The sequence below is a fragment of the Vibrio navarrensis genome, assembly GCF_015767675.1.
GTDB lineage: Bacteria > Pseudomonadota > Gammaproteobacteria > Enterobacterales > Vibrionaceae > Vibrio.
Window position 1 is genome coordinate 2,995,878 of sequence record NZ_CP065217.1, and the last position, 230,686, is coordinate 3,226,563.

Here is a 230,686-nt window from a genome sequence, read left to right on the forward strand (position 1 = left end):
CACCCCAGCGGTTGGTGAAGTCAACGGCGATCGCTCGAACTTTAACTTTAGCCAGTGGAATGGCGTTGATGGTGAGACCTATGGCCGCTGTGAAATGCAGGTCAATTTCAAAGCGCGTAAAGTGATGCCGCCGGATCGCGCTCGGGGCTCGATTGCTCGCACTTACCTCTACATGAGCCGAGAGTACGGTTTCCAACTGTCGAAACAGCAGACTCAGTTGATGCAAGCATGGAATAAAACTTATCCCGTATCGGAGTGGGAATGCATACGCGATGAGCGAATTGCCAAAGTTCAGGGCAACCACAACTCTTATGTGAAGGAAGCGTGTCAAACGCGATAGAAAAATCCCAGTGTCGCCACTGGGATTTCATCATACTTACTCTTTCGCGCCGATATCCTCAAGATAACCAAAGCGTTCTTTACGCTCTTGCTGTGGGGCATAACGCATTTCGCCGGACTCATCGTAAGAACGACCAACAATTTCACACCACCCTTTCCCTAGCGGCATTGTCTTTGGACGCATTGTGCTGCTAGGCATATTGGCGCGAATGTCATTTTCACTCACATTCAAAATGCGTTGTGCGACCAACACGGCACGATCACGCACATTAGCATCGGCGAGACGATTGCGCTGTCCCCACAACACTTTCCAATCGTTACAGCTATAATACGTCGTTTGTGGAACCGACAAGAACGCCACTTCTGAGTACACCTTGTACTTTTTGTACATCATGTAGCTTTCAAACAGCATAGCGACATCCTCTTGTGGCGTAGAGTAGCCGTAAAACGCCGCCGCGCCATCTCGTTCAAATTCGCCACCCGCCTGTTGCCCCGTAGACTGACGAACTCTATCGGTCATGGCTTCACCATGAAATGAGACTTGTGCCGCTTCCAATAACAATGCAGAAGTGAGAGGCTGACTGCCGGTCAACTGCTTAGCCACATGATCAGCGGATTCAATCTCGCTGTAAATGGTGCCGCTATCGGCCAATTGCAACAAGTCATTTGGCGGTAGCAGATCGTTCGCGTGCGCCAGTTCATGAGACAACAAACGGAATAGACCCGGTGCAATTTGTTCCGTTTTACGCTCCCCATTGCGCGTAGCATCGTAGTCATTTGAGTAAGTAACATAGTCAAACGTGCTGCTATCCAAATAGCGAGTAGCGCTGTCATAGCTGAACTGTTTTGAAAATGCCTGACGATAATCTTCTTGCTGGTAAATCGTGCTCCAATCGCTAGCATTACGCCACAGGTAGGCAGCATCAATATACATAGAAGCGGTCGATGGATGATAAAATGACGGACGAATATCATAACTGAGCACTATAGTGTTCAGTGGCTTAAACATATTCAGCAGGTCCTGATCATTGATTTCACGTAGCGCGTCGATAAAGCTTTCCGCCATCCAGGCATGAGAAACCAATAAACGGGAACGAATATCCTCAATAGTGACATTTTGCTGCTTGTCAGCACCGATTGGGCGAATTTTTTCTAACAAGCAAGAGCGTCGCTGCTTGTAGATCTTGGCACACTCCAGCGCGGCGTCTGAAAGTTCAGAGGCTTGATAGGCATAGATTTTACTCAATGATGGATCACCTTTGATATTGGGTGAACCAGGGCCATTTGGGCCATCAGATGAAGAAGAGCCGCCATTACAGCCAGCTAAAGTCATCAGCAGGGCACAAGCCACTGCCAGTTTGGTCTTTTTCATAACACTATCCATGATTATTGTACTTATTAATTTGTTTAAACTTTGCCAGCTTGAATACGTTCGCCCCCGCAAAGCGGCATACAAACTATTCAGGAAAACAATAAATAACAATCACTTTGGCGAAAAATTACGACCCTGCGCTTAAATTACCATACTGACTTGTTTTTTCTCCTCTGAGCATCCATGTTAATCTCTAATTCATTCTGTCTGTTGCAGGAACTCGAAACACAATGCGCATCCCTCGAATTTATCACCCCGAAACACTCCATCTGCACCACATCGTCGCCTTGCAGGAAGACGCTGCTGGCCATATCGGCCGCGTTTTGCGCATGAAAGAAGGGCAAGAAGTGCTGCTGTTTGATGGCAGTGGCGCACAATTTCCTGCCGAAATCACCGAAGTCAGCAAAAAGCAGGTGTTGGTCAAAGTGACACAGCGGGAAGAAAACAGCAGCGAGTCGCCTTTAGATCTCCATTTGGGGCAAGTGATCTCGCGCGGTGAAAAGATGGAGTTCACCATCCAGAAATCGGTAGAACTTGGGGTCAATACCATCACGCCACTGATTTCGGAGCGCTGCGGCGTTAAGTTGGATGAAAAACGCTTTGAGAAAAAACTCGCTCAGTGGCAGAAAATAGCCATTAGCGCTTGCGAGCAATGCGGACGTAACACCATCCCAGAGATTCGACCCATTATGTCGCTCGAAGCTTGGTGCGCGGAAGAGTACGACGGCCTAAAGCTCAATCTGCACCCTCGCGCCAAATATTCGATCAACACGCTACCAGCGCCGGTCAGCAAAGTGCGCCTGCTGATTGGTCCTGAAGGGGGCCTCTCTGCAGAAGAGATCGACATGACGCAAACCTATCACTTTGAAGAGACCCTACTCGGTCCACGCGTGTTGCGTACTGAAACAGCAGCACTGACTGCCATTACCGCGCTACAAGTTCGTTTCGGCGATTTGGGTTAATACGGAGAACACACATGATCAAACTCGGCATCGTAATGGACCCTATTTCGTCCATTAACATCAAGAAAGACTCCAGCTTCGCCATGTTGCTGGAAGCGCAACGTCGCGGTTGGGAAATCCATTACATGGAGATGAATGATCTACACTTAGAGCAAGGCGTGGCGATTGCCGACACCAAAGTGGTCGAGCTAAAAGAAGATCCTAACGGCTGGTACCAATTTAAGTCAGAGCAAACCATTGAACTGGCTGAACTGGATACGGTGTTGATGCGTAAAGATCCACCATTTGACACAGAATACATTTACGCCACCTACATTTTAGAGCGCGCAGAAGAGCAAGGCACCTTAATCGTCAACAAGCCACAAAGCCTGCGTGATTGTAACGAGAAACTCTTTACCGCTTGGTTCCCAGAGCTGACGCCAATCACCATGGTGACGCGCAAAGCAGAAAAGATAAAAGCGTTTCGTGAAGAGCATGGCGACATCATCCTTAAACCGCTTGATGGCATGGGTGGTGCATCAATTTTCCGAGTCAAAGAGAACGATCCGAACGTCTCAGTGATCATCGAAACCTTGACCAATCACGGACAAAACTACGCGATGGCGCAAACCTTCGTGCCAGACATCAGCAATGGCGACAAACGTATTCTGGTGGTGGACGGCGAACCCATGCCTTACTGTTTAGCGCGCATCCCAGCCAAAGGGGAAACGCGCGGTAACCTCGCTGCTGGCGGTCGTGGTGAAGCTCGCCCACTGAGCGAAACCGATAAGAAAATTGCACTAGCCGTCGCACCAACGCTGAAAGAAAAAGGGCTGATTTTTGTTGGTTTGGATGTGATTGGCGATAAGCTCACCGAGATCAACGTGACCAGCCCAACTTGTATTCGCGAGATTGAAGCGGCGTTTGATATCTCGATTACCGGTAAATTGATGGATGCGATTGAGCGCCGCCTGCAAGCCAAAGCTTGAGCACTCAAGAGCCAGTTGGGGCCGGATGGCCCCTTTGACGGGGAGTCATGTATGAATTTGACCAATCATTTTCTGGTGGCCATGCCGGGGATGAAAGATCCCTATTTCCAGCACCGCGTGATCTACATTTGTGAACACAATGAAGAGGGCGCGATGGGGCTGATGATCAACGCGCCAATCGACATCACCGTGGGCAAAATGCTGGAACAGGTCGATGTGCAGCCAGTTCATCCGCAGCTGCATACACAAAGCCTGACCAAACCGGTGTACAACGGCGGCCCAGTTTCCGAGGATCGCGGTTTCATTCTGCACCGCCCCAAAGATTACTACGAGTCGAGCATTCAGATGACCGATCACATCGCCGTCACTACGTCCAAAGATATTTTGACGGTACTCGGCACGGAAGCGGAACCGAGCAGTTATCTCGTCGCTTTAGGCTATTCAGGCTGGAGCGCTGGACAGTTGGAAAGCGAGCTAGCGGAAAACGCTTGGTTAACCGTCGAAGCCAGCCCGGAAATCATTTTCGATACCCCTATCGCCCAGCGTTGGCAAAAAGCGGTACAGATGCTGGGTATTAATGCCATCCAACTTTCCAATCAGGCAGGGCACGCTTAACTCGCTGCCCTTCACTCACTTATTGTTACTTAGGTTATTTATGTCACGTACCATCATGGCTTTCGATTTTGGCACCAAGAGCATTGGCAGCGCCATTGGCCAAGAAATTACCGGCACCGCATCGCCGTTAAAGGCCTTCAAAGCCAACGATGGAGTTCCCAATTGGGACGAGATTGAAAAGCAGATCAAAGAGTGGCAGCCCACGTTACTTGTGGTCGGGTTGCCGACCGATCTGCACGGAAAAGATCTGCAAACCATCACTCCTCGGGCGAAGAAATTTGCCCAGCGGCTGCATGGCCGTTTCGGTTTGCCCGTGGAGCTGCACGATGAGCGCCTTTCCACCACCGAAGCACGCGCCGAACTGTTTTCGATGGGCGGCTACAAAGCCTTAAGCAAGGGCAATGTCGATTGTCAATCTGCGGTGATCATTCTAGAAAGCTGGTTTGAAGCGCAGTGGGGCTAACCGGACGAGGAAAATCGCAAGAGAGGGACAACTTTCCCTCTCATTGCAGAAAAGTCCGGGCTTAATCCATATCGATCTTCACATTGGCCAAGGATCCGGTGTTATTGAGATCGCCGCGCTGGGTTTTGAGCATCAAACGCAGATCGTTGGCCGAATCGGCACTGTGCAACGCATCTTCTTCGTTGATCTTACCTTCCACCACCAACTTATACAGCGATTGATCAAAGGTCTGCATGCCGATTTCTTTGGAGCGCGCCATGGTCGCTTTCAACTCATGCAACTCGCCGCGGCGGATCAAATCCGACACCCTTGGGCTGTTGAGCAACACTTCAAACACGCCGTGACGGCCTTTGCCGTTTTTATCACGCAGTAACTGCTGACCAATCACCCCTTTGAGATTCATGGATAGATCAAACAGGAATTGCTCTTTTTGCTCTTTCGGCACTAAATGCAGGATCCGCTCCAACGCTTGGTTGGCGTTGTTAGCGTGCAGAGTGGCCATGCACAAGTGGCCCGTTTCGGCAAAGGTCATGGCGTATTCCATCGTCTCTCGGCTGCGGATCTCGCCGATGAGGATCATATCTGGCGCTTGACGCAGCGAGTTTTTCAGCGCCACTTCGTAACTTTCGGTATCGAGCCCCACTTCCCGTTGGGTGACGATACACCGCTTGTGCTCGTGAACAAATTCAATCGGATCTTCCACCGTCAGAATATGACCACTACGATGGCTATTGCGATAGCCCGTCATCGCCGCCATGGTGGTGGATTTCCCCGACCCCGTCGCTCCCACCACCAGCACAAGACCGCGTTTGGCAATCGACAAATCTTGCAGCACTTGGGGCAACTTGAGTTCTTCAAACGTCGGAATATGGGTTTCAATGCGGCGAATCACCGCGCCCGGTAGCTCTCGCTGATAAAACGCACTGACGCGAAAACGGCCAGAATCACGCACAATCGCGAAATTTGATTCACGGGTTTTACGAAAATCGGCGCGCCGCTCTTCATCCATGGCACCGTCGAGAAACTGCGCGACCTCAGCTTCTGAGAGCTTAGCGCCTTGCGGGCGTAATTCGCCATCGACGCGAAACAGCACCGGCGCGCCCACCGTAATATACAAATCCGACGCTTTAAGAGAGAGCATCCCTTCCAGCACTCGGTTTAACTCAATACTCATGCTGCTCTCCGCTAGAACTTGATCGCTTCGACTTCGATTTTGGCGTCCACTTCTTCTTTGCCAACTTTACCTTGAGCAATCAACTGCCGCGCATTTTGCTCCATGGTTTGCATGCCATGCGCCGCACCCGTCTGAATGATCGAATACATCTGTGCCACCTTGTCTTCACGGATCAAGTTGCGGATCGCAGGCGTCGCCATCATGATCTCATGACACGCGACACGCCCACCGCCAATCCGCTTGAGCAGCTTCTGGGCGATCACCGCGCGCAGTGATTCAGAGAGCATAGAGCGCACCATGTCTTTGTCACTGCCGGGGAACACATCAATGATCCGGTCAACGGTTTTCGCCGCACTGCTGGTATGCAGCGTGCCAAACACCAAGTGACCCGTTTCAGCGGCGGTCAGCGCAAGACTGATGGTTTCCTGATCGCGCAGCTCACCGACTAAAATCACGTCAGGATCTTCACGCAGCGCGCTACGCAGCGCATTTTTAAAACTGTGCGTATCACGGTGCACTTCACGCTGGTTGATCAAACACTTTTGGTTTTGATGAACAAACTCAATTGGATCTTCAATGGTGAGAATGTGCTTGTTGTAGTGGCGGTTGATGTAATCAACCATCGCCGCCAATGTGGTGGATTTACCGGAGCCTGTTGGCCCAGTCACCAGCACTAGCCCTTTTTCACTGCGCACAATTCTTTCAAAAATCTCTGGCGCATCCAACTCTTCTAAGGTCGGGATCTTGGTCGGAATGGTACGAAACACCGCCGAGCAGCCACGCGACTGGTGAAAAGCATTAACACGAAAACGCCCTACCTTGGGTAATTCAAACGAGAAATCGACTTCCAGTTTTTCCTCAAATTCACTACGCTGAGAATCATTCATGATTTCGAACACCAGACGATGAACATCAGCATGACTAAAAGCGGGCACGCCAAGCTTTCTTACATCGCCATCTATGCGTACCATAGGCGGAACGCCAGCAGAAAGATGTAGATCCGACGCGTTATGCTTTACACTAAAATCCAGTAACTCAGTGATATCCATTATTTTTCCTTACAAAAACTTGCTATGACTAGTATTCAACAAAACATTGAACATATCACCACACAGATCCGTCGCTCTGAACAAAAGTGTGGACGAGCTCCAGAGTCAGTGCAACTTCTGGCAGTGAGTAAAACTAAACCTGTCGAGGCAATTCTCGAAGCGTACCATGCCGGACAGTGCGCTTTTGGTGAAAACTATGTGCAAGAAGGGAGCGAGAAGGTCGACTTTTTTGCCAAGCGTCATCCAGACAAAAACATTGAATGGCACTTTATTGGCCCTATTCAGTCCAATAAAAGCCGTTTGGTGGCGGAGCGTTTTGCCTGGGTGCACACCGTGGATCGCGAGAAAATCGCCCAGCGTTTGAATGATCAGCGCCCAGTAGATCTGCCGCCTTTACAAGTGCTGATTCAGGTTAACACCAGCGGCGAAGCCTCAAAATCCGGTGCCAGCGAAACAGAAATATTTGCCCTCGCCGAGTTGATTTCGCGCTTACCCAACCTCACCTTAAGAGGGTTGATGTCCATCCCGGAAAATGTCGATGACTACGCCGCGCAACTGGCCGCTTTTGAGCAATTAGCCGCCTTGCAACAGCGCTTGCGCCAGCATTATCCTCTGGTGGACACCCTTTCGATGGGCATGAGCGGAGACATGGAAGCGGCAATCGCAGCAGGCTCGACCATGGTTCGTATCGGCACAGCCATTTTTGGTGCGCGCGATTACGCAAGCAAAGCGTAAAAGGCGCGCCAGCACACTGACACAAGTGGAATTGATAGAGATGGAACAAAAAAAAATTGCCTTTATTGGTGCAGGAAACATGGTGCGTGCGATTGTCTCTGGCCTCGTGGGCAACGGATACCCTGCAACACACATTACCGCCACAGCGCCAAGCGAAACTCGCCGGTTGCCACTGGAGAAAGAGTTTGGCATTGGCACCAAGGCGGATAATCTCGCTGCCGCTCGTGAAGCAGATGTGGTGGTCCTTTCCGTCAAACCGCAAATGATGGAAGAGGTGTGCCAACCGCTGCAAGCGCTCGACTTTAACGGCAAACTGGTGATTTCCATCGCCGCTGGCATCAGTTGTCAACGCCTCAAGCAGATGCTTGGCACCTCGCAAGATCTGGTGCGTGTAATGCCCAACACGCCATCGCAACTGGGGCTAGGAATGAGCGGACTGTATGCGCCCGACTCGCTAAGCGATGCAGACAAAACATTTGCGCAAAACCTGATGCAAGCGGTCGGCAAAACTTGCTGGGTGGCGCAAGAATCTGGCATCAATAACGTGATTGCCGCAGCAGGCAGCGCGCCAGCCTATTTCTATTTGTTTATGGAAGCGATGCAAGCGGAAGCGATGGCACAGGGATTTGATAAAGCCACCGCGCGTCTGCTGGTGGAGCAATCTGCGCTGGGCGCAGCAAGTATGGTGGTCAACAATCCGGATTGCGAGCTTTCGACCTTGCGCGAAAACGTCACCTCCAAAGGGGGGACTACCGCCGAAGCGATCCGCACGTTTAATGACCATCAGCTCAGTGATATCGTCGCCAGAGCGATGCGCTCCGCGGTAGAACGCGCACAAGAGATGGAAAAACTGTTTTAATTACCCTGCTGCCTCAGGCAGCATAACCTTTTAAGGGGCATCTATGAGTTCAATGAGTTTCCTGATTTCGACGCTGTTCGATCTCTACATCATGGTGGTGATCTTACGGATCTGGCTGCAAGCCGCACGCGCCGATTTCTATAACCCATTTTCACAATTTATCGTCAAAGCAACCCAGCCAGTGATCGGCCCGCTGCGCCGCGTGATCCCATCGATTGGTAGCCTTGATCTTGCCACTGTGCTGTTTGCCTACCTGCTGTGCATACTGAAATTTGTCGCGTTAGTGATGGTCGCGTCAGGCGGCTCAGTCAGTTTTAGCGCAGACTTCCTCTTCCTCGGGCTACTGTCATTAATTAAAGCCGCGGGCGGACTACTCTTTTGGGTGTTGTTGATCCGCGCGATCTTAAGCTGGGTAAGCCAAGGCCGCAGCCCAATTGAATACGTTTTCCATCAATTAACTGAACCTATGCTGGCGCCGATCCGCCGCATTCTGCCGGCCATGGGCGGTTTTGACTTAAGTGTGCTGGTGCTGTTTATTGTGCTGCAATTTGCCAATTTCCTGATGGGCGATCTCATCGGCCCTATCTGGTATCAACTATAATGAGCCAAGCTGCTTGGCAAGAGGGGCAGGATGTGGTGCTGCGGCTCTACATCCAACCCAAAGCCAGCCGTGATAAAATTCTGGGTTTGCATGGTGATGAGCTGAAAATCGCCATTACCGCGCCGCCCGTGGATGGCAAAGCGAATGCCCATCTAGCTAAATTACTGGCCAAGATGTTTAAAGTCGCCAAAAGTCTGGTTGAGATTGAAAAAGGCGAGCTTGGCCGTCACAAACAAGTGCGCATCCATGCCCCGACACAGATACCAGAGGAAGTGAAAGCCATCTTGTGATGGCTTTTTGTTTGTCACACACCACAAGGTGTAAGGAAGTTTACAATGAAAAAATGGATCGCCGCCCTGCTGACTTGCTTGGTCGCCCTGCCGACTTGGGCTGGGCAATTTAAAGAGATCAAAGATACCGAAGTACACTACGTGGCGCTGAGCTCTACCTTCTTAACGCCGCAAGTGGCGAAAAGTTATGGGCTAAAACGCAGTGAATATTCCGCCATCGTGAATATCAGCGTGCTGGATAAAAGCCGAGTCGGCAAACCTGCGCTAACGGCAACGGTCAAAGGGCAAGCGAAAAACCTGCTCGGCCAGATCCGCACCTTAACGTTTAAAGAAATACGTGAAGGCGAGGCGATTTACTACATCGCAGAGCTGCCAGTGAATCATGAAGAGTCACTGACGTTTGATTTAGACATCAATGCCGGCCTCAAAGGGGCAGGCAAACTCACCTTTACGCAAAAATTTTATATAGAAGAGTAACAACAAGCATGAAGAAGATCGTATTGGCCACTGGCAATCAAGGCAAGGTGCGCGAGATGGCGGATTTATTGGCCGATTTTGGTTTTGACGTGGTCGCGCAGAGCGAATTTAACGTCTCTGAAGTGGCTGAAACGGGCACGACTTTTATTGAAAATGCCATTATCAAAGCGCGTCATGCCGCCAAAGAAACGGGCTTGCCAGCCATTGCCGACGACTCTGGCCTTGAGGTCGATTTTCTTCAAGGCGCACCCGGCATCTATTCCGCACGTTACGCAGGCGAGAAAGCCTCAGATCAAGAGAACTTAGAAAAGCTATTAACCGCGATGGAAGGTGTGCCAGAAGCGCAACGTAGCGCTCGTTTCCATTGTGTATTGGTTTTGATGCGTCATGAAAACGACCCAACGCCGATCGTCTGTCATGGAACGTGGGAAGGGCGAATCCTAACCCAAGCACACGGTGAAAACGGCTTTGGTTACGACCCCATCTTCTTCGTACCGGAAGAGAACTGTGCCTCGGCTGAACTTGCACCTGCGCGGAAAAAGCAGCTTTCACATCGTCGCAAAGCGTTACAACAGTTGTTCGCCACCCTTAGCCAGCAGCCATTAGCGTAAGGCAGCATGATGTTAAAGCCTCCTGCTCTCAGTTTGTATGTGCACATTCCTTGGTGTGTACAAAAATGCCCGTACTGCGATTTCAACTCTCACGCTGTAAAAGAAGCGATCCCGGAGCAGCAGTACATTCTTGCCTTGTTGGAAGATTTGGATCGCGACATTGAGAAATATCGTCTCAATGCTGCACCACGCCCGCTGCACTCAATCTTCATCGGCGGTGGCACACCCAGTTTAATTTCCGCAGAAGGGATAGCGCAGCTCTTGCAAGGCATTGAGCAGCGGATTGCCTTCACGCCAGAGATCGAAATCACCATGGAAGCCAACCCCGGTACGATAGAAGCCAAGCGCTTTGCTGGCTATCGCGCTGCGGGAGTAACACGGATTTCGATTGGTGTGCAAAGCTTTGAAGCGGAAAAACTCGAACGTTTAGGACGGATCCATGGTCAGCAAGAAGCGGTCGCTGCCGCGCAGCTTGCTCACCAAATAGGTCTCAACAGTTTCAATTTGGATTTGATGCACGGTTTGCCGGATCAAAGTATTGATCAAGCCTTGGCGGATCTCGATAAAGCGATTGAGCTCAACCCGCCGCACCTCTCTTGGTATCAGCTCACGATCGAGCCGAACACCATGTTTTACTACAAACCACCCGTGTTACCTGATGATGATGATTTGTGGGACATTTTCGAACAAGGCCACCAGAAACTGACCGCAGCAGGGTATGTGCAGTATGAAATCTCCGGTTACAGCAAACCTGGTTATCAGTGCCGTCACAACCTCAACTACTGGCGCTTTGGCGACTATCTCGGCATCGGTTGTGGCTCCCACGGTAAACTGAGTTTTGCCGATGGGCGTATCATTCGCACCACCAAAATCAAACACCCTCGAGGCTACTTAGCGGCATATCAGAATATGGTCAAACCCTATCTTGATAGTGAGCAGTTGGTTGCGGCGCAAGAGAGACCATTCGAATTCTTTATGAACCGTTTTCGTCTAATGGAAGCCTGCCCTAAGCAAGATTTTATCGACACCACTGGGCTAGGATTAGAAGCGATTGCAACGACGATTCAATGGGCGTTGGAAATGGGCTACTTGCGTGAAGATGCCACGCAATGGCAGATCACGGAGAAAGGCAAACTGTTCCTCAATGACCTGCTCGAAGCGTTTATGCCTGACGAAGAGTAAGTTACTCCACCATCAAATTCGCGTCGAGCATTTGCCAAATGTGTAAGGCAAGATAAGTGCGGTAAGGCGTTGCGGCTTGAAGAATCTTCTCTGCGGCAACGCCTTCTTTTTCGGCCAAGAGGTTAAGACCACGAGCGAGGGCAACATCGCCAGCCGACCACACATCGGGCAAAGCAAAGAAAAACATCAGCGCCATTTCCGCCGTCCACTGACCCACTCCCCACAACTGCACCAACTGCTTGGTAATAAAGTCCGCGTCATCGCTGTGATAGATTTGCGCAGAAATTGTGCCGTCGTTGAGTGCGCGGTTAATCCCAAGCAAGGTTTTTACTTTAGCGTTAGATAGGCCACAAGTGCGCAGCGCCTCATACTGTTCATCCACCAGCACCGCGTGCAGCGAGCCATGTTGCTGACACAGCGTTTCTACACGCCCCCAGATTGTTTTCGCCGCGTTGACAGACAACTGCTGCCCAGCCACCGCGCGGCTCAGATAGGGTAAAAACTTATCCGCCTCTTGGCGCTCAAGGCTTTGCGGGCCATTGAGCGTAAGGACTCGACTCAGATGAGAGAACGCAGCACATTGGCTTAATAACTGCTGATGGATCTGTTCACAGCTGATTGTCATTAGCTTCCCTGCCTCCATCTCGTGAAAAATAGTTCCGTTAAAAATAGCCGTATTAAAAAATAGAGCGCCCGATACGCTGTGAAAATAGCTCAAGCGCTTTGGTCCCTGCCAGCGAGTTACCCGACGCATCAAGCTCTGGCGACCAAACCGCAATGGTCATATCGCCCGGCACCACGGCAATAATCCCGCCGCCAACCCCCGATTTACCCGGCATACCGACACGGTAAGCGAACTCTCCGGCACCATCGTACAGCCCACAGGTCGCCAGCAGCGCGTTAAGCTGCTTGGTCTGCACTGGGGTAATCACTTTCTTACCTGTGTGCACCGAAGTGCCTTTGTTGGCGAGATAACTGAAGGTTTTCGCCAGATCGACACAGCTCATCTTCAGCGCGCAGGCGTGAAAATAGTTGTTCAACACAGGAATCACGTCGTTGTCGAAATTACCGAACGAGCGCATCAGATACGCAATCGCCGCGTTACGATCACTGTGCATCATCTCGGAAGCCGCCACGATTTTATCGTAGCAGATTTGGTTATCCCCCGAGAGCTGGCGAACAAACTCCAGCAGACGCTGGCGTGGTGCGGACAAACGGCTGGCGAGCAAATCCGCCACCACAATCGCCCCAGCATTAATAAACGGATTGCGCGGAATTCCTTGCTCCATTTCAAGCTGGATCAGCGAATTAAACGCCTGCCCCGAAGGCTCTTTGCCCACTCGACGCCAAATCTCATCGGGCTGATACAAACACATTGCCAGAGTTAAGCTTAGCGCTTTGGAAATCGATTGAATGGAAAAGCTCTCTTCGGCATCACCAGCCGCGATGATCTCACCTTCATTGGTGTACACCGCCATACCCAGTTTCTCCGCCGGAACTTTCGCCAGTGCGGGAATATAATCGGCAACCTTGCCACGCCCAATCAAGGGGCGAACTTCGTCCATAATTTCAGCGAGCAACGCTTTTGTCGGCTTCATGACTTTTTACCTGACTGCTTGTTATTTTTCTTGTAGGGTCAAAAAAGCCAACATCGATAATGTTGGCTCTTTGTTATGCAGTGTGCGGATTTTACAAAAACCAGTCAAACACTAATTAGTACGTTTGTACTTGATGTCCCACACACCGTGACCTAAACGGTGTCCACGTGCTTCAAACTTAGTCAGAGGACGCTCTTCTGGACGCGGAATGTAGTCACCGTCCTGTGCGATATTGGCAAAACCGGGCGCTTGATTCATCACTTCAATCATGTGCTCTGCGTAGTTTTCCCAATCTGTCGCCATATGGAAAATCCCTTCATTCGGGATCAATTTCTGGCGTACCATTTCGGCGAACTCAAGCTGCACGATGCGGCGCTTATGGTGACGCTTTTTATGCCACGGATCAGGGAAAAACAGTTGCAGCGTTGCCAAGCTGTCATTGGGGATCATGTGTTCAAACACTTCCACCGCATCATGGCACATTACGCGTAAATTGGTGATGCCCGCTTCGCGTGCATCCGACAGACACGCGCCGACACCTGGGCTGTGCACTTCGATACCAAAGAAGTTTTTCTCCGGCGCGTTTTTCGCCATTTCGACCAGCGAAGCACCCATACCGAAGCCGATTTCCAGAACCACTGGATTGTCGTTACCAAAGACCTCTTTCCAATCAAGAAGTTGTGCTTGGTAGTCGATGCCCATTGTCGGCCAGCACTCTTTCATCGCATTCTCTTGGCCTTTAGTTAAACGGCCTTCGCGACGAACAAAACTGCGTATCTTACGGATCAACTTACCGTCTTCATTGAATTCGTTAGTGGTCACTTCACTCATGGATTCTGCCTGCACATTGATTAATCAAAGCGGGGATTATCCAAAGAATTTTCTTTGGCGCAAGTGTTATCCGTAAAAACGAGTATCCCCACACTTTGTCGGTTGTACTTTCACCCTATTCTGTGATGCAATTTTGCCTACAAATAATAGAACACAGAGCAAGTCGTGACCCCTTTTGCTAATGCCATTTTGAAATGGTACGACGCCTACGGAAGAAAAAATCTCCCTTGGCAACAGAACAAAACTGCCTACAGCGTCTGGCTGTCGGAGATCATGCTGCAACAGACACAAGTTGCGACGGTGATCCCTTATTATCAACGCTTTTTGCAACGTTTCCCGACCGTGACCGATCTGGCCAACGCCGAGCAAGATGAAGTCTTGCATCTGTGGACTGGGCTTGGTTACTACGCGCGGGCGCGTAACCTGCACAAAGCGGCCAAAATCGTTGCGCAGCAATATCAAGGCGAGTTTCCCACCGACATTGAACAGATGAACGCCCTGCCGGGCATTGGCCGTTCTACCGCAGCAGCGGTGCTCTCTTCTGTTTATAAACAGCCACATGCCATTCTTGATGGCAATGTGAAACGCACCTTATCTCGCGCCTTTGCCGTTGAAGGCTGGTCTGGGCAAAAAGCGGTTGAGAATCAGCTTTGGCAGCTCGCCGAAGCGCATACACCGCAGCAAGATGTCGATAAATACAATCAAGCGATGATGGATATGGGCGCGATGATCTGCACGCGCAGCAAGCCCAAATGCAGCTTGTGCCCGGTAGCGGATTTGTGTGTCGCCCAAAAGCAAGGCAACCCACTCAATTATCCCGGCAAAAAGCCGAAAAAAGAGAAACCGACCAAGCAGACTTGGTTTGTGATGCTGCATCACGACAATCAAGTGTGGCTAGAGCAGCGACCGCAAAGCGGAATCTGGGGCGGGCTGTTTTGTTTCCCGCAACAACCAGAGGATGACCTAAGCGATTTGTTGGCCAAACGTGGTATCCGTGACGAGCACATTCGTACCCAGCAAACCCTGATCGCGTTTCGCCATACCTTTAGCCACTATCACCTCGATATCACGCCGATTCTGTTGGATTTATCAAAGCAACCCGATGTGATAATGGAAGCGGGCAACGGTCTTTGGTATAACTTAGCTCACCCCGAAACCATAGGTCTGGCGGCTCCGGTCAAACAACTACTGGAAAGCCTGCCCCATGAACTTCGTTAGAGCTTTATTTAAGGAGTCATTATGAGCCGCACTGTTTTTTGTGCTCGTCTAAACAAAGAGGCTGAAGGCCTAGATTTTCAACTTTACCCGGGCGAGCTGGGTAAACGTATTTTCGATACCATTTCCAAAGAAGCTTGGGGACAGTGGCAGCATAAACAAACCATGCTGATCAACGAGAAAAAGCTCAATATGATGGACCCAGAACATCGCAAACTGCTCGAAACCGAAATGGTGAACTTCCTGTTTGAAGGTAAAGAAGTGCATATCGAAGGCTATACTCCACCAAGCCAATAAACTGGGTTTGCAACCTCTTCAATCAATGACATCATTGCCAACGCACTGATGTCATTTTTTGTTTAATGGAACCACCATGAAGAAACTTGGATACATGCTGATCGCACTATTGCTGACAGGTTGTAGTCGAGAATTCATCGAGAACATCTACGATGTGAACTATGAACCGACCAACCGCTTTGCCAATAATCTAGCGCAGTTGCCCGGTCAGTTTGAGAAAGATACCGCTGCGCTAGACGCGCTGATCGATAGTTTCTCAGGCAACATCGAAAAACGTTGGGGTAGCCGAGAGATCAAAATGGCGGGCAAGAGCAACTACGTCAAATACATCGACAACTACCTCAGCCGAGCCGACGTCAACTTCACCACGGGCAACATTTTAATTGAAACCGTCTCACCCACTGAGCCGGAAAAACATCTCAAAAATGCCATCATCACCACCTTGCTCACCCCAGATGATCCGGCGAATGTCGATCTCTTTTCCTCCAAAGAGATCCATTTAGAAGGACGCCCGTTTCTCTACAACCAGGTGGTTGATCAAGACAAAAAAGCCATTCAATGGTCTTGGCGTGCCAACCGCTTTGCCGATTACTTGATTGCTACCCAGCTTAAAACCCGCACCGTAGACTTCAAAAAAGCCTACTACGTAGAAATTCCCATGGTGGCTGACCACATCATGAAACGCAGCTACCAGTACGCTGATATCGTGAGGAAAGCATCGCAGAAATACGGCATTGATGAAGATCTGATTTACGCCATCATTAAGACCGAAAGTAGTTTCAACCCCTATGCGGTGAGTTGGGCCAATGCCTATGGCCTGATGCAGGTGGTGCCAAAAACCGCCGGTCGCGATGTGTTCAATTTAGTCAAAAATCGCTCTGGTGAACCTTCGCCGGAATATCTGTTTAACCCTGAAAACAACATCGACACTGGCACTGCCTACTTCTATCTGCTGAAAAATCGTTATCTCAAAGAGGTGGCCCACCCGACATCGCTCGAGTACTCGATGATTTCGGCCTACAACGGCGGTACGGGCGGCGTCCTCAACACCTTTAACCGTAGCGATCGCAAACGCGCCATGCGCGATCTCAATGCACTACAGCCTAACCAAGTGTATTGGGCCTTAACAAAAAAACACCCCAATGCAGAAGCCCGGCACTACTTAGAGAAAGTGACTCAGTTTAAGAAAGAATTTAATCAGGACTAATCTTTCTAGAGACAAAGAGTAAAGTTTCATCACTCAGATTTTTTTCAGCGATTTATTGAAAAAAGGGGTTGACGCTTGAAGAGAAAATCCGTTTAATAACGCTCCGTTGCCCGGATAGCTCAGTCGGTAGAGCAGAGGATTGAAAATCCTCGTGTCGGTGGTTCGATTCCGCCTCCGGGCACCACGAATTAAAGTCGTTGGTGCTTATTACGAACGACAGTAAAAAGAATATCGTGTGCCGACTTAGCTCAGTAGGTAGAGCAACTGACTTGTAATCAGTAGGTCACCAGTTCGATTCCGGTAGTCGGCACCATTTACATAATCTTGCCTAGCAAGAGATAGCGAATAGTTCCTCCTTAGCTCAGTCGGTAGAGCGACGGACTGTTAATCCGCAGGTCGCTGGTTCGAGCCCAGCAGGAGGAGCCACTTTTAAAGCCAAGTCACTGACTTGGCTTTTTTCTTTTCTGCGTATCGCTATGTTCTCATATCCCCCGTTCTGCATTATTCAAACGAGTGTTGTACCACATAAAAAAGCACTTATTTCACAGAAAAAATTTAATCCATATCATGCTTTCTATACAGGCTGCTGTTCGTTTCAAATTGACTACACTAAGATGAAAAATACGTGAAATAGATCTAGCAATCGCCCTGACTTGTCGACGCCATCATCATGTGAGCCATTATATGAAACTAAAAACACAAGCTTATTTGTTATCGGGAATTATCTTAATCGCCCTGCTTGCTTTAACCGCAACGGGTCTCTGGACGCTACGCGTGGCCAGTAACTTAGACAATAAAGCCCGAGTTACCGAATTATTTCGCAGCGCCTACAGCATATTAACCGAGATCGAAAAAATGTCGGTAGAAGGCAAAATCCCCGAGGCTGAAGCCAAAGCACTCGCAACTCGCCTATTGCGTAACAATATTTATAAAGATAATGAGTATGTTTATGTCGCCGACGACAAGATGATATTCATCGCCACACCACTTGATCCGCAGCTTCACGGCACCAGCTTCCATGACTTTAAAGATGGCAAAGGCAACAGTGTTGGTCAGTTGATCTTGGATGTGTTGGGGCGCCGAACTGGGCAACTGGTCGAGTACACTTGGACGCAGAAACAAGCCGATGGCTCAATTGAAGAGAAACTGTCAATAGCAGAAAGAACACCACATTGGAAATGGGTGGTTGGCACGGGCATCGGTTTCAACGAAGTGAACGCGCGTTTCTGGTCAACCGCGCAGTGGCAACTTCTCTTGTGCTTAGTGATTGCGGGCGCCATCTTGACCGGACTTATCATCTCCATCAGAAAGATGCTCAATTTGTTGGGTGGTGAACCCAATGACGTGCGCAAAGCGGTACAAGCCGTAGCCCAAGGCCATATTCAAACCAGTTTTGATACTCAAGCTCCGCAGGGAAGCATCTACCAAGCGGTACAAGAGATGAGCCGTTCATTAGCGCAGATGATCACTAACTTAGACGGTTCAATGCATGCCCTACGTGGCGAACTGGCATCGGTAGAATCCCGCTCGGATTCCATTGCTCATCTGTCTGCTTCTCAACAGCAGTCCACTGCCATGATTGCCACTGCTATGACGGAAATGGCTTCATCGGCTAACCATGTGGCTGATTCGGCCAGCGATACTGCGCGCAATACCGATGAAGCGGATAAACAAAGTCAGCACACACAAAAACTCATCAACAACACCGTAGCGAATATTCAAGGGCTGGCTAATCAATTGGGTACCGCGAGTCAAGCAGTTGCCGATCTCGATCAAGATGTCAATAACATTGTCAAAGTGCTGGATGTCATTGGCGACATTGCCGAACAGACCAATCTATTGGCGTTGAATGCGGCGATTGAAGCGGCTCGTGCAGGCGAGCAGGGTCGTGGCTTTGCTGTAGTTGCTGACGAGGTTCGTAATCTTGCGGGTCGAACCCAAGCAAGCACCAAAGAAATTCAACTGATGATTAATAACTTGCAACAAGGATCGCGCAACGCAATCCAAACCATGGAAGTGTGTGCCGAGACTAGCCAGAGTACCGTCGTTGAATCAAGAAATGCTTCCGATGCCCTGCAACAAATCGTCATTGCACTGGAATCCATCAGCTCAATGAGCCAGCAAATCGCCACTGCGGCGGCCGAACAGACCCAAGTGAGCGATGACATTGCAAAAAGAATCAATATGATTGAAGACAGCGGCAACCAACTAACGGCCGTGGTGACAGAGAGCCATAACAGCACCCGCAGTCTAGCGTCATTAGCGAATGATCTGGAAAGTTGGGTCAACAAGTTCTCCGTTAAAAACTAAGCGAACTCGTTTTCAACAAAAAGCACGCTTTATCGCGTGCTTTTTCGTATTCTAAGCCATAAAACACCCAATTAATCTCGTAAAAAACAGGCGCGATAATGTTTACAGACTGTACACTCTTGTCATCAAATGGATAAAAACGCCCCGTTACGCACACAAAAACAGCAAACGATATTTTTTTTGCATTTTTGTATTGACCTCCCTAACGAAAAACCGTTTAATACACCTCGTCGCCCGGATAGCTCAGTCGGTAGAGCAGAGGATTGAAAATCCTCGTGTCGGTGGTTCGATTCCGCCTCCGGGCACCACAAATTAAAGTTGTTGGTGCTTAGTACGAACGACAGTAAAAAGAATATCGTGTGCCGACTTAGCTCAGTAGGTAGAGCAACTGACTTGTAATCAGTAGGTCACCAGTTCGATTCCGGTAGTCGGCACCATTCTTTTGCCTCGATAGCTCAGTCGGTAGAGCAGAGGATTGAAAATCCTCGTGTCGGTGGTTCGATTCCGCCTCGAGGCACCACTTTTGATAGCTGTGTTTTGATGAAGTTAAAATAACTTTTTGAAAAACATCGGCCAGTGCCCTAGGCGGGCCCGTTATTACGCCTCGAGGCACCACTTATTAAAGTTGTGCTAAAACACAATAAAGAATAGTTCCTCCTTAGCTCAGTCGGTAGAGCGACGGACTGTTAATCCGCAGGTCGCTGGTTCGAGCCCAGCAGGAGGAGCCACTTTTCGTTAGCAAGACTTATCTTGTTAACAAAGCCGACTTAGCTCAGTAGGTAGAGCAACTGACTTGTAATCAGTAGGTCACCAGTTCGATTCCGGTAGTCGGCACCATCAAATTAAAATAGTTCCTCCTTAGCTCAGTCGGTAGAGCGACGGACTGTTAATCCGCAGGTCGCTGGTTCGAGCCCAGCAGGAGGAGCCAAATTCAGAAAGCCGCATCACTGATGCGGCTTTTTTTTGCGCTTTATTTCTGTGTCACTTGTTCCAAGCAGCCTATTTCCTGGCATAAAAAGCTGGCGTATTTCCAACGCCAGCCTGTTAAACATCTCGCTTGAGTAGAGCCGAACTCTACAAGCCCCCTAAGCAAATGTATTTAGTTTCCAGGAACTCATCCAAACCTTGTCTCGCACCTTCTCGACCAAGGCCAGATTCCTTGATACCGCCAAAGGGCGCCACTTCCGTCGAGATGATCCCTTCATTGATGCCGACCATACCGTATTCTAGCGCCTCGCTGACTCGTACAGCACGCTTGAGGCTTTCGGTATAGAAATAGCTAGCCAGCCCGTACTCCGTATCATTTGCCATTGCGATCACTTCATCATCATCCGCAAACTCAATAATCGGCAACACCGGGCCAAAAAGCTCTTGATGAATAATGTCCATTTGATGCGTTACACAATCAAGTAATATTGGAGGCATAAAATGACCGGGTAAAGATTGAGGAGTCATCAGCAGTTGTGCCCCTTCAGCCAAAGCCTCTTCAACAAGTGCTTCCAGCCTATGTTTCGCCGCAATCGAGATCAGCGGCCCCAATGAGTTACCCTCTTCCAATCCATTCCCGGCTTTAAGCTGTTCTACTCGTGGTATGAGCTCGGCAAGAAAAGCGTCCTTAATATTGCGATGCAGATACAAACGATTAGTGCACACACAAGTTTGTCCGGTATTGCGAAACTTCGACGCCATCAAGCCGTCAACGGCTTGGTCGAGATCCGCATCATCAAACACAATAAAAGGAGCATTGCCGCCCAGCTCCATCGACACCGCTTTTACAGTGGATGCGCTCTGCTGCATTAATATTTTTCCAACTCGAGTAGAACCGGTAAATGAGAGTTTTTTAATTCGCTTGTCCCCCGTGAGCATTTCACCGACTTCGCAGGACTGAGCACTCACTATGACTGAAAGTAAGTGTTCGGGGATACCCGCCAGATGCGCAAGATGCACAACAGCAAGGGCGGTCAGCGGTGTCAGCTCTGAAGGCTTGACCACCATGCCACATCCAGCCGCTAAAGCGGGAGCCGCTTTTCGCGTGATCATCGCTAATGGAAAATTCCATGGTGTTATTGCCGCACAAACCCCGACAGGTTGGCGAATGGTCGTAATGCGCTGATACACCTTGTTTGCCGGAATAACCTCGCCATACGCGCGTTTTGCCTCTTCAGCAAACCACTCCACAAACGAAGCTCCGTAGGCAACTTCAGCAAGACTTTCGCTAAGAGGCTTCCCTTGCTCAAGCGTCATTAAGGTGGCCAGTGCCATCTGATGTTGGATAAGTAACTCAAACCAACGCATCAACAGCAGGGCACGTTCTTTCACACTCCTAGCAGCCCACGCTTTTTGAGCCTCGCCGCATGCTTCAATCTGCCTATCCACGCTTTTCAATGAACTCGGCTCAAGTGAGATCAACGTTTCTTGCGTTGCCGGATTGATAACATGCAGGCCATCAGAGACGGAAAGTTCTGTCAGTAACGCATCGAGTATCGGATCATTTAGTTGCAGCATATTGTCTCTCCTAGCTATTCCATGCGCAGGGTAATGCGACTAGCACGCACTGTAAAGCAAACAAAGGTTGCATAGTGGATGACCTGCAAAACAAATATTGAGTTGGCTACGACAACGCTATTCAGCGAACCAAAGTTTTACGAATGATAATGATATTGTTGCAAACGCGAAGGTGTGTTGCGCATGGAATCGATTATACCAATCTAAGTAAAAATATGATCTAATTGATGTCATTCAACGATAAAACTTATTCGCTATGGACAGTCTCAATAATATCGACTTTAAAAAGCTCGCAAGCCAGCAGAAATCTATTCAGATGAAAATGAGATTGCTGGCCCTCGCTCATTTCAAAGAGGGACACTCTCGCACCCAAATCGCCAAGTTTCTTATGGTGAGCCGAACCAGTGTTAATAAGTGGGTTCACACTTTTCTTGAAGAAGGATTAGAAGGGCTGAAGGAAAAGCCAAGAACGGGACGACCCCCCTTCTTAACTTCTGAGCAAAGAGAGCAGTTGAGCCAATACATAAAAGATAAAGCCAATGATACACAAGGCGGACGACTGACTGGGGCCGACATCCACGCTTATATCGTGAAAGAATTTGGCCAGCACTACCACCCTGACTCTATCTATTACCTGCTCGACCACATGGGCTTGTCATGGATAACTTCCCGCTCAAAACACCCCAAGCAATCTCAAGAAGTCCAAGACGATTTTAAAAAAAATTCAAAATTGAAACGATCCTGAAGATCCCAGGACATATCGCTTTAGAGCATGTGGATGTCTGGTTTCAAGATGATACCAATATAAGTAAAAATGTGATCTAATTGAGGCCATTCAACGATAAAACTTATTCGCTATGGACAGTCTCAATAATATCGACTTTAAAAAGCTCGCAAGCCAGCAGAAATCTATTCAGATGAAAATGAGATTGCTGGCCCTCGCTCATTTCAAAGAGGGACACTCTCGCACCCAAATCGCCAAGTTTCTTATGGTGAGCCGAACCAGTGTTAATAAGTGGGTTCACACTTTTCTTGAAGAAGGATTAGAAGGGCTGAAGGAAAAGCCAAGAACGGGACGACCCCCCTTCTTAACTTTTGAGCAAAGAGAGCAGTTGAGCCAATACATAAAAGATAAAGCCAATGATACACAAGGCGGACGACTGACTGGGGCCGACATCCACGCTTATATCGTGAAAGAATTTGGCCAGCACTACCACCCTGACTCTATCTATTACCTGCTCGACCACATGGGCTTGTCATGGATAACTTCCCGCTCAAAACACCCCAAGCAATCTCAAGAAGTCCAAGACGATTTTAAAAAAAATTCAAAATTGAAACGATCCTGAAGATCCCAGGACATATCGCTCTAGAGCATGTTGATGTCTGGTTTCAAGATGAAGCCAGATTTGGGCAACAAAACACGACAACACGGTTATGGGCAGAGAAAGGAACACGCCCCCGAGCCGTGAAGCAACAACAATTTGAATATGCGTATCTGTTTGGTTCTGTCTGTCCCGCGAGAGGAATTGGCGAAGCGATGGTCGTTCCTTGGGTTAATAAAGAGATCATGATCGAGCATTTAAAGCAAATATCGGCAATCACTGAAAAAGGGCGTCATGCCGTCATCATTATGGATGGGGCGAGTTGGCATACCAATGACATTGCAGAACCGTTTAGCAATGTCAGTATCATCAAGCTCCCGCCCTATTCACCAGAGCTAAACCCGATAGAACAAGTGTGGAGCTGGCTCAGACAACACCATCTTGCCAATCAGAGTTTTACCGATTATGAGGATATCGTGGAGAAAGTGTGCAAGGCTTGGAATCGATTCTTGGACAGTACAGATAGAGTTAGCAAGATGTGTACAAGAGAGTGGATTAATCTGACCAGTTAATTTTCCAGATTGGTATGAGTATCCTCAATAAAACCTAAAAATGACAAAAGCCCCGCTGTTTCCAGCGAGGCTTCTTAATAAGTGGCGGAGCGGACGGGACTCGAACCCGCGACCCCCGGCGTGACAGGCCGGTATTCTAACCGACTGAACTACCGCTCCGCTGTCTGGTTAGACGTTTCGTCTACTTTTTTTGTCTTCAGATTTTTCTTAAAAATCTAAAGACAACAAGTTAAAGCCTGGCGATGTTCTACTCTCACATGGGGAAACCCCACACTACCATCGACGCTGTTTCGTTTCACTTCTGAGTTCGGGATGGAGTCAGGTGGATCCAAAACGCTATGGTCGCCAAGCAAATTCTTTCTCTCTATTTCTAGAGAATAATTCGGAAAGCTGTTTTCAGTTCTTAACACACTCAAGTTTCGTTCTTGCTTTGAGTCCACCAAAACCCTTTGGGTGTTGTATGGTTAAGCCTCACGGGCAATTAGTACAGGTTAGCTCAACGCCTCACAGCGCTTACACACCCTGCCTATCAACGTTCTAGTCTCGAACAACCCTTTAGGATACTTAAAGTATCAGGGAAGACTCATCTCAGGGCTCGCTTCCCGCTTAGATGCTTTCAGCGGTTATCGATTCCGAACTTAGCTACCGGGCAATGCGTCTGGCGACACAACCCGAACACCAGAGGTTCGTCCACTCCGGTCCTCTCGTACTAGGAGCAGCCCCCTTCAATCTTCCAACGCCCACGGCAGATAGGGACCGAACTGTCTCACGACGTTCTAAACCCAGCTCGCGTACCACTTTAAATGGCGAACAGCCATACCCTTGGGACCGACTTCAGCCCCAGGATGTGATGAGCCGACATCGAGGTGCCAAACACCGCCGTCGATATGAACTCTTGGGCGGTATCAGCCTGTTATCCCCGGAGTACCTTTTATCCGTTGAGCGATGGCCCTTCCATTCAGAACCACCGGATCACTATGACCTGCTTTCGCACCTGCTCGAACCGTCATTCTCGCAGTTAAGCGGGCTTATGCCATTGCACTAACCTCACGATGTCCAACCGTGATTAGCCCACCTTCGTGCTCCTCCGTTACTCTTTGGGAGGAGACCGCCCCAGTCAAACTACCCACCAGGCACTGTCCGCGACCCCGATGAGGGGCCAACGTTAGAACATCAAACATACAAGGGTGGTATTTCAAGGACGGCTCCAACGCAACTGGCGTCACGTTTTCAAAGCCTCCCACCTATCCTACACATGTAGGGTCAATGTTCAGTGCCAAGCTGTAGTAAAGGTTCACGGGGTCTTTCCGTCTAGCCGCGGGTACACTGCATCTTCACAGCGATTTCAATTTCACTGAGTCTCGGGTGGAGACAGCGTGGCCATCATTACGCCATTCGTGCAGGTCGGAACTTACCCGACAAGGAATTTCGCTACCTTAGGACCGTTATAGTTACGGCCGCCGTTTACCGGGGCTTCGATCAAGAGCTTCGACCGAAGTCTAACCCCATCAATTAACCTTCCGGCACCGGGCAGGCGTCACACCGTATACGTCATCTTGCGATTTTGCACAGTGCTGTGTTTTTAATAAACAGTTGCAGCCACCTGGTATCTGCGACTCTCGTCAGCTCCATCCGCGAGGGACTTCACCATCAAGAGCGTACCTTCTCCCGAAGTTACGGTACCATTTTGCCTAGTTCCTTCACCCGAGTTCTCTCAAGCGCCTTGGTATTCTCTACCCGACCACCTGTGTCGGTTTGGGGTACGATTGCTTATAATCTGAAGCTTAGAGGCTTTTCCTGGAAGCAGGGCATCAATGACTTCACTGCCGTAGCAGCTCGACGTCGTGTCTCAGCCTTAAGAGTATCCGGATTTACCTAAACACTCAGCCTACGCACTTGAACCAGGACAACCGTCGCCTGGCCCACCTAGCCTTCTCCGTCCCCCCATCGCAATTATAAGCAGTACGGGAATATTAACCCGTTTCCCATCGACTACGCCTTTCGGCCTCGCCTTAGGGGTCGACTTACCCTGCCCCGATTAACGTTGGACAGGAACCCTTGGTCTTCCGGCGGGGAGGTTTTTCACCCCCCTTGTCGTTACTCATGTCAGCATTCGCACTTCTGATACCTCCAGCATGCTTTACAACACACCTTCAACGGCTTACAGAACGCTCCCCTACCCAATGTGCTAAAGCACATTGCCGCAGCTTCGGTTTACAGCTTAGCCCCGTTACATCTTCCGCGCAGGCCGACTCGACTAGTGAGCTATTACGCTTTCTTTAAATGATGGCTGCTTCTAAGCCAACATCCTAGCTGTCTAAGCCTTCCCACATCGTTTCCCACTTAGCTGTAATTTGGGACCTTAGCTGGCGGTCTGGGTTGTTTCCCTCTCCACGACGGACGTTAGCACCCGCCGTGTGTCTCCCGGATAGTACTTACTGGTATTCGGAGTTTGCAAAGGGTTGGTAAGTCGGGATGACCCCCTAGCCTTAACAGTGCTCTACCCCCAGTAGTATTCGTCCGAGGCGCTACCTAAATAGCTTTCGGGGAGAACCAGCTATCTCCGAGTTTGATTGGCCTTTCACCCCTAGCCACAAGTCATCCGCTAATTTTTCAACATTAGTCGGTTCGGTCCTCCAGTTGATGTTACTCAACCTTCAACCTGCCCATGGCTAGATCACTCGGTTTCGGGTCTAATGCTAGCAACTATACGCCCAGTTAAGACTCGGTTTCCCTACGGCTCCCCTATGCGGTTAACCTTGCTACTAACATTAAGTCGCTGACCCATTATACAAAAGGTACGCAGTCACACCACGAAGGTGCTCCTACTGCTTGTACGTACACGGTTTCAGGTTCTATTTCACTCCCCTCACAGGGGTTCTTTTCGCCTTTCCCTCACGGTACTGGTTCACTATCGGTCAGTCAGGAGTATTTAGCCTTGGAGGATGGTCCCCCCATATTCAGACAGGATAACACGTGTCCCGCCCTACTCGATTTCACTGAACATGCGCCTATGACTACGGGACTATCACCCGGTATCGTTGGCCTTTCCAGACCATTCGTCTAACGCATGTAAAGCTTAAGGGCTAATCCAATTTCGCTCGCCGCTACTTTCGGAATCTCGGTTGATTTCTTTTCCTCGGGGTACTTAGATGTTTCAGTTCTCCCGGTTCGCTTCGCTGCACTATGTATTCATGCAGCGATACTGGCTTATGCCAGTGGGTTTCCCCATTCGGAAATCGGTGACTCAAGTGGCTGTTACTGCCTCATCACCGCTTATCGCAAGTTACTACGTCCTTCATCGCCTCTGACTGCCAAGGCATCCACCGTGTACGCTTAGTCACTTAACCATACAACCCGAAAGGGTCTTTGTTAAACAACCAAGGTTCGCTATCTCATTATTTGAATGAGCGAGATAGCATTGATTTGCCGGACTCAATTTTGAATCGTCACTATACAGTGACATTCCCAAGAACACTTGAATGTGTTTGTTGGTGTTTGTCTTAAAGACAAACATTGAGAACTTTACAAACAAACGCTTATCGATTAAAGACAAGGTTTGTTTTGTCAGCTTTCCAAATTGTTAAAGAGCAATAACAGCTCGAAGCTTGCGCTTCAAAACCATCAATCTGTGTGAACACTCATCGCGACTTATTTGTTTCCGCTTTAAAAAAAGCAGAAGCAAACTATCCGTATCGTATAAGGAGGTGATCCAGCGCCAGGTTCCCCTAGCGCTACCTTGTTACGACTTCACCCCAGTCATGAACCACAAAGTGGTGAGCGTCCTCCCGAAGGTTAAACTACCCACTTCTTTTGCAGCCCACTCCCATGGTGTGACGGGCGGTGTGTACAAGGCCCGGGAACGTATTCACCGTGGCATTCTGATCCACGATTACTAGCGATTCCGACTTCATGGAGTCGAGTTGCAGACTCCAATCCGGACTACGACGCACTTTTTGGGATTCGCTCACTTTCGCAAGTTGGCCGCCCTCTGTATGCGCCATTGTAGCACGTGTGTAGCCCTACTCGTAAGGGCCATGATGACTTGACGTCGTCCCCACCTTCCTCCGGTTTATCACCGGCAGTCTCCCTGGAGTTCCCACCATTACGTGCTGGCAAACAAGGATAAGGGTTGCGCTCGTTGCGGGACTTAACCCAACATTTCACAACACGAGCTGACGACAGCCATGCAGCACCTGTCTTACAGTTCCCGAAGGCACTCCCGCGTCTCCGCAGGATTCTGTAGATGTCAAGAGTAGGTAAGGTTCTTCGCGTTGCATCGAATTAAACCACATGCTCCACCGCTTGTGCGGGCCCCCGTCAATTCATTTGAGTTTTAATCTTGCGACCGTACTCCCCAGGCGGTCTACTTAACGCGTTAGCTCCGAAAGCCACGGCTCAAGGCCACAACCTCCAAGTAGACATCGTTTACGGCGTGGACTACCAGGGTATCTAATCCTGTTTGCTCCCCACGCTTTCGCATCTGAGTGTCAGTATCTGTCCAGGGGGCCGCCTTCGCCACCGGTATTCCTTCAGATCTCTACGCATTTCACCGCTACACCTGAAATTCTACCCCCCTCTACAGTACTCTAGTTTGCCAGTTTCAAATGCAATTCCCAGGTTGAGCCCGGGGCTTTCACATCTGACTTAACAAACCACCTGCATGCGCTTTACGCCCAGTAATTCCGATTAACGCTCGCACCCTCCGTATTACCGCGGCTGCTGGCACGGAGTTAGCCGGTGCTTCTTCTGTAGGTAACGTCAAATGACAGTGCTATTAACACTACCACCTTCCTCCCTACTGAAAGTGCTTTACAACCCGAAGGCCTTCTTCACACACGCGGCATGGCTGCATCAGGCTTGCGCCCATTGTGCAATATTCCCCACTGCTGCCTCCCGTAGGAGTCTGGACCGTGTCTCAGTTCCAGTGTGGCTGATCATCCTCTCAGACCAGCTAGGGATCGTCGCCTTGGTGAGCCCTTACCTCACCAACTAGCTAATCCCACCTGGGCATATCCTGACGCGAGAGGCCCGAAGGTCCCCCTCTTTGGCCCCTGTTCATTATAAACAAGGGCATCATGCGGTATTAGCCATCGTTTCCAATGGTTATCCCCCACATCAGGGCAATTTCCCAGGCATTACTCACCCGTCCGCCGCTCGCCACCCAAGGAACAAGTTCCTCTGTGCTGCCGCTCGACTTGCATGTGTTAGGCCTGCCGCCAGCGTTCAATCTGAGCCATGATCAAACTCTTCAATTAAAAGTTTTTTGAAGCTTACGCTTCGGCTCAATGAATACTGATAAGTTTCTAGTCCCTAGAAGCTAGTTCCTAGAAAACTTGAATTGACTGTGCTCGATACCGAAGTATCAAATTGGTCACTCAGTTCATTGATAAATCTTTTGGATTATCATCAACGAGTGCCCACACAGATTGATAGGTTTATATTGTTAAAGAGCTTGCTTTTTGAGAAGCTTTTCTCTCGAAGCGGAGGTGAATTCTAGCGAGTTAATTTGAAGAGTCAAACACTTTTTCAAATTTCTTTCTTTAGAAGATTTACCCTCTTACTGTACTGCTGAAGCCTTGTGGCGTCTGCCGTGTCAGTGGATGCGCATTATAGGGAACGCTTTTTTCTTGGCAAGTGAAAAATCGCGTTTTTTGATAAAAAAACGCTTAAGCGAACATTATTCACTCAAACGCCCATTTTCTCTTAATTTATATTCAGCTTGCACAGAGGATATTCACAAAACCTTGTGGATAACTAGTCATCACTATCAAAGAAGTAAGAGATCCGCGATCTAGGATTCAGGTACTCTTTCACTTTTTCAGGTAATTTGCTGGGGTGAATAGCACTGATAATCTTAATGTCTTTATCGGCAAGATCGATGATCGGAGCCTGCGTTCGAGGCACAGTAGGATCATAGACCAGTACATTTGGGTAAAGGAGATGAGATGCGTTCACCGAAATAACTAAACCAACCATGTTATTGGAAAGCTGAACAACCGTGCCCGGAGGGAATACCCCCATGAATTTGATCAAAATGCTAAGATTCTCAACATTATAAAGATGCTTACAGTTCTTATATAAGAAGGAAAGCGCTGTATAAGGTATCTTTTGCTCCGCCTGCACGTTATGGTGGCACAAGTTATCAAAAGCATTGGCAACGGCAATCACTTGAGTGAGTTCATCAATGTCTGCACCTTTTAGTCCTTCAGGATAACCCGAGCCATCGTTCATCTCATGATGCTGTGCTATCACTAACTTGGCACTTTCAGGGAAGTCGCCGATGGTACTCGCCAAATCAACACCGTATTTAGTATGCAACTTGAGATAGTTAAACTCGGGCTCGGTCAGAGGTGTCTGCTTACGGATGATCGCTGAGGGCACTTTAATTTTGCCAATATCGTGAAAAAGAGCGGCAAAAGAGAGCTCTTTCAAACGCTCAGCATCAAAGCCTTTCGCTCGGCCTATCATCATAGCGATCACAGATACGTTAAGTGAATGAAAATAGATGTCTTCAAATTCACTCTTCCCACTCATCAAATGCAAAGTGACATTGTCATCACTCATAAGTTTTTCAACAATATCGTCAATGAGCTGTTTTGCTTCATCAACCGCATCCATCGGCCGATTACGTATCTTCGTCATGACGGAGCGCATTCTTGCCAATGAACGCTCGAACTCTTTCTCACATTGAATCACACGGCGTCGATATGAACTGAGTTTTTCAATGCGCTTTTGCTTTTCACTCCATAATTTTTTGGTTTCGACATCCAGTTTATCTGACTGGCTTTCATCGTGACTTGCGGTTTGATTGGCAGGAAGAGGCTGTGTATCACTCTGACTCACATTCAGATAGACGTACTTCACGCCGAGGTGGCGAATCATGTCGACCTGTTCCTGATCTTTAATTTTGAAACTATTAAACAGGAAGGGGTGTTCGTTCCACTTCAATGGCAGACGTATATGTAATCCAGGCTGAATACGATCTACAGTAATTTTAATCGTTGACACTTCTCGTTCTGACCTAAAATTGCTACGTAAGTTGTGAATATTACTGGAGATTGCGAGTTAATTCATCAATAACACTTCACACTCATATTGGTAAAGCTAATAAAAAGGCGCCGACAACATCATGAGCACCACTTTCAATACTTAGAAAGTTGTCAACTCATCTCATATGTAGTAAACAGACAGGCGAGTACTACTTTCTTCTTAAGTACAAGATAGCTGACAACAGGCTAAGTTGCAGATAACTCAAGTGTGCTTTCTATGAATTTCTCTTGATTTGCAATAACTGATTTAACTCCTTCATCGACGGTATTGCTGCAAACTGTGTTCCTTGTCCGCCGATCTCGTCCCACATTGCTTTGTTGGAAACATACAACTGGGCTACGACTCTCTCATCACCAGCTTCATCAAGCAATCCAGCGGGTACCCAATACTGTTTTTGGTTGTCCATCAAATACGGAACGCTACTGCCGCATTTTTGGCAAAAATCCGAACGATAGCCAGACTCCATTCGATATGACTGGATCACATCAAGACCACTAAGCCATTTAAACTGATCTCTATCTAAAAAGTTCGCAGTATCAGATGAAGAGCCTGACAGCTTGCGACATTTAGAGCAGTGACACTGATACAAGTTGGGTAATGGCTCCTCTATTTTTAAAACTGACCGCACCACAGAGGCATTTTCCTTCTATCGCCAGGTATCCTATCAAAAAGCTTTGCGTCAGTCTTTCATGGTATAGAAAGGAGAGTAAATAGATGCTCGACTTGTTTGCGTGGTAACGGGAATGAGGAGAGACGCTTCATACGACTTTAGGTCACACGGACAAAAGTGAGTTGTAGCACTAGCTAAACTAGCAAATCGCGAATTATTAGAAAGAGGGCAAATACCTGCTCGTTGCACCAAATTAAAATATGACCGAGGACTAAACTGACTATTTTCAATTTAAGGCCTATACTTAACGTAGCTCCGCAAATTTGAGTTATTTCCCATTATAAAACAAGTTTCCTTTAACAGTAATTTTTGAACTTATCGTTTAACTTCTGCGACAGATCTCTTGAGTGACTATGAAATAACTCTAGTTATCAGAGCGTAACCTATGGAATAAGCCGAGGTATATATATCTGACAGAGAAACTGGAACAGTTAAATGATTAAATGGCTTAATGAGAATAGAGGCTTTGGATTTATCACCAAATATATTGATGGAATAGATACTTTTGCTCATTTCCTTTCAGTTTGCTCTAATGGGTTTAAGACTGTATTGGCAGGACAAAAAGTCAGCTTTGAAGTTGGGCCCGTTGAGGAAGGTCCAAAAGCACCAAATGTCCCTCTCATCTAGATACGCTTGGAGGCATACTAATCAAAAGCTTTACCTTCACTTTTTAGTCCAGCTATTATTTGATTGCAAAAGTCCAGTCTAACTTCGTCCTTCGTTTGGAACTCCAAATCTACTCCCTTTAGGTTATAGATTTGCAGTTGATTAAAACGATTTGGATGGAAAACAAAAGTATACCAGAAAATATCTATATGCCAGAACGCTCATTTTATAAGGATAAGACATCATTGAAAGGAAATAGATCATGATACCTACCAACGAAAATACATGGCGCCAAAAATATCGAAAATCACTGAATATAAAAGGCATTGAATATATATACTGGTCATTAAAAAAAGTTGCTCAAGATTATCAGGTAATCCTGTCCAAAATTCCGTTTACTAAACGTCTTCTTATTGAAAATGTCATGCGTCAAACCTCTGATTTAAATGAATCATCTCGGATTATAGGAGCATTGTTCTTTAAAAATACGACGCTCAATTCAGAGCACAACGGTAACTCATCAGAGTTTAGTTTCTATCCTAGCAGAGTACTGATGCAGGATTATACCGGGATACCTGCTTTGGTCGATCTGGCCGTTATCAGAGATGCGGTTGTACAAGCTGGCGGGGATCCGAGCCATGTCACGCCCCAGTGTCCGGTAGATCTTGTCATAGACCACTCGTTGATTGTTGATCAGTCAGGTTCAGAGTCCTCAATAAATACGAATCGTGAACATGAAATGACACGAAATAGAGAGCGCTATACCTTCCTAAAATGGGCACAAAAAAATTTCCGTAACTTGACCGTGATACCGCCTGGTAAGGGCATATGCCATCAAGTGAATCTGGAATATCTATCACACGTTGTTCGTGTAGACGAAAATGGAGTGTTAACACCAGATACTGTTATAGGAACCGACAGCCACACGACTATGGTAAATGGGTTAGGCGTGCTTGGTTGGGGAGTCGGCGGCATTGAAGCTGAAGCCGTAATGTTAGGTCAGCCGATCAATATCGCTGTTCCACGTGTTGTCGGCGTGCGTCTTGACGGACAATTGCGTCCAGGGGTTACTGCAACTGATCTGGTTTTAACGATTACAGAAAAGTTAAGGTCCCACGGAGTGGTTGGTAAATTCGTTGAGTACTATGGTTGTGGCTTAGCGCACTTATCTGTGGCAGACCGTGCTACGCTTGCCAATATGGCTCCAGAGTATGGCGCTACATGTGGTTTTTTCCCGATTGACAAAAACACAATTGCCTATTTAACGCTGACAAACCGCCCCTCATCACTGATCGAGCGAGTGCGTGCTTACGCTCAAGAGCAAGAGCTATGGTGGGATACAAACAGCTTCTCACCTGAGTATGATGAAGATGTTGTAGTGGATTTATCTGCAATTGTCACTTCAATAGCAGGCCCCAAACGACCTCAAGATAGACTCAACATCAGTGCAATTAAACAAGCGACTCTTGATCAATGTTCTATAGAAGGTGCCTCAAACTCAGACCCGTCAGGCTCATCTAGACACTTAAAGCATGGTGATGTTGTCATTGCAGCCATCACCTCATGCACTAACACATCGAACCCTGCTGTTATGCTGACGGCGGGGCTGGTTGCTATGGCAGCAGTAAAAAAAGGGTTGTCCGTTCCTAGCTACGTCAAGACTTCTCTCGCACCCGGCTCATTAGCTGTCGCTCGATATCTTAATGATACGGGCCTGCAACATTACCTCGACCTATTGGGATTTAACCGAGTTGGATACGGCTGCACAACATGCATTGGTAACTCTGGCCCACTGAAAAAGAATCTTGAAACCGAGATCTTGGAGAGAAGCCTGAACGTATCGGCAGTACTATCAGGTAATCGAAACTTTGAAGGCAGAATACACCCCTCTGTTAACCTAAACTGGCTTGCCTCGCCGCCATTAGTCGTCGCGTTCGCGTTAGCGGGCACGACCTGTATTGACTTAGAAAACGACCCGATTGCTATCAATGATAACAATGAACCTGTCTATTTAAGAGATCTTTGGCCAAGCCAAACCATGCTGAATGAAATGCTGAATCAAGTAGATAAGAGCCACTTTCGATTGAGCTACGACAACATTAGTAAAGGTGATGAAAACTGGGAACAATTGTCGATGAAAGACAGTCCCTGCTACCCATGGGACGAATACTCCACGTACATACAACGCCCTCCGTTTTTGGAAATACCACCGCCGACTTTTCCTGTTGAATCAGCGCGTATACTAGCCATTTTAGGGGATTCAATTACAACCGACCATATTTCACCCGCGGGGCGCATTTCAGAACATAGTCCGGCGGGTCATTATTTGCTTTCAAAAAACATTCGCCCAGAAGAGTTCAATAGTTACGGAGCACGCCGAGGAAATCATCACGTCATGGTTCGTGGGACTTTTTCCAATATACGTTTGGAAAACAAAATCGCCTTCCCGACCAGAGGCGGTGTCACGCGATATTACGGCGATACCAAACTGGATAACTGTAACATGTCGACGACTGAAAATGCTCCTCCAGTCATACCTATTTTCGACGCGAGCAGAAGGTCAATCGAGCTTCACGTCCCGTTGGTAATATTTGCTGGCAAAGACTATGGTTCAGGTTCTAGCCGGGATTGGGCTGCAAAAGGATGTTTGTTATTGAATGTAAAAGCGGTCATCGCGGAATCCTTTGAACGGATTCATCGCAGTAATCTGGTCGGTATGGGCGTATTGCCACTGCAACTAACGAGACAAGGTGAATTCGATGCACTCGTCCTAGAAGGTAATGAGACGGTTTTTATCGCGCCAAATGAATCTCTTAAGCCCTTACTAGAGCTAAACATTATCGTCGTAACCGACCGAGGTTCAGAGCATATCATTCCCGTTATTGCACGCATCGATAATCCAAAGGAGCTAGAATATTTCAACTCGGGAGGCATTCTCAAGTATGTCCTCAAACAGTTAGAAATGAATATGCCGATAGCCTAATAGTGCTCTGCGCCTTTAGCGTCGGATTATCTAAGTTTAAGAAAACGTACAAGAGGACTTTGTGATTCGAGATCTATTTAAAACAGGTTCATTTCGGTCTACTTAATGCAATTGCCGACCCGCAGCGCAGCCAACCGTTTCGCCATGTTTGCCTGAATACGATCCATGCTCCGCTACGGGCACTCACACGCCATTTCCTACCATGGCATGATGGAGAGCTTAGGTTCCCGTTAATCCAACATGAACTGTAACACTTTCAGACACCACTGGATGGAAGAAGTGGCCCCCGATTTTCGGACATGACTTTAAGTGGTCGATCTGTTTTGATAGTACCCAACAATACAGGGACAGATTATGACTAGAAAACGTAGAAACCACTCTCCTGAGTTTAAAGCTAAGGTGGCACTCGATGCCGCTAAAGGCGATAAAACCGTCGCTGAGTTAGCTCAGAAATACAACCTGCACGCTAACCAAATCTCGACATGGAAAAAGGAGCTGCTTGAAAACGCAGCCATGATTTTTGCCACCGAAAATCACACAGGAAAAGAGAATTCCGAAGAAGTGGACAAACTTCACGCCAAGATCGGTCAATTGACCATGGAAAATGATTTTTTGGCCAAAGTGCTCGGTCGTTAGACCGAGCCCAGCGAAAGAGTTCGCTGGTTAAATCCACCCCATTGCCGATAAAGCGCCAGTGTGAGCTGCTCAATATTGCTCGCTCTACCGCTTACTATCAACCCATAGGACTCTCTGCTGAGGAGATTGCGTTGCGCCGTATGATTGACGAAATTCATCTTCAGTATCCGTTTATGGGCAGTCGGCGCATTCGAACTGAGCTGGCTAAGAAGGGTCATAGCGTTAATCGTAAGCGTGTTGTTCGACTCATGCGCGATATGGGGATTGGGGCGATTTACCCCAAGCCCAAAACGACGCTGGCGAACAAAGCACACAAGGTGTATCCCTACCTGTTGCGTGATATCGAAGTCACTTACCCAAACCAAGCTTGGGCGATTGATATCACGTACATCCCAATGGCGAAGGGGTTCCTGTACCTCGTTGCTATTATCGACTGGTATAGCCGCAAAGTGCTGGCTTGGCGACTATCCAACACCATGGACACGAGTTTTTGTATCGAAGCGCTTGAGGAAGCGCTGAAGCATTATGGGCCACCTGATATCTTTAACTCAGATCAAGGCAGCCAGTTTACCAGCACAGAGTTCACACAGAAGTTAATTGAACATGACATACGTATAAGCATGGACGGGAAAGGCCGCTGGGTTGACAATGTTTTCATTGAGCGATTATGGCGAAGCCTGAAATATGAGGAGGTTTACTTAAAGGCTTATACCACGCCCCGTGAAGCCGAGCTTGAAATCGGCAACTACATGGTGTTTTATAATGAAGAGCGTAACCATCAAGGACTCAATAACCTCACTCCTGATGAGGCCTACTTCGGTAGGCAAAGATACGCAGCATGAGCTGGGTCAACCACTTAAGAAATGAGCTTATGCGTCCAACCATTGGGGTCCACTTCTCCATGTCGAAGTCCTGACTGAAGCCAGAGTCTTCTGTACCATCATCATAGTCACCTTGGTCTTCTGTCCAGTTGCCCATAACGAATACTCCTTCTTAGCTGTAATCCATTGCGCCACATGTATCACATGATCCGCCCTTACTGACCCAACCGGGACAACCTAAAGAGCGGCATGAATAACCTGATACCATAAGTGGCTTAATGAATGTCACTTGCATTGCTTGCTTCCTTTAATTGACGTTGTAGTAAATCTACGTTGTGTAGTATCCCACTGCGCTCGGACAGGATGTGTCCAAGACCGCAGAATGAGTGTGAAAATAGTCATCGTCATTGCCCTACCTTATCCAATGAAAGCTATGCCAAATCTCAGTGCGCGACGGTTTGAAACATTTAAAAATGTTTTGCCCTCAACCTGTCCGGCGGAAACCGTACGCTAGTAGCATGAGCGATAAGAGTGAAAAGCTAGCTTTAAGGCTAGGTGACATATTGACGAGATTGTTTATGGGAGAAGTGCTCCCCCCTGAGCAGTTGGTAGCGGACTATCAGGTAAGCGAGAAAACCCTGAGACGTGATTTTAATGAAAGGCTCGTCAACGCTCCGATTATCCGCACCAATGAGGGTTATCGGTTAGATCCGATCATTCGAAGTCAGGGCAATTTAAACATCAATAAAGTGCTGTACGATATTGGTTTGTCCGAGCTATTGCCTAAACACTACAAGCTCAATGGTCACGCACCTGTTCTGTTTAAGAACCCACGCTCTGAACGAACTGACAAATTCAATGCACTGTTTAAGCAACTGACCGAAGTCATCGCTGCTCAAGTGGTCATTGACCTTAACTACAATGAAAAACCGTTTGAATCTGTCCACTGTTATCGGCTGGTCAATGACAGGGGCATCTGGTATCTCGCCGCAACCTACTGTGACCAGCTACATTCGTACCGATTGAGGAATATTTCACAGATTCACCTACGGGAAGATAAATACAAACCCAGTCAAAAAGTCCACGAGGAGATACACAGACAAGGCATGGAGTGGTTAACTCCCGATAATGCTGAAGTACTTGTACAGGTTGATAGGGACGTTGCCCCGCGCTTTCTTGAAGGAACGATTCTCCCTCACCAGCAGCTATTGAAAGAACTGAGTGACGGTAGTTTGTTGGTTAGCAGTCGAGTATCAAGATTGAGCGATATCTTGCCTTTGTTGAAGTCTTGGATACCTCAAGTCGAGGTGCTTTCCCCTGTCAGCCTTAAGCTTGAACTGATACGCGATCTCCACGCTACTTTGGATCGTTACAAGTAGCTGCCACGTTCCGAACAACCAAATCCGATCAGCTTGCGGAGTAATTAGATCATGATGATCCAAATGCTTTATTTGCTGTACATGAGTATCGTTTCATCACGTTGCCACGTTAATAAATAAGGCCCTAGCGTTCTCTCTAGAAGCACAGCTCCAAGACAACAAAGAGCCCCGACATAATGTCGTTTCACTGCGCCGCTACAAATCGTCCTACCTATGAATTTGCCACTATGTACCGATTTTGAGCTTACCTATGTGCGATAAGGAAAAGAGTTGACTTGGCGAATCCTCAAACCGATACCGCGCAAGGGAAAACTCAAAATGATGCAGTTTTTGGTCGGGTTGAGACTAACTAATAAATAACTCCGCTAGGAGGTTGCTATTAAAGGGGTATTACCATGATGTCTGATGCACGAACTCTGCTCCAAATCACTCAGTCCAGTCCGTATTTTTACCTAGTTGATATCGCCAACTTGTTAAGCTTCACCGCCGTTGGCTATCTACTGGGTATGATGACTGGATAAACAGAGCCATGAATTGAACTTGTCACTATAGATCCCGGTGACAAGTTCCTTTTTTAAACCAACGGTTTTAGAGCCAATGTGTGGGAATCGTGGATTACCGCTTACAGCGCATGGCAACGTTGAAAATGACCAAGTTTTCGCGCCGACCTGTAAACATAAGATTAAGGTGCGCTCTTGGCGCTGTAATTAGAACAGATGACTATGGAAAATCTCATGGAAACTCGTTCTCAATACCCCTATACGTTACGCGCCATAGCAAAACCTAAACATTAGCTCCCATTGCTTCGACATAGCAATGGGAGCTTTTAATAACAAAACACCAGTGTAAACCAACCAAACTCGTTAAAATTAAGACTCCCTTCCTTGGTGTTTCCACCGTTCATTGTAATCCAGCAACTTCATCCCCTCTGAATCCCGAAGGCAACGGATTGGGTAAACGTTGCTAAAACTTGCCCCAATGAAAAAGGCTTCCCATCACGCCATAATTAACATGGAGCAATGGGAAGCCTTAGTGTCACTAGGAAGTGAGTCGACTATTTTATGGTACATACATGGTGCTTTCTACTTGGTTTGTTGCCGATGGACTAATCCACAGTGACTTTTATTTCATCGAACACGCCCATTTCGACGTAGCTGAGAAGGTTGGATTCCCACATCGAGTAGAACTCCATTACCTCACTACTTGTTATCGGCAGCTCCGGAACATAGGAAAAGCTGGCTGTTCCAGATGAGAAGTTAAAGTCCACCTCTTTCACCAGTTCGGGATAAGGACCACCGCAATACGCAAAGTCAGTGATGTAATCAAAAATCCACTGGTCGTAGAGGCGAACAAGCCTGATTTCAACAGGGTGCCAACCGCCGTTTTCCGAACTGTAAGATGAATCTCGGAAGTTGATCACTACCGATTGGATCATGGGTGTCCATTTACTTGATTCGCTGATCACTCGGTTTAAAGTATCTTGAAGATCGACACTGACAGGCAGCAGTAATCGCTCAACGTCAAAAGTTAAGTTCATAATAAATTCTCTTTTTAGTTTGTCAGGGAAGCACTCTTGCTAAGTGCTCAGTATGAAAGCCAGAGTTGGCTTGGATGGTAAGGGGTAATGTGGTTTTGGGGTTATTTCGCTTTGGTTTCAGCGTCCACGAGAGACAGCAACTCATCACGACGTTGCTCGTAGTCTGGTGCTAGAACGTGGAGAAACACCGATTTATCCGACTGGATGATAAGACCAAGCCCCCTGCAACAAGCTGCCATAAAACCAGCGTTGTTCGCTGACTGCCCGGAAAAGACACACTTCATCACAGAGCTCTTGAACGGCTTATCACCCTGCACATCTAACACAGCAGTGATATCTTTAAGCGGGATCCATTCCTTGCTGTGCAGACCTCCACCTTCATTACCCGACATGCGGATATAGAGCTCGTTTTCTTCACCGTGAATGGCGATTTCATAGAACACATGGTTCTCTGTTTTCGGTGATAGCTTTTTAGCTTTGCCCTCACGCACGATATAAGTGAAATGGTCAACTGGTAACTCTTCCACGACTGTTACTTGTTCATTGCCCTCTAAGATTTCAGGTTGAACAGTTTCTTGTTGTTGGTTTGATTTACGTGCCATAGGACACCTCCTTTAAGATGGAATTGTTCAGGTTTAGTTTGGTTTTAAGATTCAGCTTGATCAGCTAACTTGGCGACAGGGAACGTTGGACTGTTCATTGGAGCGCAGCAGTAAACACCACCACCTTGCATGGTCACTATGGCGACCGCTATAAGCCAAGGACAGTCCTCATCGTTTAATAACAGCACCCATTCTGGGTAATTAGTAACAAAGCGAAGGAAGTGTTGGTCTTCCTCAGATTCTTCACTCAAGGTTTCGTCGGTATCGGACTCCTCAATCAAGTACAAGGTCGTACCGACCTCATCCCAAAACGTTTTTGTGCTTTCTTCATCACCGAATGGCTCTATCAGGTGTTCGAGCAGTTTTGCTTTCACACCATCCGGCATTGGCAGTGATTGAATGTCTTCAAACTTGTTTACTGTTTTCATTTCTAATCTCCGTTTAATAATGAAAAAGCCCCTGTTTAGCGATGAGCTAAACAGGGGCTTTTCTAATGTCATTTCTAAATTAACTGGTTAAACCTAACTTCTTCATTCCCAACGTATCTCTGGCTTCGCAGTCACCATATCCGATAAACGAGAGCCAATCTCCCTCCGACGCCCTACAGTCAATTTTGAGTAGCGCCTTGTTGATGAAAGGTCAGCGTGATTTAACTGCTTGGCTATGTCGTGTAACGAGACTCCTTGTGACGCCAAAAGCGACCCAACAGTATGACGAGCACTGTGTAGGGTTAGATTCGCTTTATCTCCGGGTATGTCGGGCAGTCCCATCTTGGCTTTGATAGCCTTGAAAGCATGCCTAGGTTGCCCTACTGGTTTACCCTTTTTGCGTCCAGGAAAGAGATACGGGTTATTCGCCACATGAGGCACCGACCTCAAAATATCAAGCATGTAATCACTTAGGAATAAAACGTAACTACTACCGTTTTTCGTATGCGGAATAGTGAGTGTTTTTTCCTCCCAATTCACATCGGATTTTAAGCGTAAACGCAGTTCCTTATCCCTCGCGCCAGTCAAAAACAGCAGAACTAAGTACGCACCAATGCTCTTATCCTCATGGTTCAGAGCGTGACCTATGAACTCCTTTAACTGTGACTCGGACAAGTAACCAGTGCGCACGTTATCTTCTTTCAACAAGCTCACCTTGTCAGCAATAAGTGGCGCGTCCATCAACTTGTATGCCTGACGATTGATCGTTTTAAGCAGAGCTAGAACACGGTTTATCGAAGCAGGAGCATAAGGCTTGCCTTTAATCGTCACAGTATTTTGCATCTCCATTTGGACTTTGATGATATCGGCGGCGGTTAGGTCATAAATGGATATGTGATGTATCGACTTAGCTAAACGAAATCGCGCTACATCATCCTTCCAGCTACGTTTCTGTTTAGCGAGAGGCAAATAGACTTCATCAAAGAACCGTTCAAGAGTCATCGTCTTCTCCGTAGTCTGATTGTCACGCTCAAGCTTGGGATCAATACCTTCAATAATTTGCTGGCGATACTCTTTGGCTGTTTTGCGCAGTGTGGCGAGGTCAGTTTCAGGATGCTTACCAAGACCAATAGATGCCTTCTTACCTGTTACCGGACTGGTATAACGCAGCAGGAAGCGTTTCCCACCAGACTTACCCACTAAGCAACGAACGCCAGTAGGCAAACCGCTATCTTTCATAGCGGATAAATTGACTTCGTAATCGGTGGATTTAGCGCTAGCCGGATTGGGTTTAAGGTTGTTGAGGAAAGTGCTGGTGAGTCGTTGTGATTTGCTCATTCAAACCTCCATTAACTAGATATTCAATTAGTTAATATGTGTTTGAATGGTTGTTTGTTACGGTTAAATAAAAGCTGAACAACACAAGAATAGTATCATTCAGCTTATATATCACTCTACTAATCAGTCACTAGGTTTCTTTGACTGCTCTAGAGGTATTGTACTTGAAGTTTGTCCTTCATCCTTTGCTAAATTAGGCGTCACATCATTGATTTTTGATTCTATTTTCTCAGGTACATTCAGAGAACTTGTATTACCAATATCAGGTATCTTCTTACCCATACAGAAAATCAATATTGTTAAAATAAATAAAACGCCACCGATCCCTAGATAAAAAATCTTTGCTTTCGTTGTACTTCTGATATTTTCAAATCCAAGAATACTGACAGCGCTTTCTTCACCAATTTTCCCTGTTAGATTAATATTAGGTAATTGAGTTTTGATTTGTTCCTCCATCTCAATTCCTTTGAGAACAGCTCCTTTTAGAAGAGGGTGATACCAATAAACATCTACTAAAAAAACCAGCATCCAAACAATAAAAGAACCAAGAGCAAGAAAGGAGGCAACAGGAATATTATATCCGTCATTCCGCAGCTAATTCCAGAATTTAAATAGTGTGATCTGGCGATCAGTTTTTCATAAAAACCACGACACCATCTTGACCGCGATCGACAGTTTTGATCTATTACTGCTATTTGACGGTCTCAAAATATGTCTACCCATCCTGTTATTAAACGCTTAGATCACCTTGGTCTCATTGCCGCCTTTTGTCACGAAATTGGCCTGCCACGGATGATAGATGCCGTTATCCCAAAATATTCTGACCACAATGTTTCTCATGGTGACGCGGTATTGGCCATGCTCCTAAATGGACTTGGCTTTCATAGCAGAACACTGCACATGTTCTCGGACTTTTTTAAGACCAAGCCTGTGTCTAAGCTACTCGCCAAAGACATTGAAGCACACCACCTTACTGATGATGTACTAGGCCGCACCTTAGATGCTCTATACGAAGCCGATGTCTCAGCGCTCTATCAGGTTATTGCTGAGCGTGTTGTTGATAAACTGGGCTTGACGACGGATTCTGTTCATCTTGATATCACTAGCTTCCACGTTGATGGTGAGTATGCACAAGATGAAAACACCAACGTCATTAAGCTTGTAAGAGGCTACAGTCGGGATCATAGGCCAGAGCTTAACCAAGTGGTGCTTGAACTCATCTGTGAAAACCAAGCAGGTATTCCTGTTTACATGCAAGCACTGAGTGGCAACACCAATGATGCCAAGGCATTCGCTGAAGTCACTAAAAGACACATACATTGCCTAAAAGCCGCGCAAAATAGTCGTTACTTTATCGCTGATGCCGCCTTGTACACCGAAGAAAGCATCTCCTCGCTAGATGAGCAAAATCAAAAGTTCATTACCCGTGTACCCATGACCATCAAGCTCGCAAAACAAGCACTGTTTGCGCTAGAGCCAGAGCAATTAATCGCTATTGATGATGGCTACTCAGGATGTTGGATAGACTCGGATTACGGAAAGGTCAATCAACGTTGGTTGCTCGTTCACAGTGAACAGGCCACCAAGCGGGAAGAAATCACTTTCTTCAAGAACTTAGAGAAAAACATAGCAAAAGAAATCAAAGCGTTGGAAAAGCTAAGTAAAAAACCATTCGCTTGTGAAGTTGACGCAGAATTAGCGTTTAACGATTTCAAGAAACAATCTGACTTACTAGGGTTTGAACAAGGCACTCTCATCAAACTGCCGACTTACTCTCATTCGGGCCGCCCAAAGACAGATGAAGCACCGACAGGATACCAATACTTTATCGAAGCCGCTCCCTTCACCGACCTAGAAAAAGTAAAACTGGCTAAGCTCAAAGTAGGCATGTTTATCCTCGCGACAAATGACACCGACAATGAAGAACTCACCATGACGGCTCTTCTAGCACATTACAAATCGCAACAAAAAGTCGAGCGCGGCTTCCGCTTTCTAAAAAGCCCTGAATTTTTAACCTCTTCCATCTTCTTGAAAAAGCCTGAACGCATTGAAGCGTTGCTAATGATAATGACGTTGAGCTTGCTTGTTTACGCCAGTTTAGAACACAAAATCAGAGAGCAACTCGCACAAACCGAAGCGTTCTTCCCAAGTATGGTAAAGAACAAGACGACCTCCAGACCGACGGCACGTTGGGTCTTCTTGCAATTCGAAGGCATAGATACGTTAGAAATCAACGGCCAACGGTTCATCACTGGACTTCAAGAGCACCAAACACAACTACTCAAATTACTCGGTAGATTCTATGAGGTAGTTTATTCCTAAATTAGCTGCGGAATGTCGGTTATATCCTACCACTTCAGCTTCATATTGGGACTTTAAGCTTACACCGATCGCACTGATAAAGGCAGAAACGATTAATAAACCAAAGTTTCTAACCTTCATTTCAAGGTCGTTAAAGTGTTGTTGAACATCAACTATTTTCTTCCATACTTCCACATTTAGCTTCAAATATTCAAGCTCAATGTCTTTTTCATCACTCATGAATAAGCACCTTTAAACATTTGAAAATCAAATATCTCTAATAACTCGGAGAAACTATCTACGGTATATGTTGGTGGGATATGATGATAATTATCTTTAATTTTCTTTTCTCGTTCTACGTCTTCATCCGTCCAATGTGTAACAGCTCTCAACAACTCATAACCTTCAGCATTATTTTCAAAATGAGCAGTACCATATCTCGCAAATACATCTGTAACACATGCCTGCTGAGCCATCTCAATGTCTTTCATTTCACTATCACCGATGTAAACACATTCTTCTACATCAGCACCGAGGTCATTTATAATATCTAGTAATAACTTCGGGTTAGGCTTCGTCTCACCTTCAGGTGTGTGTCTTGGTTTGGTAAGTGAAAAACTGAACTTTGTTCCTGAGCCTAATTCCTCAGGAAGCTCATGGTCTGGTGGTGAGAACAAGTAATCAATGTAGTTATCCAAACCCAGCTTCTTCAATCGATATGAAGTGTAGTATGACTTAGACTCTGTATACGCAATAATTAGCACACCAATGCTTTTTAAAGCTTTAAGAGTGTCTTCTACTGTAGGATATAAACGCAGATGTTTTTTTCTTTCAGATCGGAATGCATGAATAGCTTCACCGAGCGCGTCATTGATCCCATCTTCAGAACCATACATATCAAGTAAAGACGGTAAATTTTGAAGTAAGAAGGCATACTCTGCGGTGCCGTGTTCTTGATGAATTTTCTTAACTTCAGGCAGGATCACGTCACTACTTAATCCTGTAATCTCGTAGACCTTGTCAAACATCGCCGAGTTACTAGCATACCAAATACTAAACCAGTCAAATAAAGTGTTGTCTAAATCGGTAATGAGTACAGTTTTTTTCATTTAACTACTCTAATCTAAGTCGTGGGAATCAAGTATCCCAACAGGTTAACACTAGAGAGCACCCATTCAAAGGTAAGCCATTATCATTCACGACGGAAGTAACTAAGTAACACCAAATATCATACTTCCAAAACACTCAAAATGATAATTATGTAGATATCCCCAACGCGCTTACTACACACACCGCAAAACCTCTTATCTCAAACCGACTTTTCGACTATCCATCAAAACGATCAGTTGTTCCACAAAGGCAAAACTAAAACCTCATAGCACCGTAAAGTCACCATGGTCGTACCATGGTTCTTCTCGCTCGAAGCCCTTGGTAATACTGGCTTGCGAGATGTCAGCTTTTTGCATTTGTTGGATTTACTGGGATTCTCTTGCGCACAGAATCGTCATGTGATGAACCATATATGGACCATGGGAGAAATTTTAAGGAGGATAAAGGAAGTCTATTGGAGCGAAAAAAGAGAAGACAACAGAAAAGGAAAACTGAGGTAAACACCTGAAAAGTAGAACATTTTCAAACACCTAAAACGACGAAAGGCCGCTATAAAAGCGACCTTTCTATGTATGGTACCGGTGGGCGGACTTGAACCGCCACTCCCGAAGGAAACGGATTTTGAATCCAAAATCAGCAAGGCTGATCCGTGTACTAACAATCACTTAAAATCATTTCCACACCAGAATTCATGGTAACTTATCGGCATCAAATTCAAGAATTAACCTGCGCAATATAAACCATTATAACGATTGCGTTTGCACATAGTTCGCCAAGGAACCCTCAACGAACTACAGCTGAAATAGACGTTTCCATCAAGCCATATGAATCATAGTGTTACGAGATAATGGAAACGGATTTTGAATACAAAATCAGCAAGGCTGATCCGTGTATAAACAATCACTTAAAGTCATTTTCACACCAGAATCCATGGTAACTTATCGGCATGAAATGCACTGTTAGATAGCGCAAGAATAACCCCATCCAACCATCACGTTTGCCCATAGTTCGCCAAGAAACTCTCAACGAACTACAGCTGAAATAGACGATTCCATCAATCCAGAACTCGTCACACAAGCGGAATCCCACAAAAGACCGTAGCTGTTGTGAGATCATAGCATTAAGTTAGCCATTGGTATTATTAACACTCTCCCTTATAACAGATCTCCTTGCGTGTTCCTTCAAAATTAGTAAAAATCCCTTTTCTAAAACTGAGAAACGCGAAATGAGTACAAAGAGAACCCAATCAGGCGAAACTACAAGTGATTTAATCCTATCATCACACACCGGAACAAATGACGATCTATTTCCTAAAATACTCCAACTTTTTGTAAAAGAGGGGTCGACTATAGCTGATGTTACATACGGCAAAGGAGTATTTTGGAAAAAAGTAGATAAAACAAAATATAACATCCACTTTTCCGATATTGATCCTAACGTTAAAGACCAAGATAAAGGAGTCGTTCCCAACATAGACTCCAGAGATCTACCATACGAAAACTCCTCCCTAGATGCTCTCGTATTTGATCCACCATACATGGAAGGATTCTACAGGAGAAGCGAGACTCATTTAGCAGGCTCATCAAGTCATAGCTCTTTCAGAGAAGCATACTCTAACGGCACAGCTACAAAACAAACAACTGAACTAAAATACCATGATCTTGTAGTCGATATGTATATGTCATCTGCTCTGGAGGCTCGACGAGTCCTTAAAGATAACGGTGTATATATCGTAAAATGCCAAGATGAAGTTAGTGCCAACAGACAAAAGCTCAGTCATGTTGAAATTATATACGGACTCGAAGGGTTGGGATTCTACTGTAAAGATCTCTACGTTTTAACAAGAAACAATAAACCAGTTGTGAGCAAGCTTAAAACTCAAGTTCACGCAAGGAAAAACCACTCCTACTTTCTTGTTTTTATTAAGAATGCAGGAAAAAAAGGATATTCTAACTGTAGTGACCTAGTAAGAAGCTACTGGGATAAAAAAACAGACTAAAAACGCCATTGTTCGGCAATTTAGATTTACTGTCGAACAATGGTATTTACTAGTGATTTTTTTTCCATTGTTACTCTTCGTCGATTTCTTGACCTAAAGAATCGTCTAATAACTCTTCAATATCAGTAGTCCACTCTTCAGATAGGGGATACGTGATCACTTCAGTTGTCGCAAGCAAGTACTGTTGATCTTCCGTACTATATTTCTTAGAGGTTGTCAGTCGACAATCTCGATTTCTTTTATATGCAAAATCCCATTTACCCGTAAAAGGAAACAAAGGAACTGCGAGTATGTCATAGTCACCACGTTTATAGTTCGTGGTTTCCACCACATTTCCATTCGGAAGAGTCACTGGTCGCTTGTCACTAGCGTCATTTTGTACATCTGCTGATAAACTACCTAGATTGTCATTCCAGCATATGCTATTGGTTTGAATAGATTTATTTTGTATTGTGTACCTTCTTCCATTAAAAACAAAGTCTCTATCAATCTTGTTATTCTCCCGATCATGATCATCATGCTTTCTTACGTCATCGATTTCTTGATGAGGCTCAAGAACATGTTTCTCAAACATCTCCTCAGCAATATAACCTAGTATCATCCCTCTCAAACTTGGAGCTCGCTTTATAGCGTTAACTAAGTCTTCGGGCTCGACCTCATCAATGATATTGATAACGTTATCTCTAGCAGCAACAGCATCTTCATGATCGTAATGCTTAAATTTTTTACCCATAAACTAGCCTAATTTTTATAGTGAGTTACTATAGTAGTGCAACAGCACCTTTAACTTCAATAACCCACTTTAAAACTTATTGTGATCAACTAGTTACAAATAACTTGAACTTTGAACTTATCGAATCAGGCATTTTCTTACACCCCGCACACAGTTAGACCAAATCGTTCACCACTCACTATCAGGGTAATACCATATTAAATCGGGCCTCCTAGCGGAGTTATTTATATGTTTAGTTACACTCGATGAAAAACAGCACCGTTTTGAGAGTTCCCATACCCGGTATGGGTTTCTACTTTCATCAATTGCCCCACTCTCCATACCACACATCAAAATCTCAAAAATCATCGTTCTGCCCCTCCCACTTTCTACATAACCTTTTAACTCACGCACCAAGCCAAGACGAAGCCACACTCATCAGCGGATGAGCTCTGTGGTATAAAGAGGGGCGCGTCACCCACCAACAATGCACTTGGTTATAAGAGAGCAACGATGAACAATGAAAACAAACCTGACCATGTTGAAGCCATAGATAAAGAACTCGACGAATACTTCCAAGCAGAAACCACCGACCAAACTAAAGAATCAACCAGCATTGAACTCGACCAATTCCTCACTCAAGAACAAACCGATGAATACTCAAGTAAAGCTGTCGATGATGAGCTCGACATCTACTTCGAGAATGAACAGCAGTCACCATGGCAAGCTCTCAAAGGCGATGATGAAGCGGTTCACATTGGTATAGACAGTGAGTACGTCTACAACGCCGAGGAAAACCGAAACGACATTCTGTCCTATCAGTATTATCTAATCGCAGGTGAACACCACATGAGCGATGTGGTACTTACCCCCGTTGCTGATGTTATCAAGAAGTCCAGAGCCGCGAACAAAAGCCGTGAAGATGAACTCAAGGCGATTAATCGAATCAAGAAACCTCGTAAGAAATTTGAAGAGTTCTTGGTTGAAGTACTCCAAACTGCAATGGGGCGCGGATTCATCACAGGATGGCCAAAGAAAATCTACATCTATGCTCACTACCTCAGAGCTGACATGGTGTCATTCGAAGCGTTCTGGGATACCAGTCAGAAAGCGAAACTGGAAGTCGTCAGAAGCACATTAACCTCCACACGTGGCGCATACGGCATCGACCTAGACGCAGTGGGTAGAACCAAGCAAGCTTCAGAGCCCGTTCACTTTACAGACAAGAATGGAAAGAAACGTGAGAGTCGTGTCCGCTTTGTAGATACTTTACTACTTAGCCCAGGGCAAAGTGGACTTGATAGTGCGGGAGAACTCATCGGCATGCCAAAAGAAGTGATCCCAGCTCCATATCGCAAAGACCGAATGGATGAACTACTAGTAGAAAATGAACCACTCTTCCTTCGTTACGCATTGAGAGACGCCGAAATCACCGTTAAGTACGGATTGGAAATGCAACACTTCGCCCTCGAAGACATTAAAAAATCACTCAAAGATAAAGTTCCAGCAAACAGGTTAGATAAACTTCAGTTTAAGCACCTACCATCAACACTGGGTAACTTCTCTGTATCACTATTCAAAGCCCTCACGGGTGATAAAGACGATCTGAACCAAGCACTCGGTATGGAGACCAAAACGATTCAATACTGGAATCAAACTCAAGGTCGAGTCATGCAGAAGAAAGAAACTGTCATCACTGCTGGTCGTCGTATCTTCGAACAACTGGCAATAGACTGCTTCCATGGCGGAAGAAACGAATGTTACGTGTTTGGTGGCGTAAACTTAGGCGATTACAACGATTTCGATCTTGCTACAGCGTACGTCAATGCCTTAATGGACATTAAACCCGTAGACTTCGAGAAAAGCTTCACTTCAACCAATATCAATGACTATCTCGGTCATAAAATGGGGTTTGCTTACGTTAAGTTTAAATTCCCAGAGCACACTAAGTTTCCATCTCTTCCAGTCAGAACGGACTTATACGGCCTGTACTACCCACTAGAGGGCTACTCTTACTGCACCGCACCTGAAATAGAAGTCGCATATAACATGGGGTGTGATATTGAAATTCAGTTCGGTGTTATCGTTCCATGGATTGAAGATAAAGAGCCACTTTTCAAAGGCTTTACGGAACTAATCAGAGAGCAAAGACAAAAATACACGGATGAAGGCGATAAATTCAGAGAGAAGCTCTGGAAGGAGATTGGCAACACACTATACGGTAAATTAGGGCAAGGACTCAAAGGAAAGCGCGGTTTCAACTCATTAGATGGGTTAAGCAAAAATATCCCACACTCTCCTGTTACCAATCCATATTTTGCTGCCAGTGCCACAGGGTTCGTTAGAGCGGTTCTCTCAGAGCAATTGGCAGGGATTCATAAACACCATGGCGACGACTTTACCGTTGTAAGTGCCACAACAGATGGGTATCTCGTAGACTGTACTGAAGAACAACTCTACGTTTCAGGAACCATTAGCCAACGGTTCAGTAAGATATGCGAGCAAACGGGTGACGGTAAGATGATTAAACATAAGCACCATGCTAAACAAATCATCGCAATGAAAACCCGTGGACAAATTACTGGTGAATATGGCGATACCGAACCTGTCATAGCAAAAGCAGGCGTTAAGCCACCAGAATCAGCCTTATCATCGGCAAAGGATGAAAATGCTTATATGGTCGAACTGTTCTTAGACCGTTACCCCGGACAGAAGATCCCAAACAACTCATTGATTTCACCTCGTGACATGTACCTTAAAGACATGGACTTGATAGAAATCCAACGAGAAAAGACGCTCAACTTAGAGTTCGACTTTAAGCGTAAACCCGTTAATCCTCGCATGACTAAAATCCGCCACCCTAAAGGTCACATCGTCGAGCATATCTACTTCGATACCGTACCTTGGAAGAACGAGCAAGAGGGACAACAGACTCGCGCATTGTTTGATGGATGGCGACGCGATAACTGTCTTAAAACAATGGAAGATTGGGAGAACTGGTTCGACTACAGCAAAACCAAACCGCTACTGAAGGGATCATACATCAAGTATGAGGAAGGCGGTTCACAGGGTGCCCTACTAAAACTCGCGTTACGTGCCCTATCTAAAGAGAGCTACGGACTGACCAAAACCATTAATGGTAAGAAACTTACTCTCAAACAACTTACTGAACTGTTTAACAATGCAGGATTTAGAATTGCAGATAATGCCATTAGTAATTCACGAGACACTGCTTTTCGTCCTAACGTACTCGCTGCAACCCCAAGACTGATACCACTATTACGTTGGTTAATTGCAACGTTCCCTGACATGGAGATAGAACACTTTTTCCATAAAGACGAACTGGATGAAGTAAAAATGATGCTGAAGAACTCGTGATAGTTGGTAACGATAGCGGAAAACGTGAAGAGAACCGCTTACACACAAACATTTAACTGGTTGATTTTAATAAATTATATCAACATAAATGGATGTTATATCTTGATAGGGGATTAGGTTAACGATTTCGTGATGGGATTACTGACGTAATCAGAGGGGAATTGCGTGACCTAATTACACTATCAAGATACAACATCCATATTTTCTCATAACATGATGATTTAAATATCATTATTCGTTCCTAACCGAGTTAACCTATCCCGACCTCTTGCCTTTATCCAATCTTAAAAAGGGGGTCAGTGCTTCAATTTTTTCTAAATTTAAATTTCGTGACGCCCGTCACAAAAATAAAAATGAGAATATTGATCCAATTTTCTCTTGACAAATACCGATACATATCTAGCAGGTTCTTAAACCAATTCTCCCGAGTGGATGAATATCCCTTTTTAGTGACAAGCAATTCGGTAATACCCTCGTTACACGCCTTTTAAACAACGATACGCCCCCTTGTAATCCACTTTTCATTTTTTCACTATAAAACACTCAAAACCATATATAAGTTGTTGTTTTAAAGGGGTTTTCAATATTGACCGAAAACTTAAAAGGGGCTTAAATGAGGACTCTTTTTAAATATGGAGACAAGAAAAATGACTGATGTAAACAAAGCATTAGAGTTCACTGAAAACCTTTTAAGCGAGTTAGCCGATGCAGTTGTAAACGCGTTGTCGAACGCGGGTGCTGGTCGTGTTGTTGATAAGGAACTGTGTGAGCAAGCCCAGTACGATATTGGTGCTGCAATGTGCGAAGCTAAACAGCTCTTTCAAGGAAACAAGAATAAGTTCGGTAAATGGCGTGATGAAAATATTATCGGCAACGGTAAACGTACGGTAGATAAGCGCACGCTTACACGTTGGACTAACTTATGTGAATTCGGAACGCTAGATGAATGTCGTAAAGTAGGATTTACCAAAGTTTACAAGTTATCGAGTAAACGCTATGCCCCTTTGCGTGAGCAAATTAAACAACACCTAGAACAACACCCGGATGTTGAATCCGACACTATCAATGAAATGTTCAACGATTTTGCAACTCAATTAAAAACAGAGAAGAAACAGACCACCCCCGTTGTGAATGATGACTTAGTTGACAAGGTATCGGAACTGGAAGCTCGCCTCAAAGAGCTAGAGCAGGAAAATGCCAACCTACGTCAACAGTTAGAAGGTCAACCCACTCTTGAAGCTGCGTAACTTGTTACCGAAACGACATTATGACGTTTCGGTTTTGCTATCGACTATTAAGGAACACCCATGTCAACCGAAGTAAAAAAGAACACGGTGAATTTATTCAGTGTCAAGTTACAGGTGTCAACGAGTATCTTGGCATCAATCAATATCACTGATAGCAATATCAGTGTCAGAGCAGCGAGCGGTAAACAGCTAGCTCATTTGACTCTCAAAGATGAAGAAAGTGAGCAAAATCTCGATACGCTATTTGCTGACCTTGAGAAGCTTTGTATCCGAGACGCGAATTACTGGATAACCCTCCCAACAGGTAGTTGGGTGCGGAAAAACGCCATTCTAGGATATGAATGTCACCTTAGTGAAAAATATCAAGGACTTATCCTGAGAACTCAAGGTAACCGGATTCTTTCATTTATTCCCTGTGATGATCTAGATACACAGTTAGTGATCAAACAGGAAATTCAGAAGGCTGCAGCAGCCTCATCACCGTCCCGTCGTTACAAACCGACTTGGAACTTTTATCAAAACGCAGTTTAACTACATCTTTTACTTAACTATTGGAGTATCCATCATGAACATGTCTATCTATGATTTAATCGTTAATGCTTTCACCGCTGAAGCAATTCGCACTAACCAGAACCGCCAAACTCGCCTTCGTGAGGTACGTAAAGTTGGTCAGAATATCGAGTCGAAAGGTGGCAAGATCCAACACTGGGATCAAATCCTTGATGAGCTTGAAACCGCGCTGGTGCACGACTATGACACTAAACGCGATTCTTTCGGTTACAAGGAGACAGCGAAGCGCTTGAAGCAGGTGATTAGCGAAGTCACTGGTCACTAACGTGTTACAAGTTACTCTCACTACTTAATAGTTTTTTAATAGTACGTTCTTTATCAAATAAATTGCCCAGACCTTAGCGATTATTTCATGCAAGAATTTCAATATCCTATCTGAAAGGTGTTTGTTGACAGACGTTGGCAAACACCTTTCTACCCTCTGCTTTCCATTCTTGAAACGACATAATTTCAGCACGAACCCACCAATAAAAAAGAAGCAGAGTCTAACCTTAGTCAGAATTTCATCAACTGCAGACAAAGAGTCTCTAACCTTAGTCGGAATCTCATCAACTGCAGACAAAGAGTCTCTAACCTTAGTCAGAATCTCATCAACGTCAGATAATGTAATAATATGATCTTCGACAATTTTTTTAGTAGTTTTTAACTTATGGTGCGCTAGGGCTGGAAACAAAAGTTCAGGTAGATGAGGATCTTTTAGGAGCCTGTCATCAAAATCAGGGTATAACTCCGGAACAATCATCGACAAATACAGCGCTTGTACATCTGTATAACCCGCAGATTGTTTAGGTGACGGCAAACCGATACTAGAGCAAAAATCATCATCAACAAACTCGGCGGCATTACATCGAACGTCTTCTATAGCTGCTTTGACGTAATGCCAGACTCCACTACCAGCTAAAACGGTTTCTCGACCATTGATCAATGTGCTCTCTGTTTCAAATGCGCTAGCGTGATACTTCAATCCTTTCTCATCTAAAAGCGCTTTTAACTGTAACTCACAAGCTTTGATTCGCTTCTTAAGAACATTAATTTCTTTCTTTTTTCTAGACATTGTTTACGCAGTTTCACAATACAACGACTGATAATCCTATCATAAGTATTGGGTATGTTAGTCCGTGTTATTAACTCCCCAACGAACTAAATGATCACTAAGCTAAAAGTCCCTATGATAAAAAGAGAAAGCACCAATCAAAAATTACGACCAACAAAAAAGCAGAGACGGAATGTCTCTGCTTTTTCTATCAACTTAAATTTATTCCTGCTAAATCGCAAAATCCTCTAGGGACTGGCCATTATTCAATGCTTCCTGAATCGCAGCAGGCGTTCGCCCCTGCCCCGTCCAGGTTTTTTCCTGACCTGAAGCATCAGTATATTTATATTTCGCAGGCCTAGGTTGACGTTTAGCTTGTGTCTTAGCAGGCTTGTTCGAAGAAAGGGCCGAGATTAACTCGTTCACATCCAGACCTTGTTCCGTGATTTGTTTAGCTATCGCCGCTAACTGAGCTTCTTTCTCCGCTTGCTCCTCACGGATTTTCGCCTCTTCTTCTCGGCGTTCTTCAATCACTGTAGTGAATTTACCGTATGCTTCCTCTAGCTGCTCCATGGTTAAATCGCGAGCAAAAGCACGAAGACTACGCAAATTGAGTAACGTTTTAATAAGTTCGTTCATTGTAAACCTCATAAATACAGCCCGTGTACGTATTTATCCGGGCTATTACATCATCAATAAAAAGTAAGAAACTAAATCAATTTACTTCAGTTCTATTTCTACCATTATTCTTAGCTTTATAAAGAGCTTGATCTGATTTTTTTATCACATCATCAATTCGTTCAGCCAAACCTTCCCAAGACGAAATTCCTATTGAAATCGTGATGTTTCCAACTGTCGGGAATGAATATATTTCAATAGACTTACGTATTCTCTCTGCTGCTTCAAATGCTCTGTTTAAATCCGTATTAGGTAAGAAAATCATAAATTCTTCTCCTCCGGCTCGACAGAGAACATCGTGCTCCCTAGCTTGGTTTTTCATAAGTTGTGAAACATTCTTAAGTAATTCATCACCTACGTCATGACCATATGTATCATTAACTTTTTTAAAATAATCAACATCCAGAGCAAGAACTGAAAATGGAATATTCTCAAGACGGAAACTTTCGATTGCTTTATCTAAACCACGTCTATTCAAAAGTCCAGTCATTGAATCGGTTAAACTATCAGAATGAAGTTTTTCTATCGTATTAGACACGATACTAAAAGCTCGTAAGAAACTTATTTTTAAATGCGAGGCTTCAAAATACCACGGTTTGATCTTCTTCAAGTCATCCATTGTCTTTACATGACTTTCGAAATTTCTAACAGCGCTGGCCAGTTGCCAAAGTGGCCTAGAAATGAAGATAGATGACACCCAAATTAGTAAAAGCGTTAGTATGCCAATTGGCAGTGACTCTAGAAATACTTTCCACATTTGTTCGTCAAGAGTAGAGAGCGTTAATTGCTTTGACTTTTGAGCAACAATCCCCCAACCTGCATTCTTCACCGGAGCATATCCTGCAAGCATTTCCACCCCTTGAGAGTTAAAAATATCCTTCCCTCCAAAATCTCCTTGGATAACATCGTTAATAACTTCATTATTAACGATAACTTGGCCTATTCTTCGCTTATCAGGATGGTAAATGAGTGTATGATTTCTATCAACAACGTAAAGATATGACCCATCTTTATAACCATGCTGCCCCAATAATGTGGTTAGGATATTTTTCTTTTCCAAGTAAATTGTTCCACCAACATACCCTAAATACTCCCCTGAAGAAGAAAAAATTGGATAGGAAATGCTGGTTAAATAGTTGCCTGCTGGTGACACAAAGGGATCAGTGATGATTGGCGCTTGAGCCCTTAAAGACTGAAGGGACCTTTCACTAGTCAATTTAACACCTTTAACCTGTACAGTTTCAGGTGAAACGGCAACAATGATCCCTTCTGTATTAACGATAACTACTGAGTTAAATGAATCAGTTTGAGTACGGAGACGCTCTGCTTCAAGTTCGAGCACCTGTGAGTTATTCATTTTAGAACTGAGAACATGCGCACTAAATTTTAGTTGCGAAAAGGCGGATTCGATAAAAGCGTCCGTCATTTCTGCCATTTTCTCTGCGTATACGCGATTCGACTCCATTGTGTTGTTGACAATCAAATCCCGTTGAACTTTATAGATGGAGTAAAATGCATTAAAAAGGGTAATAACTACGCTGAATACACCTAAGATTAAAATCAATTTTCTTAAATTTAATTTTTCAAACATTTACCCACATGGCCCCATATTCTAGTTATAGTTTAGTCAATCTAATCGACTAAATCCTTAGCTGCAACTTATATAAAGTCAACAATTATAATTCAAACCTAATGAAAAGAGAGTTCCCCCTCTTTTCAAGGCTTAGTCAGCTTTTCCCAAAACCCCACCTAGGATACCACCGACAAGAACGCCAATGGGTATTGAGGCAGGATGTGGTATTCGAGAAGCAACAATAGCGCCAATGGCACATCCCTTCTTAGCACCGCTCAAACTGAGTTCAACTTCGATTTTTCTATCTTGGTCTTGATTGGGATAACGTATATGAACTGCTTCATTTCGCATCATATTTCCTTACTTAAACGAAAAAGGGCGACAACGTGAATAACGCTGCCGCCCTAGTGATGTCACACCAACTCTACTTGAGCCTGCTCAAATGCCGAGAGTCCCCACTTTCTACATTCAAGCTATAGAGTAGGTCAGTGCAACAAACTCTTTAAATTAGTCGATTAATGACATACTACTTAGCAGTGCACTTTGTTGCATCCGTTTCTTTACCGTTCAGAGTTCCGCATACATCAGCTTGCCACTGCACAATGACACCATAAGCCGCTGTATTCTGAGTGCCAGGCTTACCGTTCCACTTCGATTCAAGCAGTTCTTTCATTTGTGAAATATCACCCGGATTACCGCCGAGCGTACCGCCAGCGAATGATGAGGTGGTAGCGAATAGACAAGTTAGACCTAGCAGGATGATTGATTTTTTCATTGTGTTATTTCCTTGAATACATCATGACGCCATCAGTGAAGGCACCGAGAGCGCGAATGGTTAATAGTTTAAAGAGGGTGATCGACAGGTTGTGTCGAGACGAGTGAATCAATTTCACTCAGGTTATATATGCCTTGTCAGACATACTTTGCGGCGACCAATAAAAGCGATAGCAATATCAGTAACCTTATGAAGTTTCGCTAGAAATAATCGGAGTTTCTGAAAGCCCGACACACCCTGACGAGTGGTCTATCTACAATGCGTAGCATGAAAGAGCATGACACCCTAGCGAAAAGACTTGGTATTATCCTGACCCGTTTGAATACGGGAGAACGGTTATATCTGGAAGAATTGAGTCGAGAATTCGGTGTGAGTGAACGAACTCTACAACGGGATTTCAATGAGCGTTTAAATTACCTCCCTATTCAACGCGAAGGTGCGTGTTATTTTCTTGACCCAAAGGTTCTGGGTAGGCAGACCAACCACGAAATATCAACGTTACTCGCCAACATGGGACTCGATACATTGTTTTCGGGTAAGCACTATCTGAGTAACGGTGTGCTCAACAACAAATCGACGCCGCCGTTTCTATTCAAGAACCCGCACATCGAAGACATCAGTGATTACTCCAATATGTTCGAGAAACTTATCGAATCGGTCCAGAGGCGAAATGTCATCAGCTTTACCTGTGAAGGGGTGACTTACGATGAGTTTCATCCCTACCGCTTGGTGAATGAATATGGATTGTGGTACGTGGCAGGGACTCAGAGAAACCGCCTAGAGTCACTCAGAATCGTGAAGATTCGGGATTTAATCTGCTACGAAGATAAATACTCTCCCGACCCTAGCGTTGAACAAAAGCTCACTGGTCGAGGATATGAAGGGGAGTTACTCAATCCCGTTGAGGTTCTTATACAGATGAGCAGTAAAATGACCGACGCATTCTTGAATGACAGTAATACTGACGACTTCCAAGTATTGAAAGAACTGGATTCGGGCAGCCTGCTTATCAGCCACCAGACCAAGAACATTCCTCGGTTACTACGTCAGCTCAAAGCGTGGCTTCCTCATGCCGAAGTGCTCTCACCTGACTGGATTCGTTACTTGTTGAAGCAAGAGTTACAAACCTACCTGGACTCAACCAAGTAGAAAGCTAGCGCACTGATTGACGGTAAACAGTGCCTTCTTGAGGGTAGAATGCGGTGTCGTCCAGTTACCTCGACATAATGTTGTTTCACTGGGCCACTACAGCCCACCCTCACCAAGAACTTACCCCTATGCTCTGATTTTTAAGTCACCTATGTTGGGTATGGAAAGTGACTGATTTAGCAGAATCACAAACCGATACCGAGCAAGGTAAAACTCAAAACGATGCTGTTTTTCGTCGTTAATTAGAAAACACTAAAATAATTCCGAAGGAAGCTGAATTTTAATAGAGGGTAAAACCATGATGTCTGATGCACGAACTCTGCTCCAACTCGCTAGCTCAAGCCCGTATCTTTTCCTTGTTGATATAGCCAACCTGTTAAGCTTTGCTGCCATTGGCTATCTGATTTGCTTGATTACCGGATAACTGAGCCATGAATTGAACTTGTCACTATAGATTCCAGTGACAAGTTCCTTTTTTTAACCAAGGACAAATGTTCTCCTACTGCAGAAAGAGTGAAAAGTTAGACTAAGAAATCCATTCAACGAGTATTTTCCTAGAATTATTTGTTTCAAACATGTTTAATCCCTCCCTCAAAATAAACAACAACTAGGAACACTAAAATGTCTATTCCATTCAATAAATTAGATTGGTTACACAATGGCTGTCAAAGTGAAAAAATCGCCAAATGTGCAGCAGCAGCTCATGCACATGAAGCGATTACTACAATCGCCACTTTCTATGCTGACGAAGACCATTACACTATCGAAGCAGGTGCTGAATACCTAGAAAACTATGAAGGCCAAGAAGTATTGTTTCTAGAGTTCAAAGCGTATAGCGATTGTGAACATTCTCGCTCTATCGCCATCATCTACGAGAAAGAAGATCTAGTGATGCACTGTGTTGAGTTTTCATTTGGAGGCGAGGATAAAGAGGAATACTTTGAGCCAGTTTCTCCAATGACTGTTAAGGGGTTCTTTAGTTACCTGAACACCTTGCCTAATATCAAGAAGCATGTACTACCTTCGAGCCTGGACGAAAAAGAGCAACTATCTTTAAGTATGCTTGAGGAACTGTCTCAATAGGTTTTCTCATATCAACGTAACCATAAGCACTGCCTAAGAACATCAAACTAGGTTATCCCAAATGGAAACGTTGAAAATGCCCAAGTTTTCGCACCGAACTACGAACTATTTACTAAGGTGCGCTCTTGGCGCTGAATAGGGCCTAGCCTTTACCCCTAGTAGCAGAGATAGCATCAGACAAATCATTCTCTCGGTATTTCCCATAGGCTTCCCTACCTTTACTACCCCCATTGCTTCGACATAGCAATGGGGGTTTTTAATAACAAAACACCAGAACAAACCAACCAAACTCGTTAAAATTAACGCTCCCTTCCTTGGTGTTTCCACCGTCCATCGCAATCCAGCAACGCCATCCCCTCTGAATCCCGAAGGCAACGGATTGGGTAAACGTTGCTAAAACTTGCCCCAATGAAAAAGGCTTCCCATCACGCCATGATTAACATGGATCAATGGGAAGCCTCTGAGTCACTAGGAAGTGAGTAACCAATTTTATGGTTCATATACGGTGCTTTCAACTTGGTTCCAAACGAATGGACTAATCCACCGTGACTTTTATCTCATCGAACACGCCCATTTCGACGTAGCTAAGAAAGTTGGATTCCCACATCGAATAAAACTCAGCAACGTCATTACTCGTTATCGACAGCTCCGGAACATAGGAAAAACTTGCGGTTCCAGATGAGAAGTTAAAGTCCACCTCTTTAACCAGTTCGGGATAAGGACCATCGCAATACGCAAAGTCAGTGATGTAATCAAAGATCCACTGGCCGTTGCAGTGGACAAGTCTGATTTCAACAGGATGAAAACCACCATTTTCCGAACTGTAGGATGAATCTCGGAAGTTAAACACGACCGATTGGATCATGGGTGTCCATTTGCCTGATTCGCTGATCACTCGGTTTAAAGCATCTTGAAGATCGACACTGACAGGCAGCAGTAATCGCTCAACGTCAAAAGTTAAGTTCATAATAAAATCTCGTTTAGTTTGCTAGGGAAGCACTCTTGTTAAGTGCTCGGTATGAAAAGCCAGAGTTGGCTTAGTGGATAAGGATTGATGTGCTTAGGGGGTTATTCAGCTTTGGTTTCAGAGTCCACGATAGACAGAAGTTCATCACGACGTTGCTCGTAGTCAGGCGCTAGAACGTGGAGAAACACCGATTTTTCCGACTGGATGATAAGACCAAGCCCCCTGCAAACTCCGCACATAAAACCCGCGTTGTTCGCTGACTGTCCTGAAAACACACACTTCATCACAGAGCTCTTGAACGACTTATCACCCTGCACATCCAGAACAGCGGTGATATCTTTAAGCGGGATCCATTCCTTGCTGTGTAGACCGCCACCTTCATTGCCCGACATGCGGATATAGAGCTCGGTTTCCTCGTCATGTAAGGCGATTTCATAGAACACATGGTTCTCTGTTTTCGGTGATAGCTTTTTAGCTTTGCCCTCGCGCACGATATTAGTGAAATGGTCTACTGGTTGATCGTCAGTGACCGTGACTTGTTCATTGCCTTCTACGATTTCAGGTTGAACCGTTTCTTGTTGTTGGTTTGATTTACGTGCCATAGGACACCTCCTTTAAGATGGAACTATTCAGGTTTAATTTGGTTTTAAGATTCAGCTTGGTCAGCTAACTTAGCGACAGGGAACGTTGGACTGTTGATTGGAGCGCAGCAGTACACACCAGCGCCTTCCATGGTTACGATGGCAACCGCTAGCAACCAAGGACAATCATCGTCGTTTAACAACAGCACCCATTCTGGGTAATTAGTAACAAAGCGAAGGAAGTGCAGATCTTCCTCAGATTGTTCACTCAAGGCTTCGTCGGTATCGGACTCCTCAATCAAGTACAAGGTCGTACCGACTTCATCCCAGAATGCTTTGGTGTTTTCTTCATCACCGAATGGCTCTATCAGGTGTTCGAGTAGTTTTGCTTTCACACCATCAGGCATTGGTAGTGATTGAATGTCTTCAAACTTGTTTACTGTTTTCATCGTGAATTTCCTTCTAATAATGAAAAAGCCCCTGTTTAGCTCATCGCTAAACAGGGGCTTTTCTAATATGTATTGCGTTATTCGGACCAATTAAACTTGTAGTTCAACGGCGGTAGCTCGTAATGTTGTCGTACATACTCATTGAGCAGTTTACCTTCCAATGTATATGCATCTTCCTTCGTGTTGCATGATTTCCAGCACACATAGAGAGTATCGATGGGAAATACATCCTCAAAGTTAAAATTACGATATCGCCATCCAGCCATATGACCTTCTTGTCTAGTTCCGGTAGCGCAACTTATAAAAGCACGAACTCGAAAGTTTAATCTCTCACTTTCACCGATATCCAGAATCCCATGCTCATCAACACCAACGGCTCGACTGAGCTCTTTCTCCGCAGCAATGATGTACACTCCCGGTCCCTTGGGTATCGAATTTATGTCAACAATGGACAGTAATTCCCAGTCAGTCCAATCGGACCAATCATCGTATTTCATTTACATCTCTCTGTAATTCATTGGCATTATCTCTCGAATCCCAATGTATCTCCGGCTTCGCAGTCACCATATCCGACAATCGTGAACCAATTTCGCGCCTACGTCCAACTGTCAGCTTCGAATAGCGTCTTGTTGATGACAGGTCAGCATGATTGAGCTGCTTGGCTATGTCGTGTAACGAAACACCTTGTGATGCCAGAAGACTACCAACAGTATGCCTTGCACTGTGCAGGGTTAGATTCGCTTTATCTCCGGGTATGTCGGGCAGTCCCATCTTGGCTTTGATAGCCTTGAAAGCATGCCTAGGTTGTCCTACTGGTTTACCCTTTTTGCGTCCAGGAAAGAGATACGGATTATTCGCCACATGAGGCACTGACCTCAAAATATCAAGCATGTAATCACTCAGATAAATAACGTGGCTACTACCGTTTTTCGTATGAGGGATAGTGAGCGATTTCTCTTCCCAATTCACATCGGATTTCAAGCGTAAACGCAGTTCTTTATCCCTCGCGCCAGTCAGAAACAGCAGAACTAAGTACGCACCAATGCTCTTATCCTCATGGTTCAGAGCGTGACCTATGAACTCCTTTAGCTGTGATTCGGATAAGTAGCCAGTGCGAACGTTATCTTCTTTTAACAAGCTCACTTTGTCCGCGATAAGTGGCGCATCCATCAACTTGTATGCCTGACGATTAATAGTTTTCAATAAGGCCAAAACGCGATTTATCGAAGCGGGAGCATACGGAGTTCCTTTAATAGTCACAGTATTCTGCATCTCCATTTGGACTTTGATGATATCGGCGGCGGTTAGGTCATGAATCGATATGTGATGGATAGACTTTGCTAAACGAAATCGCGCTGCGTCGTCCTTCCAACTGCGTTTCTGTTTAGCCAGTGGCAGGTAAACTTCATCAAAAAACCGAGCTAGGGTCATTGTCTTCTCGGTAGTCTGATTGTCACGCTCAAGCTTTGGATCAATACCTTCAATAATTTGCTGGCGATACTCTTTGGCTGTCTTGCGTAATGTGGCGAGGTCAGTTTCAGGGTGCTTACCAAGACCAATGCTTGCCTTTTTACTTGTTACCGGACTGGTATAACGCAGCAGGAAGCGTTTCCCGCCAGATTTACCCACTAAGCAGCGAACACCAGTAGGTAAACCAGAATCCTTCATAGCGGACAGATTGACTTCGTAATCGGTGGATTTTGCAGTTGAGGGGTTGGGTTTAAGATTATTGAGGAAAGTAGTAGTGAGTCGTTGTAATTTGCTCATTCAAACCTCCATTAACTAGATATTCGATTAGTTAATATTTGTTTGAATGGGTGTTTATTACGGTTAAATAAAAGCTGAACAACACGAGAATAGTATCATCCAGCTTATCTTTTATCGACTAATCAATCACTAGATTTCGTTGACAGCTCTTGAGGTATGACAGGTGAAGTTTGTCCTTCTACCTTTGTTAAATTAGGTGTCACATCATTGATTTTTGATTCTGTTTTTTCAGGTATATTTTGGGAACTTGTATTACCAATATCAGGCACCTTCTCACCCATACAAAAAATCAACACTGTTAAAATAAGTAAAACTCCACCGATCCCTAAATAAAAAATCTTTGCTTTCGTTGTACTTCTGACATTTTTAAATCCCAGGATACTGACAGCGCTTTCTTCACCAATCTTTCCCGTTAGATTAATATTAGGTAATTGAGTCTTTATTTGTTTCTCCATCTCAATCCCTTTGAGCACAGCCCCTTTTAGAAGGGGGTGATACCAATAAACATCTACTAAAAAAACCAGCATCCAAACAATAAAAGAACCAAGGGCAAGAAAGGTGGCAACAGGAATATTATATCCAACCACTTCAGCTTCATATTGGGATTTTAAGCTTACACCAATTGCACTGATAAAAGCAGAAACGATTAATAATCCAAAGTTTCTAACCTTCATTTCAAGGTCGTTAAAGTGTTGTTGAACATCAACTATTTTCTTCCATACTTCCACATTTAGTTTCAAATACTCTAGATCAATGTCTTTTTCATCACTCATGAATCAGCACCTTTAAACATTTGAAAATTAAATATCTCTAATAACTCTGAGAAACTATCTACCGTATAAGTTGGTGGGATATGATGATAATTCTCTTTAATTCTCTTTTCTCGTTCTACATCTTCATCAGTCCAATGAGTAACAGCCCTCAACAACTCATAACCTTCGGCATTATTTTCAAAATGAGTAGTACCATATCTAGCAAATACATCTGTAACACATGCCTGTTGCGCCATCTCAATGTCTTTCATTTCACTATCACCGATGTAAACACAATCTTCTACATCAGCCCCAAGGTCATTTATAATATCTAGTAACAACTTCGGGTTAGGCTTCGTCTCTCCTTCGGGAGTGTGTTTTGGCTTGGTTAGCGAAAAACTGAACTTTGTCCCTGAGCCTAGTTCCTCAGGAAGTTCGTGGTCTGGCGGAGAGAACAAGTAATCAATGTAGTTATCCAAACCCAGTTTCTTCAGTCGATATGAAGTGTAGTATGACTTAGACTCTGTATACGCAATAACTAGGACACCAATATTTTTTAAAGTTTTAAGAGTATCTTCCACTGTAGGATATAAACAGAGGTGTTTTCTTCGTTCTGACCTAAATGCATGAATAGCTTCATCTAGCGCTTCATTGATCCCATCTTCAGAACCATACATAGCAAGTAAAGACGGTAAATTTTGAAGTAAGAAGGCATACTCGGCAGTGCCGTGTTCTTGGTGAATTTTCTTCACTTCAGGAAGGATCACGTCACTACTTAATCCTGTAATCTCGTACACCTTATCAAACATCGCCGAGTTACTAGCATACCAAATGCTAAACCAGTCAAATAAAGTGTTATCTAAATCGGTAATGAGTACAGTTTTTTTCATTTAACTACTCTAATCTAAGTCGTGTGAATCAATTCTCCCGACAGGTTAACACTAGAGAGCTACCATTCAAAGGTAAGCCACTATCATCCACGACTGAATTAGATAAGTAACACCAAATGCCATACTTCCAAAACACTCAAAATGATAGTTGAGTTGATATCCCCAACGCCCTTACCACACACACCGCAAAACCTCTCATTGCAAATCGACTTTCTACAATCCATCAAAACGATCAATAACCACATAGCAGCCAAACCAGAAGCGCATAGCACCGTAAAGTCACCATGGTACGACCATGGTTCTTCCAGACCGCAACCCTTGGCAATACTAGCTTGCGAGTTAGCAGTCACCGGAGTTTGTTGGATTTACTAGGATTCTCTTGCGCACAGATTCGTCATGTGATGAACCATGAATGGACCATGGGAGATTTTTCAAGGCGGATAAAGTGAGTCTATTAGGGCGAGAAAAGGGGCGATAGCAGAAAAGGAAAACTGAGGTAAGCTTTTGATTAGCCTAGAAACAACAAAGCCCCGACTGTCGTCGAGGCTTTGTCATATGAATCATGGTACCGATGGGCGGACTTGAACCGCCACTCCCGAAGGAAACGGATTTTGAATCCGTCGTGTATACCAATTTCACCACACCGGCATCTTTAGGCTATTGCCTTTCGATGCTTGGCATTATACGTAAGCTTTTCGGTTGTGCAAGAGCAAAAGATTGAAATAATTACCGTTTGCCTAGATTTTCGCCACAAATGAACACAGTGTGCGTTAGCTCTCTTTTATTCCAATGGCGAGAACTATATCCTGACGCCCGATTTTAACGGTAAGTGATGCATTTATGACTATAACAACATTGCCACCTGCTGGCCTGTTCCGCCGGCTTGCGGCGCTTTTTTATGATGCCCTGATTATTATTGCCCTAGAGATGATTGCTGCTGGCGTAGTGATGGCAGTGCTCTTCGCTTTAAATGGGATGGGAATACTAAGCTATGGGGAATATCTCGATGCCGCGGATCTGCTCAGCAGACATCCGATATTTAGCCCAATGTTTACCTTCTACTTAGCGGCGGTGTGGGTCTATTTCTTTGTCTTTTTCTGGACCCGAGCAGGGCAGACGTTGGGTATGCGCGCTTGGAAGATTCAGGTAAGAAATCAAGACGGGACGATGATCAGCACCACTCAAGCCTTGATTCGTATCGCCACTTCCGCCTTTGGCCTTGCCAACCTCGCTGTGCCTTTTGACCCTCAGAAACGAGGGTTCCATGATATTTGGGCAAAAACCCAAGTCGTAGTGTTGCCTGTGGCAAAATAAGTAATGGAAGGCCGAAGCCTTCCATTTTTTTATAATTTCCGATTGAGCAGCATCACCGCGATAGTTAAAAAGACGATACTGGGCGCAATGGCACCAAATACAGGGGAAATGCCGTAGACCAAGCTGAGCGGACCGAAAAATTCGCTGGAGATATAAAATGCGAATCCGGCAATTACACCAGACAGTACCCTCGCCCCCATAGTCACACTTCGCAGCGGGCCAAAAATAAACGACAGCGCCATCAGCATCATCACGCCAATAGAGATAGGTTGAGTGATCTTACGCCAAAACGCTAATTCATAGCGAGAAGCATCTTGCTCTGACGCTTTCAAGTAAGTGACGTAGTGATACAATCCACTGATGGAAAGCTCTTCAGGTTTGACGGTGACCACGGCCAGTTTGTCTGGAGCCAAGGACGTTTCCCAATCCATCTGCTCTAGTGACTGCTTAGTAATCACCTTCTCATCTTGCATATTGGTGATTTGCACGTAGCGCATCAGCCAACGATTGTCTTGTAAGTAGTCGACTTCTTCAGCAAACACCACTGCTTGCAGCTTTTTGTCAGCATCAAAGCGCCACATGTTCAACCCGTACAACTTATCGTCATCCACTTTGCCGATAAAGATGAAATCATTGGCATCTTTGGCCCAAACCCCACTGCGCACCGAGACAATGCTGCCGCCAGAAAGGGCAAAAGCGCGTAAGTCTCGCGCTAACTTCTGCGCTTCAGGAGCGCCCCACTGGCCTAAAGTCATCACAACCAACATCAGTGGAATCGCTGTTTTCAGCACTGAGAGGCCGATGTCCAACTTAGAAAATCCCGCCGCTTGCATCACCACTAACTCTGAGCTAGATGCCAACATGCCTAGGCCAATCAGCGCCCCAAGTAATGCGGCCATGGGGAAAAACATTTCGATATCGCGTGGAATGCTCAAAACAACAAAGTAGAGCGCGTGCAACAGATCGTAAGCTCCTTTGCCGACTTTACGTAGTTGTTCCACATATTTGATGATGCCGGAGAGGCCGACAAAGGTGACCAGAACCAAAGAGGTGGTGGCAACGATGGTTCTACCAATATAAAGGTCTAGAATTTTGAACACGAGTTACGCCAACCTTTTCTTCTTAAAATTGTCTTTCATGCGTCGCACCGGAACACTGTCCATCAGATTGACCAAGATCGCCACCAACAGCAGCATGCCATTAATTGGCCACATACCAACCGATGTTGGAATGTCCCCTTCTTCTAATGCCGATTTGGTGGCACTGATCGCTAAGAAGTAAGCGAGGTAGATCAAGATAGCAGGCCCCATCTTGGCAAATCGGCCTTGACGTGGATTGACCGCAGAGAGAGGAATCACCAGCATGGTCAGCAGTGGAATACAGACAAACAGTGAGAATCGCCATTGCAGTTCAGCTTGCGCTTCACGATCGGGGTGACCAATTAAGTCCAGCGTTGGCGTTGCGTCCCAATCTCGACCCCGATACTTCACCGCTCGCTGACCGATCAGCCCGTCATACTGGGCAAATTCGGTGATCATATATTCAACGCGTGTCGGAATGCCCTCATAGCGTGTCCCCTCTTTCATTGAGATGATCTGCCTGCCGTCAGACAACTCTTTCACCTCGCCAGAGCTGGCAAACATCACACTAGGAAGAATTGAGTCTCGGGGTAATAACTGTGCGACAAACACATTAGACAGCTGCTTGTCTTTAATATCGTCAATGAAAACCACCGAAGAACGGTCAGGTGTGAACTGAAATTGTCCTTTTTTCAGTAAATCGACGCTGTTCTCGGCCGCCACTTGCTCAGTCAGTTGCTCTACTTTATCCATCGACCAAGGAGAAAGCCAAAGCGCGTTGAAAGCCGCCAAGCCAGAGGTCATCACAGCGAGATAGAGGGCCGCTTGGATGAGAAATTTATTGCCGATGCCAGTAGCATTCATGACGACAATTTCACTTTCGGCGTAGAGGCGACCAAAAGTAATCAAAATACCGATATACAAGCTCAATGGCAGCATCAAAAGCCCCATTGAAGGCATATTCAATGCAACCACTGAAACAATCAGACTAGTAGGGATATCACCATCCGACGCATCGGCCAGTACGCTAATGAACTGTTGGCTGAGAAACACCAAAAAAAGTACGAAAAAGATCGCAAATTGGCTCTTGAGTGTCTCGCGGATCAAATATCTAACAATAATCACGCTGAAATTACCTATACAAAACTTGTTTTTTTGGTCGAATCACTATAGTTTCCCGTTGAACCTTTTATTTTTTTAAAAAACTGACTAAATGTTAATCTGAGCTTTAACAGAGTAGACCGAGAATAGAATTCAACAAGTAAGCGGTCATTATCTAACATTTAGAACTATTTGTCTTCAGGATGTAGGAGTACGCATGGAGTTCAGTGTAAAAAGTGGCAGTCCAGAGAAACAACGTAGCGCATGCATCGTTGTTGGTGTGTTTGAACCACGTCGCCTTTCTCCAGTAGCCGAACAACTCGATAAAATCAGTGACGGTTATATTAGTTCATTGCTTCGCCGTGGTGATCTCGAAGGTAAACCAGGCCAGATGCTACTGCTGCATCAAGTACCGGGTGTGCTTTCTGAACGTGTTCTTTTAGTCGGTTGCGGCAAAGAACGCGAACTGGGCGAACGTCAGTACAAAGAGATCATTCAAAAAACCATTAACACGCTCAACGAAACAGGTTCTATGGAGGCCGTATGCTTCTTAACTGAACTGCACGTGAAAGGACGTGACACGTATTGGAAAGTACGCCAAGCCGTTGAAGCAACGAAAGATGGTTTGTACACCTTTGATCAGTTTAAGAGCGTAAAACCTGAAACTCGTCGCCCACTGCGCAAATTGGTATTCAACGTACCGACTCGTCGTGAACTGAACATGGGTGAGCGCGCTATTACTCACGGCCTTGCGATTGCTTCTGGCGTGAAAGCGTGTAAAGACCTCGGCAACATGCCACCGAATATCGCCAATCCAGCCTATTTGGCCTCTCAAGCTCGCCGCCTAGCGGACGACTACGACACCATTTCTACCAAGATCATTGGCGAGCAAGAGATGGAAAAGTTGGGCATGACCTCTTACTTGGCGGTTGGCCGTGGTTCGAAAAACGAATCCATGATGTCGGTCATTGAGTACAAGGGTAACCCAGATCCAGACGCTAAACCGATTGTACTGGTCGGTAAAGGCCTCACATTTGACTCAGGCGGTATTTCGCTCAAACCCGGCGAAGGCATGGATGAGATGAAGTACGACATGTGTGGTGCGGCTTCGGTTTTCGGCACGATGAAAGCGGTGGCAAAACTCAAACTGCCACTCAACGTGATTGGCGTGCTAGCAGGTTGTGAAAACATGCCGGGCAGCAACGCATACCGCCCAGGTGACATCTTAACCACCATGTCAGGTCAAACGGTCGAAGTGTTGAATACCGACGCGGAAGGCCGCTTGGTGCTGTGTGATGCGCTCACCTACGTTGAACGTTTCGAACCAGATTGTGTGGTCGACGTAGCGACGCTAACGGGTGCGTGTGTGATTGCCCTTGGCCACCACATTACTGGTGTGCTTGCGAACCACAACCCATTGGCACACGAGCTGGTGAATGCCTCTGAGCAAGCAAGCGATCGCGCATGGCGTCTACCGATGGCAGATGAATACCATGAGCAACTTAAGAGTCCATTTGCGGATATGGCCAATATCGGTGGCCGTCCTGGCGGCACCATTACTGCGGCCTGTTTCTTGTCTAAATTCACCAAGAAATACAACTGGGCTCACTTGGATATCGCGGGTACGGCGTGGCGCTCTGGCGCAGCCAAAGGCTCAACGGGCCGTCCGGTCTCAATGCTGGTCCAATTCCTATTGAACCGCAGCGGCCACCACGAAATTGAAGAGTAATACTCTCAACAACAAAAAGGGCCTCAAGGCCCTTTTTTAATCGTTCAACCTAAGGTTAAACGACGATGCAAAGAGCCACGTTTTACATTATTCAGCCACAAAGCCCTCAAGCGAGTGACCTCGGATTCGCCCACTACGTGGTGTTTCTCGCTCATCATTTTGCTAAGCAAGGGGCCAAAGTGTATCTCAACTGCAACAGCAAAACTCACGCCGAGCAGATGGCGGAGTTTTTTTGGCAAGTCGAACCCGAACAGTTTGTCGCGCACAATTTGGTCGGAGAAGGACCGAAATACGCCACCAACATTGAGATCGGCCATTCTGCTGTGCGCCCTTGTTGGAATCGGCAGTTGGTCATAAACTTGGCGGAAAATGAGACAACCTTTGCGAACCAGTTTGCTGAGGTGGTAGACTTCGTCCCTTGCGAAGAAAAAGCTAAACAGCTCGCGAGAGAAAGGTATAAAATCTACCGCCAAGCTGGTTATCACTTGCAAACCATCGAAATTGAACACAACTAACCGTCAATCCTTATAGTTAAGCTCTCTCTTTAGAGAGTTCACTTATAGAGATTGACTCAGATTCAACCATCAACGTATCCATTTAAAGAGCGCTATGGAAAAGACATACAACCCAACTTCAATCGAACAAGCTCTGTATCAGACTTGGGAAGAGCAAGGCTACTTTAAGCCACACGGTGACACGACGAAAGCGTCATACAGCATCATGATCCCGCCGCCGAACGTCACAGGTAGCCTACACATGGGCCACGCGTTCCAAGACACCATCATGGATACGCTGATCCGTTGTGAACGTATGAAGGGCAAAAATACCCTTTGGCAAGTCGGTACCGACCACGCAGGTATCGCCACTCAGATGGTGGTTGAGCGTAAGATCGCTGCAGAAGAAGGCAAAACTAAGCACGATTACGGTCGTGACGCTTTCATCGACAAAATCTGGGAATGGAAAGGCCAATCAGGCGGCACCATTACTCAGCAGCTTCGTCGCCTTGGCGCGTCAGTCGACTGGGATCGTGAGCGCTTCACCATGGATGAAGGCCTGTCGAATGCGGTTCAAGAAGTGTTCGTGCGTCTATACGAAGATGACCTCATCTACCGCGGTAAGCGCTTAGTTAACTGGGATCCTAAACTGCACACCGCGATCTCAGATCTCGAAGTTGAGAACAAAGAGACTAAGGGCCACATGTGGCACTTCCGCTACCCGCTAGCCGATGGCGTAAAAACCGCAGATGGTAAAGACTACATCGTTGTCGCCACCACACGTCCAGAAACCATGCTCGGCGATACTGGTGTGGCGGTGAACCCAGAAGATCCTCGTTACAAAGATCTGATTGGTAAAGAGATCATCCTGCCTATCGTTGATCGTCGTATCCCAATCGTAGGCGATGAACACGCCGACATGGAAAAAGGTACAGGCTGTGTGAAAATCACCCCAGCGCACGACTTTAACGACTGTGAAGTGGGTAAACGTCATCAACTGCCGATGATCAACATCTTCACTTTCGATGCCAACATCCGCGACGCTGCAGAAGTGTTCACCACCAACGGTGAGCCAAGTGATGTGTACTCCACCGAGATTCCAGCCAAATACCAAGGTATGGAGCGTTTCGCGGCGCGTAAAGCGATCGTGGCGGAATTCGACGAGCTTGGCCTTTTGGAAGAGATCAAAGATCACGACTTGACAGTGCCATACGGCGACCGTGGTGGCGTGGTGATCGAACCTATGCTGACTGACCAATGGTACGTGCGCACTGCACCGCTGGCAAAAACCGCGGTTGAAGCGGTTGAAAACGGTGACATTCAATTCGTACCTAAGCAATACGAAAACATGTACTTCTCTTGGATGCGTGACGTTCAAGATTGGTGTATCTCTCGTCAGCTGTGGTGGGGTCACCGCATTCCTGCTTGGTACGACAACCAAGGCAATGTTTACGTAGGTCGCAGCGAAGAAGAAGTTCGTCAAAAGCACAACCTAGAGTCGGTGATTGAACTACACCAAGACGAAGACGTACTGGATACCTGGTTCTCTTCTGCCCTATGGACGTTCGGCACGCAAGGTTGGCCAGAGCAAACGGACGATCTGAAAGTCTTCCACCCTTCAGATGTACTGGTGACGGGTTTCGACATCATCTTCTTCTGGGTTGCGCGCATGATCATGATGACCATGCACTTCGTCAAAGACGAAAACGGTAAGCCACAAGTGCCATTCAAAACCGTTTACGTTACCGGCCTAATCCGTGATGAAAACGGCGACAAGATGTCGAAATCGAAAGGTAACGTGCTTGACCCGATCGACATGATCGACGGTATTGATCTTGAGTCTCTGGTTGAGAAGCGCACTGGCAACATGATGCAGCCTCAGCTAGCAGCGAAGATCGAGAAGAACACACGTAAGACATTTGAAAACGGCATTGAAGCCTACGGTACAGACGCACTGCGCTTTACGCTTGCTGCAATGGCATCCACAGGTCGTGATATCAACTGGGATATGAAGCGTCTGGAAGGTTACCGTAACTTCTGTAACAAGCTATGGAACGCCAGCCGTTACGTGATGATGAACACCGAAGAGCAAGATTGTGGCTTTGGCGGTGGTGAGATCGAATATTCACTGGCGGACAAATGGATCGAATCTCAGTTTGAACTGGCAGCGAAAGCGTTCAACAACCATATCGACAACTTCCGTCTCGATATGGCAGCCAACACCCTGTACGAATTCATCTGGAACCAATTCTGTGACTGGTACTTAGAGCTAACCAAACCCGTTCTATGGAAAGGGACTGAAGCACAGCAACGTGGTACGCGTCGTACGCTAATCACAGTGCTGGAGAAGACGCTACGTCTGGCTCACCCTGTGATTCCTTACATCACCGAAACCATCTGGCAAAGCATCAAGCCACTGGTTGACGGTGTGGAAGGCGAGACCATTATGCTGCAAGCTCTGCCTCAATACGATGAAGCGAACTTCAACCAAGCAGCGCTCGATGACATCGAGTGGGTGAAAGCCTTCATCACCAGCATCCGTAACCTACGTGCTGAGTATGACATCAACCCAGGTAAGCCTCTGTCTGTAATGCTAAAAGCGGCGACAGAAGAAGATGCTGCGCGCGTTGAAGCGAACAAGCAGGTACTGATTTCTCTGGCGAAGCTGGAGTCAGTACGCGTGCTCGCAGCCGGTGAAGCAACACCTGCGTGCGCGACAGCACTGGTCGGTAAATCTGAGCTGATGATCCCAATGGCGGGCATCATCGATAAAGATGCCGAGCTTGCTCGTTTGGATAAAGAAGTAGCGAAAACACAAGGCGAAATCAAACGCATCGAAGGTAAGCTGGGCAACGAAGGCTTCGTGGCAAAAGCACCTGAAGCGGTTATCGCCAAAGAGCGTGAAAAGCTGGAAGGTTACAAAGAGACACTCGTCAAGCTAGAAGAGCAGAAGACAACGATCGCGGCACTTTAATCGCTAAAAGTTAGAAGTTAAGGATCAAAGGGTTGATGTGAAAGCATCAACCCTTTTTGCATTTTATGGCTCGAACGCGTTAGAAGATATCGCTTTCTCATTCCATCCCAATCAATAGTTTTTATCTATCAAACTAATCTTAACTGCCCATTAGAATTAATGATAACAATTCTCAATAATAGACTTATCGAAACAACGCAACGATGAGTCATTATCATGAAAAAGACACTAACTTTTGCAGCACTTCATTTTACGGTCGCTTTCACTGTCGCCTACATGTTAACTGGTGACATCCTCATCGGCAGCTTGATCGCCATGATTGAGCCCTCAGTGAACACCGTGGCATTTTACTTTCATGAGAAAACATGGGCGCAAGCACCCGCATTAAAAGCGCGTCAGTGGATGACCAAACTCAAAACCGCCAGCTTTGCGACCGTCCATTTCAGCGTGGCGTTTTCCGTAGCCTACCTGTTGACTGGTGACCTTTTGGTCGGTGGCATCATGGCGATGATTGAACCTTCGATCAATACAGTAGTGTACTACTTTCATGAAAAGGTCTGGTTACGCCACAGTGCAAGCAAACAAACGCGCGATTCACACCGTTTTTGTTTGCACCCAACGGCATAGCCACTCTATAGTTTTGGCCATCGTGAACTGAAATATGAATGGTCTTATGTCAAAAGAGATGGAATTTGTCTTACGCCCTATCACGGTTGAGGATAATTCCTCAATTGCCCAAGTTATTCGCCAAGTCTCGGCCGAATATGGCTTAACCACCGATAAAGGCTACAGCGTTGCCGATCCGACACTGAACGATTTGTACAGTGTCTACAAGCAACCACGCGCTGCGTATTGGGTGGTGGAACATCAAGGCGAAGTGGTCGGGGGCGGTGGCTTCTCGCCGCTCAGCGGCGCTGAAGATATTTGTGAACTACAAAAAATGTATTTTTTACCCATTTGCCGCGGCCAAGGGCTGGCCAAGCAAATCATCGCCTTGTGTAAAGCGTTGGCGAAAAACATGGGCTATCAACAATGCTATCTTGAAAGCACCGCCAACTTGAAAGAAGCGCTGGCACTGTATGAAAAAGTCGGCTTTCGCCATCTCGATGCGCCACTGGGCAACACCGGACATGACGCCTGTGAAGTGGTGATGATCACTGATCTATAATTCACCACACCCAATGGGTGACACAGAGATCTTGGCTAAGCGCCACTGAGAACTCTTGGCGTTGCCCATCGAGTTCCACCGTCAGTGAGTAAAGATCTCGCGGATCGGGATCGTTGAGATCGGCATAGCGCGGCGCCTCGATATGAAACAGCGCGCATTCGTGTGCCGCTCTCACATCAATCGGGATCTGATACGTCATACCGTTGAACTTCACCGCCGCCGAGACTAAGCCGGGCGCAAAAGTTTGATAATAAAGGTCAACCTTAAACTCACAGCCACCGCCGTGATGCCAGATCTGCTCGGTGGTGATGTGATCGAGTCGCACATGACGGATAAATTGCAGATACGGCACTTGCCAGATGCCGATACGCTCATCGCTTTTTTGATAGCCATTGGCCGTCAGTACGCACACACCCGGCTCATCTTCGTCAAACAGTAAGGATTCTTCTTCCTCAAGAAAAAGGATCTCGAAACGATTTCGCCCCAGTTGCAGGTAAGGTCGGATATCTTTGCGATAGACAAGTTGACTTTGGTCGCAATCAAACACCGCTACCCCATTGAGGCGCACCTCAGCATGATAATCAACCCCACCGAGTACCAGCTCAACCGCAGGAAAGACCAGCATCGCCTCGTCAACCTCAATGTCATGCATCAAATGCCACTCTTGCTGGGCAATTTCCTGCTCTGAGAGATCGTCAGGCAAAATTTGGCTCAGCGGAGCGGGAAAAGTAATGTCATCTTGAGCGATGGAGATATCGGTAAGAGGAGAAAGTTGCCAAAGGCCGCTAAGCGAGAGTTGCATAATAATATTGAGCCAGATCAAATTTGCGCCATTATACGCACATTCGTATCGCAGAGGCGAGACATCGCGGCGTAGATTAATGACCACATAATCAAATCGTTTGGTGGCGAGCAAAGCAGGCAATAAAAAAGCTGGCGTTTGCCAGCTTTCAAATCAAGCGATTAATCTTCGTAATCGTCGTCTTCGTCATCATCAGGGTAAAGCGCGTCTTCGCCTTCGTAGTACGTGCCCCAACCGTCATAAATAATGTCATATTTTTCAGCTAGATGAACCAGTTTCTCAACTTGGGCGTCAATCGCTTCGGCATCAAGGGCAGATTGCATGGTCGCATCACAGCAAAGCAAGATCCTACCATCTTCATCTTCGGTCTCTTCCGCTTCCAAAACCTCAAAACCCATCTTAAAGGCTTCAACCACCGCTTTTTCCAGCGTCTCAAAGTCTTCGGCAAACAGATGGTGCTCAATTTCATACAGAGCATCAGGATCGCTGCCATCCTCGAGTAGGGCAGCAATAATATCGCGAGTATCTTCCTTTTGAATCTCGATTAATTCTTCAACTGACAGATATTCATCTTCGTGAGACATGGTTTAGCTCCGGAATCGTAACTCTAACTTGGTTCATCGTTAATGCGGTGAAATATGGCATGGATCGAGCGGAAAAGCCACCGACAAACTCTTTTCCCCTTTATCTTTCTCTGCTGCGGCGAGCAAAAGTCACAAGCACGCCAACTTTGCTACACTAAATTAACAAATTTACCTTTTCAGTAAGATTCAGAAGATCCTACGTGAGCAAAAACGGACGGCTAATAAATATAATTGCCTAAAATTTGCCGCTTCATTCACGATTAAATTCTGTCAAAAAGTAAGATTACGACTAATGGAGCGGCAATAAGTGCATATTATTGAATGCTTATTCAATCATTTCCTGAGATTGTTCAGCCAGGGAGCGCTAAGAGACGCGCATAAAAACGCATATTTAGCCCTCTACAAGGATGAACACCAGACTGAGCCATAACTCCAATATTGAAACAAATAATGGCATAAACAACCATTATAAAGACAAAATGCAGAATTTAAACAAAGCAAAGTGATTTGCATCTTATAGATAAGGTTGTCATAAATAGCGGCAGGATAAATTGTAAGGATGCAAAATGAGTAAGCTGTATGTCGGTTCCGAGGTCGGTCAACTGCGACGAGTGTTGCTAAACCGCCCAGAACGAGCCCTAACCCATCTCACCCCCTCCAACTGCCACGAGTTACTGTTTGATGATGTGTTAGCAGTTGAGGCGGCGGGCCAAGAACACGATGCGTTTGCCAACACACTGCGCAGCCAAGGGGTTGAAGTGTTACTGCTGCACGATCTCTTGGTTCAAACCCTAGCCGTGCCGCAAGCCAAACATTGGCTGCTGAATGTGCAAATTTCGGATTTTCGCTACGGGCCGATTTTCGCCCGCGATCTGCGCCACTATCTCTCTGATATGGACGATGAGCATCTGGCAACCATTCTACTCGGCGGATTAGCCTACTCTGAACTGCCGATCAAATCCGCGTCTATGCTACCGAGAATGAAGCGCCCGCTGGATTTCGTCATTGAGCCGCTACCCAACCATCTCTTCACCCGCGACACCTCGTGTTGGGTATATAGAGGCGTGTCACTCAACCCAATGATGAAAGCGGCGCGCCAACGCGAAACCAACCATTTACGCGCGATTTACCAATGGCACCCGACGTTTGCAGGGCAAGATTTCATCAAATACTTCGGTGATGAAGACCTGCACTACGACAACGCCAATATCGAAGGAGGCGATGTGCTAGTGATCGGCAAAGGCGCGGTGTTAATTGGTATGTCTGAGCGCACTACGCCACAAGGGGTAGAAAACCTCGCGGCGAGCCTGTTTAAGTCCGGCCAAGCAAAAGAGGTGATCGCCATCGACCTGCCGAAACACCGCTCTTGCATGCATTTAGACACCGTCATGACGCACATGGATGTCGATACCTTTTCGGTCTATCCAGAAATCATGCGCAAAGATCTCGATACTTGGCGCCTCACACCGCAAGGAAACGGTGAAATGCGCGTCGAGGCATCGCATAACTATCTGCATGCTATCGAAACGGCTCTTGGTTTGGATCAGCTCAACATCATCACCACAGGTGGCGACAACTACGAAGCCGAGCGCGAGCAGTGGAATGATGCCAATAACGTGCTGACCGTCAAACCGGGCGTGGTGATTGGCTACGAGCGCAACGTCTACACCAATGAAAAGTATGACAAGGCAGGGATTGAGGTTTTAACCATTCCCGGCAATGAACTGGGACGCGGACGTGGCGGCGCACGCTGCATGAGCTGCCCGATTGAACGCGATGACATTTAATCTCGCTAACTCCTAGCCTTTTCAACAAAAACCGATGTTTACGCATCGGTTTTTCCTTACGCAAATAAAAATATTTATTCACAAATATAGCATTTATATGTTTTACTAGGGCCATAACTCTTCATAGAAAAAGGGCTGGCTCATGGCATTTAATCTTCGCAATCGCAATTTTCTCAAGCTGCTGGACTTCTCGCCGAAGGAAATTCAGTTTTTGCTGGACCTCTCCGCGCAGCTGAAAAAAGCCAAGTACGCCGGAACCGAGAAGAAAACCTTACAAGGCAAGAACATCGCGCTGATCTTCGAAAAAGCGTCGACCCGTACACGCTGCGCGTTTGAAGTGGCCGCTTTTGATCAAGGAGCACAGGTTTCTTACATCGGTCCATCCGGTTCGCAAATCGGCGACAAAGAGTCGATGAAAGATACCGCTCGGGTGCTCGGGCGAATGTACGATGGCATTCAGTATCGCGGCTTTGGCCAAGCGATTGTTGAAGAGCTTGGCGCGTACGCAGGCGTGCCAGTGTGGAACGGCCTGACCGACGAATTCCATCCCACGCAAATTCTTGCAGATTTCCTCACCATGCTAGAGCACGGCCAAGGTAAAGCGTTGCATCAAATCAAATTTGCCTATCTTGGCGATGCGCGCAACAACATGGGCAATTCGCTCATGGTTGGCGCGGCCAAGATGGGCATGGACATTCGTTTAGTCGCGCCGAGAGCCTTTTGGCCGGAAGAGGAGTTAGTGGCCCTTTGCCAAACCATTGCCAGCGAAAGCGGGGCAAAAATCACCTTGACCGAAAGCGTCGAAGAGGGCGTAGCCGGGTGTGATTTTCTCTACACCGATGTGTGGGTTTCAATGGGCGAAGCACCGGAAGCGTGGGATGAGCGCGTGGCGCTGATGAAGCCGTATCAAGTCAATATGGCGATGCTCAAGCAAACGGGCAATCCTGCGGTGAAATTTATGCACTGCTTACCCGCCTTCCATAACGATGAAACCGTCATCGGCAAACAAGTGGCCGAAAAATATGGGATGAAAGGGCTAGAAGTGACAGAAGAGGTGTTTGAATCAGACCACTCAATTGTCTTTGATGAAGCAGAAAATCGCATGCATACCATCAAAGCGGTGATGGTGGCAACGCTGGGCAGTTAACCGAAACACAAGTGAGTTAATCGATTACATTGGCGCGTAAAAGCTTGATGTAATCGCTTGCGCTCACGCGCTTGATGCGTATAATACCCGGCAATTTGTCCGAGGGTTATGAAATGACAATGCGTTTGACAACCAACACAGCACGACGAGCAGGCACTCAATCTCACCTGCATGGCGCTGTTTCTTCTGTCGTTGCATTGACTAATCCGATTGATTTTTAAAGCCTCCCGTAATGGGAGGCTTTTTTATTGCCTGAAACATTCAGATAGGGAAGACGACTATGACAAACTCGCTTTATAAAAAGCACATTATTTCCATTCCGGAGCTGAGCCGTGCTGAGCTGGAATTGATTGTCAAAACGGCTGGTCAACTCAAAGCAGAGCCAAATCCAGATCTGATCAAAAACAAAGTGGTGGCGAGCTGCTTCTTCGAGCCCTCGACCCGTACCCGCTTGTCGTTTGAAACGGCGATTCAGCGCATCGGCGGCGACGTGATTGGCTTTGACGATGGCGGTAACACCTCGCTGGCGAAAAAAGGCGAAACACTGGCCGATTCCGTGCAAGTGATCTCTAACTATGTGGATGCGTTTGTCATGCGCCACCCGCAAGAGGGCGCAGCGCGTTTGGCGTCGGAGTTCTCAAACGGCGTGCCCGTGATTAACGCGGGCGATGGTGCCAATCAGCATCCAACGCAAACCCTGCTCGATCTGTTCACCATTTCTGAAACCCAAGGCCGCTTGGACGAGCTCAACGTGGCGTTTGTCGGCGACCTCAAGTATGGCCGCACGGTCCACTCGCTCACTCAAGCACTGGCGAAATTTAACAACATCCGTTTCTTCTTTGTCGCGCCAGATGCGCTGGCGATGCCAGAGTACATTCTGGAAGAGTTGGATGAAGCAGGCATCGCCTACAGCGTGCACAACGACATGGACAGCGTGATCCCAGAGTTGGATATTCTCTACATGACCCGCGTGCAAAAAGAGCGTTTCGATGCCTCGGAATACGTGCACATCAAATCGGCTTACATCCTCACCGCCGCCATGCTGGAAAATGCCCGCGATAACTTGAAAGTGCTGCACCCGCTGCCACGCGTCGACGAGATCACCACCGATGTGGATAAAACGCCTTACGCCTACTACTTCCAACAAGCGGGCAACGGCGTGTACGCGCGTGAAGCCCTGTTAGCCCTAGTTTTGAATGAATCACTGTAATCGGAGAGAAATAGCATGGAAAAAGAGACAAAATTGCAGGTTGAAGCGATTAAAAACGGTACAGTGATTGACCACATTCCGGGACAAGTGGGCATTAAGGTGCTGAAACTGTTCGATATGCACAACTCTTCCCAGCGCGTCACCATCGGCCTCAATCTGCCCTCTTCCGCGCTTGGCAGTAAAGATCTGCTCAAAATTGAGAACGTCTTCATCAGTGAAGAACAAGCGCGCAAACTGGCGCTGTATGCCCCGCACGCGACCGTTAACCAAATCGAAAACTATCACGTGGTGAAGAAACTGGCATTAGAGTTGCCGGAGTTTGTCAGCGATGTGTTCGAGTGCCCGAACAGCAACTGCATTTCTCACAACGAGCCAGTAGCCAGTAGCTTTCGCGTGTTTGAAAAGAAAGGCGATGTGCGCTTGAAATGTAAGTACTGCGAGAAAGTATTTTCACGCGAAATCGTCACCGAGCGTTAATCATTACAAGCACTCCCCCAGCCTTCGCGGCTGGGGGATTTTCTCTTTACCAATCATCCCTTTCGCGGCACACTGAAGCCTCTTTTGTTTTCCCTTCAATCAAGATGGAACATAACAATGACTAAAGTACTTCACACTGATTCGGCGCCTGCGGCCATCGGCCCTTACATTCAAGGCGTTGACCTTGGCAACATGGTCCTAACTTCTGGCCAGATCCCCGTCAACCCTGCGACCGGCGAAATCCCAGCAGAGATCGCAGCGCAAGCACGTCAGTCTCTCGACAACGTCAAAGCCGTGGTCGAAGCCTCTGGCCTGAGCGTGGGCGACATCGTAAAAATGACGGTTTTCGTCAAAGATTTAAATGACTTCGGCACAGTGAATGACGTGTACGGCAAGTTTTTTGACGAGCACAACGTGGCGCACTACCCAGCCCGCTCTTGCGTAGAAGTGGCTCGCCTACCGAAAGATGTTGGCATCGAAATCGAAGCGATTGCGGTACGCAAATAATTGATTGAGTCGGCTCACCGAGAGCGGCAAAAAGTAAGGGTGACACGAGGTCACCCTTTTTTGTCTCTGCGCGAGGTCACACTACGCGATTTAACGCTTCACCGCGCCAAAATGCATTGATGTTTTCCATCAGGATCTCGACCAGTTTGCTGATCGCCGAATCACTGCCCCACGCCACATGCGGTGTGAGCAGCAAGTTCGGCAACGCCATGTTCGCCAACAGCGGATTGGTTTCATCCGCAGGCTCTTGGCTAAACACATCCACGCCAGCACCAGCAATTACACCATTTTTCAGCGCAGCGACCAACGCCTGCTCATCAACCAAACCACCTCGCCCAGCATTGAGTAAAATCGCCGATGGCTTCATTTGCGCCAGTTCCTCCGCGCCAATCAAATTGACCGTGTGCTCAGACAGCGGACAGTGCAAGCTTATGGCGTCACTGTTTTGCAGCACTGCGCTAAACGGCAGATACCCTTCACGACACTGCGTCGCCCCTTTGTGCTCAGCAAAAAGCACCTGCATACCCAAAGCTCGCGCCAGTTTGGCGGTGGCTTGGCCCAGTGCACCTGCGCCAATAATGCCTAAGGTTGTGCCAGCAATATCGCCAATCGGATGGGTAAAAAAGCAGAACTGCTTATCTTTTTGCCAGACGCCAGCGGCAATATCTTGATGATAAGCAAACAGATTACGTCTTAGGGCAAACAGCATCGCCATCACATGTTCCGGCACTGAGTTGCCCGCATAGCCTCGCACATTACTCACCGCAATCTGCTTGGCCGCGCAGTAGTCCACATCCACGTTATTAAACCCGGTGGCTGCCACCGCGATCAGACGCAGATTGGGCAGTTGACTTAACAGCGCTTGGTCTAACACCACCTTGTTGGTGATAACCATATCAGCCGCTTGCAGGCGGTCCACCACTTGCTCTGGCGAGGTGAGAGGGTACTCAATCCAGTGGTGAGCAAAATCGACTTGCGGCAGTGGAATGTGAGCGGGAATGGTGGCTCGGTCGAGAAAAACGATAGTGGGCAGTGACATAGCAACTCCTGTAATGCACTGCCCATCGCTCGTTGATTAAGGGTTGGACAGCGTTTTGTAATCCGGTAATTTACGCGCAGGATCGTAATAAGAAAAGATCATCTCTTGCGCCTCCGGATAAAAATCACACGGCACAAAGATGCTGCGCAGCCAACGATTCTTCGGATGATAAAAGCTCAGCTCGGCGGCATGCAACTCTAAACGTGCAGAAAAGGCGCGCGCTTCACCGCTAGCGTAAAACTCATCCCCGACAATCGGATGACCGATGGACTGCATATGTACACGCAGTTGGTGAGTACGGCCGGTGATCGGCAGCAGGCGCATGATGGTGGTCTGCTCACCATTGGGGTGCACTTCACGCTTGGCCACGTGGAACTTGGTCTGCGATGGCCTGCCCTCTTCATGACACACTTTCTGCAACGGACGATTTGGCCAGTCGACAATCAACGGCAGATCGATCATGCCTTCATCGGCTTCCACATGGCCCCAAACGCGAGCGTAGTAGATTTTGTGCGTTAAACGGTATTGAAACTGCTTCTTCAGTGCCGATTCTGCATGTTTGCCTTTGGCTAGTAGCATCAAGCCTGAGGTGGCGAGATCCAAACGGTGTACCACTTGAATATCTGGGTCTTGCTGTTTCAAACGACTCCAGACGCTGTCGTGGTATTGCGGCAAGCGCCCCGGCACCGACAGCAGGCCAGACGGCTTATTAACCACCAAGATATGCCCATCTTCATAGACAATGTCTATCCAAGGGTCGGTCGGCGGATGGTATTCAAACTCAGACATAAAAGTGTCTCATAACAAAATCAATCAAGGTCGCCCGTTGAGTGGCATATCACGACAACGGGCGACGCGAATTAGTTGTGGCTGACCACAATCAAACGCAGTGAATCAAGCTGGTACTGCGCTTTGCCAATGTAACCACTCAGCTCTTTGATTTGCGCGTCAATCGCTTCCAACTCTTCGTCACGAATATTCGGGTTGACCGCTTTCAGCGCTTGCAGACGTTCCAGCTCACCATTGAGGCTTTGCTGCATCTCTTGCTGTGCTTGCTGACGAATCGCTTCGACGCGCTCAACCACCAGCGTGTCGCCGGACTCAATCAAACGGTGAATATCTTGTTGCACCGATGAAACCAGTTTACTGGCCAGATGACGGTTAACTGGGCTGAGCTGGCGGTTAAAGCCTTCAAACTCAACTTGAGCCGACAAATCGTTGCCGCGCGCATCCATCATCAAACGGATGGGCGTGCGCGGTAGGAAGCGGCCGATACCGCTGCGTTTTGGCGCTTGAGCATCCACGGCGTAGATCTGCTCGAGCAAAATTGTGCCGACCGGCAACGCTTTGTTCTTCAGCAGCGACACCGCACAGGTACCGACGCCTTCGCTCATCAGCAGGTCGATACCGCCTTGAATCATCGGGTGTTCCCAACTGATAAAGTGCATGTCTTCACGCGACAGCGCCGTATCGCGATCAAACGTAATGGTCGCCCCTTCGTACGGCAAGCCCGGATAGCTTGGCACCATCATGTGCTCGGATGGCGTAACGACAATCGCGTTTTCGCCTTTATCGTCTTGGTTAAGGCCAATGGTATCAAACAGGCTCAGCGCAAAGCTCACCAAGTTGGTATCGCCATCTTTGCCCGCGATCTCTGCCACGATCTGCTGCGCTTTTTCGCCGCCGTTAGAGTGCATTTCCAACAGGCGATCGCGCCCTTGCTCCAACTGCGCTTTCAGCTCGAGGTTCATTTTGGCTGATTGGGCAATCACCTCTTCCAGCGGCGTATTGTCACCGGATGCGAGGATCGCAATCAGCGTGTCGGCGTATTGGTCATACACCGCGCGGCCCGTTGGACAGGTTTCAGCAAACGCGTTCAAGCCTTCATCGAACCAACGCGCGAGCACCTCTTGCGCGGTGCCTTGCAGGTAAGGGACATGAATGTCGATATCACGTTTTTGTCCGATGCGATCCAAACGACCAATCCGCTGCTCAAGCAGATCCGGGTTAAACGGCAAATCAAACATCACCAACTGGTTTGCGAACTGGAAGTTACGGCCTTCTGAGCCGATCTCACTACAAATCAGCACCTGGGCACCGCCCTCTTCTTGGGCAAAGTACGCGGCTGCTTTATCGCGTTCGAGAATCGACATGCCTTCGTGGAACACGGTTGCGCGAATGCCTTCACGCTCGCGCAGCGCTTGCTCTAGTTGCAGCGCGGTGCTGGAGCGTGATGCGATGACTAAAATCTTCTCGCTGCGTTTGGCGAGGATTTTTTCCAGCAGCCAGTTTACCCGCGAATCAAATTGCCACCAGCTTGAATCGTCCCCTTCAAACTCTTGAAAGATCTCTTCCGGATAAAGGTTTTTCATCGCACGCGCTTCCGGCGTCATTTTACCGCCGATCATGCCAGAGACACGCATTGAGGTAGTGTATTGCGATGGGATCGGCATCGGCAGCAGGTGTACGTTACGCACCGGGAAGCCTTTGATGGCAGCACGGGTGTTACGGAATAAAACACGCCCCGTACCGTGGCGATCCATCAGATTGTCAATCAGCTCTTGGCGCGCAGCGGCTTTGCTCTCTTCATCGGCGTTGCTTTCGATAATACGAAACAGCGGTTCAACGTCCTGCTCCGAAAGCAGCTCAGTGATCTGATTTTTTGCCTCATCAGGCAGCAACTTGCCCGAAAATAGGGCAGTGATCGCATCGGCAACTGGCGCGTATTGCGCTTCTTCTTCGACAAACACCTCGTAGTCGTAGAAACGGTCTGAATCAAGCAGGCGCAGGCGGGCAAAGTGGCTCTCGCGGCCAAGCTGCTCAGGCGTTGCTGTTAGCAGCAATACGCCCGGCGTGCGCTCAGCCAGCCCTTCAATCACTTGGTAGCCGCGGCTCGGTTTGTCTTGGCTCCATTCCAGATGGTGCGCTTCATCAACCACCAACAGATCCCAATCCGCTTCCAGCGCTTGCTCAAAACGCTTGCGACTTTTGCGTAAGAAATCCAGTGAGCAGAGCACGTACTGCTGGGTGTCAAACGGGTTGTCCGATTCGGCGAATGCTTCGATGCAGCGCTCTTCGTCAAAAATCGAGAAATGCAGGTTGAAACGACGCATCATTTCCACCAACCACTGGTGCTGCAAAGTTTCCGGCACCACAATCAAAATGCGCTCAGCACGGCCAAGCAGCACTTGTTGATGAATGATCATCCCCGCTTCGATGGTTTTACCTAGGCCAACTTCATCTGCCAGTAACACGCGCGGCGCATGACGACGACCCACTTCGTGGGCAATGTAAAGCTGGTGAGGAATAAGGCCAGCGCGCATGCCACAGAGGCCGCGCATTGGGCTGCGATGCTGCTCATACTGATTTTTCAATGCGCGGTAACGCAGCACAAAGTTGTCCATGCGGTCGATTTGACCGGCGTACATTTTGTCTTGCGGCTTGTTGAAACGAATTTGGTTGCTAAGGAAAATTTCACGCAGTGCCACGCCCGTTTCTTCGGTGTCTTCGCGCGTGCCGAGGTAAGTGTAAAGGCCTTTCTCTTCCACCACTTGTTCCACACGCAGTGACCAGCCTTCTTGACACTCCACGACATCACCGACGTTAAAAATCACTCGGGTTACTGGGGCATCGTTACTGGCATAAACACGGTTTTCCTCTGAAGCGGCGAACATTAATGTCACCGTTCGCGCATCTAATGCGACCACCGTACCTAAACCCAAATCACTTTCCGTATCGCTGATCCAGCGTTGCCCCAGAGCAAATGTCATGAATTGACTACCTCGTTTTGATTATGAATTCTAAAAGCTTAGTTCTGCTTACGCCCCTCGCCAACCGGGAAAAGGCGAATAATTCGCTGTAAAAATCGCCGCAGAAAAAGGCCGCTAATCTTACTTGATGCCGTGATGGAGGTCACGCCCAAACACTGGGATTCACCCTATTTTTTTTCGCCGAACGTGGATGAAATCAAAATGTAAAAAACTCATGGCATTTGTGGGATCGGGTGTGATCAAATTTGCGTATACTTAAACAGAACCTGTTCGCCCTGTCTCGTCAGAAAGCTGACAGCGGCACAGATAATGCAGGTTCTCGGTACACGTTTAGGATCAACACGGGTTTGCAGTAAGTCGTCTCGCTACTCGGTTGACATGCCATATGCGCCCCCAATGGTGCCTCTGTCGGTAATGGCCGGAAGTATTCGACCTCTGCTGCAAGCATACGGCCAAGCAGAAGACCTCTGTCTTCGCTTGGTACTGAGCAAGCAAAGCCGCGTTGCGGCAAGGAGACGCTATGGGCGATACCGACCGGAAACTGTTTGTACTTGATACCAACATACTGCTACACGAACCCTTCGCTATCTACTCGTTCAAAGAGCACGACGTGGTGATACCCATGACGGTGCTTGAAGAGCTGGACCGAATCAAAGACAGTAAACGAGATGTGGCACGCGATGCGCGCGTGGCAATTCGTGCACTGGAAGACCTCTTTCGCGATGCCACTCCGGATGAAATTTCAGAAGGCATTCCCGTCTCCGGGGAAGGCAACAATCGCGGTACCATTGCTATTTTGGCCGATTTCGAACTGCAAGAAACGGTCAAAGCCTTTGCCGATAAAGCGGGCGACAACCGCATTCTCAATGCCGTGCTCTATCTGCAAAACAAACGTGCGCCACGCGAAGTGGTGCTGGTTACCAAAGACATCAACATGCGTCTGCGCGCCAAAGGGGCCGGAGTACGCTTTGTTGAAGACTATCGCACCGACCAACTGATTGACGATATTCAATACCTGACCAAAGGCTTTCAACAGCGTGAAGGCGATTTTTGGCAAAACGTGGATCAGGTTGAAAGCCGCACGCTCGGCGGCCGGACCTATCACACCCTCGATAGAGCGCCGTTCGACCCGACCTTTATTAACCAATATGTGATTGATGAAGAGAGCGACTTCGCCGGCCGTGTGGCGGAGATTGACGGCGATAAACTGACGCTGCTCGACATCAGCCGCGAACGTATGATGCACCGCCGTGCTTGGGATATCTCACCGAAGAACATCTATCAGGCGATGGCGCTGGATGCGCTGCTGGATCCGACCATTGACCTTGTTATCCTCACTGGCGCGGCGGGCAGCGGTAAAACCTTGCTTGCCATGGCCGCCGCGCTAGAGCAAACCATAGAGAAGAAGATGTTCGATAAGATCATCGTGACGCGCAACACGCCAGACATCGGCGAGTCGATCGGCTTCTTGCCCGGCACAGAGGAGGAAAAAATGATGCCTTGGCTTGCGTCCGTGACCGATACGCTGGAAGCGCTGCACAAAAACGATCACTGCACCGAAGGCTCGCTCAAATACATCGTCGATAAAGCCAACATTCAGTTCAAATCGATCAACTTTATGCGCGGCCGTTCGATTCAAAATGCGTTTGTCTTGCTGGATGAGTGCCAAAACCTTACCGCATCGCAAATCAAAACCATCATCACCCGCTGTGGGGAAGGCACTAAGATCGTCTGTTCTGGTAACCTCGCGCAGATTGATTCCCACTATCTGACTCCAGTCACCTCGGGCCTGACCTACATGGTCGAGCGCTTTAAGAATTTCGAAGGCAGTGCCAACATCCACCTCAACGGTGTGGTGCGCAGTCGCTTGGCGGAATTTGCCGAGGAGAATTTGTAGTGGAGAAAGTGAGGAACTAGGAAACGAGGTTGCTGGGTTCTGGGTTCTGGGTTCTGGGTTCTGGGTTCTGGGTTCTAGGGGCTGGGGGCTAGGATCTAAGATCTAGGATCTAGGATCTAGGTTACTCATAAATGAGCAAACGAGACAATCGTGAGCTTAAAAAAGGGGGCGATCATTTCGCCCCCTTTCGTTTTTATTGTGTGGGATTATTCCGTGCCGCCTACCGTGATGGAGTCGAGTTTCAGGGTCGGTTGCCCAACACCAACCGGGATACTCTGCCCGGCTTTGCCACACACGCCGACACCGCGATCGATGCTGAGATCGTTACCGACCATCGACACTTGCTGCATGGCTTCAATCCCTGAACCAATCAAGGTCGCACCTTTGACCGGGCGAGTGATCTTGCCGTTTTCGATCAAATACGCTTCCGAGGTTGAGAAGACAAATTTACCGGAAGTGATGTCTACCTGACCGCCACCGAAGTTCGGCGCGTACAAGCCTTTTTTCACCGTGGCGATGATCTCTTCCGGCGTGTGCTGACCCGGCAGCATGTAAGTGTTGGTCATGCGCGGCATCGGCAGGTGAGCGTAAGATTCACGGCGACCGTTACCCGTTGGGTTCACGCCCATCAAACGCGCATTGAGTTTATCTTGCATGTAACCTTGCAAAACGCCGTTTTCAATCAGGGTGTTGTATTGACCATTTACCCCTTCGTCATCCACGTTCAAAGAACCACGCAGATCTTTGAGTGTGCCGTCATCGACAATAGTACACAGTGGCGAGGTCACTTGACTGCCGATTTTGCCGGAGAAGACGGAAGAGCCTTTGCGGTTGAAATCCCCTTCCAAACCATGGCCGACCGCTTCATGCAGCAGTACGCCCGGCCAGCCCGAACCGAGCACCACAGGCATGGTTCCCGCTGGCGCAGCGTCTGCTTCAAGGTTGACCAGCGCCATGCGAATCGCTTCATCAGCAAAGTGGAAAGCACGTTGCACGCCATCTTCTTCACCGATAAAGAAATCGTAGCCAAAACGGCCGCCGCCACCTGAGCTGCCACGCTCACGGCGATCGCCTTTTTCCGCCAGTACGCTAATGGACAATCTCACCAGCGGGCGCACATCGCCTGCGTAAGTGCCATCGGTTGCGGCAACCAGCATCTGTTCATGCACGCCGCTTAAGCTGATCGACACCTCTTTGACAAGCGGCTCTTTGGTGCGGATATAGGCATCGAGCGATTTAAGCAGTTCGGTTTTTTGCTGTTTTTCCCAGCATGCGAGTGGATTGAGCGCCGCATAATAGTGCTGATTGTCGCTACGGCGAAAGGCTTGCACTTGACCATTTTGCCCTTGCTGGGCAATACCGCGCGCGGCAAGAGCGCTTTGACGTAAGCCGTCCAACTGGATTTGGTCGGCATAGGCAAAACCGGTTTTTTCACCCGTCACAGCACGCACACCGACACCACAATCAATATTGAAAGAACCGTCTTTGATGATGCTGTCTTCCAGCACTAGAGATTCGTGCCAACTGGACTGAAAATAGATGTCGGCATAGTCAATTTGGCGCGTTGCAATGCTGCTTAACGTCTCCGCCACGTCCTGCGCTGTTAGACCTCCCGGTGCTAACAGTGCCTCTTCTACTTGATTAATACTCATAAGCTTGACTCTGCTTTTTTATTTAGTAAATGGGTAAAACGACCATGCTGAGCAACGGGCATGTTTTGTCGAATCTTCTCGCTATAGGCTAAATCAATCTCGGCAACAAGCAAGTCGCCCTGTTGTGAGAGTTGCGCCACCACACTTCCCCACGGGTCAATCACCATCGAATGGCCCCACGTTTCTCGCTTGGCGGTGTGCTGGCCACCTTGTCCCGCAGCAATCACCCACGTTTGTGTTTCGATTGCTCGGGCTCTGAGCAGCACTTCCCAGTGCGCTTCGCCAGTGACGGCGGTAAACGCCGCAGGCACCAACATTATTTGCGCACCTTGCTCGCGCAGCGCTTGGTAGAGCGCAGGGAAACGCAAGTCGTAACAGATACTCAGACCAAGTTTGCCAACCGGCGTCTCCACCACGCAAATTTCATTGCCGGGCTGAAAACTGTCGGACTCGCGATAGCTACCGTGGCCATCGGCCACATCGACATCAAACATGTGCAGTTTGCTGTAATGGCCTAAACGCTCACCATCAGGACCAAACACCAGACTGGTGGTGGTCACGCCAGTGGCGCTGCGAATCGGCATGCTGCCGACCACCAAGGTGATCTGCTGGCTTTTCGCCAACTGCGCCAAAGCGCGTTGCAGCGGCCCATCTCCCAGCACTTCCGCATGCTGGTGGTAGGCTTGTTTGTCGGCAAACAGCAGCGCATTTTCCGGTGTCACCACCAGTTTCGCCCCTTGTTTGGCAGCCTGCTCACAGCCGCGTTGAATCGCCGCCAGATTCGCTGCGGGTTCGGCGCTTGAGGTCATCTGAATAATGGCAATCCTTTCCATTGCACACTCCTATTGTTGCGCTTCGCTGCGCATTTTCTCTGGCAGGGTAAACTCACCGCGGCTACGCGAAATCTCTTTTACCGTCGGCGCTTCCAGCGGCCCTTTGACTTCGTAGTTGACCTGCGTAAACACCTCAACCACGGGCGAAATCACCGTCGAGATCGCCAGCACGTACAGTGCAGTTTGCGGCGCTACGGCAAACGCCGTCAGAATCGGAATACCCGAGGTGACATCGGGGATAAACTGCACTTCGGCATCGACCGTGCGCTGCCCCATGTCCGCCAAACCGCGAATACGCATTTCACCGGCCAGCGCATCCATAAAAATGTCGTTAGTGACAAACACACCATCTTGAATTTTGCCGGTGCCTTTGATCGAGTTAAACGCCATGCCCTGATCAAACACATCGGTAAAATCGAGCTGCATTTTACGGATGATCGAGTCTAGACTGAACAGCCCCAGCAGACGCGCCGCGCCGCTCACATCGGAGATCACCCCTTTGCCAAACTCGCTCTGTACTTCGCCATCTAAGGTGCTGACACGCATCGACCAAGGTGCGCCATCCCACCCCACTTGTGAGGTGATCTCAAACGGCGCCTTTTGGATCCCCGAGGTAATGCCAAAGCGCTCCATCAAGTCGCTGTTGTTTTCACCGCTCACTTTGAGGTTCATTTGAGAGTGACTGCGCTCGCCATCCAGCATCCAGCGCCCGCTCACGTCCACCTGACTATTGCCACTGGCGAGCTTGAGCTGTTTCCACTCCAGCGCGTTACCTTGACGCTGTAAATCGACGTTAACGGTACCGACTTTGTAGCCTTGTAACCAAAAATCATCAATATTGAGAGTCAGATTCGGCATCGCTTGGTGGAACTGACGGTCAAAATCGCTGATGAGCGGCGCATCTTCACTTTCTGCGGTCAACAGCGACTCTTGCTTGGCTTTTTTCTCATCCAACCCCGGGATATAAAGGTGCAGTTTCTCCAACGACACCGCTAAGTCATAAGGTTCAAGATAGTGCGCTTTGCCGTCGACTTCCTGACTTTTCACTTCCAGTTGCCAACTGAGGTTCTTCTTACGCGCAGAGAAATCCACATCGTGGAACTCGATCCCTGCAAGGCGCAATGTCGGCGTTTCCAGTTTGACTCGAGTGGGTAGCGGAATTTCTGGCGTTTGCATCCCGTCGAGCGCGGACTGGTTGCTCGCGGGCTTCGCCATCACCACATCCAGCCATTCATCAAAATCAACGTAGTCAGTGCGGATCAACGCATGATGCCCCACCACTGGGCTGATTTTGAACCCGCCATTGCCCAGTACCAGGTTGGTCGCGGTCAACTGCGGCACTTTACCGGTAATGTCGATTTCGGTTTGATATTTCGCATTGGGAAGTTGCAGACGCGCGGTGATCGACTCTTGATTACCAGAGGCTTGCAAGCGCGCATTCCAGCTTTCACCCACCGATTTATTGAGCGGATACGGGTAGCGACTGGCGACGCGATCCAACTTAGCGCTGAGATCTAACTGATAGGTGAAGCCGACATCATTGAGCTGCAAATCGATGTCCATCAACCAAGGCGCATGGCCGGAAAGTCGCCCTAGCCATTGCTCGCCGACATAAGGGACCAGCGGCTTCACATCCCAATCCGCCACGGTGTTGATCTTAACGCTGTAGCCGTAATCGGCGCTTTCACCGGCAAAATCGATGGCGATGTTCTGCTTGAGCAACTTGGCCGCCAAACCGGAGGCTTTCACCACATCGTTGTCGAACTCAATCCGTCCGGAGACTTTTTCCAAAGCCATCGGCGGCGCATCAATATCGACATGATTGCCTTTCAGATCGGCGTATCCCCACGCACGCGGCTCTTTGCTGCTCTCAAAGGGAATATTGAGTTGGAACTGCGATACCACCGGCCCTTTAACTTGCAAAGCCGTGAGCGCAGCGCCGACAGAGTCCACCAGCGGTGTCGCGGTCATGTAGTCACGCACCGCATTGCCTTCCGCCGTGGCGCTCGCCTCGATTTCAATATGGCCATCTTCGACCAGTTCCGGAATACGTCCGGTGATACGCGACGCTTGCACCTCTTTTAAGGTCGCCGATTTTGAATCAAGGTACATGGCATCGTTTTGGAACAATAGATCCATCTGCAAATCCGTGATCGGCGGCCACGCGGTATCAAAGCTGAATTTCCCCTCTTGCAAACCGACCCAAGCTTGGAACATGCCATCGTTGTCTCGGTAAGGGAACTGACCCAGTTCACCGTACCAAAGCAGCTTGGCGGTATTGACTTTACCACCTTGAATCGCGCTGGAGAGATAGTCGGTTAACTCGCGGCCAAGCGCCAACGTCGGCAAATAACGCCACGTTTCGCCGGCATTGTAAGCGTCGGCTTCGGCATAAAAAGAGAGAAACGGACTCTGGTTGTCTGGGAAGTCTAAACGAAACTCACCCAACACTTGCAAATCTGGCGTGGCGGCGGTCACCTTGTCGGCCCATAGTCGCCAGCCCCCAGCGTAGTTTTGCCACACAAGGTCGACTTGCCCTTGCTTGATATTGAGCGGCGCCTGAAAGACGTCTCCGTAGGGAAACACATCATCAATCACCGCCAAAGAGACTTTGGCTTGCGTCGGCGTGCCGAAGATTGATCCTGTCACATTGTGAAAACCCGGCAACAGATCCCACTGCTGCATGGCTAAGGAATCGACTTCTGCCGAGTAGCGCAGCGAGTCGAGCCCATCGGTCATTTTCAGGCGAATGTCTTCAATCAGCCCTTTTGGCTCCAGTTTGACCAACACATCGGTCACGTCGGTAGAGTCTGGCATCAGCTTAACCAGTGGCAGCAAGGCCTGAATGCTCAGTTGTGAGAGGTTCAGCGTCCAACCTTGTGGCTGCCAATCAAAGGCGACATCCAGCTCCGGCCAGTCGGTTTCGTCGGTGCGCAAACTCAGTGAGTGGCCATTCACTTTCCACCCCTCTTTATCGGGAAAAAGCTTGAACACGCCCGATTCGAGGATCAGCGCATGGCGACTTTTTTCACTCCAGATAAGCTCGGAAGGCAACAATTCCACATAGGCATAACGCGGCTTCGAGTGCTGTAAGGTCAGCCAAGACTTGAGGCTCACCTTGCCAGATTCAATCCCGCTCTCACTTTTCATATAGCGAGTCAGCCAAGGCGTCACGGAGATCTCCTCGGCATTAACGTAAAACTCACCACTAACATCCAAGAGCGAACCATGATCGACAAAGTTAGCGGTTACTAACAGCGCATTGAGATTGGTGCCAGCAATGCTGACCACCCCTTCCGCTAAGTGGTGCGCGCCTTGATTACGCCAACGCAGCTTCTCAATATCCAGTCGGCGATTTTCGCCCGACACCGAGCGATACCAGATTTTCGATTGAGTGAGCAACACCTCTTCAAGTTGCCTGAGCAACAAGGTATCGAGCCGTTCAATCAGTTGCGAAGTTTCACTGTCCACCACAGGTTGCGCAGAGGTTTGACTGCTCTCGGATGGCGGCGAAATAAGGTTCAGCGATCGCACATCCAAAGCCAGACCATTGAGATCGAGATTGGCGACGACTGGCTGTAAAGTCAGTAAAGATTGGAGTAAATCGAACTCGACGTGGATTTCATCCACCGACAAATTGATCTCTTGCTCACCGGGCAGTTGCGCCTGAAGCCCTTGCAACGCCACCGACGGATGGCTATTGCGCCAGGCGCCAGCCACACTGCGGATAGCCACATCAAGGCCCGTGCCCTGTTTCACCCAACTGGTGATTTCTTGCTGAAAATGGTTCATGCGCGGCAGGGCAATCCGCAGCGCAGTGACAGTGACAGCCAGCAGCAGCAGGGCTGACACGATCAGCCACAGCAGCGCTCGCCCAAGGCGGGTAACAACAGAGATCACAAATTTTCCATTACATCATCACGACATCAAACTGCTCTTGTATGTACAGAGGCTCCGCTTGAATACGTACTTGCTTACCAATAAAGACTTCCAACTCGGCCAAGGCATGCGACTCTTCACCGCGCAGCGCGTCGGCCACCGCTGGAGACGCATACACAACAAACTTGTCGGCGTCGTAGGCGCGGTTCACTCGCGTAATCTCTCGCAGAATTTCGTAGCAGACGGTTTCGACCGTTTTCACGCTACCGCGCCCTTCACAAGTTGGACAACTTGAGCAGAGAATATGTTCGATACTTTCTCGCGTACGTTTACGCGTCATCTCCACCAAACCAAGTTGAGTAAAGCCGTTGATGTTGGTTTTCACTCTGTCTTTGCTCAGTGCATTTCCCAGCGAGGTAAGTACCCGCTTACGGTGCTCTTCGGAAGTCATATCGATAAAGTCGATAATGATAATGCCGCCTAGGTTGCGCAAACGAAGTTGACGGGCAATCGCTTGGGTCGCTTCGATGTTGGTGTTAAAAATCGTCTCTTCGAGATTGCGGCGACCAACAAACGCCCCGGTATTGATATCCACCGTGGTCATCGCTTCAGTCTGGTCGATGATCAGATAACCGCCAGATTTAAGCTCAACTTTGCGTTCTAGAGAACGTTGCACTTCGTTCTCGGTGTCGTACATGTCGAAGATCGGTTTATCGCCTTCGTAGAGTTCAAGCTTATCGGTCAATTCCGGCACATACTCGGAAGTAAACTCTTTCAGGTTTTCAAACTCCTGACGGGAGTCGACCAGAATCTTATCCAGCTCGGTGCCCACAAAATCGCGCAAAATACGTTGTGCGAGGCCCAATTCTCCATACAAGGTAGAACGGGTTTTGTACTTCGCCCGGCGCTCCATCACCTTGTTCCACAAACGTTTGAGAAAGGCTGCATCTTGTGAGAGCTCTTTTTCATCCGCCCCTTCTGCGGCAGTGCGAATGATAAAGCCGCCGTGTTCATCGCAGTAGTGAGTAACAATGCGTTTGAGACGTTCGCGCTCCGATTCACTTTCAATACGTTGCGACACACCGACGTGGCTGGCCCCCGGCATAAAAACTAAATAACGCGACGGAAGAGTAATGTCGGTGGTTAGACGGGCACCTTTGGTACCGAGCGGATCTTTAACCACTTGCACGACGATGTCTTGCCCTTGGCGCACCAGCTCAGAAATGTCGCGCACCTGAAATTGCTGTTTTTCATTTTCCGCGACGCACTCGGTGTGCGGGACAATATCCGACGCGTGAAGAAAGGCGGCTTTATCCAAGCCAATGTCGACAAAGGCGGCCTGCATGCCCGGCAAAACCCGGCTGACCTTCCCTTTATAGATGTTACCGACGATGCCACGACGAGCTTCGCGTTCAATATGAACTTCTTGTAGTACTCCACCTTCAATCATGGCCACGCGAGTTTCACTCGGGGTCACGTTAAGCAGCAACTCTGCACTCATGTGCGCACCTCAGTTTAAAAATTATAAGAATTCGTGCAGCAGCTGGTCAGTCTCAAACAGAGGGAGTCCTACGACAGCGTGATAGCTGCCCTCAATACGGGTAACAAAACGTCCACCCAAACCTTGAATTCCATAACTGCCAGCTTTATCGCATGGTTCACCTGACTGCCAGTATTGTTCGATTTCTTCGTCTGTCAGGGCTTTAAACCACACCTCCGTCGTTACCACGACCGAGCGTTGTTTGGTGGATGTCACGACAGTCACCGCCGTCATCACCTGATGACGACGATTTGAAAGCTGTTTAAGCATGCGCTTCGCATCGTCGAGATGCTGCGGTTTCTCTAGCACTTGTTCATCACAGACCACCACAGTATCGGAGCCGATCACCACACTCTCGGTGCTGACCAAAGCAAGCCCTGCGAGCGCCTTTTCTTGCGATAGGCGCTGGACATACTCGACGGGCGACTCATGCTCAGCTTTGGCTTCTGCGATATTTGGCACGACCACGGCAAAATCATGGCCAAGTTGGGACAAAAGCTCTTTACGTCTTGGAGAGCCAGACGCAAGCACCAAACGGCTCATGCTTATTACCTTACATGCCAGTGGCGACGTATCCGCCGCATCAATAAAAACACCCATGGCCAAAGTATACAGTTAATTACTGCGGTCCATAGCGATAATGGATTGAATACCACGTCCTGGATCAAATATTCTCCACAGAATATCAGCACTTCCAGTGTGGCACTTAAGCCCGCCACCAGCAGGGCTTGTTGCCAGAGCGCCATATTTCGGATCAGCAAAAAGTTCAATGCAACCAAATAGATGACGATTGACATCATCATGCCGCGTATGCCTAAGGTCGAGCCGATCAGCAGATCCCACAACAGGCCAAGGATCAGCGCGCTGCCGACATTAACGCGGTGCGGCAATGCCAGCACCCAGTAGCAAGTCACCAACAGCAACCACGAGGGACGAAACAGATCCAAACTGCCCGGCCAAGGGATGGTTTGCAGAACCAGCGCGACAAAAAAGCTAAGGCCGATCACCATCCGACTGCGTAACACACTATTCGCCATCGCTTACCTCTTGCGTCACTTGATCACCGCTATTGGCATCCAATACTTTGTGTTGACGATCTTCATTTGGCCATACCAAAAGCAGATAGCGCAGGCGGTCAAATTCCACCACGGGTTTGGCTTTAATCGCCGCAAACTCACGTCGAGTATCATGCTCGACCGAAGTAACATGGGCTACAGGGTAGCCTTCCGGGTAAACCCCGCCAAGGCCCGAAGTCACCAGAAGATCATCCACCTGAATATCGGTACTGGTTGGAATGTATTCCAACTGGATCTCATCGATTTCACCGTTGCCCGAGGCAATCACACGAATATCATTGCGGATCACTTGCACTGGAATGGCGTTTTTCGCGTCAGTAAGCAGCAAAACGCGGCTGTTGTGCGCCGCAACAAAGGTCACTTGACCAACAATGCCTTTTTCGTTGATCACTGGCTGACCGACATACACACCGTCGATACGGCCTTTGTCAATCACCACTTGATGACGATACGGAGAAGTGTCCACCGCCATCACTTCCGTGACCATTTTCTTTTCATCACGCACAAAAGAGGATCCGAGCAGCTTACGTAAGCGCAGGTTTTCTTCTTTGTATTGATCGAGTAGCAGTAAGTCACTGCGCAGACGCAAGACTTCACGTCTTAAGTTCTGGTTGCCTTCCAACAGTGACTGTTGGGTATTAAAGCGCTCGTACACGCCATCAAACATAGTACGTGGCAAATCCGCCGTATACTGAATCGGTGCCACTAAGCTATTGAGAAAGTATCGAACACCCGAGAATGCGTCTAAACGGTTGTCTGCAAACATCAAACTGGCGGATGCGATCACCGCAAACAACAGACGCAACTGTAGAGAAGGGCCCCTACCAAAGATTGGCTTCATTGTGTTTTAGAACCTTAGGCTGGCAAGCTTGGGCAAGCCGCGCTTACCCAAGCGGTGACCATTATTCTTCTGAAAACAGATCGCCACCGTGCATGTCGATCATTTCAAGCGCCTTACCACCGCCACGCGCCACACAAGTCAGCGGATCGTCCGCAATCACTACAGGAATACCCGTTTCTTCGGTCAAGAGTCGGTCAAGATCTTTCAGCAGTGCGCCACCACCCGTCAAGACCATACCGTTTTCGGAAATGTCCGATGCCAATTCTGGCGGACATTGTTCCAGAGCCACCATCACCGCTGACACAATGCCAGACAGTGGCTCTTGCAGCGCTTCGAGAATTTCATTGGAGTTGAGGCTAAAGCTACGTGGCACACCTTCAGCTAAGTTACGGCCGCGCACTTCAATTTCACGCACTTCATCACCCGGGTAGGCAGAGCCGATTTCGTGCTTGATCTTTTCTGCCGTCGCTTCACCAATCAAGCTGCCGTAGTTACGACGCACGTAATTGATGATCGCTTCATCAAAGCGATCGCCGCCAATACGAACGGAAGAGGAGTACACCACACCGTTGAGCGAGATCACCGCCACTTCTGTGGTACCACCGCCAATATCGATCACCATAGAACCTGTGGGTTCAGAAACGCGCAAGCCCGCACCGATCGCCGCCGCCATTGGCTCGTCAATCAGGTAGACTTCACGTGCGCCCGCACCCAGCGCCGATTCACGGATCGCGCGGCGTTCAACTTGGGTGGAGCCACAAGGCACACACACCAAAACGCGCGGGCTTGGTTTTAGGATACTGTTGTCGTGCACTTGTTTAATAAAGTGCTGCAGCATTTTTTCAGTAACGTAGAAGTCCGCAATCACGCCATCTTTCATCGGGCGAATCGCAGAAATGTTGCCAGGAGTACGTCCCAACATTTGTTTGGCTGCATGGCCGACCGCAGCCACACTTTTCGCCGAACCAGCACGGTCCTGACGGATTGCAACTACAGACGGTTCGTCAAGAACGATGCCTTGTCCTTTTACGTAAATCAGAGTGTTGGCGGTACCTAAATCGATCGATAGGTCATTGGAAAACATGCCACGAAGTTTCTTAAACATACTCTTCGCTCATCCTGCAAGAAAAATAGAAGATAAAAATTGCCCTAAATGTACCAATGCCTTGCTATCACAGCAAGGCATTGATCCATAAACATGGACTAAAACACGCAATTTCTGACCATACTTTAACGCAGCATCATCAAACGGCTAAAAAACACCGATTTGTCATCAATTCGATTCTCGCCACCAGATGACTCGATTGCTCCCGCTGTAAAAGCCAAACTGGGCTAGCCCAACCGCACTCTGCTGCCAACTCAGACTTTGCTGGTGATATGTTCTCAACCAAGGTAAACCATGCGTTTCTAAATCTAGTAAGGCTTTGATAACGCCACGATTGCGCAATCCGGGGGCGCTGAAGTTAATATTCGCAACCCCCAAACTGAGTACCGAAGGAGCAAGTGTCGCTTTCACTTCTGGCGGGGTTGCCGTGCCACTTTTGAGCACGGCAAAGTCCGTCGAGTCGAAAGTAAAATGATTTACCGAACCTAGATCACTGCAACTATCATCGCTGTTAGTACGAAAGATCCCGCCGCTAAAATACTGCGCTTCCACTTTTTGCGAAAGCGGGTTAGTTTCTGGGCCGTTAGTGTCGTGGATTAGCAAGCGTCCCCAACGCTGAGCGAGAGACTGATCAATATCTTCAAACACATAAGGTAGACAAGGTCCATCGGCCGAGGTTTGGTAACAGACCCCATCCTGATCTTTCAGATCATCCACTGTCAGTTGCAGATCAAAGTCGCTACTAAAGGGCTCCATTGGAGCAAACGGCTTAACGTAGCGGATCTGCTCATCACGCAGTTCTACACTACGGTAATTGGTCGCCGTCGCTCCCAACGTACCCAAAACAATGTCTGGTGTTGCGGTTGGATCCCGTTCTATTGTTAGGCCATTACTGGCGAGATAGCTACGGTTCCCCCAGCTATTGTCATAACGCCACCAATCACTGTGCTGGTAATTAAAAATCGCTCCCCCACTGGTAGAACGTGGATATAGATACACTCCCGGATCTGAGCTAAAACCAAACGATTGACCAAGATAAGTAAAGGGCTGGACTCCAGCACTACATGCCGCCTCAAGCGCAACAGTCATGGGTGAAACAGCAAAATAAGCTGGAATAAAGCGGCTGATATTGCCTGTGCTGGCGGCAGTAATTGTATACGCACTGCTGCCCTGAAAAGCACCTTGAGGCGTGACGGTAAAATTAAACACCCCCACTTCGCTGACCGACTGTGGAACCGTGTTGGTTCCGCCGACAATCGGCACTTGCTGATAACTGGCGGTGCTGAGAGTTCCGGCTTGCCCCAAGGCAGGCGCAACCAAAGTGTGCGTCAGCTCCATATTGCCGTGCTGATAATTGGGGGTCACTACATCGCCTTCACCGTACGCGGTGACAAGCAAATCAAACCGCTCCCCCACCGCAGCAAACACGTCGCAGCTCGTATTGGCAGTGGCGCACTGCCCGTTGTCACTCTGGCTGTTACTTGCACTGATCTGGAGATATTTGGGAAAGTTGACAAACTGATCGCTGCCGACCATCAACAAACCATTTTCAGCACCGCTGCCTTCATAAAGGGCATTAAGCTGCATCTTGCCTGCATCAGGGTAATTTAGCGTAAAACTCGCCTCGCCAGAGGCGTTAAAACTCATCTCAATTTCGCTGACGAGCGCTTGGCTGTTGCCAATATCTGCCGTATTAATGCTGACCGCCGGGCTTCCCACCACTGATGAGCTGTCTGGCGAGATATAGCTGCTCCAAAACTTAATCGTCTTATCGACGTTGGCAAATTCAGGCACACATTGCAAAGAGTCATCGCTGGTCTTGACCGCTGTGATAGTCGCTGTTGCCGATGAATTGGCGATGAAATCCGGCACATCAATGACAAAGCCACTGTCTGCAAAGGTGGTCGAGCAGTGACTTGCTGACCAACCGCCGCCCGTTTGACATAAGGTAGTGGCAAACGGCTTGGTTGTGGGTGATGAGCCACTCACCCCTAACGTGATACTGCCGGGCTGATTTTTTCTGAGCTCAACCGTGGTCGAGCCGCCACTGAAGTTAATGACGTTGCCTCCTACCCAACCGCCTCCACCGCTGACCGTGGCAGGGCTGAGTGTCGCCTGCACAGGATCGGTAAACAGCTCGCTACAATCGGCATTATTACAAGCTAGGATGGTGACGCTTTCAGCGCTGCAAGTGACGCCTTGTCCGGTATGAATGATGCGGAAATGGTCGATCTGTTGATCAATCGGGCTTGAATCAAGCGCACACACCTGAAAATTATCGATTTCATGGATATTGTTCGAGCCCCCTGTCGAGCCCGTAATCGACAACAGAAAATCATCCGGTACCGCTGCCTGATTATACTGGCTATCGAGCACATTGAGCGGGCCAACAATCGTCTGCCAATTGCCACTGCCCACTTTGCGCAGGATTTCGACTTGCGACTGATTACTCACTCGTGAGTCGACCACAATTTTATAACGGTGGACATCGCCACTGTTGTTGTTATCCACCGTTGGGCTTAAGCAGCTACCACTGGTGTTGGTGGTACCGTTATTACAAGCCCCCGCCAAATAGCGATAACCGGTTTCATCTTCGCCTGAGCCGCGCAAAGCGACCGACTGGCGACGACGACCTGGCTTATCCCCTTGCCCACCTTCATTGGAAAAGTTGCCATACTCATCAATGCCTATCCCGAGCCAGCCACCAGCAAACCCCGGCTCATTGGGCTTAAAACCATAGCCCAGCGGGCCACCAAAAGCCCCCGCTCGCGGTGTGACTCGCGCGTCGGAAAGTACCACCGCGATGCCATCAGCACCTGTACCATCATAAGCAAAGTGATCAAACTCGACTTCAACAAGATTGTCGCGTGCAGGGAAAAGGCGTTGGTAGCTTGATGACGTTGATTGATTGCCAACCGCTTGGGTAAAGCGCAAACGGCCATTGACCACGCCCGGCTGAAAACTCCCTTTACTGGTCGATGTCACCCAAAGATCGGACAGTGAGCTATCAAAACTATCGCTAAAACATTGTAAAGTGGGCCCACTGCTGCAAGGATGCCGTTGCCGATATAACTGGAGGATTTGTGCATTGCTCAGCGCTTGAGAAAAAATTTGCACTTCATCAATAAAACCATCAAATGCTCGACCTGGATAATTTTGATCTTGAGCTATTTGCAATGGAAGATTATTGGTTCGTAAACTGCCAGAGATATTATCTGAACTATCTAATTGCCCATTAATAAATATCGCTTGCCGTTGATTGCTTAGATTTCGATCATAGCGAATTGTAATATGAGACCATTGATTTCGTGGAATAGCCCCATTTGAGGTTAATGAGCGAGTGCCAGAAGGGGATCTTTCCCAATACCAATACACTCGCCCTGAACTGTCTAAATGAAATTCATAGTTGCCATCTTTCGAAACGATACTCATCAAGCCAGAGTTGGGATAATCCTTAGGATAGACCCAGGCAGAAACGGTCAACGTCTCCTCGAAATCAAGTAGTGGGGAGTCTGGGATTTCCAAATACTGGTTCGACGATTTATCAAACACCCCATAACCACACGTCCCTAAGTTGTTTAATGTCGGCAGTGCTGGCGTAACAAGCGCGGTAACCGCGCCATTCACCGCGCGACCATGTAAAGCATTGCCGGAAGCATCGAGAACCTCATTGGCACTACCATCCCAGACTTGCTCTTCTAAATGATAGAGAGCAACAGCACTTGGTAAGGCGCTCGCTCCACACGCATTCGCTGGTACTGAGTTGTAAAGACAATTTCCCTCAACAACGCTCCCGCCATTGATGTTCACAATCCCCCAGTTAGGTTGTCCTGCGGTAACATCACCTAATACATATGAACCATTGTTTAATGTCACTTGATTGTTGGTACTAGTAAGGTTTCCGGTGACGGAGGTATTGTCAATAACAACGTTACCATTCGCACTGACACTACCAACAACATTGGCGTCAGTAATCGCCACACTATTATTTGGGGTTGTGATATTTCCCGATACATCTGATCTAGTAACAACAATATTGCCATTGGCACTTAAACTACCCGTAATAGTCGAGTCGGTCACCGTCAAAGTGTTATTTGGTGTTTTGATATTTCCCGATACATCCGATCTAGTAACAATGATATCGCCATTGGCGGTTAAACTCCCCGTAATGGTGGAGTCGGTCACCGTCAAAGCGTTATTTGGTGTTTCAATACTTCCACTGACAGACGAGCCATCAACTAAAATATTGCCACTCGCAAATACAGCACCTTGAACATTGGTGTTTTCAAGTGTAATACCATGATTATTGGAACGAACATTGCCACTCACACTTCCGCCTTGAATGGCAATTGCCCCTCCAGTGGTAATTGCGCCTTGTACATCGACATTGTTTAACGTGACTGGCGTATCAGCAGCTTGGTAGTTGCCAAAAAGTCGATTGTTATTACCTTGCCAAGTTGTCGAGCCAGACGAAGAAACCAAATCCACAACCGTCGTGGACGAGCCAATCGTATTGCTTCCCGCTAGACTAAAACCAGCATCCGCCGATAAGATCGCGTGTGAGTTAGCAGTGATGTTATCTCCAGATAAGAGGGAAACGGAGCCGTTAGCACAGTGGTAAGTACGTATGCCACCTGAGACACTTTGCTGCCAATTGTTGCTGCTACACGTGGGTAAATCAGCATTGGTAGCGCCAGAGAAAAGCAGATAATCTCTTGCGACGGAAGGAAAGGAAGCCAGTAAAACCAGCAAAGCAAAGGCAATTCTACCCATCATCTCTTACCCCAACTTCAACCACTCGTTGCAACATCCAATCTCCGGCCTGACATCGCCCTTTGGCGGTCAATTGAAACACATTTCGTCCATCATCCATTGCGCCGAGCTCAGCGCAGCTCACTTCCGCCTTGCAGTTGGTTAAGCCGTCACCACTGAAACTATAGTTCTGCACTGCGTTGAGGTGGCAACTCCCTTGCGTGGTCGATTGATAAAATTGACTGATTTCGATCTCCGCCGCTGAACGCGCCGCCATTTCGGCTCGGGTGCCGAGCACCATGGAAACCAGTTGCTGGCTATTACGTTGCTGGTTGCGGTTGGCGACCGCGGCGACAAAACCGACCACGACGATAATAAAGATCACCAAAACCAGCCCGCTGCCGCGTTGGCTACGGCGTGTTGTAGATAAGTGCATTATGAACAAACTCCACCTTTTCACCGCGATCTTCAAAGGTTAATTCAATTTTAATTAAACCGTTGCGCTGCAACTCGGGCTCTGCCACCTCAAAGCTGGCTTGGCTGAGGTTTTCTGCCATTAAGACTCCCGAACCGAGCTCGCTTGGCTGTAGAGCCGTGCGATCCAGTTGATAATCAGCGTAACGATAGATTCGGTTGTTCTCATAACAAAAAGCCACCGGAGTGCGATAAAAATAGACGCGCCGAGCAGGCGATTGGCGCTCAAAACTCGTTGGTTGGGTCAACGTTACATTGACCATAGTGCGATCGTTTGGCGAGGTAAAATCGACATCACTGGCAACCTGCGCGGTTTGCGCTGCGCTTGAGACCGCTTGACGCAACGCTTCACCATCAAGCGGATAAACGACTAAGCGCTCGCCAGCCGAAAGACTTTTTTCTATTGGCAAAAGGCGGATCGTCGTGGACGGCGCCAAGGAAGAAGGCAAGCTACTGTAAATTGCACTATTGGTGATAGGTAAAAACTCAATACAGCCGTTGGCAACCAGCACACTGTTTGGCACCGCTTCACGCAGCTCACGACTAAGGCGTTCGGTGACAAAACGCCCTTGTTGAATCAGCGCTTCACGCGCGCTGCTATCGACATAAATGCTTAATCCTTGACGAATCACCGAGCCGAGAAAAAGCCCGACCACCGCCAGCAAGATAATGGAAATCACCATTTCGATCAGGGTAAAACCACGTTGCATCAGTAGTTCCCCCGCATGGCGCTAAACGGATAGCGATTGCCCTGCGGGTCAATAATCACCACAGCAATACGTTTGTAGTGAGTGGCTGTGGCAGCCGCTTGCGCAGAAAAAGAGCCGCCATTGTCCTGCACATAAAACACGCTCACTTCTACCTGATAACGACGGTATTCATCGGCTCGGTCATCTCCTAGCACATCCACCACCGAGCCATTCAAACCATGAAAGTCATCCACATCGTTATACAAGGTTCGGTCGTTTTCTCCAGCCGCAGTGTCAGGCCCAAGTGAGGTGGGATCAGTGCACAAAGTGCGGCCGGTGGTCGCGACTAACACGCACTCCGGCAGGCCGCCATTGGGGCCAGAGTTGTGATCAAATTGGCGACCGACGATTTCATCGAGCACCGCGCGGCCTAGATCGGCGGCTTTGACCGCCAACACTTGTTCAGCGCTCTGCTGCGAGCGCGGATAGAGCGCCGCCGTCAGGCTGGTGATGGCAATGGCAATCAAGGTGATCACGATGATCATTTCTACTAGAGTAAAACCGCCGCCTCGTTTAACAGCCATAAATATACCCTTGCGTATTAATGCAAATTTGCCGTGTTTCACCGTTTTGTGTGTTGCTTAAGGTGACGGTGCAGATGGCGCTTTGGCACTGCGCCGCACGGCCAAGCGCATCAAAATCGAGGTAATTATTGCCTGCATCATTGCTTAAACTGAGCGAAACATCGCTAGCAGCGGCATTTACCACACTGGCGTCATTGGCATCAAATTGGCTGTTATCACAAGCGCCCGTCAGTTGCGAAAGGGAGACTTGCTTCGCTTCGGTGGCGCTGAGTAGCCAGCGATTGCAATAGCCGCTGCGCTGCATGGCGCGGCTTTGCACTAAACGCAGCGAGGCAAGCAGCTCGCTTTGTGTGGTGATAGTAGAAAAAGAAGCAGGGCCAGAAAAACGGCTGGCAGCGTAAACCGAGATGATGCCGAGCAGCAGAATCACCACAATCAGTTCGACTAAAGTAAAGCCATTGGGTTTACGTGCCATAAAGATACGGAGTTAAGATTTAGAAAATAAAGGCCAGCGTCGCTGGCCTTGAGAGAACGATTTAACAACCAGTATCAACAACAGCCGTAATCGGCGAAGCACTAGATGTTGCAGGTTCGCTGTATGATACATAACAATTTGTAGCTACAATACCTGCAGCATCTCTGTTTGTATCTGAAGAGAATGTGACAAAATATTGAGCTCCCAAAACTGCAGCTCCGCCTGAAATAGCCACATTCCAATCACCAGGTAATCCAGTCACAGCAAGCTCAATGCCATCAGCGGCGGCTGTTGGATAGCCAAAACTAGTAGCGACTCCCTCTGCTCTAGGAGTAGTTGTTGCACCTTTCGATACAGTTTCTTCGCCTCGAATAGCAGACTTGCCATAAACAATCCCCGCAGCACCATCAATCGCGCCTTTTAATCCTTGCAGTGATGCTCCGCGCGCGTCACCCTGAAGATTCAGAAAACGAGGCGCTGCAGTGACTGCTAGGATACCCAAAATAACTATTACCACCACCAATTCGATTAGGGTGAAACCGCCTTGTCTTTTCATAGTGTTCTCTCTCTATGTTCAATCATCAACGCAGGATTACTGCAACGTTACGGTCACACGACCATTTTTCACTTCATATTCAAACTGATGAGCGGTGTTGCCATCGAGCTGAATATAGGTACATTTGGCATCGGTATTGTTGGCCGATGCCGAATATTTAAAACCGCTGTCGCTGCTGGTACTTGAGCCAGCGATGCCCACTTTCGGTGGGTTTTGCAACAGATTATCCATTAAGTCTACACACATTTGGTCGGTTAGCGCACTCGGATAGCTTGAGGCATCGCCCGCTAATCCCCACGGGTAGCCATCGCGAAAGCCAGTGTCATTGCCGGAGGCATCTTTACTGCGCGTTAACCAAAAGTCTACTCCGTCGTAATTGACGTTGTTTTGATCCTGACCACCTATCGTGACAGAAGGGCGCGCCAGCGCTTCCCATTGCGCGCGAGCAGAGAGTACGCCGGTGGCAAAACCGCCCGCCACGCCTTCCACACTGGCTTTTTTCGCTGCATCGGTGACATCAAGAAAACGCGGTAAAGCGGCTACCGCCAGCAAACCGACCACAACGATCACCACCACCAATTCAACTAAAGAAAAACCGCTTTGTTTCTGCTTCTGTTTCATAACAAACCTTCTATTAACTGCTTACTCATTATACCCAGTTCTGCAAGAGGATACACAGCAAGGCGTCAAAAAAACTCATTCTGACAAAATGTCGGCGCTGATTTTTTGTATTTTATCTTTTTGATAAACCACAATTATCTGCTTAAAACCATAATCAAACTCACATTGATAAGCTTGATTTATCCATCGTTCACGCACAGCTTGCAGTGATGAATCTAAAATCTTGCCATCGGGATAGTGCAATGCCAGCCAACGCTGACAGACAAACTGCTCCTGCTCATCGACTAAAGGCACCCAGCCGTAGCGCGTAAGCGGAATAACTTGACCTTCCACCACAATCTGCGCTGGTTTTCCCTGCAAAAGCCATTCCTGCTTATACTGATTGGCCACTTCCAGCATGCGCCGCGCCGCCAGTTCCGTCCCGGCCTTGTACGCTTCCAGCTCAACGGGCTGCCATACGCGAGCAAAGACGGCCACGATGCTCGCGACAATCGACATCCACATCACAAGCAACATCAGTTGTTTAAACACGGCTAACCCTTAATCGCATCGAGCATTCCCCACATCGGCAGGAAGATGCCCAGTGCCAATATCAACACCATCGAAGCGACCACCACCAGCAAAATCGGCTCGATGCGCGCCGTAAGGGTTTTGAGATCGTAATCCACTTCGCGATCATAAAAGTCCGCCACTTCGAGCAGCAGCTCATCAATTCGCCCCGTCTCTTCACCGACCGAGATCATCTGGATCACCAGCGGGGTAAAAATACCGCTGTTGATCGCCGTGGTGGAGATGGCGCTACCCGCTTCGATCGCCGCTTTCATTTCCAAAATGCGCAGTTCGAGAAAGCGATTGCCGATCGCTTCCGCCGAGAGTGCCAGCGACTGGTTAAGCGGCACGCCCGCTTTTAGCATCAGCGCAAAGGTGCGCGAAAAACGCGACAACTGCGCCCGATTAACCACGCCGCCGACCACGGGCAATTTCAAGCGCCACTTGTCCCAGCGCTCTCTGCCGTTGCTAGTGCCGACCCAAGCGCGAAACGCGAATACTAAGCCGACAATGCCGCCGAGCAGTAGCATCCAGTAGTTAACAAAAAACTCCGACATGCCAATCAAGATGCGTGTTGGTAACGGCAGATCAACGCCAAAGCGGCTAAACATCGAGGCAAACTGCGGGATCACTTTGACGTTGAGCACAAACATCGCCACCAAGATAAAGCTGATCACGAACGTCGGGTAACGCATCGCGGTTTTGATCCGCTTGCGCGTTTCCAGATCTTGCTCATAGTAAGTGGCCAGTTGCTGCAACGCTTGATCCAGCCGACCGGTATTCTCACCAACGTTGATCATCGAAACAAATAGCGGGCTAAACACCTTGCTGTGCATCTGCATCGCCGCCGACAAACTGCGTCCGTTGGTCAGCTCTGTCACCACCTCTTCCAGTGCCGCTTTGAGCTGTTTGTTTTCGCAGTTTTGCACCAGACCGCGCATTGAGCGCAGCAAAGGCACGCCCGCTTTGGTAAGGCTAAACAGTTGGCGACAAAACAGCACCAAAATTTCCAGTGGAATGGCGGGCGTCAGCAAGCCGCGCAAATTAAATTGGCTGCCGCCTGCGCTTTTGCCTTGGCGAATCTCAATCGGGATAATGCCACGGCTCATCAGTTGCTCGGCCGCCGCCTCGGAGGTGACTGCATCAATCTGTCCGCTGGTTTTGTTGCCGTCTAGGGTGCGCCCTTGATACCGAAATGTCGCCATAGTTTCCCTTAAAGCAGAATCGCGTCAGCGTGGCCGGAGGTATCCCCTTCGCCCAGCGTCATCACTTCATCCAGGCTGACCACCCCTTGCAGCGCCAGCTCCATCGCCGACGCCAACAGCGGTTTGTAGTTTTCGCTGCGTCTCGCCGCCTCGGCAAAACCGACCGCATCATTGGCGCGCAGTGCGTCTATCATGCGGTGATCGAGCTCCAACATTTCAAACACACCGATACGACCACGATACCCGGTTAAGTTGCAGTTCTGGCAACCTCGCCCTTTGACAAAGCGCGCTTCGGTCTGATTGGGAAAGCGCTGACTCAGCCACGCTTGGCGCGCCTCATCGACGCTCTCTTCGGTTTTGCAATCGGGGCAGATGCGCCGCACCAGACGCTGCGCCACCACCGCACGCACCGCGCTGGCGACCAGATAACCCGGCGCGCCCATGTCTATCATGCGTAGCGCGCTATCCACCGCATCATTAGTGTGTAGGGTACTGAGCACCAAGTGACCCGTCAGGGCAGCGCGCAGGCCAATCTCGACCGTCTCCTGATCACGCATCTCACCAATCAGGATGATGTCTGGATCTTGGCGCAAGAAGGTGCGCAGCACGGTGGAAAAGTCGAGATCAATCTTCGGGTTGATCTGCACTTGGTTCACCCGCGACAAGCGATACTCAACCGGATCTTCGGCGGTGATGATCTTTTTGCCCGGCTGATTGAGCTCGGTAAGCGCGCCATACAAGGTGGTGGTTTTGCCCGAACCCGTTGGCCCTGTAACCAAAATCATGCCGTGCGGACGTTTTAACTGGCGGCGTAATCTCAGCAGAAGATCCTCCGGTAAACCGGACTCTTCCAGTTTGCGCACCCCGCTCGACTGATTGAGCAAACGCATCACCACCGATTCGCCGTATTGCACCGGCATGGTCGAGAGACGCACGTCAACCGACTGCCCTTTGGCGCGAATGTTAAAGCGCCCATCTTGCGGCAGACGCTTTTCTGAAATATCCAGATTGGCCATCAACTTAAGGCGCAGCACCAACGCAGGCGCAATGTTGACTTCGTTGAGTAAGGTTTCATGCAAGATGCCATCGATACGCTGGCGCAGACGCAATACATTGGCATCCGGCTCGATGTGAATGTCGGACGCGGCAACCTGAATTGCATCTTCAAACATGGAATTGATCAGCTTCACCACGGTCACTTCGTCGCTGTCGTCGTCTTCGAGGCTGTAATCAAAACTGTCGTTGCCTTGATGCTCGGCCTGCAGCTGTTCGGCGAAAGTGGCGATCTCTTTGGTGCGGCGATAATAGCGATCAAAGCTTTCCACCAGTTGCCGCTCTGGGGTGATGACAAACTCCAACCCATACTGACCAAGCTGACCAAGCAGCGCCTCCTGCGCAATCAGATCGGCCGGGTCACTCATCGCCACGCGCAAGGTGTCACCTTGCTGGCCAATCACCAACGCACGCAGACGGCGAGCATGCACCTCGGGCAGCAGTTGCACCGCATCAATGTCGACCATGGCGCGGCTTAAATCGATCAACGGCAGATTGAGTTGTTGAGAGAGAAACGCCAGCATCTGCTGTTCGGTGAGAAAGCCGAGATCAATAAGGGTATCGCCAAGCTTGCGGCCACTGCTGCCTTGCACGCTCAACGCCTGATTGAGTTGGGTTTCGTTGATGATCCCCTCTTCAACCAGCAGATCACCCAGTCGTTTTCTTAAGCGAACTTTCATTGCACACTCTCCAACTCTTGCAATACTTTGAGGCGCTCTTGAATAAAGCGCTGCGACTGACTGGAAATGCCCATTTTTTGCAGTGCCGTTTGGTAAGACACTTTGGCATCTTTTAGCTGCATGGCGCGCTCTTGCTGTATTGCCACCCCCAGCCACCAGCGCGCATTGTCACTGTCTAGCTGGATCAGTTGCTGATAGCTCTCTAAGGCAATCTCGTCTTTTTTCAGTTTTTGCGCCAGCGCAGCACGCATCGCCAAGTAATCTTTGCTCGGTGCAGAGCTTAGTGCCAATAAAGGGCTAAGCGCCGCTTCTTCTTGATCGGCTTTGAGTAGCATTTTCGCCAGTGCCAAGCGCAGCGTTTCGCCTTCCGGGTTAAGGTTAATACCGGTTTGCAATAGCTCATACGCCTTGCGGTTATCCCCTTTGCCAAAATAGAGCGTCGCCAATTTTTGCCGCGTCATTTCATCGTTAGCGGTGTAACGCAGCGCTTCGTTGTAGGACGACAAAGCAGTTTGCAGATCGCCCGCATCGAGCGCTTTTTCTGCACGACTGACCGACTTTTCCGCCAGTTGTGCAGGTGTCAGTTCCACTTGCTCAATCACCATAGAGACGTTAGATGGTTCGCTTTCACTGGCGATTGTTGCCCTTGGCGTCTTTTCTTCTGCTTTTACCGTCATGACCGCGGGTTTACTGGTCGAGCTTTTCTCTTGTATCACAGGGCGAATACTGGGAACTGGTCGTTTTTCTTCTGTTTTTTTCTGTGGCACTGCAACCGATAAAGCAGGTTCGCTTTGCGTGAGCAACTCAGTTGGCGGCGTTTTTAAGGTCGGAGAAAGAGTCGCCGCGGGTTGAAGCGGCGCTACGGTTGGGGCAGAAACGGCCATGCTGTTTATCAGCGCTGGTTGCTGCGTACTAGACTGCGTAACTGCCCAGCCGCCCACGGCGAGGCTTAAGCTAAACCCGACAACGAGCCAGAGAAAAGGCTTACTGGACGGTAAGTGCGGGATCTCCGCTCGTTGCAATTGAGCTGTGGTTTGTTTTTTACTCGCCAATTCGGCCAGCGCTTGGTTAATTTCGCTCAAGTATGACTCCATCCCCACCAAATCGGGGTCGTAAACATCGGTTTGCGGGCATCAAAGGTATCCTGCATCGCCAGATAGAGATGACGGTTTGTTACCGTGACACTTTGCTGCTGATAGGCCAGCAACAAGGCTTTGTGGCAAAGCTGATTCATCAACCTCGGGATCCCTTTTGCGCTACGCCACAGCGCTTTTTTCTGCTCCAGAGTCAGCAAATCACTCCTGCCACCAGCTTTACTCAGCCGATTATCGAGATACGCGACCCCTTCAGCCACCGTGAGCGGACGCAAGGTACAATTGAAGGTGATGCGTTGGCGCAGTTGTCTGAGCTCGTGCAGCGCCATGCGCTCATCCAGCTCAGGCTGACCAAACAGGACGATCTGCAACAGTTTGTCTTGCTCGGTTTCCAAATTGCCAAACAGGCGCAGTGTTTCCAGCGCCTCTAGTGGCAGGGCTTGCGCTTCATCAAGCAAGAGCACCGTCGGCTTGTGCTCGCGCTTGGCGGCAATTAACGCCTGCTGAATACGTGGCACCACATCGATGGGCTCCACTGAGCTTAATCCGAGCTCACGCGCCACCGCCATTTGCAGCTCGCTACCGGAGAGCACCGGAGTGGGCAGATAGACCAGTTGCGCATGACCGCTTAGCTGTTCAATCAGCATGCGGCACAGCATAGTTTTTCCCGTGCCCACTTCTCCGGTTACTTTGATCACCCCTTCGCCCATCTCTAGCGCTGCGAGCACAGTTTGAATCGCCTCATAGTGAGGCGCCAAGCCTAAAAACAGCTCGGTATTGGGCGTTAATGAAAACGGTGCAAAGTGAAAACCAAAGTGTTGCCAATACATGCTTTTTCCGCAGTTATTCTGGGAACCATTCTTGCAGCAGATCGCGCGAACGTTCCAACTCTTTCTGCCACGTGTTGACGCCAACCACGGTTGGTTTAAGCAAAATCACCAGCTCGGTTTTTTGCGTCAACTTACTGGTATTACGAAACAGATGCCCCAAGGCAGGAATATCGCCCAAGAAAGGCACTTTCGACACCCGATCGATGGTGTTCGATTTCATCAAGCCCCCAATCACCACCACATCCCCATCGCGCGCGCGGATCACTGAGTCTGATTCACGAATGGAGCTTTTGGCGAGTGGTAGCGAAACATCGGCATAGTTACCACCCAGATTAAGATTTTTCACGTCGGTTTCGACTTCGATCACCGCAGGGTGGACGTGCAAGAAAACATTGCCGTTGTCGTCAATTTGTGGGGTGACATCGAGTGAAATACCGGAGAAGAACGGGGTTAACGTCACTTCCGGCGCGACATTGGCGCTGTCTCCTGAACCCGCGACGCTCGACATAGCGGTCACATAATACTCATCGCTGCCGACTTTAATTACCGCTTTCTGATTGTTCGCCGCCGTGACTCTCGGGCTAGACAAAACGTTCAGATCACCTTGAGTCGACATAAAACTCAGTACCGCTTCAAAGCTGCCATCTGAGAGCGTGACATTGGTTTGCCCTTTGAGCAACGAGCCAATAGCGTCCAGCCCTGGTAGCGTCGAAAGACCTGTACGGTCAATAACCACACTGCCTGAGTTACCAATTGAGGAAGATAGATTCGACCAGTTGATCCCTTGCTGATAGCCATCACTTAGGGTCACTTCCAAAATTTTCGTCTCTAAAATCACTTGGCGCTGCATACGCTGCTGGGAGACGCCCAAAAACTGACGCACTTCGCGAATCTCGTCTGGGTAGGCGCGCACGGTGATCACACTAGCTTGTGGCGTCACCACCACACTTTGCCCGTCGCCAGAACCAATCAGGCGGCTGACCGCTTGTTGCAATAAAGGCCAAAAATTACTTTCGGTGATCGTGTCAATACGAGTGCCACCGCCAGCCGTCGTCGAGCTATCCTTAGAGCTGCCCGATGAATTACTGCTGGAATCAGAACTACTGGAGTTCGATTTCGATGAACTGCTAGAACCACTGGAACCGCTAGACGTCACTGAACTGGTGACAATACTGGTGAATGAGCGGCCAGAGCGTTGAAACTGGATATAATCAACCGGGATCGTCACGGTGCGCAGCCCTGCTGGATAGACTTGGATCACTTTGCCCGTTTTGACCACATCGTAACCGTACATGTCTTGCACTACGGATAAGATGTCATCAAGAGTCACATCACTGACATTCAGGGTAATACGGCCAGCCACATGAGGATGGACGGCAACACTAAATTCGGTGCCTTTCACCAGAGAGGCAAAAAAAGCGCGCGCTTCAACTTGGTTAGCTTGAATGCGAAAACGCTTCAGGGTTTTGTCGCTATTGTCCAAGCCGTCATTGCCAAGTTCGGGCATCAGATCCTCTTGCACGGACGCGGGCAGTTCGTCGAGTGCGCGGCTGTTACTTTCATTAATCGATTGATTCAAGGTCTGCTTAATCTCAACCGGATCGCGATGCCCCATGGCGCAACCAAGCAAAGAGGTTGAGATGACTCCAACTACAATCTTTCGCATCATTTGATTCAACCTTACTTATTGTTTTACATCTAAATTAAACAGTTCAAGCTGCCATTGGCGCGCGCCTTGCGCTAACGTCACTGCCTCCGGAGTCACGTTATGCACGCGAAAACCGCGCAGCACATCACCGCGGGCCACAACCTGATCATCCATCACCGCCACGCACTCGCGCTCACACACGATACTTTGCAATACAGGCAAACTGACCGCTCTGCTGGTCGATTTGGCTTGCACGGGAGCAGGTGCCATCCAAGACAGCGGCGCCGTCGGGTCTTGCGCGGCCCAACTTGGCAGCGTTAGCAAGCACAGCCACAAGATCGCCACTCTAACCACCGATAAACTCCTGTCTCGTGCCCAAGGTATACACTTGCAGTATCAATCGCGCCTGCGGATAGTTTTCTACCTGGTAATGGAAACTGCGCCAATAATAGTTCACCGGTAGGCTCTCCAGTTGATTGAGATAATTGACCACCGCAAAGTAGCTGCCAGTCAGCTCAAGGCGTACGGGATGGACATAGTAGCCCGAGTAAGCCGAGTTTTGCGCATCGCCACCAATGGGCTCTGCGGTTAACGACTCCAACGAGACCAATTTGATGCCGCTACTGGTGTCGAGCACGCTTTCCAAAAGGGCCGCCATCTGGCTTGGCGAGATTAAATTGCTCACCACCTCTGAAAGCTGCATGTCGAGCTCTTGGCTTCTTTGCATTAGGTTCTTAAGTTCAATATCGACCTCTTGGTTAGGATCTTTATTCAGCTTAGCCTGAATCACCAACAGTTCCCCTTCATGGCGCTGGTTATTCAACACCAGTGCCGACAACTGTGTTTTTTGCGCTTCCAGCGCTTTCCACAAGGGTTCAAGCAGCAGTGTCGATACGCTAAGCACAATCACCACCAAGCCACACAGGGCAATCAAGCCTTTTTCTCGGCCACTCAATGCGATGAACTTGTCGCTCAGCCCTTTCCACCACGAATTCATTATTTACCCTCTGCGCGAGTTCTGAGTTCAAAGGTAATCACGTCCTGTTCATTGCGGCCTAGGCGAACTTTTTCAAAGTTGCGGCCAACCAAGCTCACTTCCTGCTTAAACTGGTTTACCCAGTTGGGCACCACGCTGGCACTGCGGGCCACACCTTTTAAATCGAGTCGATCATGCGTGATGTAGATGTCGCTCAGAGAGATGTCATTTCTGCCAAGCTTGGCCAGCGCTTGCATGATCTCGGAATACCCGCCTTGGCGAGATTGGTCATAATTGCCGACTGCCGCCAATGAGGCTTGCGTGGCCTGAATTTGTTGCTTTAAGCGTTCCACTGCCGCGAGCTTTTCCGCGGCAGGTTTATGCGCCGCCAATTTTGCCTGCTGCGCAGCCAACTGCTGCTTAAATTGTTGTGATTGCGCTTGTGCAACGGCTAACTCTTGAGCGAGTTGCGCCTGCTGCCAGCGCGCCAATCCGTACATACCACCAAGAACAAGCGCGGCGAGAAGCCAAGAGGCAACCAGCGTGGTGAGATTAAAGCGATCACGTTTTGGCCTGAGGTGCTGCGGATAAAGGTTAACTGAAGGCGACCCAAGGGAAAGCGCGGTGTTAACTACGATTTGCCCACATTGCAACGCCGACGATGCAATGAGCGAAGTACTCGCCGTTAGGCGCTCACTTAATGACGCCACCAGCGCATTTTGATCTTCGTCGTCACAGCAGATTTTAAGTTGGTTGAGCGTGACCCCTTTCAATTGCGATGAGAGGTAATCCATTGAGCGCTGTAACTCCAGCGCTAGTCCATCAAGTTGCAAGGCACTGGCGGATTCCCCTGTCAGTGGCGGATAGACAGAGCGGATGGTGCGCTGAAAAGTGGGGGTATAATCAACGAACGCGCCAAGTTTAAACTGCCCTTTATGGCTACGTTGCAGCAAGATGAAATTAGCCAAATCGCCCGCACTGTGCGCCCACACTTCATCTTCAGGAATGATGGCGTCCAATTCGCATTGATTGCGCCGCAGTACGTCGACAATTTTATCGACCACTTTTTTGGCCAATACGTAGACTTGAATCTTGTTGTCTCCGGGCAACAAGCGCCCATCGGCGACAATATCGCTCACCCGCTCAGAGATGAGATCTTTGACGAGAAAAGGCAGCGCCGCTGGCCATTCGCTGCGTGGAATCGCTGGCTTATCTAACTGGAAAATTTGGTAGTGATGGCTCGCCAGAACGATAGATACTCGCTGCCCTGGCGTGACTTTCAATTGCAAAACATGCGCTAGGCTTTTTTCCCAGCTACTGTTGATAGGCTCGACGTGTGCGGGCTGGTCGTGTTGTGTGCTTGAGGCAAAGTAGATCGCATCGGGCTGCAATAGGGCAACATGATGATGTCCTTGCTGAGATTGACCTTTCAGCTTCGCTAACAACGACTGCACATTCATTTAGAGTTCCACTTATTTTCGTCGCCAGCGATTACGTCTCCCTGGCTTGTTCTGTTTTTCTTCATTTTTCAACGGCGGCGGCAACAGTTGCGACTCGTGGCTAAAGTAGCGCCCCTGACCACCGTGAATACCTAATTCAACTAAGGTGTCCCACTCTTGCTGGGTCTCCACACCGACCGCTATCACTCGTACCTTTGTGCCTTCACCAGCGCCCAGCATACTACGCACAAACAGTTGATTCTCATGCCGTTTTTCGATGTTTTTTGCCAAACTTCGATGCAGTTTTAAATAGTCTACATGCAAATCTTTCAGATAGTGGGTACTGACGATGGTTCTACCAGCTTGCCCGACCACCAGTTGACAACCTAAGCCCTTGAGCATTTTTGCCACTGGTCGCATGTAGTCGAGGTGTCGCACCAGATGACTTTCAACAAACTCAAAGCTTAATAAAGCACGCTTTTCACTGGTTAACTGTAGCAGTTCATCACGGAACCATTTGAAATGGCGGCGGTTTGCAAACGGAGTGACATTCACATTCAGAGAGAGAGGGACGATCTGCTCAGTGGATGAACGTAAAAAACCAAATGCTTTACTTAACACCGCCCTATCCATTTGGCTTTCAAACCCGACTTGTTTGAGCGCCGACATGTACCTCGATGCTTTCACAATGCCATTTTCCGGATCGTGAATTCGACACGTTAATTCAGTATGTAGTAAATCCAACTGATTGTTATTTAATAGATAAGCGGGCTGTCCAAAGAGTAACACACTTTCAGCATGCAGTGTTGTCTCAAAAATGGTACGCCATTTTACACTGCCGCGGATCTCATCGACTTGGTTCCACTTTTTAAAGCGGCTCCAGTTGTTATTGTTCTGCAGTTGCGCACTGCGCAACGCGGTTTCCGCTTCGTCCATGATCTGATTGTGGCGTTCACCTTCCTGATACATGGTGATGCCAATATGGCACCAGTTTTCTTTGTCGAGAGGGTACAGCGGGTGTAATTTCTCCAGTTGACGAATGCACTGTGAAGCGAGATTAGCCACATCTTTGGCACTTTGATGGGGAATAAAGAGCGCAAAATCGGCGTTGTAATAGCGAGAAAAGACCACGTCTGGATAACGTTGCACAAGGTTGGAAAGCAAACTGCCCACTTCGACAATAAACTCGTCGGCGATCAGTTTGTCATTCTCTTCCAGTACGCTTTTCCAATCGGCAATACGTACCAGCACCACGCCACCTTGCGCGCCACTCTCTTGTAACGCCGACTCTAATTTGTTATCGAACAACACGCGATTGGCTGTGCCCGTCAGCTTATCAAGAAAGGTCTGCGTACGAATAAAGGTATCAAAGCGGCTGCGTTCTTGGCGGGCATCTTGCAGCTCTTCAATTAAACGATCCAACGCTTCGCTGGCAGTGTAGGGCCACTCTTGTTCGTCACCTTTGGCAAATTGCTCGACCCTCCCAGCTAAAATCATCCGCCCACGCTCTTCCAGTAACTCTGAGCCATGCAACTGCGCTTTTAACCATTTCAGGCCGCGCATTAAGCAGAAGATGATTAATCCCACCGCTAGGGTGATTGACCAAAACGCTTGCAGCGAGTAACCAAACCCGACGTAAGGCGGCACCGCTTTGAACTCAACGTGATAGCCCGGGTTACGTTCCAACTGGTAACGCTGTCCATAAAGTCGATTGGGGTCAATTTGCGGTGAGGTGTCTTTGAAACGGTAAACCACACCGGAATCGGTGGAGAGTTTCATTTCGACGATGTTGGACGCTTGCAGCATCTTGGGCATCCAGCGCTGCATGGAATAGGCGGCATCCGGATCTTCCATCTCCTTGTCCAGCACTTCGACAATGCCAGCCAAATAGTGGTTGAGATACTCCTGCCCAAGCCGTTTAAACGACAACGTGCCGCCGACAAAAAGAATGAACATGGCGCTGATCACGATGACAGTGACGAAAGCCACTAGGCGAGTGCTGAGCTTGAGAGTTGGGGTATACCTCATGAATACCGAATTCCTTTTCCATTCATTATATACCGTATTGATCTATATATACTTGATAAGAGAATGGTTAACAATCTAATGACTTAAGATGTGAGAAGTGTCATTGAAAAAGCCGCGGGACCGCGGCTTTTGGTAGATCTCAAGTAACCGTCAAAACGGAATATCGTCATCGAAATCCATTGGTGGTTCATTATACTGCGGCTGAGATTGCTGCGGCGCATGCTGCTGTGCATGCTGCTGTGCAGGCGCTTGATATGACTGCTGCTGATGCGCGGCAGGTTGTTGTGGCTGTCCCCAACCCCCTTGCTGCTGCGCCTGAGGTGCACCACCCATCGCTGGCGCACCACCTTGTTGGCGTCCACCCAGCATCTGCATCACACCGCTGTAGCCTTGTACCACGATGTCCGTTGAGTAGCGATCTTGGCCACTTTGATCTTGCCACTTACGGGTCTGCAATTGGCCTTCAATGTAAACCTGAGAGCCTTTACGCAGGTATTCACCTGCGACTTCAGCGAGTTTTCCATACAGGGTAACACGATGCCATTCCGTTTTTTCACGCGGTTCGCCAGTCGCTTTATCGCGCCAAGTTTCCGAAGTAGCAACGGTAATGTTAGCCACTGCACCGCCGCTTGGCATATAACGAATTTCAGGGTCGTTACCCAGGTTCCCTACCAAGATTACTTTATTAATTCCACGGCTGGCCATGATGTGCTCCGTTTAAGCTGTCGGTATTTAATTTTAGCGCATTAGGATAGCACGCTTTTGTCTGTGGTAAAAACAGTCAAAAGAGTGTCTGGTTTAACACTCAGTAATAAAAGCTCCATAGCGCATTTTTTCAGAGCAGCTAAACACTTTTTCTCTCTGACAAACTGCTCATTTACTTCCCCCTTTGAAACTCGACGCATTTCATTCCTGCCCTGCTGGTATTGGCCTGCCATCAATGACAATTTCTCAACCATCCCACTTATCATTAGGTCAATTTTTATCTTTCGGAGCCACACATGAGAAAATCCTCCTATGCCAGAAGCTTATTCTTTCTCCAGCGAGCACACGCACAGCCCCCAGTATTTATTGATACCTTAGCACGCGCTATCGATCTTCCGATACCAGCGATTAACCCAGAAACCTTGATGCGTATCGATCCATTGCACCGCAACCGCATCCTGCTGATCGACTATCAAGAACACAAAGCATTGCTTTCACAAATTAAAAATCTGCCACTGATTTGCAAAAACTTTGAAACCATCATTTTCAACGTACCAAAGCGACTGAGCACCGATGAACTGCTCGGACTTGGGCAAAGCAAAGCGGTGTTCTACTCTGATAGCAGCGTCGAAAAAATTGCGGAAGGTGCTATTGCCGTGATTGAAGGGCAAAACTGGCTACCTCGCCACATTCAAGCGCAGCTTCTGCATTACTACCGCAATATGTTCAACACCCATACCGCGCCCGCCAATGTGGATCTGACTATTCGCGAAATTCAAGTGCTACGTTGCTTACAAGCTGGAGCGAGCAATGCCCACATCGCCGAAGATCTGTTTATCAGCGAATACACGGTCAAATCGCATCTCTACCAGATTTTTAAAAAGCTTTCGGTAAAAAACCGTCTTCAGGCCACCGCCTGGGCCGATCAACATCTACTCTCGTAACAAAATGGGCAGAATTTGTGGTTTGTTTATAGGGTATCGCTCGCTCTCGGGTTAGAATCGCAGCATCTTATGCAGCCAACCGTGCAGCGAGCGCCCTTTCATGCGCCTGTCACACCCAGTTTGCTATCATATTGCGCTGCAACCACAGTTAAAGGACGCCGTTTGATGATTAAGAAATGCCTCTTTCCTGCCGCTGGTTATGGCACACGCTTTTTGCCAGCGACTAAATCCATGCCAAAAGAGATGATGCCAGTGGTGAATAAACCCCTGATTGAATATGGTGTTGATGAAGCCATTCAGGCGGGGATGACTGGGATGTGTATCGTCACTGGCCGCGGTAAGCACTCGATCATGGATCACTTCGATAAAAACTACGAGCTAGAGCATCAAATCAGCGGCACCAATAAAGAGGTTTTGCTTGATGACGTGCGCGCACTGATCGACGCGGCCAACTTCACTTATATCCGCCAGCGGGAAATGAAAGGCTTAGGCCATGCGATTCTTACCGGGCGTGAGCTTGTAGGTGACCAACCTTTTGCCGTCGTGCTGGCCGATGACTTGTGTGTCAACCAAGAACAAGGCGTGCTGGCACAAATGGTCGCGCTATTTAAGCAGTTCCGCTGCTCTATCGTCGCCGTGCAAGAAGTTCCGGAGAACGAAACCCACAAATATGGCGTGATCGCCGGCGAAATGATCAAAGATGACCTATTTCGTGTGGACAATATGATTGAAAAACCGGAACCTGGCACCGCGCCAAGCAACTTGGCGATCATTGGTCGCTATATTCTCACTCCCGACATTTTCGATTTGATCGAACAGACCGAACCCGGCAAAGGCGGCGAAATCCAGATCACCGACGCACTCTTAAAGCAAGCTAAATCGGGCTGCGTGCTGGCATACAAATTCAAAGGACACCGTTTTGATTGTGGCAGTGTTGAAGGCTACATTGAAGCCACCAACTACTGCTACCAGAACCTTTACCTGAAAGATGAGAAGAAATCGGAACTCGGCAAACAGTCGACCAAACGCCAGCGCTAAAGCACCATTTCTTCGCTTCTATCTCTTGTTACGGCGCGGTTGAACTGCGCCGTTTTAACTGTTTTTTTATCCAGTATTTTATTGCACATTTCTCACACTATGTAATACTTGCTCAACTTGGTATTTCACAGAGCATTTGAAGATGGACAAGATAGAAGTTCGCGGAGCACGTACTCATAACCTAAAAAATATCAATCTCACCATTCCCCGAGACAAATTGATCGTGATTACTGGCTTATCCGGTTCGGGTAAGTCGTCCCTCGCGTTTGATACCCTCTACGCCGAAGGGCAGCGACGTTACGTGGAATCGCTCTCGGCTTACGCGCGCCAGTTCTTATCTCTGATGGAAAAGCCGGATGTGGACCACATCGAAGGGCTTTCGCCAGCGATCTCCATCGAGCAGAAATCCACTTCGCATAACCCGCGCTCCACCGTCGGTACCATCACCGAAGTGTATGATTACCTGCGTCTGTTGTACGCGCGTGTTGGTGAACCTCGCTGCCCTGAGCATAAAGTGCCGCTTTCAGCGCAAACCGTGAGTCAAATGGTCGACAAGGTGCTGGAGATGCCCGAAGGCAGCAAAATGATGTTGCTGGCACCGATCGTCAAAGAGCGCAAAGGCGAGCACGTGAAAACGCTGGAAAACCTCGCCGCGCAAGGCTTTATTCGCGCTCGTATCGATGGCGAAACGTGCGACTTGTCCGATCCACCCACACTCGAACTACACAAGAAACACACCATTGAAGTGATCGTCGATCGCTTTAAAGTGCGCGCCGATCTGCAACAGCGTCTGGCAGAATCGTTTGAAACGGCACTAGAGCTCTCCGGCGGTATTGTGGTTGTGGCTCCTATGGAAGGTGAAGGCGAAGAGATCGTCTTTTCGGCCAACTTTGCCTGTCCACACTGTGGTTACAGCATGCAAGAGCTAGAGCCCCGCCTGTTCTCTTTTAACAACCCGGCTGGCGCTTGTGGCACTTGTGACGGTTTGGGAGTGCAGCAATATTTTGATCCGGACCGAGTGATCCAAGATGCCAATCTCAGTCTGGCACAAGGCGCGATTCGCGGCTGGGATCAAAAAAACTATTACTACTATCAGATGCTCACTTCGCTGGCCGAACATTATGGTTTTGATCTACATGTGCCGTTCAACACTTTGCCGAAAAAGATCCAAGAGATCATTCTCAAAGGCTCGGGCCGTGCTGAAGTGGAGTTCAAATACATCAATGATCGCGGTGATATTCGCGTTAAACGTCACCCGTTTGAAGGTATTCTCAATACTCTGGAGAGACGCTACCGCGATACCGAATCCAACTCGGTGCGCGAAGAGTTAGTCAAATACATTTCGACCAAACCGTGTGCCAGTTGTGGTGGTACTCGCTTGCGTTTAGAAGCGCGCAACGTGTTCATCAACGACACCACCTTGCCGCAGATTGTCGAACTCAGCATCGCCGATGCATTGGCGTTTTTTGCCAACCTCAAGCTGGAAGGGCAACGCGCGCAGATCGCGGAAAAAGTGATGAAGGAGATCAACGACCGCTTGCAGTTTTTGGTCAATGTCGGCCTCAATTATCTCAACTTGTCGCGTAGCGCTGAAACCCTCTCAGGCGGTGAGGCGCAGCGCATCCGCTTGGCAAGCCAAATTGGTGCAGGTTTGGTGGGGGTGATGTACGTGCTCGATGAGCCCTCCATCGGTCTGCATCAGCGCGACAACGAACGGTTGCTGAAAACGCTCAATCACCTGCGCGATTTAGGTAACACCGTCTTAGTGGTTGAGCATGATGAGGATGCGATCCGCATGGCCGACTACGTAATTGACATCGGTCCGGGAGCCGGGGTACACGGCGGGCAGATCGTCGCCGAGGGCAGCGTTGAGGAGATCATCGCCAATCCAGATTCACTGACGGGTCAATACCTGAGCGGCGTGAAAGAGATCGCCGTACCACGTGAACGCACCTCGTACGATGCGAACAAAACCGTCGAGTTGATCGGCGCGAGTGGCAACAACCTGAAAAACGTCAACCTCTCAGTGCCCGTGGGTTTGTTTAGTTGCATCACTGGCGTATCCGGTTCTGGCAAGTCGACACTGATCAACGATACCTTCTTTAAAATCGCCCACACTGCACTCAATGGCGCCACCACCGCTCAACCCGCGCCGTATAAAAGCATTAAAGGGCTGGAGCATTTTGATAAGGTGATTGATATCGACCAGAGCCCGATTGGTCGCACGCCGCGCTCGAACCCGGCCACTTATACGGGCATTTTTACCCCGATCCGCGAGCTGTTCTCGGGTACGCAAGAGTCTCGTTCACGGGGTTACAAGCCCGGGCGCTTTAGTTTCAACGTACGTGGCGGTCGCTGTGAAGCCTGTCAGGGCGATGGCGTGATCAAAGTCGAGATGCACTTTTTACCCGATGTGTACGTGCCGTGTGATGTGTGTAAAGGCAAACGGTATAACCGCGAAACACTGGAAGTGCGCTATAAAGGCAAATCGATTGACGAAGTGCTAGAAATGACGGTCGAAGACGCACGCGAGTTCTTTGAACCCGTTCCGGTGATTGCGCGTAAATTGCAAACCTTGATGGATGTCGGCCTCTCCTACATTCGCCTTGGTCAAGCGGCGACTACGCTCTCCGGCGGTGAAGCGCAGCGGGTGAAACTGGCGCGTGAACTGTCCAAACGCGACACCGGTAAGACCTTGTATATTTTGGATGAACCGACCACGGGTCTGCATTTTCACGATATCCAACAATTGCTTACGGTTTTGCATCGCCTGCGCGATCACGGCAATACGGTGGTGGTAATTGAGCACAACTTGGATGTGATTAAAACCGCTGACTGGATCATCGACCTTGGTCCTGAGGGCGGACAAGGCGGCGGCGAGATCATTGCCCAAGGCACGCCGGAAGATGTGGCCTTGGTCGAAGGTTCGCACACTGCGCGCTTCCTTAAGCCTATGTTGAACTAGAAAAAACAGGTAAAGTGATGAAACCAGCTGCGTGCTGGTTTCATTGTTTACAATTACAGAAAACGTTTATGGCAACCATACATGTAAGTGGAACTCAGCTCGACCAGCCACCCGCCCGTATTCCGTTGAACAGAAAGTTTCTCGCGGCGATGGCGGCAGTGTTTCTGGTGGCGATGCACTTTTTTATGCCCAATCCCGGTGGTTCTGGGTTGGCGCTGTCGTTTAATCCAACCACTTGGATAGCCTTTTCGGTCGCCTTCGGTATCGGCTGCTACCATCTCGCCGGCAATCAGGCGCTGCGCTATTCCAAGTTGACCATCGGCTTACTGGTCAGTTGCGTAATCCTCTCTATCCCGCTGTTTTATTCCGGGACCAATTACGAACTCTCGCTCGGACGCATGCTGGGTTTGTGGGCGGGGGTGGCGTTTTTTATCCTGCTGCAACAGTTCAGCTTTAGTAATAAACATAAGCAGAGACTGCTGTGGCTGGTGGTGCTGGCGGTGGTGATTGAAGCTTGTCTGGGTTACTACCAGTATCTGTGGCTCAAAGCGGACAACTGGATGGGCTACGACACGCTCTCCAATCGCCCTTACGGCATCTTCCAGCAACCGAATGTGATGGCCAGCTTTCTTGCGACAGGGTTGGTGATCTCGGGCTATTTGCTGGCAAGACAACCACACAAATACAACAAGCATTTGAGCGAGATAACCTTGCTCTACCTTGTGCCGCTCTTCACCGTACCACTGATTGTAGTGCTGGCGTCTCGCACTGGGTGGTTAGCGGCGTTATTAGGCGTGTTGCTGCTGCTCCCTTACCTCTACCGCTTTGGCACAAAAATTCGCTTTTGGGGTTGGCTCATCGCCGTCATTGCTGGGTTGGTGTTGGCCAGTGCGATGCTCAATAACGTCAATCCCGATGGTGACAGCCTCGCTGCACGCAAAGCCAATCTCGACTCAGCGCGCGAATACACCTTTCCGCAAACACTGGATATGCTGATAGAAAAACCGTTTACCGGTTACGGCTACGGCAACTTTGAATCCGCATACACCTTGTATACCGCAAGGCAGCACTTGCTTAATCACAATTATCCCGCTGGCTTACCAGCCATGGATCACCCGCACAATGAGCTGCTTTATTGGGGCGTCGAGGGGGGAATCATCCCGCTGATTGGGATTTTGCTGGCGGCCTTATTAGTGCTTAACCGCATTATGAACACCAAGAAAGGCACACGTTTGGCGGTGTTCGCGCTGTTTGTGCCCATTGTGCTGCACAGTCAACTGGAGTATCCCTTCTACCATTCAGCGATACACTGGCTAACCTTCATCATTTTGCTCTACTGGATTGATCAGCGCGCGACGCGGATGAAGTCGGTCTCTTTTAGTGTTATCAGCAAAACCGTCTTACGAGTGATGAGCTTGGTGGTGCCGATCCTCACGGCGTTTTATATGTTGAGCGCCCTGCACACCAACTATGTCCTGACCCAATTTGAAACCACACGACCACTTGACCCAGATCGGCTCAAGCAAGTGACCAATCCTGTGGTGTGGAAAGATCGCTTCGATTGGGATGTGTACAGCACCTATCTCAACATTGGCTTAGCCACTCAAGATGCGGCGTTAATCCAACCATATATAGACTGGTCGTTGGAGATCATCCAGAGCAAGCCGCGCCCGGCATTTTACTCCAATCTGATCCTCGCTTACCAAGGATTGGGGGATCTTAGTAAGGCCGAACAAGTGCGCGCCGAAGCGGAGTTTCTCTTTCCCAAGCACGACTTTACTCAAGTGCAGTATCAACCGCCCTCGAGTGCACGCTCGGCCACGGTTTCTGCGGGCCAATAAAGGCATCAAGCGAAGCGCATCCACGCTTCGCTTTTTTATTTACAACGCCCGAGCGTTGTTACAGCGCCAACGACTCTTCTAATGCGCGAAGGCAGAGTGCAACGTTTTCTTCTCGCGCCCCATAGCCCATCAAACCAATGCGCCATGCTTTGCCCGCCAACGCCCCTAAACCTGCGCCGATTTCTAAGTTATAGGTTTCGAGCAGATGCGAGCGTACTTTCGCTTCATCAATGCCTTCCGGTACATAGATGGCGTTGAGCTGCGGCAGACGGTGAGCCTCATCTACGACAAAGCGAAAGCCGAGTTTCTCCAGCCCGGTTTTCAGTTTGTCGTGCATCGCTCTGTGCCGTGCCCACGCATTCTCCAACCCTTCATTTTTCAGCATCAGTAGCGCTTCATGCAGTGAATAGAGGCTATTGACTGGCGCCGTGTGGTGATAGCTGCGCTTGCCTGCGCCGCTCCAATAGCCGAGTACTAAGCTTTGATCCAAAAACCAGCTTTGAATCGGCGTGGTGCGCGCTTGAATTTTTTCAATCGCGGCTTTTGAGAAGGTCAATGGCGACAATCCCGGTACGCAAGAGAGGCACTTCTGGCTGCCAGAATAGACCGCATCCAGCTGCCACTCATCCACTTTGAGCGGCACGCCACCGAGTGACGTCACGGTATCGGCAATGGTTAACAACCCATGCGCTTTGGCTAGTTTACCGAGCGCCTCGGCATCGCTCATCGCACCGGTTGAGGTTTCGGCGTGCACAAAGGCGAGGATCTTGCTGTCTGGATGCTCCACAAGCGCTTGTTTTACCTTCTCAACTGAAACGGGGCGACCCCATTCATCGTCCACCAGCACCACTTCGCCACCAGCGCGAATCACGTTTTCCCGCATCCGCTCACCAAACACGCCATTACGACAAACAATCACTTTATCGCCGGGCTCAATCAGGTTGACGAAGCAAGCTTCCATACCCGCACTGCCAGGCGCCGATACCGCGATGGTGAACTCATTTTCCGTTTGGAAAGCGTATTTGAGTAGCTGTTTTAGCTCGTCCATCATGGCGATAAAAAGTGGGTCTAAGTGGCCGACCGTCGGGCGACTTAACGCCTGTAACACCTGCGGAGAGATGTCCGATGGCCCAGGCCCCATAAGAATTCGACGTGGTGGATGAAAACTTTGTATCGTCATAGCGGCTCCTTGCTAAGCGTGAAAGGGTTGTTATGGACTTAGATTAGTATTGAAAGCTGAGCTTTCCACACTAAAGCAATATTTCCGCCACGGCAATTAGCCGACTGTCTTACAGGTCTAACCAGTGTCACAGTTTTGTTAATAAAAACTTTCACTCCTGCCTGAAATAGCCGTTGACATTAAGTGGCGAAAAACGTTCAATGTTTGAGCTTTATGCAGAAGAGGAGCACTGCCCAGGCAGGTGTTTCGTGGAGCCGCAACTCCGATACGAAATACTCAGGGGGAGCAGTGCCGAGGTAGATCAAGGTTGCTGGAATTGATCTGTCGGTTGGCTTGGGTTGAGTCCCATCAACTGTCATCAGCACCGTCTGATGAAGAGCTTCTGAGGGACATTCTCTGATTATTCAAACTGACCTCTTTCAATTGCTCTATCCCCTTTCCTCACCAAACAAACATCGGATGTTGGGTTACCAACGATAGTTATTTTTTAGAAGTCGTGGGAGAAATGCCGTGAGCGCATTAAATGTAGCGAAATTTGGTGGAACCAGTGTGGCCAACTTTGAGGCGATGAGCCGCAGTGCCGCCGTGGTCGAAAACAATCCAGACACGCGTCTGGTAGTGAGCAGCGCCTGTTCTGGGGTGACCAACTTATTGGTTGAACTGGCCAACGGTGTACAAGCGCAAGAGCGACGCAACCAAATCCTCAGCCAACTGGCAGAGATCCACGATGCGATTCTCAATCAGTTGCAAGACGCCAGCGAAACCGCCGCCGAAGTGTACGCTCTGCTTGATACCGTGACCAGCTTAGCCGAAGCCGCTTCCATTCAAGCCAGCACCAAACTGACCGACCACTTGGTCGCCTGCGGTGAGCTGATGTCAACGCACATTCTCACTCAATTGATGAAAGAGCGCGGTTTGAATACGGTACGTTTTGATATCCGCGACGTACTGCGCACCGATAGCAACTTTGGCCGCGCAGAACCGGATGTAACGCAAATTGCCCTGCTCGCCCAAGAAAAACTGTTGCCGCTGTGCCGTGATTTTATCGTCGTGACACAAGGCTTTATTGGCTCTGACCTTGATGGCAACACCACCACGCTTGGCCGTGGGGGAAGCGACTACAGCGCCGCGCTGATTGCTGAAGGATTAAAAGCGACGGGTCTTGAGATCTGGACCGACGTCCCGGGCATCTACACCACCGATCCGCGCATCGCGCCCAAAGCGGCTCCGATCCCTGAAATCAGTTTTGCTGAAGCGTCAGAAATGGCGAACTTCGGCGCGAAGATCCTTCATCCTTCGACGCTGGTTCCGGCGCTGCGTCATGATATTCCGGTGTTTGTTGGCTCGTCCAAAGAGCCCGAGAAGGGCGGTACTTGGATTCGTCATGAAGCACAGAGCTCACCGCTGTTTCGTGCCTTAGCCCTGCGCTGCAACCAAACCATGGTGACGCTGCGTAGCGCCAAGATGTTCCACGCCTACGGTTTCCTCGCCAAAGTATTTGAGATTTTGGCAAAGCACAAAATTTCCGTCGATCTGATCACCACTTCAGAAATCAGTGTTTCGCTCACGCTGGATAAAACCGACACCTCGGGCGGTGCGCCTGAGTTGCCTCAAGCGGTTCGTAGCGAGCTCGAAGAGCTGTGCAACGTGGAAGTTGAACATAACCTATGTCTGGTCGCCTTAATCGGTAACCACATGGAAACCAAAGGTTACGCCAAAGAGGTCTTCAGCACACTGGGCGATTTCAACCTGCGCATGATCTGTTACGGAGCGAGCGATCACAACCTGTGTTTCCTCGTCGATGCGCACGACTCGAAGAAAGTGATTCAAAAGCTGCACCAAGATCTGTTTGAGCAGCACAACTAATGCTCACCAATGTAAAAAGGGTTGCCTCGTGGCAACCCTTTTTTTCGGTCGAAAGTGTGTGGTTTAACCGTTGATATTCGGCCCCAGCCATTTTTCCGCTTCGAGTAGATCCCAGCCTTTGCGCTGCGCGTAGTCTTCTACCTGATCTTGCTGGATCTGTGCGATCGCAAAGTAGCGTGATTCTGGATGAGAGAAATACCAGCCCGACACGGATGCCCCCGGCCACATTGCATAGCTGCTGGTCAGTGACATACCGATCGTTTGCTCGACATTGAGCAGTTCCCATAATGCGCCTTTTTCCGTGTGCTCCGGACACGCAGGATAACCGGGTGCTGGACGAATACCTTGGTATTTCTCGCGGATCAATTCTTCATTGGATAACTTTTCATCCGGCGCATAGCCCCAAATTTCTTGCCGTACTTTCTCATGCAGATATTCGGCAAAGGCTTCTGCCAGTCGATCCGCCACCGCCTGAATCATGATCGCGTTGTAATCATCGCCCTGAGCTTTGAACTCATCAGCCAACTCACGCTCATTGATGCCGCCAGTGACCGCAAATGCACCAATCCAATCCTTTTTGCCTGAAGCTTTCGGCGCAACGTAATCCGACAAACAGTAGTTGGCGCCTTTCGGCTTCTCGGTTTGCTGTCTTAAATTGTGCAGCACTTTGACCACTTGGCTACGCGATTCGTCGCTATACACCTCAATATCGTCACCAATGCTGGCGGCTGGGAAGAGCGCACACATGCCACTGGCTTTCATCAGCCCTTCTTGCTCAATTTTATCCAGCCAATCATTGGCATCTTTGAACAAGCGCTGCGCCTCTTCACCGACCTCTTCGTGGTCGAAAATGGTCGGGTATTTGCCCACCAGCGACCACGTCATAAAGAATGGGGTCCAGTCGATATACTGACGCAAAACCGCCACGTCAAAATCGGCAAACACATGCACACCCGGCTTAGCCGGTGCTGGCGGCGTGTAGCTCTGCCAGTCGATCGCCGCTTTGTTGGCGCGTGCTTCTGCCAAGGTGACTGGTTTACTTCTCGGTTTCTTACGGTTGTGCTGATCGCGCACCAACTCATAATCGGCCTGCAAGCGTTCGACAAACGCCGGACGCAGTTCGTCAGACAGCAGCGAAGTACACACCCCAACCGCACGCGAAGCATTATTGACGTACACCACGGGATGAGAATAGTTCTGCTCAATTTTGACTGCGGTGTGCGCTTTGGAGGTGGTCGCACCGCCGATCAGCAGTGGCAAATCAAAGCCCTGCCGCTCCATCTCTTTGGCCACATGCACCATTTCATCCAAAGACGGGGTAATAAGGCCTGAGAGGCCAATGATGTCGACCTGCTTTTCTTTAGCCACTTTGAGGATCTGCTCACACGGCACCATGACGCCTAAGTCTATGATTTCGTAGTTGTTACATTGCAAAACGACGCCAACAATATTCTTGCCGATATCGTGCACGTCGCCTTTCACCGTGGCGAGCAAAATCTTGCCGTTGGTTGAACCGGACTGCTTAGATGCGTTAATAAACGGCTCTAAGTGGGCCACCGCCTGCTTCATCACCCGCGCCGATTTCACCACCTGAGGGAGGAACATCTTGCCTTCACCAAACAGGTCACCGACCACGTTCATGCCATCCATCAACGGCCCTTCAATCACTTCCAGTGGCTTAGACGCGTTCAGCCTCGCTTCTTCGGTGTCTTCGACGATAAACTCAGTAATGCCCTTCACCAGCGCGTGTTCAAGCCGTTTAGCCACAGGCCAAGTACGCCATTCCAGCGCTGAGGCATCTTCCACTTTGCCCACGGCATTTTCACGATACGCTTCGGCGATTTCCAACAAGCGTTCAGTGCCATCTTCACGGCGATTCAGCACCACATCTTCGACCGCTTCGCGCAGCTTCTCAGGCACGTTATCGTAAATTTCGAGCTGCCCGGCGTTGACGATCCCCATGTCCATGCCGTTTTTGAAACAGTGGTAGAGGAACACCGCATGAATCGCTTCGCGCACATAGTTATTGCCGCGGAAAGAGAAAGAAACGTTCGACACCCCGCCAGAAATCATCGCATGCGGCAGATCGCGTTTGATGTCCGCCACCGCATTAATAAAGTCAACCGCATAGTTATTATGCTCATCAATGCCGGTCGCGATGGCAAAAATATTCGGGTCGAAGATCACATCTTCTGGTGGAAAGCCGACTTCGTCGACCAGAATTCGATAAGCCTTGGTACAGATCTCCAGTTTGCGCTCGCGCGTGTCAGCTTGGCCCACCTCGTCAAACGCCATGACAATCACTGCCGCGCCATAACGGCGGATCAGTTTGGCCTGCTCAACAAACTTGGCCTTACCCTCTTTGAGGGAAATCGAGTTGACGATGCCTTTGCCTTGAATGCATTTCAGGCCCGCTTCAATCACTTCCCACTTCGACGAATCCACCATCACCGGCACTTTGGAAATTTCTGGCTCGGACGCACACAAGTTGAGAAAACGCACCATACACGCCTCGGCATCCAACATGCCTTCATCCATGTTGATGTCAATAATCTGCGCACCGTTTTCTACCTGCTCGCGGGCCACATCCAAGGCTTCATCGTAAAGCTCTTCTTTAATCAAACGCTTAAAGCGCGCAGAGCCGGTTACGTTGGTGCGTTCACCGACGTTAACAAACAAGGTATCTTTCGCTATCGTCAGAGGCTCTAGCCCGGAGAGACGACACGCCACCGGAATGTCTGGCAAGACACGCGGCGCGACCCCTTCAACCGCCAGCGCCATATGGCGAATGTGTTCTGGCGTGGTACCACAGCAGCCACCAACGAGGTTGATAAAACCGCTTTGAGCCCACTCTTTGACGTGCACCGCCATCTCCTGCGGCGAGAGATCGTATTCACCAAACGCGTTTGGCAAACCCGCATTCGGGTGGGTAGAGACGTACGTTTCTGAGATACGTGATAGCTCTTCAACATACGGACGCAGTTCGTCAGGGCCTAAAGCGCAGTTCAAACCAAACGAGATAGGTCTCACATGGCGCAACGCGTTGTAGAAGGCTTCGGTCGTTTGCCCAGAGAGTGTGCGCCCGGAAGCATCGGTAATGGTGCCGGAGATCATCACAGGTAAGCTGATGCCAAGTTCCTCGAACACGGAATCGACGGCAAACGCGCACGCTTTCGCATTCAAGGTATCAAAAATGGTTTCAATCAGAATGAGATCGGATCCGCCACGGATCAGCGCACGAGTCGATTCCGAATACGCTTGCACCAAAGCATCAAAAGTGACATTGCGGTAGCCCGGATCGTTCACATCGGGAGAAATAGAACAAGTACGGTTGGTTGGACCGAGCACCCCAGCCACATAGCGTGGTTTTTGCGGATTTTTAGCGGTCCACTCGTCCGCCACTTCACGAGCCAGTTTAGCTGCAGCGAAGTTAATTTCTTCGCTTAAGCTTTCCATTTCGTAGTCCGCCATGGCAATGGTGGTGGCGTTAAAAGTGTTGGTTTCGAGAATATCGGCACCCGCTTCCAAGTAAGCGCAGTGAATTTCTTTGATCAACTGAGGCTGGGTTAACACCAGCAAGTCATTGTTGCCTTTGAGATCACAGTGCCAATTTGCGAAACGCTCACCACGATAGTCTTGCTCTTGCAACTTGTAACCTTGGATCATGGTTCCCATACCACCATCAATCAATAAGATACGTTGCTTTAGTTGCGCTTCAATCTGCTCTCTAATATTACTTCCCACGATAACGCCTCATTCCTTTCATTATTAGGACATCCTATCACACAATCTTCAGGAGTCTAGACGTCTAAAAATTCTAATTACGCCTATTTGATGCGCCTAGCCGATTGATAAAAGAATTAGCAAAAAATGTTTGCTATTTGTGCAGTGAAGAAAGAAAATTTCGTTCATAATTTGTTACAAAGAGAAGCTCATGTCGGTCTACTACACTCTCTGCTTTTTGTCTGCGGCAGCAATGCTGATTGCGTTCGTTAACAGCAAAATCGGCAAAATGCAGACCACCATCGCCATCACGGCGGGTTCTATGGTGCTGTCACTCCTTATCCTCATCGCGGGTCAAAATAATTGGTTTCATCTCACCGAGATCGCCACTCAAACGGTATCGAGTATCGACTTTGAAGATTTTCTTCTCAAAGGGATCCTCGGTTTCCTTCTGTTTGCCGGCGGGCTGGGCATTAAGCTTCCCAACCTCAAAGATCAGAAATGGGAAATTACCGTACTGGCTTTAGGCGCAACTCTGTTTTCTACCTTCTTCATTGGTTTTGTTCTGTATGGTAGTTGCCAGTTGATCGGCATCCAGTTTGACCTGATTTACTGCTTACTCTTTGGCGCTCTGATTTCCCCAACCGACCCTATCGCGGTGCTGGCCATCGTGAAAAAATTGCATGCGCCAAAACGCATTTCAACCCAAATTGAAGGCGAATCGCTGTTTAACGACGGCTTTGGTCTGGTGATTTTCGTGACGCTGTTCACCATCGCTTTCGGTAGCGAAGCCCCCACTGTCGGCAGCGTGACCATGCTGTTTATCCAAGAAGCGATTGGGGGCATTGTCTATGGCTTCGCTTTGGGTCTGCTGTTTCACTACCTGATCTGCGCGACCGATGACCACTCGATGGAGCTCTTGCTCACCATCGGTGTGCCCACCGCAGGCTATGCGTTTGCTGAAGTGATCCACGTTTCTGGTCCACTGGCGATGGTGGTTTCAGGCATCATGATGGGCAACTGGACGCGATTCATCGGCTTTTCTAAGGAGAGTGAAGATCACTTGGATCACTTCTGGGAGCTGGTGGACGAATTCTTAAACGGGGTACTATTCCTGCTGATCGGCATGTCAATGTTGCTGTTTAAGTTCCATCAGGAAGACTGGATCATGATGGCGATTGCGGTACCTTTGGTATTGGTCGCACGTTATTTGAGCGTCTTTATCTCATACATTGGTTTTAAGCGTTTTCGCAGCTACAACCCTTGGTCAATTCGTATTTTAACCTGGGGCGGCTTACGCGGCGGCCTAGCGCTGGCCATGGCGCTGTCGATTCCTAGCGGCATTTGGGTAATTGAAGATAAGCTGATTGACGTCAAAGAGTTTATTCTGGTTATGACCTACGCGGTCGTGGTGTTCTCCATTCTCATCCAAGGCTCAACCATTACCCCTATGATTGAGAAAGCCAAAAAAGCTGAAGCCGACTACGAAAGTAAACAAGCGGAAAAAGACCTCGCTACAGGTGAAAACGCTCAATCTCAGCACCCGTAACCGACAAGGTTAAACCCGGTTTAAAAGGAGGCAAATTTGCCTCCTTTTCTATACCAAGCAAAATCAACGCTCAGCCAGTCAACGAGAAGATCACCACGCAGATTGTTCTTCTACGCGCTTAGTCATGTTGTCTATTGTTAAACTCAACCGCTAGGTACAAAACTGGCCCTGATAATTATCTCTACTTGGCGTTGCGCTGCTTCACTTCCGCATCTAGGCTCTCGAGTTTCTCTTTCATTTGCTCGTGACACAGTTGCGCCAGTTCGCGCAGGTTCTCTTTAGCGTATCCTTCGGTGCTGATCGGAGGCAACATTTCGACAATCACATGACCATTGTTACAACGGTTCAGTTTAAGGTGATCGGTTGAGCTACAGACGATAGGAATGATAGGCACACCAGCACCAATCGCGGCGTGAAATGCCCCCGTTTTGAACGGCAGCAGGCCACGGCCACGCGAACGGGTACCTTCAGGGAACATCCACACAGAGACGTCAGAGGCTTTCATGCTGGCCACCACTTGGTCTATGGTGCCTTTCGCTTTAGTGCGGTTCGCGCGGTCAATCAAGATATTGCCAGTTAACCAGTACAATTGACCGAAAAACGGAATCCAAACGAGGCTTTTCTTGCCGACGGTCACCACCTTCGGGGTCACAGCGGTTGAAACGGTAAACAAGTCCCAGTTGTTCTGGTGGTTAGCAATATAAATGTGCTGACCACGCTGGTAAGCGTCCTCTGGGATGCGCAGTTCCAGTTTGATGCCATACACCGACGCCATTTTGGCAAACAGGCGGCCAAAGGTAAAAACATGCTTCGGATTACGCGGGCTAAGTAAGCAGTAGCCGCAGCCGAAGACAAACATCACAATCGCAAATAGCGCTGTTGCCAAGATACGTAAAAGGGCAATCATTCTGTTCTCCAGATGCCGATGAGATAAATAACCTAAATGTGTTTTGAGCAATAATTTGCCCAATTGATTCGCTGCGGGAAGCGGCTCATAAAAAAGCCGAAACCTGAGTTTCGGCTCTAGTTGAATCAAGTCAGTTTAGCTTGACTCACGAAAACGCTCAATATTTGCACCTAATGCATTGAGTTTATTTTCAATTTTGTCGTAGCCACGGTCGATATGGTAAATGCGATCAACAATCGTCTCCCCTTTGGCGATGCAGCCCGCAATCACCAAACTGGCCGAAGCGCGCAAATCGGTCGCCATCACTTGTGCGCCACTCAAACGAGTCACATCGCCACAGATAACGGTATTACCTTCGATATCGGCCTTCGCCCCCATACGCATTAGCTCAGGAACGTGCATAAAACGGTTTTCAAAGATGGTTTCGGTGATAACGCCGCCACCTTTCGCCATCATATTGAGCAAAGTGAACTGAGCTTGCATATCAGTTGGGAAACCGGGATGTGGGGCGGTACGAACATTGACGGCTTTGAGCTCACGCCCAGTCATATCGACCGAAATCCAATCGTCGCCCGTTTCCACCAGCGCACCCGCTTCTTCTAATTTGGCCAATACCGCTTCCAAAAGATGGGCATTGGTATTACGACACACTACTTTCCCGCCAGATACCGCCGCTGCGACCAAAAAAGTACCGGTTTCAATCCGATCCGCGACCACCGCATGACGGCCGCCACCAAGGCGTTCAACCCCTTCAATGGTGATGGTATCAGTGCCCGCGCCAGAAATTTTCGCGCCGAGCGTGTTAAGGAATTTGGCGGTATCAACAATTTCCGGCTCGCGCGCGGCGTTATCCAGCACAGTGGTACCTTGCGCTAAGGTGGCCGCACACATGATGGTGATGGTTGCACCGACACTCACTTTATCCATCACGATGTGAGCGCCTTGCAAGCGGCCATCGACGGTTGCTTTCACGTAACCATCTTCCAGTGTGATGGTCGCACCCAACTGCTCCAGGCCAGTGATATGCAAATCCACCGGACGGGCACCAATCGCACAACCACCAGGCAAAGAGACTTGACCATGACCAAAACGCGCGACCAACGGACCGAGAGCCCAAATCGAAGCACGCATGGTTTTGACCAAATCATACGGCGCGCAGTATTCCGTAATTGAGCTAGGGTCAACATGCACGGAACCATTGCGCTCGACTTTCGCGCCAAGGCGTTTGAGCAGTTCCATGGTGGTATCAATATCACGCAGGTGAGGAACATTGGCCACTTCAACCGGCTCCTCAGCCAAAATCGAAGCAAACAAAATAGGCAGTGCGGCGTTTTTAGCCCCAGAGATGGTCACTTCACCACTAAGCGGCTTAGTTGACCCAATAACACGAAACTTTTCCATTACTAAACCTTTACAGAGACATCAGTTTCTTATCACGGGCCCATTCAGTTGGCGTGTAAGTTTTAATCGAGACAGCGTGAATATCATTCCGCTGGATGTACTCCATAAGAGGTGCGTAAATCATTTGTTGTTTCTTAACGCGGCTCATTTCAGCGAAACGAGCGTCCACAGCAACCACTTCATAGTGGCTACCTTCACCTTTTACATGCACCTCTTCAAGGTTCAGTGCTTCTTCTAGTAACTGCTGTACTTTTGCGCTATCCACAATTTACCCCTGATAACTTTGAATATGTCCGGCAACCACAGTTTCGACGTTACTTAGTTGAAACAGTGTGCGCAACTGCGCTGGCACGAAACTGAGCATTATATGACAGTTTTGTCGTTTTGCATGCTCTATTAAGTGAATTAGCATCACCATTCCGGCAGAATCCACCCGTTTGATCTCAGCCAAAGAGCATTCCACCTGCGTCGCGCCGGGCTTCCAATGCTGGGCAAATTGCCACAATGACGGCACTTCGTCACGATCTAAATCTCCGCGAAGAGCGATTTTATCTGCAGCGATTTGCTGCCATTGTGCCTGCGCCATTAATTTTTTACCTCGAAGCGGATTGGCTGCGCCGCCAACTGTTCCAGTTCTTTTGCAACGGCCAACACGCCCTCTTGGCGAATCTTGCCATTCCACTCGGACTGTTTGCTAGAAAGTAAACTGATCCCTTCTGCCACCATGTCAAACGCTTGCCACTCACCATCTTTTTCTTTACGCAGCTTGAACTCCAGTTTGATGTTCGGCCTTGGAGAGTCAATGATATCGACCTTAATGCTAGTAATGCGTTTCGAGTCGTCCAGTGGCGGCTCTGGGCCAAACTCGACTTTCTGATCGGTATATTGCGTGAGTACTTGGGCGTAAGAAGTCACCAAATAGGCACGAAACGCGGTAATAAACTCACCTACGTCTTCTCGCTTCGCCCCTTTCAAATTGGGGCCTAATAATTTTAGCGCCGCGTATTTGTCGTTGATGTAAGGCATCAATTCCTCTTCGACCACCACTTTGAGGTGCTCAGGATTTTTCTGGATCAGCGCTTGATCGGCGGCCAAACGCTGAAAGGTTGTCTGAGAAACTTGCTTCATCATCTTATAAGGATCGGTTTTATCGATCTCTTGTGCTGAGACATTGACGCTCAGCAGCAGTAACGTGACTGCCACGAATAAACGTTGCAACATAGTTATTCCTTCTTCGACTCTTCTTTGTTCCCTACACTGTAGAGCACTTGTCCTATCAAATCTTCTAACACTAAGGCAGACTTGGTATCTTCAATGAAATCACCGTCTTTGAGCATTTGCTCGTCGTCAAAGACAAACCCCGGAACCAGACCGATATACTGCTCACCAATCAGTCCCGACGTTAGAATCTGCACACTGGACGTCTCTGGAAACTGGTTGTATCGGCTGCTGATCGAGAGTGTGACAATCGGTACTAAGGTCTGCGGGTTAAGCTCGATAGAAGAGACTCGGCCAATCACCACGCCACCCACTTTCACCGGTGAACGTACTTTAAGGCTGCCAATGTTATCGAACTCCGCTTTGAGCGCGTAACTATCGCCTGAACCTAAGCCTTTTACGTCAGCAACCTGAAAAATCATCACTAATATTGCGCAAATTCCTGCTAAGACGAAACTGCCAACCCATAATTCTGTTTTGCGTGTTTGTTGCATGATTAGTTCCCAAACATCAGTGCGGTCAGTACGAAGTCAAGCCCCAGTACTGCCAGAGAAGAGTGTACCACCGTGCGCGTTGTCGCACGGCTAATGCCTTCCGAAGTTGGAACGGCATCGTATCCATTAAATAACGCTATCCAGGTGACGGTGATAGCAAAGAAAACGCACTTGATCATGCTATTGCCGATATCTTGCCCAAGCTCAACCGAAGCCTGCATTGCCGACCAGAAACTGCCATGATCAATGCCTTTCCAATCGACACCAACCAATTGCCCCCCCCAGATCCCGACGGCCATAAAAATCATCGCCAGCAACGGCATGGAGATTAGCCCAGCCCACAAACGAGGCGCAATCACCCGCTTAAGCGGATCAACCGCCATCATCTCCATGCTGGATAGCTGCTCGGTGGCTTTCATCAAACCAATTTCAGCCGTGAGTGCCGAACCTGCTCGTCCGGCAAACAGCAATGCCGTGACCACGGGGCCAAGCTCACGCAGTAGCGAGAGTGCCACCATCTGCCCTAAGCTGCCTTCGGCACCGTAATCGACCAGAATCACATACCCTTGCAGGCTCAGCACCATGCCGATAAACAGGCCTGAAACCACGATGATCGCCAGCGATTGTACGCCGACGCTGTGGACTTGCTTCACTAACAATGGCAGGTTTTTCAGAGGTTGCGGGCGTGTGAATACTGCGCCGAACAACATCAGGCTCGCCCGTCCAAATGACTCACAAATCGCCATCAAACGGCGTCCGACCCCAGAAACAAAGTTGATCAATTCAGACATGGTCAAATAAATCCTTCTCAATGCTCTGGGCGGGAAAGCGAAATGGCACCGGGCCATCGGCGTCACCCTGCAAAAATTGCTGGACACGCGGATCGCGGTTGTCTCGCAACTCCTCCGGCGTGCCTTTCGCAATCACTTTGCCATCGGCCAGCAGATAGACCCAGTCAGCAATGCTCATCACTTCAGGGACGTCGTGGGAAACGACGATGGAAGTCACGCCAAGCGCCTGATTGAGATTGCGAATAAGCTCAACCAATACCCCCATGGTGATCGGATCTTGGCCGACAAAAGGCTCATCAAACATGATCAAATCCGGATCGAGCGCAATCGCACGCGCTAACGCCGCGCGGCGAGCCATGCCTCCGGAGAGTTCGCTTGGCATCAAGGTCGAAGCCCCTCTCAAACCGACCGCTTCGAGCTTTAACAGCACTAAGGTACGAATCAGTTCTTCAGACAATTGGGTGTGTTCTCGCAGCGGAAAAGCGACGTTGTCAAACACGTTGAGATCGGTAAACAGCGCCCCAGACTGGAACAGCATGCTCATTTTCTTGCGCGCTTGATAGAGCTTACTGCGCGATAACGCTGGGATATTGTCACCATCAAACCAGATTTCGCCCGCTTCGGGCAAAATTTGTCCGCCGATCAAACGCAGTAAGGTGGTTTTACCAATTCCGGACGGCCCCATGATCGCGGTGACTTTGCCTTTCGGAACCTCAAGGTCAACGTGATCAAAGATCAGCCGCTGGCCTCGGGAGAAAGTCAGCCCTTTAATGGTAACTAAATCGTTGTTCGACATAGTCTCTCTTGTCAGTGTTGGTTAGATGGGTCTTCAATTTGAGTTGCCATCATAAGCAGATTAGTTAGTAATTAAAAGCACTGTTCGATTAAATAACTCGCACAGAATCGTCACATCTTGCACACAAATTGGCGTTGCAATCCTCTGCAGGATAGCAAATGTAAAGCATACACGAGTGCACGGCGTGCCGTATAAAGCGCTAACGAAATCCTAATCCAGTCGTAATTTGTTACTTGTTTGTCTTCCCTTTTTTCACTCAAAAAGTCAAAATTAGCGGTTAAACCTTCAACTCAATATAACTTTCTGGGAATCATCATGCTCGAAGCCATCGCGCTACTTATCGTCGGTCTTGTTCTACTGGTCTGGAGTGCAGACAAACTTGTGTTTGGTTCTGCCGCTTTAGCTCGCAACATGGGCATTTCACCGCTGGTGATCGGCATGACCATTTTGGCCATGGGCTCGTCAGCACCAGAAATGATGGTTTCGGCCACTGCGGCGTTAGAGGGCAAAACCGACACCGCTGTGGGGAACGTATTGGGTTCAAACATTGCCAACATCGCCTTAATTCTCGGCATCACTGCTTTGATTAAGCCGTTGTCGATCAGCTCTGCTATTGTGCGTCGTGAGCTACCTTTGATGATCGCCGTGACTGTGCTGTCTGGCATCTTGCTCTGGGACAGTCACTTAGGGTTTTACGAAGGCATTCTACTGTTTGCTCTCTTCGGTGTATTTTTATTTGCCATGCTGCAGATCAGCAAAAAAGAGCAACAGCGCGGTGATGCATTCTTAGACGAGCAAGCGTCGGAAATCCCACAAGGGGTGAGCAACGGCAAAGCTGGCCTGTGGATCGTCGTCGGCCTGATATTGCTACCTCTGGCCGCCGATATGCTGGTCGATAATGCTGTGGTGATTGCCAAACATTTTGGTATGAGTGATCTGGTCATCGGCCTGACCATTATCGCGGTCGGCACCAGCCTGCCAGAACTCGCCGCGTCTCTCGCTGGGGTGCTCAAAGGCGAAGATGACATGGCAGTGGGCAACATTATCGGTTCTAACGTGTTTAATATTCTTGCGGTGATGGGATTACCGGGCATTCTCAACCCATCCGTCTTAAGCGAATATGCGATGGGACGCGATTTCTGGGTGATGCTAGCTATTTCGTTGTTACTCGTGGTCATGGCACTGGGTAAATCTCGCAGTATCAGTCGCATCGAAGGCGGCATCCTGATGATCTGTTTTGTCACTTATCAAAGCTATCTATTGATGAACATGACCGCTTAATCGATCCGCTGAGGAGTAAACATGGCACTTTCGTTTGATTATCGTACCGTCGCACAGCAAGTTTTAACCACGGAAATCCGGGGGCTAGAACAACTCGCGCAATACTTTGATCAGCAGTTTGAACAAGCCTGCGAGCTAATGCTGCACAATCAAGGCAAAGTGGTGGTGATGGGCATGGGCAAATCAGGTCACATCGGCAAAAAGATTGCGGCGTCGCTTGCCAGCACGGGCACCTCCGCATTTTTTGTTCATCCAGGCGAAGCCGCGCATGGCGACCTGGGTATGATCGAACGTGGTGATATCGTGCTTGCGATCTCCAACTCAGGTGAATCTTCGGAAATTCTCGCGCTTTTTTCGGTGCTCAAACGGCTGAGTATCCGCATTATCAGCATGACCGGAAATCCAAGTTCAACCATGGCCAAGCTGGCGGATTTCCACCTGCAGATCACCGTGCCAGAAGAAGCCTGTCCACTCGGACTCGCCCCCACCACCAGCACCACCGCGACCTTAGTGATGGGCGATGCGATTGCGGTTGCTCTTTTGCAAGCCAGAGGCTTTACCGCCGAAGATTTCGCCCTGTCACACCCTGGCGGTGCACTGGGGAGAAAACTGCTCCTCAAGTTGTCCGATATTATGCACACAGGTCACGCCTTGCCTAAAGTTAACCCAGAGGCTTTGGTGCGTGATGCGCTGTTGGAAATTTCGCAAAAAGGCCTTGGCATGACAGCGATTGTCGATGAAAGTGACCACTTACTCGGTATTTTTACCGACGGCGATCTACGCCGCATTCTCGATAAACGTATCGACATTCACAGTGCGAAAATTGGCGACGTCATGACGGAGCGTCCAACCGTCGCGGATCCCAATCTGCTGGCAGTCGAAGGGCTTAATTTGATGCAGAAGAAAAAAATTAACGGTTTGATGCTGTGCCAACAAGGTAAATTGGTCGGCGCGCTGAACATGCACGACCTACTTAAAGCCGGAGTGATGTAATGACCCACTCAGTTGAAACGTTATACGGCCCTGTCGAGTCGGCGGTTTTTGCTATCGCCAAAGAGATCAAACTGCTGATCTGCGATGTGGATGGCGTCTTTTCCGATGGCCTTATCTACATGGGTAACGACGGTGAAGAGTTGAAGACATTCCATACTCGTGATGGCTATGGGGTGAAATCGTTGATGAACGCCGGCATTGAAATCGCCATCATCACGGGCCGCCGCTCACAGATCGTTGAAAATCGGATGAAAGCCTTAGGCATTTCCCTGATTTATCAAGGGCAAGATGACAAAGTGAAGGCCTATGCAGATATTTGTGACAAATTGTCCATCAGCCCACAGCAGACAGGTTATATTGGTGACGATCTGATAGACTGGCCAGTAATGGAAAAAGTCGCACTCCAAGTATGTGTTGCCGATGGTCACCCACTGCTCGCTCAACGAGCCAACTATGTGACCCGAATCAAAGGCGGTCATGGTGCCGTCCGCGAAGTGTGTGATCTGATTTTGCAGGCACGCGATGAGCTGGATGCTCACAAGGGTTTGAGTATATGAGTGTCGCCCGCATCCTATATGTACTGCTCTTTTTTGTTGCGTCTTGGTCGGCTTATTACTTATATAGTCAACGCGAAGCACAGACGATTCAGGTGGCACCTAACCTTGAATTGCCAATATTCAGTGGAACGGCGCTGAAGAACACCAGTTACAATGAATATGGCCTACGCAGTCACCAGATCGCGTCGTCGCATCTGGATCACTACGCCAAAAGCGGTGATACCATTTTTGAGAATCCGACACTGGCTATCTACCGTGACGGCGAAGCGTTAGAGTGGAAAGTCAGCGCCAAACGCGCGGTACTCAACGAGAAACAGGTTCTGACCCTTTACGATAATGTCCTGATGCAAAATCTGTTGCCGGATGCGAGTTTTGATACCCTGGCCACCGCCAAGCTGGAGATTGATCTGGCCAATCGTGATTTTCGCGCCGATCAGCAAGTCCTGCTGGTTGGCCCACAATTTGAAACAAGCGGAGCGGCAATGCAAGGCAACCTGCAAACCAATACCGCCACTCTGTATAATAAAGTTCAAGGTAGATATGAGACCCTTACACCTTAGCCTCTTTGCATTCGTTTTAGCTGCCCCAAGCGCCTTTGCGCTCAAATCGGATACTCAGCAACCTGTCTACATCGATTCTAATTCTCAACAATTAGATATGCGCAGCAATCAGGTCATTTTTGAAGGGAATGTCTCGCTCAAACAAGGCAGCATTAGCATTAACGCCGAGCGGATTGTCGTCACCCGCGACAAAGAAAAAAACGCCATCCATAAAATTGAGGCATTTGGTAAACCCGCGACGTTTTCACAACTGACAGACGATGGTCGCACGCTAAGTGGCAAAGCCAACCAATTGGATTACGAAGTCACTTCCGATCAATTGGTGATGCTTGGCCAAGCGGAGCTGTCTCAAGATGGTAATGTAATCAAAGGCTCGTCGATCAAATACCAAATCGCGCAGCAGAAATTGATTGCCGACAGCTCAAACAATGAGCGCGTCACTACCGTATTACAACCAAGTCAGGCGAATAACTAACATGGCCGTTCTGAGAGCAAAAAATCTCGCTAAGAGCTACAAAAAGAGAAAAGTCGTCACTGACGTCAGCTTGCAAGTCGAATCAGGGCAGATCGTTGGCTTGCTTGGGCCCAACGGTGCAGGCAAAACTACCTCTTTTTATATGATTGTGGGCTTAGTGCCACGCGATGCAGGCACCATCAGTATTGACGATCAAGACATCAGTATTCTACCGATGCACAGCCGTTCCAAATTAGGCATTGGTTATCTTCCTCAGGAAGCCTCGATTTTTCGCAAGCTTTCTGTGGAAGACAACATCATGGCCGTGTTGCAAACGCGCAACGAGCTCACTCGCGAAGAACGCCAAGACAAACTCGAAGATCTGCTGGAAGAATTTCACATTCAGCATATTCGACAAAGTGCGGGCATGGCGCTATCTGGCGGTGAGAGACGCCGAGTCGAAATCGCCCGAGCTCTGGCAGCCAATCCTCAGTTCATCCTGCTGGACGAACCGTTTGCAGGGGTTGACCCCATCTCTGTCATCGACATCAAAAAGATTATTGAGCATCTGCGCGATCGCGGCCTTGGCGTGCTCATCACCGACCACAATGTACGCGAAACACTGGACGTATGTGAGAAAGCGTATATCGTCAGTCAAGGGCACCTGATCGCCGAAGGAACCCCGGAACAAGTTCTCAACAATGAGCAAGTAAAACAAGTTTATCTCGGCGAGCAATTCCGACTATGATTAAATTAACAACGGCAGATTCTGGGAATAACAAGGTAAGAACTACTGAATGAAACCCTCATTACAACTCAAGCTAGGTCAACAGTTAGCCATGACGCCGCAGCTTCAGCAGGCTATTCGCTTGCTGCAACTGTCGACATTGGATCTTCAACAGGAAATACAGGAAGCACTGGAATCCAACCCTCTACTTGAAGTCGAGGAGAGCCATGACGAGCCACAAGCTAACCATGAAGACAAGCCCAGCAATGAAGGGAGTGATTCTGATGATTTCAGCGCCGAAGTCGACTTGCCGGACAGCTCAGACATCATCGAGAAATCCGAAATCAGCAACGAGCTGGAAATCGATACCACTTGGGATGATGTTTACAGCGCGAATACAGGTAATACCGGTATCGCCTTAGACGACGACATGCCCGTGTATCAAGGGGAAACCACCGAAACCCTGCACGACTACCTATCGTGGCAGCTCGACCTTACGCCGTTCAGTGAAACCGATCGCATGATTGCCTTTGCCATCATCGACGCCGTGGACGACACAGGTTACTTAACCATCAGCCCAGAAGAGATTTTAGAAAGCCTAAACAGCAGCGACATTGAGCTGGATGAAGTGGAAGCGGTGAGAAAACGCATTCAGCAATTTGACCCGCTTGGTGTCGCCTCGCAAAACCTGCAAGAGTGTTTATTGTTACAACTCGCCACGTTTCCAGCCGAAACGCCATGGTTAACCGAGGCCAAGTTAGTTCTGCTGGAGCACATTGAGGCGTTAGGCAACCGTGATTACAAGCTGATCGTTAAAGAAGCTAAACTCAAAGAAGAAGATCTGCGCGAAGCGCTAAAACTGATCCAGCAGCTAGACCCAAGACCTGGCAGCAAGATCAACCCGAGCGAAGCCGAATACGTCATTCCGGATGTGTCTGTGTTTAAAGAGAGCGGTAAGTGGAGCGTGGCGATCAATCCCGACAGCATTCCAAAGCTCAAAGTGAATCAACAATATGCCCAGTTGGGACGTGGAAACAGCGCCGATAGTCAGTACATTCGCAGCAATTTGCAAGAAGCAAAATGGCTAATAAAAAGCCTAGAGAGTAGAAACGAGACACTGCTCAAAGTTGCACGATGCATAGTTGAACATCAGCACGATTTCTTCGAGTATGGGGAAGAAGCAATGAAACCCATGGTGCTGAATGATGTGGCTATGGCGGTTGAGATGCATGAGTCAACTATCTCCCGCGTGACCACGCAAAAGTTCATGCATACCCCCAGAGGGATTTTTGAATTGAAGTATTTCTTCTCCAGTCATGTGAGTACCGACAACGGAGGAGAGTGTTCATCGACAGCAATCCGCGCACTCATCAAAAAACTGGTGGCGGCAGAAAACATTGCCAAACCGTTGAGTGATAGCAAAATTGCTGCGCTACTGGCTGACCAAGGGATTCAAGTCGCTCGGCGAACGATTGCCAAGTACCGGGAGTCCTTAGGCATTGCCCCTTCAAGTCAGCGCAAACGCCTGCTTTAGGCCACAACTGAAAAGGAAAGTCTATGCAAATCAATATCCAAGGCCATCACGTTGATCTTACCGATTCAATGCAAGACTATGTTCACTCCAAGTTTGATAAGCTTGAGCGATTTTTCGACCACATCAACAGTATCCAAGTGGTCCTGAAAGTTGAAAAAATTCACCAAATCGCTGAAGCTACGCTCCACGTTAATCACGGTGAAATTCATGCCTCATCCGACGATGAAAACATGTACGCTGCCATAGACTCCCTGGTCGATAAACTCGTCCGCCAGTTAAACAAACACAAAGAAAAACTTAACAGTCATTAACCATGCAACTTAGCACAATACTTTCACTGAACTGCACCAAGAGTGCAGTTCAGTGCTCTAGCAAGAAAAGAGCCCTCGAAATCATCAGCAACCTCGTTGCGGAACACACTGGCCAAGATTCCACTGCCTTGTTTGAGTGTATGCTCAGTCGAGAAAAAATGGGCAGCACGGGTATCGGTAACGGTATTGCCATTCCCCACGCACGCATGACGTCCGCTGACCACGCGGTCGCCGTTTTACTGCAATGTGAGCAGCCGATAGAGTTTGACGCCATCGACAACCGTCCGGTCGACCTTTTATTCGCTCTTTTGGTGCCAGAAGAACAGTGCAAAGAACATCTGAAAACCCTTTCCTCAATGGCAGAACGCCTGAGCGACAAACAGGTGTTGAAAATGTTGCGCAATGCCAAAAGCGACCAAGAGTTGTACGATATCATGGTCAGCGAGCAACAGGACGCCTAAGCGATGCGACTCATCATCGTCAGTGGACACTCCGGAGCAGGCAAAAGCGTTGCTTTGCGGGTTCTGGAAGATCTCGGTTACTACTGTGTCGATAACCTGCCAGTCAATCTGCTCGACGCGTTTGTTCAGTCCATCGCCGAAAGCAAGCAAAATGTCGCGGTCAGTATCGATATTCGCAACATTCCCAAGCGCATGAAGGAGCTTTCCGCGACACTAAAAAAGCTCAAAGAGAGCCTCGATGTTTCGGTGGTTTTTCTCGATGCCGACAAAGAAACGTTGCTCAAGCGCTATAGTGAAACTCGCCGCATCCATCCACTTTCTAAGGGTGAACATACTCATACGCTCGATCAAGCGATTGATCAAGAGAAGAAGATGCTGAAACCATTGCGAGAGATTGCCGATATCCTGCTCGACAGCAGCAATCAATCTCTGCATGAACTGAGCGAAACCATTCGCACTCGAGTCGAAGGTCATGAACGTAAAGAACTGATCATGGTGTTTGAATCCTTCGGCTTTAAATATGGCCTGCCAACCGACGCGGATTATGTGTTTGATGTGCGCTTCCTACCAAACCCGCATTGGGAACCATCACTGCGGCCCATGACTGGTCTGGATGGCCCGATCAAAGCGTTTTTAGAGCGCCACGAAGAAGTGTTAGAACTCAAGCATCAAATTGAAAGCTTTATCGAACATTGGCTACCGATGCTGGAAAAGAACAATCGCAGCTATCTCACTGTGGCGATTGGCTGCACGGGCGGAAAACATCGCTCCGTGTACTTAACTCAGCAAATTGGTGAATATTTTGCCGAGCTTGGGCACAAAGTACGAATTCGTCACACTGGATTAGAAAAGCGCAACAAGGAATAGCCGTGGAACAGAGTCGCAAGGTATTGATACAGAATCGTTTGGGTCTACATGCACGCGCGGCTGTGAAGCTGGTCGAGCTGGCGCAAAGCTTTGAAGCCGAAGTCACCATCGACAATGAAGAGGACAAAACCGCCGCGGCTGACAGCGTTATGGGCCTGCTAATGTTGGAATCGGCGCAAGGGCAATATGTCACCATTCACGCCAAAGGCCCACAAGCACAAATCGCCTTAGACGCGATTTGCCACCTGATCGAAGACAAATTTGATGAAGGCGAGTAATTCGTCAATGTGATGCAAGCGTTACTCTGACTACTGCAAGATTTGTTGATGAAACTCGCATCTTCTGGTTACTTGCGTATAGAATTAAGTTATTATTCAAAGCATTGTAAATATCCAGGAATCAGGGGGTCACAATGGCAGAGCAAATAGAATTCGACCAAGCTCACCAAGCCCTCCAAGAAGTCACCGAAGCGCTGGAAAACGGCCGCTTCGTCCATGTCCGCCGTCAACTTCAGGACATGGAACCCGAAGATATCGCCCACCTTTTAGAAGCTTCCCCGCGTAAAAGTCGTGAAGTGCTCTGGCAGCTCACCGACCCTGAAGATTACGGTGAAATTCTCGATGAGCTCAGCGAAGACGTCAAAGACAACCTTGTCTCCAAAATGGCCCCTGAAGCGCTCGCTGAAGCCACCGAAGGCATGGATACCGATGACGTCGCTTACGTTCTGCGTAGCTTGCCAGATAACGTTTCTCGTGAAGTTTTGGCACAGATGGATGCAGCCGACCGCTTGCGGGTTGAAACTGCACTTTCCTATCCGGAAGACACCGCGGGCGGATTGATGAACACCGACGTTATCACCATTCGTGGTGACGTCGACGTTGACGTAGTCCTGCGCTACCTGCGTATGAAAGGGGAACTGCCAGAAAACACCGATGCTCTGTATGTGATCGATGAAGAGAGCAAGCTGATAGGCGAGCTCTCCATCACCGCGCTGATTACTACTCAGCCAGACGTGAAAGTCAGCGAAGTGATGGAAGATGTCGATGATGCCATTGCGGTTGATACCAGCGATTCCGATGTCGCAAGCCTGTTTGAGCGACGCAACTGGATCTCTGCACCGGTGATTGATGAGAACTACCATCTGGTGGGGCGTATTACCATCGATGACGTGGTCGATGTGATTCGTGAAGACGCCGAGCACTCGATGATGAGTATGGCGGGCCTGAATGATGAAGAAGACACCTTTGCGCCTGTGGTCAAATCGGCGCGTAAACGCAGCGTTTGGCTCGGCGCGAACGTGCTCGCCGCCCTCGCTGCCGCTTCGGTTTCCAACATGTTTGAAGCCACACTGGATCAAATGGCGGCCATCGCGGTCCTGATGACCATAGTGCCTTCGATGGGCGGTGTGGCCGGTAACCAAACCGTTGCACTGGTGATTCGTGGCTTGGCGCTGGGTCACATTGGTGACTCCAACCGCCGAGAACTCTTGATGAAAGAGGCTGCGATTGGTTTTCTCAATGGCGTGATGTGGGCGCTGATTATCGGCGGCATCGTGGTCGCGTGGAAAGGCAATTGGGTGCTCGGTGGGATCATTTCTGCCGCGATGATGACCAACCTGATTGTTGCTGGCATCGCTGGAGTGTCTATCCCGATTCTGCTGAAAAAGATGAATATCGACCCGGCACTGGCTGGCGGCATGGCACTAACCACCGTTACCGATGTGATCGGATTGTCGGTTTTTCTTGGGCTGGCCACCATTTTGATCTGACTTTTGCCAGCCCAATCCAAACACATTAACAAGGTTGCCCATCGGTAACCTTGTTTGTTTTTAGCGCTTTTTTATTGCGAGACAACCGATGGCTATTCACCCGCAATTTTCATCGACTCTAACAAAATCGAGCCTGTTTGAATCTGCGAGCGCGTTTCCACATCACTGCCGACCGCGACAATGCGAGTGAACATCTCTTTGAGATTGCCAGCAATGGTAATCTCTGAAACTGGGTATTGGATTTCACCATTTTCTACCCAGAAACCCGCCGCGCCGCGGGAGTAGTCACCCGTTACCACGTTGACACCTTGTCCCATCACTTCAGTAACCAGTAACCCCGTGCCGAGCTCTTTGAGCATCTGACTAAAAGTCTGCCCGGTTGATGTCACAAACCAGTTGTGGATACCGCCGGCGTGACCGGTTGGGGCCATGTTCATTTTGCGCGCCGCGTAACTGGTCAGCAGGTAAGTGGCCAGCACGCCGTCGGTAATGATCTCTCTATCTTGGGTGAACACGCCTTCGCTATCAAATGGGCTTGAAGCCAGACCGCGTAGAATATGCGGGCGCTCGCTGATATTGAACCACTCAGGTAGCACCTGATGACCCAATTTGTCGAGCAAGAAAGAAGATTTACGATAGAGATTACCACCGCTGATCGCCATCACTAAGTGGCCCATCAAACCCGTGGCTACATCCGGAGCAAACATCACCGGAAACTTGCCCGTTTTCAGCTTACGCGCATCCAAGCGTTGAATGGTTTTCTCCGCCGCTTCTTGACCGACTTGCTCTGGCGTCCACATGTCATCACGATGACGCGCCACGGTATAGCTGTAATCGCGTTCCATCTCGCCATTTTTGCCCTCACCAATCACACAGCAACTGATGCTGTGACGGCTTGAGGCATAGCTCGCTAGCAAGCCGTGGCTATTGCCATACACGCGCACACCATAGTGGCTGTCATAGCTTGCGCCATCGCTCTGCTTAATTTTGTCGCTATAACTCAGCGCTTCACGCTCGGCCGCAATGGCAATCTTCGCTGCGTAATCTGGGTCAGGCGTGTCTGGGTGGAAGAGGTCAAGATCTGGGATATCCTTGACCATCAACTCGGCCGGAGCCGGGCCGGAACAGGGATCTTCCGAGGTGTACAGCGCAATATCCAACGCCGCCAATACGGTTTGCTGAATCGCTTTTTCACTCAGATCCGAGGTCGAGGCGCTGCCTTTACGCTGGCCACGGTAGACGGTAATGCCAAGCGCGCCATCACTGTTGAACTCGACATTTTCGACTTCACACATACGAGTAGAGACACTGAGCCCGGTCGTCTTAGTGATCGCGACTTCCGCAGCGTCGGACTGTTGCGCCGCGAGCTCCAGCGCTCTGGCAACGGCGGCTTCAAGCTCAATTCTCTGTTGAGCAACTTGCTGTTTTACATCCATATCTCAATAATCTTTGATGAGCGATAGGCTAAGAATAACAAGAATTTCGCTTTCTCCCCACGATTCTTGTTAAAATGGGGCTAATCTTATTGAGAGAAAGTGACATAGGCAGAAAAGATGGCTCGTAAAAACCAAAAAGCGCCATGGGAACCAGAAGAAGAAATCATCATAGTCAGCAAATCTGAGATGAAACGCGATATGGATGAGTTGCAAAAACTGGGGGAAGAGTTGGTTGAACTCAAACCTTCCGTATTGGCGAAATTTCCGATCAGTGAAGATTTGCTCGAGGCAATCAAAGATGCGCAACGTTTTAAAAACGAAGCGCGTCGTCGCCAACTGCAGTACATTGGCAAGGTAATGCGTCAAGAAGATCCAGAACCGATTCAAGCGGCGTTGGATAAACTTCGTAACAAGCATTCACAAAACACGGCCGTGCTGCACAAGTTAGAAACGCTGCGTGATCGCGTGATTGCCGAAGGTGACAACGCGATCGATGACGTGGTGGAACTCTATCCATCCGCGGATCGTCAGCGCTTGCGTCAGCTCGCTCGTACCGCCGCCAAAGAGAAGCAAAACAACAAACCGCCCAAAGCGTTTCGCGAAATTTTCCAAATCCTGAAACAGCTTAACGACGAAGCGATCGCTTCATCGTTGTAAAAAACAAAGGTTGGCCCTGTGCCAACCTTTTTCTTATCTACGTTTCAACCGTTAACTGCCCGCCTGAACAAACTCAGCTAAGGCGCGATTCGCATGTGCGGTGGTCAACTGCGCCATGGGGCCGAACTGCTCAACGTGACCATTAGCAATGTAGGCAAAATGGCTGGCAATCGCGCGAGCATCACTCACATGGTGCGTCACCATCAAGACGGTGATATTGCGTTCCTTGGCGAGATGTTTCACCAGTGCCAACATCTCTTCACGTAAAACCGGATCGAGCGCCGAAAAAGGCTCATCCAACAGCCAGATCGGATTGGGCTGCACAAAGCACCTTGCCAGCGCCACGCGTTGACGTTGCCCTCCCGACAATTGTTGCGGCAAACGCGACAAATAAGGCGCAATGCCCACTTGTTCTGCGGCCTGCCGCACCTGCTTGCGCTCGGCAGAGCTCAATTTGAGCCCGGGCTGTAAGCCCAAAGCAATATTTTGCTCCACCGTGAGATGAGAAAAGAGATTGTGCTCTTGAAACAACATGGAAAACGGACGCTGATAAGGCGGCTTGTGGAGTAAAGAGAGTCCGCTGACCGCCATCTCTCCCGATTGCGGTTCAATAAACCCGGCCAGCAGCGCCAACAGCGTCGATTTGCCCGCCCCACTTGGGCCCATCAGCGCGACGATCTCCCCTTGCGCGACCTGTAGATCAAAGTGAAACAGCGCATCGTGATAGTAATACTTCACCTGATTGAGAGTTAACATGATTCCTCACTAACGCGGGTGGTAAATAGACGTTCGGTCAGGGCAAAACAGCCAACACTGAGCAGCAGTAAAGTGAGCGAGACCACTGCGGCCGATTCCATCTGGTAACTGCCCAGCAGTTGGAAAAGGTATAAAGGCAGCGTGCGAAACTCTTGACTACCAAACAGCGCAATCGCGCTAAGATCGCCAATCGCAAACATAAAACAGAGCGCAAACGCTGAAGCGAGCGGTTTCGACAGCGCGCGCAGCTCAATCACCCGCAAGCGGTTTAGGCCACGTATACCTAAACTGGCACACAAATATTGGTACTGCTGCTCAATGTGCAACATTGGCTGAGCCAAGGTTTTGATCGCGTACGGCAGCGCCATCAAGCTATTGACCAAAACCACCACCACTAACGCTAAGCTAAAAACGTCGGTCACGCTGCGCAGCAGCAAGAAAACGCCCGTACTAATGACCAGCCCCGGGGTGACTAAGACGATGGTGCCCACCATCTCCAAACCATCCGCGCGATGACGACGTTCTCCAATACGCCAGATGCGACTGGACGAGAGAATCGCCATGCCTGCCGCCACTGCGAGTGTGGCAGAAAGCAGTGCGACTTGCAGCGATGCGCCAAGTGCCGACCAAAAGCGAGCATCAGCCAGCACGTCAACCACTTTGCCATTCGCCCCAGAAAGCAGTACCATCAGCAGCGGCGGTAACACCAAAAGCGCGGCGGCCAAAATCCAAGCGTAGTCCCAAACACGCAGCAGGCCGCTGTCGCGCACTAAAAAAGGTGACTCGCTGCGACTGCCCGCAGAAACCGATAAAGGACGCGCCAATTTTTGTAGCGCCAGCGCCAAAACGCTGCACAGCAACATTTGCCAGATAGCCAGAATGGCTCCGCTTTGCAGATCGAAATCGAATTTGATCGCCTGATAGATAGCCAGCTCAATGGTGGTGGATTTCGGCCCACCGCCCAGCGCCATCACAGTAGCGAAACTGGTAAAACAGAGCATAAACACCAAGCCACCGACATGCGGCAGTTGTTGACGCAGCCTTGGCCATTCAACAAAGCGAAATTTATCCCAAGGTGACATACCGAGGTGAGCCGCCAGTTTATGCTGCTCTGCCGGGATCGATTCCAGCGCTTGTAGCAGCAAACGGGCCGCATACGGCAGATTGAAAAACACGTGGGCAAGCAAAATGCCACTCAAACCGTAGATGGAAAACGAGTTCAAGTAGCCCGCTTGTTGCAACAGATTCACCAGCCAACCACTGTTGCCATAAATCGCCAAAAGGCCAAACACCCCGACCAACACCGGTAAAACCAGCGTTGAGGCAAACAGCTTCAACAGCAGAGCGCGGCCAGGAAAACGTCGTTTGGCCAACGCATGCGCCACCGGGATCGCCAAACTGACGCTCAGCAGCATCGACAAAAAAGCCTGCCAAAAACTGAACTGGGTGACATGACGATAGTAAGGATCGCGCCAGATGACGCTCACATCCAGCGAGGGCGCCGTAGAAAGGAGCGCTGCCAGCGCAGCAATAACAAAGGTCGCGATCATCACCGCGACCCCAATGCCCGCTTTAGGTACAGAATTCAACGGGCAGCCTTAAAACGTCAGCGCGCTTTGCCACTCGCGGATCCAAGGCTTGCGCATTTCGGCCACCTTTTCAGGTGTGAAGCTGAGTGATTTCACCGGCACAGTTAAGGTGTCAAAGCCCTCAGGCAGTGTTACGTCGGTGACCGGATACATCCAGTTGCCCGTTGGCATCGCCGCTTGGAAGTCGTCACTTAAAATAAAACGCATAAACTCATCGGCCAGTTGCTGTTTTTGGCTGCTTTTCACTTTCGCGGCCACTTCCACTTGCATGTAATGCCCTTCAGAAAAGCCCGCCGCCGCGTATTTCGCGTCATTTTCCGCAATCAGGTGATAGGCCGGAGAGGTGGTGTATGAGAGCACCATATCCGACTCACCCTTGAGGAACATCGAGTAAGCTTCCGACCAGCCCTTAGTGACCGTCACGGTCTTTTTCGCCAGTTGCTGCCATGCTTCGCTGGCGCTATCGCCGTAAACGGATTTGATCCACAGCAGCAAACCTTGTCCTGGAGTTGAGGTGCGCGGATCTTGGTAGATCACTTTGAGATCGCTGCGCTGCTCCACCAACTCTTTTAAACTTTTCGGCGGATTGGCCAGCGTTTCTTTGTTGTAGATAAAAGCAAAGTAGCCGTAATCGTAAGGGACAAACGTCGTGTCAGACCACCCCTTTGGCAGCGTAACTACACGGGTATCGACCTGATGTTCTGCCAGCAAACCCGTTGCTTTGGCTTCAGCCATCAAGTTGTTGTCCAACCCGAGCACCACATCCGCTTTGCTGTTCTTGCCTTCAAGACGCAGACGGTTAAGGATCGACACGCCATCATCCAGCGCAACAAAGTTGACGTCACAGCCACATTTCGCTTCGAACGCTTTTTCGATCGTCGGGCCCGGGCCCCAATCGGCGGCAAAAGAGTCGTAAGTGTAAACAGTGAGGGTGTTATCGGCAGCCAAAGCGGGGGCAGAAGTGACCATCGCTAGGGCAATCAGGTTAAGAGTGGTTTTCACGGCTCGCTCTCCATTTGCGTTGCATGACATGAGTGGAGCGGCACAGGTTTGAGGTCGGTTTTAATCTTCCATTACGAATTAAATTCCTGACTCAATTCCTACGCCAGCATTATCTGGTTCAGGTATACGGGTCCCAGGCGATGGCCTGATCTCAGCTTCTGCGACAAAAATACGCAGATGAGCTCCCCGATGAGTGAGGCGGATTGTAATGCGAAACGTTCGCTTTGGCTATACGTGCTCGTCACGCGGACGGTTATCGTACCCCCAGCGCGGCACTAAACCTTGCTCGACGCCAAGATGGTCAAGAATACGCGCGACCATAAAGTCGACAAGGTCCTCAATACGTTGCGGTTGATGGTAGAACCCCGGTGCCGCGGGCATGATGGTCACGCCAAGCTGCGATAACTTGTGCATGTTTTCCAGATGCAAAGTGGAAAACGGTGTTTCACGCACCACGAGGATCAATTGACCACGCTCTTTCAGCACCACATCGGCGGCGCGCTCAATTAAATTATCCGACATGCCGTGCGCTATCGCCGCAACACTGCCCGCAGAGCAAGGGCACACCACCATCTGCTTTGGCGCTGCGGAGCCGGAAGCAACGGGCGAGAACCAATCGTCCTTACCGCACACCACCAGCTTCTCGGCCGAGCAGCCAAGGTAGTTCACCAGCGCGCTTTGCGCGGCTTGTGGATTGGCGGGCAACTTCAGCCCCTGCTCGGTGGCTAGCACCACACGCGCGGCGGAGGAAATCAGCAGGTAAACCTGATAATCTGCCGCGAGCAGGCATTCAAGCAAGCGTAAACCATACGGCGCACCAGAGGCCCCCGTAAACGCCAGTGTGATTGTTTTTTGTTTTTCAGTCATTGTCATTTCAGTTGGCACGATTTCAGTTAGCACGATTATGGGCCGAGTCAGTCAGACGCCTTGTCCAGTGCCGCCAGCAACTTGCCATGAATGCCGTCAAAACCGCCGTTACTCATCACCAAGATTTGCACCTCAGATTTCGCACGACTGGCAATTTGCGCAACAAATTCATCCATATTGTCACTGGTAAACGCAGGCTGGTGACATTGTGCCGCCACGGCCTCGACCGACCAATCCAAGCCCGGCGGTTGGAATAAAAACACTTCATCGGCATAGGCTAACGAAGCAGCAAGCGTCTCTTTATGCACGCCACGTTTCATCGTTGCAGAGCGCGGCTCCAAAACCGCAAAGATCGGTTTGTCGCCCACCTTATTACGTAAACCACCGAGAGTCAGTTCAATCGCGGTGGGATGATGAGCGAAATCATCATAAACGGCCACCCCATTGACTTCGCCTTTGAGCTCTAAACGGCGCTTGGTATTGATAAATTGGCCGAGTGCCTGACAGGCAAGATCGGGCGTCACTCCGACATGGCGCGCCGCCGCAATCGCCATCAGCGCATTGTCGACGTTGTGATCGCCCACCAAATCCCACTTCACTTCGCCCACGCATTCACCTTGGAAGAAGACCGCAAAGTGAGAGCCATCTTTGACTCGCTTTTCCGCTTGCCACTGACCATCAGCGCCAGAAAACTCCTGCTCGCTCCAGCAGCCACGTTGCAAAACGTCCGCCAAAGCCGCATCTTGCTGGGGAGCAAGAATGCGTCCGTTGCCCGGAACCGTGCGCACCAGATGGTGGAATTGCCGCTTAATCGCTTCCAGATCATCAAAAATATCCGCATGATCGAACTCAAGATTATTCATGATCAAGGTGCGTGGATGGTAATGGACGAACTTAGAACGCTTGTCGAAAAAAGCACTGTCATATTCATCAGCTTCCACAACAAAAAACATGCTGTCTCCCAAACGCGCCGAGACACCGAAGTTGCCGAGTACACCTCCGACCAAAAATCCCGGCTGATAGCCGCATGCGTCTAAAATCCACGCCAGCATGCTTGCAGTGGTGGTCTTGCCATGCGTGCCTGACACCGCCAACACCCAACGATCGTGCAGCAAGAACTCCTGCAACCACTGCGGCCCAGAGGTATAACGCAAATTGTGGTTAAGCACGTACTCAACACACGGATTGCCACGGCTCATGGCATTGCCAATCACCACCAGATCAGGAGCAGGATTTAACTGAGAAGGTTCAAAACCCTCTATAATTTCAATACCTTGAGATTCCAAAAGCGTACTCATTGGTGGGTAAACGTTGGCGTCTGATCCCGTCACCTTATGGCCTAACTGCCGGGCCAAAATCGCGGCGCCGCCCATAAAAGTGCCACAGATCCCTAAGATATGAATATGCATGTTGCTCGTCCTGCTCTATGAAATTTTTGCCCCTCCCATTATCGCGATAACGCTCGGAAAAGCGAGGGCGATCGTCTGGCTTCTGCTCGGCGGCGCAAAATTCCGCCACTCCGTTGCGCTTTTTTTGTGCAACATCGCCACGACTTCCCGCCTAAGTTGATGTAATTTCTTCGCTAATAGTCGACAAGCAAATTGAGATCTCGGTCGGTTAGTTCATTACCATTAATAAGATCTAAACCTTACACTTACCGCGAGCGCAAACGATAACATCCATAAGAGATGCTCGCTCACTACCCCCGATTAATTCAGAGAAGTTTAAGGAAATAACATGTCTGGAATGCGCACCCTTGGCGAGTTCATTGTTGAGAAACAAGCGGACTTCCCCCACGCTAGCGGTGATCTGTCATCTCTTTTGTCGTCCATTCGTCTGGCGGCGAAAATCGTCAACCGTGAAATCAACAAAGCGGGTCTGGTTGATATCACTGGTTCTGTCGGTACGGAAAACGTGCAGGGCGAAGCTCAACAAAAGCTCGACGTTTACGCCAATGAGAAATTCAAATCTGCGTTAGAAGCTCGCGACCAAGTGTGTGGTGTCGCCAGCGAAGAAGAAGATGAAGCGGTCGCGTTTAACAAAGAGTTAAACAAGAATGCCAAATACGTTGTGTTGATGGATCCGCTGGACGGCTCATCAAACATCGACGTGAACGTCTCCGTCGGCACCATCTTCTCGATTTATCGTCGCGTGTCACCAATTGGTACACCACCGACACAAGAAGATTTCCTCCAACCCGGCCATAAGCAAGTGGCAGCGGGCTATGTGATTTACGGCTCATCCACCATGTTGGTGTACACCACAGGCAATGGCGTTAACGGCTTTACTTACGACCCATCGCTTGGCACGTTCTGTCTATCGCATGAAAACATGATGATCCCGCAAGATGGCAAGATTTACTCCATCAACGAAGGCAACTACATTCGTTTCCCAATGGGCGTCAAAAAATACATCAAGTACTGCCAAGAGAATGTGCCTGAAGATGGTCGCCCATATACGTCACGTTATATTGGCTCGCTGGTGGCGGATTTTCACCGCAATCTGCTTAAAGGCGGCATCTATCTCTACCCAAGCACGCAGAGCCACCCGAATGGTAAGCTACGTCTGCTGTATGAATGCAATCCCATGGCCTTTCTGATTGAGCAAGCTGGCGGCATTGCTTCTGACGGGGTTAACCGTATTCTCGATCTCAAGCCGACTGAACTGCATCAGCGTGTGCCGTTTTTCGTCGGTTCAACCAATATGGTGAAGAAAGTCGAGGAGTTTCTCGAACTGCATCGTGACGAAGCCTAAAACCTTCTCGCAAAGCGCCTGCAATCGCAGGCGCTTTTTTGTTAGATGCGATGAAAAACGCCTTGCTCACTGGTTTACATCCTGAGTGATTTGCGGCTAAATTGGGGCCATTCAGCCCAAAAATAACAGAAAAGGAAAAGTCATGAGCTTAAACAACGTACCTGCGGGTAAGTCGCTACCGGATGATCTGTATGTCGTCATTGAGATCCCAGCCAACGCCGACCCAATCAAATACGAAGTCGATAAAGAATCTGGCGCGGTTTTTGTTGACCGTTTTATGTCCGCACCGATGTTCTACCCATGTAACTACGGCTACGTAAACCACACGCTCTCTTTAGACGGCGACCCAGTTGACGTGCTCGTCCCAACCCCTTACCCGCTGATGCCGGGTTCTGTGATTCGTTGCCGCCCAGTTGGCGTGCTGAAAATGACCGACGAATCGGGTGAAGATGCGAAAGTGGTCGCGGTACCGCACTCTAAGTTGTCCAAAGAGTATGACCACATCCAAGATGTTGGCGATCTGCCTGAGCTGCTCAAAGCGCAAATCACCCATTTCTTCGAGCGCTACAAAGAGCTGGAAACGGGTAAATGGGTGAAAGTGGATGGCTGGGAAGATGTCGAATCAGCTCGCAAAGAGATCCTAGAGTCTTACCAACGCGCGCAAAAGTAATCAAGCGCACTCTTCGCAGAGCAAAAGAGCCAGACACAAGTCTGGCTCTTCTTTTTTCGCTTAAACCCGCTGGCACCAGTCGCCGGATGCGATCTCATTGACCAGCTTACTGCTGTCTTGATAGAGATAAATCCATGCGGTGCCAAACGGCGTTTCAATGGTTTCTCGACGATACTCCACGGGCACGTCTTCCAGCCTATCGAGCGCTTGCAAGGTGTGATCGTCAATCAGATACACTTCACCACTGATGGCCGTGTTGCCATCACTCACCGCCGGATACTCCCCCAGGTCATACAACTTGTAATCCAGCCCGCTTTGACAACTGCCCAAACACTGACTTTGCGCTAGATAGTGATGGTTTGCTTCCCCTTTGCGAAGGGTTCCATAAACAAAAACCAAATGCTGCATACGCTCTCCCTGCCTCTGTGGTGCATGCTCTTGGGATGAGAAATAGCACGCAGGAGCGTTTTAATCAAATTCAAATTGGTAGATCAAATCCACCGCACTTTCGACCCCTGACACCCCTTCGAGGTAGAGATCTTTCATCAAACGGTAGCGCACAGTAAACTCACCCAACGGCTTGAAAATGCCCACGCCATACTTCACTTGTAAACCGGGCATGATGTAGCCGCTGACCGTCACTTGCGACTCATCACCCGCACCAGTGGTATCCAGTTGCAGATCCTGCACGCCAAACGCGGCGCCAATCTCGCCCACCACTTTGCCGCTTTTGGCTAGGCTCAGCCCGATCAAAGCCGTGGTCATCGCATTCCCCCCACCTGATTCGGCGTCGATGTTTTGTCCGCGCAACAGATAAGAGAGCGCGTTGGCCTGAGGAAGTGCAGGCTCAGAGAAAATGGTAATGATCGGTTCGCTGGCCGGCCCGGTGACTTTTACTCCCGCAATCACGTTATCTTGGGTATTGTTCGGGTTACGGATCGCTTTGATCGCCACATACGGCTGATCCACCGGACCATTCATCAGCACCTTGCCTTCTTGGATCTGCAGATCCTGACCGAAAGAGCGATAGGTTCCGTTAACAATGTTCACTTCTCCCAAAATAAACGGCCCTTTGTCTTTTTGCGTCACATTCAAGCGCCCTTGCAAACCGCCCTCTAAGCCGAAAGCCGCCAGCTTAAAGTCATCACCAATGCGAATATTGATGTCAGTTTCGATATTCATTGGCATCGGCGTGCTACTTTCCACTGGTTGCAACTCGTCATTGAGCAGCACCTGATCCTTGGAGATACTCACGGCACTTGGCGGCAGCTCTTCCACCACAATCCGTCCCCACGGCAGAGCAAGATCTCCGGAGATTTTCGCCAGCCCAGGATTGACCTCGATGGTCATGTCCGGCACCAGTTTAATGTTGACCATTGGTGGCATGGTCACTTGCAGCTCATCGGCAAAAACGCGCATCTGGCTATGCCAATTGGCCAAGTCCTGCCAATTGGCCGTACCGTCCACTTTTAGCTCACCATCTGGGGTGACAATGCCAGCATTAAGCGCGGCATCATAGCCATTGAACTGCACCTGAACCCGCCCTTGCTGCACGTCTACGGGGCTGATATCGCCATGCACTCGAATCTCTTCCACCAGCACTTGACCAAACACTTGTGGATGATACGCCGAACCGCGGATAGCCAGCTGCGAAGAGATCAGCGCTTGCACAGAACTGTATTCGCCAATTAATGGGGCGAGAAAATCGAGGTTGAACTGCCCAAGCGCTAAGGTCCCATCCAACTGCGGCTCTTTGGCCTGCACATTGTCTACCTTTAGTTGACCGCTCACATCGCCGTTGTCGCGAATGTTGAGCTGCCAATCGGCGCGAAGTGCATCGTCTTGCAACTCGGCGTTAAGCATCAGGCTGTCCCAACCTAAGGTCAGGGTTTCGTCTAGGCTCTGTTCGAGCTCTCCTGCCGGCATCGTCAGCGCCACTTTGACATGCGGCGCGCGTTTCGCCGCCCAATTAGCCCAAAGCGTCGCGTCTAATTGGCCGCGTAGTTTGCTCTCTTTGGGCAGGAACATGCCGATTTGCGCAAAGTCGAACTGGCTTATCGCGATTTCCGCCTCACCTTGCTCGCCAACGCGGATGTCATGGCTCAGACACACACTCGATTGCTGTTGCTGCCAGCAGTGCGCGGCCACATCAAACTGCTGCTTATCCAGATTAGCGGCGAGCTTGGCGGCATTGGCCAGAGTCCAAGTTCCCTGCTCGCTGGTGGCTTGCATCCGTTGCAGCGCACCAGACCAGACTCTCTCTTTGTCGCGACTCAATTGGCCATCAATAGCGAGGCTGGTGGAGAAAAGTGTCGAGAGCACATCGATCGTCAACTGATGTTGCTGCTCACTGCCAGTGAGGCTGAGATCAACCGAATCCAGCTGGTTTTCTTCATAGCGCAGCGCGCGCGCCTGCAAACGTAAATCCGCTTGTGCCGTCGGCAGCGGCGTCAGCGTTCCACGCAGCGAAAGCTGCTCAATACTCGCCTCTTGCTGCCATTTCAGCGCCTGGGCCAGCAGTGCCAAACGCACATCGGGCTGCTGCAGTTCGCCACGCAGCGCAATGTCACCTTGCACGCGCCCAGCAAGATCCGGCAGGGTTTTGCTCAAATCGGGGAAATTAACCTGCACGTCCATCAACCAATGTTTATCCAGCTTGCCTTTGGCGGTGAGCCCGTTTGGACCATGCGACAGGGTTAATCCGGCCGTGTCGACGTTGAGATCGCCATTGCCTTGGCGATCGGCGATACGCAGATCCCCTTCGATATTGAGCGGGTAATCACGCAGCACACCATCAATATCTAAAAGCGGCAGCGCCACTTGCCAGCCGCCCTGTTCGGTCAAAGAGCCAGAGGTCGAGAGCTTACCACTGATGTGGCCTTGTGCTTGCGGCCACTGTTGCCCGGGTTGAATGTCTTGCAGTGCTAAATCGGCCTGCCAGCTCACCATATCACGCCAGTCTGCCCTCACCTGACCGCTCACTTGCCCGCCTAAGGTGGCTAAGATCAGCTTATCTAGCTTAATGTGCTGCAGAGAGCCTTCACCCGAGAGATCGACATCCAGTGGCGGAATCGCTTCTCCTTCAAAGTGGGTTTGCAGTGCCAGTTGATAACCATCCAAGGAGCCGTTCGCGCGCAAACTCGCCACCTTCACTTGGTATTCACTTTGGCCACTCAAGGGCCATTGGCTTTTGAGCTGTTGCAAATCGACCTTGAAGGGCAACTGCGCTTTCAGCGGTTGTAACTCGGCTTCGATCTGCGCTTGCACTGGCCCAGAGAGATCACTTTGCACGGCGAGATCCGCCACGCTTTGGCTGGCTGAGAGATTGATCACCTGCCCTTTCAGTTCGCTCTCTTTTAGCTCTGCTTTGAGCGTGAGTTCTAGCGGATAGTCGCCGCGAAGTTCCGTTTGCGCAGAGAGCAAAGCGCTCACTTGCGGCATCTCCAGTTCTAGCGTGCTAACTTGCACTTGGTGCTGGGCCGCTTTGAGTTCAAGAGCAAGATGCACAATCTCAACCGGTGTTGCTTGATGCAAAGTAAAGCGATTGAGATCAAAACGTTGCAGCTCAATCGTGAGTGGGAACCATACCTCGGGCAGAACGATATCTTGTTTAGGTTCCATCGAAGGTGGGTTGACTGAAGATGGCGCACTTTCAGCGAGCGTGACATTGACATCATTGAATCGCGTTGGCGTGATGGTCAGATGATCGCCGCGCATGAAAAGACCAGAGCGAAACGCTCGCCAATCGATCTGGTTGCCAAGGATGTCCAGTTTGATGTCACTGAGCTCAAGACTGCGCACCGCAATGGGGAGCGGAGTGCGAATCGAGGTCAGCGGCGTGCTCTCTGGTTCTGCTTCTTCTTGTGAGGGCGCAAGCTCGGGCAAACTTAACGCCAAACCGTGCAATTTCAGTTCATCAACGCAGAGTTGCCCTTGCCAAAAACAGACCATATCGATCGCCAAACCCAGCTCGTCGACCGACGTCTCAAGGTGAAGAGCATCGTCTTGAAAACGCACCTCACGCAAAGTGAACTTGGGCAAAAGTGCCCCTTCGGCCTTGCCCACACTGAGCTGCGGCATGGCTTTTTCTGCCAATGAAACCAAGCTGTTTAGGCCAAGATTGGTAAAAAGTGCAAGCCCAACCAGTAGTGACACCAACAAAAGCAACACAACGAGCGCGGCAGAGCACCATTTGCTCCAACGAAACATTCGTTTGATCATAGCTCAGGCCCCAAGGTGAAATGGATACGAAACTCCTCTCCGGGTGTGGCATCCAACCCCCAAGCAAAGTCCAAGCGAATAGGCCCGACTGGCGAGCCCCAACGAATGCCCACGCCAGCGCCACGTTTCCACTCTGGCGCGTCATTGAACGCGTCGCCATAGTCGAAAAAGGCCGCTGCCCACCAATTACCATAAAGACGATATTGGTACTCCAGCGTACTGGTGGCAATGTACTTTGCCCCGGTCAGTGCGTTGCTGTCGTCTCGGGGGGAAATGGACTCGTAAGCGTAGCCGCGCAAATTATTGTCACCGCCCGCGAAAAAACGCAGTGATGGCGATAGACGATCAAACTCCTCGGTGAGGTTCGCGCCCCCTTCCAAACGAGCAATGCCACGGTGATTTTCACCCAAGCTGCGGATCCACGATGTACGGCCTTGCAAACGTACGACGCGCGTTTCGGAGACAAAAGAGTCATCCCCGAACTCCAAAGTAATGCTCTGTTTATCCCCCCACATCGGCATACCGCCGCCACGAGTCCGGCTGCGAGAAAAAGAGATGCCCGGCAAAACAAACTGTGCCACATCATCTTGCAAACCTTGTTCATAGTTCTCAATCAAATAGCGTATAAACACGGTGCGGTGCCAACGGTTGTCCAACAACCAGTGGCGTTCAACCGCGAGGTTGGACTGCAAACTTTTGGTATCGCGGCTGTCGACATTTTTCATCGCGTATTGAACTCGGTAGTAGTCATGCAACACATCTTCCAGCGGGATCTGGTAGCCCGCCGTGATGGTCTGCTCCGGTTTAGAAAGCGATAAACTGCTGTCGAAACTGTGACCTTGCTCATTGAGCCACGGTTTTTTCCATTTGAGCGTACCGCGCAGTTCAACGTCGGTGGCGTAGCCAATCCCCGTCTCCAGCTGATTTTTTTTCTGTGGCGTCAAAGAGACTTTCATCGGCAGATCGCGGCTATCATCCAGCGCACTGATATCGGGCTCAACCAGTACCGAGGAGAACCAGTCGGTGTTTGAGAGGTTTTGGTTAAACTCCCCCACTTTGGCCACCAGATAAGGCTCGCCGCTTTTATACGGTTGTAAGGAGCGCACTTTGGTCTCTTCAATCTGGCTGCCCTCTATTTGCGTTTCACCAAATTGGTAGCGGATGCCGCTGTCGTAGTGTAAACGCACGAAGGCTTGATTGAGATCGGGCGACACTTCCAAACGCGCTGCGGTAAAATCGCCTTTGAAATAGCCTCGTTGCAGGGCGAGATTGCGAATCGAGGATTTGAGCGCGTCGTAATCACCATGATTGAGCGCCGCTCCCTTCTTAAGTGGTGAGTTTTCTAAAAGCGTGGCAAAACTGTCATCACTGGCTGCTTCACCGGTAAAACGCACCTCCACCTCGGCCAGCTTCATCACTTCGCCGGGCGAGATGATCGCTGTCAACTCATCTTTGTCTGGGGATATTTGATATTCCACTGAAGCGTGGTAGTAACCTAACGCCTTGAGTGCTTCATTAATAATGTTATCAAGCCGCGATTGAAAACGCAGGGAAATGGCGTAATCTTCGGCAGGAATTGAGGACAAGTGAGCTTCAATATTCTCTTTTAAGGCACCGCTGACGCCTTCCAAAATCAAATCCACCTCGCTGGACGCAAGGGTTTGACTGGCGAAGATCATGCCGATAAAGGCTGGAATAACTTTTCTTATCATGCTTTAGTACGTACAAAACGAGGGCTTGATATCGTTCAGGCGACGGAGAGCCACAAGCGCTTTCCAAGAGTTCGCAGACCGATGCACGCTGGAGACAATGGCAGTAAAATAGCTCACCATTTCGTCCGGTCTGTCATGAGAGTGCAAGATAGCATTCGCCCCCAAAAGGAACAACCGATATCCGGATTTACTCCACTGCTTTCAGATGAATAAAGGGAAATCACATGCTTAACAAACAAATCATGGTCAGCCAAGAGAGTGCGCTGCCCGGTCGCGCAACACCGCTTCGCGTTGAAACACAGCATTTCATCAACCACAGCGATATCACCGCAGCTGTGGTCGGTACTCAGCAAGAGATCTTGCTGGGTATGGGCTGCTTCTGGGGCGCTGAACGCCTGTTTTGGCAATTGGATGGTGTGGTGTCGACTTCGGTCGGTTACAGCGGTGGCTTTACGCCAAACCCAACCTATGAAGAGGTGTGTAGTGGGCAAACGGGCCACACCGAGGTGGTGCGCGTAGTGTTCGAGTCGCAGCAGATTTCGTTGTCACAGTTGTTGGAGAAATTTTGGGAACGGCATGATCCCACTCAGGGAATGCGACAAGGCAATGATCTTGGCACCCAATACCGCTCGGTGATTTACACCTACGGCGATGAGCAACTGGCCATCGCCACTGCATCAAAAGAAGCGTATCAACGCGCGCTCAGCGACAGCCAGCGCAGCACAATCACCACCGAAATCGCTCCGGCAGGAGAGTACTACTTCGCTGAAACGTATCATCAGCAATATTTAGCGAAAAACCCGGACGGTTACTGCGGTCTCGGCGGTACTGGGGTCTGCTTCCCACCACAAGCCTGATTTTATACGCTGCCGTAGCCACGCTGCGGTAGCGTTTTTGCCTTAACTTACGCCACCAAAGAGAGCGCAGCGATTTCCGCGTTCACTTCGCGAAACACCGCCAATTTTTGCGGATTACTCAGATCGGGCAACTGCACCTTGCCTTGGTCAAAATGAAACTCGCCGATCCCTTGAATGAAAAAGTCCCCTTTAAATTGGGTCTTAACGAATCGAGCCACTTGGCGTGGTCGATAAACAGCAAACTCGCGCAACATACATCATCCTCAAATTCCGTTTGAGAAACGGGGGAATCCCCTTTATCTGCCTCTTTCGGGCATCTGCCTTCGCCGTGTTTTTCATCACTTTAGCGTTGGCTAATGGACGCCATCATACAGCAAGCCCATAGTGAGATAAACCAATGCCCAGCAAAGTGTTAAAAAAATGTTATCTGAGGCCAGTAATTTTTCCCTGTGGCGTATTATACTGTGGCCGCTCACGATAAAATGGACATACTGTCTTGATAAGGAAAAACACTCATGAAACCAAAGACTCTCCTCACTCTTGCGCTGTTTAGCGCCTCATTCGGCGCGGCAGCGCACAACCTTTCACTCGGCAGCCCAGTGCCTGCGGTCAATGTTGATGCGTATGGCGAAATCGTTCTGCAAGGCAAAGGCACCGCGTTTCAGCCTTGGGCATCTCAGCAGATGCTTGGCAAAGTCCGCGTGATCCAAGCCATCGCTGGCCGCAGCAGCTCAAAAGAGATGAACGCCCCTCTAATGCAAGCGATCACCGCAGCTCAGTTTCCAGCAGAGCAGTACCAAACCACCACCATCATCAATCAAGACGATGCGATTTGGGGAACAGGCTCGTTTGTCAAATCCTCAGCCCAAGACAGCAAAGTGGAGTTCCCTTGGTCTTCTATGGTGCTGGATGAAAATGGTGTGGTCGCCAAAAATTGGGCGCTAAAAGAAGAAAGCTCCGCCATCATAGTGCAAGACAAGCAAGGCAAAGTGTTGTTTGTCAAAGAAGGTGCGCTTTCTGACAGCGAGGTTGCTCAAGTGATCGCATTAGTCAAAGCGAATATCTAACGCACGATTGGCTCAGCGAGAGCGGCGTCGCAGCCTGTACACAAAACCCATACTCACACGGTATGGGTTTTTGTCATTGAATGAGCAAATTTTAATAAAATCGTTTTATAAAAAGTCTATTTATAGAAAAATGAGTGAACTTTTTTGCGCTACAGCTGTTATATTGTAACACCTTGTCACTGGTCGCCGTAAACATGCCGGGTTGGATACGTCTTCGTCATTTCAGATTCCACTACACTGCCTACTTGGCGGTGGTGTTGACGCTATTTCTCAGCTTCGCCAGTCTTGCGCATCAATTGGACTTCAACCCCGAACACCACCTGCAACACCATTGCGAGCAGTTTGCCAACGCCAGCCACGGCCTTGGCGCAAGCCTGCCTCACCACACAGCAGCAACCGCTCCGACACTTTGCCCTGTTTTCATCTGGCAAAGCGAGACCCGCGCTGAAAGCTTTTCGGCTTACCTCGCGCGTTCACCGCCTTATTTGACCTATTGTTAAGCCAAATATCGACACAATTAAGACAAATAAGGAATTTATCCATGTTACGCAAAACTTCATTGGCCGTTTTGGTTGGCCTTTCTTTCTCCTCTCTCGCAACGGCTGAAGAAGGATTTCGCCAACACGATGCCCATGTTCATGGCCAAGTGGAATTTAACGTTGCTCAAGATGGTCACGATCTGTTGATTGAGATCACCGCGCCCGGCGCCGATGTGGTCGGCTTTGAGCACGCACCTGAAAACGCAGAACAAGAGCAACGCTTGCAAAAGAGCATCGCCTTACTGCAACAAGCTGAGCAGATCGTTACCCTCAATGCCAAGGCCAAATGCCAGATTGAGAAGGTCGACGTTGCCCATACGTTAGCGGGTGACGAGCATCATCATGATCACCACGATGCCGATGAACATGAACATGAACATGAACATGAACACCATGAGAGTGACAAACACGATCATGACAAACATGAGCATGAAAAACATCATGATGACCACGACCACGACAGTCATGGCGCGTTTACCGTTCAATATCAATACCATTGTGACAATCTGGCCGAACTGAGTACGCTAGATACCCAGTGGTTCAGCCATTTTACCGCGACCCAATCCATCACCGCGAATGTGCTTACCGATAAAAAGCAGAGTGCCACGCAACTATCGGCTGAAAATGCACGAATCTCTTTGAAATAAGAACCGAGCAGGTAAGTGTTTACTTACCTGCTTTTTCTGAAAAGCACAGAGCATGGTGAAAATCTATGGTAAATACTCCGTCTGAAGTGGTTTGGCTCAATCAGGCCACGTTTACATGGAAAGATGCGCAGCAGCCGATCTTACACATTCCGGAGCTGCGTATTTTGCGTGGTGAACACGTTTTTATAAAAGGACCCAGCGGTTGTGGCAAATCGACGTTGCTCAGTTTAATGACCGGCATTAACGCGCTGCAATCTGGGCAACTGCGTATTCTCGGTACCGATCTCGGCAGCTTGTCGCCCAGTGCGCGAGACAAGTTTCGCGCCGACCACATCGGCTATATTTTCCAGCAGTTCAACCTGTTGCCCTACCTCAATGTGGTGGAAAACGTACTGCTGCCTTGTCAGTTTTCCAAGCTGCGCGCGGGACAAATTGGCGGTCAGGCACACGAGCAGGCAATACAGCTGTTAACGCGTCTACATCTGCCGCCCGCGCTGCACAACAAACCCGTCAGCGAACTGAGTATCGGCCAGCAACAGCGCGTAGCGGCGGCGCGCGCGCTGATCGGCGCGCCAGAGTTAGTCATTGCAGATGAGCCCACTTCCGCGCTCGATTACGACAACCGCAGCGCCTTTATCGAACTGCTGATGGAGCAAGCCAACTCGGTCAACGCCACCCTGATTTTCGTCAGCCACGATCCGAGTTTGGAAGCGCTGTTTAACCGCACTATCGACTTACGTGAATTGAACCAAGCAGGAGTTATCGCATGAGTGCCATCTTCAATCTCGCTTGGAAAAGTTTACGTAACCGTAAAGCCACCGCCGCACTGACGGTCATGACGGTCGCCATTTCAGTGCTGCTGCTGATGGGCGTGGAGCGAATTCGCACCCAAGCCAAAGAGAGCTTTGCCAATACCATTTCCGGCACCGATCTGATAGTCGGAGGCCGCTCTGGCCAAGTGAACTTGCTGCTTTACTCAGTATTTCGTATTGGCAATGCCACCAACAATATCGACTGGAAGAGCTACCAAGAGTTTGCCAATCATCGCTCGGTTGAATGGGCGATTCCCATCTCACTCGGAGATTCGCACCAAGGTTTTCGAGTACTGGGCACCAACCACAGCTACTTTGAACACTACAAGTACGGAAGTAAGCAACCACTTACCTTCTCGCAAGGTAAAGCGTTCAACGGCTTATTTGAAACCGTGCTTGGCTACGATGTGGCGAAAAAACTCGGCTACCGGCTAGGCAGTGAGATAGTCATCGCGCACGGGATCAGCGATGTCGGCTTCAGTCGCCATGACAACTTGCCCTTCAAAGTGGTCGGCATTTTGGCACCGACAGGCACGCCAGTAGACAAAACCGTGCACGTCTCTCTTGAGGCGATTGAAGCGATTCACGTCGGCTGGGAATCTGGCGCGCGCATGGGCCCAACTCCCGATGCAACGCAACTGACACACAGAGACTTCCAGCCCAAGCAGATCACCGCGATGCTGATTGGCCTCAAATCGCGTATTCAAACATTCGCCCTACAAAGGCAGATCAACACCTACCCGCAAGAGCCGCTTAGCGCCATAATGCCGGGTGTCGCTTTGCATGAACTGTGGGGGATGATGTCGGTTGCCGAGCAAGCGCTGCTGGCGGTGTCGGTGTTTGTGGTCGTCGCGGGTCTTTTGGGCATGCTCAGTAGCCTACTCACCAGCTTACAAGAACGGCGGCGTGAAATGGCGATCCTCAGAGCGATGGGCGCGCGCCCACGGCATGTGTTTACCCTGCTTATAAGTGAAGCGAGCCTGCTCACTTTTGTCGGGATTGTAACCGGAGTAGCCGGGGTGTACGCGCTGATCGCAGTGGCTCACCCGCTGATTCAGCAACAATACGGAATCAATATTGCAATGACGGCCATCTCGGCACATGAGTGGCTGCTCCTTGCTTGTGTCCAGGGGGCAGGAATCCTCATCGGCTTTATTCCTGCTTTCCGGGCTTACAAACAATCTCTCAGTGATGGAATGACCATAAGGATTTAATCGTTCATGAAAAGCAAAGTTATCTTGCTATTAAGCTTAATTTTCACGCCTTGGTTTCCCGCCTTGGCAGCCAGCCAGGATGTGATGACGCTGGATTGGCTCGATCTGGTGCCCGAGCAAGAAAGAAAACTCTTCGATAGCGTCGGCATGCCCGCCGCCGATCATTCCGGTAACGCGGTAAACCAAACCAAATTGGGTGGCGTTCGCCCAGAGCTCAATGGCAGCAAAGTGAAGATCCCCGGTTTTGTGATTCCGCTCGAGGGCGATGCCAATAAAGTGACCGAGTTTTTGTTGGTCCCCTACTTTGGCGCGTGTATCCATGTACCGCCACCGCCGCCAAACCAGATCATTTACGTTAAGTTCCCCAAAGGTGCGCCAGTCCAAGAGCTGTGGGATGTGATTTACGTGGTGGGAACACTGAAAACGGAGACCGTGAGTCACGAGTTGGCAGAAACGGCCTACGTCATCCAAGGGGATGCGATTGAAGCTTACGATGACATGTAACTAATTTTAAACATCGACGTAACCTGTCAATCTCACTGGCTCAGGCAATATATTTGGCTAAATAGATCAAAGTTGCCAAATAAGCAACCAATAGCAGCGCGATTGACAGGTGCTTTTTGCGTTTATTCTCTCCGAAATACTTCATAAGCCCCTCACAAAAGACAATAACAATTTTAACAACTTATTATCATTTGTGACAGCGCATTTTTATCGAGATCACGATTTTCGCCGCTCTAACCGCAAATTGATCGCCAAGAGTGTGATTGCCCATTATTGCACTGGTTTGGCGATAAAGGGTACATTGAGCCTAGCATTCACCCTGCAATGGAAAGGAAGGTACGATGGCGGATAGCCAAACGCCGGTCGTGATTGACCAAGAAGCCGATCCCAAGGCGCACAGCAGCCAAGAGAAGAAAAGTGGTTACATTCGTGACAGCGCCAGCCGCATCACGACGATCGCGCAAACCTATGGCTTAGACGCGCTGTTGCAAAAAGATCCGCCGCAGAAAACCACCATCGAACGAGCTTTGCTACGTGAAGAGAAGCGCCAAGAGCAGCGCCAACGTAACCTCGAACAGATCTTGAAACTGGCCCATCTCTCTTGCAAAGATGAAACCGCAGGCGATCCGGATCAAGATTGGCTGTACCGTTTTTTCGATATGGCGCAAGAGATCCACAACTCAGCGATGCAGAAACTGTGGGCGCAAGTGCTGAAACGCGAGGTGACCAACCCCGGTTCTACCTCAATGAAAGCGCTAAAAGTACTGCATGACATGACGCCGAAAGAAGCACACATCCTGCAACGTGCCTCGTCACTGGCTTGCAGTTTTGGCGCAGATAACAGCCGTAAACTATTGATTGGCTATCGCTTTCAAGGCGGCATTTTCAGTTTTGGCAAACGCGACACCACCACTAACATCAACATGGGCAGCTTCCAGTTGTCGTTTTCTAGCTTGTTGGTGCTGATTGAGTTGGGCCTGCTGCATGGCACTGAGTTGGAATCGGGCGAAATCGAAATCGAAACGCCACTGATTTTAAGTTATCAAGGGCGGAACTTGCAGTTGAATGTGCTGAGTAAAGGCGTGCGCCTGCTCTATTACCGTTTTACGCCAACCGGCAATGAGCTGTGTAAACTGCTCGGCAATAAACCCAACAGCCAGTATTACGATCAGATGCTGGCGATGCTTAATCAAAAATTTACCGTACAGAGTGATGTGCAAAGCGGCATTCACCATACGGTATGATGCCGCTCACTGGTGGTTAGGATGAGCGAATGATCCCGCGAGCCACCAGCGTTTCAATGCATTGATCCACCAGCGCCTCAATGGGCTTTTCTCCAGCAGGCAGATCGATCTCTGCATTGAGTGGCGCTTCATAATCAGAATCAATGCCAGTAAAGTTGGCAATCTCCCCAGCGCGAGCTTTCTTATATAAGCCTTTCGGATCACGCTGCTCACACACTTGTAATGCGGTGTTGACGAACACTTCAATAAACTCGCCGTCGGGTAACAGATCCCGCACTAACTGGCGCTCGGCGCGATGCGGTGAGATGAATGCCGTAAGGACAATCAGACCGGCATCGGCCATCAACTTGGCTAACTCACCAATGCGGCGAATGTTTTCGCGGCGATCCTGCTGAGAAAAGCCAAGATCGCTACACAAGCCGTGTCGCACATTATCACCATCCAGTAAGTAGGTGTGATAGCCCTGCTCTGCCAAGCGTGTTTCCAGCGCCCCCGCAATGGTCGATTTGCCCGCACCCGACAAGCCAGTAAACCAAAGCACGGCTGGCTTTTGCTGTTTGAGCCCGGCACGATACGATTTATCAATCATATGCTGATGCCAGACAATATTTTCATCGTTGTTCGCGCTCACGCTGCTCATAACAAATCCTTTTAAAATGGGAAAAAGATCGGAATAAAAGTAAGGACCAAGGTGGAGTACACCAATGACACTGGCACGCCAATTTTCAGATAATCCGACAAGCGATAGTTGCCCACACTGTAAACCAATAAGTTGGTTTGATACCCGTAAGGGGAGATAAAACTGGCGCTCGCGCCAAACAGCACCGCCATAATAAACGGCATTGGATCCACGCCATACCCTAGCGCCATACTGTAGCCGATCGGAAACGCCAGTGCTGCCGCCGCGTTATTGGTCACCAACTCAGTGAGGATCAGCGTCATCATGTAGGTGGCTACGAGTGCGCCAAACACGCCCCAACCATTAAATGCTTCGATAAACATACCGCCCATGCGCGCCGAAAAACCCGATGAGATCATCAATTGCGCGATCGACAAGGCAGAGCCGACTATCACCACAATATCCAGTGGGAAGCGGCGTCTGAGCTCACTGAGCTGTACAATACCGCACAGCAGCAATGCCAATAAATAGATGGCGAGCCCTTTAATGATAGGCACAAGATTAAGCAGTGCCGCCGCAATCACCACGACAAAACCCAGTAACACGAACGTCGATTTGTGACTGTCGAGGCGAGCGCTGGAATCGAGATCGTTGACCAACACAAACTCTTTGCGATGCGCTTGGCGCTCAGCTTCAAAGCGCTTGCCCGGTACCAAAACCAAAGTGTCGCCCGCGGCCAAGCTAATGTTGCCCAGACCGCCTTCCAGCCGTTCATGCCCACGACGAATCGCCACCACCACCGCATCAAAACGATCACGAAAATGGCTCGATTTCAAAGTCTTATTACAAAAGCTGGCCGAAGAGCTCACCACCACTTCAACGAAGTTCTGTCCGTTAAGATGCTGCTGACCAAACAGTGTCAGCCCGGGGATCTCTTGCAATGTCGAAACGCTGTCCACGTCACCACAAAACAGCAGTCGATCTTTGGCTTGCAAGACAAAATCCGGACCAACCGAAGAAACTGTTTCGCCATTGCGGATCACTTCGGCTAGAAACAGCTTACGCAAGGCGCGTAGATTGTTCTCGGTTACGCTACGTCCAACTAACGGTGAACCGGGTTCAACGCGCGCTTCTAAAAAGTACGGCAGATCATCTTGCCCCTGCTCGTCGTAGTCTGGCAGCAGATAACTCAGCGGGATCAAGATCAGCACCCCACCCAGCATTACTGCCAAACCAATCAAGGTCGGCGCAAAGAAAGACATGCTCGGCAAACCCGCGTCTTCAACGAAACTGTTGATGATCAGGTTGGTCGAGGTACCAATCAAGGTGAGCGTGCCACCAAAAATGGCGGCATAAGAGAGTGGGATCAACAACTTCGACGGCGCGTGCTGCTGGTTACGTTTGACTGCGCCAATCAACGACACCACCACTGCGGTGTTATTGGTAAACGAGGAGAGCAGCGCGGTCGACAAGCCCAATTTAGCAATCACAGTCGCTAAACGCCCTTCGGAAATATTGCGGCTCACCCAACTGATTAAACGCGTTTTTTCCAGTGCCGTGGATGCCAAGATCAACAGCACTAAAGTCAGCAGTGAGGAGTTAGTAAAATTCGCCGCCATGGTGGTTAAGTCGCTCATTCCCGCCATAAAAGCCACAAATGCGGCAGCAGCGAAAATATAGCTCGGCTTAATTTTCGTGACGAGCAAACATGTGATGATGCCTAGCAACATCGCCAAAACCATTCCTTGCTCCCACATACCTCATCCTCACTGGGGAGCACGCTCCCATCACTCGCTACTACTTTTTAATCAACGCACTGAGATCTTTAGCATCCCAATGTGGGAAGTGCTTACGGATCAAAGCGTTCAGTTCAACTTCAAATGCGCTGAAATCACCACTTGCCTGAGCGACCGCGGCAAGGCTCTCGCTCACCATGCCCGCCCCCACGGTGACATTGGTCAAACGGTCGATGATGATAAAGCCACCGGTATCAGCACACTCTTGGTAGTGATCCAACGCCACCGCTTCGTTGAGCGTCCACTCACACAGACCAATACCGTTGAGCGGCAGCTCTGCGGCTCCGTGCGACGAAAGATGGTTGATATCGTACTGATGGCGAATGCTTTCCACACGGCCGATGGTCTTTTTACCCGCAATCTTGATGTCGTAATCGCGCCCAGGTTGTAACGGCTGCTCCGTCATCCACACCACATCGGCAAGAAGATGGTTGGTCGATTGCACTTGTGCCTCTTCCAGCACCAGCAGATCGCCACGGCTGATATCAATTTCGTCAGCCAGCGTCAGCGTCACCGCTAGGCCCGCTTGCGCCTGCTGCAAATCACCATCGAAGGTCACAATGCGCGCCACGCTAGAGGTTTTCCCCGATGGCAACGCTTTAATGCGATCACCCACGTTCACCGTACCAGATGAAATAGTGCCAGCAAAACCACGGAAGTTGAGGTTTGGACGGCTGACATACTGCACCGGGAAGCGGAATTCGCCCGCCTCTTTAGCTTTTTCTACGTCGACACTTTCCAGAATTTCCAGCAGTGACGGGCCCTGATACCAACTCATGTGTTGGCTTGGATCCACCACGTTATCCCCTTCCAATGCCGAAATAGGAATGATCTGAATGTTGGTTTCACCACGCAGATTTTGCGAAAAGGCCAAATACTGCGCTTTGATCTCTTCAAAACGTTGCTCAGAGAAATCGACCAGATCCATTTTATTGACTGCAACAACAAAATGTTTCAAACCAAGCAGGTTGGAGATAAACGAGTGGCGACGAGTTTGATCCAACACGCCCTTACGCGCATCGATTAGGATCACCGCCAGATCACAGGTTGACGCACCCGTTGCCATGTTGCGCGTATACTGCTCATGTCCCGGCGTATCAGCGATGATGAATTTACGCTTTTGCGTCGAGAAGTAACGATAGGCCACATCAATGGTGATTCCTTGCTCACGCTCGGCTTGCAGACCATCCACCAGCAGCGCCAGATCCGGACGCGAGCCTGTGGTGCCAACACGTTGGCTGTCTGAGTGGACCGCCGCCAGTTGATCTTCGTAGATCTGCTTCGAATCATGCAGCAAACGACCAATCAAGGTGCTCTTGCCGTCGTCTACCGAACCGCAGGTCAGGAATCTCAGTAATGATTTGTTTTGATGCTGCTCTAGGTAACCTTCAATACCCAACTCAGCCAATTGCGCTTCAACTGCACTGTTCATAATATATCCTCGATCCCTTTAGAAATAACCTTGGCGCTTTTTCAGTTCCATCGATCCAGACTGATCGTGATCGATCGCCCGACCTTGACGCTCACTCGAAGTGGCCACCAGCATCTCTTCGATAATTCCGGTCAACGTATTGGCCTCTGATTCAATCGCCCCTGTCAATGGGTAGCAACCTAAGGTGCGAAAACGCACGCTCTTGTGTTCAATCTGCTCACCGTCACGCAATTTCATGCGGTCGTCGTCCACCATGATGAGCATGCCGTCGCGCTCAACCACAGGACGCACATCGGCCAAGTAAAGCGGCACGATTTCAATGTTTTCTAGATAGATGTATTGCCAAATATCGAGTTCGGTCCAGTTTGAAAGTGGGAAGACACGAATGCTCTCGCCTTTGTTGATCTGGCCGTTATAGGTTTTCCACAGCTCCGGGCGCTGATTCTTCGGATCCCAAGTGTGGTTCTTATCGCGAAACGAGTAGACACGCTCTTTGGCACGCGATTTTTCTTCATCACGGCGCGCACCACCAAAGGCCGCATCAAAACCGTATTTGTTGAGCGCTTGCTTCAACCCTTGGGTTTTCATGATGTCGGTATGCTTAGAAGAGCCATGCACAAATGGGCTACAGGCCATCGCCAAACCTTCTGGGTTCTTATGTACCAAAAGCTCAAAGCCATATTTCTCCGCGGTGCGATCACGAAACTCGATCATCTCGCGAAATTTCCAATCGGTATCAACGTGCAGTAGTGGAAAGGGAATTTTTCCTGGATAAAACGCTTTGCGCGCCAAATGCAGCATCACCGACGAGTCTTTGCCTATCGAGTACATCATCACTGGGTTATCAAACTCGGCAGCCACTTCACGGATGATGTGAATGCTCTCAGCTTCGAGCTGCTTTAAATGAGTCAAGCGTTGTTGATTCATATCTCTTTCCTTTTAAGGCTCGACGGCCTGAATGGGTCCATTACGCTGGCTTCGGGTTAAACAGACTGAGCCAATGTGCTCAGATTTGCCTGTTCGTCACGAAGAAACCAATCTAACTTGTCGGATAGCTGAACAACTTCCCCTACGACAATCAGTGCAGGGGCTTCAGCCTGCGTGGCTAAAGTGGCTAAATCAGCCAGTTGCCCTTTAAATACTTTTTGCGTCTGCTGTGTGCCGCGTTCAATGATGGCGATCGGCGTACTTGAGGCGCGGCCATGCGCGATGAGCTGCTCTTGGATATAACTCGACTTCATCAGCCCCATGTAGATCACCAGAGTCTGCTGACCTCGCGCGAGTGTCGACCAATCCATCTGATCGCTTTCTGCCTTAAGGTGACCGGTAATAAACAGCGCCGACTGGGCGTAGTCACGATGAGTCAGAGGAATGCCCGCATACGCGGTTGCGCCCGCTGCCGCCGTGATGCCCGGCACCACTTGAAAGCGAATCCCGGCATCGGCCAACACTTCCAACTCTTCACCACCACGGCCAAAAATAAACGGATCACCGCCTTTAATCCGCACCACCTTGTAGCCTTGCTGGGCAAAATCAACCAACAGCTGGTTGGTTTTTTCCTGTGGCACACTGTGATGCCCGGCGCGTTTACCCACGCAGACCAAGATAGCATCACTCGGCACCAAAGCCATGATTTCATCGGAGACCAAGTAGTCGTACAGCACCACATCGGCTTGTTGTAAATAGGTTAAGGCTTTGAGCGTGAGCAGTTCAGGATCGCCCGGCCCAGCCCCCACCAGAGCCACTTCCCCGGCCTTGAGTTGACTGCGCGCAAAGCGGCTCGGCACTGTGCGATTGTCGGCAACGAGTGTTGGCTTTTTAAAGGGAAAGACCGTTCCTGATTCCTTGCTGGTCATACGCCGTGCTTCCATTGAACTTTTGATAAGCGCATTATGGCGAGCTCTTTATATTACCTGAAATTCTAAAATTTCATTTTTTATTCAAAAAACTGCTAAGAAGTTTTCTATCTAACTCATGCACTTTTCTCTTTTACTCACACAACAAGCCTCACCACGGCAAAAGATGGCAAGCGCTGCACAGAATGGAATAAAGTAATCGGCTGAAATCACACTTTTTCAGCAAGTTAAATATGGCTTTCATTATATTTTGCTACATTAATCACCGACTCTTCCTCTCTGACTCTTGTGGAGCAAAAAATGAAAGTGGCAGTGAACCCTCTCTCTCTGGCCGTTTTAACCAGCCTGCTCGCTATCGCGGGCCCAGCAATGGCCAAAACCATTCAATTGCGAATCATCGAAACCACCGATATTCACACCAATGTGATGGACTACGACTACTACAAAGATAAACCTTCACAGCAAATTGGCCTAACCCGTGCCGCCACTTTGGTGAAGCAAGCGCAAGCCGAAGTGACTAATAGTGTATTGGTGGATAACGGTGATTTGATCCAAGGTAGCCCGATGGGTGACTACATGGCAGCCAAGGGCATCAAAGCGGGTGAAGTTCATCCGGTGTATAAGGCGATGAACCAATTGCACTACGATGTCGGCAATATCGGTAACCATGAGTTTAACTACGGTTTGGAATTTCTCGCCGAAACCATTAACGACGCCAACTTTCCCTACATCAACGCCAACGTGTTTGAGCAAAAGACCGGCAAGCACTACTTCAAGCCTTACCTCATTAAAGAGTACAGCTTTAAAGATGTGAATGGCGCAGAACATACGATCAAAGTCGGTTACATCGGCTTTGTGCCACCGCAGATCATGGTGTGGGACAAGAAGAACCTCGAAGGCAAAGTGTTTGCCAAAGATATCCGTGAGACCGCCGAAGCCCTAGTTCCACAGATGAAAAAAGAGGGCGCGGATGTGATCGTTGCTATCCCTCATTCCGGCGTCTCTTCCGACCCTTACAAAATCGGCGCAGAGAACTCGGTCTACTACCTTTCACAAGTCGAAGGCATTGATGCGATTGCCTTTGGCCACTCGCACGCGGTTTTCCCAGGCAAGGGGTTTGACCATATTCAAGGCGTCGACAACCAAAAGGGCACCATTAATGGGGTGGCCGCGGTGATGCCGGGTCGCTGGGGCAGCCATGTCGGTATCATCGATTTAGAGCTACAACAAAAAGAGGGTAAATGGTCGGTGGTCAAAGGGCAAACGCAAGCACGGCCGATTTTTGACAAAGCGAGCCAAAAGCCCTTGGTTGACGCCGACAGCGCGATTGTCGATGCGCTTGCCGCCGATCACAAAGGCACGCGTGATTTTGTCAACCAGCCTATCGGTAAAGCCAATGATGTGATGTACAGCTTCCTTGCCCTCGTGCAGGACGATCCCACGGTACAAATCGTTAACTTGGCGCAAAAAGATTACGTCGAGCGCTTTATCCAAGGGGATCCTGACCTAGCCGGGTTGCCCGTTCTTTCTGCCGCTGCACCATTTAAAGCGGGCGGGCGTAAGAATGATCCCGCCAACTTTACCGAAGTGGAGTCCGGTCAACTGACTTTCCGTAACGCCGCCGATCTGTATCTCTACCCGAACACGCTGGTCGCAATGAAAGTCAGCGGGCAGCAAGTCAAAGAGTGGTTGGAGTGTAGCGCTGGCCAGTTCAAGCAGATCGATGTCAACAGCAGCGCGCCGCAATCTTTGATCGACTGGGATGGGTTTCGCACTTATAACTTCGATGTGATTGATGGCGTGAACTACCAAATCGACGTTACGCAGCCCGCTAAATATGACGGTGACTGTAAGCTAATTCATCCAGAAGCGCAGCGCATTCTTGATCTGACCTATCAAGGTAAGCCGATTGACGTGAAACAGACGTTTATCATCGCGACCAACAACTACCGCGCGTACAGCAACAAGTTCCCGGGTACTGGCGCGGAATTTGTGGCGTTTGATTCACCGGATGAAAACCGCAGTGTGCTGGCCAGCTACATCTCACGTGTGAGCCAAGAGAAAGGACAAGTGACCCCAAGCGCCGATAACAACTGGACGTTTGCCCCTATTCAGTCGGAAAAAGCGCTGGATATCCGCTTTGAAACTTCACCGAGCGACAAAGCGGCGCAGTTCATTAAAGCGAAAGGCATTTACCCAATGGAGCAAGTGGCGACCGATGAGGTCGGCTTTGCGGTGTATCGCTTGAGTTTGCAGAAATAACTTTTCTGTCGAAGAGAAATCCTTAAACTCAACACCGCTGTCACTTGGCAGCGGTTTTTTTAGGGATCGCTATGGTTGCTCGTTTCACTCAATATCTACAACAGCTCAACCTCTCAAACGAGGCCATTCAAGACGTGCTCGCCAACGCCAAAGAGTTGCAGTTACCGACTCGGCACATATTGATCCATCAAGGCGAAGCGCCGCAGCACTGCTATTTCCTGTTGGATGGACTTTGCCACGCCTGCTATCTGACAGAATCAGGCAAAGAGTTCAGCAAAGAGTTTTACTGGGAAGTCGATTGGATGATCGGCTTTGAAAGCCTGATCCGCGAGCAAGGCAGTCCATTTCTGCTGGAAAGTCTCACCCCAGTTCATCTGCTCACCTTTCCCATAGAAAGCTTGCACGCTTGGCGAGCCTCTGCCCATCCGCTTTATCTCCACTTGCTCGAAACCCAATTGATTTACAAAGAGCGCAAAGAACGTTTCCTGCTACTGCACACCCCAGAGGAAAAGTATCATCTGTTTAAGCAGTTGTTTCCCGTGTTACTCGAAAGGCTCAGTGACCGACAAATTGCCGCGTATCTGGGTATCACTCCGGTGAGCCTAAGCCGGATCAAAAAACGCCAACTAGATGAAAAGCTTTAACTTATGTTAATGCCAAAAGTCGCACGCAAGGCGTACAGTATGCTTCTTATTGTTAAACGGGAAACATGACCATGATCCAATGGCATCTTGTGCCTTTCTCACAGCTTTCAACCACTCAACTGTATCAACTACTCAAACTGAGAGTCGACGTGTTTGTGGTCGAACAAAACTGCCCTTACCCTGAACTGGATGGCAACGATATTCTGCACGGAGTGCATCATTTGCTCGGTTATAAAAACGGTGAGCTGGTGGCGTGTACTCGTCTTCTCCCCGCAGGCACCACCTACGACAGCGTCAGTATTGGCCGTGTAGCGACCAAACATAACGCACGCGGTGGCGGTTTGGGGCACCAGCTGATGCAACAGTCGATTATGTATTGCCAGCAGTTGTGGCCGAATGAGGCGATTGAAATCGGCGCGCAGGAACACCTCAAACCTTTCTACCAGCAGCACGGTTTTGTGGTCACTTCCGAGATGTATCTGGAAGATGGCATTCCGCATGTCGATATGAAGCGAGCTTAAGCAGTGACGCCCGCGAGCTACGCGATCGTCCTATTGGTTGTCGGCAACCTGCTGGCAACCCTATCTGATGTCGCGGTGAAATTGATTGATGGCAACGTTTCACCATTTCAATACATGTTTCTCCGGCAGCTATTTTCACTATTGATGATCACGCCACTGTGGCTGATGCAGCGCAAAACACAACGAGCACTGGCCCAGCCGCGCATTACCTTAGCTCGAGCCCATCTGATCTTGATCGGCAGCGGCTGTATGATGGTTTCCATTACCTATTTACCGTTGGCGACCGCGAACGCCGTATTTTACGCCGCGCCACTATTAATGCTGCCCTTGTCAGTCTGGTTACTCAAAGAGAAGCCCGCGCTCGCAAAAGTACTGGGTACGCTGGTGGGATTTGTCGGTGTGTTGGTGGTATTGCGCCCTTCGCAGTTTCATTGGGCGGCCTGTTTTGCGCTCGGCACCGCGCTCACTCTGGCTTTCTTTAATGTGTTGGTGAGAAAACTGCCCGCTGAGCAGACGGTGGTGACCACTTTGTGGTGGACAACGCTGCTGTCGCTGCCTGTCTCCCTGCTGCTGGCGCTGCTCTATTGGCAACCACTCACGCCTACGCTCGCAGCGTACATATTCGCCAGCTCAGTGTGCATTTTGGGTTATAACGGCCTCGCGGTCGCGGCGTATCGAAAAGCACCCGCCGGACAAATCGCGTTAGCGGAATACTCGGGCTTGCTGTTTGTAACCTTGATTGGCATGTATGCTTTCGCCGAATACCCAGATCGTGTCACTTGGGCAGGCATCTTGCTGATTGTGTTGCCACTTTTCCCTTGGCAAAGCGTCTTTGCCAATCTGCGTCACGGGCGGAGCCTAGATCAAAGCTAGGCAGCTATTTACTGCGGCTAAAGCCCCCGTCAGAAAGACGAAAGAACATCACCGAGCTGTTGCCTTTTTCCAACTGCAAAATATCAAGCTGACCGGCCTCATTAAGCTTAAATCGGACCAATTGACCTTGTTTGATGTGACTCAGTGGTTTGTCGGCGCCTTCGATTTTAACCAAAGCATTCAGATCGCCCATCGCCAGCTGATTCGTACGAAACACTTGTGCGAGCGTATCGCCATTTTGCACCAAGTATTCTTGCCACATCGCCGACTTGCTCTCACTTTGCTGTGAATCATGCTGTTCACTTAATCCACGAGTATTGATGTCAAGCGCAACTCGTTGCGGCGCTTTTTCTACCACAGGTTGAGGGTCGAGCTTCTTCGTCGGCCAAAGCAAAAGAATCAGCAATATCGGCACTAACACAGTAATCGCTCGGCGATGTAAAATCGGCAGGAACCACCACAAGCGGCGAACTCGCATAAACAGTGGCTTGAGTTCAATTTTGGTGACGTTCTCTTTTGCAAGCGCCAAATAGTCAGTTTGTGGCTTCTTCTTTCTACGACGATTCATTGCAAACTTCTCCAAACCCCTTTGTTCCCTAGTATAAAAATACAAACCACCAGAGTATAGATAATTACCCTCAAACTCGGTCAGTAGACGGTAAAAAAGATGACATTCCGCCAAGAGTAAGAGCGCCATCACAGCACATAAGTTACATCGTTGTGAAGTAGAAAGATTTAAACCTCTGGTCGAAACTGTTATCCTTTGAGGCTTTGTTACGCGATAAAAGAGCGACTTTTATGTCTGATATAAAATTTGAAACAGTAGAGCAAAAAGCCAGCTACGGTATTGGTCTGCAAATGGGTCAACAACTTGCTGGTTCTGGCCTTGACGGTCTGAACGTAGATGCCATTGCTGCGGGTATTGCAACCGCACTGACTGGCGACATGCCAGCAATCGAGGTTGACGAGATCAACAAAGCCCTGCAAGAACTTTACACACGTGCAGAAGCGGCACGTGCAGAGGCTGCAAAAGCGGCCGCTGCGGATGGCGAAGCATTCCTAAAAGACAATGCACTACGCTCTGAAGTGACTGTTCTAGACTCTGGTCTGCAGTATGAAATCATCACTGAAGGTAATGGCGAGATCCCAACGTCAGACAAAACCGTTCGCGTTCACTACCACGGTGAGCTTGTTGACGGAACAGTATTTGATAGCTCAGTGTCTCGCGGCCAGCCTGCACAGTTCCCGGTAACTGGCGTGATCAAAGGTTGGGTAGAAGCACTGCAACTGATGCCTGTTGGTTCAAAATGGAAACTGTACATCCCACACGATCTTGCTTACGGTGAGCGTGGCGCTGGCGCATCCATTCCTCCATTTGCAGCCCTAGTCTTTGAAGTGGAACTGCTTGATATCGTTTAAGTACTGATATCAACTCAAATAGCAAAAGCTGACTTCGGTCGGCTTTTTTTTAGGTGCTAGGTGCTAGGTGCTAGGTGCTAGGTGCTAGGTGCTAGGTGCTAGGTGCTAGGTGCTAGGTGCTAGGTGCTAGGTGCTAGGTGCTAGGTGCTAGGTGCTAGGTGCTAAATTGTTGCCAACCTCTCGGTATGACGTCAACAAAAAAGCCGAGCTATCGCTCGGCTTTTCCGTTCTTACGAACCTGATTACTCAGCAGCAGTATCTTCAGCAGCTGGGCGATCTACAAGCTCAATGTAAGCCATTGGAGCTTTGTCACCGGCACGGAAGCCAGCTTTTAGGATACGAGTGTAACCGCCCTGACGAGCAGCAAAACGCGGACCTAGTTCGTTAAATAGCTTTGCAACTACTTCGTTGTCACGAGTACGTGCAAACGCAAGACGACGGTTAGCAACACTGTCAGTCTTAGCTAGTGTAATCAAAGGCTCAACTACGCGACGTAGCTCTTTTGCTTTTGGCAATGTAGTCTTGATAACTTCATGACGTACAAGAGAGCTAGCCATGTTGCTAAACATCGCTTTACGATGTGAGCTGTTGCGGTTGAGTTGACGACCACTCTTACGATGGCGCATGACCTAATCCTTCTAACTAGTATCGATTAATCTTCAGCGATTGATGCAGGTGGCCAGTTTTCCAGGCGCATACCCAGAGACAGACCACGTGACGCCAGTACGTCTTTAATCTCAGTAAGAGATTTCTTACCAAGGTTTGGCGTTTTAAGTAGCTCAACCTCAGTACGTTGTACTAGATCACCGATGTAGTGAATCGCTTCTGCTTTCAGACAGTTAGCAGAGCGAACTGTTAGTTCAAGATCGTCTACAGGACGGAGTAGGATCGGATCGAATTCTGGCTTCTCTTCTTTCTCCTCAGGAACACGCACATCACGAAGATCTACGAATGCATCCAATTGCTCAGCAAGAATTGTTGCTGCACGACGGATAGCTTCCTCAGGTTCAAGAGTTCCGTTAGTTTCCATATCGATAACAAGCTTATCGAGGTCAGTACGCTGTTCTACACGAGCTGCTTCAACGGAGTAGGCAATTTTGTCTACTGGGCTGAAAGTAGCGTCGACAAGTAGGCGGCCGATTGGACGCTCATCTTCTTCTGTATGGATACGCGCTGAAGCTGGAACATAACCGCGACCACGTTCTACTTTAATACGCATTGCGATCTCGGCATTGTCATCCGTTAAGTGACAAATAACGTGTTCAGGGTTAGCGATCTCTACATCACCATCATGGGTGATGTCACCTGCAACCACAGGGCCCGAGCCTGATTTATTCAGTGTAATGAACACTTCATCTTTGCCTTCGGCAACGCGTACAGCTAAACCTTTAAGGTTCAGAAGGATTTCAAGAATATCTTCCTGAACGCCTTCTTTAGTGCTGTATTCGTGAAGTACGCCTTCAATTTCTACTTCTGTCACTGCACAACCAGGCATTGAAGAAAGCAGAATACGGCGAAGTGCATTACCCAGAGTATGGCCGAAACCACGCTCTAATGGCTCAAGAGTTACTTTTGCGTGGGTCGAGCTGATCTGTTCAATGTCAACTAGACGTGGCTTAAGAAATTCTGTTACAGAACCCTGCATTGTGTCCTCTCTTTAGTTTAAACCTTACTTAGAGTAAAGCTCGACGATCAATTGTTCGTTGATGTCAGCTGACAGGTCAGAACGCTCAGGCATACGCTTGAATGTACCTTCCATCTTGCCGCCATCTACTTCAATCCAAGTTGGTTTTTCGCGTTGTTCAGCAACTTCTAGAGCCGCTTTAATACGAGCTTGCTGTTTAGCTTTCTCGCGAATTGAAACAACGTCGTTAGCCGCTACTTTGAAAGAAGGAACGTTTACAACTTTACCGTTTACTAGGATAGCTTTGTGGCTAACTAGCTGACGTGCTTCTGCGCGAGTTGCGCCAAAGCCCATACGGTAAACTACGTTATCAAGACGACCTTCAAGAAGCTGAAGTAGGTTTTCACCTGTGTTGCCTTTAAGGCGAGCAGCTTCTGCGTAGTAGTTACGGAATTGTTTTTCTAGAACGCCGTACATACGACGTACTTTTTGCTTCTCACGAAGCTGAACGCCATACTCAGATAGACGACCGCGACGAGCGCCGTGTACACCTGGTGCGTTATCAATTTTACACTTGGTATCGATCGCGCGAACACCAGACTTAAGGAACAAGTCAGTGCCTTCACGACGACTAAGCTTCAGCTTAGGACCCAAATATCTTGCCATGATTCTTCTCCAATCTTCCTAGAAACGTTAAACGCGACGTTTCTTCGGTGGACGACAACCGTTATGAGGGATTGGTGTAGCATCAACGATGTTTGTGATGCGGAAACCAGCTGCGTTCAGTGCGCGAACAGTAGATTCACGACCTGGACCAGGACCCTTAACCATAACTTCCAAGTTCTTTAGACCGTATTCTTTAGCCATTTCAGCACAACGCTCAGCAGCAACCTGTGCAGCGAACGGAGTAGACTTACGAGAACCACGGAAACCTGAACCACCTGCAGTAGCCCATGCAAGAGCATTACCTTGACGGTCAGTGATAGTTACGATTGTGTTATTGAAAGAAGCATGGATGTGCGCAACGCCATCCGCAACTTGCTTGCGTACGCGCTTGCGCGCGCGAGTTGGTTGTTTAGCCATTGTACTCTACCTTCCCGATTATTTCTTGATCGGCTTACGCGGACCCTTACGGGTGCGAGCGTTGGTTTTAGTACGCTGTCCACGTAGAGGTAGACTGCGACGATGACGAAGACCACGGTAACAGCCAAGATCCATTAGGCGCTTGATGTTCATGGAAACTTCACGACGTAGATCACCTTCTACAGTGTATTTAGCTACACCATCACGCAGTTGATCGATCTGCTCTTCAGTTAGTTCACTGATCTTAACATCTTCAGCAATACCCACTTCAGCTAAGATAGCTTTAGAGCGAGTTTTGCCGATACCGTAGATCGCAGTTAGAGCGATTACAGCATGTTTCTGATCAGGAATGTTAATGCCTGCAATACGGGCCATTATTCACTCCTAGGTTTCATAAAAGAATTATCCGCAGCAAAGCCCGTGATGGATACGCTGCGGGATACTACTTCTTTTGCACGCAAAAGGTAGGCCGAGGAATATACTCGACACTACCTTATATTTCAAGTAAAAATTTCTGCTGAATTAGCCTTGGCGCTGCTTGTGCTTTGGCTCACTGCAAATCACGCGAACAACACCGTTACGCTTGATTACTTTACAGTTACGGCAGATTTTTTTAACGGAAGCACGAACTTTCATTGCTAAACTCCGTAATTGAAACTGCTGAGTCTACTACCGAATTAACGGCCATAGCCCTTCAGATTCGCTTTCTTCAACACAGACTCATATTGATGAGACATCATATGTGTCTGTACCTGTGCCATAAAATCCATGATAACAACCACTACAATTAGCAGTGATGTTCCGCCGAAGTAGAAACGAACGTTCCACGCGACCATCATGAACTCCGGAATCAGACAGATAAAGGTAATGTAGAGCGCACCAGCTAAGGTCAAACGCGTCATCACTTTATCAATGTATTTGGCTGTCTGCTCACCTGGGCGGATACCGGGTACGAATGCACCAGACTTCTTCAGGTTATCTGCTGTTTCACGCGGGTTGAAAACCAACGCCGTGTAGAAGAAACAGAAGAATATAATCGCTGCCGCATAAAGCATGACATACAAAGGTTGACCTGGGCTCAAAGCCAAAGACACGTCGGTTAGCCAACCGAACGCGCTGCTTTCACCATTTTGGCCAAACCATTGTGCCAATGTTCCTGGGAACAAAATAATGCTTGATGCGAAAATTGCAGGAATCACACCGGCCATATTTATTTTCAATGGCAAATGCGAACTCTGGGCTGCAAACACTTTACGACCTTGTTGACGCTTCGCGTAGTTGACGACGATACGACGTTGACCACGCTCCATGAAAACAACGAAATAAATGACTGCAAACGCCAACACTGCAATTAACAGCAGAAGAAGTACATGCAATTCACCTTGACGCGCTTGCTCGATTGTTTGTCCGATTGCCTGAGGCAATCCAGCAACAATACCTGCAAAAATCAGCAACGAAATACCGTTACCAATTCCACGCTCTGTAATTTGTTCACCTAACCACATTAGGAACATGGTGCCAGTTACTAAACTTACGGTTGCAATTAGCGTAAACATGGTTTGGTTGATAACAACCAGATTGTCGACCATATTTGGTAGGCCAGTTGCAATACCAATAGCTTGGAAAGTTGCAAGTACAAGCGTGCCGTAGCGTGTATATTGGCTGATCTTACGACGGCCTGCTTCACCCTCTTTCTTGAGTTCAGCTAACGCTGGATGAACTACCGTTAGCAACTGGACAACAATCGAGGCCGAAATATACGGCATGATGCCCAGAGCTAAAATAGATGCACGCGAAAGTGCACCACCGGAGAACATGTTAAACATTTCAACGATGGTGCCTTTTTGCTGTTCGAACAAATCGGCAAGTACAGCAGCGTCAATACCAGGAATCGGCACAAAAGAGCCAGCTCGGAATACTAAAAGTGCACCAATTACAAATAACAAGCGCGACTTTAGTTCACTTAAGCCGCTCTGAGCACTACGAAAATCTTGTCCTGGTTTTTTAGCCATCTGTACCTCGTTCCTCGAGATTATTCCTCGATTTTACCGCCTGCAGCTTCGATTGCAGCTTTAGCGCCTTTAGTCACACGCAGACCTTTCACAGTCACCGCTTTGCTAAGCTCGCCAGAAAGAACAACTTTAACGAATTCGATGTTCTTAGTGATGATGTTAGCCGCTTTTAGGCTGTTTAGATCTACTACGTCACCAGAAACTTTCGCTAGCTCAGCTAGACGAACTTCAGCCGCCACTAGGCTCTTACGAGAAGTGAAACCGAACTTAGGTAGACGCTGTTTCAGAGGCATTTGACCGCCTTCAAAACCTGGACGAACTTTTCCGCCAGAACGTGACTTTTGACCTTTATGGCCACGACCACCAGTTTTACCGAGGCCTGAACCGATACCACGGCCTAGGCGCTTCTTAGAAGGCTTAGAACCCGCAGCCGGTGATAGAGTATTCAAAAGCATTATGATTACTCCTCAACTTTAACCATGTAGTAAACCTTGTTGATCATACCGCGAATACACGGTGTATCTTCAAGTTCTACAGTGTGGTTGATTTTACGAAGACCTAGACCGCGCAAAGTAGCTTTGTGCTTAGGCAGGCGACCAATTGAGCTTTTAGTTTGAGTTACTTTAATAGTTGCCATGGTGTTCTTACTCCGAAATAGCTTCAACAGTTAGACCACGTTTAGCAGCAACCATTTCTGGTGACTTAACATCTACTAATGCGTCAATCGTTGCACGAACGATATTGATTGGGTTAGTAGAACCGTACGCTTTTGACAGTACGTTGTGTACACCAGCAACTTCTAGTACTGCACGCATCGCACCACCTGCGATAACACCAGTACCTTCTGCAGCAGGCTGCATGTAAACTTTAGAGCCCGAGTGGCGACCTTTCACTGGGTGGTGAAGAGTGCCTTCGTTAAGAGCGATAGTAACCATGTTACGACGCGCTTTTTCCATTGCTTTTTGGATCGCTGCAGGTACTTCACGAGCTTTGCCGTAACCGAAACCCACACGACCATTACCGTCACCAACTACAGTTAGTGCAGTAAAGCTCATGATTCGACCACCTTTAACCGTTTTAGAAACACGGTTAACTGCGATTAGCTTTTCTTGCAAATCATTCGCTTGAACTTGTTGTTCTTTAGCCATCTTCCAACCCTACCTTAGAATTTCAGACCAGCTTCGCGAGCAGAATCTGCTAGCGCCGCTACTCGACCGTGGTATTGGAAACCAGAACGATCAAATGCAACTACAGTTACGCCTTTCTCAAGAGCGCGCTCTGCTACAGCTTTACCCACTGCTTTAGCCGCATCGATGTTACCAGTGTATTTCACTTGCTCACGGATCGCTTTTTCTACAGTAGAAGCTGCTGCGATAACCTCAGAGCCGTTTGCCGCAATAACTTGAGCGTAAACGTGGCGAGGAGTACGGTGTACTACCAGGCGAGTTGCACCAAGTTCTGCAATCTTACGACGTGCACGTGTAGCACGACGGATGCGAGATGCTTTCTTATCCATAGTGTTACCTTACTTCTTCTTAGCTTCTTTACTACGCACATTTTCATCTGCGTAACGAATACCTTTACCTTTGTAAGGCTCAGGCGCGCGGTAAGAACGGATGTCTGCCGCAACTTGACCTACCAACTGCTTGTCACAACCAGTTAGAACGATCTCAGTTTGGCTTGGACACTCAGCTTTGATACCCGCTGGCAACTCGTGCTCAACTGGGTGAGAGAAGCCAAGAGTCAGGCCCACCGCATTACCTTTGATAGCAGCACGGTAACCAACACCCTTAAGGGTTAGCTTCTTAGTGAAGCCTTCCGTAACACCAACAACCATGTTGTTAACTAGAGCGCGAGCAGTACCTGCTTGAGCCCATGCGTTAGCAACACCTTCGCGAGGACCAAAAGTTAGCTTGTTTTCTTCCTGAGCGATAACTACAGCGTTGTTTAGAACGCGAGTTAGTTCACCTTTAGCACCTTTTACAGTAACTTCTTGGCCGTTCAGTTTCACCTCTACGCCAGCTGGAATAGCGACAGGTGCTTTAGCAACACGAGACATATTCTACTCCTATTAAGCTACGTAGCAGATGATCTCACCACCAAGACCTGCTTTACGAGCAGCGCGGTCTGACATCAGACCCTTGGAAGTGGAAACAATAGCAACACCTAAACCACCCATTACAGATGGCAGCTCGTCTTTCTTCTTGTAGACGCGCAGACCTGGACGTGAAACACGCTTCAGTTGCTCGATTACTGGTTTAGCTTGGAAGTACTTAAGAGTCACTTCTAGCTCAGGTTTTACGTCGCCTTCAACAGCGAAGTCAGCGATGTAGCCTTCAGCTTTAAGTAGTGCAGCAATTGCAACTTTCAGCTTTGAAGAAGGCATTTTAACAGCAACTTTGTTTGCTGCCTGACCGTTACGAACACGGGTCAGCATATCCGAAATCGGATCTTGCATGCTCATATGATTTACTCCAAATGATTAAGTGGCAATTACCAGCTAGCCTTACGAAGTCCAGGAATCTCGCCTTTCATGCAAGCTTCACGAACTTTGATACGGCTCAGACCGAATTTACGTAGGTAACCGTGTGGACGACCAGTTTGGTTACAACGGTTGCGCTGACGTGACGCACTTGAATCACGTGGAAGAGTTTGCAGTTTTAGAACCGCATTCCAACGATCTTCTTCTGATGCATTTACATCGCTGATGATAGCTTTTAGAGAAGCACGCTTCTCAGCGAACTTAGCTACTAGCTTTGCACGTTTCACTTCACGTGCTTTCATTGATTGTTTAGCCATAACAGTAACCCTTCACCTTACTTACGGAATGGGAAGTTAAAGGCAGCCAGCAGAGCACGGCCTTCCTCATCAGTACCAGCAGACGTCGTAATAGTGATGTCTAGACCGCGTACACGATCAACTTTATCAAAGTCGATTTCCGGGAAGATGATTTGCTCGCGAACGCCCATGCTGTAGTTACCGCGACCGTCAAAAGACTTAGCGTTAACACCACGGAAGTCACGTACACGTGGAAGAGCGATAGAGATTAAACGCTCCATAAAATCCCACATACGTTCGCCACGCAAGGTTACTTTACAACCGATAGGGTAGCCTTCACGAATTTTGAAACCTGCAACAGATTTGCGAGCTTTAGTGATAAGAGGCTTTTGACCAGAGATCGTTGCCATATCAGAAGCTGCGTTTTCTAGCAGTTTTTTGTCGTTGATAGCTTCGCCAACACCCATGTTTAGGGTGATTTTCTCGATTCTAGGGACTTGCATGACGCTTGTGTAACCGAACTGTTTGGTCAGTTCAGCGACTACAGACGACTTGTAGTAATCATGCAGTTTCGCCATAGTAGAACTCCAAATTACTTTCTAAATTAGTTAGAAACGGTTTCACCGTTTGACTTGAAGAAACGAACCTTTTGGCCATCTTCAAAACGGAAACCGACACGGTCAGCTTTACCAGTTGCTGCGTTGAAGATAGCCACGTTAGAAACGTCGATTGCTGCTTCTTGCTCTACGATACCGCCTTGGATACCTAGTGCTGGAACAGGTTTCTGGTGTTTCTTAACAAGGTTGATACCTTCAACGATAACTTTACCAGTTGCTAGAACCTTAGTTACTTTACCTTTCTTGCCTTTATCTTTACCAGCAAGAACGATTACTTCGTCATTACGACGGATTTTAGCTGCCATTATATTGCCGCTCCTTACAGAACTTCTGGAGCCAGTGAAACGATCTTCATGAACTTATCGCCACGAAGTTCGCGAGTCACAGGACCAAAGATGCGTGTACCGATAGGTTGTTCACTGTTGTTGTTCAACAGTACACAAGCGTTTCGGTCGAAGCGAATGACAGAACCGTCTGGACGACGTACGCCTTTACGGGTGCGAACTACCACCGCCTTCAGTACATCACCTTTCTTAACTTTACCGCGTGGAATTGCTTCCTTAACAGTAACTTTGATGATGTCACCGATGTGTGCATAACGACGGTGAGAGCCACCCAGAACCTTAATACACATTACGCTGCGAGCGCCTGAGTTATCAGCTGCGTCCAGCATACTTTGCATTTGGATCATGTTAGTGCTCCGCTAAATATTAAAAAACTAGACCCTCTCGGGTCGGGCTGCCTCTTTATAAGGGACGCGAATTGTACCACCCTTTTTTGTGATTGGGTAGTCAAAAAATAAACGGCTCCAAAAAATAATTTTGGAGCCGTTCGCGTTCACAGAAGAGGTAAGATTAAATCTTCGCCTTTTCTACAACTTTCACCAAAGTCCAAGACTTAGTCTTAGACAGTGGACGACACTCACGAATTTCAACGGTGTCGCCAGTGCCACATTCGTTGTTTTCGTCGTGTGCGTGAACTTTAGTCGTGCGCTTAACGAATTTACCGTAGATAGGGTGCTTCACCATGCGCTCGATAGCAACAACAATAGACTTGTCCATTTTGTCACTAACAACACGACCTTGCTGGGTACGAATTTTGTCGCTCATTATGCGCCTGCCTTCTCAGTCAAAACAGTTTTCACACGTGCGATATCACGGCGTACAGCTTTCAGAGTATGAGTTTGCTGTAGTTGACCAGTTGCTGCTTGCATGCGCAAGTTGAACTGTTCACGTAGCAAATTCAATAGCTCAGCGTTAAGCTCTTCAACGCTCTTTTCGCGTAGATCTTGTGCTTTCATCACATCACCTGCTTAGTTACAAATGTAGTCTTGAATGGCAGTTTACGAGCCGCTAGGCGGAACGCTTCACGCGCCAATTCTTCAGGTACACCATCAACTTCGTACATAACCTTACCAGGTTGGATTTGGGCTACCCAGTACTCAACGTTACCTTTACCCTTACCTTGACGAACTTCAAGTGGTTTTTCAGTGATTGGTTTATCTGGGAACACACGGATCCAGATTTTACCTTGACGCTTGATATGGCGCGTCATAGCACGACGTGCAGCTTCGATTTGACGAGCAGTCAGACGACCACGGCCAACAGCTTTAAGACCAAAAGAGCCGAAGCTTACTTCTGTACCTTTTGCTAGACCACGGTTACGACCAGTCTGAACCTTACGGAACTTAGTACGTTTAGGTTGTAGCATCTGTCGACTCCTTACTTACGGCCTTTACGCTGCTTCTTAGGCTTGTCAGCCTTTGGCTCTGCAGCTTCAGTTGCTGCTGGCATACCGCCTAGAATCTCACCTTTGAAGATCCAAACTTTAATGCCGATTACACCGTAAGTGGTGTGAGCCGAAGAAGTTGCGTAATCAATGTCTGCACGTAGAGTGTGTAGAGGCACACGGCCTTCACGGTACCACTCAGAACGTGCGATTTCAGCGCCGCCTAGACGACCGCTTACTTCCACTTTGATACCCTTAGCACCTAGACGCATTGCGTTTTGTACCGCGCGCTTCATCGCACGACGGAACATTACACGACGCTCTAGCTGAGAGGCGATGCTGTCACCAACAAGTTGCGCATCTAGTTCAGGCTTACGTACTTCAGCGATATTAATTTGCGCTGGTACACCTGCAATTTTTGCTACAGCTGTGCGTAGTTTCTCTACGTCTTCACCTTTCTTACCAATGACAACACCTGGGCGAGCAGTGTGAATAGTCACACGGATGCTCTTAGCAGGACGCTCGATAACGATGCGTGATAGAGACGCTTTAGCCAGTTCTTTAGTTAGGAACTGACGTACCTTGAAGTCGCCGTCTAGGTTGTCAGCGAAATCTTTGGTGTTAGCAAACCATGTAGCATTCCAAGGCTTAACGATGCCTAGACGAATACCATTAGGATGTACTTTTTGACCCATTGCTTACTCTCCTAGTCTCTAGCGATCTGCTACAACAACAGTGATGTGGCTTGAACGCTTCAAGATACGATCCGCACGACCTTTAGCACGAGGCATAATACGCTTCATGGTTGGGCCTTCATCTACAAAGATTTTTGCGACATTCAGATCGTCAATATCCGCACCTTCGTTGTGCTCCGCGTTAGCGATAGCAGACTCTAGAACTTTCTTAACTAGTACAGCCGCTTTTTTGTTGCTGAAAGTTAGGATTTCAAGAGCTTGGTCAACAGATTTACCACGAATTAGATCCGCAACTAAGCGAGCTTTCTGAGGCGAAATGCGAGCAAAGTTATGTTTAGCAATAGCTTCCATTATTTACCCCTTAACGCTTCTTAGCTTTCTTATCCGCAGCGTGACCGCGGTAAGTACGTGTTGGTGCGAATTCACCCAGTTTGTGACCGATCATTTCTTCGGTAACGAAAACTGGAACGTGCTGACGACCATTATGGACAGCGATGGTCAAACCGATCATCGTAGGGATGATCATTGAACGACGGGACCAAGTCTTAAGTGGCTTTTTGTCTCCGCTTTCCACCGCTTTCTCTACCTTCTTCAGCAAGTGTAGGTCAATAAATGGACCTTTCTTGAGAGAACGTGGCATGGCGATTCCTCTTTATATAGATTACTTGTTACGACGACGTACGATGTACTTGTCAGTGCGTTTGTTGCTACGAGTCTTGTAGCCTTTAGTTGGCATACCCCAAGGTGAAACTGGGTGGCGGCCACCAGAAGTACGACCTTCACCACCACCGTGTGGGTGGTCAACCGGGTTCATTACCACACCGCGAACGGTTGGACGAACACCGCGCCAGCGAGATGCACCCGCTTTACCAAGCTCACGAAGCATGTGCTCAGAGTTACCAACTTCACCGATAGTTGCGCGGCCTTCAGAAAGAACTTTACGCATTTCGCCAGAACGCAGACGGATAGTTACGTAAGAACCATCACGAGCTACTAGCTGAGCGTAAGCACCCGCTGAACGAGCCAACTGTGCACCTTTACCAGGAGTTAGTTCAACACAGTGAACGGTAGAACCCACTGGGATATTGCGCATTGGTAGAGTGTTACCCGCTTTAATCGGCGCATCAACGCCAGATTGGATAACGTCACCCGCTTGCAAACCTTTTGGTGCAATGATGTAACGACGCTCACCGTCTGCGTACAGAACTAGAGCGATGTTTGCGCTACGGTTTGGATCGTATTCTAGACGCTCAACTTTCGCTGGGATGCCATCTTTAGTACGTTTGAAGTCAACTACACGGTAGTGGTGCTTGTGACCGCCACCGATGTGACGTACTGTGATACGACCGTTGTTGTTACGACCACCATTCTTAGAGTTTTTCTCTAGAAGAGGTGCGTATGGCTTACCTTTGTACAGGTCAGCATTTACGATTTTAACAACGTGACGACGACCAGCCGAAGTCGGCTTACATTTAACAATAGCCATTATTCAACTACTCCTGTTATTCCGCGCCGCCAACGAAGTCAAGATCTTGACCTTCTTTCAACGTCACGTACGCTTTCTTCACGTCTGAACGACGGCCTTGGCGTAGACCTTGACGCTTGGTCTTACCCTTAGTGATAAGAGTATTTACAGACTTAACTTCAACTTCAAATAGCTTTTCTACAGCTGCTTTGATCTCTTTCTTAGTTGCATCTTTCGCTACTTTGAAAACGATAGTGTTCGCTTTCTCAGCAGCCATAGTTGCTTTTTCAGAGATGTGCGGTGCACGTAGAACTTTTAGTAGACGCTCTTCAGTGATCATGCCAGCATCTCCTCAACTTGCTTAACTGCTGCTGCAGTCATTAGAACCTTGTTAAACGCGATTAGGCTTACTGGATCGATACCAGATGCGTCACGCACGTCAACTTTGTATAGGTTACGAGCAGCTAAGAATAGATTCTCGTCTACTTCGCCAGTAACGATGAGTACATCGTTAAGCTCAAGTTCTTTAAGCTTAGCTACTAGCTCTTTTGTCTTTGGTGCTTCTACTGAGAAGTTATCAACAACGATTAGACGCTCTTGACGAACTAGCTCAGAAAGAATGCTCTTCATCGCACCACGGTACATTTTCTTGTTTACTTTTTGGCTGTGATCCTGTGGTTTCGCAGCAAAAGTAACACCACCTGTACGCCAGATTGGGCTACGAATTGTACCAGCACGTGCACGGCCAGTACCTTTTTGACGCCATGGTTTAGCACCACCGCCAGAAACTTCTGAACGTGTCTTTTGAGCACGAGTGCCTTGACGAGCACCTGCTGCGTACGCAACAACTACTTGGTGTACAAGAGCTTCGTTGAACTCACGTCCGAAAGTAGTTTCGGAAACAGTTAGTGCGTTAGCACCTTTAACCATCAATTCCATTACTTACTCCTAGACGTTATGCTTTAACAGCTGGTTTGACGATCACGTTACCGCCGGTTGCGCCAGGGACTGCACCTTTAATAAGAAGCAGATTGCGCTCAGCGTCAACTCGTACGATCTCTAGGTTTTGAGTCGTTACACGCTCAGCACCCATGTGACCTGCCATTTTCTTGCCTTTAAATACGCGACCTGGAGTCTGACATTGACCGATAGAACCAGGAGCACGGTGAGACAATGAGTTACCGTGAGTCATATCTTGAGTGCGGAAGTTCCAGCGCTTAACAGTGCCTTGGAAACCTTTACCCTTAGATGTACCAGTAACGTCTACTTTCTTAATTTCGTTGAACAATTCAACAGTTAGTTCTGCACCAACTTCGAACTCTTCGCCGTTTTCTAAGCGGAATTCCCAAAGACCGCGACCAGCTTCTACACCCGCTTTCGCAAAGTGACCAGCTTCTGGCTTAGTTACACGGTTAGCTTTCTTAGAACCAGTAGTAACTTGGATTGCTGCATAGCCGTCAGACTCAAGAGATTTAACTTGAGCAACACGGTTCGCTTCAACCTCAACAACTGTTACTGGGATAGAAACGCCTTCTTCAGTAAATACGCGGGTCATGCCCACTTTACGACCGATTAGACCAATCATTCTTCTAATCTCCCTTAACCTAGGCTAATTTGAACGTCAACGCCTGCAGCAAGGTCTAGACGCATCAGAGCATCAACAGTTTTATCTGTTGGCTCAACGATGTCGATTAGACGCTTGTGAGTACGGATTTCGTACTGGTCACGAGCTTTCTTGTTAACGTGTGGAGAGATAAGAACGGTGAAACGCTCTTTACGAGTAGGTAGTGGGATTGGACCACGAACCTGTGCGCCAGTGCGCTTAGCTGTTTCAACGATTTCCGCGGTAGAAGCATCGATTAGTTTGTAATCGAAAGCTTTTAGGCGGATACGGATACGTTGGTTCTGCATGAGACAGAGCTCCAATTATTAAAAATTACACAAACAATATCGCCACTCAGACTCGCATATGGCGAGAGAATGCCGATTGATTTATGTGAAACCGTAGTGCCTCAATTGGGCACATTGTCAGTTAATTTTCGATTAGCATTCAACTATCACAAGTGAAGGTGTTTGCTAATTGTATTAACTGCGAACATAAGCTGAGTATACGTTACCTTTCAAACCGTTAAGGTTCGTTAGCTCCTCGCTGCTCATTGGTTCACAACTGAACAAGTCAGTGCGATGGATTATACAGATAACAAAATAGCTTGCAAGTGCCGTTTGAAAAATAAACGTTGAATAGATAGGGATTAGTGTGAGAACTAGAAAAAAGGCATCACCTAGATGGTAAAAGGCGCTGCCTGATGTTTACAAATTTTTGAAATCGTCTAGCCCCTATCATAAATAGAAGTTAGAGTTCAGTTATTCTTCGACAAACTGAGCCTGTAAGTAATTTTCTAGTCCAGTCATTTGGATTAAACCAAGCTGCGTTTCTAGCCAGTCGACATGCTCTTCTTCATCTTCCAATATTTCTTGGAACAGATCTCGGGACACATAATCTCTGGTATCTTCCGCGTAGGCTATGGCATCTTTTAGATCGGGGATTGCCATCATCTCAAGCTTTAGGTCACACTCAAGCATCTCTTGAGTATTCTCTCCGATCATGAGTTTACCAAGGTCTTGTAGATTGGGGAGCCCTTCTAAGAATAAGATCCGCTCGATAAGATGATCTGCGTGTTTCATCTCGTCAATCGATTCGTGGTACTCTTTGTCCGCTAAGTGTTTTAAGCCCCAGTCTTTATACATGCGAGCGTGAAGAAAGTACTGATTGATAGCGACAAGCTCGTTGCCGAGTACTTTGTTGAGATGTTGAATGATGATTGGATCGCCTTTCATGACATAGCCCTCCTCTTTGGCTCTATTAACTGTAGAACCAGATATGGAGGAGTCAAAAAAACTCAACACCTATCTATTCTAACTCGCCTCTCTGTAGAGAACGGGCACGATTTCGTTTATCACTTCTTTAGCGGTTCGCACACACTTACCACACTGACTTCCCAGCGCTGTGCACTTTTTTATCCCTCTAATATCCGTCACGCCTTCTTCCAGCACAAGTTGACGAATCTTCTTATCTGAAACACCGTGGCATAAGCAAACGTACATATACAAACACAAACGTAATTTATAACACCCACCAATAATAAAAGAGAATCATTCTTGTTACCAGTCTTATTTGATATGCTAGATAGATCCAATTGTTATTAAGATTGGCAGTGGAAACCACACGGTTTCACTTAGGCTGGTTGTTCGTGTTTATACATCTAGTTAACAGATTGAAAATGTTGAATATCTATATGCAATGCACAGAAGGATGCGTAGATTTTTTTATAACTAAAATGAAAAGAGGAAGCCAAAGCTTCCTCTTTTCCTGTGCGCTGTTCTTCAAATTGAAGAAGAGTGCAAGATTCCGTTTAACTCAAAGAATTAAGCGAAGATCTTAGCAACAACACCAGCACCTACTGTACGGCCGCCTTCACGGATCGCGAAACGTAGACCTTCGTCCATCGCGATTGGTGCGATCAACTCAACAATCATCTTGATGTTGTCGCCTGGCATTACCATTTCTACGCCTTCTGGTAGTTCGATGTTACCAGTTACGTCAGTTGTACGGAAGTAGAACTGTGGACGGTAGCCTTTGAAGAATGGAGTATGACGGCCACCTTCATCTTTAGACAGTACGTATACTTCTGACTCGAACTTAGTGTGTGGAGTGATTGAACCTGGCTTAGCAAGTACTTGGCCACGTTCTACTTCATCACGCTTAGTACCACGTAGTAGCGCACCAACGTTCTCACCCGCACGACCTTCGTCTAGCAGTTTACGGAACATCTCAACACCAGTACAGGTAGTTGTCGTAGTGTCTTTGATACCTACGATAGCAACTTCGTCACCCACTTTCAGGATACCGCGCTCGATACGGCCAGTTACTACTGTACCACGACCTTGGATTGAGAATACGTCTTCGATTGGCATCAGGAACGGCATGTCTACTGCACGCTCTGGCTCTGGGATGTAGTTGTCTAGCGCTTCTGCTAGTTCTACGATTTTCGCTTCCCACTGCTCTTCGCCGTTTAGTGCGCCTAGTGCAGAACCTTGGATAACTGGTAGGTCATCACCTGGGAAGTCGTACTCAGACAGAAGTTCACGAACTTCCATTTCGACTAGCTCTAGAAGCTCTTCATCGTCAACCATGTCACATTTGTTCATGAATACGATGATGTATGGGATACCAACCTGACGGCCTAGTAGGATGTGCTCACGAGTTTGTGGCATTGGGCCATCTGTTGCTGCAACAACTAGGATACCGCCGTCCATCTGTGCTGCACCAGTGATCATGTTTTTAACATAGTCAGCGTGTCCAGGACAGTCTACGTGTGCGTAGTGACGGTTTGGTGTGTCGTACTCTACGTGTGAAGTAGAGATTGTGATACCACGCTCACGCTCTTCTGGTGCGTTATCGATAGATGCGAAGTCACGTGCTTTACCGCCGTAAACTTTAGCAAGAGTTGTACAGATAGCTGCAGTTAGAGTTGTTTTACCGTGGTCAACGTGGCCGATAGTACCAACGTTTACGTGCGGTTTCGTACGTTCAAATTTTTCTTTAGACACGATCGTGTTCCTTCCTAGTTATGATTCGCCACGATCTCTGTTGATCATGACGCGCCAGAAATTGATATTTTATGCGCCAACGCTCGTCAGCGCAATATTTGGGCGTATTGATCTGTAAAAAAGAGAACACTTTTCCCAGATTTACGTCCTGTTTAGTAACCGCGTTCTGCAATAATTGCTTCGGCAATATTTTTAGGGACTTCAGCATACTCATGGAATTCCATTGAATATGAGGCGCGACCTTGAGTTGCAGAACGTAGGTCGGTTGCATAACCAAACATCTCGGACAGCGGAACCTGGGCGCGAATGATCTTCAGACCCGCAACGCCTTCATCCATACCTTCGATGATGCCACGACGACGGTTAAGGTCGCCGACTACGTCACCCATCCAGTCTTCCGGTGTGGTTATTTCAACTTTCATCATAGGTTCAAGAATAACAGGTTGCGCTTCAAGCGCTCCCTTCTTGAATGCCATTGAACCAGCGATTTTAAACGCCATCTCGCTCGAGTCGACATCGTGGTAAGAACCATCAAACAGTGTAGCTTTAATATCCAAAACTGGGTAACCAGCCAGAACACCACTATTCATCTGTTCTTCGATACCTTTCGCGACCGGAGCGATGTATTCCTTAGGAATGGCACCACCAACCACTTCATCAACGAAGACAAAACCTGCACCAAGTTCGGAAGGTTCAAGTTTGATCCACACATGACCGTATTGACCACGGCCACCAGACTGACGAACAAACTTGCCTTCGACTTCCGCTTTACCACGAATGGTCTCGCGATAAGCAACTTGAGGTTTACCTACGTTGCAATCCACGCTGAACTCACGCTTCATGCGATCAACGATGATGTCTAGGTGCAGCTCACCCATACCTGAGATCAACGTTTGACCTGTTTCTGCATCCGTTTCGACACGGAACGATGGATCTTCTGCCGCCAGTTTACCTAGCGCGATACCCATTTTTTCTTGATCGGCTTTCGAACGTGGTTCTACCGCGATCTGGATGACAGGTTCAGGGAACTCCATACGCTCCAGAATCACTTTGTGGTTAACATCGCAAAGTGTGTCGCCGGTAGTAACATCTTTGAGACCAATCGCGGCGGCAATATCACCCGCGCGAACTTCTTTGATCTCATCACGCTTATTCGCATGCATCTGGACGATACGACCAAAACGCTCTTTCTTCTGCTTAACCGAGTTGTAAACCGCATCACCCGTATTGACTACGCCTGAGTAGACGCGCATAAAGGTCAGCGTACCAACAAACGGGTCAGTCGCAATTTTAAATGCCAGCGCAGAAAACGGTTCGTTGTCGTCAGCATGACGCTCAACTTCATTATCGTTTTCATCCACACCTTTAATGGCTGGTACATCTACTGGTGATGGCAGATATTCAATGACGGCATCCAGCACCGCTTGTACACCTTTGTTTTTAAACGCACTACCACAAGTGGCTAGAACAATTTCGTTATTTAGTGTACGCGAGCGCAGACCTTGCTTGATCTCTGTTTCACTCAGTTCACCTTCTTCAAGGTATTTGTCCATCAACTCTTCGTTGGCTTCAGCTGCGGCTTCAACTAAGTTGTTGCGCCATTCATTTGCTAGCTCAACCATATCCGCCGGGATCTCTTCATAAGTGAAGGTCATGCCCTGATCGGCTTCATTCCAGTTGATGAATTTCATCTTGATTAGGTCGATGACACCTTTAAAGTCCTCTTCCGCACCAACGTTAAGTTGAATCGGAACAGGGTTAGCACCAAGACGAGTTTTAATTTGTTTCACAACGCGTAGAAAATCTGCACCTGTACGGTCCATTTTGTTAACAAATACCATGCGTGGAACATGATATTTATCCGCTTGACGCCATACAGTTTCAGACTGAGGTTCAACACCAGATGCGCCACAGAACACCACCACAGCACCATCGAGTACACGAAGTGAACGCTCTACTTCGATAGTAAAGTCAACGTGTCCAGGGGTATCAATGATGTTTACGCGATGATCTTGGAATTGTGCTTCCATACCACGCCAGAAGGTAGTCGTCGCAGCCGAGGTGATTGTGATACCACGCTCCTGCTCCTGCTCCATCCAGTCCATGGTTGCAGCACCATCGTGAACTTCGCCGATTTTGTGAGAAAGGCCAGTGTAGAACAGAATACGCTCAGTTGTGGTTGTTTTACCTGCATCTACGTGAGCACAGATACCGATGTTACGGTAGCGCTCAATAGGAGTTTTACGAGCCACGATTGTATCCTCTTACTAAGGGAATCCTTAGAGTGTAGAAAAGTGCTGCGAGAGGACCTCGCAGCACAGAAGGCATTACCAGCGGTAATGAGCAAACGCTTTGTTCGCTTCTGCCATACGGTGAACGTCTTCACGTTTCTTAACAGCAGTACCTTTGTTGTCTGACGCATCTAGCATTTCAGCAGCTAGGCGAGCAGCCATAGATTTTTCACCACGCTTACGCGCAGCTTCAACCAACCAACGCATAGCAAGTGCGTTACGGCGAACCGGACGTACTTCTACTGGCACTTGGTAAGTTGAACCACCTACACGGCGAGATTTAACTTCTACCGCTGGGCGAACATTTTCAAGAGCTTCTTCAAATACAGCTAAGTGATCTTTGCCAGATTTCTCAGCCATGGTGTCTAGTGCAGTGTAAACAATTTTCTCTGCAACAGATTTTTTACCGTCAACCATAAGGATGTTAACGAATTTTGCCAGCAGTTCAGATTTGAACTTTGGATCTGGAAGGATCTTACGCTGACCAATAACGCGACGACGTGGCATGGATATTCTCCGTTGTCTTCTTCAGGTTATCCAAAACTTTTCAGTTTCTTCAAAATTAAAAATAATTTTAGTGTTTGGCCTTACTTAACGCTTCTTACTAAAAAGAAGTGCATTAAGACTTAGGACGTTTCACACCGTACTTAGAACGTGCTTGCTTACGGTTGTTCACGCCTGCACAGTCAAGTGCACCACGTACAGTGTGGTAGCGAACACCTGGAAGGTCTTTAACACGGCCACCGCGGATAAGCACAACTGAGTGCTCCTGAAGGTTGTGACCTTCACCGCCGATGTACGATGTTACTTCGAAGCCGTTTGTCAGACGTACACGACAAACTTTACGAAGTGCTGAGTTAGGTTTTTTTGGTGTAGTAGTGTAAACACGAGTACATACACCACGTTTTTGTGGGCACGCTTCTAGTGCTGGCACGTTGCTTTTAACAACTTGCTTAGCACGTGGCTTACGCACCAACTGGTTAATAGTTGCCATTAACTAGCTCCTGATTTACTTAAAGTAAGCTTGTGAAAAATCTAGTCCCCAACCCACATGAGCGAGTTAGGGACGCAAAATTCTATGCAGCAGTGAGAAGTGTGTCAAGGAATATGCGAATCTTTTTTGTCCAACACGTAAGCATATTTGATGACATCCCTTTGAGGATAAGGGCTTAGTTCCAAGTCAGTGAGTTATCATGCTTTGCTGTCAGCGTAACAAAACCGAGATAATCGACCCGTGAAAACGAGGGGCTGACTCGCTCTGCCAGACCTCTGGCCAATAAGTCATTATCAAGAACAAAGACATGAAACGGGCGAATTTGTTGAAAATCTCGATGCTGCGGGTTCGCCGCATAGACCGCGTTTTCAATCAGAATGATCTCATCTTGCTCAGCGACAAGCGAAATAAGCTCGGCAATGGCGGAGACGGATTTGACAATATGCAGCATATTTCTCTCTCAGAAGGTAAGCAGCTTACCGGCTTGTTGAAGTTTGGCTTGCAACTGCAGTTTATCGATTTGATGGGCTTCGATAACCAAATCCGCATGCGCTACCCCTCGCTCTATTAGTGACTGGGTACAAACGTAGACTTGCTCGATGTCATAAAGGTCAAACAGTTTCAACATCGGTGCATAGTCTTTGCTGAGAACACCAGCGGGCTGCTGCCCTTGTAAGAGTTGATAAACCCCATCCCCCATAAAAATCACGCGAATGTCTTCACAGTAGGCAGAGGCGGCGAGAAGTGCATCAATGCCTTCTCGGCCAGAGGCACTGCTATGCGGCGCAGTACGAAATAAATAGGTTAATTGACTCAAAACTGCACCACCCTATCTTGCACTAACATGGCTTCAGCGAGGCTGCCAAGCCCTGCCTGAGTAAAACCCTCAGCTAAATTATGCTGCGTTAAGGCATGCTGCTGGGCCTCTTCTTCTCCGACCACACCACGACGAAGCGCCGCCGCGACACAAGTCTCCAGCCGCACTTTGTGCTGTTTGGCAAGCTTTTGCCATGCTTTGACCAAATCAAATTCGTCATTCGCTGGCACAGTCAAGCCACTGCCATTGCTGACCCCCTCTTGATAGAAAAAAACACTCACTAAGGTGTGGCCTTGCTCAATCAGCGCGTTCGCAAACTGATAGGCACTGCGCGCCGACTGAGTACCATAAACTGGCCCAGTGACTACGAGGGTGTACGTCAATACGCTCACTTCTCATCATCCTCGGTCTTGCGTTGACGAATGTAGAGGTAGACCGTGTGCTTGGAGATATTGAGGCGATCCGCCACGCGATTGATGGCGTCTTTGATATCAAAAATGCCTTTATCAAACAGCTCCATGACGATTTGGCGGTTTTTGGTGTTATTGGAGACCGACTTGTCTGCGTTAATCTCTTCAATGGTCCGTTCTACGGTTTGATCCACCAGCTCTTCCACATCACTGGCAAAGTTGACCGATGACGCGGCTTGCTTGGCTTCTTCGGTTGGCATGAACGATTGCAGTACCTGAGAAAACGGCGCATCAAGGTTGACGTTGATACACAATAGGCCAATAACGCGATTTTCCCCATTGCGAATCGCGATGGTGATCGATTTCATCAGCACGCCGCCTTTGGCACGCGTGAAATAGGAACGGGAAAAATTGCGCTCCGAACCCTCGATGTCCCTTAGCATTTTCAGTGCTAAATCGGTAATGGGTGAACCTACCTGACGCCCGGTATTCTCACCATTAGCAATTTTAATCGCCGACGTGTTGAGATCTTCAAGTGAGTGCAGAACGATCTCACAAAAAGGGCCGATCAAACTGGCGATGCCGTCAACGACCGCCTCATAAGATCGCAAAATGATTTTGTCGTGCTCGGTAAATGGTTTCACGTGAACGGATTCCATCTCGAGCAACATGTCCGCAGTTAATGTTTCTGTAGTTGTCACTGTTGTAGCCTTCGAGCGAAAAATCAACAAATTGCTGTAAGTTTATCAGAAATTTTGAACAGAACACCTAGCAAACTCTCGAACTAGTGACTTAGAACAAAAAAGGGCCCGAAAAAATTCAGGCCCTCGTAGATGATAAACCGCGATAATTTACTGCGCGGCGTCACCATTTTCAATCTTCAGCAGTTCCACTTCAAACACCAGCGTTGAGTTTGCTGGGATGCTTGGTGTGTCTTGCGTGCCGTAAGCCAGTTCAGGCGGGATAACAAACTTGAACTTAGAACCCACAGGCATCAGTTGTACCCCTTCAGTCCAACCTGGGATAACACGGTTCAGCGGGAAGGTGGCTGGCTCACCGCGATCGTAAGAGCTGTCGAACTGCTCGCCGTTGGTGAGTGTGCCTTTGTAGTGCACTTGCACTGTGTCAGTGTCTTTCGGCTTCTCGCCCTCTGCTGGTGTCAGCACTTGGTAAAGTAGGCCAGATTCGGTCTTAACCACGCCTTCTTGTTTCTCAAACTCAGCACGGAACTCGTCACCCGCTTTTTTCGCTGCGTCTGCTTTTTCCGCTGATTTCTTCTGCATGGTCTCTGCAACACGCTTATCGAGCGCTTCTAGCGCAGCACGTGTGTCGGCTTCATTCAGCTCTGGGTTACCCGCAAATACGTGTTCGATCCCTTTAAGAACCAAATCTTTGTTCAGTGTAATGCCAATTTCGCTTGGCTTGTCTAAGCTGGCGCTTAGGTAGTTTGCAAAAGAGACACCAATGGCGTAAGCCGCTTTGTCATCTTCTGAATTAAATTGAACCGCTTTACCAGTTTCAGCCTGCACTTGCTCAACTTTTGGCGCAGCGTCTGGTTTTGCTTCTTCATTCTGACAGCCTACCGCCAGCATAACTGTCGCTGCAAGCAGTGACACTTTTAAAACTGATTTCATTAAACTCTCCAGTTAATGGGTTAAACCATTGGTTATTGTGCACAAATCTCGTAACAGATTGGTGAAGTCCATCGTTATACCAATATACTAGTGATATGTCTTGGGACACAAACCGGAATATTAGATGTGATGCAAAGAATTTTTCATTCCTCGCTACTGTTGATTGTCATCACCGTGTTAAATGGCTGTTTTTTTTCCAAGCAGGACGTACAACGCTGGGAGATAGAACCGCAAGGCGCCACCAGTTTCGCACTAAGCCGTGACGGACGCTTTGCTCTGCTTTATTCAACTTCTCGCCAACTGGTACTTTGGGATCTGGTGGAAAACAAAGAGCTCTCTCAGTTAGGCGCGCAAGACCCACAAGCCAACGTGGTCTCCAATATTCGCATTTCAGACAACGGCCGTTTTGCCATTACCGCAACACAAATGAACTTTGCGGTTTGGGATTTGGGCTGGACTCAGGCCCAAGGTCTTTGGTCTATCTCTGATGGTATTATTCGCGATGCCGATATCAGCAGCAATGGTGAACAAGTGTTGCTTGGTTTGTCTAACGGCAAAGCCATTTACGTCAACTTAGTCAGCGGCAGACGCATGGAGTTCCTCGCCCATCAAGAAAAAGTCAATTCGGTCGCCCTGTCGTCCAATGGCCGCTTTGCTTTGACGGGAGGAAATGACTATAAAGCCTATTTGTGGGACACCGAAACCGGGCTGATTTTGCGTACTTTCGAACATGAAGAGCGGGTCAACCGGGTAGCGTTGCAGCGCGATGGCCAATTAGCCTTTACCTCTGATGGCGGCAATCAGGCGGTGATTTGGGACTTAACCAGTGGTGAACAGGTGACACAGCTTAAAAGCTGGGCGCGGCAACTGATTTTCTCCACGGCGCGTTTTTCCGACGATGGTCGCTGGCTGCTCACAGGTACGCCATCTGGGCAGGTAGCACTGTGGAATACCACCAGCGGCAAGCGGAAGGAAAGTTATGAGGTTGAGCCGCTAAAAGATGCTCGCCCACCGCGCGCGGTAGTGTATGATGCCGCTTTCGATGCTAAGCGCAGAGTAATTACTGCGACATCCGCTGGCATAGCGCAAGCTTGGACACTAGAGAATTAACATGACAGACAAAACCATTGCACAGTTGGAAAATCGGCTTCACGACCTTGAATGCCAGCTTGCTTTTCAGGAACAAACGATTGAAGAGCTCAATGATGCCTTGGCACAACAGCAATTATTGATCGGCAAAATGCAGCATCAGATGAAGTATATGGTTGGCAAGATGAAGAATATGGAGACGTCGAACTTGGCCGATCCCGCTAAAGAGCCACCGCCACCGCACTATTGAGAAAGAGCCTCGCACTTTGCAGGCTCTTGAACTTAAGGTTATTCGTCAGCGTAAATTTTCACACTCAGATTGCCCGCAACGTCTATTGAGGCGCGGTACATGCCCGAACTGTTGATGGCAAAGTGAATCTCACCGTGTGCGTCCAGTGCGATTAACCCACCTTCGCCGCCCATACTTTTCAGCTCGCCTTGGATGATGTGCTCACAGGCAGTATGTACATCTTCATGGAGATAACGCATGCGCGCTGCCACATCTTCGGCCACACGTTTACGAATAAAAAACTCCCCTACTCCCGTGGTTGATACCGCGACGACCCCATTTTCTGCCACCGTGCCACAGCCGATCAGCGCCGAATCACCGACCCGACCATATTTTTTGTTGGTCACTCCTCCGGTACTGGTTGCGGCAGCAAGGTTTCCCTGCGCGTCCAGCGCCACGGCTCCCACGGTGCCATGCTTTTTATCATCCGGATATTTGGCTTCGGAAAGGGCAAACAAGCCTTTTTCGCGCATCGACAGTAGTTGCTCGTAACGGCGATCAGTAAAAAAGTAATCTTGCTCGGTATAAACGTGACCCTGTTCAAAAGCGAATTTCTCCGCGCCCTCACCGATTAGCAGCACATGTGGGCTTTTTCGCAACACGTCACGCGCCAGTTCTATCGGGTTTTTGATGTGACGCACTCCGGCGACCGCGCCAGCTTGCAAATCGCGCCCATGCATCAGCGAGGCGTCCATTTCAACCATCTCGTTGTTAGTCAACACAGAGCCTTTTCCCGCATTGAAATGCGGTGAATCTTCCATCACTTTGACCGCGGCAACCACCGCGTCCAGGGCATCGGCCCCCTCTTGCAACAGTGCGTAGCCTGCCTGCACGGCGCGCTGCAGATCGCTCAAGATCGCCTGCTTCAATTCAGCGCTCATTTGCGTGCGTAAAATGGTGCCAGCGCCACCATGAATGGCGATTGAAATAGGTTTGTTCATGCTCTCAACTCAACAACTAACAAGGGACGGGTTATCTCAGCGCAGAAAAACAAAAAGCGCAAGTTGATTACTCAACTTGCGCTTTATTATCGGTTTAACATCTCAAGGCGAACGCTTGAGGAGGCCCAATGCGGTTAGTGAGAGCCGCAGCTACCGCCACCGCAGCAACCATCTTTTTCACCGTGGTGGTGATGGTCATGGCCTTCGCCGCCACAACAACCGCCCTCATGATCGTGGTCGTGATCATGCTCATGACCACCGCAGCAGCCGCCACCTTGGTGGATATGGCCGTGCTCGATCTCTTCTGCCGTTGCTTCACGCACTGCAATCACTTCAACGTCAAATGTCAGTGTTTGACCCGCTAGCATGTGGTTACCGTCAACCACCACTTCGTCGCCGTCAACTTCAGTTACTTCTACTGGGATTGGACCTTGGTCCGTGTCTGCAAGGAAACGCATGCCGACTTCGATTTGCTCAACACCTTGGAATACTTCTGCTGGAACGCGTTGAACCAGTGCATCACTGTGCTCACCGTATGCGTCTTCTGGTGCGACAGTCACGGTGAATTTATCACCCGCCACTTTACCTTCAAGCTCGTTTTCTAGGCCAGTGATTAGGTTGTTGTGACCGTGCAGGTAATCCAGCGGTGCATCCGTTGTTGAAGAGTCAACCACAATGCCATCTTCCAGTTTTACCTGATACGCAAGGCTAACAACGACGTTCTTTTCAATTTTCATAACTACTCCAGAGAGGTCAATTTGCCTGACGGAAAGATAGGCCAGGACGAAAGATCAATCCCGCTATTATGGGGATCAAATGGAGAAACACAATTATTCCGGCTTAAAAATGCCGATCATTTCCTGATTCGCGTGTTTATTTTTTTCTACAGATTTGGGCATACGCTGCTCTTTAAAATCGCATTCCACACATTCGACCAACTCTATGTTGTTCTCTGTCCACCACATTAAGGTGTCTTGCTGCTGGCAGGACGGGCAACTTGCCCCGGCAATAAAGCGTTTTTTACTTTTCATTTGGTTCACTACTTTTCTTCCCAGAAATTGCGGGATTGGCGATCATTTTCCATCTCCCGGGCAAAAATCTCTTCCAGCTCTTTGCGCGCTTCTTTGGCGCGTTGAGCCAGTTTTTTATCTTCATTGTGCTGCGGCAATAACTCTTTGAGCATCGCGTTATCCAATTTGCGGAAATGCGCCTCGGCGCGTTTGGCTTGATAAGGATGCATCCCCAGTTCAACTAAAGTTTGCCGCCCCAAGTCCAAGGCACCGAGAAACGTTTCCCGCGAATAGGTATGAATGCCATACCCGAGCAGTTGATACGCTTCAACCCGACTACGGGCACGCGCCATTAACTTGAGATTAGGAAAGTGTTGGCGACACAGCTCCACAATATTCATCACTTGATCCGGCGAATCGGTGCAGATCACAAGCGCTTCTGCTTTTTCAGCCCCCGCGGCACGCAGAAGGTCGAGCTGGGTCGCGTCGCCGTAAAACACCTTGTAGCCGTATTTACGTAACAATTTGATCTGGCTGGCATCACTTTCCAGCACGGTGATTTTGATTTTGTTGGCATAGAGAAGGCGGCCAATAATCTGCCCAAAACGGCCAAAGCCCGCAATGATGACACGCGGCTCCGTATCAACCACATCCGGTGAGAGCGCTTCACTTTCCTGATTCAAGGTTCTTGCATACCAGCCATTTTGCAACGAGAGCAAGAGCGGCGTCGTGACCATCGATAAACTCACCACCACCAGCAAAAATGCCACTTCGTTGTCATTGAGCAGCCCCTCTTTGCTGGCAGCGGTAAAAATCACAAACGCAAATTCCCCGCCCTGACTGAGGATCGCTGCCATTTTGCTGCGCGCTTTCGCCCGCATGCCAACTAAACGCCCAAGCAGATAGAGCACAGCGCCTTTCACCGCGACCAATCCGAGCACGGCCAAGAGGATCTCCAGCGGAAACGCCACCAGCAGCCCCAAATTCACCGCCATGCCGACCGCGATAAAAAACAGCCCAAGCAGCAGGCCTTTGAAAGGCTCAATGGCAATTTCCAGCTCATGGCGATACTCACTTTCAGCCAGCAGCACACCGGCTAAAAAGGTGCCCAACGCCATAGAGAGCCCGAGTTGCTGCATCAACACTGCAATCCCCAGTACCACCAACAGTGCGGTGACGGTAAACAGCTCACGCCCTCCCGTCATCACCACATAGCGAAACAGCGGGCGCAGCAAAAAGTGACCGCCAACGAGCAGCGCGCCAGCACCCGCTAAGGTCGCGACGACACTCAACCCATCGCCGCTCATGCCTCCGCCTGAAAGCAAAGGCAACAGCGCCAGCATTGGGATGACTGCAATGTCTTGAAAAAGCAACACCGCGAATCCCGACTGCCCGGTTTCGGTGCGGGCCAAGCCCTGCTCTTCCAGCACTTTTAAGGCAATTGCCGTCGAGGAGAGCGCCAATCCCATGCCAATCACCAACGCCGACGTCCAAGCCAGATCAAACATGCTCACGACGCTGGCGATCACTAAGGTGGTGACGAGCACTTGAGCACCGCCAAGCCCGAGAATCGGCACGCGCATCTGCCACAGTTTTTTCGGATTGAGTTCTAGGCCAATTAAAAATAGTAAGAGCACCACACCCAGCTCTGCAAAGTGTAAAATGGCGTCGACATCGCTGATAACTCCCAGCCCCCAAGGACCAATCGCAACGCCCGCCAGCAAGTAACCGAGCACTGAGCCCAAGCCAAAACGCTGCGCAAGCGGCACAGCCACGACCGCCGCAGAGAGAAAGATCACGCTGGTTTGCAGAAAATCACTGGTCAACGCCATGCACGCCTCCTAACGGATTGAGCAGCCATTGGCGATACTGCTCGGCGTGTTGATAACGCTCGACATCGGACACGTTTCTTGCCCAGTAAAGTACCAGCGGTTCAAGCCAATGCATTTGGCACAGAGCAGCCGTTAGCTCAAATGGCTGTAAGATCTCCTCCAGCGGGTACTTGTTGTACCCCTTGGCACTGAACGCCTCTTTCTTGCCACCTGTGGTAATTACACTGCGCCAATACTTACCTTCAAGGGCATTGCCACTGCCAAAAGCAAACCCTTTGCTCATGACACGGTCAAGCCACTCTTTGAGCAGCGCCGGGCAGGAGTACATATACATAGGGTGGTGAAAGACGATCACCTCATGTTCGCGCAGCTGCTGCTGCTCTTGGCTCACATCAATAAAGAAATCGGGATAAAGGCCGTACAAATCGCGAATGGTCACGTGCGGCAGAGAGGCGATTTTTTTCAACATCACTTGGTTGGCCACCGAGTTGTGTGGCTCAGGATGGGCGTAAAGCACCAGGACTTTTGGCAGACTGGCTGAGGCGATTTTTTTCTCTGACATTCCGCGAACCTTCCCTGGGAGCAAACGGTGGTAGAAAAACAAAGTGTTATCTTGATGTTAATCATCATACTCAAATTTGCATAATGATCGACATTTATCCTCATTCCTCCTACTATTCGCAGCGATAAACGCACAGACTATTCGGCATCAACTGAGCTCAGCGATATGATTACCTTTTCCGACATTCAACTGCTCCGCGGCGGTTTCCCGCTTCTGGATCAAACTTCTGCAACCATTCATCCGGGAGACAAAATTGGTCTGGTCGGCAAGAACGGCTGCGGTAAATCGACCCTGTTTGCTCTGATTAAAGATGAGCTTTCTACCGACGCAGGCTCGTTTAGCAAACCAGCGCACTGGGAACTGGCTTGGGTTGCTCAGGAAACTCCAGCCCTTGAGCGCAGAGCAATTGAATATGTGATTGATGGCGATCGCGAATATCGCGACTTGGAAGCGCAACTCGCTGCCGCAGAAGAAGCCGACAACGGCACCTTAGTCGCGGATATCCATGGCAAAATTGAAACCATCGGCGGCTACAGTATTCGCGCACGCGCGTCAGAATTGCTTGATGGTCTCGGCTTTAGCCAAGAGCAGATGAGCTGGAACCTGACCCAATTTTCGGGTGGTTGGCGGATGCGCTTAAACTTGGCCCAAGCGCTGCTGTGTCGCTCCGACTTGCTACTACTGGACGAGCCCACCAACCACTTGGATCTCGATGCGGTAATGTGGCTGGAACGCTGGCTGCAATCTTACCCGGGCACCCTGATGCTGATCTCGCACGACCGCGACTTCCTTGATCCGATCGTCAATCGCATCATTCATATCGAAAACCAGAAGCTCAACGAATACACTGGTAACTACTCTTCGTTTGAAAACCAACGCGCGCAAAAGCTGATCTTGCAACAATCGATGTTTGAAAAACAGCAGAAGCAGATGACGCACATGCAAAGCTACATCGACCGCTTCCGCTACAAAGCGTCTAAAGCGCGCCAAGCGCAAAGCCGCATCAAAGCGCTAGAGAAGTTGGAAAAGGTGCTGCCGGCTCAGTTTGATAACCCGTTCAGCTTTGAATTTCGCGAGCCCACAGCGCTGCCAAATCCAATCATGATGATGGATGAAGTCTCCGCCGGTTACGGTGATAAACTGATTTTGCAACAAATCCGCCTTAATCTGGTTCCCGGCAGCCGCATTGGTCTGCTTGGGCGCAACGGCGCAGGTAAATCGACGTTAATCAAACTGCTCTCGGGCGAGCTCAAAGCGCAAGGTGGCGATTTGACTTTCTCTCAAGGGGTCAAAATTGGCTATTTTGCGCAGCATCAGTTGGAAACGTTGCACCCAGAAGAGACGCCACTGCAACACATGATGCAGATAGCGCCAGACAAAACCGAGCAGGAACTGCGTAACTATCTGGGCAGTTTTGGTTTTCATGGCGACAAAGCACTGGAAAAAGTGGCTCCCTTCTCGGGCGGCGAGAAAGCACGCTTAGTGCTGGCACTGATTGTGTGGCAAAAGCCCAACCTGTTGCTGCTCGATGAACCGACCAACCACCTTGATCTCGACATGCGTCAGGCGCTGACGTTGGCCTTGCAAACTTTCGAAGGGGCTATGGTGATTGTGTCGCACGACCGCTACTTACTGCGTGCCACCACCGATGATCTCTATCTGGTGCACGACCGCCAAGTGGCTCCCTTTGATGGCGATCTCAACGATTACTACAAGTGGCTGACAGAGCAACAGAAAGCCGAACGCAAAGAAGCGCAAGCCGAGCTGCCAGCCAAAGATGGCAACAATAGCGCAGCAGCGAAAAAAGAGCAGAAACGGCGTGAAGCGGATTTTCGTAAACTCACAGCGCCAATTCGCAAAACGCTGACACAGCTTGAAGCGAAGATGGATAAGCTCGGGCAAGCACTGGCCGAGGCTCAACAGCAATTGTCAGATAACACACTGTATGATGGCGAAAACAAAGCTAAACTTACTCAAGTACTGGCCATTCAGGCGCAAAACAAAAGTGCACTGGAAGAGGTCGAAATGGAATGGATGGCCCAGCAGGAAGTGCTAGAGCAGATGGAACAGGAGTTCAACAGTCAATGAGCAATCAACACGCCCCACTTTTACTTACGCTTGAGCGGCTGTGGCAATTCAGCCTGCAATACTATGGCGTGAAAGAAGTGAAAGCGGCGTGTTTGAGTTTGCAAAATCAGTTTAACGGCAACGTCAATCTGTTGCTGTTGCTCAAATGGCTGGATGAACAACAGCTCAGTTTCGATGAAGAGGAGTGGCACAAGTTGCAAAGCTGCTTAGGCCGCTCCGAAACGCTGCTGCATACCTATCGCGAATTACGTCGTCAGTGCAAACAGCACCTACCTGACACCCTCTATCGCGAAGCGTTGCAGTTTGAGCTGCAACTGGAAAAACAGCAACAAGCCGATCTGGTCGAATGCATTAACACACTGGCTCTGCGAGCCAATCACACTGAGCCACTCACCCAGATCTACTGCCGTCATTTAGGCGCGGCTCACCTCTATGCGGCATTTAAACCGCCCTCAGCCCCCTTGGCGAAATCCAGTTAGTTTCTGTGATCCCGAGCCCGAGTTATCGAGCTCGCCTCTGCCAGAACATTGACCCGCCTAAACAATCGGGCCTTAATAAAGTTGGCTCAACGTTGAGAAAAAGAGAGCGACACACGCAGCGGACATCACAACGCGTATTGCGAGCCAGCAACAGAACCATGAGTGAAAAGTATGACTCAATTTACTGCCGCAAGAGGGATCAAAAACCCTCACCTGCAAACCTTACTGCCCCGCTTTATCCGCAAAAAAGCGCTGTTTGAGCCCATTTGGCAAACTCTGGACACCCCAGATGGCGACTTTCTTGATCTCGCGTGGAGTGAAGACCCGAGCAGTGAAAGTGCGAGTAAAAAGCCACTCTTTGTGCTGTTTCACGGTCTGGAAGGCAGCTTTTTTAGCCCCTACGCCAATGGCCTGATGTACGCCTTTGCCAACGCTGGCTGGCTGTCCGTGATGATGCATTTTCGCGGTTGCAGCGGTAAACCTAACCGCCTCGCGCGCGCGTATCACTCAGGGGAAACCGAAGACGCGCGCTATTTTTTGCAACACCTTCAGCGTCATTTTCCGCAGAATCACAAAGTGGCACTTGGCATCTCACTTGGTGGCAACATGCTGGCCAATTACCTCGCCACTTATCAAGACGCTCCTCTGGTGGACGCCGCCACCATCGTTTCCGCGCCACTGGATCTTTCGGCTTGCTCAGAGCGTATCGAGCAAGGCTTTTCTCGCATCTATCGCCGTTATTTGCTCTCGTCACTGAAAAAGAACGCCTTACAAAAGCATCATCTGCTGTCAAATGCGTTGGCCATCTCGCCCCGTTCGATCAAAAAACTCACCCGCTTGTACCAATTTGACGATCTGATTACCGCGCCACTGCACGGGTTTAAGAATGCGCTCGATTACTACCAGCAGTGCTCGGGCTTGCACAAGTTACGTGAAATCCGCATTCCTACACAGATTATTCACGCCAAAGACGATCCGTTTATGACCGATGCGGTGATCCCCAAATTTGTCCTACCCGACAACATTGACTATCGCCTGTTTGATCATGGCGGCCATGTCGGCTTTTTAACCGGCAGCGCGCTGCATCCCCGCTTTTGGTTAGAAGAATCGCTGCCGATCTACTATGAAAGCTTGGCGGTTTCGGCATAATAGCGCGGCATTTCCTTATTGAGCATAAAGTAAAGAGGTATTTATGATCATTCCTTGGCAAGAGATCAGTGCCGATGCGCTGAGCAATTTGATCCGCGAATTTGTTCTGCGTGAAGGCACCGACTATGGCGAAAGCGAAGTCTCGTTAGAGCAAAAAATCGAGCAAGTAAAAACCCAGCTCAAGCGAGGTGAAGCGGTGATCGTTTTCTCGGAACTGCATGAAACCGTTGATATTCAGCTCAAGCAAAAATTTTAGTTGGCCGAGATTTTTACCGCACCTTATCCCATGACAAGCACGTGGAACGTGTTATAGTGGCCAAACGATTGCACATGCCGGAAGCCACATTCCGGCCCGACAGGTAAGTACTACAACGACAGGGTTTGTCATGTCAGCAAAGCATCCAATCATCGCCGTCACAGGTTCGTCCGGTGCCGGCACGACGACAACGTCAGAAGCATTTCGCAAAATGTTCAATATGATGTCCATCAAGCCCGCTTGGATTGAAGGGGACAGTTTTCACCGTTTCACTCGCCCCGAAATGGACGTTGAGATCCGCAAAGCGCGCGAGCAAGGGCGACATATCAGCTACTTTGGGCCGCAAGCCAACGATTTTCCGGCGCTGTCGGAGTTTTTCCGCCAGTACGGCAAATCGGGCACGGGTGAAGTGCGCCGTTATCTGCACACCTTTGACGAAGCCGTGCCTTACAACCAAATGCCCGGCACCTTTACCCCATGGCAAAAGCTGCCCGATAACACCGACGTACTTTTCTATGAAGGGCTGCACGGCGGGGTGGTCGATGGTGAAGTCAACGTTGCCCAGCACGTAGATTTTTTGATCGGCATGGTGCCAATAGTCAACTTGGAATGGATTCAAAAATACGTGCGCGATACGCGTGATCGCGGTCATTCGCGCGAAGCGGTGATGGATTCGATTGTGCGTTCAATGGACGACTATCTCAACTACATCACCCCGCAATTTTCACGCACTCACATTAACTTTCAGCGCGTCCCGACGGTGGATACGTCCAACCCACTCAATGCCAAAGGCATCCCGAGTTTGGATGAGAGTTTTGTGGTGATTCGCCTGCGCGGTATCAAGAACGTCGACTTCCCTTACCTATTGGCGATGATCGACGGCTCCTTTATGTCGCGACACAACACCTTAGTGGTGCCGGGAGGCAAAATGAGTTTCGCTATGGAACTGATTGTACAGCCAATCCTGCAACAACTGATTGAAACAGGCAAAATTGGCTAAAATTTGAGGCCGGTTCACGCTTACTTTTCATACCGTGATCATGTGCACAATTTTGCGTAGAAAATCCCATTCTCGACACGATTAAAATCAAGAAATCGTTTTCGAAAAAGGATACTATTTCAAACCGAAACACAAGATAGCTTGCAGCATCAATCAAGAGCTCTTATTCTAGCAAGTCTATAACAAGGCTTGGCTAAAATATGGATAGCGGCAAGCGTACCCTGCAGAGGAAGTGAGATATTATGGTTCTAGGTAAACCTCAAACCGACCCAACACTAGAGTGGTTTCTTTCACACTGTCATATTCATAAGTACCCTTCAAAAAGCACGCTGATCCACGCGGGCGAAAAAGCAGAAACTTTGTACTACATAGTGAAAGGTTCTGTTGCCGTGCTTATCAAAGACGAAGAAGGTAAAGAAATGATTCTTTCTTACCTGAACCAAGGTGACTTTATCGGTGAACTAGGCTTGTTTGAAGAAGGCCAAGAGCGTACTGCCTGGGTTCGTGCAAAATCTCCTTGTGAAGTGGCTGAAATTTCATTCAAGAAATTCCGTCAGTTAATCCAAGTCAACCCAGACATTCTCATGCGCTTGTCAGCACAGATGGCAAGCCGTCTACAAGTGACCAGCCAGAAAGTGGGCGATTTGGCATTCTTGGACGTGACTGGCCGCATCGCTCAGACACTACTGAACCTAGCCAAACAACCCGACGCAATGACGCACCCAGACGGCATGCAGATCAAGATCACTCGTCAAGAGATTGGTCAGATTGTTGGTTGTTCGCGTGAAACCGTTGGCCGCATTCTGAAAATGCTGGAAGAGCAGAACCTTATCTCTGCGCACGGCAAAACCATTGTTGTTTACGGGACTCGTTAATTTCACGCCAGAAATCGACGTTCAATCGAGTAGGAGGAGGCCTCACGGCCTCCGTCCTCTCACACCACCGTACAAGCGTGGGTCGCATACGGCGGTTCCGAATACACTTTTAGTGACTCATACCCATCTCTCAATGAGTAAAGCCCCCTCTCCTCGAACCATTTGATTGGCATTGCGTGATTCAACTGGGGCGAGAGTGCTAAGCGCCACCACCCTTTATCTGACATCGCCAGCTTCCACGCATTTCGCTCTGTTACACCTTGTCGTTGTAACCATGTCGCTATGCTGTATCTGCGTTTGCGCTGTTTCAGGCGGTAGCATCTCAACCGACGCCGTATCCATTCGTCTAAGCGCTGCATCGCACTTTGACCTATGGCGAGCTTGAAGTAGTGCTGCCAACCTCGTAGGTATTGGGTTAACTCGGTGAGGATTACCGACAACTCTCGACCTCGATTTCGCTTCGTTATTTTCCGCACTCGCTTCTTCATTTGAGCTTGTGCCGATTTTGATATCTGGAGGGTTCCGTCTATCTTGAAGCTATGGCTTAGGTAAGCTCGCTCCGTCACTCTTGTTGCTGCACTTTTCTCACGATTTACCGTGAGCTTTAGCTTCTGCTCCAAGAACTCCGTTATCGACTCTTTGACTCGATGGGCGGCTTCCTCACTAAGAACGTAGATTTGGCAGTCATCTGCATATCGACAGAACTTATGCCCTCTTCGCTCTAACTCTTTGTCCAGTTCATCTAATACAATATTGGAAAGTAACGGAGATAATGGCCCACCCTGTGGTGTTCCTCGTTGTCTTCGCTCTACTAACCCATCTCGCATTAAGCCTGCCTGTAGATAGGACCTGATGAGCTTTAATACTCGTTTATCACTAATGTCCTTAGATAATCTGTGCATCAGCCTATCATGGTTCACCGTGTCGAAGTATTTGGCTAGATCGATATCCACTACATAACCCCGCCCTTCTCTGATATAGCGGCTTGCTGCCGCAAGCGCATGATGCGCACTGCGGTTCGGCCTGAACCCGTAGCTGCTGTTGGAGAACGTCGGCTCATAGAGCTCTGACAGTACTGATGTGATCGCCTGTTGGACTATCCTATCCAGTACCGTAGGGATACCTAATTGCCTGACGCCACCATTCGGCTTGGGGATTTCTACACCCAGAACTGGTTGAGGTTGGTAGCTTCCGTCCAGAAGACTCTGGCGGAGCGCTTGCCCATTTGAAGCTTGTCGAAGTTTAGAGATGGTCGCTGTGATGTCGAGTCTGTCGACACCTGCGCACCCCTTGTTCTTCTTCACGCGTCGAAGGGCATGGTTCAAATTCGCTGAGGAGCTGATTTGTTCCATCAGCGGAGTGGGGGTCACCAAGACTCGTCCTCCTTTCTACGCCGATCATGCTTGTCATTCTTCGTGACCATGAGCTTTACTTGCGGTATTGCCTATTGGGACGTAGAGATGTTTTCCATCTTGCTATGACTCCACATCATTGAGTAAATAGTGACTGCTTCTTGATATATTCAGTTCTGGCCTTCCTTTGAGTTGTACTTCCTCAAAGTACTATGCCTTCTGCTGACTTCTCATTGCCCATCACACAACATCACTGCTGTGTTGGTCTCATCTGAGACAGGCAATGAGCTCTCCCGAGGTAAGACGTTGCTCTTTCCCTTGGTCATGCCTGATTTACCTATACACACTTCCCGTCGAGGCATTGGGCTATTCTATCTATTGCTAGGTTACCCAAGTTGTACAGGCCTACTATCAGGTTTCTGTTCGTCACAACCAAGTTTTGCCGTTTGCTTCCTTCAGGTTTCACCTCACGGTGAACACCCTTGCATAGGCTAACGGTTCTCGCTCGACTGAGCCCGTAGAGGACTTTCACCTCCTAGATCAACGCCATGCTCGGCGCACAATTGCAAAAAGCCACCCTGCGGTGGCTTTTTTGTTGGTTCGTGATGCGTCTTAGCCGTTGGTGCTTTCAAAGATCTTGTCTGCCGACGCGGCCACAAAACCTGGGTACAGATCGCCGTTTTCCATCGGGTAGCGTTTGGCAAACTCGTAAAAACCACCGGGAATGATTTCACTGCCTTCAATAAACTGCACCGCCACTTTATCTGCCATCGTGGAAGATTGCTCCAGCAGCACTTCCGGCGTGCCCTTCACTTCACCGCCAATTTCATTGATGGTAAAGCCCGCTTGACGTAAGTGATCGTTCACGCCTTTCACCGAGTCAAATGCTTTGAGCTGATTGACGCTGACCGTAAAGTGATTCGCGCCGTAACCATGCGCCGCCAACCAAGAGGCATATTCACTCTCTTTTGCCAGCGTTTGATAGTCCGCAAAACTCAAGTCCCACAAGCGACCAGCGTAAAGGAACTCGTGGCCTTGCAATTGGCTTGTATCCACTTGAGCAACCAGTTTTTTCACAATCGCTTGCAGCGCCTCTGAGCATTCATCGATTTTCAGCGCACTGATGAAGACTTTAGGCTGAGTCGGATCAGGGTGCTCAAAATGTTTGGCTACTAATTTTTTGCTTTCAAACAGATAGTCGCCACACGCTTTGTAGCCTAATTCGATAAACGGTTTCGCCAGAGTTTCAATGCCAAGCGGCTCGACGTTAAACGTTCGTAGCGCGATATGGTCGTTGATCAGGGCTACATCTTCTTGCAATAGTTGATGCACTTTCGCCGCGGAAGGACACAGGCGTTGGATATAGTCGTTCCATAGCGATTCAAATAACACAGCTGGCGTCATAACGCCTCCTTGTTGTATCGGTTCACATTATCAGAGTATCGGGAGTGGACTGCGGCGGTGCGTGCAGAAATCACCGCCGCAATCCTCAACCTGTGACGTTCATGGTTTGAAAGCAAACAAGCCTGCACTACCAATGATGGCTCGAAGTAGCGCAGGTCAGAGACCTAAAGGTCGTTATCGTTATTAAAGTTCCACACCCGGGCTAAGCGTGGCGGGTAGTTCCGTTTGCGCCCCTTCCATTGATGCCATTGGGTACGCGCAATAATCGGCGGCATAGTAAGCACTCGGGCGTAAGTTGCCCGACGCGCCCGGTCCGCCAAATGGCGCATCGCCACTGGCGCCCGTCAGTTGGCGGTTGCGATTGACAATGCCAGCACGGATGTGATCGACAAAGTACGCCCACTCGTTATCGTCGGTCGAGACTAACCCAGCCGACAAACCAAAACGGGTGTCATTCGCCAGCTCAACCGCACGCTCGAGTCCTTGATAGCGCACCACTTGCAGCAGTGGTCCAAAGTACTCTTCGTCAGGCAAATCTGCGATCTGAGTGACATCAATAATTCCCGGTGAAACAAAGGCGGCCTCGCCCGCTTTGGCTTCAATTAAGCTTTCACCGCCGAGCGACTGCAGATTGGCCTGTGCGTCTAAGATAAAGCGCGCGGCCGCCTCAGAAATTTGTGGCCCCATAAAAGGCGCAGGGTCGGCAAACGGCTGATCAACTTTAAGTTTTTGCACCGCGTCAACCAGACGAGTAATGAGTGCGTCGCCCTTTTCCCCCAGCGGCACATACAAACGGCGTGCACAAGTACAGCGCTGACCAGCACTGATAAATGCCGATTGAATGATGGTGTAAACCGTCGCCTCAAGATCGCCGTACTGCTCTGAAATCACCATCGGGTTGTTGCCGCCCATTTCCAGTGCCAGCATCTTGCCGGGTTGACCAGCAAACTGACGATGCAGCAGATGGCCCGTGTTGGCGCTGCCAGTAAACAGCAGGCCGTCGATGCCTTTGGACTGCGACAAGGCAATCCCAGTCTCTTTACCACCTTGTACTAGGTTTAGCACGCCACTTGGCAGACCCGCTTCTTGCCACAGTTTCATCGCAAGCTCTCCCGTCCAAGGCGTTTGCTCGGACGGTTTAAACACCACGGTATTGCCAGCTAACAGTGCGGGCACAATGTGACCGTTTGGTAAGTGCGCCGGGAAGTTATACGGGCCAAAGACGGCCATCACACCCAGTGGGCGGTGGCGCAAGACAATTTGGTTGCCAGCGGCTTCTTTTTGCGACTCGCCAGTGCGTTCATGATAAGCGCGGATCGAAATGGCAATTTTGCCTGCCATCGCTGCCGCTTCCGTGCGCGTCTCCCACAGCGGTTTGCCGGTCTCTTTGGCGATCACTTGAGCAATCTCTTCGCTGCGCGCTTTAACACGCTCGGCAAAGGCCAGCACGTAGGCTTCGCGCTCGGCAAACGTGAGCTTCTTCCAGCTCAGAAAGGCGTGACGCGCCGCTTTCACTGCTTGCTCGACTTGCGGCTCAGTGGCACCTTTGCCACGCCAAACCACTTGGTTGTCATAAGGCGACAAGGAGGTGAACTCTTCGCCTTGCCCTTCTACCCATTCACCTGCAATCCACTGTGTCATCGTCTTTCCCTTAATCATTACTGCGCTAGCATGCGTACGTATTCGCCATCTTCCACCATCAGAGCCTGGGCCACTTTCGGTGACAAAATCACACTGGAAGAGGCTTGGTCATACGCGGCTTTGGCTGCCGTGGCGCGGAAGTTTTCAAATGAGGTATTGGCTATTAAAAAGTCTTGCGAGCTGGAGTGCTCCGCAACGCGCACTTTCGCTCGCACTGAGTGGCGTACCGATTCAATATTACGTAGGTCACACTCCACCGTGGGGCCGCCATCAAAGATGTCAACGTAACCACGGCTGGTAAAGCCTTCTTTCTCAAGCAGCTTGAGCGCTGGACGAGTATTTTCATGTACCACGCCGATCACCGCTTGCGCTTCTGGGCTCAGCAGGTTGATGTAAATCGGCAGCTTAGGCATTAAATCGGCGATGAAGCCTTTTTTGCCGATACCAGTGAGGTAATCCGCCATGGTGAAATCGATGGAGAAGAAATGGTCCTGAAGCCATTGCCAAAATGGCGAGTTGCCATTGGCATCCGACACCCCACGCATCTCGGCGAAAATGGTTTTCGAGAAGCGATGCGGATGTTCGGCCATCATCAAAAAGCGGCATTTCGACATCAAGCGACCGTTGAGCCCTTCACGGAATTTTTCCCGCAAGAACAAGGTACAAATTTCACTACAACCGGTGTAGTTGTTGCCAAAAGTGAGCAGCTTCACCACGTTGTTGACGCCAAGTTTTGGCGAGGAATGGACAATTTTGCTGATGTGGTACGAGTAAAAAGGCACGTCCCAACCAATCGCCGCTTCAATACCTGTGGTTCCGGCGACTTCACCGCTTTCGGCATCAACGCCGACCATCAGGTAGCCTTCATCGCCCGGCTCACAAACGTCGTGTTTGGCAAAGCTGTATTCAGAGTGTGTAATTCGATTGGTTAACAGTTCTTCATTAACCGGCAGAGATGTGAATCCGTGTCCCGATTCCACTGCACATGTGTGCAGTGCGTCATAGTCCGACATTGCAATAGGGCGAACAACTAGCATCAATACTCCCTCCAGATGCATAGAAGGCCCTAGGTTTACTACCTAGGATGTGATGTAGACGCCCGCCGCTTCCTGGGTAGGCGTCTGTTTGAGAAGCGTTTAAACCAGAGTGGCGATTGCTTTATCCAGTTTCGCCAAGCCTTCTTCTATTTCTTGTTTAGTGATCACCAGTGATGGTGTAAAGCGCACCACGTTCATGCCCGCCACCAGCACCAGCAGTCCCTCTTTACCCGCAGCAACCAAAATATCGCGTGCGCGGCCTTGCCACTCTTGATTAAGCGCCGCGCCGAGCAACAAGCCTTTGCCACGGATTTCAGAGAAAATCTGATATTTATCGTTAATTTTGCTTAACCCTTCACGAAACAGTGCTTCGCGCTCTTTCACGCCTTGCAAGGTTTCTGGCTTGGAGACTTCTGACACCACCGCTTCCGCGACGGCACAAGCGAGCGGGTTACCACCGTAAGTCGAACCGTGCGTGCCCACGTTCATGTGCGCGGCCAATTTTTCTGTCGTTAGCATCGCGCCAATTGGGAAGCCGCCACCGAGTGATTTGGCGGTGCTGAGAATATCAGGCGTCACACCAAGGCCTTGATAAGCATAAAAATCACCTGTACGTCCGTTGCCCGTTTGCACTTCATCAAAAATCAGCAGGGCATTGTGCTTGTCGCACAGCTCGCGCACGGTTTGCACGAACTCAGGCGTCGGTGGCACGATACCGCCTTCACCTTGCAGTGGCTCCATCATCACCGCACACGTGCGATCGGAAATGTGCGCTTGCAAGGCATCGATATCGTTGTAAGGCAGATGCGTCACATCGCCGGGTTTTGGACCGAAACCATCCGAGTAAGCCGCTTGACCACCGACGGTCACAGTAAAGAAAGTACGTCCGTGGAAACCTTGTTTAAAAGCAATGATTTCAGATTTTTCAGCACCGTAAACGTCCGCTGCGTAACGACGAGCCAGTTTCAGCGCCGCTTCGTTCGCTTCTGCACCCGAGTTGGCAAAGAAGACGCGCTCGGCAAAGCTCACTTCGGTCAGTTTTTTCGCCAGTCGCAATGCGGGCTCGTTGGTCATGACATTACTTAAATGCCACAGTTTACCCGCTTGCTCAGTCAGCGCTTTGACCATAACCGGATGACAGTGGCCCAGACAACTCACCGCGATTCCGCCCGCGAAATCGATGTATTCCTTGCCGTTTTGATCCCAAATACGTGAACCTTCACCTTTCACTGGGATCATCTCCATTGGGTTGTAGCAAGGCACCATCACCTCATCAAACAAACCACGATCTACTTTCATTTCCACTGTCATTGCACATTCCTTCTTGATACCGCACGCCTAGCAGAGAGCGAATCCAACCGACTGTGACTGGCCGGCAAATATTGTTTTGCATTTAAGCTGATGCGGCATTGTATTTACAATTAATTAACGAATTCAATAGTGAAATATTCTTTTTACAGCCCGGAGGAATACCCAATAGTCACTATTCATGATTATTTATGCATCATGTTCCGCAAATTATGAAGCATTTTTTTAATCGATCAACAAATCACTTGGTTTAATGGCAAAATGGGAAGGGGAAAGCAAAAAGTGGCGAATAGTTTTGCACTTCGCCTTGGCTGAAAAAAAGATGAAGAAAATGTTAAGAATGGTGATCAAGATCAGGGTTAGGCGCGACTCAACGAGCGAGAAAATTGGCCAGCAACGCGTGCCCTTGCTCGGTTTTGATCGACTCAGGATGAAACTGCACGGCGTCAATCGGCAGCGTTTTGTGCTGATAGCCCATGATTTCGTCGATACTGCCATCTGCCAGCGTCGTCCAAGCAGTGAGTTCAAAGTCGGCAGGTAAGGTGCCATTTTTGACCACCAGCGAATGGTAGCGGGTAACGGTAAGTGGATTGTTCAAACCGCGAAAGACACTTTTCCCATTGTGCTCAATGGCTGAGGTTTTACCATGCATTACTTGCCGTGCGCGTACCACTTCCCCACCAAAGGCTTGGGCGATCGCCTGATGGCCAAGACAGACGCCGAGGATCGGCAGTTTACCCGCAAAGTGGGCGATCGCCGCTAGAGAGATCCCTGCCTCATTGGGCGTACATGGCCCGGGGGAAATCACCAGATGGGTCGGTTGAAGACGCTCGATCTCGGCAATATCGATCTCGTCATTACGCACCACGTGCACATCAGCACCCAGTTCACAGAAATACTGGTAGAGGTTGTATGTAAACGAGTCGTAGTTGTCGATGATCAGCAGCATAAATTTGTCTTAGCCTAGATGAAAACTTTAGCATTCTACGAATCCGGCTTACAGATTCAATCAATAACACGCTTTTCCTTCACTTTATGATCCAGACGACACTTCCGCTTTGGCAGTTCATCATTATTTTCCTAAAATTACTTTAGCAATAGCTAATAAAGGAAATTAAAAATGAAGAGAACCATAGTCATTGGTGCCGGTTTAGGTGGCATGTCGGTCGTGTATGAACTCAGACAAAAATTGCCCAGCGATCATGAAGTCATGCTCATTAACGAAGGATCGGAGTTTCATTTTATTCCATCCAATCCATGGGTGGCATTGGGAGAACGCACCAAAGAGCAAGTCGTTTTAGAACTCACGCCTTATGTAAAAAAATTTAATATTCCTTTCAATGTCTCTGGTGTGGCACACATTGATGCCAAAGCATGCCGACTAAAAACGGGCGATGGTGAAGAATATCATTACGACTATTTGGTGATCTGCACAGGGCCTAAATTGGCATTTGAAGCCGTACCGGGAGCCGGACCAGAAAATGGCTTTACCCAATCGATTTGCACGGTTGATCACGCTGTTAAATCCCATCAAGCCTATCAACAGTTGGTTGAAAACCCAGGCCCCGTCATCGTTGGGGCACTGCAAGGCGCAAGTTGTTTCGGCCCGGCCTACGAATACATTCTCTCTCTGGAAAGCCAATTGCGAAAACTGAAAGTGCGCGACCGTGTTCCAATGACCTTTGTAACCAGTGAACCGTACGTGGGTCATATGGGATTGGGTGGCGTAGGGGATTCCAAAGCGCTGATGGAACATGAGTTTCGCGAGAGGGGCATCAAATGGATCTGCAACGCCAGAACCACGCACTTTGAGGACGGTACGGCACACATTGAAGAACTCAATCGCAAAGGTGAAGTGGATTTTGAACATCACCTGCCCTTCACCATGGCAATGTTTCTACCACCGTTTAAAGGCGCAGCGCCGATTGCTGCGGTTCCTGAGCTCTGTAATCCCAAAGGGTTTGTGCTCACCGACGAATATCAACGCAGCCCTGTCTACCCTGAAATTTTTGCGGCTGGCGTGTGTGTAGCCATCCCTCCCTTGGAAGAAACACCGGTTCCTGTCGGTGCACCAAAAACGGGCTTTATGATTGAATCCATGACGACGACGATTGTGGAAAACATTCTCAGCCTAGAAAAAGGCGAACAGATGCATACCAAACCGACCTTGAACGCACTATGCCTTGCTGACATGGGAGATAAAGGCGCGGCCTTTGTTGCCCTACCACAGAATCCCCCACGTAATACCAACTGGACCGGGATGGGACAATGGGTGCATTTAGCCAAAATCGCCTTCGAAAAGTATTTCCTCTACAAAGTGAAAAAAGGCACCAGCGAGCCAATCTATGAGAAGTACATTTTGAAAGCGGCAGGCATTGAACGCACTAAGTGAGTGTTAAACAGAGAAGTGATGGATGGGTGGACATAGGCCAGCATGCGCTGGCCTTGGATAGTAAGGGTTATATCCCGATCGAAATCTACTGCGTACAATCTTTGCGGAAGATAGACTCGGCCCAGTGTGGGTTATCTACGAACGGGTTGCGGTTGCCCTGAATATTCTGGATCTTGGTGTTGCGTCCAAACTCGAAATTGTCCACCGGATCTTGGCTGTTCCACTCCAGCAGCACACACACATTGCCCAGCGCGGTGCCATTGTTGGTAACAGCCGGTACGAGCTCAAGATCTGGATTGGCCGGATCGCTGCTGTCTTTACCTTCATAGCGAGTTGCCATGTAGAACATCATACGCGCCACATCGCCCTTCACTGCATCACGTGGCTCAAATGAGTCACTGTCAACGTAGTTTCCGGGCGCTTCTGTTACCGCAGAGCCGCCGTTATCGAACTCCAGATTACCTCGTCTACCATTGACCGATTCATCCGCTGGACGCAGGTGGTGGATATCGGTGTATGCGTAAGCGTTGCTGTTATCAAAGCCACCATTCGATTTCGGATAGGTATGCTCGCGGTTCCAGTTATCTTGACCCAGCGAGCCCTGACCTGATTTCTGCCCTTTCGCTTGTGAACGTCCGGTATAGAGTAGAATCACATTGTTACTGTTGTTTGGATCTTCATCGGTGATATCCAGTGCATCCCACACATCAAAGCTGCTCGAAGAGTACGGTAGCTTGATGATGCCAGTAGAGATGATTTGGTTTAGCGCCGCTTTCAGGGCATCTCCGCTCAGATCGAGCGCGCTGTCGTAGTAACCATCCGGGTTATGGGTTTCTCCCGGTGTGACCGGCGGTGTCACGATTTCCATCTGACAGGTCACGGTAGGTAACCCGCCCACCACATGAGGATCGTGGGCTTGCTGGTAAGCGGCGCTCGCACTAAACGCGCATGGAATCAGTAAAGTCAATAATGTCTTTTTCATATCTTTTGCTTAGGAGTGCAAGCACTCCTCTCCTTTAGGCAGCGAATTAGTTGAACTTACGACGTAAGAAGCCAAGGCCGAGTAACGCCAACAACGCGCCTAAGCCAGTGCTACCGCCATCCGAGTCACTGCTGTTATCAGCAACCGCCACTTGTTTACGCTCTAATACCGTGCCATCAATACTGGTGGTCACCGTATATTCACCAGCGGCAATACCCGTGATAGGCACTTCGGTCCAACCCAGTGCGATCTCAAATTCATCCAACACGTCTTTGGCAACACTGGACGAGGTAGCGACAAAAGCCGCATTGGCGTCACTAAAGCTCACCACCACTTCATCACCCACTTTGAGATAAGAAGAACCCGTGTACGCGGTGAGATCGACAAGATATTTAAAACCAGCCGTTGACGGCGCTTCGAGACGCGGCTCATTGATGGGTTCGCTTGGCAGTGCAATCGGCGTCCCAACAACGATCGGCTTATCACCAGGCAGCGTTGGGTCGACAGGATCGAGCGGCTTACCCGCAAAGGCAATGTCCACCACAACAGGATCGATTTCTGCCGCGCGGTAGGCATCTGCATAGTTCTGTCCTACGCTGTGATCAGCCGCAAACAAGGCAGATTCAGCGGCATTGATATGCCAATGGCCAGCATCCAATACGTTCGCTTTCAAACCGGCGGAAGTGAGGATGTAATCCAAATTGCCACTTTCATCACCGTTCAAACTGTTGAAGCTCTTTGGTGCAACAATATCGAGCACGTTTTCGTATCCGTAGCTGGCCTCGATCACACGGCTTTCGCTATCAAACGCTTTGTCATCGACAAACGTTTGAGCTGCGGCTTTGATGACTTTGTAACCCGCTGGCAACGAGGTGCGATTGGTCAGAACGGTGATGGCGTCTTCTTTGCCATAGCTATTGAGGTTACCGAGAATCACCTTCTCACCGTCGATGTCAGCCAGTTTCTGGCCAAGATAATCGGCAGCAGAGACGCGCAAGTTCTCACATGCACCCTGTTTATCGCTATTGGAGGTATCTTCCAAACACGCTTGATCTTTATCGACAAATTGCGTTACGGCAACCGTCAGTGTTTCGTCACGATCTTTAAAAGAGAACTCAGGCACCAGCGCATCTGGCTGAGCGATGACTTGCCCACCCTCCAAGCGCTGCTCTGGCATCGCAATCACCTGAGTGGCTTTTATACCCGCAACGCTAGGGCGATAGATGACATAGTTGCTGCTCGCCAAGCGACCGATGTGCGTAAGATCTTTCTCTTTGACTATCTCATACTTTTTCGCTTCTGGCAGTTTGGCATTGACGGCAGACACCAACTGCACGATCGCAGAGCTTTCACCAAAGCCATTGTTTTCTACCCCAATCACACCAACGATGTCCGCATCGAGTGCAACCAATGCCGCAGCCAATTTAGCCGTTTGCTGTTGCAATATCGTGGCATTTTCTGCCCCCGCAGTTTGCCCTGCGCTGAGATACGGATTCGCCTCGCCATTACCAACCAAGCTATTGAAGTATTCATCGGTATTGAACGTCGCAATGCGCACGTCGCCTGATTTCAGCACAGGCGCCTGAGTACGGTTGTTGCCACGAGCGATAAAGGTGTCGTTGTTCGCCTCTTCTGTCACATACAGACGGTAGTCAGAGTGAGAATAGCCGAGCACACCTTGCAGGTTGCTCGCGCGGTCACCCACTCGAATGTAATCTTCACTCGAACCATTTTGGTCGATGTCTGTTTTACCAAACTCAGGATACCAACTAGGTTGACCTTGAGTGTCTTTGCTAAATGATTCCACCACTAGGCGGGCATCATCATTACAATCAGCCGCTTGCGCTGCTTGTTGTGTGCCGGGGAAGAAAGATTGGTTCGGGTGGACATTCACTTTGCCCTGAGTCAGCACCAAGTTGTAACGCTGTGGTCCCTCATCAAAACTGTAGCTGCGAGACACTTTCATGTCGGTGGTGGAAGTCAGCTTCACCAACATGCCTTCGTAGCGTTCTAAGGTAAAATCAAACTCTGCGTCGTCGCTGAGTGTCGTCACCGCGACCGCGCTCACGCTTCCCGTTCCGATTTTCTCGACTGCGGTCGCAGGCATTTGTGTCCAGCCGTAGTTTTCCTCAACAGGACCTGTAACACGTACTTTGTCGCCAACGGCAAGCCCATCCACACTGGCCGCCACAAAAATACCGTCCGACGTTTTCGCATCGCTATCTGGCGTTTCATCTTGCATGAAGAAACCGACTGGTAAATCCCCGTCCAACGCTTGCGTTTGAATCGCCGTGATCACCCCTTCAACGGTAAAGCTTTCGCTAGAGATAAACTTGCCGTTGGCCGGATCGGTATAAGGCGATGCCCAGCCGCTGCCTTGCAGAGCACTGATCAGCACTTGCGGCTGTGGATCTGGATCGGGATCTGGGTCAGGATCGGGATTGGTACCACCGCCGATCTCCACGTTGCCAAAATCACTCCAATCGTTCATATCCACGGTGGCAAATTTATTCGCATCATAAGTGGTGGATGGTGAGAAGTCGGTGCGTCTTAACGTAACATCTTTGTTGAAATCTTTCCCATCTCGATTCCCGACAATATCCATGATAGTGCCATCTTTCTTAATCGCGACGTCATCGTTACCGTTAAAATAAGTAACATCAGATGCAATATCCCCTTTTTCTTTGAGGTCCGCAGCCGCTCCGCTATTGATGATCACGTAGGTTTGCCCAGAGGCCAAGGTCACGCCATCGAGAGAGAGCTTATTTCCCCAATCTTTGCCGTTGCCCGCCAGTTCCACGGTGTAGCCATCAAGCAGCACTGACGCTGCGCCGACGTTTGCAATCTCAATCGCTTTGTTGTTACCACTGCCTTCAGTGATCTCCGAGATGACGATATTGGCATGCACGCTCGGTGCAACCACCGCCCCAATAGCGGCGGCAATAAGACTTTTTTTCATTGTTAACCCTCATCGGTAAACAAGTTTTTTGATGTGTGAGTGCTCGTGTTGAGCCATCCACTTGAGAAAGAAAAAAGGGCTGACGCAGCAGCGCCAACCCTT

Annotated in this window: 227 protein-coding genes, 11 tRNA genes, 3 rRNA genes and 2 riboswitches (1 of these 243 running past the window's edge); of the genes, 95 read left to right on the plus strand and 146 right to left on the minus strand. The window is 49.0% G+C overall.

Features of this window, described 5'->3' with window-relative positions:
* A protein-coding gene (gene endA / locus I3X05_RS14075; RefSeq protein WP_337970808.1) for a deoxyribonuclease I crosses the window boundary here: on the plus strand, positions 1–340 show its 3' portion. It extends 356 nt beyond the left edge of the window; the window shows 340 of its 696 coding nt (coding positions 357–696); the start codon falls outside the window, past its left edge; the stop codon is at positions 338–340.
* A 36-nt stretch (positions 341–376) separates the two neighbouring features.
* On the opposite strand, the gene I3X05_RS14080 is transcribed toward endA, so the two are convergent.
* A complete protein-coding gene (locus I3X05_RS14080) occupies positions 377–1,711 on the minus strand; it encodes a hypothetical protein (protein WP_337970809.1) in 1,335 nt (444 codons plus the stop codon).
* Between the two features lie 230 nt (positions 1,712–1,941).
* On the opposite strand from I3X05_RS14080, the gene rsmE reads away from it, so the two are divergent.
* The 4 genes from rsmE to ruvX are packed head-to-tail and all read left to right on the plus strand — an operon-like array spanning position 1,942 to position 4,719.
* The gene (gene rsmE, locus I3X05_RS14085) at positions 1,942–2,673 is read left to right on the plus strand and encodes a 16S rRNA (uracil(1498)-N(3))-methyltransferase (RefSeq protein ID WP_193253845.1); all 732 of its coding nucleotides are present in this window, start codon (positions 1,942–1,944) and stop codon (positions 2,671–2,673) included.
* A gap of 14 nt (positions 2,674–2,687) precedes the next feature.
* A complete protein-coding gene (gene gshB, locus I3X05_RS14090; RefSeq protein WP_337970810.1) occupies positions 2,688–3,641 on the plus strand; it encodes a glutathione synthase in 954 nt (317 codons plus the stop codon).
* 51 nt (positions 3,642–3,692) lie between these two features.
* Positions 3,693–4,256: a YqgE/AlgH family protein gene (locus tag I3X05_RS14095; RefSeq protein ID WP_193168112.1), complete on the plus strand. Its 564-nt coding sequence runs from the start codon at positions 3,693–3,695 to the stop codon at positions 4,254–4,256.
* 40 nt (positions 4,257–4,296) lie between these two features.
* A complete protein-coding gene (ruvX, locus tag I3X05_RS14100; protein ID WP_193187907.1) occupies positions 4,297–4,719 on the plus strand; it encodes a Holliday junction resolvase RuvX in 423 nt (140 codons plus the stop codon).
* 61 nt (positions 4,720–4,780) lie between these two features.
* On the opposite strand, the gene I3X05_RS14105 is transcribed toward ruvX, so the two are convergent.
* Positions 4,781–5,887: a PilT/PilU family type 4a pilus ATPase gene (locus tag I3X05_RS14105; protein ID WP_039431675.1), complete on the minus strand. Its 1,107-nt coding sequence runs from the start codon at positions 5,885–5,887 to the stop codon at positions 4,781–4,783.
* Positions 5,888–5,904: 17 nt separating this feature from the next.
* Positions 5,905–6,942, minus strand: a complete 1,038-nt coding sequence (locus I3X05_RS14110) for a type IV pilus twitching motility protein PilT (RefSeq protein WP_193187905.1) — start codon at positions 6,940–6,942, stop codon at positions 5,905–5,907.
* A gap of 24 nt (positions 6,943–6,966) precedes the next feature.
* Here I3X05_RS14110 and I3X05_RS14115 point away from each other — a divergent pair, with 24 nt between their 5' ends.
* The 7 genes from I3X05_RS14115 to hemW are packed head-to-tail and all read left to right on the plus strand — an operon-like array spanning position 6,967 to position 11,697.
* The gene (locus I3X05_RS14115) at positions 6,967–7,677 is read left to right on the plus strand and encodes a YggS family pyridoxal phosphate-dependent enzyme (RefSeq protein ID WP_193187904.1); all 711 of its coding nucleotides are present in this window, start codon (positions 6,967–6,969) and stop codon (positions 7,675–7,677) included.
* Positions 7,678–7,717: 40 nt separating this feature from the next.
* Positions 7,718–8,536: a pyrroline-5-carboxylate reductase gene (gene proC, locus I3X05_RS14120; RefSeq protein WP_337970811.1), complete on the plus strand. Its 819-nt coding sequence runs from the start codon at positions 7,718–7,720 to the stop codon at positions 8,534–8,536.
* A 43-nt stretch (positions 8,537–8,579) separates the two neighbouring features.
* Complete coding sequence (locus tag I3X05_RS14125; RefSeq protein WP_045572505.1) at positions 8,580–9,137, plus strand: YggT family protein; 558 nt, start codon at positions 8,580–8,582, stop codon at positions 9,135–9,137.
* Positions 9,137–9,427 (plus strand): DUF167 family protein YggU, encoded by a 291-nt coding sequence (gene yggU / locus I3X05_RS14130; RefSeq protein WP_039430528.1) that lies wholly within the window; start codon positions 9,137–9,139, stop codon positions 9,425–9,427. Before I3X05_RS14125 ends, yggU begins: the two co-directional genes overlap by 1 nt.
* A gap of 45 nt (positions 9,428–9,472) precedes the next feature.
* On the plus strand, positions 9,473–9,904 hold the full coding sequence (locus I3X05_RS14135; RefSeq protein WP_039430529.1) for a DUF4426 domain-containing protein: 432 nt from the start codon (positions 9,473–9,475) through the stop codon (positions 9,902–9,904).
* Between the two features lie 8 nt (positions 9,905–9,912).
* The gene (locus I3X05_RS14140) at positions 9,913–10,515 is read left to right on the plus strand and encodes an XTP/dITP diphosphatase (protein WP_045572503.1); all 603 of its coding nucleotides are present in this window, start codon (positions 9,913–9,915) and stop codon (positions 10,513–10,515) included.
* A 9-nt stretch (positions 10,516–10,524) separates the two neighbouring features.
* The gene (hemW, locus tag I3X05_RS14145; protein WP_337971196.1) at positions 10,525–11,697 is read left to right on the plus strand and encodes a radical SAM family heme chaperone HemW; all 1,173 of its coding nucleotides are present in this window, start codon (positions 10,525–10,527) and stop codon (positions 11,695–11,697) included.
* Between the two features lies 1 nt (position 11,698).
* Here hemW and I3X05_RS14150 read toward each other — a convergent pair whose 3' ends face one another.
* The 3 genes from I3X05_RS14150 to trmB form a co-directional block, all read right to left on the minus strand.
* Positions 11,699–12,322, minus strand: coding sequence for a DNA-3-methyladenine glycosylase 2 family protein (locus I3X05_RS14150; RefSeq protein ID WP_337970812.1), 624 nt, complete (start codon positions 12,320–12,322; stop codon positions 11,699–11,701).
* A 52-nt stretch (positions 12,323–12,374) separates the two neighbouring features.
* Entirely contained in the window at positions 12,375–13,295 is a 921-nt protein-coding gene (glsB, locus tag I3X05_RS14155) for a glutaminase B (RefSeq protein ID WP_045572500.1), read from the minus strand.
* A gap of 111 nt (positions 13,296–13,406) precedes the next feature.
* On the minus strand, positions 13,407–14,126 hold the full coding sequence (gene trmB, locus I3X05_RS14160; RefSeq protein WP_045572499.1) for a tRNA (guanosine(46)-N7)-methyltransferase TrmB: 720 nt from the start codon (positions 14,124–14,126) through the stop codon (positions 13,407–13,409).
* Positions 14,127–14,291: 165 nt separating this feature from the next.
* Between trmB and mutY the strand changes: the two genes are divergently transcribed.
* The 13 genes from mutY (at position 14,292) to I3X05_RS14225 (ending at position 20,083) form a co-directional block, all read left to right on the plus strand.
* A complete protein-coding gene (mutY, locus tag I3X05_RS14165; RefSeq protein ID WP_045572498.1) occupies positions 14,292–15,344 on the plus strand; it encodes an A/G-specific adenine glycosylase in 1,053 nt (350 codons plus the stop codon).
* Between the two features lie 21 nt (positions 15,345–15,365).
* On the plus strand, positions 15,366–15,638 hold the full coding sequence (locus I3X05_RS14170) for an oxidative damage protection protein (protein ID WP_039430535.1): 273 nt from the start codon (positions 15,366–15,368) through the stop codon (positions 15,636–15,638).
* Positions 15,639–15,714: 76 nt separating this feature from the next.
* Positions 15,715–16,845 carry a membrane-bound lytic murein transglycosylase MltC gene (gene mltC / locus I3X05_RS14175; protein WP_337970813.1) on the plus strand — a complete coding sequence of 377 codons (1,131 nt, stop codon included), beginning with the start codon at positions 15,715–15,717 and terminating at the stop codon, positions 16,843–16,845.
* A gap of 108 nt (positions 16,846–16,953) precedes the next feature.
* Positions 16,954–17,029 (plus strand) — tRNA-Phe (locus I3X05_RS14180).
* 53 nt (positions 17,030–17,082) lie between these two features.
* Positions 17,083–17,158: transfer RNA gene (locus tag I3X05_RS14185), tRNA-Thr, on the plus strand.
* Between the two features lie 37 nt (positions 17,159–17,195).
* Positions 17,196–17,271: transfer RNA gene (locus tag I3X05_RS14190), tRNA-Asn, on the plus strand.
* Positions 17,272–17,529: 258 nt separating this feature from the next.
* Positions 17,530–19,155: a methyl-accepting chemotaxis protein gene (locus I3X05_RS14195; protein WP_045572496.1), complete on the plus strand. Its 1,626-nt coding sequence runs from the start codon at positions 17,530–17,532 to the stop codon at positions 19,153–19,155.
* Positions 19,156–19,387: 232 nt separating this feature from the next.
* Positions 19,388–19,463: transfer RNA gene (locus tag I3X05_RS14200), tRNA-Phe, on the plus strand.
* Between the two features lie 53 nt (positions 19,464–19,516).
* A tRNA-Thr gene (locus I3X05_RS14205) sits at positions 19,517–19,592 on the plus strand.
* A gap of 7 nt (positions 19,593–19,599) precedes the next feature.
* Positions 19,600–19,675: transfer RNA gene (locus I3X05_RS14210), tRNA-Phe, on the plus strand.
* Positions 19,676–19,807: 132 nt separating this feature from the next.
* Positions 19,808–19,883, plus strand: a tRNA-Asn gene (locus I3X05_RS14215).
* A gap of 33 nt (positions 19,884–19,916) precedes the next feature.
* Positions 19,917–19,992 (plus strand) — tRNA-Thr (locus tag I3X05_RS14220).
* Positions 19,993–20,007: 15 nt separating this feature from the next.
* Positions 20,008–20,083: transfer RNA gene (locus I3X05_RS14225), tRNA-Asn, on the plus strand.
* A 146-nt stretch (positions 20,084–20,229) separates the two neighbouring features.
* On the opposite strand, the gene I3X05_RS14230 is transcribed toward I3X05_RS14225, so the two are convergent.
* The gene (locus tag I3X05_RS14230; protein ID WP_045572495.1) at positions 20,230–21,660 is read right to left on the minus strand and encodes an NAD-dependent succinate-semialdehyde dehydrogenase; all 1,431 of its coding nucleotides are present in this window, start codon (positions 21,658–21,660) and stop codon (positions 20,230–20,232) included.
* Positions 21,661–21,916: 256 nt separating this feature from the next.
* On the opposite strand from I3X05_RS14230, the gene I3X05_RS14235 reads away from it, so the two are divergent.
* Complete coding sequence (locus I3X05_RS14235) at positions 21,917–22,405, plus strand: IS630 family transposase (RefSeq protein WP_337970814.1); 489 nt, start codon at positions 21,917–21,919, stop codon at positions 22,403–22,405.
* A gap of 112 nt (positions 22,406–22,517) precedes the next feature.
* A protein-coding gene (locus tag I3X05_RS14240; RefSeq protein WP_337970815.1) for an IS630 family transposase occupies positions 22,518–23,554 on the plus strand; the annotation gives its coding sequence in 2 pieces (ribosomal slippage) (positions 22,518–22,976 and positions 22,979–23,554; 1,035 coding nt in all).
* 82 nt (positions 23,555–23,636) lie between these two features.
* Here I3X05_RS14240 and I3X05_RS14245 read toward each other — a convergent pair.
* The 6 genes from I3X05_RS14245 to I3X05_RS14270 form a co-directional block, all read right to left on the minus strand.
* Positions 23,637–23,713 (minus strand) — tRNA-Asp (locus tag I3X05_RS14245).
* A 75-nt stretch (positions 23,714–23,788) separates the two neighbouring features.
* Positions 23,789–23,904 (minus strand): 5S ribosomal RNA (rrf, locus tag I3X05_RS14250).
* 110 nt (positions 23,905–24,014) lie between these two features.
* A 23S ribosomal RNA gene (locus tag I3X05_RS14255) occupies positions 24,015–26,904 on the minus strand.
* Positions 26,905–27,254: 350 nt separating this feature from the next.
* Positions 27,255–28,812 (minus strand): 16S ribosomal RNA (locus tag I3X05_RS14260).
* The 16S, 23S and 5S rRNA genes sit together here with 1 tRNA gene alongside, the layout of an rRNA operon.
* 499 nt (positions 28,813–29,311) lie before the next feature.
* Positions 29,312–30,565 (minus strand): HD-GYP domain-containing protein, encoded by a 1,254-nt coding sequence (locus I3X05_RS14265; RefSeq protein WP_045568805.1) that lies wholly within the window; start codon positions 30,563–30,565, stop codon positions 29,312–29,314.
* A gap of 256 nt (positions 30,566–30,821) precedes the next feature.
* Entirely contained in the window at positions 30,822–31,238 is a 417-nt protein-coding gene (locus I3X05_RS14270) for a GFA family protein (RefSeq protein ID WP_052702488.1), read from the minus strand.
* Positions 31,239–31,712: 474 nt separating this feature from the next.
* Here I3X05_RS14270 and I3X05_RS14275 point away from each other — a divergent pair, with 474 nt between their 5' ends.
* From I3X05_RS14275 to I3X05_RS14295, 5 genes are all read left to right on the plus strand, one after another.
* Entirely contained in the window at positions 31,713–31,904 is a 192-nt protein-coding gene (locus tag I3X05_RS14275; RefSeq protein ID WP_045568804.1) for a cold shock domain-containing protein, read from the plus strand.
* A 241-nt stretch (positions 31,905–32,145) separates the two neighbouring features.
* On the plus strand, positions 32,146–34,866 hold the full coding sequence (gene acnA / locus I3X05_RS14280) for an aconitate hydratase AcnA (RefSeq protein ID WP_193188349.1): 2,721 nt from the start codon (positions 32,146–32,148) through the stop codon (positions 34,864–34,866).
* A 354-nt stretch (positions 34,867–35,220) separates the two neighbouring features.
* Positions 35,221–36,344 (plus strand): IS3-like element ISVpa4 family transposase gene (locus I3X05_RS14285; RefSeq protein ID WP_337970625.1). Its coding sequence is split into 2 segments (ribosomal slippage): positions 35,221–35,473 and positions 35,473–36,344, totalling 1,125 coding nucleotides; the frame shifts between segments, so codons are not numbered across the junction.
* A gap of 542 nt (positions 36,345–36,886) precedes the next feature.
* Positions 36,887–37,702: a helix-turn-helix transcriptional regulator gene (locus I3X05_RS14290; RefSeq protein ID WP_242401990.1), complete on the plus strand. Its 816-nt coding sequence runs from the start codon at positions 36,887–36,889 to the stop codon at positions 37,700–37,702.
* 395 nt (positions 37,703–38,097) lie between these two features.
* Entirely contained in the window at positions 38,098–38,223 is a 126-nt protein-coding gene (locus I3X05_RS14295) for a hypothetical protein (RefSeq protein WP_255212448.1), read from the plus strand.
* A gap of 584 nt (positions 38,224–38,807) precedes the next feature.
* Here I3X05_RS14295 and I3X05_RS14300 read toward each other — a convergent pair.
* From I3X05_RS14300 to I3X05_RS14320, 5 genes are all read right to left on the minus strand, one after another.
* The gene (locus I3X05_RS14300) at positions 38,808–39,239 is read right to left on the minus strand and encodes a DUF2787 domain-containing protein (protein ID WP_045569616.1); all 432 of its coding nucleotides are present in this window, start codon (positions 39,237–39,239) and stop codon (positions 38,808–38,810) included.
* Between the two features lie 101 nt (positions 39,240–39,340).
* Entirely contained in the window at positions 39,341–39,841 is a 501-nt protein-coding gene (locus I3X05_RS14305) for a hypothetical protein (RefSeq protein ID WP_045569617.1), read from the minus strand.
* 44 nt (positions 39,842–39,885) lie between these two features.
* The gene (locus tag I3X05_RS14310; protein ID WP_045569618.1) at positions 39,886–40,269 is read right to left on the minus strand and encodes a hypothetical protein; all 384 of its coding nucleotides are present in this window, start codon (positions 40,267–40,269) and stop codon (positions 39,886–39,888) included.
* 102 nt (positions 40,270–40,371) lie between these two features.
* Positions 40,372–41,607 (minus strand): tyrosine-type recombinase/integrase, encoded by a 1,236-nt coding sequence (locus tag I3X05_RS14315; protein WP_337970816.1) that lies wholly within the window; start codon positions 41,605–41,607, stop codon positions 40,372–40,374.
* A gap of 123 nt (positions 41,608–41,730) precedes the next feature.
* Entirely contained in the window at positions 41,731–42,063 is a 333-nt protein-coding gene (locus I3X05_RS14320; RefSeq protein WP_337970817.1) for a hypothetical protein, read from the minus strand.
* Between the two features lie 255 nt (positions 42,064–42,318).
* Here I3X05_RS14320 and I3X05_RS14325 point away from each other — a divergent pair, with 255 nt between their 5' ends.
* A complete protein-coding gene (locus tag I3X05_RS14325) occupies positions 42,319–43,929 on the plus strand; it encodes an IS1634-like element ISSpu7 family transposase (protein ID WP_337970596.1) in 1,611 nt (536 codons plus the stop codon).
* Here the strand turns inward: I3X05_RS14325 and I3X05_RS14330 are convergent.
* Both I3X05_RS14330 and I3X05_RS14335 read right to left on the minus strand, forming a co-directional pair.
* Entirely contained in the window at positions 43,894–44,148 is a 255-nt protein-coding gene (locus I3X05_RS14330; RefSeq protein WP_337970818.1) for a hypothetical protein, read from the minus strand. The two genes, I3X05_RS14325 and I3X05_RS14330, sit on opposite strands and share 36 nt — an antisense overlap.
* Complete coding sequence (locus I3X05_RS14335) at positions 44,145–45,017, minus strand: HAD family hydrolase (protein ID WP_140118869.1); 873 nt, start codon at positions 45,015–45,017, stop codon at positions 44,145–44,147. The genes I3X05_RS14330 and I3X05_RS14335 overlap by 4 nt, the downstream gene beginning before the upstream one ends.
* Positions 45,018–46,243: 1,226 nt before the next feature.
* On the opposite strand from I3X05_RS14335, the gene I3X05_RS14340 reads away from it, so the two are divergent.
* Positions 46,244–47,017 carry a DNA methyltransferase gene (locus I3X05_RS14340; protein ID WP_082798334.1) on the plus strand — a complete coding sequence of 258 codons (774 nt, stop codon included), beginning with the start codon at positions 46,244–46,246 and terminating at the stop codon, positions 47,015–47,017.
* 70 nt (positions 47,018–47,087) lie between these two features.
* Here I3X05_RS14340 and I3X05_RS14345 read toward each other — a convergent pair whose 3' ends face one another.
* The gene (locus I3X05_RS14345) at positions 47,088–47,750 is read right to left on the minus strand and encodes a hypothetical protein (protein ID WP_337970819.1); all 663 of its coding nucleotides are present in this window, start codon (positions 47,748–47,750) and stop codon (positions 47,088–47,090) included.
* A gap of 492 nt (positions 47,751–48,242) precedes the next feature.
* Here I3X05_RS14345 and I3X05_RS14350 point away from each other — a divergent pair, with 492 nt between their 5' ends.
* From I3X05_RS14350 to I3X05_RS14365, 4 genes are all read left to right on the plus strand, one after another.
* A complete protein-coding gene (locus I3X05_RS14350; protein ID WP_337970820.1) occupies positions 48,243–51,107 on the plus strand; it encodes a DNA polymerase in 2,865 nt (954 codons plus the stop codon).
* A gap of 647 nt (positions 51,108–51,754) precedes the next feature.
* On the plus strand, positions 51,755–52,354 hold the full coding sequence (locus tag I3X05_RS14355) for a hypothetical protein (RefSeq protein ID WP_062886146.1): 600 nt from the start codon (positions 51,755–51,757) through the stop codon (positions 52,352–52,354).
* A 60-nt stretch (positions 52,355–52,414) separates the two neighbouring features.
* Positions 52,415–52,885 carry a hypothetical protein gene (locus I3X05_RS14360; RefSeq protein ID WP_062886147.1) on the plus strand — a complete coding sequence of 157 codons (471 nt, stop codon included), beginning with the start codon at positions 52,415–52,417 and terminating at the stop codon, positions 52,883–52,885.
* 34 nt (positions 52,886–52,919) lie between these two features.
* Complete coding sequence (locus I3X05_RS14365; protein ID WP_062886148.1) at positions 52,920–53,189, plus strand: hypothetical protein; 270 nt, start codon at positions 52,920–52,922, stop codon at positions 53,187–53,189.
* 24 nt (positions 53,190–53,213) lie between these two features.
* Here I3X05_RS14365 and I3X05_RS14370 read toward each other — a convergent pair whose 3' ends face one another.
* The 5 genes from I3X05_RS14370 to I3X05_RS14390 all read right to left on the minus strand — a co-directional run bounded on the left by I3X05_RS14370 (position 53,214) and on the right by I3X05_RS14390 (position 56,983).
* Positions 53,214–53,978 carry a hypothetical protein gene (locus I3X05_RS14370; RefSeq protein WP_062886149.1) on the minus strand — a complete coding sequence of 255 codons (765 nt, stop codon included), beginning with the start codon at positions 53,976–53,978 and terminating at the stop codon, positions 53,214–53,216.
* A 210-nt stretch (positions 53,979–54,188) separates the two neighbouring features.
* The gene (locus I3X05_RS14375; RefSeq protein WP_062886150.1) at positions 54,189–54,596 is read right to left on the minus strand and encodes an H-NS family nucleoid-associated regulatory protein; all 408 of its coding nucleotides are present in this window, start codon (positions 54,594–54,596) and stop codon (positions 54,189–54,191) included.
* Positions 54,597–54,672: 76 nt separating this feature from the next.
* Positions 54,673–56,226 (minus strand): sensor domain-containing diguanylate cyclase, encoded by a 1,554-nt coding sequence (locus I3X05_RS14380; protein ID WP_062886151.1) that lies wholly within the window; start codon positions 56,224–56,226, stop codon positions 54,673–54,675.
* Positions 56,227–56,358: 132 nt separating this feature from the next.
* Positions 56,359–56,559 (minus strand): hypothetical protein, encoded by a 201-nt coding sequence (locus I3X05_RS14385; protein ID WP_038127913.1) that lies wholly within the window; start codon positions 56,557–56,559, stop codon positions 56,359–56,361.
* Positions 56,560–56,734: 175 nt separating this feature from the next.
* Entirely contained in the window at positions 56,735–56,983 is a 249-nt protein-coding gene (locus I3X05_RS14390) for a hypothetical protein (RefSeq protein ID WP_014204405.1), read from the minus strand.
* Between the two features lie 267 nt (positions 56,984–57,250).
* Here I3X05_RS14390 and I3X05_RS14395 point away from each other — a divergent pair, with 267 nt between their 5' ends.
* Both I3X05_RS14395 and I3X05_RS14400 read left to right on the plus strand, forming a co-directional pair.
* Positions 57,251–58,132, plus strand: a complete 882-nt coding sequence (locus I3X05_RS14395) for a helix-turn-helix transcriptional regulator (RefSeq protein WP_337971197.1) — start codon at positions 57,251–57,253, stop codon at positions 58,130–58,132.
* A gap of 621 nt (positions 58,133–58,753) precedes the next feature.
* Positions 58,754–59,215, plus strand: a complete 462-nt coding sequence (locus I3X05_RS14400) for a hypothetical protein (protein ID WP_337970821.1) — start codon at positions 58,754–58,756, stop codon at positions 59,213–59,215.
* Positions 59,216–59,750: 535 nt separating this feature from the next.
* On the opposite strand, the gene I3X05_RS14405 is transcribed toward I3X05_RS14400, so the two are convergent.
* The 8 genes from I3X05_RS14405 to I3X05_RS14440 all read right to left on the minus strand — a co-directional run bounded on the left by I3X05_RS14405 (position 59,751) and on the right by I3X05_RS14440 (position 65,269).
* Positions 59,751–60,182, minus strand: a complete 432-nt coding sequence (locus tag I3X05_RS14405; protein WP_222754725.1) for a DUF2787 domain-containing protein — start codon at positions 60,180–60,182, stop codon at positions 59,751–59,753.
* A 101-nt stretch (positions 60,183–60,283) separates the two neighbouring features.
* On the minus strand, positions 60,284–60,784 hold the full coding sequence (locus I3X05_RS14410; RefSeq protein WP_337970822.1) for a hypothetical protein: 501 nt from the start codon (positions 60,782–60,784) through the stop codon (positions 60,284–60,286).
* A 44-nt stretch (positions 60,785–60,828) separates the two neighbouring features.
* Entirely contained in the window at positions 60,829–61,212 is a 384-nt protein-coding gene (locus I3X05_RS14415) for a hypothetical protein (RefSeq protein WP_337970823.1), read from the minus strand.
* Positions 61,213–61,289: 77 nt separating this feature from the next.
* Positions 61,290–61,709 (minus strand): hypothetical protein, encoded by a 420-nt coding sequence (locus tag I3X05_RS14420; RefSeq protein WP_222815333.1) that lies wholly within the window; start codon positions 61,707–61,709, stop codon positions 61,290–61,292.
* Complete coding sequence (locus I3X05_RS14425) at positions 61,696–62,979, minus strand: tyrosine-type recombinase/integrase (protein ID WP_337970824.1); 1,284 nt, start codon at positions 62,977–62,979, stop codon at positions 61,696–61,698. Before I3X05_RS14425 ends, I3X05_RS14420 begins: the two co-directional genes overlap by 14 nt.
* Positions 62,980–63,101: 122 nt before the next feature.
* A complete protein-coding gene (locus tag I3X05_RS14430) occupies positions 63,102–63,752 on the minus strand; it encodes a hypothetical protein (RefSeq protein WP_238854248.1) in 651 nt (216 codons plus the stop codon).
* The gene (locus I3X05_RS14435; RefSeq protein WP_337970825.1) at positions 63,749–64,621 is read right to left on the minus strand and encodes an HAD family hydrolase; all 873 of its coding nucleotides are present in this window, start codon (positions 64,619–64,621) and stop codon (positions 63,749–63,751) included. Before I3X05_RS14435 ends, I3X05_RS14430 begins: the two co-directional genes overlap by 4 nt.
* A 563-nt stretch (positions 64,622–65,184) precedes the next feature.
* A tRNA-Leu gene (locus I3X05_RS14440) sits at positions 65,185–65,269 on the minus strand.
* Positions 65,270–65,461: 192 nt separating this feature from the next.
* Between I3X05_RS14440 and I3X05_RS14445 the strand changes: the two genes are divergently transcribed.
* Positions 65,462–65,935, plus strand: a complete 474-nt coding sequence (locus I3X05_RS14445; protein WP_193157733.1) for an RDD family protein — start codon at positions 65,462–65,464, stop codon at positions 65,933–65,935.
* A 29-nt stretch (positions 65,936–65,964) separates the two neighbouring features.
* Here I3X05_RS14445 and lptG read toward each other — a convergent pair whose 3' ends face one another.
* Positions 65,965–67,035, minus strand: coding sequence for an LPS export ABC transporter permease LptG (lptG, locus tag I3X05_RS14450; protein WP_045571661.1), 1,071 nt, complete (start codon positions 67,033–67,035; stop codon positions 65,965–65,967).
* Between the two features lie 3 nt (positions 67,036–67,038).
* Positions 67,039–68,139 (minus strand): LPS export ABC transporter permease LptF, encoded by a 1,101-nt coding sequence (gene lptF, locus I3X05_RS14455; protein ID WP_045571662.1) that lies wholly within the window; start codon positions 68,137–68,139, stop codon positions 67,039–67,041.
* Positions 68,140–68,332: 193 nt separating this feature from the next.
* On the opposite strand from lptF, the gene pepA reads away from it, so the two are divergent.
* From pepA to I3X05_RS14480, 5 genes are all read left to right on the plus strand, one after another.
* Entirely contained in the window at positions 68,333–69,844 is a 1,512-nt protein-coding gene (gene pepA / locus I3X05_RS14460) for a leucyl aminopeptidase (RefSeq protein ID WP_039430544.1), read from the plus strand.
* Between the two features lie 65 nt (positions 69,845–69,909).
* The gene (locus I3X05_RS14465) at positions 69,910–70,359 is read left to right on the plus strand and encodes a DNA polymerase III subunit chi (protein WP_045571663.1); all 450 of its coding nucleotides are present in this window, start codon (positions 69,910–69,912) and stop codon (positions 70,357–70,359) included.
* A gap of 94 nt (positions 70,360–70,453) precedes the next feature.
* Entirely contained in the window at positions 70,454–73,312 is a 2,859-nt protein-coding gene (locus tag I3X05_RS14470) for a valine--tRNA ligase (protein WP_337970826.1), read from the plus strand.
* A gap of 216 nt (positions 73,313–73,528) precedes the next feature.
* Positions 73,529–73,939, plus strand: a complete 411-nt coding sequence (locus I3X05_RS14475) for a DUF2061 domain-containing protein (RefSeq protein ID WP_045571665.1) — start codon at positions 73,529–73,531, stop codon at positions 73,937–73,939.
* A 34-nt stretch (positions 73,940–73,973) separates the two neighbouring features.
* The gene (locus tag I3X05_RS14480; protein ID WP_337970827.1) at positions 73,974–74,480 is read left to right on the plus strand and encodes a GNAT family N-acetyltransferase; all 507 of its coding nucleotides are present in this window, start codon (positions 73,974–73,976) and stop codon (positions 74,478–74,480) included.
* A 1-nt stretch (position 74,481) separates the two neighbouring features.
* Here I3X05_RS14480 and I3X05_RS14485 read toward each other — a convergent pair whose 3' ends face one another.
* Entirely contained in the window at positions 74,482–75,282 is an 801-nt protein-coding gene (locus I3X05_RS14485) for a glycosyl hydrolase 2 galactose-binding domain-containing protein (RefSeq protein WP_337971198.1), read from the minus strand.
* A 161-nt stretch (positions 75,283–75,443) separates the two neighbouring features.
* Positions 75,444–75,866 carry a ribonuclease E inhibitor RraB gene (gene rraB, locus I3X05_RS14490; protein ID WP_045571667.1) on the minus strand — a complete coding sequence of 141 codons (423 nt, stop codon included), beginning with the start codon at positions 75,864–75,866 and terminating at the stop codon, positions 75,444–75,446.
* A gap of 566 nt (positions 75,867–76,432) precedes the next feature.
* On the opposite strand from rraB, the gene arcA reads away from it, so the two are divergent.
* The 5 genes from arcA (at position 76,433) to I3X05_RS14515 (ending at position 80,994) form a co-directional block, all read left to right on the plus strand.
* Positions 76,433–77,653 (plus strand): arginine deiminase, encoded by a 1,221-nt coding sequence (gene arcA, locus I3X05_RS14495; RefSeq protein ID WP_193157728.1) that lies wholly within the window; start codon positions 76,433–76,435, stop codon positions 77,651–77,653.
* A 142-nt stretch (positions 77,654–77,795) separates the two neighbouring features.
* Positions 77,796–78,800 carry an ornithine carbamoyltransferase gene (gene argF / locus I3X05_RS14500; RefSeq protein WP_045571668.1) on the plus strand — a complete coding sequence of 335 codons (1,005 nt, stop codon included), beginning with the start codon at positions 77,796–77,798 and terminating at the stop codon, positions 78,798–78,800.
* A gap of 280 nt (positions 78,801–79,080) precedes the next feature.
* On the plus strand, positions 79,081–80,010 hold the full coding sequence (gene pyrB, locus I3X05_RS14505; protein ID WP_039430559.1) for an aspartate carbamoyltransferase: 930 nt from the start codon (positions 79,081–79,083) through the stop codon (positions 80,008–80,010).
* Between the two features lie 15 nt (positions 80,011–80,025).
* Positions 80,026–80,487 (plus strand): aspartate carbamoyltransferase regulatory subunit, encoded by a 462-nt coding sequence (gene pyrI, locus I3X05_RS14510; RefSeq protein WP_337970828.1) that lies wholly within the window; start codon positions 80,026–80,028, stop codon positions 80,485–80,487.
* 117 nt (positions 80,488–80,604) lie between these two features.
* A complete protein-coding gene (locus I3X05_RS14515) occupies positions 80,605–80,994 on the plus strand; it encodes a RidA family protein (protein ID WP_045571669.1) in 390 nt (129 codons plus the stop codon).
* Positions 80,995–81,070: 76 nt separating this feature from the next.
* Here the strand turns inward: I3X05_RS14515 and I3X05_RS14520 are convergent, their stop codons facing one another.
* The 3 genes from I3X05_RS14520 to rapA form a co-directional block, all read right to left on the minus strand.
* A complete protein-coding gene (locus I3X05_RS14520) occupies positions 81,071–82,033 on the minus strand; it encodes a D-2-hydroxyacid dehydrogenase (protein WP_045571670.1) in 963 nt (320 codons plus the stop codon).
* A gap of 36 nt (positions 82,034–82,069) precedes the next feature.
* Positions 82,070–82,822 carry a pseudouridine synthase gene (locus tag I3X05_RS14525; RefSeq protein ID WP_045571671.1) on the minus strand — a complete coding sequence of 251 codons (753 nt, stop codon included), beginning with the start codon at positions 82,820–82,822 and terminating at the stop codon, positions 82,070–82,072.
* Positions 82,823–82,893: 71 nt separating this feature from the next.
* Positions 82,894–85,803, minus strand: a complete 2,910-nt coding sequence (gene rapA, locus I3X05_RS14530; RefSeq protein ID WP_045571672.1) for an RNA polymerase-associated protein RapA — start codon at positions 85,801–85,803, stop codon at positions 82,894–82,896.
* A gap of 520 nt (positions 85,804–86,323) precedes the next feature.
* Between rapA and I3X05_RS14535 the strand changes: the two genes are divergently transcribed.
* Entirely contained in the window at positions 86,324–87,700 is a 1,377-nt protein-coding gene (locus I3X05_RS14535) for a PhoH family protein (protein ID WP_045571673.1), read from the plus strand.
* Positions 87,701–87,906: 206 nt separating this feature from the next.
* Here the strand turns inward: I3X05_RS14535 and tldD are convergent, their stop codons facing one another.
* From tldD to I3X05_RS14670, 27 genes are all read right to left on the minus strand, one after another.
* Positions 87,907–89,352, minus strand: a complete 1,446-nt coding sequence (gene tldD / locus I3X05_RS14540; protein WP_039430570.1) for a metalloprotease TldD — start codon at positions 89,350–89,352, stop codon at positions 87,907–87,909.
* Positions 89,349–90,185, minus strand: a complete 837-nt coding sequence (locus I3X05_RS14545; RefSeq protein ID WP_045571674.1) for a carbon-nitrogen hydrolase family protein — start codon at positions 90,183–90,185, stop codon at positions 89,349–89,351. The genes tldD and I3X05_RS14545 overlap by 4 nt, the downstream gene beginning before the upstream one ends.
* Before the next feature lie 9 nt (positions 90,186–90,194).
* Complete coding sequence (locus I3X05_RS14550) at positions 90,195–94,085, minus strand: YhdP family protein (protein ID WP_045571675.1); 3,891 nt, start codon at positions 94,083–94,085, stop codon at positions 90,195–90,197.
* Positions 94,086–94,095: 10 nt separating this feature from the next.
* Complete coding sequence (rng, locus tag I3X05_RS14555) at positions 94,096–95,565, minus strand: ribonuclease G (RefSeq protein ID WP_045571676.1); 1,470 nt, start codon at positions 95,563–95,565, stop codon at positions 94,096–94,098.
* A gap of 21 nt (positions 95,566–95,586) precedes the next feature.
* On the minus strand, positions 95,587–96,147 hold the full coding sequence (locus tag I3X05_RS14560) for a Maf family protein (protein WP_045571677.1): 561 nt from the start codon (positions 96,145–96,147) through the stop codon (positions 95,587–95,589).
* A gap of 5 nt (positions 96,148–96,152) precedes the next feature.
* Positions 96,153–96,641 carry a rod shape-determining protein MreD gene (mreD, locus tag I3X05_RS14565; protein WP_045571678.1) on the minus strand — a complete coding sequence of 163 codons (489 nt, stop codon included), beginning with the start codon at positions 96,639–96,641 and terminating at the stop codon, positions 96,153–96,155.
* Entirely contained in the window at positions 96,631–97,521 is an 891-nt protein-coding gene (gene mreC / locus I3X05_RS14570) for a rod shape-determining protein MreC (protein WP_045571679.1), read from the minus strand. Before mreC ends, mreD begins: the two co-directional genes overlap by 11 nt.
* Positions 97,522–97,582: 61 nt before the next feature.
* Complete coding sequence (locus I3X05_RS14575; RefSeq protein WP_045571680.1) at positions 97,583–98,626, minus strand: rod shape-determining protein; 1,044 nt, start codon at positions 98,624–98,626, stop codon at positions 97,583–97,585.
* Between the two features lie 168 nt (positions 98,627–98,794).
* Complete coding sequence (locus tag I3X05_RS14580; RefSeq protein ID WP_337970829.1) at positions 98,795–103,402, minus strand: DUF6701 domain-containing protein; 4,608 nt, start codon at positions 103,400–103,402, stop codon at positions 98,795–98,797.
* Complete coding sequence (locus I3X05_RS14585) at positions 103,392–103,817, minus strand: hypothetical protein (RefSeq protein ID WP_045571756.1); 426 nt, start codon at positions 103,815–103,817, stop codon at positions 103,392–103,394. Before I3X05_RS14585 ends, I3X05_RS14580 begins: the two co-directional genes overlap by 11 nt.
* A complete protein-coding gene (locus I3X05_RS14590) occupies positions 103,789–104,562 on the minus strand; it encodes a PilW family protein (RefSeq protein WP_337970830.1) in 774 nt (257 codons plus the stop codon). Before I3X05_RS14590 ends, I3X05_RS14585 begins: the two co-directional genes overlap by 29 nt.
* On the minus strand, positions 104,562–105,125 hold the full coding sequence (locus I3X05_RS14595; RefSeq protein ID WP_045571683.1) for a type II secretion system protein: 564 nt from the start codon (positions 105,123–105,125) through the stop codon (positions 104,562–104,564). The genes I3X05_RS14590 and I3X05_RS14595 overlap by 1 nt, the downstream gene beginning before the upstream one ends.
* A complete protein-coding gene (locus I3X05_RS14600) occupies positions 105,115–105,600 on the minus strand; it encodes a GspH/FimT family pseudopilin (RefSeq protein ID WP_045571684.1) in 486 nt (161 codons plus the stop codon). Before I3X05_RS14600 ends, I3X05_RS14595 begins: the two co-directional genes overlap by 11 nt.
* 61 nt (positions 105,601–105,661) lie before the next feature.
* On the minus strand, positions 105,662–106,156 hold the full coding sequence (locus I3X05_RS14605) for a type II secretion system protein (RefSeq protein WP_045571685.1): 495 nt from the start codon (positions 106,154–106,156) through the stop codon (positions 105,662–105,664).
* Between the two features lie 36 nt (positions 106,157–106,192).
* Complete coding sequence (locus tag I3X05_RS14610; RefSeq protein WP_039430590.1) at positions 106,193–106,777, minus strand: prepilin-type N-terminal cleavage/methylation domain-containing protein; 585 nt, start codon at positions 106,775–106,777, stop codon at positions 106,193–106,195.
* 75 nt (positions 106,778–106,852) lie between these two features.
* Positions 106,853–107,308 (minus strand): MSHA biogenesis protein MshF, encoded by a 456-nt coding sequence (locus I3X05_RS14615; protein ID WP_242402034.1) that lies wholly within the window; start codon positions 107,306–107,308, stop codon positions 106,853–106,855.
* Positions 107,309–107,310: 2 nt separating this feature from the next.
* Positions 107,311–108,531, minus strand: coding sequence for a type II secretion system F family protein (locus I3X05_RS14620; RefSeq protein ID WP_337970831.1), 1,221 nt, complete (start codon positions 108,529–108,531; stop codon positions 107,311–107,313).
* An 8-nt stretch (positions 108,532–108,539) separates the two neighbouring features.
* Positions 108,540–110,264: a GspE/PulE family protein gene (locus tag I3X05_RS14625; protein WP_337970832.1), complete on the minus strand. Its 1,725-nt coding sequence runs from the start codon at positions 110,262–110,264 to the stop codon at positions 108,540–108,542.
* Complete coding sequence (locus tag I3X05_RS14630; protein WP_337970833.1) at positions 110,261–111,346, minus strand: MSHA biogenesis protein MshN; 1,086 nt, start codon at positions 111,344–111,346, stop codon at positions 110,261–110,263. The genes I3X05_RS14625 and I3X05_RS14630 overlap by 4 nt, the downstream gene beginning before the upstream one ends.
* Entirely contained in the window at positions 111,343–112,188 is an 846-nt protein-coding gene (locus tag I3X05_RS14635; RefSeq protein WP_193157721.1) for an ExeA family protein, read from the minus strand. Before I3X05_RS14635 ends, I3X05_RS14630 begins: the two co-directional genes overlap by 4 nt.
* A 13-nt stretch (positions 112,189–112,201) precedes the next feature.
* Entirely contained in the window at positions 112,202–113,854 is a 1,653-nt protein-coding gene (gene mshL / locus I3X05_RS14640; RefSeq protein ID WP_193157744.1) for a pilus (MSHA type) biogenesis protein MshL, read from the minus strand.
* An 18-nt stretch (positions 113,855–113,872) separates the two neighbouring features.
* Positions 113,873–114,181 (minus strand): MSHA biogenesis protein MshK, encoded by a 309-nt coding sequence (locus I3X05_RS14645; protein WP_319023900.1) that lies wholly within the window; start codon positions 114,179–114,181, stop codon positions 113,873–113,875.
* Position 114,182: 1 nt separating this feature from the next.
* The gene (pilO, locus tag I3X05_RS14650; RefSeq protein ID WP_045571691.1) at positions 114,183–114,833 is read right to left on the minus strand and encodes a type 4a pilus biogenesis protein PilO; all 651 of its coding nucleotides are present in this window, start codon (positions 114,831–114,833) and stop codon (positions 114,183–114,185) included.
* Positions 114,833–116,272 (minus strand): MSHA biogenesis protein MshI, encoded by a 1,440-nt coding sequence (locus I3X05_RS14655; RefSeq protein ID WP_193157719.1) that lies wholly within the window; start codon positions 116,270–116,272, stop codon positions 114,833–114,835. Before I3X05_RS14655 ends, pilO begins: the two co-directional genes overlap by 1 nt.
* A 12-nt stretch (positions 116,273–116,284) precedes the next feature.
* Positions 116,285–118,279, minus strand: coding sequence for an RNase E specificity factor CsrD (csrD, locus tag I3X05_RS14660; protein WP_045571693.1), 1,995 nt, complete (start codon positions 118,277–118,279; stop codon positions 116,285–116,287).
* A 150-nt stretch (positions 118,280–118,429) separates the two neighbouring features.
* Entirely contained in the window at positions 118,430–118,984 is a 555-nt protein-coding gene (locus tag I3X05_RS14665) for a single-stranded DNA-binding protein (protein WP_337970834.1), read from the minus strand.
* A gap of 41 nt (positions 118,985–119,025) precedes the next feature.
* Complete coding sequence (locus I3X05_RS14670; protein WP_193157718.1) at positions 119,026–119,238, minus strand: hypothetical protein; 213 nt, start codon at positions 119,236–119,238, stop codon at positions 119,026–119,028.
* A gap of 42 nt (positions 119,239–119,280) precedes the next feature.
* Here I3X05_RS14670 and I3X05_RS14675 point away from each other — a divergent pair, with 42 nt between their 5' ends.
* The 4 genes from I3X05_RS14675 to I3X05_RS14690 all read left to right on the plus strand — a co-directional run bounded on the left by I3X05_RS14675 (position 119,281) and on the right by I3X05_RS14690 (position 125,772).
* Positions 119,281–119,928, plus strand: coding sequence for a LuxR C-terminal-related transcriptional regulator (locus I3X05_RS14675; protein WP_045571696.1), 648 nt, complete (start codon positions 119,281–119,283; stop codon positions 119,926–119,928).
* Positions 119,929–120,093: 165 nt separating this feature from the next.
* A complete protein-coding gene (galU, locus tag I3X05_RS14680; RefSeq protein WP_045571697.1) occupies positions 120,094–120,966 on the plus strand; it encodes a UTP--glucose-1-phosphate uridylyltransferase GalU in 873 nt (290 codons plus the stop codon).
* Positions 120,967–121,108: 142 nt separating this feature from the next.
* Positions 121,109–123,931, plus strand: coding sequence for an excinuclease ABC subunit UvrA (uvrA, locus tag I3X05_RS14685; protein WP_045571698.1), 2,823 nt, complete (start codon positions 121,109–121,111; stop codon positions 123,929–123,931).
* Positions 123,932–123,999: 68 nt separating this feature from the next.
* A complete protein-coding gene (locus I3X05_RS14690; RefSeq protein WP_337970835.1) occupies positions 124,000–125,772 on the plus strand; it encodes a PglL family O-oligosaccharyltransferase in 1,773 nt (590 codons plus the stop codon).
* Positions 125,773–125,830: 58 nt separating this feature from the next.
* On the opposite strand, the gene I3X05_RS14695 is transcribed toward I3X05_RS14690, so the two are convergent.
* Positions 125,831–126,952: a pyridoxal-phosphate-dependent aminotransferase family protein gene (locus I3X05_RS14695; protein ID WP_337970836.1), complete on the minus strand. Its 1,122-nt coding sequence runs from the start codon at positions 126,950–126,952 to the stop codon at positions 125,831–125,833.
* A 211-nt stretch (positions 126,953–127,163) separates the two neighbouring features.
* A riboswitch (Lysine riboswitch) is annotated at positions 127,164–127,342 on the plus strand.
* Between the two features lie 120 nt (positions 127,343–127,462).
* Here I3X05_RS14695 and lysC point away from each other — a divergent pair.
* Positions 127,463–128,818, plus strand: a complete 1,356-nt coding sequence (lysC, locus tag I3X05_RS14700; RefSeq protein WP_045571701.1) for a lysine-sensitive aspartokinase 3 — start codon at positions 127,463–127,465, stop codon at positions 128,816–128,818.
* 63 nt (positions 128,819–128,881) lie between these two features.
* Here the strand turns inward: lysC and metH are convergent, their stop codons facing one another.
* Positions 128,882–132,562 carry a methionine synthase gene (gene metH / locus I3X05_RS14705; protein WP_045571702.1) on the minus strand — a complete coding sequence of 1,227 codons (3,681 nt, stop codon included), beginning with the start codon at positions 132,560–132,562 and terminating at the stop codon, positions 128,882–128,884.
* Positions 132,563–132,752: 190 nt separating this feature from the next.
* Between metH and I3X05_RS14710 the strand changes: the two genes are divergently transcribed.
* The gene (locus I3X05_RS14710) at positions 132,753–134,090 is read left to right on the plus strand and encodes a cation:proton antiporter (RefSeq protein ID WP_045571703.1); all 1,338 of its coding nucleotides are present in this window, start codon (positions 132,753–132,755) and stop codon (positions 134,088–134,090) included.
* Positions 134,091–134,271: 181 nt separating this feature from the next.
* On the opposite strand, the gene I3X05_RS14715 is transcribed toward I3X05_RS14710, so the two are convergent.
* The 8 genes from I3X05_RS14715 to mlaF all read right to left on the minus strand — a co-directional run bounded on the left by I3X05_RS14715 (position 134,272) and on the right by mlaF (position 139,697).
* Positions 134,272–134,997, minus strand: coding sequence for a 1-acylglycerol-3-phosphate O-acyltransferase (locus I3X05_RS14715; protein ID WP_039430642.1), 726 nt, complete (start codon positions 134,995–134,997; stop codon positions 134,272–134,274).
* A 135-nt stretch (positions 134,998–135,132) separates the two neighbouring features.
* Positions 135,133–136,398, minus strand: coding sequence for a UDP-N-acetylglucosamine 1-carboxyvinyltransferase (gene murA, locus I3X05_RS14720; RefSeq protein WP_039440387.1), 1,266 nt, complete (start codon positions 136,396–136,398; stop codon positions 135,133–135,135).
* Between the two features lie 10 nt (positions 136,399–136,408).
* Positions 136,409–136,663 carry a BolA family iron metabolism protein IbaG gene (gene ibaG, locus I3X05_RS14725; protein ID WP_045571704.1) on the minus strand — a complete coding sequence of 85 codons (255 nt, stop codon included), beginning with the start codon at positions 136,661–136,663 and terminating at the stop codon, positions 136,409–136,411.
* Between the two features lie 3 nt (positions 136,664–136,666).
* Positions 136,667–136,984: an STAS domain-containing protein gene (locus I3X05_RS14730; RefSeq protein ID WP_045571705.1), complete on the minus strand. Its 318-nt coding sequence runs from the start codon at positions 136,982–136,984 to the stop codon at positions 136,667–136,669.
* On the minus strand, positions 136,984–137,619 hold the full coding sequence (locus I3X05_RS14735) for an MlaC/ttg2D family ABC transporter substrate-binding protein (protein ID WP_045571706.1): 636 nt from the start codon (positions 137,617–137,619) through the stop codon (positions 136,984–136,986). Before I3X05_RS14735 ends, I3X05_RS14730 begins: the two co-directional genes overlap by 1 nt.
* Positions 137,620–137,621: 2 nt before the next feature.
* The gene (mlaD, locus tag I3X05_RS14740) at positions 137,622–138,110 is read right to left on the minus strand and encodes an outer membrane lipid asymmetry maintenance protein MlaD (RefSeq protein ID WP_045571707.1); all 489 of its coding nucleotides are present in this window, start codon (positions 138,108–138,110) and stop codon (positions 137,622–137,624) included.
* A gap of 2 nt (positions 138,111–138,112) precedes the next feature.
* Complete coding sequence (gene mlaE / locus I3X05_RS14745; protein ID WP_045571708.1) at positions 138,113–138,901, minus strand: lipid asymmetry maintenance ABC transporter permease subunit MlaE; 789 nt, start codon at positions 138,899–138,901, stop codon at positions 138,113–138,115.
* Positions 138,894–139,697 (minus strand): phospholipid ABC transporter ATP-binding protein MlaF, encoded by an 804-nt coding sequence (gene mlaF / locus I3X05_RS14750; protein WP_045571709.1) that lies wholly within the window; start codon positions 139,695–139,697, stop codon positions 138,894–138,896. Before mlaF ends, mlaE begins: the two co-directional genes overlap by 8 nt.
* Before the next feature lie 315 nt (positions 139,698–140,012).
* On the opposite strand from mlaF, the gene I3X05_RS14755 reads away from it, so the two are divergent.
* The 12 genes from I3X05_RS14755 to mgtE all read left to right on the plus strand — a co-directional run bounded on the left by I3X05_RS14755 (position 140,013) and on the right by mgtE (position 149,210).
* On the plus strand, positions 140,013–140,978 hold the full coding sequence (locus tag I3X05_RS14755; RefSeq protein ID WP_337970837.1) for a calcium/sodium antiporter: 966 nt from the start codon (positions 140,013–140,015) through the stop codon (positions 140,976–140,978).
* Positions 140,979–140,999: 21 nt separating this feature from the next.
* Positions 141,000–141,971: an arabinose-5-phosphate isomerase KdsD gene (gene kdsD, locus I3X05_RS14760; protein WP_045571711.1), complete on the plus strand. Its 972-nt coding sequence runs from the start codon at positions 141,000–141,002 to the stop codon at positions 141,969–141,971.
* Positions 141,971–142,528, plus strand: coding sequence for a 3-deoxy-manno-octulosonate-8-phosphatase KdsC (gene kdsC, locus I3X05_RS14765; protein ID WP_045571712.1), 558 nt, complete (start codon positions 141,971–141,973; stop codon positions 142,526–142,528). Before kdsD ends, kdsC begins: the two co-directional genes overlap by 1 nt.
* Positions 142,525–143,088 (plus strand): LPS export ABC transporter periplasmic protein LptC, encoded by a 564-nt coding sequence (gene lptC / locus I3X05_RS14770; RefSeq protein ID WP_337970838.1) that lies wholly within the window; start codon positions 142,525–142,527, stop codon positions 143,086–143,088. Before kdsC ends, lptC begins: the two co-directional genes overlap by 4 nt.
* A complete protein-coding gene (gene lptA / locus I3X05_RS14775; protein WP_045571714.1) occupies positions 143,069–143,563 on the plus strand; it encodes a lipopolysaccharide transport periplasmic protein LptA in 495 nt (164 codons plus the stop codon). Before lptC ends, lptA begins: the two co-directional genes overlap by 20 nt.
* 1 nt (position 143,564) lies before the next feature.
* Positions 143,565–144,290, plus strand: coding sequence for an LPS export ABC transporter ATP-binding protein (gene lptB, locus I3X05_RS14780; RefSeq protein ID WP_039430672.1), 726 nt, complete (start codon positions 143,565–143,567; stop codon positions 144,288–144,290).
* A 49-nt stretch (positions 144,291–144,339) separates the two neighbouring features.
* The gene (locus tag I3X05_RS14785; protein ID WP_193167421.1) at positions 144,340–145,803 is read left to right on the plus strand and encodes an RNA polymerase factor sigma-54; all 1,464 of its coding nucleotides are present in this window, start codon (positions 144,340–144,342) and stop codon (positions 145,801–145,803) included.
* Positions 145,804–145,826: 23 nt separating this feature from the next.
* Positions 145,827–146,114: a ribosome hibernation promoting factor gene (gene hpf / locus I3X05_RS14790; RefSeq protein WP_039430676.1), complete on the plus strand. Its 288-nt coding sequence runs from the start codon at positions 145,827–145,829 to the stop codon at positions 146,112–146,114.
* A gap of 2 nt (positions 146,115–146,116) precedes the next feature.
* The gene (ptsN, locus tag I3X05_RS14795; protein WP_039430679.1) at positions 146,117–146,575 is read left to right on the plus strand and encodes a PTS IIA-like nitrogen regulatory protein PtsN; all 459 of its coding nucleotides are present in this window, start codon (positions 146,117–146,119) and stop codon (positions 146,573–146,575) included.
* Between the two features lie 3 nt (positions 146,576–146,578).
* Positions 146,579–147,442 (plus strand): RNase adapter RapZ, encoded by an 864-nt coding sequence (gene rapZ / locus I3X05_RS14800; protein WP_337970839.1) that lies wholly within the window; start codon positions 146,579–146,581, stop codon positions 147,440–147,442.
* A 2-nt stretch (positions 147,443–147,444) separates the two neighbouring features.
* Positions 147,445–147,720 (plus strand): HPr family phosphocarrier protein, encoded by a 276-nt coding sequence (locus I3X05_RS14805; RefSeq protein WP_045571717.1) that lies wholly within the window; start codon positions 147,445–147,447, stop codon positions 147,718–147,720.
* Between the two features lie 134 nt (positions 147,721–147,854).
* Positions 147,855–149,210 (plus strand): magnesium transporter, encoded by a 1,356-nt coding sequence (gene mgtE / locus I3X05_RS14810; protein WP_045571718.1) that lies wholly within the window; start codon positions 147,855–147,857, stop codon positions 149,208–149,210.
* 92 nt (positions 149,211–149,302) lie between these two features.
* Here mgtE and pmbA read toward each other — a convergent pair whose 3' ends face one another.
* Positions 149,303–150,646, minus strand: a complete 1,344-nt coding sequence (gene pmbA / locus I3X05_RS14815; protein ID WP_193167420.1) for a metalloprotease PmbA — start codon at positions 150,644–150,646, stop codon at positions 149,303–149,305.
* 117 nt (positions 150,647–150,763) lie between these two features.
* Here pmbA and yjgA point away from each other — a divergent pair, with 117 nt between their 5' ends.
* A complete protein-coding gene (yjgA, locus tag I3X05_RS14820; protein ID WP_045571720.1) occupies positions 150,764–151,303 on the plus strand; it encodes a ribosome biogenesis factor YjgA in 540 nt (179 codons plus the stop codon).
* Between the two features lie 51 nt (positions 151,304–151,354).
* Here yjgA and thiQ read toward each other — a convergent pair whose 3' ends face one another.
* From thiQ to mpl, 5 genes are all read right to left on the minus strand, one after another.
* Entirely contained in the window at positions 151,355–152,059 is a 705-nt protein-coding gene (thiQ, locus tag I3X05_RS14825) for a thiamine ABC transporter ATP-binding protein (protein WP_045571721.1), read from the minus strand.
* Entirely contained in the window at positions 152,053–153,648 is a 1,596-nt protein-coding gene (gene thiP, locus I3X05_RS14830; RefSeq protein ID WP_045571722.1) for a thiamine/thiamine pyrophosphate ABC transporter permease ThiP, read from the minus strand. Before thiP ends, thiQ begins: the two co-directional genes overlap by 7 nt.
* A 9-nt stretch (positions 153,649–153,657) precedes the next feature.
* Entirely contained in the window at positions 153,658–154,650 is a 993-nt protein-coding gene (thiB, locus tag I3X05_RS14835; RefSeq protein WP_045571723.1) for a thiamine ABC transporter substrate binding subunit, read from the minus strand.
* Between the two features lie 78 nt (positions 154,651–154,728).
* Positions 154,729–154,849: riboswitch (TPP riboswitch) on the minus strand.
* Positions 154,850–154,878: 29 nt separating this feature from the next.
* A complete protein-coding gene (locus tag I3X05_RS14840; protein ID WP_413470306.1) occupies positions 154,879–155,517 on the minus strand; it encodes a flavin prenyltransferase UbiX in 639 nt (212 codons plus the stop codon).
* Between the two features lie 47 nt (positions 155,518–155,564).
* Positions 155,565–156,926 carry a UDP-N-acetylmuramate:L-alanyl-gamma-D-glutamyl-meso-diaminopimelate ligase gene (gene mpl, locus I3X05_RS14845; RefSeq protein WP_045571724.1) on the minus strand — a complete coding sequence of 454 codons (1,362 nt, stop codon included), beginning with the start codon at positions 156,924–156,926 and terminating at the stop codon, positions 155,565–155,567.
* 328 nt (positions 156,927–157,254) lie between these two features.
* On the opposite strand from mpl, the gene fbp reads away from it, so the two are divergent.
* Together fbp and ppa are read left to right on the plus strand one after the other, a co-directional pair.
* Entirely contained in the window at positions 157,255–158,271 is a 1,017-nt protein-coding gene (gene fbp, locus I3X05_RS14850) for a class 1 fructose-bisphosphatase (RefSeq protein WP_039430709.1), read from the plus strand.
* A gap of 142 nt (positions 158,272–158,413) precedes the next feature.
* On the plus strand, positions 158,414–158,941 hold the full coding sequence (gene ppa, locus I3X05_RS14855) for an inorganic diphosphatase (protein WP_039430711.1): 528 nt from the start codon (positions 158,414–158,416) through the stop codon (positions 158,939–158,941).
* A 60-nt stretch (positions 158,942–159,001) separates the two neighbouring features.
* Here the strand turns inward: ppa and I3X05_RS14860 are convergent, their stop codons facing one another.
* Genes I3X05_RS14860 through I3X05_RS14870 form a run of 3 tightly spaced genes read right to left on the minus strand, consistent with a single transcriptional unit; the run spans position 159,002 to position 164,874 of the window.
* Positions 159,002–159,349, minus strand: coding sequence for a gamma-glutamylcyclotransferase family protein (locus tag I3X05_RS14860; RefSeq protein WP_045571725.1), 348 nt, complete (start codon positions 159,347–159,349; stop codon positions 159,002–159,004).
* Positions 159,350–159,409: 60 nt separating this feature from the next.
* Positions 159,410–163,162, minus strand: a complete 3,753-nt coding sequence (locus tag I3X05_RS14865; RefSeq protein ID WP_045571726.1) for an autotransporter assembly complex protein TamB — start codon at positions 163,160–163,162, stop codon at positions 159,410–159,412.
* Entirely contained in the window at positions 163,159–164,874 is a 1,716-nt protein-coding gene (locus tag I3X05_RS14870; protein ID WP_337970840.1) for an autotransporter assembly complex protein TamA, read from the minus strand. Before I3X05_RS14870 ends, I3X05_RS14865 begins: the two co-directional genes overlap by 4 nt.
* Positions 164,875–165,098: 224 nt before the next feature.
* Between I3X05_RS14870 and msrA the strand changes: the two genes are divergently transcribed.
* Positions 165,099–165,731 carry a peptide-methionine (S)-S-oxide reductase MsrA gene (gene msrA, locus I3X05_RS14875; protein WP_337970841.1) on the plus strand — a complete coding sequence of 211 codons (633 nt, stop codon included), beginning with the start codon at positions 165,099–165,101 and terminating at the stop codon, positions 165,729–165,731.
* 47 nt (positions 165,732–165,778) lie between these two features.
* Here the strand turns inward: msrA and I3X05_RS14880 are convergent, their stop codons facing one another.
* Positions 165,779–165,985 (minus strand): DUF1107 family protein, encoded by a 207-nt coding sequence (locus tag I3X05_RS14880; RefSeq protein ID WP_039440343.1) that lies wholly within the window; start codon positions 165,983–165,985, stop codon positions 165,779–165,781.
* A 261-nt stretch (positions 165,986–166,246) separates the two neighbouring features.
* Between I3X05_RS14880 and I3X05_RS14885 the strand changes: the two genes are divergently transcribed.
* From I3X05_RS14885 to I3X05_RS14915, 7 genes are all read left to right on the plus strand, one after another.
* Positions 166,247–166,798, plus strand: coding sequence for a YtfJ family protein (locus tag I3X05_RS14885; protein WP_045571729.1), 552 nt, complete (start codon positions 166,247–166,249; stop codon positions 166,796–166,798).
* Positions 166,799–166,932: 134 nt separating this feature from the next.
* On the plus strand, positions 166,933–167,298 hold the full coding sequence (locus tag I3X05_RS14890; RefSeq protein WP_052702579.1) for a DUF2607 family protein: 366 nt from the start codon (positions 166,933–166,935) through the stop codon (positions 167,296–167,298).
* 41 nt (positions 167,299–167,339) lie between these two features.
* On the plus strand, positions 167,340–167,984 hold the full coding sequence (gene zrgA, locus I3X05_RS14895; protein WP_045571730.1) for a zinc uptake protein ZrgA: 645 nt from the start codon (positions 167,340–167,342) through the stop codon (positions 167,982–167,984).
* A 65-nt stretch (positions 167,985–168,049) separates the two neighbouring features.
* Complete coding sequence (locus tag I3X05_RS14900; protein ID WP_045571731.1) at positions 168,050–168,754, plus strand: ABC transporter ATP-binding protein; 705 nt, start codon at positions 168,050–168,052, stop codon at positions 168,752–168,754.
* Positions 168,751–170,010, plus strand: a complete 1,260-nt coding sequence (locus tag I3X05_RS14905) for an ABC transporter permease (protein WP_045571732.1) — start codon at positions 168,751–168,753, stop codon at positions 170,008–170,010. Before I3X05_RS14900 ends, I3X05_RS14905 begins: the two co-directional genes overlap by 4 nt.
* Positions 170,011–170,016: 6 nt before the next feature.
* Positions 170,017–170,514 carry a DUF3299 domain-containing protein gene (locus tag I3X05_RS14910; protein ID WP_045571733.1) on the plus strand — a complete coding sequence of 166 codons (498 nt, stop codon included), beginning with the start codon at positions 170,017–170,019 and terminating at the stop codon, positions 170,512–170,514.
* Between the two features lie 341 nt (positions 170,515–170,855).
* Positions 170,856–171,758: a TIGR03899 family protein gene (locus tag I3X05_RS14915; protein WP_045571734.1), complete on the plus strand. Its 903-nt coding sequence runs from the start codon at positions 170,856–170,858 to the stop codon at positions 171,756–171,758.
* A gap of 16 nt (positions 171,759–171,774) precedes the next feature.
* Here the strand turns inward: I3X05_RS14915 and cysC are convergent, their stop codons facing one another.
* Genes cysC through cobA form a run of 5 tightly spaced genes read right to left on the minus strand, consistent with a single transcriptional unit; the run spans position 171,775 to position 177,461 of the window.
* Complete coding sequence (gene cysC, locus I3X05_RS14920) at positions 171,775–172,398, minus strand: adenylyl-sulfate kinase (protein WP_045571735.1); 624 nt, start codon at positions 172,396–172,398, stop codon at positions 171,775–171,777.
* Positions 172,399–172,409: 11 nt separating this feature from the next.
* A complete protein-coding gene (locus I3X05_RS14925; RefSeq protein WP_045571736.1) occupies positions 172,410–174,134 on the minus strand; it encodes an SLC13 family permease in 1,725 nt (574 codons plus the stop codon).
* A gap of 40 nt (positions 174,135–174,174) precedes the next feature.
* Complete coding sequence (cysN, locus tag I3X05_RS14930) at positions 174,175–175,605, minus strand: sulfate adenylyltransferase subunit CysN (protein ID WP_045571737.1); 1,431 nt, start codon at positions 175,603–175,605, stop codon at positions 174,175–174,177.
* Positions 175,606–175,623: 18 nt separating this feature from the next.
* Entirely contained in the window at positions 175,624–176,532 is a 909-nt protein-coding gene (cysD, locus tag I3X05_RS14935; RefSeq protein WP_045571738.1) for a sulfate adenylyltransferase subunit CysD, read from the minus strand.
* A gap of 56 nt (positions 176,533–176,588) precedes the next feature.
* A complete protein-coding gene (gene cobA, locus I3X05_RS14940; RefSeq protein ID WP_045571739.1) occupies positions 176,589–177,461 on the minus strand; it encodes a uroporphyrinogen-III C-methyltransferase in 873 nt (290 codons plus the stop codon).
* Between the two features lie 300 nt (positions 177,462–177,761).
* On the opposite strand from cobA, the gene cpdB reads away from it, so the two are divergent.
* The 4 genes from cpdB (at position 177,762) to I3X05_RS14960 (ending at position 181,761) form a co-directional block, all read left to right on the plus strand.
* Positions 177,762–179,723, plus strand: a complete 1,962-nt coding sequence (cpdB, locus tag I3X05_RS14945; RefSeq protein WP_337970842.1) for a 2',3'-cyclic-nucleotide 2'-phosphodiesterase — start codon at positions 177,762–177,764, stop codon at positions 179,721–179,723.
* Between the two features lie 71 nt (positions 179,724–179,794).
* Positions 179,795–180,367 (plus strand): Crp/Fnr family transcriptional regulator, encoded by a 573-nt coding sequence (locus I3X05_RS14950; RefSeq protein WP_045571741.1) that lies wholly within the window; start codon positions 179,795–179,797, stop codon positions 180,365–180,367.
* Positions 180,368–180,438: 71 nt separating this feature from the next.
* Positions 180,439–180,888 carry a GNAT family N-acetyltransferase gene (locus I3X05_RS14955; protein WP_045571761.1) on the plus strand — a complete coding sequence of 150 codons (450 nt, stop codon included), beginning with the start codon at positions 180,439–180,441 and terminating at the stop codon, positions 180,886–180,888.
* A gap of 3 nt (positions 180,889–180,891) precedes the next feature.
* Entirely contained in the window at positions 180,892–181,761 is an 870-nt protein-coding gene (locus tag I3X05_RS14960; RefSeq protein WP_045571742.1) for a DMT family transporter, read from the plus strand.
* Between the two features lie 4 nt (positions 181,762–181,765).
* Here the strand turns inward: I3X05_RS14960 and I3X05_RS14965 are convergent, their stop codons facing one another.
* On the minus strand, positions 181,766–182,329 hold the full coding sequence (locus tag I3X05_RS14965; protein WP_045571743.1) for a LysM-like peptidoglycan-binding domain-containing protein: 564 nt from the start codon (positions 182,327–182,329) through the stop codon (positions 181,766–181,768).
* Positions 182,330–182,559: 230 nt separating this feature from the next.
* Between I3X05_RS14965 and I3X05_RS14970 the strand changes: the two genes are divergently transcribed.
* Positions 182,560–183,180, plus strand: a complete 621-nt coding sequence (locus I3X05_RS14970) for an FKBP-type peptidyl-prolyl cis-trans isomerase (protein ID WP_045571744.1) — start codon at positions 182,560–182,562, stop codon at positions 183,178–183,180.
* Positions 183,181–183,422: 242 nt separating this feature from the next.
* Here I3X05_RS14970 and rplQ read toward each other — a convergent pair whose 3' ends face one another.
* The 39 genes from rplQ to fkpA all read right to left on the minus strand — a co-directional run bounded on the left by rplQ (position 183,423) and on the right by fkpA (position 205,939).
* Entirely contained in the window at positions 183,423–183,806 is a 384-nt protein-coding gene (rplQ, locus tag I3X05_RS14975) for a 50S ribosomal protein L17 (RefSeq protein WP_045571745.1), read from the minus strand.
* A gap of 26 nt (positions 183,807–183,832) precedes the next feature.
* Entirely contained in the window at positions 183,833–184,825 is a 993-nt protein-coding gene (locus I3X05_RS14980; RefSeq protein WP_045571746.1) for a DNA-directed RNA polymerase subunit alpha, read from the minus strand.
* 24 nt (positions 184,826–184,849) lie between these two features.
* Positions 184,850–185,470: a 30S ribosomal protein S4 gene (rpsD, locus tag I3X05_RS14985; RefSeq protein ID WP_039430781.1), complete on the minus strand. Its 621-nt coding sequence runs from the start codon at positions 185,468–185,470 to the stop codon at positions 184,850–184,852.
* Positions 185,471–185,497: 27 nt separating this feature from the next.
* The gene (gene rpsK / locus I3X05_RS14990) at positions 185,498–185,887 is read right to left on the minus strand and encodes a 30S ribosomal protein S11 (RefSeq protein WP_001118870.1); all 390 of its coding nucleotides are present in this window, start codon (positions 185,885–185,887) and stop codon (positions 185,498–185,500) included.
* An 18-nt stretch (positions 185,888–185,905) separates the two neighbouring features.
* The gene (rpsM, locus tag I3X05_RS14995) at positions 185,906–186,262 is read right to left on the minus strand and encodes a 30S ribosomal protein S13 (protein WP_039430953.1); all 357 of its coding nucleotides are present in this window, start codon (positions 186,260–186,262) and stop codon (positions 185,906–185,908) included.
* A gap of 147 nt (positions 186,263–186,409) precedes the next feature.
* On the minus strand, positions 186,410–186,523 hold the full coding sequence (gene rpmJ, locus I3X05_RS15000; protein ID WP_000868186.1) for a 50S ribosomal protein L36: 114 nt from the start codon (positions 186,521–186,523) through the stop codon (positions 186,410–186,412).
* 41 nt (positions 186,524–186,564) lie between these two features.
* On the minus strand, positions 186,565–187,899 hold the full coding sequence (gene secY / locus I3X05_RS15005; RefSeq protein ID WP_039431014.1) for a preprotein translocase subunit SecY: 1,335 nt from the start codon (positions 187,897–187,899) through the stop codon (positions 186,565–186,567).
* Between the two features lie 20 nt (positions 187,900–187,919).
* On the minus strand, positions 187,920–188,354 hold the full coding sequence (gene rplO, locus I3X05_RS15010) for a 50S ribosomal protein L15 (protein ID WP_045571747.1): 435 nt from the start codon (positions 188,352–188,354) through the stop codon (positions 187,920–187,922).
* 5 nt (positions 188,355–188,359) lie between these two features.
* Positions 188,360–188,536, minus strand: a complete 177-nt coding sequence (gene rpmD, locus I3X05_RS15015; protein WP_005379565.1) for a 50S ribosomal protein L30 — start codon at positions 188,534–188,536, stop codon at positions 188,360–188,362.
* 7 nt (positions 188,537–188,543) lie between these two features.
* Complete coding sequence (gene rpsE / locus I3X05_RS15020) at positions 188,544–189,047, minus strand: 30S ribosomal protein S5 (RefSeq protein WP_011078816.1); 504 nt, start codon at positions 189,045–189,047, stop codon at positions 188,544–188,546.
* Between the two features lie 14 nt (positions 189,048–189,061).
* Positions 189,062–189,415, minus strand: a complete 354-nt coding sequence (gene rplR, locus I3X05_RS15025) for a 50S ribosomal protein L18 (protein ID WP_000358092.1) — start codon at positions 189,413–189,415, stop codon at positions 189,062–189,064.
* A gap of 9 nt (positions 189,416–189,424) precedes the next feature.
* Positions 189,425–189,958 carry a 50S ribosomal protein L6 gene (rplF, locus tag I3X05_RS15030; protein ID WP_045571748.1) on the minus strand — a complete coding sequence of 178 codons (534 nt, stop codon included), beginning with the start codon at positions 189,956–189,958 and terminating at the stop codon, positions 189,425–189,427.
* A 12-nt stretch (positions 189,959–189,970) separates the two neighbouring features.
* Positions 189,971–190,363 (minus strand): 30S ribosomal protein S8, encoded by a 393-nt coding sequence (gene rpsH, locus I3X05_RS15035; protein WP_039440281.1) that lies wholly within the window; start codon positions 190,361–190,363, stop codon positions 189,971–189,973.
* Positions 190,364–190,392: 29 nt separating this feature from the next.
* Positions 190,393–190,698, minus strand: a complete 306-nt coding sequence (gene rpsN, locus I3X05_RS15040; protein ID WP_039431064.1) for a 30S ribosomal protein S14 — start codon at positions 190,696–190,698, stop codon at positions 190,393–190,395.
* Between the two features lie 17 nt (positions 190,699–190,715).
* Positions 190,716–191,255, minus strand: coding sequence for a 50S ribosomal protein L5 (gene rplE / locus I3X05_RS15045; protein ID WP_039431067.1), 540 nt, complete (start codon positions 191,253–191,255; stop codon positions 190,716–190,718).
* A gap of 26 nt (positions 191,256–191,281) precedes the next feature.
* Positions 191,282–191,599: a 50S ribosomal protein L24 gene (gene rplX / locus I3X05_RS15050; protein WP_045571749.1), complete on the minus strand. Its 318-nt coding sequence runs from the start codon at positions 191,597–191,599 to the stop codon at positions 191,282–191,284.
* Positions 191,600–191,613: 14 nt separating this feature from the next.
* On the minus strand, positions 191,614–191,985 hold the full coding sequence (gene rplN, locus I3X05_RS15055) for a 50S ribosomal protein L14 (RefSeq protein WP_039431069.1): 372 nt from the start codon (positions 191,983–191,985) through the stop codon (positions 191,614–191,616).
* Between the two features lie 163 nt (positions 191,986–192,148).
* A complete protein-coding gene (rpsQ, locus tag I3X05_RS15060) occupies positions 192,149–192,403 on the minus strand; it encodes a 30S ribosomal protein S17 (RefSeq protein ID WP_045571750.1) in 255 nt (84 codons plus the stop codon).
* Positions 192,403–192,594 (minus strand): 50S ribosomal protein L29, encoded by a 192-nt coding sequence (rpmC, locus tag I3X05_RS15065; RefSeq protein ID WP_004410456.1) that lies wholly within the window; start codon positions 192,592–192,594, stop codon positions 192,403–192,405. Before rpmC ends, rpsQ begins: the two co-directional genes overlap by 1 nt.
* The gene (gene rplP / locus I3X05_RS15070; RefSeq protein WP_000941218.1) at positions 192,594–193,004 is read right to left on the minus strand and encodes a 50S ribosomal protein L16; all 411 of its coding nucleotides are present in this window, start codon (positions 193,002–193,004) and stop codon (positions 192,594–192,596) included. Before rplP ends, rpmC begins: the two co-directional genes overlap by 1 nt.
* 11 nt (positions 193,005–193,015) lie before the next feature.
* Positions 193,016–193,717, minus strand: a complete 702-nt coding sequence (rpsC, locus tag I3X05_RS15075) for a 30S ribosomal protein S3 (RefSeq protein ID WP_045571751.1) — start codon at positions 193,715–193,717, stop codon at positions 193,016–193,018.
* An 18-nt stretch (positions 193,718–193,735) separates the two neighbouring features.
* Positions 193,736–194,068, minus strand: coding sequence for a 50S ribosomal protein L22 (gene rplV / locus I3X05_RS15080; RefSeq protein ID WP_005528535.1), 333 nt, complete (start codon positions 194,066–194,068; stop codon positions 193,736–193,738).
* A gap of 10 nt (positions 194,069–194,078) precedes the next feature.
* Positions 194,079–194,357 (minus strand): 30S ribosomal protein S19, encoded by a 279-nt coding sequence (rpsS, locus tag I3X05_RS15085; RefSeq protein ID WP_011078827.1) that lies wholly within the window; start codon positions 194,355–194,357, stop codon positions 194,079–194,081.
* 21 nt (positions 194,358–194,378) lie between these two features.
* Positions 194,379–195,203, minus strand: a complete 825-nt coding sequence (gene rplB / locus I3X05_RS15090) for a 50S ribosomal protein L2 (protein ID WP_045571752.1) — start codon at positions 195,201–195,203, stop codon at positions 194,379–194,381.
* A 16-nt stretch (positions 195,204–195,219) separates the two neighbouring features.
* Complete coding sequence (gene rplW, locus I3X05_RS15095) at positions 195,220–195,522, minus strand: 50S ribosomal protein L23 (protein ID WP_039440295.1); 303 nt, start codon at positions 195,520–195,522, stop codon at positions 195,220–195,222.
* Positions 195,519–196,121 (minus strand): 50S ribosomal protein L4, encoded by a 603-nt coding sequence (gene rplD / locus I3X05_RS15100; protein WP_039431099.1) that lies wholly within the window; start codon positions 196,119–196,121, stop codon positions 195,519–195,521. The genes rplW and rplD overlap by 4 nt, the downstream gene beginning before the upstream one ends.
* Before the next feature lie 16 nt (positions 196,122–196,137).
* On the minus strand, positions 196,138–196,767 hold the full coding sequence (gene rplC / locus I3X05_RS15105) for a 50S ribosomal protein L3 (protein WP_045571753.1): 630 nt from the start codon (positions 196,765–196,767) through the stop codon (positions 196,138–196,140).
* Positions 196,768–196,781: 14 nt separating this feature from the next.
* Entirely contained in the window at positions 196,782–197,093 is a 312-nt protein-coding gene (gene rpsJ, locus I3X05_RS15110) for a 30S ribosomal protein S10 (protein ID WP_004410492.1), read from the minus strand.
* Between the two features lie 453 nt (positions 197,094–197,546).
* Positions 197,547–198,020, minus strand: coding sequence for a bacterioferritin (gene bfr, locus I3X05_RS15115; RefSeq protein WP_045571754.1), 474 nt, complete (start codon positions 198,018–198,020; stop codon positions 197,547–197,549).
* 78 nt (positions 198,021–198,098) lie between these two features.
* Positions 198,099–198,287 (minus strand): (2Fe-2S)-binding protein, encoded by a 189-nt coding sequence (locus I3X05_RS15120; RefSeq protein ID WP_039440300.1) that lies wholly within the window; start codon positions 198,285–198,287, stop codon positions 198,099–198,101.
* A gap of 321 nt (positions 198,288–198,608) precedes the next feature.
* Complete coding sequence (tuf, locus tag I3X05_RS15125) at positions 198,609–199,793, minus strand: elongation factor Tu (protein ID WP_337970843.1); 1,185 nt, start codon at positions 199,791–199,793, stop codon at positions 198,609–198,611.
* Between the two features lie 152 nt (positions 199,794–199,945).
* The gene (gene fusA, locus I3X05_RS15130) at positions 199,946–202,045 is read right to left on the minus strand and encodes an elongation factor G (RefSeq protein WP_045569710.1); all 2,100 of its coding nucleotides are present in this window, start codon (positions 202,043–202,045) and stop codon (positions 199,946–199,948) included.
* Between the two features lie 75 nt (positions 202,046–202,120).
* A complete protein-coding gene (gene rpsG, locus I3X05_RS15135) occupies positions 202,121–202,591 on the minus strand; it encodes a 30S ribosomal protein S7 (protein WP_011079316.1) in 471 nt (156 codons plus the stop codon).
* 112 nt (positions 202,592–202,703) lie between these two features.
* A complete protein-coding gene (gene rpsL, locus I3X05_RS15140) occupies positions 202,704–203,078 on the minus strand; it encodes a 30S ribosomal protein S12 (protein WP_039436813.1) in 375 nt (124 codons plus the stop codon).
* A 175-nt stretch (positions 203,079–203,253) separates the two neighbouring features.
* A complete protein-coding gene (gene tusB, locus I3X05_RS15145; protein ID WP_045569709.1) occupies positions 203,254–203,529 on the minus strand; it encodes a sulfurtransferase complex subunit TusB in 276 nt (91 codons plus the stop codon).
* Between the two features lie 9 nt (positions 203,530–203,538).
* On the minus strand, positions 203,539–203,895 hold the full coding sequence (gene tusC, locus I3X05_RS15150; protein ID WP_045569708.1) for a sulfurtransferase complex subunit TusC: 357 nt from the start codon (positions 203,893–203,895) through the stop codon (positions 203,539–203,541).
* On the minus strand, positions 203,892–204,287 hold the full coding sequence (gene tusD, locus I3X05_RS15155; protein WP_045569707.1) for a sulfurtransferase complex subunit TusD: 396 nt from the start codon (positions 204,285–204,287) through the stop codon (positions 203,892–203,894). The genes tusC and tusD overlap by 4 nt, the downstream gene beginning before the upstream one ends.
* A complete protein-coding gene (locus tag I3X05_RS15160) occupies positions 204,284–205,006 on the minus strand; it encodes a helix-turn-helix transcriptional regulator (RefSeq protein WP_039431150.1) in 723 nt (240 codons plus the stop codon). The genes tusD and I3X05_RS15160 overlap by 4 nt, the downstream gene beginning before the upstream one ends.
* A 150-nt stretch (positions 205,007–205,156) precedes the next feature.
* Positions 205,157–205,939, minus strand: coding sequence for an FKBP-type peptidyl-prolyl cis-trans isomerase (gene fkpA / locus I3X05_RS15165; RefSeq protein WP_045569706.1), 783 nt, complete (start codon positions 205,937–205,939; stop codon positions 205,157–205,159).
* 129 nt (positions 205,940–206,068) lie between these two features.
* On the opposite strand from fkpA, the gene I3X05_RS15170 reads away from it, so the two are divergent.
* Positions 206,069–207,049, plus strand: coding sequence for a WD40 repeat domain-containing protein (locus I3X05_RS15170; protein ID WP_045569705.1), 981 nt, complete (start codon positions 206,069–206,071; stop codon positions 207,047–207,049).
* A 1-nt stretch (position 207,050) separates the two neighbouring features.
* Entirely contained in the window at positions 207,051–207,278 is a 228-nt protein-coding gene (locus I3X05_RS15175) for a SlyX family protein (RefSeq protein ID WP_045569704.1), read from the plus strand.
* A 38-nt stretch (positions 207,279–207,316) separates the two neighbouring features.
* Here I3X05_RS15175 and I3X05_RS15180 read toward each other — a convergent pair whose 3' ends face one another.
* The 5 genes from I3X05_RS15180 to kefG form a co-directional block, all read right to left on the minus strand.
* Positions 207,317–208,258, minus strand: coding sequence for an isoaspartyl peptidase/L-asparaginase family protein (locus I3X05_RS15180; protein WP_045569703.1), 942 nt, complete (start codon positions 208,256–208,258; stop codon positions 207,317–207,319).
* A 134-nt stretch (positions 208,259–208,392) separates the two neighbouring features.
* Positions 208,393–208,995, minus strand: coding sequence for a peptidylprolyl isomerase (gene slyD / locus I3X05_RS15185; RefSeq protein WP_045569702.1), 603 nt, complete (start codon positions 208,993–208,995; stop codon positions 208,393–208,395).
* Between the two features lie 93 nt (positions 208,996–209,088).
* Positions 209,089–209,289 (minus strand): YheV family putative zinc ribbon protein, encoded by a 201-nt coding sequence (locus I3X05_RS15190; RefSeq protein ID WP_039439307.1) that lies wholly within the window; start codon positions 209,287–209,289, stop codon positions 209,089–209,091.
* An 8-nt stretch (positions 209,290–209,297) separates the two neighbouring features.
* Positions 209,298–211,100 (minus strand): glutathione-regulated potassium-efflux system protein KefB, encoded by a 1,803-nt coding sequence (gene kefB, locus I3X05_RS15195; RefSeq protein WP_045569701.1) that lies wholly within the window; start codon positions 211,098–211,100, stop codon positions 209,298–209,300.
* Positions 211,084–211,662 carry a glutathione-regulated potassium-efflux system ancillary protein KefG gene (gene kefG, locus I3X05_RS15200; RefSeq protein WP_045569700.1) on the minus strand — a complete coding sequence of 193 codons (579 nt, stop codon included), beginning with the start codon at positions 211,660–211,662 and terminating at the stop codon, positions 211,084–211,086. Before kefG ends, kefB begins: the two co-directional genes overlap by 17 nt.
* Positions 211,663–211,827: 165 nt before the next feature.
* Here kefG and I3X05_RS15205 point away from each other — a divergent pair, with 165 nt between their 5' ends.
* The 6 genes from I3X05_RS15205 (at position 211,828) to crp (ending at position 217,509) form a co-directional block, all read left to right on the plus strand.
* Positions 211,828–213,750 (plus strand): ABC transporter ATP-binding protein, encoded by a 1,923-nt coding sequence (locus I3X05_RS15205; RefSeq protein WP_045569699.1) that lies wholly within the window; start codon positions 211,828–211,830, stop codon positions 213,748–213,750.
* Positions 213,747–214,229 carry a TIGR02444 family protein gene (locus I3X05_RS15210; RefSeq protein ID WP_045569698.1) on the plus strand — a complete coding sequence of 161 codons (483 nt, stop codon included), beginning with the start codon at positions 213,747–213,749 and terminating at the stop codon, positions 214,227–214,229. The genes I3X05_RS15205 and I3X05_RS15210 overlap by 4 nt, the downstream gene beginning before the upstream one ends.
* Before the next feature lie 171 nt (positions 214,230–214,400).
* Positions 214,401–215,378, plus strand: coding sequence for a hydrolase (locus tag I3X05_RS15215; RefSeq protein ID WP_337970844.1), 978 nt, complete (start codon positions 214,401–214,403; stop codon positions 215,376–215,378).
* 43 nt (positions 215,379–215,421) lie between these two features.
* Positions 215,422–215,634: a YheU family protein gene (locus tag I3X05_RS15220; protein WP_045569696.1), complete on the plus strand. Its 213-nt coding sequence runs from the start codon at positions 215,422–215,424 to the stop codon at positions 215,632–215,634.
* A 130-nt stretch (positions 215,635–215,764) separates the two neighbouring features.
* Complete coding sequence (locus tag I3X05_RS15225) at positions 215,765–216,634, plus strand: phosphoribulokinase (protein WP_039436832.1); 870 nt, start codon at positions 215,765–215,767, stop codon at positions 216,632–216,634.
* A gap of 242 nt (positions 216,635–216,876) precedes the next feature.
* Positions 216,877–217,509: a cAMP-activated global transcriptional regulator CRP gene (gene crp / locus I3X05_RS15230; RefSeq protein WP_011079297.1), complete on the plus strand. Its 633-nt coding sequence runs from the start codon at positions 216,877–216,879 to the stop codon at positions 217,507–217,509.
* A 59-nt stretch (positions 217,510–217,568) separates the two neighbouring features.
* On the opposite strand, the gene ltrA is transcribed toward crp, so the two are convergent.
* The 6 genes from ltrA to I3X05_RS15260 all read right to left on the minus strand — a co-directional run bounded on the left by ltrA (position 217,569) and on the right by I3X05_RS15260 (position 225,200).
* Positions 217,569–218,861 (minus strand): group II intron reverse transcriptase/maturase, encoded by a 1,293-nt coding sequence (ltrA, locus tag I3X05_RS15235; protein WP_193158283.1) that lies wholly within the window; start codon positions 218,859–218,861, stop codon positions 217,569–217,571.
* A gap of 612 nt (positions 218,862–219,473) precedes the next feature.
* The gene (locus I3X05_RS15240; RefSeq protein WP_045569695.1) at positions 219,474–220,265 is read right to left on the minus strand and encodes a DUF1338 domain-containing protein; all 792 of its coding nucleotides are present in this window, start codon (positions 220,263–220,265) and stop codon (positions 219,474–219,476) included.
* 183 nt (positions 220,266–220,448) lie between these two features.
* The gene (astD, locus tag I3X05_RS15245) at positions 220,449–221,906 is read right to left on the minus strand and encodes a succinylglutamate-semialdehyde dehydrogenase (RefSeq protein ID WP_193186024.1); all 1,458 of its coding nucleotides are present in this window, start codon (positions 221,904–221,906) and stop codon (positions 220,449–220,451) included.
* A 17-nt stretch (positions 221,907–221,923) separates the two neighbouring features.
* Positions 221,924–222,943: an arginine N-succinyltransferase gene (astA, locus tag I3X05_RS15250; protein ID WP_045569693.1), complete on the minus strand. Its 1,020-nt coding sequence runs from the start codon at positions 222,941–222,943 to the stop codon at positions 221,924–221,926.
* A 99-nt stretch (positions 222,944–223,042) separates the two neighbouring features.
* Positions 223,043–224,254, minus strand: coding sequence for an aspartate aminotransferase family protein (locus tag I3X05_RS15255; protein WP_193186027.1), 1,212 nt, complete (start codon positions 224,252–224,254; stop codon positions 223,043–223,045).
* Positions 224,255–224,621: 367 nt separating this feature from the next.
* Positions 224,622–225,200 carry an aminodeoxychorismate/anthranilate synthase component II gene (locus tag I3X05_RS15260; protein WP_193167227.1) on the minus strand — a complete coding sequence of 193 codons (579 nt, stop codon included), beginning with the start codon at positions 225,198–225,200 and terminating at the stop codon, positions 224,622–224,624.
* Positions 225,201–225,371: 171 nt separating this feature from the next.
* On the opposite strand from I3X05_RS15260, the gene I3X05_RS15265 reads away from it, so the two are divergent.
* Positions 225,372–226,643 carry an NAD(P)/FAD-dependent oxidoreductase gene (locus tag I3X05_RS15265; protein WP_045569690.1) on the plus strand — a complete coding sequence of 424 codons (1,272 nt, stop codon included), beginning with the start codon at positions 225,372–225,374 and terminating at the stop codon, positions 226,641–226,643.
* Positions 226,644–226,728: 85 nt separating this feature from the next.
* Here I3X05_RS15265 and I3X05_RS15270 read toward each other — a convergent pair whose 3' ends face one another.
* Entirely contained in the window at positions 226,729–227,625 is an 897-nt protein-coding gene (locus I3X05_RS15270) for an endonuclease I family protein (RefSeq protein WP_193186030.1), read from the minus strand.
* A 46-nt stretch (positions 227,626–227,671) separates the two neighbouring features.
* The gene (locus I3X05_RS15275) at positions 227,672–230,584 is read right to left on the minus strand and encodes an ExeM/NucH family extracellular endonuclease (protein ID WP_045569688.1); all 2,913 of its coding nucleotides are present in this window, start codon (positions 230,582–230,584) and stop codon (positions 227,672–227,674) included.
* Positions 230,585–230,686: the final 102 nt, after the last annotated feature.

Excerpts from the sequence above, each read along its gene's own strand:
- I3X05_RS14080 (WP_337970809.1), bottom strand. The coding sequence starts at position 1,711 with ATGAAAAAGACCAAACTGGCAGTGGCTTGTGCCCTGCTGATGACTTTA.
- rsmE (WP_193253845.1), top strand. The coding sequence starts at position 1,942 with ATGCGCATCCCTCGAATTTATCACCCCGAAACACTCCATCTGCACCAC.
- gshB (WP_337970810.1), top strand. The coding sequence starts at position 2,688 with ATGATCAAACTCGGCATCGTAATGGACCCTATTTCGTCCATTAACATC.
- I3X05_RS14095 (WP_193168112.1), top strand. The coding sequence starts at position 3,693 with ATGAATTTGACCAATCATTTTCTGGTGGCCATGCCGGGGATGAAAGAT.
- ruvX (WP_193187907.1), top strand. The coding sequence starts at position 4,297 with ATGTCACGTACCATCATGGCTTTCGATTTTGGCACCAAGAGCATTGGC.
- I3X05_RS14110 (WP_193187905.1), bottom strand. The coding sequence starts at position 6,942 with ATGGATATCACTGAGTTACTGGATTTTAGTGTAAAGCATAACGCGTCG.
- I3X05_RS14115 (WP_193187904.1), top strand. The coding sequence starts at position 6,967 with ATGACTAGTATTCAACAAAACATTGAACATATCACCACACAGATCCGT.
- proC (WP_337970811.1), top strand. The coding sequence starts at position 7,718 with ATGGAACAAAAAAAAATTGCCTTTATTGGTGCAGGAAACATGGTGCGT.
- I3X05_RS14125 (WP_045572505.1), top strand. The coding sequence starts at position 8,580 with ATGAGTTCAATGAGTTTCCTGATTTCGACGCTGTTCGATCTCTACATC.
- yggU (WP_039430528.1), top strand. The coding sequence starts at position 9,137 with ATGAGCCAAGCTGCTTGGCAAGAGGGGCAGGATGTGGTGCTGCGGCTC.
- I3X05_RS14135 (WP_039430529.1), top strand. The coding sequence starts at position 9,473 with ATGAAAAAATGGATCGCCGCCCTGCTGACTTGCTTGGTCGCCCTGCCG.
- I3X05_RS14140 (WP_045572503.1), top strand. The coding sequence starts at position 9,913 with ATGAAGAAGATCGTATTGGCCACTGGCAATCAAGGCAAGGTGCGCGAG.
- hemW (WP_337971196.1), top strand. The coding sequence starts at position 10,525 with ATGTTAAAGCCTCCTGCTCTCAGTTTGTATGTGCACATTCCTTGGTGT.
- I3X05_RS14150 (WP_337970812.1), bottom strand. The coding sequence starts at position 12,322 with ATGACAATCAGCTGTGAACAGATCCATCAGCAGTTATTAAGCCAATGT.
- glsB (WP_045572500.1), bottom strand. The coding sequence starts at position 13,295 with ATGAAGCCGACAAAAGCGTTGCTCGCTGAAATTATGGACGAAGTTCGC.
- trmB (WP_045572499.1), bottom strand. The coding sequence starts at position 14,126 with ATGAGTGAAGTGACCACTAACGAATTCAATGAAGACGGTAAGTTGATC.
- I3X05_RS14170 (WP_039430535.1), top strand. The coding sequence starts at position 15,366 with ATGAGCCGCACTGTTTTTTGTGCTCGTCTAAACAAAGAGGCTGAAGGC.
- mltC (WP_337970813.1), top strand. The coding sequence starts at position 15,715 with ATGAAGAAACTTGGATACATGCTGATCGCACTATTGCTGACAGGTTGT.
- I3X05_RS14195 (WP_045572496.1), top strand. The coding sequence starts at position 17,530 with ATGAAACTAAAAACACAAGCTTATTTGTTATCGGGAATTATCTTAATC.
- I3X05_RS14230 (WP_045572495.1), bottom strand. The coding sequence starts at position 21,660 with ATGCTGCAACTAAATGATCCGATACTCGATGCGTTACTGACAGAACTT.
- I3X05_RS14235 (WP_337970814.1), top strand. The coding sequence starts at position 21,917 with ATGGACAGTCTCAATAATATCGACTTTAAAAAGCTCGCAAGCCAGCAG.
- I3X05_RS14275 (WP_045568804.1), top strand. The coding sequence starts at position 31,713 with ATGATTAAATGGCTTAATGAGAATAGAGGCTTTGGATTTATCACCAAA.
- acnA (WP_193188349.1), top strand. The coding sequence starts at position 32,146 with ATGATACCTACCAACGAAAATACATGGCGCCAAAAATATCGAAAATCA.
- I3X05_RS14295 (WP_255212448.1), top strand. The coding sequence starts at position 38,098 with ATGATGTCTGATGCACGAACTCTGCTCCAAATCACTCAGTCCAGTCCG.
- I3X05_RS14300 (WP_045569616.1), bottom strand. The coding sequence starts at position 39,239 with ATGAACTTAACTTTTGACGTTGAGCGATTACTGCTGCCTGTCAGTGTC.
- I3X05_RS14305 (WP_045569617.1), bottom strand. The coding sequence starts at position 39,841 with ATGGCACGTAAATCAAACCAACAACAAGAAACTGTTCAACCTGAAATC.
- I3X05_RS14310 (WP_045569618.1), bottom strand. The coding sequence starts at position 40,269 with ATGAAAACAGTAAACAAGTTTGAAGACATTCAATCACTGCCAATGCCG.
- I3X05_RS14315 (WP_337970816.1), bottom strand. The coding sequence starts at position 41,607 with ATGAGCAAATCACAACGACTCACCAGCACTTTCCTCAACAACCTTAAA.
- I3X05_RS14320 (WP_337970817.1), bottom strand. The coding sequence starts at position 42,063 with ATGGAGGAACAAATCAAAACTCAATTACCTAATATTAATCTAACAGGG.
- I3X05_RS14325 (WP_337970596.1), top strand. The coding sequence starts at position 42,319 with ATGTCTACCCATCCTGTTATTAAACGCTTAGATCACCTTGGTCTCATT.
- I3X05_RS14330 (WP_337970818.1), bottom strand. The coding sequence starts at position 44,148 with ATGAGTGATGAAAAAGACATTGAGCTTGAATATTTGAAGCTAAATGTG.
- I3X05_RS14335 (WP_140118869.1), bottom strand. The coding sequence starts at position 45,017 with ATGAAAAAAACTGTACTCATTACCGATTTAGACAACACTTTATTTGAC.
- I3X05_RS14340 (WP_082798334.1), top strand. The coding sequence starts at position 46,244 with ATGAGTACAAAGAGAACCCAATCAGGCGAAACTACAAGTGATTTAATC.
- I3X05_RS14345 (WP_337970819.1), bottom strand. The coding sequence starts at position 47,750 with ATGGGTAAAAAATTTAAGCATTACGATCATGAAGATGCTGTTGCTGCT.
- I3X05_RS14350 (WP_337970820.1), top strand. The coding sequence starts at position 48,243 with ATGAACAATGAAAACAAACCTGACCATGTTGAAGCCATAGATAAAGAA.
- I3X05_RS14355 (WP_062886146.1), top strand. The coding sequence starts at position 51,755 with ATGACTGATGTAAACAAAGCATTAGAGTTCACTGAAAACCTTTTAAGC.
- I3X05_RS14360 (WP_062886147.1), top strand. The coding sequence starts at position 52,415 with ATGTCAACCGAAGTAAAAAAGAACACGGTGAATTTATTCAGTGTCAAG.
- I3X05_RS14365 (WP_062886148.1), top strand. The coding sequence starts at position 52,920 with ATGAACATGTCTATCTATGATTTAATCGTTAATGCTTTCACCGCTGAA.
- I3X05_RS14370 (WP_062886149.1), bottom strand. The coding sequence starts at position 53,978 with ATGTCTAGAAAAAAGAAAGAAATTAATGTTCTTAAGAAGCGAATCAAA.
- I3X05_RS14375 (WP_062886150.1), bottom strand. The coding sequence starts at position 54,596 with ATGAACGAACTTATTAAAACGTTACTCAATTTGCGTAGTCTTCGTGCT.
- I3X05_RS14380 (WP_062886151.1), bottom strand. The coding sequence starts at position 56,226 with ATGTTTGAAAAATTAAATTTAAGAAAATTGATTTTAATCTTAGGTGTA.
- I3X05_RS14385 (WP_038127913.1), bottom strand. The coding sequence starts at position 56,559 with ATGCGAAATGAAGCAGTTCATATACGTTATCCCAATCAAGACCAAGAT.
- I3X05_RS14390 (WP_014204405.1), bottom strand. The coding sequence starts at position 56,983 with ATGAAAAAATCAATCATCCTGCTAGGTCTAACTTGTCTATTCGCTACC.
- I3X05_RS14395 (WP_337971197.1), top strand. The coding sequence starts at position 57,251 with ATGAAAGAGCATGACACCCTAGCGAAAAGACTTGGTATTATCCTGACC.
- I3X05_RS14400 (WP_337970821.1), top strand. The coding sequence starts at position 58,754 with ATGTCTATTCCATTCAATAAATTAGATTGGTTACACAATGGCTGTCAA.
- I3X05_RS14405 (WP_222754725.1), bottom strand. The coding sequence starts at position 60,182 with ATGAACTTAACTTTTGACGTTGAGCGATTACTGCTGCCTGTCAGTGTC.
- I3X05_RS14410 (WP_337970822.1), bottom strand. The coding sequence starts at position 60,784 with ATGGCACGTAAATCAAACCAACAACAAGAAACGGTTCAACCTGAAATC.
- I3X05_RS14415 (WP_337970823.1), bottom strand. The coding sequence starts at position 61,212 with ATGAAAACAGTAAACAAGTTTGAAGACATTCAATCACTACCAATGCCT.
- I3X05_RS14420 (WP_222815333.1), bottom strand. The coding sequence starts at position 61,709 with ATGAAATACGATGATTGGTCCGATTGGACTGACTGGGAATTACTGTCC.
- I3X05_RS14425 (WP_337970824.1), bottom strand. The coding sequence starts at position 62,979 with ATGAGCAAATTACAACGACTCACTACTACTTTCCTCAATAATCTTAAA.
- I3X05_RS14430 (WP_238854248.1), bottom strand. The coding sequence starts at position 63,752 with ATGAGTGATGAAAAAGACATTGATCTAGAGTATTTGAAACTAAATGTG.
- I3X05_RS14435 (WP_337970825.1), bottom strand. The coding sequence starts at position 64,621 with ATGAAAAAAACTGTACTCATTACCGATTTAGATAACACTTTATTTGAC.
- I3X05_RS14445 (WP_193157733.1), top strand. The coding sequence starts at position 65,462 with ATGACTATAACAACATTGCCACCTGCTGGCCTGTTCCGCCGGCTTGCG.
- pepA (WP_039430544.1), top strand. The coding sequence starts at position 68,333 with ATGGAGTTCAGTGTAAAAAGTGGCAGTCCAGAGAAACAACGTAGCGCA.
- I3X05_RS14465 (WP_045571663.1), top strand. The coding sequence starts at position 69,910 with ATGCAAAGAGCCACGTTTTACATTATTCAGCCACAAAGCCCTCAAGCG.
- I3X05_RS14470 (WP_337970826.1), top strand. The coding sequence starts at position 70,454 with ATGGAAAAGACATACAACCCAACTTCAATCGAACAAGCTCTGTATCAG.
- I3X05_RS14475 (WP_045571665.1), top strand. The coding sequence starts at position 73,529 with ATGAAAAAGACACTAACTTTTGCAGCACTTCATTTTACGGTCGCTTTC.
- I3X05_RS14480 (WP_337970827.1), top strand. The coding sequence starts at position 73,974 with ATGAATGGTCTTATGTCAAAAGAGATGGAATTTGTCTTACGCCCTATC.
- I3X05_RS14485 (WP_337971198.1), bottom strand. The coding sequence starts at position 75,282 with ATGCAACTCTCGCTTAGCGGCCTTTGGCAACTTTCTCCTCTTACCGAT.
- rraB (WP_045571667.1), bottom strand. The coding sequence starts at position 75,866 with ATGTCTCACGAAGATGAATATCTGTCAGTTGAAGAATTAATCGAGATT.
- arcA (WP_193157728.1), top strand. The coding sequence starts at position 76,433 with ATGAGTAAGCTGTATGTCGGTTCCGAGGTCGGTCAACTGCGACGAGTG.
- argF (WP_045571668.1), top strand. The coding sequence starts at position 77,796 with ATGGCATTTAATCTTCGCAATCGCAATTTTCTCAAGCTGCTGGACTTC.
- pyrB (WP_039430559.1), top strand. The coding sequence starts at position 79,081 with ATGACAAACTCGCTTTATAAAAAGCACATTATTTCCATTCCGGAGCTG.
- pyrI (WP_337970828.1), top strand. The coding sequence starts at position 80,026 with ATGGAAAAAGAGACAAAATTGCAGGTTGAAGCGATTAAAAACGGTACA.
- I3X05_RS14515 (WP_045571669.1), top strand. The coding sequence starts at position 80,605 with ATGACTAAAGTACTTCACACTGATTCGGCGCCTGCGGCCATCGGCCCT.
- I3X05_RS14520 (WP_045571670.1), bottom strand. The coding sequence starts at position 82,033 with ATGTCACTGCCCACTATCGTTTTTCTCGACCGAGCCACCATTCCCGCT.
- I3X05_RS14525 (WP_045571671.1), bottom strand. The coding sequence starts at position 82,822 with ATGTCTGAGTTTGAATACCATCCGCCGACCGACCCTTGGATAGACATT.
- rapA (WP_045571672.1), bottom strand. The coding sequence starts at position 85,803 with ATGACATTTGCTCTGGGGCAACGCTGGATCAGCGATACGGAAAGTGAT.
- I3X05_RS14535 (WP_045571673.1), top strand. The coding sequence starts at position 86,324 with ATGGGCGATACCGACCGGAAACTGTTTGTACTTGATACCAACATACTG.
- tldD (WP_039430570.1), bottom strand. The coding sequence starts at position 89,352 with ATGAGTATTAATCAAGTAGAAGAGGCACTGTTAGCACCGGGAGGTCTA.
- I3X05_RS14545 (WP_045571674.1), bottom strand. The coding sequence starts at position 90,185 with ATGGAAAGGATTGCCATTATTCAGATGACCTCAAGCGCCGAACCCGCA.
- rng (WP_045571676.1), bottom strand. The coding sequence starts at position 95,565 with ATGAGTGCAGAGTTGCTGCTTAACGTGACCCCGAGTGAAACTCGCGTG.
- I3X05_RS14560 (WP_045571677.1), bottom strand. The coding sequence starts at position 96,147 with ATGAGCCGTTTGGTGCTTGCGTCTGGCTCTCCAAGACGTAAAGAGCTT.
- mreD (WP_045571678.1), bottom strand. The coding sequence starts at position 96,641 with ATGGCGAATAGTGTGTTACGCAGTCGGATGGTGATCGGCCTTAGCTTT.
- mreC (WP_045571679.1), bottom strand. The coding sequence starts at position 97,521 with ATGAAGCCAATCTTTGGTAGGGGCCCTTCTCTACAGTTGCGTCTGTTG.
- I3X05_RS14575 (WP_045571680.1), bottom strand. The coding sequence starts at position 98,626 with ATGTTTAAGAAACTTCGTGGCATGTTTTCCAATGACCTATCGATCGAT.
- I3X05_RS14580 (WP_337970829.1), bottom strand. The coding sequence starts at position 103,402 with ATGATGGGTAGAATTGCCTTTGCTTTGCTGGTTTTACTGGCTTCCTTT.
- I3X05_RS14590 (WP_337970830.1), bottom strand. The coding sequence starts at position 104,562 with ATGCAACGTGGTTTTACCCTGATCGAAATGGTGATTTCCATTATCTTG.
- I3X05_RS14595 (WP_045571683.1), bottom strand. The coding sequence starts at position 105,125 with ATGGCTGTTAAACGAGGCGGCGGTTTTACTCTAGTAGAAATGATCATC.
- I3X05_RS14600 (WP_045571684.1), bottom strand. The coding sequence starts at position 105,600 with ATGGCACGTAAACCCAATGGCTTTACTTTAGTCGAACTGATTGTGGTG.
- I3X05_RS14605 (WP_045571685.1), bottom strand. The coding sequence starts at position 106,156 with ATGAAAAGACAAGGCGGTTTCACCCTAATCGAATTGGTGGTGGTAATA.
- I3X05_RS14610 (WP_039430590.1), bottom strand. The coding sequence starts at position 106,777 with ATGAAACAGAAGCAGAAACAAAGCGGTTTTTCTTTAGTTGAATTGGTG.
- I3X05_RS14620 (WP_337970831.1), bottom strand. The coding sequence starts at position 108,531 with ATGGCGACATTTCGGTATCAAGGGCGCACCCTAGACGGCAACAAAACC.
- I3X05_RS14625 (WP_337970832.1), bottom strand. The coding sequence starts at position 110,264 with ATGAAAGTTCGCTTAAGAAAACGACTGGGTGATCTGCTGGTTGAAGAG.
- I3X05_RS14635 (WP_193157721.1), bottom strand. The coding sequence starts at position 112,188 with ATGTATTGGCAACACTTTGGTTTTCACTTTGCACCGTTTTCATTAACG.
- mshL (WP_193157744.1), bottom strand. The coding sequence starts at position 113,854 with ATGCGAAAGATTGTAGTTGGAGTCATCTCAACCTCTTTGCTTGGTTGC.
- pilO (WP_045571691.1), bottom strand. The coding sequence starts at position 114,833 with ATGAATTCGTGGTGGAAAGGGCTGAGCGACAAGTTCATCGCATTGAGT.
- I3X05_RS14655 (WP_193157719.1), bottom strand. The coding sequence starts at position 116,272 with ATGAATGTGCAGTCGTTGTTAGCGAAGCTGAAAGGTCAATCTCAGCAA.
- csrD (WP_045571693.1), bottom strand. The coding sequence starts at position 118,279 with ATGAGGTATACCCCAACTCTCAAGCTCAGCACTCGCCTAGTGGCTTTC.
- I3X05_RS14665 (WP_337970834.1), bottom strand. The coding sequence starts at position 118,984 with ATGGCCAGCCGTGGAATTAATAAAGTAATCTTGGTAGGGAACCTGGGT.
- I3X05_RS14670 (WP_193157718.1), bottom strand. The coding sequence starts at position 119,238 with ATGGTTGAGAAATTGTCATTGATGGCAGGCCAATACCAGCAGGGCAGG.
- I3X05_RS14675 (WP_045571696.1), top strand. The coding sequence starts at position 119,281 with ATGAGAAAATCCTCCTATGCCAGAAGCTTATTCTTTCTCCAGCGAGCA.
- galU (WP_045571697.1), top strand. The coding sequence starts at position 120,094 with ATGATTAAGAAATGCCTCTTTCCTGCCGCTGGTTATGGCACACGCTTT.
- uvrA (WP_045571698.1), top strand. The coding sequence starts at position 121,109 with ATGGACAAGATAGAAGTTCGCGGAGCACGTACTCATAACCTAAAAAAT.
- I3X05_RS14690 (WP_337970835.1), top strand. The coding sequence starts at position 124,000 with ATGGCAACCATACATGTAAGTGGAACTCAGCTCGACCAGCCACCCGCC.
- I3X05_RS14695 (WP_337970836.1), bottom strand. The coding sequence starts at position 126,952 with ATGACGATACAAAGTTTTCATCCACCACGTCGAATTCTTATGGGGCCT.
- I3X05_RS14710 (WP_045571703.1), top strand. The coding sequence starts at position 132,753 with ATGTCGGTCTACTACACTCTCTGCTTTTTGTCTGCGGCAGCAATGCTG.
- I3X05_RS14715 (WP_039430642.1), bottom strand. The coding sequence starts at position 134,997 with ATGATTGCCCTTTTACGTATCTTGGCAACAGCGCTATTTGCGATTGTG.
- murA (WP_039440387.1), bottom strand. The coding sequence starts at position 136,398 with ATGGAAAAGTTTCGTGTTATTGGGTCAACTAAGCCGCTTAGTGGTGAA.
- I3X05_RS14730 (WP_045571705.1), bottom strand. The coding sequence starts at position 136,984 with ATGGCGCAGGCACAATGGCAGCAAATCGCTGCAGATAAAATCGCTCTT.
- I3X05_RS14735 (WP_045571706.1), bottom strand. The coding sequence starts at position 137,619 with ATGTTGCAACGTTTATTCGTGGCAGTCACGTTACTGCTGCTGAGCGTC.
- mlaD (WP_045571707.1), bottom strand. The coding sequence starts at position 138,110 with ATGCAACAAACACGCAAAACAGAATTATGGGTTGGCAGTTTCGTCTTA.
- mlaE (WP_045571708.1), bottom strand. The coding sequence starts at position 138,901 with ATGTCTGAATTGATCAACTTTGTTTCTGGGGTCGGACGCCGTTTGATG.
- mlaF (WP_045571709.1), bottom strand. The coding sequence starts at position 139,697 with ATGTCGAACAACGATTTAGTTACCATTAAAGGGCTGACTTTCTCCCGA.
- I3X05_RS14755 (WP_337970837.1), top strand. The coding sequence starts at position 140,013 with ATGCTCGAAGCCATCGCGCTACTTATCGTCGGTCTTGTTCTACTGGTC.
- kdsD (WP_045571711.1), top strand. The coding sequence starts at position 141,000 with ATGGCACTTTCGTTTGATTATCGTACCGTCGCACAGCAAGTTTTAACC.
- kdsC (WP_045571712.1), top strand. The coding sequence starts at position 141,971 with ATGACCCACTCAGTTGAAACGTTATACGGCCCTGTCGAGTCGGCGGTT.
- lptC (WP_337970838.1), top strand. The coding sequence starts at position 142,525 with ATGAGTGTCGCCCGCATCCTATATGTACTGCTCTTTTTTGTTGCGTCT.
- lptA (WP_045571714.1), top strand. The coding sequence starts at position 143,069 with ATGAGACCCTTACACCTTAGCCTCTTTGCATTCGTTTTAGCTGCCCCA.
- lptB (WP_039430672.1), top strand. The coding sequence starts at position 143,565 with ATGGCCGTTCTGAGAGCAAAAAATCTCGCTAAGAGCTACAAAAAGAGA.
- I3X05_RS14785 (WP_193167421.1), top strand. The coding sequence starts at position 144,340 with ATGAAACCCTCATTACAACTCAAGCTAGGTCAACAGTTAGCCATGACG.
- hpf (WP_039430676.1), top strand. The coding sequence starts at position 145,827 with ATGCAAATCAATATCCAAGGCCATCACGTTGATCTTACCGATTCAATG.
- ptsN (WP_039430679.1), top strand. The coding sequence starts at position 146,117 with ATGCAACTTAGCACAATACTTTCACTGAACTGCACCAAGAGTGCAGTT.
- rapZ (WP_337970839.1), top strand. The coding sequence starts at position 146,579 with ATGCGACTCATCATCGTCAGTGGACACTCCGGAGCAGGCAAAAGCGTT.
- mgtE (WP_045571718.1), top strand. The coding sequence starts at position 147,855 with ATGGCAGAGCAAATAGAATTCGACCAAGCTCACCAAGCCCTCCAAGAA.
- pmbA (WP_193167420.1), bottom strand. The coding sequence starts at position 150,646 with ATGGATGTAAAACAGCAAGTTGCTCAACAGAGAATTGAGCTTGAAGCC.
- yjgA (WP_045571720.1), top strand. The coding sequence starts at position 150,764 with ATGGCTCGTAAAAACCAAAAAGCGCCATGGGAACCAGAAGAAGAAATC.
- thiQ (WP_045571721.1), bottom strand. The coding sequence starts at position 152,059 with ATGTTAACTCTCAATCAGGTGAAGTATTACTATCACGATGCGCTGTTT.
- I3X05_RS14840 (WP_413470306.1), bottom strand. The coding sequence starts at position 155,517 with ATGACTGAAAAACAAAAAACAATCACACTGGCGTTTACGGGGGCCTCT.
- mpl (WP_045571724.1), bottom strand. The coding sequence starts at position 156,926 with ATGCATATTCATATCTTAGGGATCTGTGGCACTTTTATGGGCGGCGCC.
- fbp (WP_039430709.1), top strand. The coding sequence starts at position 157,255 with ATGTCTGGAATGCGCACCCTTGGCGAGTTCATTGTTGAGAAACAAGCG.
- ppa (WP_039430711.1), top strand. The coding sequence starts at position 158,414 with ATGAGCTTAAACAACGTACCTGCGGGTAAGTCGCTACCGGATGATCTG.
- I3X05_RS14860 (WP_045571725.1), bottom strand. The coding sequence starts at position 159,349 with ATGCAGCATTTGGTTTTTGTTTATGGAACCCTTCGCAAAGGGGAAGCA.
- I3X05_RS14865 (WP_045571726.1), bottom strand. The coding sequence starts at position 163,162 with ATGATCAAACGAATGTTTCGTTGGAGCAAATGGTGCTCTGCCGCGCTC.
- I3X05_RS14870 (WP_337970840.1), bottom strand. The coding sequence starts at position 164,874 with ATGATAAGAAAAGTTATTCCAGCCTTTATCGGCATGATCTTCGCCAGT.
- msrA (WP_337970841.1), top strand. The coding sequence starts at position 165,099 with ATGCTTAACAAACAAATCATGGTCAGCCAAGAGAGTGCGCTGCCCGGT.
- I3X05_RS14880 (WP_039440343.1), bottom strand. The coding sequence starts at position 165,985 with ATGTTGCGCGAGTTTGCTGTTTATCGACCACGCCAAGTGGCTCGATTC.
- I3X05_RS14885 (WP_045571729.1), top strand. The coding sequence starts at position 166,247 with ATGAAACCAAAGACTCTCCTCACTCTTGCGCTGTTTAGCGCCTCATTC.
- zrgA (WP_045571730.1), top strand. The coding sequence starts at position 167,340 with ATGTTACGCAAAACTTCATTGGCCGTTTTGGTTGGCCTTTCTTTCTCC.
- I3X05_RS14900 (WP_045571731.1), top strand. The coding sequence starts at position 168,050 with ATGGTAAATACTCCGTCTGAAGTGGTTTGGCTCAATCAGGCCACGTTT.
- I3X05_RS14905 (WP_045571732.1), top strand. The coding sequence starts at position 168,751 with ATGAGTGCCATCTTCAATCTCGCTTGGAAAAGTTTACGTAACCGTAAA.
- I3X05_RS14910 (WP_045571733.1), top strand. The coding sequence starts at position 170,017 with ATGAAAAGCAAAGTTATCTTGCTATTAAGCTTAATTTTCACGCCTTGG.
- I3X05_RS14915 (WP_045571734.1), top strand. The coding sequence starts at position 170,856 with ATGGCGGATAGCCAAACGCCGGTCGTGATTGACCAAGAAGCCGATCCC.
- cysC (WP_045571735.1), bottom strand. The coding sequence starts at position 172,398 with ATGAGCAGCGTGAGCGCGAACAACGATGAAAATATTGTCTGGCATCAG.
- I3X05_RS14925 (WP_045571736.1), bottom strand. The coding sequence starts at position 174,134 with ATGTGGGAGCAAGGAATGGTTTTGGCGATGTTGCTAGGCATCATCACA.
- cysN (WP_045571737.1), bottom strand. The coding sequence starts at position 175,605 with ATGAACAGTGCAGTTGAAGCGCAATTGGCTGAGTTGGGTATTGAAGGT.
- cysD (WP_045571738.1), bottom strand. The coding sequence starts at position 176,532 with ATGAATCAACAACGCTTGACTCATTTAAAGCAGCTCGAAGCTGAGAGC.
- cobA (WP_045571739.1), bottom strand. The coding sequence starts at position 177,461 with ATGACCAGCAAGGAATCAGGAACGGTCTTTCCCTTTAAAAAGCCAACA.
- cpdB (WP_337970842.1), top strand. The coding sequence starts at position 177,762 with ATGAAAGTGGCAGTGAACCCTCTCTCTCTGGCCGTTTTAACCAGCCTG.
- I3X05_RS14950 (WP_045571741.1), top strand. The coding sequence starts at position 179,795 with ATGGTTGCTCGTTTCACTCAATATCTACAACAGCTCAACCTCTCAAAC.
- I3X05_RS14955 (WP_045571761.1), top strand. The coding sequence starts at position 180,439 with ATGATCCAATGGCATCTTGTGCCTTTCTCACAGCTTTCAACCACTCAA.
- I3X05_RS14965 (WP_045571743.1), bottom strand. The coding sequence starts at position 182,329 with ATGAATCGTCGTAGAAAGAAGAAGCCACAAACTGACTATTTGGCGCTT.
- I3X05_RS14970 (WP_045571744.1), top strand. The coding sequence starts at position 182,560 with ATGTCTGATATAAAATTTGAAACAGTAGAGCAAAAAGCCAGCTACGGT.
- rplQ (WP_045571745.1), bottom strand. The coding sequence starts at position 183,806 with ATGCGCCATCGTAAGAGTGGTCGTCAACTCAACCGCAACAGCTCACAT.
- I3X05_RS14980 (WP_045571746.1), bottom strand. The coding sequence starts at position 184,825 with ATGCAGGGTTCTGTAACAGAATTTCTTAAGCCACGTCTAGTTGACATT.
- rpsD (WP_039430781.1), bottom strand. The coding sequence starts at position 185,470 with ATGGCAAGATATTTGGGTCCTAAGCTGAAGCTTAGTCGTCGTGAAGGC.
- rpsK (WP_001118870.1), bottom strand. The coding sequence starts at position 185,887 with ATGGCTAAACAACCAACTCGCGCGCGCAAGCGCGTACGCAAGCAAGTT.
- rpsM (WP_039430953.1), bottom strand. The coding sequence starts at position 186,262 with ATGGCCCGTATTGCAGGCATTAACATTCCTGATCAGAAACATGCTGTA.
- rpmJ (WP_000868186.1), bottom strand. The coding sequence starts at position 186,523 with ATGAAAGTTCGTGCTTCCGTTAAAAAAATCTGCCGTAACTGTAAAGTA.
- secY (WP_039431014.1), bottom strand. The coding sequence starts at position 187,899 with ATGGCTAAAAAACCAGGACAAGATTTTCGTAGTGCTCAGAGCGGCTTA.
- rplO (WP_045571747.1), bottom strand. The coding sequence starts at position 188,354 with ATGCTTTTGAATACTCTATCACCGGCTGCGGGTTCTAAGCCTTCTAAG.
- rpmD (WP_005379565.1), bottom strand. The coding sequence starts at position 188,536 with ATGGCAACTATTAAAGTAACTCAAACTAAAAGCTCAATTGGTCGCCTG.
- rpsE (WP_011078816.1), bottom strand. The coding sequence starts at position 189,047 with ATGGCTAAAGAACAACAAGTTCAAGCGAATGATTTGCAAGAAAAGCTA.
- rplR (WP_000358092.1), bottom strand. The coding sequence starts at position 189,415 with ATGGATAAGAAAGCATCTCGCATCCGTCGTGCTACACGTGCACGTCGT.
- rplF (WP_045571748.1), bottom strand. The coding sequence starts at position 189,958 with ATGTCTCGTGTTGCTAAAGCACCTGTCGCTATTCCAGCTGGCGTAGAG.
- rpsH (WP_039440281.1), bottom strand. The coding sequence starts at position 190,363 with ATGAGCATGCAAGATCCGATTTCGGATATGCTGACCCGTGTTCGTAAC.
- rpsN (WP_039431064.1), bottom strand. The coding sequence starts at position 190,698 with ATGGCTAAACAATCAATGAAAGCACGTGAAGTGAAACGTGCAAAGCTA.
- rplE (WP_039431067.1), bottom strand. The coding sequence starts at position 191,255 with ATGGCGAAACTGCATGATTACTACAAGTCGTCTGTAGTCGCTGAACTG.
- rplX (WP_045571749.1), bottom strand. The coding sequence starts at position 191,599 with ATGGCAGCTAAAATCCGTCGTAATGACGAAGTAATCGTTCTTGCTGGT.
- rplN (WP_039431069.1), bottom strand. The coding sequence starts at position 191,985 with ATGATCCAAATGCAAAGTATGCTGGACGCAGCTGATAACTCAGGCGCT.
- rpsQ (WP_045571750.1), bottom strand. The coding sequence starts at position 192,403 with ATGAGCGACAAAATTCGTACCCAGCAAGGTCGTGTTGTTAGTGACAAA.
- rpmC (WP_004410456.1), bottom strand. The coding sequence starts at position 192,594 with ATGAAAGCACAAGATCTACGCGAAAAGAGCGTTGAAGAGCTTAACGCT.
- rplP (WP_000941218.1), bottom strand. The coding sequence starts at position 193,004 with ATGCTACAACCTAAACGTACTAAGTTCCGTAAGGTTCAGACTGGTCGT.
- rpsC (WP_045571751.1), bottom strand. The coding sequence starts at position 193,717 with ATGGGTCAAAAAGTACATCCTAATGGTATTCGTCTAGGCATCGTTAAG.
- rplV (WP_005528535.1), bottom strand. The coding sequence starts at position 194,068 with ATGGAAGCTATTGCTAAACATAACTTTGCTCGCATTTCGCCTCAGAAA.
- rpsS (WP_011078827.1), bottom strand. The coding sequence starts at position 194,357 with ATGCCACGTTCTCTCAAGAAAGGTCCATTTATTGACCTACACTTGCTG.
- rplB (WP_045571752.1), bottom strand. The coding sequence starts at position 195,203 with ATGGCTATTGTTAAATGTAAGCCGACTTCGGCTGGTCGTCGTCACGTT.
- rplW (WP_039440295.1), bottom strand. The coding sequence starts at position 195,522 with ATGATCACTGAAGAGCGTCTACTAAAAGTTCTACGTGCACCGCACATC.
- rplD (WP_039431099.1), bottom strand. The coding sequence starts at position 196,121 with ATGGAATTGATGGTTAAAGGTGCTAACGCACTAACTGTTTCCGAAACT.
- rplC (WP_045571753.1), bottom strand. The coding sequence starts at position 196,767 with ATGATTGGTCTAATCGGTCGTAAAGTGGGCATGACCCGCGTATTTACT.
- rpsJ (WP_004410492.1), bottom strand. The coding sequence starts at position 197,093 with ATGCAGAACCAACGTATCCGTATCCGCCTAAAAGCTTTCGATTACAAA.
- bfr (WP_045571754.1), bottom strand. The coding sequence starts at position 198,020 with ATGAAAGGCGATCCAATCATCATTCAACATCTCAACAAAGTACTCGGC.
- I3X05_RS15120 (WP_039440300.1), bottom strand. The coding sequence starts at position 198,287 with ATGTACGTTTGCTTATGCCACGGTGTTTCAGATAAGAAGATTCGTCAA.
- rpsG (WP_011079316.1), bottom strand. The coding sequence starts at position 202,591 with ATGCCACGTCGTCGCGTTATTGGTCAGCGTAAGATCCTTCCAGATCCA.
- rpsL (WP_039436813.1), bottom strand. The coding sequence starts at position 203,078 with ATGGCAACTATTAACCAGTTGGTGCGTAAGCCACGTGCTAAGCAAGTT.
- tusB (WP_045569709.1), bottom strand. The coding sequence starts at position 203,529 with ATGCTGCATATTGTCAAATCCGTCTCCGCCATTGCCGAGCTTATTTCG.
- fkpA (WP_045569706.1), bottom strand. The coding sequence starts at position 205,939 with ATGAAATCAGTTTTAAAAGTGTCACTGCTTGCAGCGACAGTTATGCTG.
- I3X05_RS15170 (WP_045569705.1), top strand. The coding sequence starts at position 206,069 with ATGCAAAGAATTTTTCATTCCTCGCTACTGTTGATTGTCATCACCGTG.
- I3X05_RS15175 (WP_045569704.1), top strand. The coding sequence starts at position 207,051 with ATGACAGACAAAACCATTGCACAGTTGGAAAATCGGCTTCACGACCTT.
- I3X05_RS15180 (WP_045569703.1), bottom strand. The coding sequence starts at position 208,258 with ATGAACAAACCTATTTCAATCGCCATTCATGGTGGCGCTGGCACCATT.
- slyD (WP_045569702.1), bottom strand. The coding sequence starts at position 208,995 with ATGAAAATTGAAAAGAACGTCGTTGTTAGCCTTGCGTATCAGGTAAAA.
- I3X05_RS15190 (WP_039439307.1), bottom strand. The coding sequence starts at position 209,289 with ATGAAAAGTAAAAAACGCTTTATTGCCGGGGCAAGTTGCCCGTCCTGC.
- kefB (WP_045569701.1), bottom strand. The coding sequence starts at position 211,100 with ATGGCGTTGACCAGTGATTTTCTGCAAACCAGCGTGATCTTTCTCTCT.
- kefG (WP_045569700.1), bottom strand. The coding sequence starts at position 211,662 with ATGTCAGAGAAAAAAATCGCCTCAGCCAGTCTGCCAAAAGTCCTGGTG.
- I3X05_RS15205 (WP_045569699.1), top strand. The coding sequence starts at position 211,828 with ATGATTACCTTTTCCGACATTCAACTGCTCCGCGGCGGTTTCCCGCTT.
- I3X05_RS15210 (WP_045569698.1), top strand. The coding sequence starts at position 213,747 with ATGAGCAATCAACACGCCCCACTTTTACTTACGCTTGAGCGGCTGTGG.
- I3X05_RS15215 (WP_337970844.1), top strand. The coding sequence starts at position 214,401 with ATGACTCAATTTACTGCCGCAAGAGGGATCAAAAACCCTCACCTGCAA.
- I3X05_RS15220 (WP_045569696.1), top strand. The coding sequence starts at position 215,422 with ATGATCATTCCTTGGCAAGAGATCAGTGCCGATGCGCTGAGCAATTTG.
- I3X05_RS15225 (WP_039436832.1), top strand. The coding sequence starts at position 215,765 with ATGTCAGCAAAGCATCCAATCATCGCCGTCACAGGTTCGTCCGGTGCC.
- crp (WP_011079297.1), top strand. The coding sequence starts at position 216,877 with ATGGTTCTAGGTAAACCTCAAACCGACCCAACACTAGAGTGGTTTCTT.
- ltrA (WP_193158283.1), bottom strand. The coding sequence starts at position 218,861 with ATGGAACAAATCAGCTCCTCAGCGAATTTGAACCATGCCCTTCGACGC.
- I3X05_RS15240 (WP_045569695.1), bottom strand. The coding sequence starts at position 220,265 with ATGACGCCAGCTGTGTTATTTGAATCGCTATGGAACGACTATATCCAA.
- astD (WP_193186024.1), bottom strand. The coding sequence starts at position 221,906 with ATGACACAGTGGATTGCAGGTGAATGGGTAGAAGGGCAAGGCGAAGAG.
- astA (WP_045569693.1), bottom strand. The coding sequence starts at position 222,943 with ATGCTAGTTGTTCGCCCTATTGCAATGTCGGACTATGACGCACTGCAC.
- I3X05_RS15255 (WP_193186027.1), bottom strand. The coding sequence starts at position 224,254 with ATGACAGTGGAAATGAAAGTAGATCGTGGTTTGTTTGATGAGGTGATG.
- I3X05_RS15260 (WP_193167227.1), bottom strand. The coding sequence starts at position 225,200 with ATGCTGCTGATCATCGACAACTACGACTCGTTTACATACAACCTCTAC.
- I3X05_RS15265 (WP_045569690.1), top strand. The coding sequence starts at position 225,372 with ATGAAGAGAACCATAGTCATTGGTGCCGGTTTAGGTGGCATGTCGGTC.
- I3X05_RS15270 (WP_193186030.1), bottom strand. The coding sequence starts at position 227,625 with ATGAAAAAGACATTATTGACTTTACTGATTCCATGCGCGTTTAGTGCG.
- I3X05_RS15275 (WP_045569688.1), bottom strand. The coding sequence starts at position 230,584 with ATGAAAAAAAGTCTTATTGCCGCCGCTATTGGGGCGGTGGTTGCACCG.